At 34.9% G+C, this 230686-nt stretch carries 189 protein-coding genes, 6 tRNA genes, 3 rRNA genes, 1 pseudogene and 2 riboswitches (2 of these 201 only partly in view); of the genes and pseudogenes, 111 read left to right on the top strand and 88 right to left on the bottom strand.

What is annotated here, in order from left to right:
* The 7 genes from dnaE to CLV00_RS02785 all read left to right on the top strand — a co-directional run.
* A protein-coding gene (gene dnaE / locus CLV00_RS02815) for a DNA polymerase III subunit alpha (RefSeq protein ID WP_099716207.1) crosses the window boundary here: on the top strand, positions 1-653 show its 3' end. The gene continues 3892 nt to the left of window position 1, outside the view; 653 of the gene's 4545 nt are visible here — the last part of the coding sequence; its start codon lies off the left edge, out of view; the stop codon is at positions 651-653.
* Between the two features lie 256 nt (positions 654-909).
* The gene (trxA, locus tag CLV00_RS02810) at positions 910-1227 is read left to right on the top strand and encodes a thioredoxin (RefSeq protein ID WP_099713717.1); all 318 of its coding nucleotides are present in this window, start codon (positions 910-912) and stop codon (positions 1225-1227) included.
* 225 nt (positions 1228-1452) lie between these two features.
* Positions 1453-2379: a DUF58 domain-containing protein gene (locus CLV00_RS02805; protein WP_099713716.1), complete on the top strand. Its 927-nt coding sequence runs from the start codon at positions 1453-1455 to the stop codon at positions 2377-2379.
* 86 nt (positions 2380-2465) lie between these two features.
* Positions 2466-2539, top strand: a tRNA-Asp gene (locus tag CLV00_RS02800).
* A gap of 394 nt (positions 2540-2933) precedes the next feature.
* A tRNA-Asp gene (locus tag CLV00_RS02795) sits at positions 2934-3010 on the top strand.
* Positions 3011-3077: 67 nt separating this feature from the next.
* On the top strand, positions 3078-3326 hold the full coding sequence (locus CLV00_RS02790; protein ID WP_099713715.1) for a GIY-YIG nuclease family protein: 249 nt from the start codon (positions 3078-3080) through the stop codon (positions 3324-3326).
* Between the two features lie 136 nt (positions 3327-3462).
* Positions 3463-3711: a GIY-YIG nuclease family protein gene (locus CLV00_RS02785; RefSeq protein WP_099713714.1), complete on the top strand. Its 249-nt coding sequence runs from the start codon at positions 3463-3465 to the stop codon at positions 3709-3711.
* 138 nt (positions 3712-3849) lie between these two features.
* On the opposite strand, the gene CLV00_RS02780 is transcribed toward CLV00_RS02785, so the two are convergent.
* A complete protein-coding gene (locus CLV00_RS02780; protein WP_099713713.1) occupies positions 3850-4350 on the bottom strand; it encodes a DUF456 domain-containing protein in 501 nt (166 codons plus the stop codon).
* 51 nt (positions 4351-4401) lie between these two features.
* On the opposite strand from CLV00_RS02780, the gene CLV00_RS02775 reads away from it, so the two are divergent.
* Both CLV00_RS02775 and CLV00_RS02770 read left to right on the top strand, forming a co-directional pair.
* Positions 4402-4791 carry a hypothetical protein gene (locus CLV00_RS02775; protein WP_099713712.1) on the top strand — a complete coding sequence of 130 codons (390 nt, stop codon included), beginning with the start codon at positions 4402-4404 and terminating at the stop codon, positions 4789-4791.
* Between the two features lie 42 nt (positions 4792-4833).
* Positions 4834-5310 (top strand): hypothetical protein, encoded by a 477-nt coding sequence (locus tag CLV00_RS02770; RefSeq protein ID WP_099716206.1) that lies wholly within the window; start codon positions 4834-4836, stop codon positions 5308-5310.
* A 102-nt stretch (positions 5311-5412) separates the two neighbouring features.
* Here CLV00_RS02770 and CLV00_RS02765 read toward each other — a convergent pair whose 3' ends face one another.
* Positions 5413-6510: a glycosyltransferase gene (locus tag CLV00_RS02765; protein WP_099713711.1), complete on the bottom strand. Its 1098-nt coding sequence runs from the start codon at positions 6508-6510 to the stop codon at positions 5413-5415.
* Positions 6507-7451: a hypothetical protein gene (locus CLV00_RS02760; RefSeq protein WP_099713710.1), complete on the bottom strand. Its 945-nt coding sequence runs from the start codon at positions 7449-7451 to the stop codon at positions 6507-6509. The genes CLV00_RS02765 and CLV00_RS02760 overlap by 4 nt, the downstream gene beginning before the upstream one ends.
* Positions 7452-7474: 23 nt before the next feature.
* On the opposite strand from CLV00_RS02760, the gene ruvC reads away from it, so the two are divergent.
* From ruvC to CLV00_RS02730, 6 genes are all read left to right on the top strand, one after another.
* Positions 7475-8029: a crossover junction endodeoxyribonuclease RuvC gene (gene ruvC, locus CLV00_RS02755; RefSeq protein WP_091172893.1), complete on the top strand. Its 555-nt coding sequence runs from the start codon at positions 7475-7477 to the stop codon at positions 8027-8029.
* A 64-nt stretch (positions 8030-8093) separates the two neighbouring features.
* A complete protein-coding gene (gene hemW / locus CLV00_RS02750) occupies positions 8094-9227 on the top strand; it encodes a radical SAM family heme chaperone HemW (RefSeq protein ID WP_099713709.1) in 1134 nt (377 codons plus the stop codon).
* A gap of 56 nt (positions 9228-9283) precedes the next feature.
* Positions 9284-9661, top strand: a complete 378-nt coding sequence (locus CLV00_RS02745; protein ID WP_099713708.1) for a GxxExxY protein — start codon at positions 9284-9286, stop codon at positions 9659-9661.
* Positions 9662-9832: 171 nt separating this feature from the next.
* Entirely contained in the window at positions 9833-10609 is a 777-nt protein-coding gene (locus CLV00_RS02740; protein WP_099713707.1) for a cyclase family protein, read from the top strand.
* Entirely contained in the window at positions 10610-10981 is a 372-nt protein-coding gene (locus CLV00_RS02735) for an MmcQ/YjbR family DNA-binding protein (RefSeq protein ID WP_099713706.1), read from the top strand.
* Positions 10982-11050: 69 nt separating this feature from the next.
* Positions 11051-11761 (top strand): PH domain-containing protein, encoded by a 711-nt coding sequence (locus CLV00_RS02730; protein WP_099713705.1) that lies wholly within the window; start codon positions 11051-11053, stop codon positions 11759-11761.
* A 71-nt stretch (positions 11762-11832) separates the two neighbouring features.
* Here the strand turns inward: CLV00_RS02730 and CLV00_RS02725 are convergent, their stop codons facing one another.
* From CLV00_RS02725 to CLV00_RS02715, 3 genes are all read right to left on the bottom strand, one after another.
* Positions 11833-12933, bottom strand: coding sequence for a DUF4407 domain-containing protein (locus CLV00_RS02725; RefSeq protein ID WP_099713704.1), 1101 nt, complete (start codon positions 12931-12933; stop codon positions 11833-11835).
* A 155-nt stretch (positions 12934-13088) separates the two neighbouring features.
* Positions 13089-14690, bottom strand: a complete 1602-nt coding sequence (gene pckA / locus CLV00_RS02720) for a phosphoenolpyruvate carboxykinase (ATP) (protein ID WP_099713703.1) — start codon at positions 14688-14690, stop codon at positions 13089-13091.
* Between the two features lie 75 nt (positions 14691-14765).
* Complete coding sequence (locus CLV00_RS02715) at positions 14766-15158, bottom strand: DUF423 domain-containing protein (RefSeq protein ID WP_099713702.1); 393 nt, start codon at positions 15156-15158, stop codon at positions 14766-14768.
* Positions 15159-15338: 180 nt separating this feature from the next.
* On the opposite strand from CLV00_RS02715, the gene CLV00_RS02710 reads away from it, so the two are divergent.
* The 3 genes from CLV00_RS02710 to CLV00_RS16440 all read left to right on the top strand — a co-directional run bounded on the left by CLV00_RS02710 (position 15339) and on the right by CLV00_RS16440 (position 18092).
* Positions 15339-16709, top strand: coding sequence for a saccharopine dehydrogenase family protein (locus CLV00_RS02710; protein WP_099713701.1), 1371 nt, complete (start codon positions 15339-15341; stop codon positions 16707-16709).
* A 385-nt stretch (positions 16710-17094) separates the two neighbouring features.
* Positions 17095-17649 (top strand): toll/interleukin-1 receptor domain-containing protein, encoded by a 555-nt coding sequence (locus CLV00_RS16445; protein WP_199074750.1) that lies wholly within the window; start codon positions 17095-17097, stop codon positions 17647-17649.
* Positions 17650-17768: 119 nt separating this feature from the next.
* Complete coding sequence (locus tag CLV00_RS16440; protein ID WP_199074748.1) at positions 17769-18092, top strand: hypothetical protein; 324 nt, start codon at positions 17769-17771, stop codon at positions 18090-18092.
* Between the two features lie 183 nt (positions 18093-18275).
* Here CLV00_RS16440 and CLV00_RS02700 read toward each other — a convergent pair whose 3' ends face one another.
* From CLV00_RS02700 to CLV00_RS02685, 4 genes are all read right to left on the bottom strand, one after another.
* Positions 18276-19739, bottom strand: a complete 1464-nt coding sequence (locus CLV00_RS02700) for an energy transducer TonB (RefSeq protein ID WP_099713700.1) — start codon at positions 19737-19739, stop codon at positions 18276-18278.
* The gene (locus CLV00_RS02695; protein WP_099713699.1) at positions 19736-20110 is read right to left on the bottom strand and encodes a BlaI/MecI/CopY family transcriptional regulator; all 375 of its coding nucleotides are present in this window, start codon (positions 20108-20110) and stop codon (positions 19736-19738) included. The genes CLV00_RS02700 and CLV00_RS02695 overlap by 4 nt, the downstream gene beginning before the upstream one ends.
* A gap of 9 nt (positions 20111-20119) precedes the next feature.
* Positions 20120-20422: a hypothetical protein gene (locus tag CLV00_RS02690; protein WP_143394871.1), complete on the bottom strand. Its 303-nt coding sequence runs from the start codon at positions 20420-20422 to the stop codon at positions 20120-20122.
* Positions 20423-20789: 367 nt separating this feature from the next.
* Complete coding sequence (locus tag CLV00_RS02685; protein ID WP_099713697.1) at positions 20790-22178, bottom strand: dipeptidase; 1389 nt, start codon at positions 22176-22178, stop codon at positions 20790-20792.
* Positions 22179-22286: 108 nt separating this feature from the next.
* Here CLV00_RS02685 and CLV00_RS02680 point away from each other — a divergent pair.
* A tRNA-Leu gene (locus tag CLV00_RS02680) sits at positions 22287-22368 on the top strand.
* Between the two features lie 41 nt (positions 22369-22409).
* On the opposite strand, the gene CLV00_RS02675 is transcribed toward CLV00_RS02680, so the two are convergent.
* The 10 genes from CLV00_RS02675 to CLV00_RS02625 all read right to left on the bottom strand — a co-directional run bounded on the left by CLV00_RS02675 (position 22410) and on the right by CLV00_RS02625 (position 32344).
* Positions 22410-23099 carry a hypothetical protein gene (locus CLV00_RS02675; RefSeq protein ID WP_143394870.1) on the bottom strand — a complete coding sequence of 230 codons (690 nt, stop codon included), beginning with the start codon at positions 23097-23099 and terminating at the stop codon, positions 22410-22412.
* A 13-nt stretch (positions 23100-23112) separates the two neighbouring features.
* A complete protein-coding gene (locus CLV00_RS02670; protein ID WP_099713695.1) occupies positions 23113-24882 on the bottom strand; it encodes a DUF885 family protein in 1770 nt (589 codons plus the stop codon).
* A 212-nt stretch (positions 24883-25094) separates the two neighbouring features.
* On the bottom strand, positions 25095-25457 hold the full coding sequence (locus CLV00_RS02665) for a nuclear transport factor 2 family protein (protein ID WP_099713694.1): 363 nt from the start codon (positions 25455-25457) through the stop codon (positions 25095-25097).
* Between the two features lie 86 nt (positions 25458-25543).
* On the bottom strand, positions 25544-26452 hold the full coding sequence (locus CLV00_RS02660; RefSeq protein ID WP_099713693.1) for a pseudouridine synthase: 909 nt from the start codon (positions 26450-26452) through the stop codon (positions 25544-25546).
* Positions 26453-26734: 282 nt separating this feature from the next.
* Positions 26735-27691 carry a geranylgeranylglycerol-phosphate geranylgeranyltransferase gene (locus tag CLV00_RS02655; protein ID WP_099713692.1) on the bottom strand — a complete coding sequence of 319 codons (957 nt, stop codon included), beginning with the start codon at positions 27689-27691 and terminating at the stop codon, positions 26735-26737.
* 217 nt (positions 27692-27908) lie between these two features.
* Positions 27909-28313, bottom strand: coding sequence for a response regulator transcription factor (locus CLV00_RS02650; RefSeq protein ID WP_099713691.1), 405 nt, complete (start codon positions 28311-28313; stop codon positions 27909-27911).
* Complete coding sequence (locus CLV00_RS02645; RefSeq protein WP_099713690.1) at positions 28297-29730, bottom strand: ATP-binding protein; 1434 nt, start codon at positions 29728-29730, stop codon at positions 28297-28299. Before CLV00_RS02645 ends, CLV00_RS02650 begins: the two co-directional genes overlap by 17 nt.
* A 299-nt stretch (positions 29731-30029) precedes the next feature.
* Complete coding sequence (locus CLV00_RS02635; protein WP_099713688.1) at positions 30030-30968, bottom strand: mevalonate kinase; 939 nt, start codon at positions 30966-30968, stop codon at positions 30030-30032.
* A gap of 57 nt (positions 30969-31025) precedes the next feature.
* Positions 31026-31220: a hypothetical protein gene (locus CLV00_RS02630; RefSeq protein ID WP_099713687.1), complete on the bottom strand. Its 195-nt coding sequence runs from the start codon at positions 31218-31220 to the stop codon at positions 31026-31028.
* Between the two features lie 41 nt (positions 31221-31261).
* Positions 31262-32344 carry a diphosphomevalonate/mevalonate 3,5-bisphosphate decarboxylase family protein gene (locus tag CLV00_RS02625; protein WP_099713686.1) on the bottom strand — a complete coding sequence of 361 codons (1083 nt, stop codon included), beginning with the start codon at positions 32342-32344 and terminating at the stop codon, positions 31262-31264.
* Positions 32345-32629: 285 nt separating this feature from the next.
* Here CLV00_RS02625 and CLV00_RS02620 point away from each other — a divergent pair, with 285 nt between their 5' ends.
* Entirely contained in the window at positions 32630-33106 is a 477-nt protein-coding gene (locus CLV00_RS02620) for a TspO/MBR family protein (RefSeq protein WP_099713685.1), read from the top strand.
* 55 nt (positions 33107-33161) lie between these two features.
* Here the strand turns inward: CLV00_RS02620 and CLV00_RS02615 are convergent, their stop codons facing one another.
* From CLV00_RS02615 to CLV00_RS02575, 9 genes are all read right to left on the bottom strand, one after another.
* On the bottom strand, positions 33162-33902 hold the full coding sequence (locus tag CLV00_RS02615; protein WP_099713684.1) for a hypothetical protein: 741 nt from the start codon (positions 33900-33902) through the stop codon (positions 33162-33164).
* 83 nt (positions 33903-33985) lie between these two features.
* Positions 33986-35206 carry an NAD(P)/FAD-dependent oxidoreductase gene (locus CLV00_RS02610; protein WP_099713683.1) on the bottom strand — a complete coding sequence of 407 codons (1221 nt, stop codon included), beginning with the start codon at positions 35204-35206 and terminating at the stop codon, positions 33986-33988.
* Positions 35203-35880, bottom strand: coding sequence for a glycerophosphodiester phosphodiesterase family protein (locus tag CLV00_RS02605; protein ID WP_099713682.1), 678 nt, complete (start codon positions 35878-35880; stop codon positions 35203-35205). The genes CLV00_RS02610 and CLV00_RS02605 overlap by 4 nt, the downstream gene beginning before the upstream one ends.
* An 80-nt stretch (positions 35881-35960) precedes the next feature.
* A complete protein-coding gene (locus tag CLV00_RS02600) occupies positions 35961-37619 on the bottom strand; it encodes an alpha-amylase family glycosyl hydrolase (RefSeq protein ID WP_099713681.1) in 1659 nt (552 codons plus the stop codon).
* Positions 37620-37698: 79 nt separating this feature from the next.
* Positions 37699-39504, bottom strand: coding sequence for a glycoside hydrolase family 13 protein (locus CLV00_RS02595; protein ID WP_233206844.1), 1806 nt, complete (start codon positions 39502-39504; stop codon positions 37699-37701).
* Positions 39505-39794: 290 nt separating this feature from the next.
* On the bottom strand, positions 39795-42098 hold the full coding sequence (locus CLV00_RS02590) for a glycoside hydrolase family 65 protein (protein WP_099713679.1): 2304 nt from the start codon (positions 42096-42098) through the stop codon (positions 39795-39797).
* A gap of 93 nt (positions 42099-42191) precedes the next feature.
* The gene (gene pgmB, locus CLV00_RS02585; RefSeq protein WP_099713678.1) at positions 42192-42851 is read right to left on the bottom strand and encodes a beta-phosphoglucomutase; all 660 of its coding nucleotides are present in this window, start codon (positions 42849-42851) and stop codon (positions 42192-42194) included.
* Entirely contained in the window at positions 42844-44364 is a 1521-nt protein-coding gene (locus tag CLV00_RS02580) for an MFS transporter (protein ID WP_099713677.1), read from the bottom strand. Before CLV00_RS02580 ends, pgmB begins: the two co-directional genes overlap by 8 nt.
* Before the next feature lie 190 nt (positions 44365-44554).
* Positions 44555-45577, bottom strand: a complete 1023-nt coding sequence (locus CLV00_RS02575; protein ID WP_099713676.1) for a LacI family DNA-binding transcriptional regulator — start codon at positions 45575-45577, stop codon at positions 44555-44557.
* A gap of 235 nt (positions 45578-45812) precedes the next feature.
* Here CLV00_RS02575 and CLV00_RS02570 point away from each other — a divergent pair, with 235 nt between their 5' ends.
* From CLV00_RS02570 to CLV00_RS02555, 4 genes are all read left to right on the top strand, one after another.
* Complete coding sequence (locus CLV00_RS02570) at positions 45813-48752, top strand: TonB-dependent receptor (protein WP_099713675.1); 2940 nt, start codon at positions 45813-45815, stop codon at positions 48750-48752.
* 17 nt (positions 48753-48769) lie between these two features.
* Positions 48770-50368 (top strand): RagB/SusD family nutrient uptake outer membrane protein, encoded by a 1599-nt coding sequence (locus CLV00_RS02565; RefSeq protein ID WP_099713674.1) that lies wholly within the window; start codon positions 48770-48772, stop codon positions 50366-50368.
* 24 nt (positions 50369-50392) lie between these two features.
* A complete protein-coding gene (locus CLV00_RS02560) occupies positions 50393-51505 on the top strand; it encodes a SusE domain-containing protein (protein ID WP_099713673.1) in 1113 nt (370 codons plus the stop codon).
* 74 nt (positions 51506-51579) lie between these two features.
* The gene (locus CLV00_RS02555) at positions 51580-54468 is read left to right on the top strand and encodes an alpha-amylase family glycosyl hydrolase (RefSeq protein ID WP_099713672.1); all 2889 of its coding nucleotides are present in this window, start codon (positions 51580-51582) and stop codon (positions 54466-54468) included.
* Between the two features lie 120 nt (positions 54469-54588).
* Here CLV00_RS02555 and acs read toward each other — a convergent pair whose 3' ends face one another.
* From acs to CLV00_RS02510, 8 genes are all read right to left on the bottom strand, one after another.
* Positions 54589-56496, bottom strand: coding sequence for an acetate--CoA ligase (acs, locus tag CLV00_RS02550; RefSeq protein WP_099713671.1), 1908 nt, complete (start codon positions 56494-56496; stop codon positions 54589-54591).
* A 15-nt stretch (positions 56497-56511) separates the two neighbouring features.
* The gene (locus CLV00_RS02545; RefSeq protein ID WP_255409054.1) at positions 56512-58431 is read right to left on the bottom strand and encodes a propionyl-CoA synthetase; all 1920 of its coding nucleotides are present in this window, start codon (positions 58429-58431) and stop codon (positions 56512-56514) included.
* On the bottom strand, positions 58428-58790 hold the full coding sequence (locus CLV00_RS02540) for a response regulator transcription factor (protein ID WP_099713669.1): 363 nt from the start codon (positions 58788-58790) through the stop codon (positions 58428-58430). Before CLV00_RS02540 ends, CLV00_RS02545 begins: the two co-directional genes overlap by 4 nt.
* A gap of 2 nt (positions 58791-58792) precedes the next feature.
* A complete protein-coding gene (locus tag CLV00_RS02535; RefSeq protein ID WP_099713668.1) occupies positions 58793-61498 on the bottom strand; it encodes a sensor histidine kinase in 2706 nt (901 codons plus the stop codon).
* A 321-nt stretch (positions 61499-61819) separates the two neighbouring features.
* A complete protein-coding gene (locus CLV00_RS02525) occupies positions 61820-62047 on the bottom strand; it encodes a DUF6814 family protein (protein WP_099713667.1) in 228 nt (75 codons plus the stop codon).
* An 11-nt stretch (positions 62048-62058) separates the two neighbouring features.
* Complete coding sequence (locus CLV00_RS02520) at positions 62059-63594, bottom strand: MFS transporter (protein ID WP_099713666.1); 1536 nt, start codon at positions 63592-63594, stop codon at positions 62059-62061.
* Positions 63595-63615: 21 nt separating this feature from the next.
* Complete coding sequence (locus tag CLV00_RS02515) at positions 63616-64995, bottom strand: porin (protein ID WP_099713665.1); 1380 nt, start codon at positions 64993-64995, stop codon at positions 63616-63618.
* 101 nt (positions 64996-65096) lie between these two features.
* Positions 65097-65516, bottom strand: coding sequence for a helix-turn-helix domain-containing protein (locus CLV00_RS02510; protein ID WP_099713664.1), 420 nt, complete (start codon positions 65514-65516; stop codon positions 65097-65099).
* Between the two features lie 328 nt (positions 65517-65844).
* Here CLV00_RS02510 and glp point away from each other — a divergent pair, with 328 nt between their 5' ends.
* From glp to CLV00_RS02450, 12 genes are all read left to right on the top strand, one after another.
* Positions 65845-67017: a gephyrin-like molybdotransferase Glp gene (gene glp / locus CLV00_RS02505; RefSeq protein ID WP_099713663.1), complete on the top strand. Its 1173-nt coding sequence runs from the start codon at positions 65845-65847 to the stop codon at positions 67015-67017.
* A 185-nt stretch (positions 67018-67202) separates the two neighbouring features.
* Positions 67203-67775 (top strand): molybdenum cofactor guanylyltransferase, encoded by a 573-nt coding sequence (locus CLV00_RS02500; protein ID WP_099713662.1) that lies wholly within the window; start codon positions 67203-67205, stop codon positions 67773-67775.
* On the top strand, positions 67772-68569 hold the full coding sequence (cobA, locus tag CLV00_RS02495; protein ID WP_099713661.1) for a uroporphyrinogen-III C-methyltransferase: 798 nt from the start codon (positions 67772-67774) through the stop codon (positions 68567-68569). The genes CLV00_RS02500 and cobA (CLV00_RS02495) overlap by 4 nt, the downstream gene beginning before the upstream one ends.
* A complete protein-coding gene (locus CLV00_RS02490; protein ID WP_099713660.1) occupies positions 68566-68802 on the top strand; it encodes a MoaD/ThiS family protein in 237 nt (78 codons plus the stop codon). The genes cobA (CLV00_RS02495) and CLV00_RS02490 overlap by 4 nt, the downstream gene beginning before the upstream one ends.
* Positions 68803-68843: 41 nt before the next feature.
* Positions 68844-69923, top strand: a complete 1080-nt coding sequence (moeB, locus tag CLV00_RS02485; RefSeq protein WP_099713659.1) for a HesA/MoeB/ThiF family protein — start codon at positions 68844-68846, stop codon at positions 69921-69923.
* A gap of 19 nt (positions 69924-69942) precedes the next feature.
* Positions 69943-70380 carry a molybdenum cofactor biosynthesis protein MoaE gene (locus tag CLV00_RS02480; protein ID WP_099713658.1) on the top strand — a complete coding sequence of 146 codons (438 nt, stop codon included), beginning with the start codon at positions 69943-69945 and terminating at the stop codon, positions 70378-70380.
* 195 nt (positions 70381-70575) lie between these two features.
* A complete protein-coding gene (moaCB, locus tag CLV00_RS02475; RefSeq protein WP_099713657.1) occupies positions 70576-71490 on the top strand; it encodes a bifunctional molybdenum cofactor biosynthesis protein MoaC/MoaB in 915 nt (304 codons plus the stop codon).
* Positions 71477-72484, top strand: a complete 1008-nt coding sequence (moaA, locus tag CLV00_RS02470; RefSeq protein WP_099713656.1) for a GTP 3',8-cyclase MoaA — start codon at positions 71477-71479, stop codon at positions 72482-72484. Before moaCB ends, moaA begins: the two co-directional genes overlap by 14 nt.
* Positions 72485-72796: 312 nt before the next feature.
* Complete coding sequence (locus tag CLV00_RS02465) at positions 72797-73363, top strand: transposase (protein WP_099713655.1); 567 nt, start codon at positions 72797-72799, stop codon at positions 73361-73363.
* A gap of 294 nt (positions 73364-73657) precedes the next feature.
* Positions 73658-74968 carry a M20/M25/M40 family metallo-hydrolase gene (locus CLV00_RS02460; protein WP_099713654.1) on the top strand — a complete coding sequence of 437 codons (1311 nt, stop codon included), beginning with the start codon at positions 73658-73660 and terminating at the stop codon, positions 74966-74968.
* A 182-nt stretch (positions 74969-75150) separates the two neighbouring features.
* Entirely contained in the window at positions 75151-76113 is a 963-nt protein-coding gene (locus CLV00_RS02455; RefSeq protein ID WP_099713653.1) for a helix-turn-helix domain-containing GNAT family N-acetyltransferase, read from the top strand.
* Between the two features lie 5 nt (positions 76114-76118).
* Entirely contained in the window at positions 76119-76442 is a 324-nt protein-coding gene (locus CLV00_RS02450; RefSeq protein WP_099713652.1) for a cupin domain-containing protein, read from the top strand.
* A gap of 69 nt (positions 76443-76511) precedes the next feature.
* On the opposite strand, the gene CLV00_RS02445 is transcribed toward CLV00_RS02450, so the two are convergent.
* The 3 genes from CLV00_RS02445 to CLV00_RS02435 form a co-directional block, all read right to left on the bottom strand.
* Complete coding sequence (locus tag CLV00_RS02445) at positions 76512-77060, bottom strand: acyl-CoA thioesterase (protein ID WP_099713651.1); 549 nt, start codon at positions 77058-77060, stop codon at positions 76512-76514.
* Between the two features lie 32 nt (positions 77061-77092).
* Positions 77093-78532 (bottom strand): rubredoxin, encoded by a 1440-nt coding sequence (locus CLV00_RS02440; protein ID WP_099713650.1) that lies wholly within the window; start codon positions 78530-78532, stop codon positions 77093-77095.
* A 76-nt stretch (positions 78533-78608) separates the two neighbouring features.
* The gene (locus tag CLV00_RS02435) at positions 78609-82121 is read right to left on the bottom strand and encodes a nitrate reductase (protein WP_099713649.1); all 3513 of its coding nucleotides are present in this window, start codon (positions 82119-82121) and stop codon (positions 78609-78611) included.
* A 180-nt stretch (positions 82122-82301) separates the two neighbouring features.
* Between CLV00_RS02435 and CLV00_RS02430 the strand changes: the two genes are divergently transcribed.
* The 5 genes from CLV00_RS02430 (at position 82302) to CLV00_RS02410 (ending at position 87972) form a co-directional block, all read left to right on the top strand.
* Positions 82302-83006, top strand: coding sequence for a Crp/Fnr family transcriptional regulator (locus CLV00_RS02430; protein ID WP_099713648.1), 705 nt, complete (start codon positions 82302-82304; stop codon positions 83004-83006).
* 307 nt (positions 83007-83313) lie between these two features.
* A complete protein-coding gene (locus tag CLV00_RS02425; protein ID WP_099716205.1) occupies positions 83314-84765 on the top strand; it encodes an alginate export family protein in 1452 nt (483 codons plus the stop codon).
* 26 nt (positions 84766-84791) lie between these two features.
* Positions 84792-86021, top strand: a complete 1230-nt coding sequence (locus tag CLV00_RS02420) for a CmpA/NrtA family ABC transporter substrate-binding protein (RefSeq protein ID WP_099713647.1) — start codon at positions 84792-84794, stop codon at positions 86019-86021.
* Between the two features lie 28 nt (positions 86022-86049).
* Positions 86050-86937, top strand: coding sequence for a nitrate ABC transporter permease (gene ntrB, locus CLV00_RS02415; RefSeq protein WP_099713646.1), 888 nt, complete (start codon positions 86050-86052; stop codon positions 86935-86937).
* A 228-nt stretch (positions 86938-87165) separates the two neighbouring features.
* On the top strand, positions 87166-87972 hold the full coding sequence (locus CLV00_RS02410; protein WP_099713645.1) for an ABC transporter ATP-binding protein: 807 nt from the start codon (positions 87166-87168) through the stop codon (positions 87970-87972).
* Positions 87973-88520: 548 nt separating this feature from the next.
* On the opposite strand, the gene CLV00_RS02405 is transcribed toward CLV00_RS02410, so the two are convergent.
* The 9 genes from CLV00_RS02405 to CLV00_RS02365 all read right to left on the bottom strand — a co-directional run bounded on the left by CLV00_RS02405 (position 88521) and on the right by CLV00_RS02365 (position 97648).
* Complete coding sequence (locus tag CLV00_RS02405; protein WP_099713644.1) at positions 88521-90002, bottom strand: nitrate/nitrite transporter; 1482 nt, start codon at positions 90000-90002, stop codon at positions 88521-88523.
* 288 nt (positions 90003-90290) lie between these two features.
* Complete coding sequence (locus tag CLV00_RS02400; protein ID WP_099713643.1) at positions 90291-90950, bottom strand: response regulator transcription factor; 660 nt, start codon at positions 90948-90950, stop codon at positions 90291-90293.
* 103 nt (positions 90951-91053) lie between these two features.
* Complete coding sequence (locus tag CLV00_RS02395; protein WP_099713642.1) at positions 91054-92862, bottom strand: ATP-binding protein; 1809 nt, start codon at positions 92860-92862, stop codon at positions 91054-91056.
* Positions 92863-92874: 12 nt separating this feature from the next.
* Complete coding sequence (locus CLV00_RS02390) at positions 92875-93462, bottom strand: DUF4202 domain-containing protein (protein WP_099713641.1); 588 nt, start codon at positions 93460-93462, stop codon at positions 92875-92877.
* Between the two features lie 29 nt (positions 93463-93491).
* The gene (nirD, locus tag CLV00_RS02385) at positions 93492-93869 is read right to left on the bottom strand and encodes a nitrite reductase small subunit NirD (RefSeq protein WP_099713640.1); all 378 of its coding nucleotides are present in this window, start codon (positions 93867-93869) and stop codon (positions 93492-93494) included.
* A gap of 118 nt (positions 93870-93987) precedes the next feature.
* A complete protein-coding gene (nirB, locus tag CLV00_RS02380) occupies positions 93988-96495 on the bottom strand; it encodes a nitrite reductase large subunit NirB (RefSeq protein WP_099713639.1) in 2508 nt (835 codons plus the stop codon).
* Positions 96496-96852: 357 nt separating this feature from the next.
* The gene (locus tag CLV00_RS02375) at positions 96853-97134 is read right to left on the bottom strand and encodes a GIY-YIG nuclease family protein (protein ID WP_099713638.1); all 282 of its coding nucleotides are present in this window, start codon (positions 97132-97134) and stop codon (positions 96853-96855) included.
* 108 nt (positions 97135-97242) lie between these two features.
* Positions 97243-97524, bottom strand: coding sequence for a GIY-YIG nuclease family protein (locus CLV00_RS02370; RefSeq protein ID WP_099713637.1), 282 nt, complete (start codon positions 97522-97524; stop codon positions 97243-97245).
* Positions 97525-97575: 51 nt separating this feature from the next.
* A tRNA-Phe gene (locus CLV00_RS02365) sits at positions 97576-97648 on the bottom strand.
* A 98-nt stretch (positions 97649-97746) separates the two neighbouring features.
* On the opposite strand from CLV00_RS02365, the gene CLV00_RS02360 reads away from it, so the two are divergent.
* The 6 genes from CLV00_RS02360 to CLV00_RS02335 all read left to right on the top strand — a co-directional run bounded on the left by CLV00_RS02360 (position 97747) and on the right by CLV00_RS02335 (position 104000).
* Entirely contained in the window at positions 97747-98481 is a 735-nt protein-coding gene (locus CLV00_RS02360) for a type III pantothenate kinase (protein WP_099713636.1), read from the top strand.
* A complete protein-coding gene (locus CLV00_RS02355) occupies positions 98474-99724 on the top strand; it encodes a hypothetical protein (RefSeq protein ID WP_099713635.1) in 1251 nt (416 codons plus the stop codon). The genes CLV00_RS02360 and CLV00_RS02355 overlap by 8 nt, the downstream gene beginning before the upstream one ends.
* A 47-nt stretch (positions 99725-99771) precedes the next feature.
* Positions 99772-100326, top strand: a complete 555-nt coding sequence (lptC, locus tag CLV00_RS02350; protein ID WP_099713634.1) for an LPS export ABC transporter periplasmic protein LptC — start codon at positions 99772-99774, stop codon at positions 100324-100326.
* An 11-nt stretch (positions 100327-100337) separates the two neighbouring features.
* Positions 100338-100532, top strand: coding sequence for a hypothetical protein (locus CLV00_RS02345; protein WP_099713633.1), 195 nt, complete (start codon positions 100338-100340; stop codon positions 100530-100532).
* Positions 100533-100535: 3 nt separating this feature from the next.
* Positions 100536-101795: a hemolysin family protein gene (locus tag CLV00_RS02340; protein ID WP_099713632.1), complete on the top strand. Its 1260-nt coding sequence runs from the start codon at positions 100536-100538 to the stop codon at positions 101793-101795.
* Positions 101796-101903: 108 nt separating this feature from the next.
* A complete protein-coding gene (locus tag CLV00_RS02335) occupies positions 101904-104000 on the top strand; it encodes a peptidylprolyl isomerase (protein WP_099713631.1) in 2097 nt (698 codons plus the stop codon).
* 107 nt (positions 104001-104107) lie between these two features.
* Here CLV00_RS02335 and CLV00_RS02330 read toward each other — a convergent pair whose 3' ends face one another.
* Positions 104108-105025: a GYDIA family GHMP kinase gene (locus CLV00_RS02330; RefSeq protein WP_099713630.1), complete on the bottom strand. Its 918-nt coding sequence runs from the start codon at positions 105023-105025 to the stop codon at positions 104108-104110.
* A 51-nt stretch (positions 105026-105076) separates the two neighbouring features.
* Complete coding sequence (locus CLV00_RS02325; RefSeq protein ID WP_099713629.1) at positions 105077-106393, bottom strand: hydroxymethylglutaryl-CoA reductase, degradative; 1317 nt, start codon at positions 106391-106393, stop codon at positions 105077-105079.
* Positions 106394-106572: 179 nt separating this feature from the next.
* Between CLV00_RS02325 and CLV00_RS02320 the strand changes: the two genes are divergently transcribed.
* From CLV00_RS02320 to CLV00_RS02305, 4 genes are read left to right on the top strand one after another with little or no spacing between them, the layout of a single operon-like run.
* Positions 106573-108744 (top strand): S9 family peptidase, encoded by a 2172-nt coding sequence (locus CLV00_RS02320; protein WP_099713628.1) that lies wholly within the window; start codon positions 106573-106575, stop codon positions 108742-108744.
* Positions 108745-108753: 9 nt separating this feature from the next.
* Positions 108754-110298, top strand: coding sequence for a peptide MFS transporter (locus tag CLV00_RS02315; RefSeq protein ID WP_099713627.1), 1545 nt, complete (start codon positions 108754-108756; stop codon positions 110296-110298).
* Between the two features lie 4 nt (positions 110299-110302).
* Entirely contained in the window at positions 110303-112108 is a 1806-nt protein-coding gene (locus CLV00_RS02310; protein WP_099713626.1) for a peptide MFS transporter, read from the top strand.
* Between the two features lie 46 nt (positions 112109-112154).
* Positions 112155-112616 (top strand): thioredoxin family protein, encoded by a 462-nt coding sequence (locus CLV00_RS02305; protein ID WP_099713625.1) that lies wholly within the window; start codon positions 112155-112157, stop codon positions 112614-112616.
* Here the strand turns inward: CLV00_RS02305 and CLV00_RS02300 are convergent, their stop codons facing one another.
* The 5 genes from CLV00_RS02300 to surE form a co-directional block, all read right to left on the bottom strand.
* Positions 112617-114656: a ComEC/Rec2 family competence protein gene (locus tag CLV00_RS02300; RefSeq protein ID WP_099713624.1), complete on the bottom strand. Its 2040-nt coding sequence runs from the start codon at positions 114654-114656 to the stop codon at positions 112617-112619.
* 69 nt (positions 114657-114725) lie between these two features.
* Complete coding sequence (locus tag CLV00_RS02295) at positions 114726-115247, bottom strand: C40 family peptidase (protein WP_099713623.1); 522 nt, start codon at positions 115245-115247, stop codon at positions 114726-114728.
* 47 nt (positions 115248-115294) lie between these two features.
* Complete coding sequence (lpxB, locus tag CLV00_RS02290; RefSeq protein WP_099713622.1) at positions 115295-116407, bottom strand: lipid-A-disaccharide synthase; 1113 nt, start codon at positions 116405-116407, stop codon at positions 115295-115297.
* Between the two features lie 105 nt (positions 116408-116512).
* Entirely contained in the window at positions 116513-116785 is a 273-nt protein-coding gene (locus CLV00_RS02285) for a hypothetical protein (protein WP_099716204.1), read from the bottom strand.
* The gene (gene surE / locus CLV00_RS02280) at positions 116778-117557 is read right to left on the bottom strand and encodes a 5'/3'-nucleotidase SurE (RefSeq protein ID WP_099716203.1); all 780 of its coding nucleotides are present in this window, start codon (positions 117555-117557) and stop codon (positions 116778-116780) included. Before surE ends, CLV00_RS02285 begins: the two co-directional genes overlap by 8 nt.
* Before the next feature lie 209 nt (positions 117558-117766).
* On the opposite strand from surE, the gene CLV00_RS02275 reads away from it, so the two are divergent.
* Both CLV00_RS02275 and CLV00_RS02270 read left to right on the top strand, forming a co-directional pair.
* Complete coding sequence (locus CLV00_RS02275) at positions 117767-119944, top strand: carboxy terminal-processing peptidase (RefSeq protein ID WP_099716202.1); 2178 nt, start codon at positions 117767-117769, stop codon at positions 119942-119944.
* Positions 119945-120148: 204 nt separating this feature from the next.
* Entirely contained in the window at positions 120149-120997 is an 849-nt protein-coding gene (locus CLV00_RS02270; RefSeq protein WP_099713621.1) for a DNA/RNA non-specific endonuclease, read from the top strand.
* A gap of 115 nt (positions 120998-121112) precedes the next feature.
* Here CLV00_RS02270 and rodA read toward each other — a convergent pair whose 3' ends face one another.
* The 6 genes from rodA to purH all read right to left on the bottom strand — a co-directional run bounded on the left by rodA (position 121113) and on the right by purH (position 128335).
* Complete coding sequence (rodA, locus tag CLV00_RS02265) at positions 121113-122348, bottom strand: rod shape-determining protein RodA (RefSeq protein ID WP_099713620.1); 1236 nt, start codon at positions 122346-122348, stop codon at positions 121113-121115.
* Between the two features lie 5 nt (positions 122349-122353).
* Complete coding sequence (gene mrdA, locus CLV00_RS02260; RefSeq protein ID WP_099713619.1) at positions 122354-124306, bottom strand: penicillin-binding protein 2; 1953 nt, start codon at positions 124304-124306, stop codon at positions 122354-122356.
* A complete protein-coding gene (locus CLV00_RS16525) occupies positions 124303-124809 on the bottom strand; it encodes a rod shape-determining protein MreD (protein ID WP_099713618.1) in 507 nt (168 codons plus the stop codon). Before CLV00_RS16525 ends, mrdA begins: the two co-directional genes overlap by 4 nt.
* A complete protein-coding gene (mreC, locus tag CLV00_RS02250; protein WP_099713617.1) occupies positions 124802-125626 on the bottom strand; it encodes a rod shape-determining protein MreC in 825 nt (274 codons plus the stop codon). Before mreC ends, CLV00_RS16525 begins: the two co-directional genes overlap by 8 nt.
* Before the next feature lie 100 nt (positions 125627-125726).
* Positions 125727-126755: a rod shape-determining protein gene (locus CLV00_RS02245; RefSeq protein WP_035668436.1), complete on the bottom strand. Its 1029-nt coding sequence runs from the start codon at positions 126753-126755 to the stop codon at positions 125727-125729.
* 53 nt (positions 126756-126808) lie between these two features.
* Positions 126809-128335 carry a bifunctional phosphoribosylaminoimidazolecarboxamide formyltransferase/IMP cyclohydrolase gene (gene purH / locus CLV00_RS02240; protein ID WP_099713616.1) on the bottom strand — a complete coding sequence of 509 codons (1527 nt, stop codon included), beginning with the start codon at positions 128333-128335 and terminating at the stop codon, positions 126809-126811.
* A 198-nt stretch (positions 128336-128533) separates the two neighbouring features.
* On the opposite strand from purH, the gene CLV00_RS02235 reads away from it, so the two are divergent.
* Positions 128534-129784 (top strand): ABC transporter permease, encoded by a 1251-nt coding sequence (locus tag CLV00_RS02235; protein WP_099713615.1) that lies wholly within the window; start codon positions 128534-128536, stop codon positions 129782-129784.
* 118 nt (positions 129785-129902) lie between these two features.
* Here CLV00_RS02235 and accD read toward each other — a convergent pair whose 3' ends face one another.
* From accD to CLV00_RS02220, 3 genes are all read right to left on the bottom strand, one after another.
* Positions 129903-130757: an acetyl-CoA carboxylase, carboxyltransferase subunit beta gene (gene accD, locus CLV00_RS02230; protein ID WP_099713614.1), complete on the bottom strand. Its 855-nt coding sequence runs from the start codon at positions 130755-130757 to the stop codon at positions 129903-129905.
* A gap of 99 nt (positions 130758-130856) precedes the next feature.
* Positions 130857-131924 (bottom strand): class II fructose-bisphosphate aldolase, encoded by a 1068-nt coding sequence (fbaA, locus tag CLV00_RS02225; protein ID WP_099713613.1) that lies wholly within the window; start codon positions 131922-131924, stop codon positions 130857-130859.
* 60 nt (positions 131925-131984) lie between these two features.
* The gene (locus CLV00_RS02220; protein WP_099713612.1) at positions 131985-134552 is read right to left on the bottom strand and encodes a BamA/TamA family outer membrane protein; all 2568 of its coding nucleotides are present in this window, start codon (positions 134550-134552) and stop codon (positions 131985-131987) included.
* Positions 134553-134589: 37 nt separating this feature from the next.
* Between CLV00_RS02220 and CLV00_RS02215 the strand changes: the two genes are divergently transcribed.
* Positions 134590-135315, top strand: a complete 726-nt coding sequence (locus tag CLV00_RS02215) for an RNA methyltransferase (protein ID WP_099716201.1) — start codon at positions 134590-134592, stop codon at positions 135313-135315.
* Positions 135316-135319: 4 nt separating this feature from the next.
* On the opposite strand, the gene CLV00_RS02210 is transcribed toward CLV00_RS02215, so the two are convergent.
* The 4 genes from CLV00_RS02210 to CLV00_RS02190 all read right to left on the bottom strand — a co-directional run bounded on the left by CLV00_RS02210 (position 135320) and on the right by CLV00_RS02190 (position 138070).
* Positions 135320-136024, bottom strand: coding sequence for a porin family protein (locus CLV00_RS02210; RefSeq protein ID WP_099713611.1), 705 nt, complete (start codon positions 136022-136024; stop codon positions 135320-135322).
* A gap of 22 nt (positions 136025-136046) precedes the next feature.
* Positions 136047-136778: a bifunctional demethylmenaquinone methyltransferase/2-methoxy-6-polyprenyl-1,4-benzoquinol methylase UbiE gene (gene ubiE / locus CLV00_RS02205; RefSeq protein WP_099713610.1), complete on the bottom strand. Its 732-nt coding sequence runs from the start codon at positions 136776-136778 to the stop codon at positions 136047-136049.
* Between the two features lie 574 nt (positions 136779-137352).
* Entirely contained in the window at positions 137353-137835 is a 483-nt protein-coding gene (locus CLV00_RS02195; RefSeq protein WP_099713609.1) for a dihydrofolate reductase, read from the bottom strand.
* 13 nt (positions 137836-137848) lie between these two features.
* Positions 137849-138070 (bottom strand): 2TM domain-containing protein, encoded by a 222-nt coding sequence (locus CLV00_RS02190; protein WP_233206926.1) that lies wholly within the window; start codon positions 138068-138070, stop codon positions 137849-137851.
* 347 nt (positions 138071-138417) lie between these two features.
* On the opposite strand from CLV00_RS02190, the gene CLV00_RS02185 reads away from it, so the two are divergent.
* Positions 138418-138714, top strand: a complete 297-nt coding sequence (locus CLV00_RS02185; RefSeq protein ID WP_099716199.1) for an isoamylase early set domain-containing protein — start codon at positions 138418-138420, stop codon at positions 138712-138714.
* Between the two features lie 24 nt (positions 138715-138738).
* Here CLV00_RS02185 and CLV00_RS02180 read toward each other — a convergent pair whose 3' ends face one another.
* The 5 genes from CLV00_RS02180 to CLV00_RS02160 all read right to left on the bottom strand — a co-directional run bounded on the left by CLV00_RS02180 (position 138739) and on the right by CLV00_RS02160 (position 143624).
* The gene (locus CLV00_RS02180; RefSeq protein WP_099713608.1) at positions 138739-139563 is read right to left on the bottom strand and encodes a thymidylate synthase; all 825 of its coding nucleotides are present in this window, start codon (positions 139561-139563) and stop codon (positions 138739-138741) included.
* 31 nt (positions 139564-139594) lie between these two features.
* A complete protein-coding gene (locus CLV00_RS02175; protein ID WP_099713607.1) occupies positions 139595-140878 on the bottom strand; it encodes an amidohydrolase family protein in 1284 nt (427 codons plus the stop codon).
* Between the two features lie 125 nt (positions 140879-141003).
* On the bottom strand, positions 141004-141627 hold the full coding sequence (locus CLV00_RS02170) for a bifunctional nuclease family protein (protein ID WP_099716198.1): 624 nt from the start codon (positions 141625-141627) through the stop codon (positions 141004-141006).
* Between the two features lie 145 nt (positions 141628-141772).
* Entirely contained in the window at positions 141773-142741 is a 969-nt protein-coding gene (locus tag CLV00_RS02165) for an electron transfer flavoprotein subunit alpha/FixB family protein (RefSeq protein WP_099713606.1), read from the bottom strand.
* A 136-nt stretch (positions 142742-142877) separates the two neighbouring features.
* Positions 142878-143624: an electron transfer flavoprotein subunit beta/FixA family protein gene (locus CLV00_RS02160; protein ID WP_099713605.1), complete on the bottom strand. Its 747-nt coding sequence runs from the start codon at positions 143622-143624 to the stop codon at positions 142878-142880.
* 290 nt (positions 143625-143914) lie between these two features.
* Between CLV00_RS02160 and CLV00_RS02155 the strand changes: the two genes are divergently transcribed.
* The 5 genes from CLV00_RS02155 (at position 143915) to CLV00_RS02135 (ending at position 151426) form a co-directional block, all read left to right on the top strand.
* Positions 143915-144895: a pyruvate dehydrogenase complex E1 component subunit beta gene (locus tag CLV00_RS02155; RefSeq protein WP_091204253.1), complete on the top strand. Its 981-nt coding sequence runs from the start codon at positions 143915-143917 to the stop codon at positions 144893-144895.
* Between the two features lie 134 nt (positions 144896-145029).
* Positions 145030-147516, top strand: coding sequence for a DUF5686 and carboxypeptidase-like regulatory domain-containing protein (locus CLV00_RS02150; protein WP_099716197.1), 2487 nt, complete (start codon positions 145030-145032; stop codon positions 147514-147516).
* A gap of 98 nt (positions 147517-147614) precedes the next feature.
* On the top strand, positions 147615-148217 hold the full coding sequence (locus CLV00_RS02145; RefSeq protein WP_099713604.1) for a DNA-3-methyladenine glycosylase: 603 nt from the start codon (positions 147615-147617) through the stop codon (positions 148215-148217).
* A gap of 107 nt (positions 148218-148324) precedes the next feature.
* Positions 148325-148855, top strand: a complete 531-nt coding sequence (locus CLV00_RS02140) for an inorganic diphosphatase (protein WP_099713603.1) — start codon at positions 148325-148327, stop codon at positions 148853-148855.
* Between the two features lie 111 nt (positions 148856-148966).
* The gene (locus CLV00_RS02135) at positions 148967-151426 is read left to right on the top strand and encodes a sodium-translocating pyrophosphatase (protein WP_099713602.1); all 2460 of its coding nucleotides are present in this window, start codon (positions 148967-148969) and stop codon (positions 151424-151426) included.
* An 80-nt stretch (positions 151427-151506) separates the two neighbouring features.
* Here the strand turns inward: CLV00_RS02135 and CLV00_RS02130 are convergent, their stop codons facing one another.
* From CLV00_RS02130 to CLV00_RS02120, 3 genes are all read right to left on the bottom strand, one after another.
* Positions 151507-151908 carry a hypothetical protein gene (locus tag CLV00_RS02130; RefSeq protein ID WP_099713601.1) on the bottom strand — a complete coding sequence of 134 codons (402 nt, stop codon included), beginning with the start codon at positions 151906-151908 and terminating at the stop codon, positions 151507-151509.
* A 183-nt stretch (positions 151909-152091) separates the two neighbouring features.
* A complete protein-coding gene (locus CLV00_RS02125; protein ID WP_099713600.1) occupies positions 152092-152706 on the bottom strand; it encodes a deoxynucleoside kinase in 615 nt (204 codons plus the stop codon).
* Entirely contained in the window at positions 152706-153497 is a 792-nt protein-coding gene (locus tag CLV00_RS02120) for a hypothetical protein (protein WP_099713599.1), read from the bottom strand. Before CLV00_RS02120 ends, CLV00_RS02125 begins: the two co-directional genes overlap by 1 nt.
* Before the next feature lie 114 nt (positions 153498-153611).
* Here CLV00_RS02120 and CLV00_RS02115 point away from each other — a divergent pair, with 114 nt between their 5' ends.
* The gene (locus CLV00_RS02115) at positions 153612-154502 is read left to right on the top strand and encodes a GLPGLI family protein (RefSeq protein ID WP_099713598.1); all 891 of its coding nucleotides are present in this window, start codon (positions 153612-153614) and stop codon (positions 154500-154502) included.
* A 57-nt stretch (positions 154503-154559) separates the two neighbouring features.
* Positions 154560-157262: a carboxypeptidase-like regulatory domain-containing protein gene (locus tag CLV00_RS02110; protein WP_099713597.1), complete on the top strand. Its 2703-nt coding sequence runs from the start codon at positions 154560-154562 to the stop codon at positions 157260-157262.
* 54 nt (positions 157263-157316) lie between these two features.
* Here the strand turns inward: CLV00_RS02110 and CLV00_RS02105 are convergent, their stop codons facing one another.
* Together CLV00_RS02105 and metK are read right to left on the bottom strand one after the other, a co-directional pair.
* Complete coding sequence (locus tag CLV00_RS02105; protein WP_099713596.1) at positions 157317-159089, bottom strand: DUF4153 domain-containing protein; 1773 nt, start codon at positions 159087-159089, stop codon at positions 157317-157319.
* Between the two features lie 136 nt (positions 159090-159225).
* Positions 159226-160476: a methionine adenosyltransferase gene (gene metK, locus CLV00_RS02100; protein ID WP_099713595.1), complete on the bottom strand. Its 1251-nt coding sequence runs from the start codon at positions 160474-160476 to the stop codon at positions 159226-159228.
* A gap of 760 nt (positions 160477-161236) precedes the next feature.
* Between metK and CLV00_RS02095 the strand changes: the two genes are divergently transcribed.
* The 17 genes from CLV00_RS02095 (at position 161237) to metF (ending at position 181818) form a co-directional block, all read left to right on the top strand.
* Positions 161237-161446: a hypothetical protein gene (locus CLV00_RS02095; protein ID WP_099713594.1), complete on the top strand. Its 210-nt coding sequence runs from the start codon at positions 161237-161239 to the stop codon at positions 161444-161446.
* A 231-nt stretch (positions 161447-161677) separates the two neighbouring features.
* A riboswitch (SAM riboswitch) is annotated at positions 161678-161815 on the top strand.
* 78 nt (positions 161816-161893) lie between these two features.
* Positions 161894-162856 carry an alpha/beta fold hydrolase gene (locus CLV00_RS02090; RefSeq protein ID WP_233206843.1) on the top strand — a complete coding sequence of 321 codons (963 nt, stop codon included), beginning with the start codon at positions 161894-161896 and terminating at the stop codon, positions 162854-162856.
* 19 nt (positions 162857-162875) lie between these two features.
* Positions 162876-165290, top strand: coding sequence for a bifunctional aspartate kinase/homoserine dehydrogenase I (gene thrA, locus CLV00_RS02085; protein WP_099713592.1), 2415 nt, complete (start codon positions 162876-162878; stop codon positions 165288-165290).
* A gap of 179 nt (positions 165291-165469) precedes the next feature.
* Positions 165470-165895, top strand: coding sequence for an OsmC family protein (locus CLV00_RS02080; protein WP_099713591.1), 426 nt, complete (start codon positions 165470-165472; stop codon positions 165893-165895).
* A gap of 66 nt (positions 165896-165961) precedes the next feature.
* On the top strand, positions 165962-167134 hold the full coding sequence (locus CLV00_RS02075) for a PLP-dependent aspartate aminotransferase family protein (protein ID WP_099713590.1): 1173 nt from the start codon (positions 165962-165964) through the stop codon (positions 167132-167134).
* 198 nt (positions 167135-167332) lie between these two features.
* On the top strand, positions 167333-167743 hold the full coding sequence (locus CLV00_RS02070; protein ID WP_099713589.1) for an Rrf2 family transcriptional regulator: 411 nt from the start codon (positions 167333-167335) through the stop codon (positions 167741-167743).
* Between the two features lie 118 nt (positions 167744-167861).
* Positions 167862-168764, top strand: coding sequence for a sulfite exporter TauE/SafE family protein (locus tag CLV00_RS02065; RefSeq protein ID WP_099716196.1), 903 nt, complete (start codon positions 167862-167864; stop codon positions 168762-168764).
* A 14-nt stretch (positions 168765-168778) separates the two neighbouring features.
* Entirely contained in the window at positions 168779-169480 is a 702-nt protein-coding gene (locus tag CLV00_RS02060) for a phosphoadenylyl-sulfate reductase (protein WP_099713588.1), read from the top strand.
* A gap of 67 nt (positions 169481-169547) precedes the next feature.
* The gene (gene cysD, locus CLV00_RS02055; RefSeq protein ID WP_099713587.1) at positions 169548-170447 is read left to right on the top strand and encodes a sulfate adenylyltransferase subunit CysD; all 900 of its coding nucleotides are present in this window, start codon (positions 169548-169550) and stop codon (positions 170445-170447) included.
* A 154-nt stretch (positions 170448-170601) separates the two neighbouring features.
* Positions 170602-171846, top strand: coding sequence for a sulfate adenylyltransferase subunit 1 (locus tag CLV00_RS02050; protein ID WP_099713586.1), 1245 nt, complete (start codon positions 170602-170604; stop codon positions 171844-171846).
* 29 nt (positions 171847-171875) lie between these two features.
* On the top strand, positions 171876-173966 hold the full coding sequence (locus CLV00_RS02045) for a HEPN domain-containing protein (RefSeq protein ID WP_099713585.1): 2091 nt from the start codon (positions 171876-171878) through the stop codon (positions 173964-173966).
* A complete protein-coding gene (gene cobA / locus CLV00_RS02040; RefSeq protein WP_099713584.1) occupies positions 173959-174735 on the top strand; it encodes a uroporphyrinogen-III C-methyltransferase in 777 nt (258 codons plus the stop codon). Before CLV00_RS02045 ends, cobA (CLV00_RS02040) begins: the two co-directional genes overlap by 8 nt.
* Entirely contained in the window at positions 174735-175316 is a 582-nt protein-coding gene (locus CLV00_RS02035) for a bifunctional precorrin-2 dehydrogenase/sirohydrochlorin ferrochelatase (protein ID WP_099713583.1), read from the top strand. The genes cobA (CLV00_RS02040) and CLV00_RS02035 overlap by 1 nt, the downstream gene beginning before the upstream one ends.
* 108 nt (positions 175317-175424) lie before the next feature.
* On the top strand, positions 175425-176477 hold the full coding sequence (locus tag CLV00_RS02030; RefSeq protein WP_099713582.1) for an NAD(P)/FAD-dependent oxidoreductase: 1053 nt from the start codon (positions 175425-175427) through the stop codon (positions 176475-176477).
* A 92-nt stretch (positions 176478-176569) separates the two neighbouring features.
* Positions 176570-176689, top strand: a riboswitch (SAM riboswitch).
* A 313-nt stretch (positions 176690-177002) separates the two neighbouring features.
* Positions 177003-178004, top strand: coding sequence for a homocysteine S-methyltransferase family protein (locus CLV00_RS02025; protein WP_099713581.1), 1002 nt, complete (start codon positions 177003-177005; stop codon positions 178002-178004).
* Between the two features lie 82 nt (positions 178005-178086).
* The gene (metH, locus tag CLV00_RS02020; RefSeq protein WP_099713580.1) at positions 178087-180765 is read left to right on the top strand and encodes a methionine synthase; all 2679 of its coding nucleotides are present in this window, start codon (positions 178087-178089) and stop codon (positions 180763-180765) included.
* A 96-nt stretch (positions 180766-180861) separates the two neighbouring features.
* A complete protein-coding gene (gene metF / locus CLV00_RS02015) occupies positions 180862-181818 on the top strand; it encodes a methylenetetrahydrofolate reductase [NAD(P)H] (RefSeq protein WP_099713579.1) in 957 nt (318 codons plus the stop codon).
* 68 nt (positions 181819-181886) lie between these two features.
* On the opposite strand, the gene gldA is transcribed toward metF, so the two are convergent.
* The gene (gene gldA / locus CLV00_RS02010; RefSeq protein WP_099713578.1) at positions 181887-182783 is read right to left on the bottom strand and encodes a gliding motility-associated ABC transporter ATP-binding subunit GldA; all 897 of its coding nucleotides are present in this window, start codon (positions 182781-182783) and stop codon (positions 181887-181889) included.
* Positions 182784-182931: 148 nt separating this feature from the next.
* Between gldA and CLV00_RS02005 the strand changes: the two genes are divergently transcribed.
* From CLV00_RS02005 to queA, 12 genes are all read left to right on the top strand, one after another.
* A complete protein-coding gene (locus tag CLV00_RS02005) occupies positions 182932-184185 on the top strand; it encodes a dicarboxylate/amino acid:cation symporter (protein ID WP_099713577.1) in 1254 nt (417 codons plus the stop codon).
* Between the two features lie 434 nt (positions 184186-184619).
* Positions 184620-185447, top strand: coding sequence for a prephenate dehydratase (locus CLV00_RS02000; protein WP_099713576.1), 828 nt, complete (start codon positions 184620-184622; stop codon positions 185445-185447).
* On the top strand, positions 185444-186589 hold the full coding sequence (locus CLV00_RS01995) for an aminotransferase class I/II-fold pyridoxal phosphate-dependent enzyme (protein ID WP_099713575.1): 1146 nt from the start codon (positions 185444-185446) through the stop codon (positions 186587-186589). Before CLV00_RS02000 ends, CLV00_RS01995 begins: the two co-directional genes overlap by 4 nt.
* Before the next feature lie 75 nt (positions 186590-186664).
* A complete protein-coding gene (locus CLV00_RS01990; protein ID WP_099713574.1) occupies positions 186665-187522 on the top strand; it encodes a prephenate dehydrogenase in 858 nt (285 codons plus the stop codon).
* Between the two features lie 82 nt (positions 187523-187604).
* Positions 187605-188687 (top strand): bifunctional 3-deoxy-7-phosphoheptulonate synthase/chorismate mutase type II, encoded by a 1083-nt coding sequence (locus CLV00_RS01985; protein ID WP_099713573.1) that lies wholly within the window; start codon positions 187605-187607, stop codon positions 188685-188687.
* A 275-nt stretch (positions 188688-188962) separates the two neighbouring features.
* Complete coding sequence (gene rsgA / locus CLV00_RS01980) at positions 188963-189940, top strand: ribosome small subunit-dependent GTPase A (protein ID WP_099713572.1); 978 nt, start codon at positions 188963-188965, stop codon at positions 189938-189940.
* A gap of 30 nt (positions 189941-189970) precedes the next feature.
* Positions 189971-190423 (top strand): D-aminoacyl-tRNA deacylase, encoded by a 453-nt coding sequence (dtd, locus tag CLV00_RS01975; RefSeq protein WP_099713571.1) that lies wholly within the window; start codon positions 189971-189973, stop codon positions 190421-190423.
* A 47-nt stretch (positions 190424-190470) separates the two neighbouring features.
* Entirely contained in the window at positions 190471-192381 is a 1911-nt protein-coding gene (locus CLV00_RS01970; RefSeq protein WP_099713570.1) for a DUF3857 domain-containing protein, read from the top strand.
* 4 nt (positions 192382-192385) lie between these two features.
* Positions 192386-194401 carry a DUF3857 domain-containing protein gene (locus CLV00_RS01965; protein WP_099713569.1) on the top strand — a complete coding sequence of 672 codons (2016 nt, stop codon included), beginning with the start codon at positions 192386-192388 and terminating at the stop codon, positions 194399-194401.
* A 56-nt stretch (positions 194402-194457) separates the two neighbouring features.
* Entirely contained in the window at positions 194458-194784 is a 327-nt protein-coding gene (locus CLV00_RS01960; RefSeq protein WP_099713568.1) for a nucleotide pyrophosphohydrolase, read from the top strand.
* A 106-nt stretch (positions 194785-194890) separates the two neighbouring features.
* Positions 194891-196120, top strand: coding sequence for a 3-phosphoshikimate 1-carboxyvinyltransferase (gene aroA, locus CLV00_RS01955; protein WP_099713567.1), 1230 nt, complete (start codon positions 194891-194893; stop codon positions 196118-196120).
* Between the two features lie 174 nt (positions 196121-196294).
* A complete protein-coding gene (queA, locus tag CLV00_RS01950) occupies positions 196295-197344 on the top strand; it encodes a tRNA preQ1(34) S-adenosylmethionine ribosyltransferase-isomerase QueA (RefSeq protein ID WP_099713566.1) in 1050 nt (349 codons plus the stop codon).
* Between the two features lie 335 nt (positions 197345-197679).
* On the opposite strand, the gene CLV00_RS01945 is transcribed toward queA, so the two are convergent.
* A complete protein-coding gene (locus CLV00_RS01945; RefSeq protein WP_099713565.1) occupies positions 197680-198414 on the bottom strand; it encodes an SIMPL domain-containing protein in 735 nt (244 codons plus the stop codon).
* 181 nt (positions 198415-198595) lie between these two features.
* Between CLV00_RS01945 and kynU the strand changes: the two genes are divergently transcribed.
* Together kynU and CLV00_RS01935 are read left to right on the top strand one after the other, a co-directional pair.
* Positions 198596-199870: a kynureninase gene (kynU, locus tag CLV00_RS01940; protein WP_099716195.1), complete on the top strand. Its 1275-nt coding sequence runs from the start codon at positions 198596-198598 to the stop codon at positions 199868-199870.
* A gap of 101 nt (positions 199871-199971) precedes the next feature.
* On the top strand, positions 199972-200394 hold the full coding sequence (locus CLV00_RS01935) for a glycine zipper family protein (protein WP_099713564.1): 423 nt from the start codon (positions 199972-199974) through the stop codon (positions 200392-200394).
* Between the two features lie 77 nt (positions 200395-200471).
* Here CLV00_RS01935 and CLV00_RS01930 read toward each other — a convergent pair whose 3' ends face one another.
* Positions 200472-202004: a cryptochrome/photolyase family protein gene (locus tag CLV00_RS01930; RefSeq protein ID WP_099713563.1), complete on the bottom strand. Its 1533-nt coding sequence runs from the start codon at positions 202002-202004 to the stop codon at positions 200472-200474.
* Positions 202005-202007: 3 nt separating this feature from the next.
* Positions 202008-202649 carry a flavin reductase family protein gene (locus CLV00_RS01925; RefSeq protein WP_099713562.1) on the bottom strand — a complete coding sequence of 214 codons (642 nt, stop codon included), beginning with the start codon at positions 202647-202649 and terminating at the stop codon, positions 202008-202010.
* Positions 202650-202811: 162 nt separating this feature from the next.
* Between CLV00_RS01925 and CLV00_RS01920 the strand changes: the two genes are divergently transcribed.
* Positions 202812-205202, top strand: coding sequence for a penicillin acylase family protein (locus CLV00_RS01920; RefSeq protein WP_099713561.1), 2391 nt, complete (start codon positions 202812-202814; stop codon positions 205200-205202).
* Positions 205203-205264: 62 nt separating this feature from the next.
* Positions 205265-206602: an NAD(P)/FAD-dependent oxidoreductase gene (locus CLV00_RS01915; RefSeq protein WP_099713560.1), complete on the top strand. Its 1338-nt coding sequence runs from the start codon at positions 205265-205267 to the stop codon at positions 206600-206602.
* Between the two features lie 60 nt (positions 206603-206662).
* Here CLV00_RS01915 and CLV00_RS01910 read toward each other — a convergent pair whose 3' ends face one another.
* A complete protein-coding gene (locus CLV00_RS01910) occupies positions 206663-207025 on the bottom strand; it encodes a cupin domain-containing protein (RefSeq protein WP_099713559.1) in 363 nt (120 codons plus the stop codon).
* A gap of 63 nt (positions 207026-207088) precedes the next feature.
* Positions 207089-208608: pseudogene (locus tag CLV00_RS01905) on the bottom strand (helicase HerA-like domain-containing protein).
* Positions 208609-208982: 374 nt separating this feature from the next.
* On the opposite strand from CLV00_RS01905, the gene CLV00_RS01900 reads away from it, so the two are divergent.
* The 7 genes from CLV00_RS01900 (at position 208983) to CLV00_RS01865 (ending at position 215575) form a co-directional block, all read left to right on the top strand.
* Complete coding sequence (locus CLV00_RS01900) at positions 208983-209801, top strand: MotA/TolQ/ExbB proton channel family protein (RefSeq protein ID WP_099713558.1); 819 nt, start codon at positions 208983-208985, stop codon at positions 209799-209801.
* A 77-nt stretch (positions 209802-209878) separates the two neighbouring features.
* The gene (locus CLV00_RS01895) at positions 209879-210490 is read left to right on the top strand and encodes a biopolymer transporter ExbD (protein WP_099713557.1); all 612 of its coding nucleotides are present in this window, start codon (positions 209879-209881) and stop codon (positions 210488-210490) included.
* Positions 210491-210508: 18 nt separating this feature from the next.
* Complete coding sequence (locus tag CLV00_RS01890; protein WP_099713556.1) at positions 210509-211054, top strand: biopolymer transporter ExbD; 546 nt, start codon at positions 210509-210511, stop codon at positions 211052-211054.
* Positions 211055-211093: 39 nt separating this feature from the next.
* On the top strand, positions 211094-211888 hold the full coding sequence (locus CLV00_RS01885; protein ID WP_099713555.1) for an energy transducer TonB: 795 nt from the start codon (positions 211094-211096) through the stop codon (positions 211886-211888).
* 233 nt (positions 211889-212121) lie between these two features.
* On the top strand, positions 212122-213045 hold the full coding sequence (locus tag CLV00_RS01875) for a PstS family phosphate ABC transporter substrate-binding protein (protein WP_099713553.1): 924 nt from the start codon (positions 212122-212124) through the stop codon (positions 213043-213045).
* 16 nt (positions 213046-213061) lie between these two features.
* Entirely contained in the window at positions 213062-214729 is a 1668-nt protein-coding gene (locus tag CLV00_RS01870) for a tetratricopeptide repeat protein (RefSeq protein WP_099716194.1), read from the top strand.
* 213 nt (positions 214730-214942) lie between these two features.
* The gene (locus tag CLV00_RS01865) at positions 214943-215575 is read left to right on the top strand and encodes a 7-carboxy-7-deazaguanine synthase QueE (RefSeq protein WP_099713552.1); all 633 of its coding nucleotides are present in this window, start codon (positions 214943-214945) and stop codon (positions 215573-215575) included.
* Positions 215576-215647: 72 nt separating this feature from the next.
* Here CLV00_RS01865 and CLV00_RS01860 read toward each other — a convergent pair whose 3' ends face one another.
* Together CLV00_RS01860 and CLV00_RS01855 are read right to left on the bottom strand one after the other, a co-directional pair.
* Positions 215648-216190 (bottom strand): YfiT family bacillithiol transferase, encoded by a 543-nt coding sequence (locus tag CLV00_RS01860; RefSeq protein WP_099713551.1) that lies wholly within the window; start codon positions 216188-216190, stop codon positions 215648-215650.
* A 16-nt stretch (positions 216191-216206) separates the two neighbouring features.
* Positions 216207-216923 (bottom strand): bifunctional 2-polyprenyl-6-hydroxyphenol methylase/3-demethylubiquinol 3-O-methyltransferase UbiG, encoded by a 717-nt coding sequence (locus tag CLV00_RS01855; protein ID WP_099713550.1) that lies wholly within the window; start codon positions 216921-216923, stop codon positions 216207-216209.
* 92 nt (positions 216924-217015) lie between these two features.
* On the opposite strand from CLV00_RS01855, the gene CLV00_RS01850 reads away from it, so the two are divergent.
* Complete coding sequence (locus CLV00_RS01850) at positions 217016-217510, top strand: YkgJ family cysteine cluster protein (RefSeq protein ID WP_099716193.1); 495 nt, start codon at positions 217016-217018, stop codon at positions 217508-217510.
* A gap of 42 nt (positions 217511-217552) precedes the next feature.
* Here the strand turns inward: CLV00_RS01850 and CLV00_RS01845 are convergent, their stop codons facing one another.
* On the bottom strand, positions 217553-218770 hold the full coding sequence (locus CLV00_RS01845; protein ID WP_099713549.1) for an exo-beta-N-acetylmuramidase NamZ domain-containing protein: 1218 nt from the start codon (positions 218768-218770) through the stop codon (positions 217553-217555).
* A gap of 112 nt (positions 218771-218882) precedes the next feature.
* Here CLV00_RS01845 and CLV00_RS01840 point away from each other — a divergent pair, with 112 nt between their 5' ends.
* From CLV00_RS01840 to CLV00_RS01805, 7 genes are all read left to right on the top strand, one after another.
* Entirely contained in the window at positions 218883-220109 is a 1227-nt protein-coding gene (locus CLV00_RS01840; protein ID WP_099716192.1) for an ABC transporter permease, read from the top strand.
* 1053 nt (positions 220110-221162) lie between these two features.
* Positions 221163-222676, top strand: a 16S ribosomal RNA gene (locus tag CLV00_RS01830).
* Between the two features lie 123 nt (positions 222677-222799).
* Positions 222800-222873: transfer RNA gene (locus CLV00_RS01825), tRNA-Ile, on the top strand.
* A gap of 93 nt (positions 222874-222966) precedes the next feature.
* Positions 222967-223040: transfer RNA gene (locus tag CLV00_RS01820), tRNA-Ala, on the top strand.
* Positions 223041-223231: 191 nt separating this feature from the next.
* Positions 223232-226115: ribosomal RNA gene (locus CLV00_RS01815) — 23S ribosomal RNA — on the top strand.
* 147 nt (positions 226116-226262) lie between these two features.
* A 5S ribosomal RNA gene (rrf, locus tag CLV00_RS01810) occupies positions 226263-226372 on the top strand.
* Together the 16S, 23S and 5S rRNA genes with 2 tRNA genes alongside form the textbook arrangement of a ribosomal RNA operon.
* A gap of 335 nt (positions 226373-226707) precedes the next feature.
* Positions 226708-230686 carry the 5' portion of a gliding motility-associated C-terminal domain-containing protein gene (locus CLV00_RS01805; RefSeq protein WP_099713547.1) on the top strand. Its footprint extends 1559 nt past the window's final position, so only the first 3979 of its 5538 coding nucleotides appear in the window; it begins with the start codon at positions 226708-226710; its stop codon lies off the right edge, out of view.

Here is a 230686-nt window from a genome sequence, read left to right as displayed (position 1 = left end):
TTGGAGGAATTATCAATAATGTGCAACACCGTGTAGCTAAAAATGGAAAAGGCTGGGGTATGTTTACTCTGGAGGGTTATGACGAAAGTTATGAGTTTAGAATTTTTGGGGAGGAGTATCTAAAGTTTCGTCATTTCTTTATTCAAAATAATTTTACGTTTATGAAAGTGTTGGTAAAAGAAGGCTGGACTGACCGTGATACCGGTAAAAAAGGGGAGCCAAGATTGCAATTTGTAGAAGTAAAACAATTGCAGGATGTGTTAGAAACCTTTGCTAGAAAATTAGTTGTGCTTTTGAATATTGCAGATTTGGAAGCTGATTTTATTCATAGATTAAGCCATCTTTTTCAGGATAATAAAGGAGATAATACAGTGACTTTTGAAATCATGGAGTTAGAGAAAACAAAAAAACTCGTTGCTGTTGCTCCTGTTGAGATAGAAAATGAAGAAGTAGCTTTTGTCGATGAAAATGAAGATTCTGAAATGGAAACTCTCGAAATTCCGGAAACAAGTACTGAAGAAAAAGTAGAAGAAGTCGAAGAAATAAAAGTGGTGACCAAACTAACCATGGCCAGCAGAAAACTAAAAATCAAGATTTCGAATGAATTGTTAGTGGAACTGGAAAAAATGCAGATTAACTTTAAGTTGAATTAGAGCAGAATGCCTTAGCCCTGATGGAAGCGGCATCCTTTCCTTGTTTTCTTTAGACAAGGAAAGATACAGCGTACAGCGGGAAGTAGCTCCTGATTATTGCAATCCTAAATGGGTTGAAATGGAGTGATAAGAATTGACGATATATTAATAGTCAAAACTAATTTATGAATGGCGTTTGATTAGTTTTTAATTTCTAAATTTGTATCCGAGTTTGAGACTTAAAATATTCAAACGATAAACTTAAATAAAAATAAATATGGCATTAGCAATAACAGATGCTACTTTTGAAGAAGTAGTTTTGAAATCAGACAAACCGGTAATGGTGGATTTTTGGGCAGCATGGTGTGGACCTTGTAGAATGGTAGGGCCAATCATTGACGAATTAAGTGCTGAATACGATGGTAAAGTAGTCGTAGGTAAAGTAGACGTTGATGCAAACCAAGAATTTGCTGCAAAATACGGAGTGAGAAATATTCCAACAGTATTGGTTTTTCATAACGGAGAAGTAGTAGGGAAACAAGTAGGAGTTGCTCCTAAACAAACTTACGCTGATAGTTTAGACGCTTTGTTGTAATCGGTAGATTATGATTTATATAGAATCTGAAAAGATTCAAAAAAAAGGTTTGGCGAAAGTCAAGCCTTTTTTTGTGGGATTTACAGCGTTTCAATCAGGCATATAAAAAACAATGCAGATTAACAGATTAAAAAAAGATTTTGAAATCAGAGAATCAAAGGTGGTTATATTTTCTTTTCAATCTTTAAATTTTTAAATCGTTCAATCTTTTAATATATTTGGAATATGAAAATCGAATCGCAAATAGAGAAAATTTCCAGTTTTCAGCATCTTGAATTGCTGGCCAATCAGGTTGTGGAAGGTTTTATTTCAGGAATGCATAAAAGTCCGTTTCATGGATTTTCGGCAGAATTTGCTGAGCATAAAGTCTATAATGTTGGCGAAAGTACCAAGCACATTGATTGGAAATTGTTTGCCAAAACGGATCGTTTATACACCAAACGATTTGAGGAAGAAACTAATTTGCGGTGTCATCTTATTATCGATAATTCCTCTTCAATGCATTATCCGAAACTAAAAGGCGGTCAGCAATTTTTTGAGAATAAGATTGGCTTTTCTGTTTTGGCCTCGGCGGTTTTAATGAATCTTTTAAAGAAGCAACGCGATGCTGTGGGACTAAGTGTGTTTTCGGATACATATGAGTACTATGCTCCTGAAAAAGGCAGTGATCGCCATCATAGAATGATCTTAAATACACTTGAAGGGCTTTTAGAGAAACCTGCGACTAAAAAAAGTACTGATACAATTACATTTTTACATCAAATAGCCGAGAAGATTCACCGTCGTTCGATGATTGTCTTGTTTACGGATATGTTTCAGTCCGGAAATGAGGAAGCGCTGTTTAATGCCTTGCAGCATTTGAAACACAACAAGCATAAAGTGGTCTTGTTTCACGTTGTCGATAACAAAACAGAGTTAAATTTTGACTTTGATAATGCTCCAAGGAAGTTTATTGATGTAGAAACAGGAGAAGAAGTAGCAGTTTTTGCGGATAATGTCAAAGAAGAATACGAAAAACAGACAGAAAGTTACTTTAAGAAACTCGCTTTGACCTGCTCACAAAACCGAATAAAGTACATTCCGGTAAGTGTTGGAGAAAGTTTTGAAAAAATTTTAATGACATACTTGGTTGAAAAACAAAACTTTGGATAATAAGGTTAAAATTTATCAATTATTTTTTCAAAAAACGCTTGTGTAAACGGAAATCTATTGTATCTTTGCCACCGCAATAACGCAGAGGTTTGGTAGTTCAGTTGGTTAGAATACATGCCTGTCACGCATGGGGTCGCGGGTTCGAGTCCCGTCCAGACCGCAATATTGGGGAAAGCCTTTCGTAACAGAAAGGCTTTTTTGCCCCTATAAAGTATCTAAAGTTAGTTGTGTTGTTTGCTACGAATTTGTAACTCGTAGCGGGTTTAGTAGTTAGACCAATGAAAAGCTTTCCACTTTTGTGGATAGCTTTTTTGATTTAAAATGAAGCTGGTTTGGTAGTTCAGTTGGTTAGAATACATGCCTGTCATCTCGTCTTTTGGGACGAGACGGGTTCGATTCAAGAACTGTGTTTAAGAATTAGAATGGTATAGATTAAAATACTGGTTTGGTAGTTCAGTTGGTTAGAATACATGCCTGTCATCTCGTCTTTAGGACGAGACGGGTTCGATTCAAGAACTGTGTTTAAGAATTAGAATGTTATAGATTAAAATACTGGTTTGGTAGTTCAGTTGGTTAGAATACATGCCTGTCACGCATGGGGTCGCGGGTTCGAGTCCCGTCCAGACCGCCAGTAATAAAAAAGCTTTTCGTAATAGAAAAGCTTTTTTTGTTTTTGTAAAATTCAAATAGCAATCGATATGTATTTTGTTTACATCATAAAAAATCATCAAGGATTATTTTACAAAGGATTTACACAAGATCTTGGTAAGCGTATTTTAGAACACAATAATGATTTAAGCCGATACACTTCTGGAAAAAGTCCGTGGGTTTTGGTTTATTTCAAAGAATTTGAAACAAAAACAGAAGCATTAAAAGAAGAATTGCGATTGAAAAAGCTTAATGTTGCTTCGATAGAAAGATTATTAACGAGTTTTCAAGTTGAATAGAACGCATGCCTGTCATCTCGTCTTTTGGGACGAGACGGGTTCGAGTCCTCTCGTTCTAAAAACGAGACCAGTAACAAAAAGCTTTTCGTAATAGAAAAGCTTTTTTTGTTTTTGTAAAATTCAAATAGCAATCGATATGTGTTTTGTTTACATCATAAAAAATCATCAAGGATTATTTTACAAAGGATTTACACAAGATCTTGGTAAGCGTATTTTTGAACACAATAATGATTTAAGCCGATACACTTCTGGAAAAAGTCCATGGGTTTTGGTGTATTTCAAAGAATTTGAAACTAAAACAGAAGTATTAAAAGAAGAATTACGATTGAAAAAGCTTAATGTTGCTTCGATAGAAAGATTATTAACGAGTTTTCAAGTTGAATAGAACGCATGCCTGTCATCTCGTCTTTTGGGACGAGACGGGTTCGAGTCCTCTCGTTCTAAAAACGAGACCAGTAATAAGAAGCTTTTCATAACTGAAAAGCTTTTTCTTTTAAAAAGAATTCTTAAAACTAATGGTACATTAGAACAATTCCGATTTATAGTGCCAAACAGTCCATACAAACAATCCTAAATACATTACGCAAACCACAAATTTCATAAAGCTGGAAGCCAGAAAACCTATAAAGGAACCTGCGGCTGCTTTCAAAGCCCGATTGTGGTCTTTAAAATCATAAATAAGTTCTCCTATTAGCGCGCCAACAAAAGGACCGATAATGAACCCAAAAGGGATAGGAGCAAGGATTCCAATAATCAGACCGAGGTTAGTTCCCCAGACGCCATAAGAGCTTCCGCCAAATCTCTTGGTTCCTTTAGCCGGAATCACGTAATCTAAAACCGATATGATAACAGTGACTAACAATGCAATTCCTAAAATCCAATAATTTGCCGGAACAGCATTCGTAAAATAAAGTAATGCCAACCCAACCCAACTGATGCTGGGTCCGGGTAAAACGGGTAAAAAACTACCAAAAATGCCCAAAATAACACACATGAAACCAAGAACCAAAAGCAGTACATCCATAAATTTATTTTTAGTAATTTTGAAAACACAAAAGCAACACCTAACCAGCTTATGAAAGATATTAAATTAATAGTTTCATTTTCGATTATCTTCTTTTTTACTTTTTCTTTTTGTGCCGTAAATGCTCAGGAAAAAATTGTAAAAAGCAACGATATGATTTTAAAGGAGGCTATTTACAACGAGAATAGAGTAAAAGTATTAAATTTTTCGATGAAAGAGTTTGACAGACTTTTTTTTGAGTTTTCCGATAAAAAATCAAATCCAAATTTAGTATTGACAAAAGAGGAATTTTATAAATATACGATTCAGATTGCTATTTTTTCAGATAGATTGGCAGCTTTGTATCCGGATCAAAAAGAAGTCGCCGCCGAAAACAAAAAGAAATGGTTTGCTGAAAACTATGAAGATTATTTGCTTTCGAAAGCCTCTCCAAAAAAATAATTGTATTTTTATAGAATATTAGTCCAATTCAAAAACAAAACCTTGAAGCAGTATTACCTCTTTTTAGTATTTATATTTTTTAATTCCTGTCAATACTTTGACAAGCAAATTCCATCGGAAAAGGAATTGTTGCAAAAGGAACTGAAATCAATCAACTGGAAAGAAGTCGATGAATACCCATCGGTAGTGGATTGCGAAAAAATAGAAGATAAAAAACAGCGTCAACAGTGTTTTTTTGAAGTTTTAACGTTGCTGATTCAAGAGAAATTGAGCGTTGACACCCTCTCGATTCTCTATCCTGAACTGGATACGATTGAAGTAAAGGTTACTGTTTTTCCAAATGCGACCATCCAATTCGAGCCTCAATTTCCAAAAGATTCGGTTGCCTACGACAAAATCAAAATTGACAGTATTCTTAAAGCACGTTTGGTTGATTTCCCAAAAATTAACCCCGCCATAAAACGCGGAATTCCCGTAAAAACCCAATTTATACTTCCGGTTATTCTAAAAGTAGAGTAGTTTTTCTGGAGCTGCTTCCAGCTGTTCACTGTATCTTTTTCTTTTTTAAAGGAAAAAAGAAAAAGGATGCCGTTTCCATCTGGGCTAGGGCATTAGTGTAAGTTAAAATTTTCTGCCTTTCCATTCATATTTTCCAAACAAAGAATACAAAGCTACGCTCACACTAAAAAAAGGATAGAATAAACTGCCCAAAATCAAATACTGTATTTTGGTTTTGGTTAAAAATTCATTGGATTTGTAAATCAAAACGGTATCAACTGAAAACTTCAAAGTAAATAATAAAAAGACATTCTGAAAAGCAGTTAAACCGAAGACCCAAAAACCAAGAACGAAAAGCCAACTCAGATTTCCCGCAAATACTAATAGTCCCAATCCTTTTCCGAAAGTACTTTGATACGAACTTGTTTTGGATGCCCAACGAACGCGTTGGTAAAACAACGATTTCAAGTCATTCAGAGGTTTAGTAGTGACAATCGTATTTTGAGATTTTAGATAATGCACTTTTTCAGGGGATTTGGCAATCGCTTTTTGCAGCAGGAAAACATCATCGCCACTGGCAATTGCATCGTTTCCATTGAAACCATTCAGTTCTTGAAAAAAGGATTTGGTATACGCAAAGTTGGCGCCATTGCACATAAATCCTTTATCAATGCCAAAACTACCAATGGTTGCGCCTTGTAAACTCGCCAAATCCAATTGCTGGAAATGATGCAAAAACGAATTACCACAATTATACGTTACCGCTCCGGTAATCATAGCAACATCATGAAGCTGAATGTAATTATCCAATGTCAATAACCAGTTTTCATTGACTACACAATCGGCATCGGTGGTGATAATCCAGTCTGTATTTACAATTTGCATTGCGGTTACAATCGCATCTTTTTTGGGCGAATTCGTAACTCTGACGTTATTTATAACCGAAACTTTAAATTTTAAGCTTGGAATTTTAAACGCTTCTTCAGAAAAATCATCGACCAAAATCACTTCGAACAATTCCATCGGATAATTCAATTTCGACAAACTCTCCAATAGAATGGGTAAATTTTCGGCTTCATTCCGGAAAGGAACAATAATCGAGAATTTTGTTTTTGGCGTTAAGCCAATATAATCTATAGCATTTACTTTGGTGAAACCATAAATCAAGAAGGCAATCGCAACGCAATAGAGGACTATAACGAAGTACAAAACAAAAATCATATTGGATTTTTAGTTTTAAAATTCAAAACATAATAACTGCCAATTATTACCGGCAGAACTACATTCAGAAACCACATAAGTGTGGTTATAAAAATTACTATCCATTCGTTTACGCCAAGAATTCCGAAGAAATATACAGCCACACTTCCTTTTACTGCAAAGTCCAAAAACTGAAATGTAGGCAAAGAGGAAGCTAGGAAATAAACGCTTGTAATCGTGGCAATGGCTATTAAATAAGGTAAGTCAACATCAAAAGCCAGGAACAAAAAGTAATATTGGTGCGAAAAAACCAGAAAACGACAAATGCCTAAAAAGATATTTTTTTGATGAATAGGTTTTGGGATTTCGTTAATCTTATGAATCAGTTTTTCGATAGAATAGCCCTTAATGTTTATTTTTTTCAAAGAAAACAAGATTCCAAATGCCAAAAAACAAATGCCAAACAGAATCATAACGGTTTTCGTAGTAATTACATTGTATTGTGCATTGAAATACAACAACCCGAAAATTCCAAAAATAACAGTCAATATCATTTGGATTCCGTTGCAAATCAGATTCAAGAAAATCACTTTTTTAGTGTTTGATTTATCAAAAAACAATGCTTTTCCGGCATATTCGCCCACGCCGTTTGGCGTAAAAAGTCCCGCGGTTAATGCACCAAGAACTTGTTTTGTTGCTTCGCCCAAAGATATTTTATGGATAAACTCGACTAAGTTTTGCCATTTCAATATTTCAAAAAACCGATTCAAAACACTCAATAACAAAATAAACGCGATTCCGCCAATGGATTGGTTTTTCTGGAATAAAACAATGAATTTTTGCCAATCCAGTTTGTCGTTATTGGCCAATTGATTGTAAATAAAATAAAACGCGCCACCCACAATCAAAAGTTTGATTAGAAGTACGAGGAATTGCTTAGTTTTGTGTGGAATTGTAATCATTACTGCAAAATAACAAATTAAAATTGGCAAACGAACGCATCATATTAGGAATTGACCCGGGAACTACGATTATGGGTTTTGGATTGATAAAAATTGTCAATAAAAAAATGGAGTTTTTGCAATTGAATGAACTGCAATTGTCCAAATACGACAATCATTATCAAAAGCTGAAAATCATTTTTGAACGCACGATTGAGTTGATTGATACACACAATCCAGATGAAATTGCAATTGAAGCGCCTTTCTTTGGTAAAAACGTACAATCGATGCTAAAGTTGGGACGTGCGCAAGGTGTAGCAATGGCAGCGGGACTTTCAAGAGATATTCCTATAACTGAATATGAGCCTAAGAAAATAAAAATGGCGATTACCGGAAACGGAAACGCCAGTAAAGAGCAAGTTGCCAAAATGCTTCAACAACTTTTAGGACTGAAAGAATTGCCTAAAAATCTTGACAGTACCGATGGATTGGCAGCTGCAGTTTGTCATTTTTTCAATTCCGGAAAAGTGGTTGGCGCTAAAAGCTATACGGGTTGGGATGCTTTTGTAAAACAAAACGAAGAACGAGTTAAAAAATAGTAGTCGGTTATCAGTATTCAGTTTGTAGAACTGACCGCTCATCACTGATTACTGACCACTAATTATGTCAGGAATCTATATTCATATCCCTTTTTGCAAGCAGGCGTGTCATTACTGCGATTTCCATTTTTCGACTTCGATGAAGAAGAAAGAAGAAATGGTTTTGGCTATTGCCAAAGAAATTCAAATGCGTAAAAGTGAGTTTGAGAATGAAGATGTCGAAACCATTTATTTTGGTGGAGGTACGCCAAGTGTTTTAACTTCTGAAGAAATTAATTTTTTGATTGCTGCAGTTTATAGCAATTATTCTGTGATTGAAAATCCCGAAATCACACTGGAAGCCAATCCTGATGATTTGTCAAGCGAACGAATAATTGAATTGTCTAAAAGTAAAATCAACCGATTAAGCATTGGGATTCAGTCTTTCTTTGAAGAAGATTTACAATTGATGAACCGCGCTCATAATTCGGCGGAAGCCAAAAAATGTTTGGAAGAAGCTACCAAATATTTTGACAATATTTCCCTCGATTTGATTTATGGAATTCCGAGAATGAGTAACGAAAAATGGAAACAAAACATTGAAACAGCATTGTCCTTTGGGATTCCGCATATTTCGAGTTATGCGTTAACTGTGGAACCAAAAACCGCTTTGAATAAACTGATACAAACCGGAAAAATTGCGGCTCCTAAGGATGAAGTTGCCCAAGAGCATTTTGCTATTTTGGTAGAAACGCTTGAAGCAAATGGATTTATCCATTATGAATTGTCGAATTTTGGGAAGGAAAATTATTTTTCCAAGAACAATTCAGCGTATTGGTTGGGGAAAAAATACATTGGAATTGGTCCTTCGGCACATAGTTATGATGGCGTTTCAAGAAGTTGGAATGTATCGAATAATTCTCTTTATTTAAAATCTATTAAAGAAGACAAATTGCCCAATGAAATAGAAATTCTTTCGACAGCTGACCGATATAACGAATATGTTATGACGGGTTTGCGAACGATTTGGGGCGTTTCTTTGGATAGAATAAAAACGGAATTTGGGGATGAATATTTGGACTATCTAAATAAACAAGTACAGAAGTTTCTTAATGATGATTTAGTTTTTATCGAAAACAATATCTTGAAATCAACACCGAAAGGAAAGTTTTTGACAGATGGAATTGCATCAGATTTATTTTATTTAAATTTGGAATAATTATTTAACCGCAAGGTTCGCAAAGGTTTACGCAAAGTTCACAAAGATTTATTAGTATGACTGAAAATGAATTATCAAGAATTGTATTTGATTGTGCTTTGAGAGTCCATAAGGGACTTGGACCGGGATTATTAGAGAGCGCCTATGAAGAATGTCTATATTATGAACTAAAGAAATTGGGTTTGAATGTTGTAAAACAAAAATCCTTGCCTTTGGTATATGAAGAAGTAAAATTAGAGATTGGTTACCGAATTGACATTATTGTTGAGGATAAATTGATTTTAGAAATAAAATCGGTGGATGCTTTAAATGATATTCATTTTGCTCAATTATTAACGTATCTGAAATTGACTGATTGTAAGCTAGGTTTACTTATAAATTTTAATGTTGTTTTGATAAAAGATGGAATAAAACGAATTGTAAATAATCTTTAATCATGACTTTGTGAGCCTTACGCAAATCTTTGCGTCATTTGCAGTAAAAAAAATATGAAAGTAAAAATCAACAATTTCGTCGTCTATTTGTCAAAAGGCGTGGAAATTAATCTTTAAATTTGACTTTGCGAGCCTTGCGTAAACCTTTGCGACCTTTGCGGTAAAAAAACTATGAAAGCAAAAATCAACAATTTCGAAGTTAACCTATCAAAACCCATTGATATTTCGATTCCGTTGACAAATACAGACGAGAATCCAATTGCTTGGTATATTGACAAACCAGTAATTGAACCCGTTGTTTTTGGGGATTGGATAGGTAAAGTTTCTGAGGGAAAATCTTCTACTAATTTTAATAATATTTTCTTCAATCCACACGGACATGGAACGCACACCGAATGTCTGGGGCATATTACACGAGAGTTTTACAGCATTAATCAGTCGTTGAAACAGTTTTTCTTTTTGGCAGAATTGATTTCGGTTGTGCCGGAAATACAAGGAGAAGATTTGGTAATAACAAAAAATCAGATTGAAAACGGTTTGAGCGGAAAAACTCCTGAAGCCATAATTATTAGAACGCTTCCGAATTTTAAAATAAAAAAATCTTTAAAATATTCCAATACGAACCCGCCTTTTCTGGAGGAAGATGCTGCGCGTTTCATTCGCGAAAGCGGTATTAAACATTTATTGATTGATTTGCCAAGTGTCGATAAAGAAAAAGATGATGGAAAATTATTGGCACACAAAGCGTTTTGGAATGTAAAAGATGTTAACAATCTGAATACTGATGCACGATTGGATTGTACGATTACGGAAATGATTTTTGTTTCTGACAAAGTGAAAGACGGCAATTATTTGCTGAATTTACAAATCGCATCTTTTGAGAATGATGCGAGTCCCAGTAAACCGGTTTTGTATGCTATTTTAAATGATGAAAAAATAATTTCATAAATGAACTTAGAAACATATTACGAATATTGCTTGTCTAAAAAAGGAGTGACGGAACATTTTCCTTTTGATGAAGATACATTGGTATTTAAAGTGGGGGGTAAAATGTTTGCATTATCGTCTTTAAGTCAATGGGAAAAAGGACAGCCGTCAGTCAATTTAAAATGTGATCCGGAGCACGCCCAGGAATTACGCGCTGAATACGATGACATTCAGCCGGGTTTTCATATGAGTAAAACCCATTGGAATACAATTGCGATAAATGCGTCAGTTCAAGATGTGCTTGTCAAGGAGTTGATTGATCATTCCTATGAATTGGTTTTCAAAAGTTTAACAAAGAAATTGCAAAGTGAAATTCAAGAATTAGAAAATTAGGCATTACTTTTGCGAAAGAATTCAGAATAAAAATTACAAACACATACTGAAATAAATTCAGCATATCATATGAAAGAACAATTTAAGAAGTTTTTAAACGAAGAACAAGACCCAAAAGCTATTGAAAAAATCGCTTCAAAATTGAGTGATTTATTGATGAAAAATGAAGAAATCGGATATATTGCTGTTCAAAAAAAACCAGCGATTACCGTTTTGCCGGATAGTATTGTGATGACCAATAAAAGAATTATCATTTGTCAGCCCAAAAATCTGGGACTTTCAATGAATTTTATTGATTACACATGGGATGAGATTGAAGGCACTTTTGTGAAAGAAAATATCTTGGGTTCAGAGTTTTCTTTTACAACCAGAACAAATATGGAAGTTTCGATTGATTATATTCCTAAAATCCAAGCTAGAAAGATTTTTACGTATGCCAAAGAACAATTGGATATACTGAAAGTTGGTTCTGTATTAAACGCAACCATGATGGATGAAGTTCTGGCTGCTCCAATGGAAGAAGTGGAAATTATCGAAGAAATGGAAACGGAAGAGGTGACTAGTTTTGCTGAAATAATGCCGATTTCACAACCAAATTTCTCTGCTGAAAATCAGGAATTCGAAGCCGTTTCAACAAGTCCAAAAGACAAATCTTTAAATGATTTATCACAAGACGAACTTTTTGAAAAACTACAGAATTATAAAAAATTATTGGATAACGGATTGATTTTACAAGGCGAATATGATGCTTTCAAAAAAGAAATTTTAAGTTATATGTAGTTTAGAAAAGAATCAAAGAATGAATAATAAAAAACCCGACAACTCTTAAGTGTCGGGTTTTGTTGTTTTTATTATAAAGTTCTTTTCTGCTTTTCTACAAAATTATTGGATTGTAATTCTAATAAATCAGTAGCATTTTTTCGTTGCAAATCATATAATTTCTTATCATCAGCAATATCTCCGTAGACTTTATCGTGCATCGTTGCACTTGTTTTTACTAACAACGTGCGTTGGTATTTGTCTTGTTCGATTGTTGCTTTTAACGCTGTTTCTAAATCTTCTAATTTATAATCGTATTCACCTTTTGGAGAAAGTAATTTGGCAATAATTGGAGAAGTTTCAATGGCTAAAAACAAGAGCATAATAAAAAACGAAGGAAGCCAAGGTAATTTATCCAAGGCGTTGATTCGTGCCATTAAACCGTCAAATCCATCAATAATAGGCTGTGTTTCGGTAACTTTCTTGTCTAAATCGGTTTGCAGCGTTTTAGTGTTTTTCTCCATTTCAGCAATTTTAGCCAAGTTGGTTTTTTGTAAGGTGTCCAATTCTTTTTTGGCCAAATCATGTTTGGCAATTTTTTCTTTAAAAACCGGCCCTTTACCTAATTTTTTGGTTCCTGCAGTTCCTTCGGCCTCTGTGATATACGTTTCATAAAGTGTATTGACTTCTTTTTCTTTCTTGGTAATTTCCGATTTCAAACCTGCTATTTCAGCTTTGTTTTTGTCTAAATCGGACTTGAAATAATTCGCCACTTCCTTTTTGTTATTCAAAGCCATGGCATTTTTCTCTTTTAATAAAACGGTATTAATTTCCTTTTCGAAAATTTTAATTTCCAATGGTTTTGAAATCACTATTGCAATGATTATCGCTAAAATAATTCGAGGAGTTGCCTGCAGAAATTCACTTCCAAACTGGTCTCTTTTTCGAATAGTGGAAACAATAAAACGGTCCAAATTAAAAATAAGTAAACTCCAAACGATACCAAAAGCGATTGCGGGATATATACTGTCAAAAACGGTAAATAGTGCATAAGAACTGGCAAGAAAAGCCATGACGGCGGTGAAGAAAACAGTGGCGCCAATACCGACGTATTTGGTTTGTTCGCCTTCGGAACAGCCTTCAAGAAGGTCTTTGTCAGCTCCGGAACAAAGGATGAAAAATTGTTTTAACATGATTGATTTTTTTTGATTGATTGATGGTTGCAAATTTAACGCCAAAAAATGAATATTGGTATAAATAGTTGATATGTTTTTAATTAACGATTTTTATATATAAAAATAGAGCCGCTCTTTACGAACGGCTCTATTGGTTTTGAATTAATATTAACTTAAGCTAATGGTGCTCCTGCCATAATTTCGGCGTTGGCAAATTCTTCGAATTTGGCGAAGTTAGCTTTGAACTTTTGAGCTAATTCCACCGCTTTTTTATCGTATAGTTTAGGATTTTCCCAGGTATTTCTTGGATTTAATATTTCACTAGGAACATTTGGACAGGTTTGCGGTTTTGCAATTCCAAATACTTTGTGATTTTCGTAAGCCACATCGTCTAATTCTCCGTTTAATGCAGCGGTAATCATAGCACGTGTGTATTTTAATTTCATTCTGCTTCCTATTCCGTAAGGACCGCCTGTCCAACCCGTATTGATTAACCAAACTTTTACATTGGCATCTTTCATTTTTTTACTCAACATTTCAGCATATTTTGTTGGGTGCAAAGGCATAAATGGTGCGCCAAAACAAGCCGAAAAATTAGGCTGAGGTTCTGTAATTCCAGCTTCTGTTCCTGCAACTTTTGCCGTGTAACCAGAAATAAAGTGGTATGCAGCCTGCCCCGGAGTAAGTTTAGAGATTGGAGGCAATATTCCGAATGAATCGGCAGTTAAGAAAAATATATTCTTTGGATTTTTCCCAATAGAGCCAGGCTGAATGTTATCAATATGATAAATAGGATAGCTTACTCTGGTGTTTTGTGTGATTGAAATATCTTCAAAATCAACTTCATTAGTGTCTTTATTTAGGACTACATTTTCTAGGATTGCTCCTTTTTTTATAGCTCTAAAAATATCGGGTTCGTTTTCTTCAGAAAGGTTGATGACTTTTGCATAACAACCACCTTCAAAGTTGAAAACTGTATTTTCATTAGTCCAGCCATGCTCATCATCACCAATTAATTTTCTGTTTGGATCCGCAGATAAAGTTGTTTTTCCGGTTCCTGATAATCCAAAGAAAATAGCAGTATCTCCGTCTTTTCCAACATTGGCACTACAGTGCATTGGTAATGTGTTTTTGAAAACTGGTAAAATGAAATTCAATGCAGAGAAAATCCCTTTTTTCATTTCACCTGTGTAACCGGTTCCGCCTATCAAAACTACTTTTCGAGTAAAGTCAAGAATTGCAAAATTGCTTTGACGAGTTCCGTCTATAACAGGATCTGCCATAAAGCTAGGCACGCAAAGTAAAGTCCATTCTGGGTCGAAGTTTGATAATTCGTCCATTTCTGGTCTCAAAAACATATTGTAACAAAATAAATTTGCCCAAGGAGTTTCTGTGATTACGCGAATATTTAATCTGTAATTTGGATCAGAACATACGTATGAATCTCTTACATAAACTTCTTTGTTGGACAAATAGGAGGTTACTTTATTGTAAAGTGCTTCAAAAGCATCTGATTCAAAAGGGATATTTACTTTTCCCCACCAAACTTGATTTTCACTGATGCTGTCTTTTACTATATATCGGTCTTGAGGAGAACGGCCAGTATATTCGCCTGTATTTACTGCTAATGCACCGGTTGAGCTTTCAATTCCTTGACCTAATTTTATGGTTATGTCGTGTAATTCTTCAGGGGATAACTGGTAATGAATTTTTGCATTTTCAATTCCTAATTCTTTTAACGAAATCGATTGCGAGAAAAGCGTGTTATTGTCCATAAATTTATTGTTGTGTAGTTTCTTTTTTATAGACTGCAAAAGTAGAAATTATATTTTAGATAGCCTTTGATTCTTCTAATTTTGTGATTTTTTATTCATAATATTCATCAATAAAACGCCCCAGCCCAGTATTAATAGGAGTCCGCCAATAGGAGTAACGAATCCTATAATTTTAAAATCAAAAGAAGTAAGGTCGTTTGTCGCTAATAAATAAATAGACCCAGAGAATAAAATTACACCAAAAAGGACTAAAAAATAGATTACTTTTTTTGTTTTTTGAGGGATATCTTTCATTAGTCCAAAAAACAATAAAAATAGCGCATGGTACATTTGATAGCGTACTCCGGTTTCAAAAGTAGATAATTGTTCAATAGACAGTACTTTTTTTAGGGCATGTGCGCCAAAAGCACCAAGAATTATAGCAATCATTCCTAAAATAGCTCCTGTTGAAAGTATCCTTTTGTCCATGTTAGTGTTGTTTTTATTGCAAAAGTATCTCATATCTCTTTAAATTAAAAACGATTTATAAGATACTTTTTTAGTTGTTGATTGATTATAAATCAGGTTTTACAACTTACATAATTTTTTTTGCAACACTATTTGTTATAAATACAACAATTTTGTATGTTTGTGTTATAATTATAAAAAATGAAAACAATTTTAATCATCGGGGCAGGAAGATCAGCTTCATCTTTGATACATTATCTTTTAAGTAAATCAGAAAAAGAGAACTTGCATCTTATAATTGGTGATTTGTCATTGGCATTAGCTGAAAAAAAGACAAATAATCATCCCAATGCAACGGCGATTGCCTTAGATATTTTTGATGAAAATCAAAGAAAAGCAGCTATTGAGAAAGCCAATATTGTTATTTCGATGTTGCCGGCTCATTTGCATATTGAGGTAGCTAAGGATTGTATTGTTTACAAAAAGCATTTGGTTACCGCTTCCTACGTGAGTGATGCCATGCAGGAATTAGATGCTGCAGCCAAAGAGAACAATCTGATTTTCATGAATGAAATTGGACTTGATCCTGGGATTGACCACATGAGCGCAATGAAAGTGATTGATGAGATTAAAGAAAAAGGCGGAGAAATGCTTCTTTTTGAATCTTTTTGTGGCGGTCTTGTAGCTCCGGAATCCGATACGAATCTTTGGAATTACAAATTTACCTGGGCACCACGTAATGTAGTTCTTGCAGGTCAAGGTGGCGCTGCCAAGTTTATTCAGGAAGGTACTTATAAATACATTCCGTATTGTAATTTGTTTCGCAGAACGGAGTTTTTGGATGTTGAGGGTTATGGTCGATTTGAAGCGTATTCGAATCGGGATTCCTTGAAATATCGAAGTGTGTATGGTTTAGACAATGTGCTTACTTTATACAGAGGAACGATTCGGAGAGTTGGTTTCTCTAAAGCTTGGAATATGTTTGTTCAGTTAGGAATGACAGATGATAGTTACATCATGGAAGATTCTGAAAACATGAGCTACAGAGAATTTGTAAATTCTTTTTTACCATATCATCCCACGGATTCTGTAGAAATTAAAACGCGTTTGATTCTAAAAATTGACCAAGATGACATCATGTGGGATAAATTGTTAGAATTAGATTTGTTCAATCGTGATAAAAAAGTAGGGTTGAAGAATGCTACTCCGGCTCAAATTTTAGAGAAAATACTCAGTGATAGTTGGACACTTCAACCTAAAGATAAAGATATGATTGTCATGTATCACAAATTTGGATACGAATTAAATGGCAAGAAAGAACAAATAGATTCAAAAATGGTTTGTATTGGCGACGATCAAACCTATACTGCAATGGCAAAAACCGTGGGTTTGCCCGTTGCAATGGCAACTTTATTAATCTTGAATGGTAAAATCACGACTCCGGGAGTTCAATTGCCTATTAGTAAAGAAGTCTATGTGCCTATTTTGAAAGAGTTAGAGGAATATGGTGTTGTTTTCAAAGAACAATCCATGTCGTATTTAGGATATAATCCTGATAAAGAGTTTAGTTAGTAGTTTTTTTTAGATTTTTAGTTTGATAAATCCGCTCCTTTTGAAGCGGATTTGTTTTTTAAAATTCTTTATTTATGCTGAGCGTAGCCGAAGTATGGGCGTGACCCTGCAAATTGCTTCGTCGTTCCTCCTCGCAACTTCGGGTCGGGCTGTTCGCTGCAATCTTTATGTTTTTAAAGAAAAAACATAAAGGATTTTCGCTGCCATCCCTCACGCAACGCATTCCAATGACACGCCGTTTTTTTAATTAATTGTAAGAAAATTTTAATATATTTGGAAAACGCAAAGCAAAAAAAATCTACACTTATGTACTCATGTTTGGGTGTGTATACTAAGGTTTGTTTCGCTTATATACAAGTTATATGCAAGTTTAAAATGACACTAAATGACACGACAAGTAGAATTTGATATAGCACTATCCTTCGCAGGAGAAGACAGGAATTATGTTGACCAAGTAGCACATATTCTGAAGTCCAAGGGAATAAGTGTTTTTTATGACAAATTTGAAGAAGCTAATTTATGGGGTAAAAACCTTTATGACTATCTGAGCGACATTTACAGAAATAAAGCACTTTATACGATTATGTTTGTGTCTGACAACTATAATAAAAAGTTGTGGACAAACCACGAAAGACAGGCAATGCAGAGCCGAGCATTTCAAGAGAACCAAGAATATATATTACCTGCAAGATTTGACGAAACAGAAATTCCGGGTTTACTTCCAACAATCGGTTATATACCATTAAATGACAAAAGCCCTAGTGATTTTTGTGAAGTCATTTTCAAAAAACTTGTTTTAAGCGGACGGACAATTCCTAGTGAGCAGGTTAGGAAAAGCCTATCACCACTTGTCAAAATTCCCAAAATCGACCCGAGTAGTTTTTCTGTAACAGTAAAGAATGAAAAGGGGAACCATTTATTGGTGCTGACCTTTTTTTAATCGCTGATAATGATACGCACCTAAACAACAAGACAAATAATGAAGGCAAGGCAACATTTGTAATAAACACGAGAAGAAGTTATAAACTCTATTTTGCCAATGCCAACTATCCCGCTTATATGGTTGAAAAAATTGACCCAGATAGTGATTTTGAAATTTTAGTTCATTCTTCAGAAAATATTGGTTCGGTAATATGTAATAGTACAGGGTACATACCAGGGCTAAAAGGTCGACTAAACCCAATTTTAGACACAGCCAATAGGACTTACTTATACGCAGACAATATTGCAATCAATGGTGGGCTTTCGCAACCAGCGACATTTAAAGTAAATGTTCCTATGGACTTAGAAGATTGCGATGGTATGATTATGCAAGTAACAGTAAAGGACATTCAAGGGCGAGTTTCCCTATTAGAATTTGTAAGACCAATTATTGAAGAATGAAAAAACCTGCTTGTAACAGCACATTTGCAATAGGCGGGGTTTCGTGCACCGCAGACAGTTTAGTGGTAGCCGAAAGTTATGTGCCTCGAATAAAGTTCAGTGGTAAAAATCTCGCCCATCGCAAATCTGCAAAACGTTAGTTTAACAAATCCGCTCCTTTTGAAGCGGATTTGTTTTTTACAATTACGCCTTTCCAGATTGAATAGTTATTGGTAAGCTATACATTACTCTCACAGGGACACCGTTCATTTTTCCGGGAATCCATTTCGGGCATAATTTTAAAACACGAATGGCTTCTTCACCGGTTCCAAAACCAATATCTCGTATGTTTTTTATGTCGCTTAAACTGCCGTCTTTTTCTATTATAAAGGTGATGTATACTTTTCCTTTTAAATTAGGTTGTTCTGGAGTTTTAAAATTATTGGCGACAAATTGATAGAATTTCATCATTCCCCCTGGGAAATCTGGTTTTTCGGTTATTCCAGCAGTATTGTAGACTTCATTTTCCCCTTTTTGGACAAACTGATTTTCAGAATCGTAAGCATCAATTTCAATTACTTCAGGAGCTCCTTTGCTTAAAATCCCCAGAAGTTCCTCGTTTGTAGGCAATTCTTTTTGCTTGGATAGGATAGAAGGTATAGCTCTCTTTTCTACAGGAGTTAGTTCATTGTATTTTTTTTCGCTGGCAACCTTTCCTTTTTCATCTTTAATTTTAAAAGTGGTTTTGTCGTAATACGTTTTAATTAAATTTTCAGATTTTTTAGGAGTAGTTTCTTTTTTTACATTGGTTTCTTGTGCAACGACTTTCGTACACAATAAAAACAATAAGGCAGTTACTAAAGGAATTAGCATTGCTTTTTTTAATAAAGCTTCTGTTTTTGATGTGGTTTTTGTCATCATGAGCAATCGTTTTTTAGTTATTAAATAATTCAAATTACTGGCCAAGTAAAAAGTTTGGTTCTCGTTCGCTTTCGATAGTAATAAAGATTGGTAGAACGGAACGTTGTTATAGGAGGTCACGACTTTCTCATCGGCAAGAAATTCGTGATTGAGTTGTATGGCTTTTTTGTAAAAAATAAAAATGGGGTTGAACCAAAAAACAGTTTTCAATAGTTCGATGAATAAAATATCCAAAGTGTGTTTTTGGGTTACATGAGTGAGTTCGTGCGTGTACAATTCAGCTTCAATTTGACGGTTGTTGTATTCCGTCTCGTTGATGAAAATCGTATTCAAGAAAGTATGTGGCAACGTTTTTTCGGGAACTAAAATCAATTTGGCATTCTTATAATCAATTGGTGTATTCGACTTCATTTTAGAAGAAATCTTGATGATATTGCTGATGAAACGTATCGCCAGAACGAGTGTTACTACAGCATACAAACTCCATAATCCTATTGCCAGATAGTTAGTTTCCTCAATGATTACTGCGTTTCCTTGCAGTATTTGAATGTTTGCTGGATTGACTGTAGGTTCTGCTATTTCCTGAATCACTTCAATGGTTATAAATGGAAGTATCATCGAAAAAACAAGGCTGAACAACAAGTAAAACCTATTGAAAACGTGTATTTTTTCTTTTTCCAAAAATAGATAATACACTGCCAGTAATACGCATAAAGTAATTGTCGATTTGATTAGAAAGTCGCTCATTTTTTCTTTTTTTGAATTTCACTGTCTATTATTTTCTTAAGTTCTTCCAGCTCCGTTTGGGACAAATTGGTTTCGGTGGTAAAGAAAGAAGCAAATTGCGATGCCGAATTGTTAAAGAAATTACTAATCAATCCGTTTACGTGTTTCGAGAAATAATCGGTTTTCTTGACTAGAGGATAATATTCCCGAGAGTTCCCAAATTCATTGTAGGCTACAAATTGCTTGTCAATCATTCTTTTCAATAAAGTAGCAATGGTTGTGGTTGCGGGTTTTGGTTTTGGATAGGCTTCTAGCAAGTCTTTCATGAAGGCTTTTTCTAGTTTCCAAAGGTGTTCCATTACTTGTTCTTCGGCGTTCGTGAGTTGTTGCATGGTTATTTTTTATTTGGTGTAAATTTCTTGAGTGGGTATTCCTTTTTCATAGATTTTGGTTCCTAGCAAAACGCCTTCGGAGTCATAAAATGTCCATTCTCCTGTGGGTAGCCATTCTATTTTTGATTCTATTATGAATTTTTTTGAAAATCCTATTTGTTGAATTTTTCCAGTATTGTGATATTTGATAACGTGGCAACTATTTTTTTTATACTTTTCTTTTGAAAGTAGTCGATCGCTCATAAATTCTTTCCAAGTTCCTGTTTTATCTCCTTTTTTGTATCTTCCTGTTGCGACAGATTCGATGTTCATGTATTTTTCCGTTTGAATCCATTTACCAGTTTTTAATCCGTTTTTGGTTTGATTAATTTTGCAACTAGTGAGGCTTATGCATATTAAAAGAACGATAATTTTATATTGATTTTGGACTTTCATACTCTACATGTTAAAACATTGCTCTACAAATGTAGAATAAAAAAGCAAATAAACAAATTTTAAAGAAAAAATATTTTGATAGTCAGCGGTTTGCGTTAGGGATGGGAGTGGAAATCCTTTTTATTTTTTTGTTTTAAAAAATAAAAAGATTGAGAACGGACAGCCTGACCCGCTATTTTCAGCGGGAAACGCCCAAAAAAAATCCGCCCTGTTTAGTGCGGATTTAGTTTTTAATGAAAGGAATTTATTTTGATAACTCCACAAAATATTTATAAAACAACGGAATGGTTTCAATTCCTTTTAGGTAATTGAAGATTCCGAAGTGTTCGTTTGGCGAGTGAATGGCATCGCTGTCCAGACCAAATCCCATTAGAATAGTCTTGCTTTTCAGTTCTTTTTCGAATAGCGCTACGATGGGAATACTTCCTCCGGAACGCACCGGAATTGCGGGAACGCCAAAGGTTTCAGTATACGCCATGTTTGCGGCTTTGTAGCCAATGCTGTCTATTGGGGTTACGTAACCCTGTCCGCCATGATGCGGTTTTACCTTTACGGTAACGCCGGCAGGAGCAAGGCTTGTGAAGTGTTTGGTAAACAATTCGGTGATTTGTTCCCAATCTTGATTTGGTACTAAACGCATCGAGATTTTAGCGAAAGCTTTACTCGCAATAACTGTTTTGGCCCCTTCTCCGGTGTAACCACCCCAGATTCCGTTGACATCCAGCGTAGGACGAATGGAATTTCTTTCGTTCGTTACATAGCCGCTTTCGCCATAAACGTCATTAAGGTCTAATGCTTTTTTATAGTTTTCTAAATTGAATGGCGCTTTTGCCATTTCAGCTCTTTCTTCCAGCGATAATTCTACTACATTATCATAGAAACCGGGAATGGTAATGTGATTGTTTTCGTCATGAAGCGAAGCGATCATTTTAGACAACACATTGATAGGATTGGCTACTGCTCCACCGTATAGTCCAGAGTGTAAATCACGGTTTGGTCCAGTAACTTCTACTTCTACATAGCTTAAGCCACGCAAACCAGTTGTAATTGACGGTTGCTGATTAGAAATCATTCCGGTATCCGAAATTAAAATCACATCATTCTTTAATTTTTCCTGATTGCGTTCGACAAACCAACTCAAACTTTTGGAACCAATTTCCTCTTCGCCTTCAATCATGAATTTCACGTTGCAAGGCAAAGTATTGGATTGAACCATATATTCTAATGCTTTTACGTGCATGTACATTTGGCCTTTGTCATCACAAGATCCACGGGCAAAAATGGCGCCTTCGGGATGAATTTCGGTTTTCTTGATTACGGGTTCAAAGGGTGGAGAAGTCCATAATTCGATTGGATCTGGTGGTTGAACATCATAATGTCCGTACACTAAAACGGTAGGTAAGGACGGGTTTATGATTTTTTCTCCATAAACGATTGGATAACCTGGAGTATCACAAATTTCAACAAAATCACAACCTGCTTTTTCTAAACTTGCTTTTACGGCATCTGCTGTTTCAAAAACATCATGCGAATAAGCAGTGTCGGCACTTACGGATGGAATTTTTAATAATTCGACTAACTCGTTGATAAAGCGATCTTTGTGTTCTTGAACGTATGCTTTAATATTTTCCATTATTTGAATTTTGTTTATATTTCAAAAGTACAAAAAAGAGTATGAATATTTTTTGTCAAATTTACTTTGAAAATTGGAAGTTATGTTTATCTTTGCACCCACAATTACGCGGATATGGTGAAATTGGTAGACATGCCAGACTTAGGATCTGGTGCCGCAAGGCGTGTAGGTTCGAGTCCTATTATCCGCACAAAAAAAAGCTTCTCAATCGAGAAGCTTTTTTTGTATGTATTAGAAATTAGATATGAATTTTACCATTTCAATGATACTCTTTTCCTCTTTCAAAGAAAAATTATTCTTTTTTAGATACGTTGCAATCTCTTCTTTTTTCGATGGGAAAAGATCTTGAAGTTCTTTCTTGTTTTTTGGCATCATAACAGCCGTCTCATTTTTTAGACTCAAATAATACTCGTCATTTGTTTTAACATATCTTGCGGATGTGGCAGGAGAATATGAGTTGATAGCTTCTTTTCCTTTTTGAATGGCAATTTTATCTCTTCTGTATAAAGCAACATCATTCTTATTAAATAATTCTACTAAATATCCATTTACTTCTCCGTCTTTAGTTTTATAATTTAAAAGCTTGATCTTATCCGTGAATGGAATAATAGTTATGATATTAAAAGGCTCCTTTTTCATTAATGAAAAAACTTCCTTTTTTTCATTTTGAACTTCTATCATATCCGTCATCGCATTATAACGGACCATAATCTGTTGAGGAATCCCAGAAACCTCAGCTAACCTAAATTCGTCAACTAAGTATTCAGACCCTTCTATTTTTGTCATTTCTTTTTTATTCAAAACATCGTTTCTAAATAAAGCCCCTGAAGAGGTAGGATCCATGGTGTCCATAAGTCGTTGTGCATTAATGCTTAATACGGTAAAAAACAGCAATGATGTGTTTAGCAATAGTTTTTTCATGATTTGTTAGTTTTTATTGTTTAGCTTCATTTATCCACGTATTTACTTTCATCTCTAATAATGCTAAAGGCATCACTCCAGATTCCAATACTTTCTCGTGAAATTTTTTAATATCAAATTTTGTACCCATTTTAGCTTCGGCTTTTTTACGAAGCTCTATAATTTTTAACTGCCCTATTTTATAAGACAATGCTTGTCCCGGAATTGCCATATAACGCTCTATTTCCGGAATAATGCTGGCTTCACTTTCAGCCTCATTTTCTAATGAATATTTTATAGCTTGTTCTCTGGTCCAACCTTTAGAGTGTAATCCAGTATCCACTACTAATCGGATTGCTCGGTGCATTTCATTGCCTAACATTCCAAAATATTGATACGGATCTTGATACAATCCAAGTTCTTTACCTAAGCTTTCGGTGTACAAAGCCCAACCTTCGCCGTATGCGCCAAACCAATTGAATTTTCTAAAATCAGGAAGATTGGCATTTTCTTGTTGCAACGAAATTTGAAAGTGATGTCCAGGAATTGCTTCGTGTAAAAACAAGTCTTCGTCTCCATAAAGATTATAATTAGCTACGTCAGGTATTGGAACATAAAAGATACCGGGACGGGAACCATCAGCTGTTCCTTGCATATATTCGGCACTTGCGGTTTTTTCTCTAAAGGCTTCCGTTCTTCTGATTTCAAATTTTGTTTTAGGTTGTAATGCGAATAATTTGTCTACATTCGGTTTGATTCGGGTATAGATACTTTGAAAATTAGCAATCACTTCTTCAGGACTTTTAAAAGGTTTTAATTCCTTTTTGTTTCTAACTTCCTCAAAGAATGCTAATAAAGTGCCCTTGAAGCCTACTTGAGCTTTTACTTTTTCCATTTCGGCATTCAACCGAGCTACTTCTTTTAATCCCAATTCATGAATTTCCTCCGGAGTCATTTCGGTTGTAGTCCATTGTTTTACATATGTAGCATACAAATCCTTTCCGAAAGGGAAACTTCCTATTCCGCTGGTTGCTCTTGATGCAGGGAGGTATTCATTGGTCAGGAAATCAGCCATTTTTTTATATTGTGGAATCAATTTATCATTGATAGTAGCCGTATATTTTGTGGTTAAGTCTTTTTTTATTGCATCAGAAAAAGTAGCGGGCATCAATTTTATCGACGAGTAAAATAAATTATCTTCGATTTTTGGCGTGGCCATTTCAGCAAATTGTGGAATTAATTTTGTTGTTAATGATTTTGGCAACACAATTCCTTTTGCCATTCCTTTTTTCATATACACCATAGCCGAATCTATCCAAATGGAATATTTGTCCATCCTTTTTAGGAAATTAGTATAGTCTTTTTCGGTTTTAAAAGGTTGCGCGCTGGTTCCTCCCGCAAACTGCCCCATCGTTAGGTGTGTCCCCCAAAATTGATGTACAGGAAGAAGATTTGTTGGTTGTTTCAATAAATCTTTGCCAATCTCAACTTCCCATTTTATGATTTCATAACTGTTTTTTTCTTCTTCAGATAGGCTTTCTTTATCGATAGCTTTTAAGGCAGTTTGATATTTGTCAAAAAAAGCTTCTTGCGACTTTCTATAGCTGTCCGTCATTTCAAATTGCAGCTGATCGTTATACTCGTTTTGACCATTTTGCGTTGCGTCCAATGGACTCATAGCGTTTTTATCGTCAAAATAATTTTCTGTCAGACTACCAAAGTCTTCTTTTTTGTCTTCAGATTTACAGTTGACCAGCAATATAGAGGTTGTCAATGTGATGAAAAGTGCGGTTATTTTTCTCATAATGGATGATAGTTAAATAATTGTAGCTAATTTATTCAAAAAAAATTAATTATTTCCCAAATATGTTTCTATTTGTAATGCTTTAACATGGACTTTTTCTGTTTTTAGTTCTTATTCGCAAAAAAAATCCCATCCGCTTTAAAACGAATGGGATCTTAGGTTTCTATTTTTCTATATCTTTAAAAAAAAACAGATTTTAAAAAAATATGTTTTTATCCGTGATACACTCGGGAAGCAATTATTTTATCTTCTCTGATATCTAATACTTCCGCCACCAGTAAATCCTCTTCGCCGGTAACTGTTCTTATGTATTCCATGAAAACGCGGTCTCCATTTGCAGTTAGCGATTTCACCTTATAATTCAAGCTGGGCAAACGCTCAAAAGCATCTTTCCACCATTCTCGTAATGCTTCTTTGCCGGTAACAAAACCGTCGCTTTCCGGTTTGTACATTTTTAGTTTTGGACTAAAATGCACAGCATCTTCATCGTATAAAGACAATAATTTTTCTAATTCTTTATTGTTGAAAGTTTCAAACCATTTAAAAGCAATTGATTGTAGTTTTTCTGGTGTCATACTAATTTAGGATTGAATTTTTAATTAAAAAAATCCCATTCCGTGTAAACGGAAGGGGATTTCATTTTTATAATTTCAAAGAAATATTAAACGTTCTTCAAATTGATAATTTCTTGTTCAGTAAGCAATCTCCAGTTTCCTCTTGGCAAATTCTTTTTGGTTAAACCTGCAAAAGAAACTCTGTCAATACGCAATACATCATAACTAAAGTGTTCAAAAATAGAACGAACCACTTTTACGTTAGCAGATCTTAATTGCAAACCAATTTCACTTTTAGCCTCTCCGTCAATGTAACTTACATCTTCCACAAAAACGCGGTGTCCGTCAAGAGTCAACCCTTTGTTTATTTTTTCTAAATCCTCAAATTTCAAGTTTTTGTCTAATGAAACTTGGTAAATTTTAGATGATTTTTGACTTGGTAACGTAAATTTACGAATCATATCCGTGTCATTTGTGAACAATAACAATCCAGTTGTATTCTTGTCCATTCTTCCCACGGCACCAATTTTTGCAGTCGTAGAACCTTTTACCAGTTCCAATACATTACGATATTCCTGACCTTCGTCCATGGCAGTCGTAAAGTTTTTTGGTTTGTTTAGTAAGATATATACTTTTTTCTCCGGTGTCAAAGTAGCGCCGTCAAAATTCACAACATCTCCAGGTTTTACCATGTATCCCATTTCGGTAACAGGAATCCCGTTTACTTTTACAGTCCCGGATTGAATGTAAATATCAGCATCACGACGCGAGCACGCACCAGAATTTGCAATGTATTTATTCAAACGAATTTCGTCTTTTACTTTCGGTCTCTTTGGTGCTTGATTTGGTTTTTTCTCTACTTTATCAGTAGCGATATCGGCAACTTTAGTATTTACTTTAACTTTTTTCGGCCCTTGAGCGCGCTTCTGCATGGCAGGTTTTGGCTTATTCGAACTTGGTCTTGAGCTAGTTGCTCTTGGACCACTTTTCTTATTATTGCCTTCCTTGTTATTCATAATATTCCAATAATTTGTGCAAAGATACTATTTATATACTTGACAATCAATAACAGCCAATTATAAAAACGCTAACTATCTAGTTTATAAGCTAATTAATACGTTTTAGTTTCGTTTTTTGGAGCTATTCCCGCTATTCATTACAATCTTTTATTTTTTGGCAGCAAAAAATAAAAGGATTTCTCCCGAAGCTTCGGGACTATAGGGGCTAACCAAATGATGGTATTTGGGAATTCTTGAGAAAATGGTTTTCAACTTTTATAATCCCAAAGAAGAAAATGTTTAAACCGTCATCAACAATTTTTTTCCATGCCATAAAACACTCGGATTTATCAATACAATACAAAAAACACCCGCAACAATAAGGAATTTCAAAGTGTTGTGAAGCAATAAAAATTGTGCTTTTGTGCTTGATTTCCACAAGTAAACCAAGAAAAAAATTAGTACAATCAGACAAGAATAAAAATAAACATCCATGTAACCCACATCGTAAATTTCGATTAAAACATAAACAGGAACAACAGTCAGAATTGTCAAAACAGTAATGATTTTTTTCGATATTTCTTCGCCGTAAACAATAGGAATCGTTTTGTAATCATTGGCTAAATCACCTTTTAGGTTTTCTAAATCCTTAATCATTTCTCGAATCAACAGTAGCAAAAACAAAAAAGTGGCATGCGAAAAAATAACGCCAAGCTGTCTTTTATAATTTTCAATCTCTTCATATGGAATCCGAGTATAAAAATACAACAGTATGGCAAAAAAAGGTAAAACAGCCAGCAAAGCAGCCGTCAAGTTTCCTATTATTGGGTATTTTTTTATTTTGTGAGAATAAAACCAAATGAAAAATATGTACCCAGAAAAGAATAAAAATACACGCCAGGAAACAAACATAGCCATTAAAGCCACTATGAAATTGAGTGTAAAATAGACGTTTAGTTTTGTTTTTTGACTCACTAATCGATCCAGCATCGACTTATTGGGACGATTGATTAAATCTTTTCGACTGTCATAAAAATTATTGATAATATATCCGGAAGCAATTGTTAGCGAAGAAGCAAAAACCAATATAAATAAATTGAAATCGAGTAGAATATCCAACGCTCTTTTTTCGGGAGCCAAAATAAATATAGACGAAAGGTATTGTGCCAAAATTATTACCGGAATGTTATAGCCTCTAACGACAGAGAACAAACTGACAATTTTCATCACTAAAAGCTTCTGTTGCCTGCTTAACATTTTTTATTAGTAGTTTTTTGTCAAGTTTTTACATCGGTATAGCAAACTTGCCTATTTATGCTCAAATTTAGGATTTTGTTTTTAAAATCAACTTGATTTCTTTACAAAAACTCATAAACGGGAATTCTTTTAAGAGGATATTGTGAAATACTCCCTTTATTTCGGATAATTCTATTGAGATAAATCTGATTTCATTTGATTGAAAATTAATTGCTTATTAAAGGGAAGAATCAGGATAAATCATTTCACCAAATTTTTTAATTGGTAAAGGTTTACTCAAAAGAGTTTTGACGTATGTATTGTTTTTTGCCCGCGTAATATCGTTAGGATCTAATGTTGAGGAAAGCATGAAAATTTGAGTTTCCTTTTTCAATTCTTCAGAGAGCATTTCGTATTTTAAAAGGAACTCGAATCCATCCATTTCGGGCATTTTAATGTCTAACAGAATTATCAGAGATTCTTCAGCACTGATTTTGTAATTAGTAAGCCATTGAATTCCTTCTTTACCATTATTGGCAGTGCTTATTTCAGTTATACCCAGTGTTTTTCTTAGTAATTGTTTCGTGACAATTTGATCAATTATATTGTCGTCAATTATCAAAACTTTATAATTGGCCCTCATGTTGTATGGGTATCGTTACTATAAATTTACTTCCTATATTCATTTTTGAATCTACGGTTATGTTTCCATTGAGATTTTCAACAGCTTCTTTTACTAAGTAAAGACCTAAACCGGAACCTTTCTTGTTATTATTGGTTACAAAAAACATTTCAAAAATTTTGACTTGGTATTCTTTATTGATTCCAATACCATTATCTTCAATTTCTATTATGTAAAATTCCCCTTTGGTATACGTTTTAATAGCAATATAACGCTTCTCTTTTTTCTCGTCAGAATATTTGATAGCATTTGATAGTAAGTTATTCAAGATAATCTTTAAGCGCAAACCATCGCTTTGGACTTCATCAACGGATAAGTTTTTTTTGATGGCAATTTCATTCGTTCCTTTAATATAAAAATGTTGAGAAATAATTTCATCTATAATTTCATTTATACTAACAGAAGCTGTAGTTACTTTTTTTCTTTTATTTCTGGAATAATCAATTATATCTCTAATAAATTGGTCTTGCTTATCAAGACTTTGATGCATTAAGTCTAAATAATCTCTGATTTCATCCAAATCATCTTCTAATTTTACAATCTCTATTAATCCTTTCAAGGAAGAGATGGGTGACCTTAAATCATGAGAGGCACTGTATACAAACTTATCAAGCTCTTTATTGGCTATTATTAAATTCCTGTTTTTATCTTCTGTTTCTCGTTTTGAGCGTCTTAGCTTATTAATCATTACAGAATAATAAATACTGACACTTCCAATGATTATTAACGTAAAAAAGATATTGGTAAAAAGAAGGTAGGTTTTAATTAAGCGAGTGCCTTCTCCTAGTGCATCAGAGAAATTACGCTCATTTATAGTTAGTTTGTAGGTAATGCTATTTATCTGTTGGAAAATTTTTTCTTTTTCGTTTGGGCTTAAAGTTTTGGTACTTATTTTTTTATGGGCTTCATTTCCAATCAATGCCAATTGGTCAATTAATTGATCTCCTTTTTCCCATTCATTAATCGCTTTTGCTAAAAAAGGAACGGAGTGAAAATGTTGAAATAACCAAACTAAATCATCAAGATCTCTTTCGTCATTTCGGCCAGCTCTAAATCCATCTTTGATTATTTCAATATCGCTATTGTTAACTAAGCCAATTCGCGCAGTTTTATCTCCTATAGGAACACTTAACTCGTCGTTAAATAATTTCCATTGACTGGTGTCATTAGTAAATAAATACGTGATGAGGTGGCGTGTTGCATCTTTTTGTCCTTCGGAATAATGAGATTCTCCATTTACATACGCTCTGGATGCCGACAAGATTTTAATGGTTAGGTAGTTGATGATAGTCAACGAGGAGCAGGATATAATTACTATAATCAGAGGAATGAAAATATTGCTTCGCTTAAAATTTTCAAGAATTTTATTTTCAGTCATATAGTTTTTTTTGTAGGTAGTGGGGCAAAAAAAATCAGATGTTTAAAGATAGGATGTTTTTTATTGAAAATGTAAGATTTGGTTTAAATTTATTTGTATTGAATAATTTAATTTTTGTTTTTTAAGGTTTTGCCAAAAAAACATATTTTTTTTCAATAAACGAATTGCCACAAAAGCATAAAAAAAACACGATTTTACAAGGTTCTTTGAACCAGTAAATTCGTGTTTTTCTAATTTGAAATTAGTTGTTTTCCACAAAATTGTGCTATCAGCATAAATTTGTGTGAGTATGAAATTTTTTAAAACTGATATACTACTTCTAGTTTGTAATCTTTCAAAGAAGCTTTGGCTTTTTCTAAATCTTCAGTGAAACCTAAGATGTAACCGCCACCACCGGAACCGCATAATTTTAAATAATAATCATTGCTGTCAATTCCCTGTTGCCAAATTCCGTGAAATTGTTCCGGAATCATTGGTTTGAAGTTATTCAAAACTACTTTTGATAATTTCTTAGTATTCATGAACAATGATTTCATGTCTCCGCCAAGGAAATTTTCCACACAAGCATCCGTATATTTCACAAATTGATTTTTCAACATCGCACGGAAACCTTTGTCCTTCAGACTTTCCATGAAAATATTTACCATTGGAGCAGTTTCGCCCACAATCCCTGAATCTAATAAAAATACAGCGCCTTTTCCGTCAAAACTTTGTGTAGGAATTCCGGTTGCTTCAATATTGTCTTTAGAATTAATCAGAATCGGGATACTCAAATAACTGTTTAAAGGATCTAAACCAGAACTTTTTCCGTGGAAAAAACTCTCCATTTGAGAAAATATATTTTTTAACTGCAATAATTTTTCACGGGTCAAATTCTCCAGAACCGTGATTTTATTTTGTGCATATTTATCATAAATCGCTGCTACAAGTGCACCGCTGCTGCCTACGCCATATCCTTGTGGGATACTCGAATCAAAATACATTCCGGTTTCCACATCGTTTTTCAATGTAGTCAGGTCAAAAGTAACTAAGTCAGATTGTTCGTTTTGTAAAGTTTCTAAATACGTTACAAAACGTCTTAAGTGACCATTTGATTTGATGGCTTCTTCAGTTGGATTTTCATCTCTCTTAAGTGCACCATTGTAAAAATTATATGGGATTGAAAGCCCTTTTGAGTCACGAATGATTCCGTATTCTCCAAAGAGTAATATTTTTGAGTAAAATAAAGGTCCTTTCATATTATATTGTAAATTAACAATTTAAGCTTGATAATTATATGTTGTAACAAATAGTTTTTATAAATCAACTTGATCTCCGCGATTAGCCTCTAGAATTTCAAGATCAATTTCTTCTTGTTGTTCAGGAGATAGTTCTTTCCAGACATCTTTTTTTTGTGCTTTGAAAATGTTTTTTATAGCCTCGATTATCGTTTTGTCATCAGTTTCTAATAACATTTTTATCAATTCTAATTTCTCTGATTGAATATCCATGATTTCAGCTCTTTAAAAAATAAAGATAGGAAAAAAACAGATTAAATCAACGAAGCTCCATTTCCAATTTCGTCACAAATGTACTGACCATTTTGACAATAGCCAACTAATTCGTTCTTAATAAATTGTAAAACTGTTTCGGCCACATTTTCAGGGTATAAAACATGCACATTTGCACCGGCATCCAGCGTGAAACAAACCGGAATTTTAGTCTCATTTCTAAATCTCCAAATCGCATTTATAATCTCCAAGGTGTTCGGTTTCATTAGTATAAAATAAGGCATTGAGGTCATCATCATAGCATGTAAAGTCAAGGCTTCGCTTTCTACAATTTTGATAAATTCCTCTAAATTCCCACTTTCAAAAATGGTAATTAGTTGGTCCAAGTTTTCATGTGCTTGTGCAAATCGCCTTTCGGCAAAAGGATGATTGTGCATTAAATCATGACCAATGGTACTCGAAACCTGTTTTTCACCTTTGTCAACCAGTAAAATAGTATCTTGAAAATTCTTAAAATTTGCATGAATCGCATTAGGAAATTCTACCCCAAATAAATCAGAACTTCCGGAGATATTTGCATGATTACCCCAAACCACTACTTGGCCTTTTACACTTCTGCAAGCGCTTCCTGAACCCAATCGCGCTAATAATGACGCTTTTTGATAGAAATATTCCTCAGTCATTTCAGGGTTTAACGCTTTTTCTAAACTCATCAAGTTCATCGCCAAAGCGGCCATTCCAGATGCTGACGAAGCAATGCCGGAACTGTGCGGAAAGGTATTCTCTGTGTCAATTGTAAAATGGAAGTCTTTTAAAAACGGCAAATAGATTTCTATTCGCTCCAGAAATTTTTGAATTTTTGGTTTGAAATCTTCTTTTGGTTTCCCTTCAAAAAGTAAATCGAAGGAAAATGTACCGTCGTTTTCTTTTTTGACGAAAGCCAATTTCGTTATCGTTTTGCAATTATTCAACGTGAAACTCACCGAAGGATTGGCTGGAATTTGATTGTCCTTTTTTCCCCAATATTTTACAAGAGCAATGTTACTGGGCGCGCTCCATTGAAAATTTCCGCTTTCAATCGAATGTGTATATTTTGATGGAATAAAATCGTTTGCTGAAATCATGAATGTATAAATTTACGCAAAGATACTTTTTTGGGTTATTTGTTTATTCGTTTAGTTGGTTAATCGTTACAAAGATTTAAGTAAATTTGGACAATAAAAATAATCATATAAGTCCATCAAGGATTTTTTAACCATTAAGGAATTAAGCTTCATTAAGTATTGGGCTTAATTTTTCTTAATTCCTTAATGGTTAGAAATATAAAGTTTACGAGATAATCAGTACACTTATTGTTTCTTAAATAGCTCATATGTTTCAAGAAAAGAGTACATTTAAAAAATATAAAAATGAATAAAATTAGCCGAATATTAGCTGTTGTTGTTACGTGCCTTGCCATTGGATATTTCTCTGGAATTGTCACCCGTTCTGCTATCACTACTTGGTATCCAACTTTAGTAAAACCAAGTTTTAATCCGCCTAATTGGGTTTTTGCACCAGTTTGGAGTATGTTGTATGTGATGATGGGTGTTGCCGCAGGATTAGTTTGGGATAGAATTGAATCAGAAAAAGAGGTTGTAAAAAAAGCATTGGTTTTCTTTGCAATACAATTGGCACTAAATGCTTTGTGGTCGTATTTATTCTTTGGTTTACACAATCCAATGTTAGCCGGATTAGAAATTATTGTATTGTGGTTGATGATTTTTGAAACGTACGTTCAATTTGCCAAAATCAATAAAATTGCGGGCTATTTATTGCTTCCGTATTTGGCTTGGGTAAGTTTTGCCGCCGTTTTAAATGGAAGTATTTGGTGGTTGAATAGATAAGATCTCGTATTTCAGAAACTTACTTTTGTCTGGGTTGCAATGATATTTTAAAAGTTTATTTGCTTTTGAAATGTAATATTTTGAGACTCATAAATTCCTGAAGCGAAAGTACATTTTGTTGTTCAGCAATTATTTTTGACTTTGGGTCTTTGTTGCAGAAATCTAGAAATTTTCCAATTTCCTCGGGTTGAAGTTGTAATGTGTCGGTATAAAATTCTGGTTCGATTTGGGTTTTTGCAGCCTCTAGAAAAGGCAGAACAGGACCTTTTACCTCTGTATCAGTATTCTTTTTCTGGAACAACTTAGCTATCATTCCGCCAATTCTCATTAAATTCATGCCGTTTTCAATGGTACCAGTATAAACGCCAGGATTTTTTAATGATTTTGCATTTTTTTCAAGAGCGTATTGATCTAGTTTGGCTTGTTCCCATTTAGCATCTTTACCAAGCTTTATGGACGGCATGCTTTGAACAACCACTTCTTTAAGCTCTTCTACTTTAGAAGATAAAGTTACTTTAAGAGCACCTTGGTTTAAGATTGCTACTGAAATTTTTATTTCTTTAATATTATGATTTTTAGCAACAAAAACTAATACATCATTAATTTCAATGTTAATTGCAAACTTTCCATCAGTATCGGTCAAAATAACGGTTTTGGAGGTTGAATTGATTACTTCAACTTTGGTTGCAGCGGTTTTATCAAATAATACTTGTCCCTGAATGCGGTTGCTAACTTGTGCTAGACCACTATGGTGAAGAAATAAAATAAAAAAGGAGGCGAGTAGTTTTGTTTTCATAAGTTTCTGATAATACGATAGTAAAGTTATCAGAATCTTCTTAAATAAAACTTACTAAAGTTTTAAACTCTTGTTAATTAAATTTAAATTGCATTAGCCACAATAAATCCGCTCGTCCATGCATTCTGAAAATTGAATCCGCCTGTAATGGCATCAATATTGACAATTTCACCAGCAAAATAAAGGTTTTCATGTAATTTGCTTTCCATTGTTTTGAAGTTAATTTCTTTTAAATCAATTCCGCCGGCAGTTACAAATTCTTCCTTAAACGTGCTTTTTCCGTTGACCTGAAAATTCCCATTCGTCAATTGATTGGCTAGATTTTGCAATTGTATTTTAGATAAATCGGCCCATTTTGTCTCCATTTCAATTCCGGAAGCGAGTACTAAACTTTCCCATAATCTATTGGTTAATTCGAAAGGAGATTTCTTTGAAACTGATTTTTTAGCGTGTTCCTGTTTTAATTCTTTTAGCTTTTTCTCGACATCGGAAGTGTCTTCATCATTCAACCAATTAACGAAAATGGTGAACTGATAATTTTTGTCATGCAAGATGCGGGCACCCCAAGCCGAGAGTTTCAATATTGCGGGTCCGCTCATTCCCCAATGGGTAATTAACAATGGTCCTGTTGAAGTAAGTTTAGTGTCTTTTACTTTTACGGTAACTAGTGCCGCAACTCCAGGTAATTCTTTTATTCTGGAATCTTTGATGTTGAAAGTGAATAGGGAAGGAACGGGGCTGACAACTGCGTGACCAAAATTCTGTAACATTTCCCATACTTTAGGATTGCTCCCTGTGGCTAAAATTAGCTTTTCGGCAAGATAATTTTCGGTTTGGGTTTCAATTTTCCAAAAATTTTCTCCCGAAACTTCGGGATTGAAAATAGATTGTACACTTTGTCCCGTAAGCACTGCAATTCCTAGTTTTTGTGTCGCTTTTAGAAAACAATCAATAATTGTTTGAGACGAATTCGAAACAGGAAACATGCGTCCGTCCGCTTCAATTTTGAGTTCTACGCCATGCTTCTCGAACCATTCAATCGTATCGCCAGAACAAAACTGATGAAAAGGACCTCGTAATTCTTTTTCGCCACGCGGATAAAACTTTACCAATTCATTCGGTTCAAAACAAGCGTGCGTTACGTTGCATCTTCCGCCACCGGAAATTCTAACTTTTTGCAATACTTCAGCTCCGCGTTCCAGAATTGCAACTTTTAATTTTGGATTTTTTTCCACAATATTAATCGCTGTAAAAAAACCTGCTGCGCCGCCGCCTACTATTATTATATCGAAATTCTGGTTCATATTCTATTTGGGAAATCGGTGATGATACCGTTTACGTTGAATGTTTTTATTTTTTGAATGTCTTCTAATTCATTGATGGTCCAAGGGAAAACCTGCAATCCTTTTTCCTGTATTTTTGCCGTGTTTTCTTTTGTCAATAAATGAAAATGCGGATGAATGGATTTTGCCTGAATGAATTTGGCGAAAGCCAAAGCCAAGTCTAAATCGGTTTCCGTTAAAACGCCAATTGGAATTTTATCATTTAAAAACGCCACTTGTTGCAGTGCATTCCAATCAAAACTGGAAATTAAAAACCGGTCGTATTTCCATCCTTTTTTAGTGACGTATTTTTCAATAAGCGAAACTACTTTATTGATTGCCTCATAACTTTTGAGCTCAATATTGATAAAACAATCTTGGTTTATCAAATCAAAAACCTCCTTCAGAGTTGGGATTTGCTGCTCTCCATTTATTCTAAAGGCTTTCAATTCGCGCAAAGATAATGCATTTACAAAACCTTTTCCGTTGGTCGTTCGGTCAATAGATTCGTCATGAATAACCATTATTTCGCCATCAGCACTCAAATGCACGTCAAGTTCAATGCCGTCCACTTGCATGTCTAATGCTTTTTGGAACGAAATAAAGGTATTCTCGGGTTCATGTCCTTTTGCACCACGATGTCCAATTTTGAGCATTGTCTTTTATTTTTTGGTAAAGGTAAACATAAAAAAAACGCCTTCATTTCTAAAGGCGTTTCTATGAAATTATTTTCGAATTATTTTTTCAATTCCAATAAAACAATATCAAATTCAGTATTGATTGTCACTTTTCCATTGGAAACAATTGCTTCTTTTCCGGAATAGGCATCTTTTAATGATGTGCCGTCTGCGAAAGTTGAATCTACAGCAAGTTCTTTTGTACCAATTACCAAATCCAATCCAACAACTACTTTATCTGTAAAATCTCCTTTAGAGAAAGTTCTGCTAAAAATATACGGTTGACCCGAAATTTGTTTGTGAATTCCTGCTCCAATCGAAGGATGATTTCTTCTAAATTGACCTAATTTTTGCCAATGCAACAATGTTTTTTGGGTTTCAGGATTTGATTTGATAGCTTCCCAATTCATAAACGAACGCAAGGTAGCATCACCTTTTGTTCCTTCGATAACTAAAGAACGAGCGCTTTCATCACCATAATATACTTGAGAAAGTCCAGGACTCAGTAATAATTTTGTTCCGCTTTCTATAGTTTTGGTACGATTTGCATCAAATGGTCCGCCGTCATCGTGTGAAGACAAATAGTTCAAAACACTATATCCTTTTAAGTCATTGTTTAACTTATCAGAATATTTTGAGAATATAAATTCATAGTCTTTTTGTGCATCCCATTTGAACTCAAAATTGATCATATTGTTGAAACCATTTTTAAAATAGTTTATTTTTTTGTCTCCAAAATCAAAATCTTGTCCGCCGCTGATACCATAATTGTAAACTTCAGCAATGGTGTAAAAAGGATTGTTGTCTAAAACTTTTGTTGGATTGTTTTTCTTCCAAGTTGCAAAAGCATAATCACATTGGGTCTTGAAATCAGCCCAAACCGTTTCATCGGTATGTTTTACCGTGTCGCCACGATAACCGTCAATTCCATAATCTGCAATATAATCCGTCAGCCATTTGATGATGTAATATTTTGGGGCTCTTGGATATCCCGTACGAGCAAAAAACGCATCAAGTTCTTTCATTTCTTGTTCGTAACGTCCTTCTTTTTTCCATTTTTCGATTAAAAAAGGAGGTAACGCTACCGCTTGATTGTTTTCTGTTTTTATATCCGGAAGATTAGAAACCAGCGTACAAGCAGTTGTGTTTTCAAACGATTTGTAATCGCAATTGGGTCCTGTTCGCACCCAGTCATTTGGCCAAACCGTATCTTCGGGAGTTACGGGACCGGTATGATTGATTACGCCATCAAGAATGATTCGGATTCCGTGTGCGTGTGCTTTTTGAACTAATGCAGCCAAATCTTCTTTTGTTCCAAAGTTAGGATCTAAGTTTGTCCAGTCTTTTGCCCAATAGCCATGAAAGCCATAACTTAAACCTGTTCCTTCGTCAACACCATCGTGAATTTGCTCCACTATTGGTGTAAACCAAATGGCATTGATTCCTAATTTATCAAAATAACCTTCGTCAATTTTTTGAGAAATTCCTTTGATGTCGCCACCTTCAAAACCACGAAGTTTTCCCGTTGTTTTGGTTCTGTTGAAGTTTATATCATTTGAAGTGTCGCCATTATTAAAACGGTCTGTCATTAAGAAATAAACATTCGCTCCTTCCCAAACGAAAGGTGTTTTGTTACTCTCAGCAATTGTTTGTGTACTGGAGCAACTACTTATTATTGTCATGGTTAATAGTAAAAGTGGGATTGAATATTTTTTCATTTTTATAGCATTAAATGATTATTTTTTTTGAAACATATAAGGAATTATCAAATCGCTTAAATGCTTTACAAGGTTCAAATTACTTAAGTTCTAAAATCAAAACTGACTTAGGTTCTATTATAATTTCGTTTGTAACGTCAAATGTAAGTTCAGAAATTACATCTTTTCCGGTTTTAAAGTCTTTGATGTTTTCTTTGAAACGATGTGTATTGACAGTTTTGGTCTCATTACTGTTGTTCATTAAAATCATCACTGTTTCATCTTTGTTGTATCTAAAATAAACGTAGATGTTATTCTCCGGAATGTAATGTGTCATTTTTCCAAAATGAACCGCCGCTTTTGTTTTTCTCCAATTGAATAATTTAGAAGTAAAATTAAAATAATCGCTTTGTCCCGGAGTTCTTCCTTCTTTGATGAAAGCATTGTTTTGATCGCCTTCCCAACCGCCAGGGAAATCTTGACGAATATCAGCATCGCCTTTGTTCTTATCACCGGCCATACCTATTTCGCTTCCGTAATACAATTGAGGAATTCCACGAACGGTAGCCATCAAAGTCATTGCCATCTTGTATTTTCTGATGTCGTTTCCGTAGGTTTGATTGAAACGATTCGTGTCGTGATTTTCGACAAAAATCAACATATTATTGATGTTTGGATACAGAAAATCATTTGTAAAATTGTCATACATTTTTACCACTCCTTTGTCCCAAGTTCCTTCGTCTTCACTGAACGCTTTACTGGTTGCCTCATATAATGTAAAATCCATTACACTTGGTAAATACGAGTTGTAATTTTGTATTTCAGCAATTTTACTGTCTTTTTGCCAATACGCCATTTGCGCTTGACTTTGCATCCAAACTTCCCCTACAATATTAAAATTGGGATATTCATCGGTGATGGATTTTGTCCATTTTGCAATTCCTTTTGGGTCTGAATAATTATAAGTATCTACTCTAAATCCATCCAAATCGGCATATTCAATCCACCAAATCGCATTTTGAATCAGGTATTTTAAAGTCAAAGGATTCGTCAAATTTAAATCGGGCATCGATGGGACAAACCAACCGTCTATCGCGATTTTTTTATCAAATTTTGAAGCATTAGTGTCGTGGATAACCGTTCTTTTATGATTGGTTTGCGTGTAGGTTTCAAATTGATTGATCCATTCTTTCGTAGGTAAGTCTTTCATCATCCAGTGTTCAATTCCCCAGTGATTCGTCACATAATCCATTACCAGTTTCATGTCTCTTTTGTGCATTTCGGCTGCTAATCGAACATAATCAGCATTGGTTCCAAAACGTGGATCTATTTTATACACATCAGATTGTCCGTAGGTATGATAGGAATGTTTGGCATCGTTATCTTCACAAAGCGGCGTACTCCAAATGGTCGTTGCACCCAGTTCTGCTATATAATCTAAGTTTTTTATGATGCCTTCAATATCGCCACCGTGTCTTCCGCCCGGTAATTCTCTATTGTATTTTTCTTGGGTAGCATTTTCACTGTCGTTGTTTCTGTTTCCATTGGCAAAGCGATCCGGCATCAATAAATACATCATATCCGAAGAATCAAAGCTTTTGCGTTGCGCTGAATTTTCTCTTCTTTGGCGCAAGCTGTATTTTTGTGTAAACGTTTCTTTGTTGTTGTTTTTAAAAGTAAAAACGAAATCAGAAGCAGCTACTTTTTTGGTGTCAATGGTAACAAAAATGTAGTTGGAGTTTTCCGTTCTTTTAACGTTAGTTATTTTTATGCCATTAGAAACCGTGACTTGGTATTGAGAAATGTCTTTGCCATAAAAAAGAATTTGCAGTTCTGGATTTTGCATTCCTGCGTACCAAAAAGGCGGTTCAATTTTGTCGATTTGAGCGTTTAAAGTTAAAGACATAAAAAAAAGGAATAAGGTTATTTTTTTTAGAAAGCTCCTATTTATGAACGGAAACGAACCTGTTTTATGCATTGTGAAATATATTTTATTGACATTTAGATTTTTCGCTCACTTAAAATAAAGTCTTTTACTTTAAAATAGTCAGCCGATTTTATAAAAATTGGAATCCTCAAATTTGAATTAAGAACAGTTATCAATTAAACAATCCCAATGTTATTGGGATTGTTAGTAAGCCTAGCGAGGCTTGGGATCAAGTGATAGAATTAACTACAAGTTCTAGCAATTGTTTATTATACCGTAACTAAATTCTCAGACTTAACGATTACAGACTGACCATTTACTATGATTTTCAATTCTTTGTCGCCATCAATTGAAAAAGTTGTTTCCTTATGGTTAATTGCTACTTTCAAAATTTGATTTCTGAAATTAATTTTAAACGAGTAACCTTCCCATTCTTTTGGAATTTTTGGAGAAAAATGAAGCGTATCTTCTTTAATTCTCATTCCGCCAAATCCTTCCACGATACTCATCCAAGTTCCTGCCATTGAGGTAATATGACAGCCTTCTTCCACTTCTTTATTGTAATCATCTAAATCCAGACGTGAAGTTCTCAAATAGAATGTGTACGCCATATCCATTTTATCCAATAAAGCTGCTTGAATCGAATGCACGCAAGGCGAAAGTGAACTTTCATGAACGGTAAATGATTCGTAAAACTCAAAATTGTTTTTCAGTTCTTCTTTCGAAAAATGATCTTCAAAGAAATAGAAGCACTGCAAAACATCGGCTTGTTTGATGTACGGCGAACGTAAAATTCGGTCCCAAGACCATTTTTGATTGATTGGTCTTTGGCTTTTATCCAAATCAGCTACGCGAACTAATTCTTTGTCCAAGAAACCGTCTTGTTGCAAATACACGTTATGTTCTTCCGAAAAAGGGAAGTACATATTATCCGAAACTTTTTTCCAAGATTGTAATTCGGAATCCGAGATTTTTACTTTTTCCGTAATTCTTTTGTGATCTGAAGGATATTCCAGAGATACCTTTTGAATTTGTTCGTAGGTATATTCCAGACACCATTTTGCAATATAATTGGTGTAGAAATTATTGTTTACGTTGTTCTCATATTCATTTGGACCCGTAACTCCAAGAATTACATATTGGTTTAAATGAGTCGAAAAGTTGGCTCTTTGATGCCAAAAACGGGCAATTCCTATTAATACTTCCAGTCCTTTTTCAGGGATGTAACTGTAGTCGCCAGTGTATCTGTAAAAGTTATAAATGGCAAATGCAATGGCCCCGTTTCTATGAATTTCTTCAAAAGTAATTTCCCATTCGTTATGGCATTCTTCACCGTTCATAGTTACCATTGGATACAAAGCAGCACCATTAGTAAATCCTAATTTAGCAGCGTTTTCAATGGCTTTATCCAATTGATTGTAGCGGTAGGTCAATAAATTTCGAGCTACTTCCTGATCTTTGGTCGCCATGTAAAACGGAATGCAATACGCTTCGGTGTCCCAATAAGTCGATCCTCCGTATTTTTCTCCCGTGAAACCTTTTGGTCCAATGTTCAAACGAGAATCCTTTCCTAGATAGGTTTGGTTCAACTGAAAAATATTGAAACGAATTCCTTGTTGTGCTTTTACATCGCCATCAATTGTAATATCAGACATCTCCCAAATTTTTGCCCAAGCATCAATCTGGTCCTGCAACATTTTCTCGTATCCTAACGCTAATGCGGATTGAATCACTTTCTCCGCTGCAGTAACGGTGTTTTCATGGTTTAAAGAAACCGTGTAACCACCAATTTTTTGTATAGATGATTTTTGGCCTTGAGCCACAATTACATCATAACTAAATTGAATTTTATCGGAAGTTGCATCAATATTAGAGGGAGAAATAGCCGTTTTTTCACCATTAGACAAAATGCTATTTTGCATGAAAGTGGTTACTTTGAAATGTGTTTTGAACGTTTGTGCCGTTACAAAAGCTTCATTTACTGATTTTTTCACCTCAAGTGGTTCCCAGAATTTTTCTTCCCAGTTGGCATCTTCATTGGTTACACCAGCATCAATATATGGTTTGTACACTATTTTTGAATCTTTGTTCAAAGGTGTGATTTCGTAATTAATAACCCCAACTTCATCCAAAACGATAGAAAGAAAACGACGAATAGTAACTGCTATTTGAGTTCCGTTTTTCAATGTGGCTTCAAAAGAGCGATTGTACCAACCTTCTTTCATGTTCAACTCACGACGAAAATTTTTGACTTCGGTACAGGTATTCAAATCGAATTTTTCTCCGTTGATTTCGATGTCGATTCCAATCCAATTGGGAGCATTTAAAACTTTCGCAAAATATTCCGGATAACCGTTTTTCCACCAGCCCACTTTAGTTTTGTCCGGGTAATATATTCCTGCGATGTAACTTCCCTGGAATGTTTCTCCAGTATAATTTTCTTCAAAATTAGCACGTTGTCCCATTGCACCGTTCCCAATGCTGAACAAACTTTCAGATGATTTTACGCTCTCTACATCAAATCCTTCTTCTATGATTGACCAATTATCTGGTTTTATATAATCTTGATTCATTCTTTCCTTGTTGTTTAAAGTTTGAAAAATGTATGGTTTAAAGGTTCGATTTTATGGTTTTACCACAGTTTATGGAACCTCTTATTTTTTATTCTATCTTTTTATTAAGTCTTCTATGAAGTTAGTATCAATTGCTGTGAAATCTTTAAAGATGTATTTTGCTTCATGCAAAATACCAGCTTCACCGATTCCTATACTGGTCATGTTTCCAATATTGGCCGCTTGAACTCCCGCCACTGAATCTTCAAAAACAAAAGCATCTTCTGGTTTTGTTTCTAATAATTTAGCGGCAATCAGGAAAACTTCAGGATCAGGTTTTGCATTGGTCACATCATTTCCATCGACAATAACATCAAAATAAGATAGTATTCCTGTTTTCTCCAGAATAGGTCTGGCATTTTTACTCGCAGAACCCAATGCTATCGGTTGATTTTTTTCTTTTAGAAATTTTAAAATGGGATATACTCCAGGAAGAATCTCGCTTTCGTCCATGTCAACTAAATAGGATAAATACTCTTCATTTTTTTGAAGTAACCATCTGTCTTTATCTTCTTGTGAAGCTTCCACTTTTCCTAATTCTAATATAATATCCAAAGAGCGCACACGGCTTACTCCTTTTAATAATTCATTATGTTCCAGTGTAAATTCAATATTTAACTCATTTGCGATTTTTTGCCACGCTAAATAATGGTATTTTGCTGTGTCAACAATTACTCCGTCCAGGTCAAATATGAATGCTTTTCTATTATTCATGAATTTCAATTTTTGTTCTGTTGTTTACTCTAAGGGTAAGTAAACCGGCAAATATCATCGATACTCCGCCAATTAATAATGCGTAAATAGGTTCGTTTTGAAAAAATTGTTTGACAATAAAACCTAAGATTGTTGCGGCAACAATTTGAGGAATAACTACGAAAAAGTTGAAAACTCCCATGTAATAACCCATTTTTGCTGCTGGTAAAGCGCCAGATAACATCGCATAAGGCATTGATAAAATACTGGCCCATGCAATACCAACGCCTAACATTGGAATTAATAATAAATATTTGTCTCCAATAAAATAAATAGAAAGTAATCCTACACCACCAGAGCACAATGCCAGTAAATGTGTGGATCGAACCCCTACTTTTTTTGCTATTACAGGCAATAAAAAAGCAACTGCAGCAGCTACTCCATTGTAAACCGTGAAAAGAACTGATACCCAGTCAGCAGCATCATTGTATACTTTTGAAGTCGTATCTGTTGTTCCAAAAATATGTTGTGTAACGGCTTGTGTCGTGTAAATCCACATGGAAAAAAGTGCAAACCAAGAAAAGAATTGAACCCAAGCCAATTTTTTCATTGTGGTGGGCATGTTCAATAAATCGGTCATGATGATCGTGAAACCATTTTTTATTTGGACAACCCTAAGTCTGGAAGTAACCATAAATAAGATTCCAATCACAATTAAGCCTATAAATAAAATGTAGAGTTCTTTAGTAAGTTGGTTTTCGTAAATAATAAACGAAATGATGCTTCCTAACAAAGTCATTACAAGTCCTAGATTGAATTGTCTTTTGATATTCGCTTTGCTTTCGAACTCAGTTTCAATTGGAGCTATTTCTTTAGTGTCTTTGTCTTTTTGTTCAAAAGCTTCTAATTCTTTAGGAGAATATTCAGTAGATTTAAAAACAGTCCACAAAACCGCCAACAGAAAAACAACTCCTCCTATATAGAAGGACCATTTTACAGAATCTGGGATGATTCCTTCAGCTGCAGTATTGCTTACGCCAAAAACATTTGTGAAAATGTAAGGCAGTAAGGAACCGACAACGGCACCCAATCCAATGAAAAAACTTTGCATGGCAAAACCTAAAGTTCGCTGCTTTTCGGGTAGATTATCCCCAACAAAGGCGCGGAAAGGTTCCATCGAAATGTTGATTGAGGCATCCATCATCCATAATGTTCCAGCGGCAATCCACAACGAAGGTGAATTGGGCATTATAAACAATGCTATCGATGATAAAATAGCACCTATCAGAAAATAAGGTCTGCGTCGGCCTAATCTGGTCCAAGTTCTATCGCTAAAATAACCAATTATAGGTTGGATAATTAAACCGGTAACAGGAGCAGCAATCCATAAAATAGGGATTTCATCAACCTTTGCACCTAATGTTTCAAAAATTCTTGAAGTGTTTGCGTTTTGCAGTGCAAAACCAAATTGTATTCCTAGAAAACCGAAACTCATGTTCCAAATTTGCCAGAAACTTAATTTACGCTTTTCCATTATCGTAATTTAAAAAATTAATACGATAAGCGCTATGCTTATCAAAACTTATCTTATTTTCGAAGTAAAAGTTGAAGCTTTGAATGGGTAAATATAAAAATATATTTCAAACATTTGTTTCTCAGAAAAAAATTAAAGGAAACATTTTCAACTACAAGGTTGTAGTAATGAATAAACTAACAAATAAAAATTAATTAGTTGATTCTCTTTCTATCAAATGGGTTTCAATTACTTCAGTTTTATAGTTTTCGTCCTCTTCGTCTTCTTCAGATTCGAGTCTTTCAATTAGCATTTTTGCGGCTTTATTTCCCATTTTTATTCCACTCTGACTTACGGTAGTAATAGTAGGTGTAGAATATTTGGAAATTATACCATCTGTAAAAGCAATAACCGCTAAATCATTCGGCACATTCAATCCTATTTTATTAGCTGTTTTGATTATTGTAACTGCAAAAAGTTCATTTACAGCAAAAACGGCATCAATAGCTTTATCTTCCAATAGTTTTCCAATGGTGATTTCGCAGGTATCAATGTCTTCAATTTTGATGATTAGGTCTTCATTAAAAGGTATTCCGTTATCCAGAAGTGCTTTAGTGTAGCCATCAGTCCTTAGTTTTCCTACGCTTACATAATCAACGGTGGTAACCAGGGCGATTTTTTTTCGTCCTTTATCAATCAAGCTTTGAACAGCTTCATAAGCCGCATATTTATCGTCTATAATTACTTTGTCGCAAAGGATATCATTGGTAACTCTGTCAAACATCACAACGGGCATTCCTTGATTGATGACTTCGGTAATATGATGGAAATCGCCTCTGAATTGGGTTTCTTTAGAAAGCGACATGATAAAACCATCAATGCTGCCATTAGCCAGCATTTCCATATTTAAGACTTCTTTGTCAAAGGAATCGTCTGACAAACAGATGATAACGCTATATCCATTTTCATTTGCAACCTGTTCGATTCCGTTAATAACTGTTGAAAAGAAATGGTGGACTATTTCTGGAATAATGATTCCAATGGTTTTGGTTTTTCTGTTTTTTAAACTAAGTGCAATATTGTTTGGCTTGTAGTGGTAAAATTTAGCAAATGCTTGAACTTTTAGTCTGGTTTCTTCACCTATTTCGAGGCTATTTCTCAAAGATTTTGAAACGGTAGAAATGGATACATCTAATTCTTTTGCAATTTGTTTAAGCGTTATTTTCCTTTTCATGGTGAAGATATGGTAAAAAATTATTTCTTAATAAAGATAAAATTAAATTTTATAAATGGTAATTAAACTGATAAAAATTTATGTAAATCAGAAAGTTTTCAACACTATTACGTTTTCGTAAGTCAAATAAAAAGGGGCCTTGTCGAGCGTGACTAAATTTACATAAATTTAACATTCGAAGTAATAGTTAAGGTTGAAAACTCAACAAAAAATTAAATTAATTTAAACAAAAAGTATGAAAACAATTTATAAAAAGTTGTTAATTTTATTACTGCTACTCCCTTTTAGTATTCTGGCTCAGAATACTGTTGGCGGAACTGTTCTTGATAAAGTGTCAGGACAGCCAATTCCGGGGGTAAATGTAAATGTACAAGGTGCCGCTAATGGTGTTTCTACTGATTTTGATGGTAAATATCTGTTATCTAATGTTAAGAAAGGTGATAAAGTAGTATTTTCTTATATCGGATATAAAAATACTGTAGTGGATTATGTTGCCCAAAAATCATTAAACGTTTCTTTAGAAGAAGATGCGAATCAATTAAAAGAAGTTGTGATCCAAGTAGGATACGGAACAGTTAAGAAGAAAGATGCTACAGGAGCTGTAACGGTATTGACAACTAAAGATTTTAATAAAGGACCTGTAACTTCTGCGGATCAAATGATTCAAGGTAAAGTTGCTGGTTTGCAAATTATCAATGGAGGAGGTTCTCCAGGTGAAGGTGCTACAATTAGAATTAGAAGTGGGTCTTCTTTATCTGCAAACAACGATCCTTTATATGTAATTGATGGTGTGCCAGTTGCTGCTGGTGGAGTAGAAGGAAGTAGAAATCCATTGTCTACAATCAACCAAAACAACATCGAATCTATTTCGGTTTTGAAAGATGCTTCGGCGACTGCAATTTACGGTTCTCGAGCTTCTAATGGTGTAATTATCATTACTACCAAAAAAGGAAAAGCAGGTGATTTACAAATAAATTATAACGGAAATTTTCAAGTATCTGAAATCACAAATAAAGTGGATGCTTTGTCAAGTACTCAATTCAGAGATTTCGTAACGGCTAATGGTAATGCTGCACAAATAGCTTTGATGGGTGCTGCTGATACAGATTGGCAAGATGAGATTTACAGAACGGCTATCGGTACAGATCATAATATTTCATTAAGTGGTGGTTCTGATAATATAGTATACAGAGCGTCTGTAGGTTATGCTAATTTAAATGGTATCCTGAAAAGAGATAACATGGAGAGAACAACATTAGGTGTTGGTGTAACAGGTAATTTCTTGGACAATCATTTAAAAATTGAATTAAACAATAATACGTCTGTTATAAACAGTAATTATAGTGACCGAGGTGCTATTGGTTCAGCTATTCGTTTTGACCCAACTCAGGTTGTAAGAAATCCTGACGGTACCTTTTTTCAATGGTATACTTCTGCTACTGAAATCAATCAATTGGCTGGAAGAAATCCATTGTCTTTGATTGAACAACAAAATAATTATGGTACTTCATACAGAAGTATTGGAAACATTCAAACGGAATATAAAATGCATTTTTTACCAGAGTTGAAAGCGGTTGCTAACTTTGGTTACGATGAATTAAGTGGTAGATCTTTTGGTAATACCGACGCTAATTACCTAAATGGTTTGTCAGGTTCTGGATATAACAATAGCTATGAAAGAACACAATCTCGTTCGAATAAGTTGATGGATTTATTTTTAAATTACAATAAAAAAGTAGAAGCTATTAATACTATTTTTGATGTGACTGGAGGATATTCATATCAAGATTTTAGAGAGTTTTATAATTCTTCAAATTTTGAATTTCAGACTAAAAACACAACTTCACCACCATCTTTTCCATCACGAATCAACTTGCAATCTTTCTTTGCAAGAACAAATATTACTATCGCTGACAAGTATTTATTGACCTTGTCTTACAGACGTGATGGAACTTCAAGATTTACGGAAACTAATCGTTGGGCAAATTTCCCTGCAGTTGCTTTAGCTTGGAAATTGAATGAAGAAAACTTCTTGAAAGATGTAACAAGTATTTCTACATTGAAACTTCGTGGAGGTTGGGGTATTACAGGACAACAAGATATTGGAGTTAGTTATCCTTCTATTCCATTGTATTTAGCATCTAATACAGCTGCTCAATACCAGTTTGGAAGTGATTTTTACACTACATACAGACCACAACCGTATAACAGTAACTTGAAATGGGAACAAACTACCACTGTTAATGCAGGTTTAGATTTTGGATTTGTAAACAATAGAATTAACGGTAGTGTTGATTTATACAAAAGAACTACTGAAGATTTATTATTGTACACACAAAATCCTTCTTTCTTTGGATTTTCAAATTTTGATAACTACAACGTAGGAACAATCGAAAATGAGGGAATTGAAATTGCTGCAGAAGTTATTCCTGTTCGTAATGACGATTTTGAATGGAGAATTGGTGGAAACATAACATTCCAAGATTCTAAAATCACTAAGTTGACTACTACGCAACCGAATACTCCGGGTATTAATATTGGAGGGTATGAAGGTGCTACAGGAAACACGATTCAAAATCACCAAGTAGGATATGCGCCAAGTTCTTTTTACGTGTATGAGCAAGCGTATGGTGTAGATGGAAAACCTTTAGACGGAGTATACATCGACAGAAATAAAGACGGATTGATTACACAACAAGACAAATACCGTTTTCATAAACCAGCTGCTGATGTTTTTTACGGTTTCAATACCAGTGTAACCTACAAAAACTTTGATATGGGAATGAACTGGAGAGGATCTTGGGGTAACTATAATTACAACAACGTAGATTCTAGTAAAGGTTCTTTCAATAACATTTTGATCAGAAATACAGATTTATCAAACGGTGTTGAAAACCTTTTGGAAACAGGATTTAGATCAAATGATACTAAACGTTTCGAATCTGATTACTACATTCAAGATGCTTCTTTTATTAGATTGGACAACGTAAGTGTTGGATATACTTTCAATCAAAAAGAGAATTCAAATTCATTAGTTAAATTGACATTATCAGCACAAAATGTTTTGGTAATTACTAAATATGAAGGATTAGATCCAGAAATTTCTGGAGGTATAGACGGAAATTTATACCCACGACCAATAACTTTCACGTTAGGTTTAAACGTTAATTTCTAATACAAATAACAAGAAAAATGAAAAAGACACAAATAAAATTATTGGGTATTTCTTTGTTACTGTTGGTGATGTTATTCCCATCGTGTACAGATGATTTGAACCAAGTACCAGATAGCGCAAATGCTATTCCCGGTGAAGAATTTTTTAGTACGCCAGAATCATACAAACAATATTTAGCTAAACTATATGCAGGATTTGCTACATCAGGTCAAACTGCAGCTGGTTCTCCTGATATTTCTGGAATTGATGAAGGAGAAAGTCAGTATATCAGAGGTTTTTGGTTAATGCAGGAATTAACTACTGACGAGGCTGTGATTGGTTGGAATGACGGAACAATAAAAGATCTTCATTCTCAAACATGGACTTCTTTAGACCGTTTCATCACGGCTACATTTGCACGTTTCTCTTTTCAAATTGTAAACTGCAATGAGTTTTTAAGACAAACTACAGATGAGAAATTAGCTGCTAGAGGTCTTGATGCTGCTTTAGTAGCAGAGATTAAAACCTACAGAGCAGAAGCACGTTTCTTAAGAGCTTTGACGTATTGGCATTTAGTAGATATGTTTGGTGGTGGTTCTTTAGTTACTGAAAACTCTCCAAGCACATTCTTTTATCCTGAGTATGCTACTAGAGCAGAATTATACAAGTTTGTAGATGATGAATTAACTGCAATTACACCTGAGTTGAAAGCGCCAAAATCAAATGAAGCGTATCGTGTAGATCAAGCAGCAGCTTGGATGTTACAAGCTAAATTGTATATGAATGCTAAAGTATATATTGGTACTGATAACTATACAGGTGCATTACCATTAATTAATAAAGTAATTGCATCAGGATATGCATTGCATACTAATTACAACCAATTGTTTCTTGCTGACAATGATAGAAATGGAGCGCAAAACGAATTCATTTTTGCAATTGCTTTTGATGGTCTTAAAACTCAAACCTATGGAGGAACTACTTTCTTGACGCATGCACCAGTTGGTGGAACCATGAACGCTTCTGAATTTGGAATAAATGGTGGTTGGGCTGGAATCAGAACAACATCGGCATTTGTAGATAAGTTTAATGGAAACACTACTGATACAAGAGGGCAATTCTATACCGATGGACAAACCAAAGAAATCGTTGATATTAGCTCATTTACTGATGGATATGCTATTCAAAAATTTAGAAATGTAGATGTTAATGGAGTATCTGGTTCAGATAAAGCAGGAAATTTCTCTGATTCTGATTTTCCAATTTTCCGTTTGGCAGATGCTTATTTAATGTATGCTGAGTGTGCGGTAGTTGGTAAAGTGGGAGATCTTGTAACAGCCAGAGGGTATGTAAATGCTTTAAGAACTAGAGCTAATGCTTCAACAATAAGTTCTCTTACTGCTGATGTTGCAGGAGCAAACTTAATTCTTGACGAAAGAGCAAAAGAACTACACTGGGAAGGTCACAGAAGAACGGATTTAATTCGTTTTGGTAAATTTTCTGGCGGTAGTTATATATGGCCTTGGAAAGGAAATGTAGCTGGTGGAGCACCAACGCAAGCCTATAGAAATTTATTTCCTATTCCTGCGACTGCATTGTCATCAAACAGTAAATTACAACAAAACCCTGGATATTAATAATATTAAAAAATAAATAGAAAAATGAAAAATATAACTAAATCAGTAATTGCTTTATTCGCGATACTTGCCTTGTCTTGTAGCGTTGAAGATGTAGAAGATAGACCAGTAATTGAAGGAGTTGATACTCCGGAATTAGTTGCGCCTGAAAACGATAAATCATATGTATTACTTGAAGAAAATGCTGATGATGTTGCAGAGCGTTTTGTATGGACCAAAGCAACTTATGGCGGTGATGTTGAGATAGGATACAAACTTTTGATGGATGTTAAAGGTGGTGATTTTACAAAAGCAATTGAATTAGGAGGAACTGCCGGTGCAACTCAAATCGAAGTTACTGTAAAAACTTTAAATCAAGCAGTAATTGAATTAGGTGGTATACCTGACCAATTAGGATCTTATGATATTAAAGTAATGTCAAGCCTTGCAGGAGCTGAAAAAATGATGTCTGAAACTCCATTGACTATTTTAGTTAATGCATACACAGGATTGCTTCCTTATGAGTTTAAAGATTGGTATTTTGTAGGTGATGCAACTGCTTCAGGATGGAATAATAATAATAAAAACCAACCATTATTCAGAAGCGGAACAAATCCAAATTTATATAAATTTACAGGATTCTTTAAAGCGGGTGCATTCAAATTAATTTCTACACCTGGACAATGGGCTCCAATGTATGGTAAAGGTGATGGAGATGCTATTGTGGCTAGACCAACAGAAGCTGATCCAGATCCAGCATCTTTTACAATTGCAACTGATGGATATTATTCTTTCACAATGAATACTGAAACGTTAAAGTACACTTTAGTAGCTTATGATGCATCTGCTGCTGCAACTTTCTCTACAGTTGGTATTATTGGAGATAGTACTCCATTAGGATGGGATGCTTCTACTGCATTGACTCAATCAGCATTTAATTCACATGTTTGGTCATTGGATTTATTACCATTAAATGATGGGAAAGCTAAATTCAGAGCAAATAATGCATGGGATGTAAATTGGGGTGGTAATACTGCTTTCTCTGGATTTCCAAACAATGGAGCAAGCGGAGGTGATTTACCAGTTGCTAAATCAAAATACAAAATCTATTTCAACGATTTAGATGGTAGTTATTTAATGATTCCTAATCAAGAATAATTTATTTCCATAAAAAAAAGGGCTATCTATGGGATAGCCCTTTTTTTGTTTTCTAATTTAATTAACACTAAACCATGAAAAAAACTATACTTTTTTTATTGTTTTTCCTTTCAATTGTCGCTTCAGCACAGCAACAAGCAATTGCTTATACTATAAGCCCAGCTACTTTTGAAGAAACGACATCTATTACCATTACCATCAATGGGAATAATGTAAATGAAGCAACTTGGGGAGTTACCGGAAACGCATTATACATGTGGACTTGGTCATTTGATATCAATGATGCTAATAGCATTGATTGTCCTACTAACGGTACATGGACTTCGTCCAATGAAGCGAATAGGTTTGCTTACAACTCAGTTACCAATACCTATACTAAAACATTTACTCCAAATACCTTTTACAATAGAAATGGAATAGGGAAAATAGGCTTTCTTATTAAAGCTAAGGACGGAACAGGAGATAAAAAATCGCAAGATAATTATGTTGAAGTTGGTGCGTACCAAGTGACACTGACTACTCCGGCTGAGAACAGTTCAACAATTATTGCTTCAGGTGGAAGTTTGAATATTGCAGCTACTAATACCGGTGGAAATGCCAGTTATGTATTGAAAGCAAACGGTACAACTTTAAATACAAATGCTGCCACTTCCAGTTATTCCTATAATCATACGAATATTACAGGGAACCAAAATTACGAGTTGCAGGTTACTCAAGGAACAACTGTAATCACTAAAAAATTTGGTGCTGTAGTTAACCCGAATGTGGTTAGTGAGTCCATGCCGGCCGGTTTATTGGACGGAATTAATTACAATGCAGCTGATGCCTCAAAAGCAACGCTGGTTTTAGACGCTCCTTTCAAAGATTTTGTTTATGTAGCAGGAAGTTTCAACAGCTGGCAGCCTACGGCTTCTTATGCGATGAAAAAAGATCCTGCTTCGGGTAAATTTTGGTTAGAATTAACAGGATTGGTTTCAGGAACAAATTACACCTATCAGTATTGGGTAGTTGATGCAACACCTATTGCAGGAACGCCTTCTTTAGTGAAAACTGCCGATCCGTATTCGACACTTGTTTTGTCTCCTAATGATGATCCTTTTATTCCTGCTTCTACTTATCCAAATCTTCCGGTTTATCCAGTAGGTCAAGACAGAGAAGTGACAGTATTACAAACTGGGAAAACTCCCTACGCTTGGAGCAGCGCTACCACTAATTTTGTTAAACCAGAAAAAGAAAAACTGGTTGTTTATGAATTGTTGGTTCGCGATTTTGATGCTAATAGAAGTTATCAAGACTTGATTAATAAAATCGATTATTTCAAAAATTTGAAAATAAATGCGATTGAATTAATGCCAGTGATGGAATTTGAAGGCAATGAAAGTTGGGGATATAACACCTCTTTTCACATGGCTTTGGATAAATTCTACGGTACTTCGGATAAGTTAAAAGAGTTTGTGGATTTATGCCATCAAAACGGAATTGCGGTAATTCTTGATGTGGCATTGAATCATGCTTTTGGAAGAAATCCAATGCTTCGTATGTGGATGAATGATCCTGACGGAGATGGTTGGGGTTCTCCTTCAACTGAAAACCCTTATTTTAATACAACTGCAATGCATAGTTACAGTGTGGGTGAGGATTTCAATCATCAACAACCTAGAACGCAAAACTATGTACAACGTGTGATTAAACAATGGGTAGAAGAATATAAAATTGACGGATTTCGTTGGGATTTAACCAAAGGATTTACTCAAAATTGTCCTGCTAATGTTGCCGGTGGTCAAGAAGCTTGTACTGGTGTTAAACAACAAGATCGAGTGGATGTGTTGCGAAAATATGCCGATTATTCTTGGAGTTTAGACCCAACGCATTATACTATTTTTGAGCACTTAGGGAATGATGATGAAGAGCAACTTTGGGCAAATTACAGAATTAATGAAACGCCAAGCAAAGGAATTATGATGTGGGGAATAATGACTGGTCAATATAATGAATTGTCAATGGGGTTTGCTGGAAATATTTCTCGTATGAATAGTACGAGCAGAGGTTTTACCACAAATAGATTGATGGGTTATGCCGAAAGTCATGATGAAGAACGATTAATGTATAAAAATTTACAATTCGGGAATAGTACCAATGCTGCCCATAATGTAAAAACATTAAATATAGCCTTGTCTAGAATGTCAGCAATTGGAGCGGTTTCTTTATTGGTTCCTGGACCAAAGATGATTTGGCATTTTGGTGAGCTAGGTTGGGAAAATTCTATTTTTGCGTGTAATAATGGAACGGTAAATACCTCGTCAGATGCTACATCTGGGGATTGTAAATTAGACACCAAACAACAACCGCAATGGGTTAATAATTGGCTTGGAGATACTAATAGAAGTAAAATTTATAACGATTGGTCTAAAATGATTACGATGAAAACTGTAGAGCCTGTTTTTTCAGGAACTGCAACCATATCGAATACAAGTTCGTTGTATCCAAATATCAAAATTACCAATAGTGCTTTGGCGTCAAGCCAACTTAAAGATGTTTTGATTCTGGCTAATTTTAATGTTACCACACAAAATGTAGCAACTGGATTTCCTTACACTGGTGAGTGGTACAATTTGATGGATAATACAACAATCACAGTGAATAATGTAAGTGACCCGATAACTATTCCGCCTGGTGAATACCGAATCTATGGAAACAAAACGGCTTCTTTGGCAATAGTTGATTATGAAAAAACACCAACAGTTTTGTTGTATCCAAATCCGGCTTCCAGTTATTTTACTTTAAATGCTGCAACTTCTAAAGTTCAAGTTTTTTCTATAACAGGACAATTGGTAAAAACGTTTGATGCAAATCAATCCGAAGGACATCAATATATAATTAGTGATTTGAATCAAGGTTTTTATATAGTAAAAGCGTATGATGAGAATAATGGGGTTCAGGTATTGAAGTTCATTAAGGAATAATACGGTTTGTTTGTTTTGTTTTAAATGTTTAAAAAGGCTGTCTCTACAAAGACAGCCTTTTTTATATAAAAAAACTGCTCCATTCATGAAGCAGTTTTTAACAACAATTAAAACTAAAATCTAAATTTTACCTTCTTTGATTTCTTCCACAATTTCAGGATTCAATAATGTTGAGATGTCACCAAAATTAGAGTAATCTCCTTCGGCAATCTTACGCAAAATTCTACGCATGATTTTTCCCGAACGTGTTTTTGGTAAACCGGAAACAAACTGAATTTTGTCCAGTTTGGCAATGGGTCCAATGTGATCAGATATGTGTTGGTTAATCTCTTTGCTAAGGTTTTCTCTGTCGCGATATTCTCCTGTTTCTTTTAGGATTACAAAACCATACAAAGCATTTCCTTTGATGTCGTGTGGGAAACCTACAATTGCACTTTCCGCAACTGCAGGATGCTCATTGATGGCATCTTCTATTGGTGCAGTGCCCAGATTATGTCCGGAAACTATCACTACATCGTCTACGCGACCCGTAATTCTATAATATCCAACTTCGTCACGCAAAGCTCCGTCGCCAGTGAAATATTTGCCTGGAAAGGTAGAAAAATACGTGTCTTTATAACGCTGGTGATCACCCCAAATGGTTCTGGCAATTCCCGGCCAAGGAAATTTAATGCACAAACTTCCGGTAACCTGATTGCCTTCAATTTCGTTGCGTTTTTCATCCATCAAAACAGGTTGAATTCCCGGTAATGGTAAAGATGCATACGTAGGTTTTGTTGGGGTTACAAAAGCAATTGGCGAAATCATAATTCCTCCGGTTTCTGTTTGCCACCACGTATCTACAACAGGACATTTTTTATCTCCTACATGGTTGTTGTACCAGTGCCAAGCTTCCTCATTGATAGGTTCTCCCACAGATCCAATCACTTTCAAAGAAGTTAATTGGTAGCGTTGCACGTATTCAATGCTTTCTTTTGCCAAAGCTCTAATGGCTGTTGGAGCAGTATAGAACTGAGTGACTTTATGCTTTTCGATGGTTTGCCAAAAACGACTGAAATCAGGATAGGACGGAACCCCTTCGAAAATTACAGTTGTGGCTCCATTCAATAACGGTCCATAAAGAATATAGGAATGTCCGGTAATCCAACCGATATCAGCAGTACACCAGAAAATGTCATTTTCTTCGTAACTAAAAACATTCTTAAAAGTATACGCGGTATACACCATATAACCGGCTGTGGTATGTACCATTCCTTTTGGTTTTCCAGTTGAACCGGATGTGTAAAGGATGAATAAAGGATCTTCGGCATCCATGATTTCGGCTACATTATTGTCAGAAGCTTTGTCTAAAAGTGGTTGCAACCATTGGTCACGTCCTTCTTTCATATTGATAGTTGAATTTATTCTTTTGGCAACCAAAACGTTCTCCACACAAGGGCAATTCAATAAAGCTTCATCAACGATGCTTTTTAAATCAATGGTTTTGTTTCCACGATAGCCACCATCAGAAGTGATGACCATTTTACATTCGCTGTCATTTATTCTTGCAGCTACTGCCGAAGCGGAAAATCCTGCAAAAACAACTGAGTGAATGGCTCCAATTCTGGCGCAAGCCAAAGTGGTAATGGCTAATTCAGGAATCATTGGTAAATAAATACAAACGCGATCTCCTTTTTGGATACCTTGTTCTTTCAATACGTTCGCCATTTTACAAACGCGCTCGTACAATTCATTATACGAAATATGCAATGCTGCTTCATTTGGATCATTCGGTTCAAAAATGATAGCCGTTTTGTCTCCTTTTTTAGCAAGATGTCTGTCGATACAGTTTTTTGTAATGTTTACTTTAGCTTCTGTAAACCATTTTATTTCGGCTTCAGCCATATTAAAATCGACTACTTTATCCCATTGTTGGTACCAAGTAAAATTTTCGGAAGCAATTTTATCCCAAAATTTTCTTGGCTCGCGAATTGATTTTTTGTAGTGTTTGAAGTATTCTTCTAAAGTATTAATTTTATAGTAACTCATGATTATTGATAAATTTTATAAATTATAAACCCCTATTTTATATTTTTTTAATGTTGCAATGATTTCGTCCACAATCGATTCGTCATCTATAGTTGACGGAATTTGAAATGACTCGCCATCTGTAATACTGCGCATTAATTTTCGGAGGATTTTCCCCGAGCGCGTTTTTGGTAATCGCTGTACAATGACTACATTTCGTAACGAAGCTACAGCTCCAATTTGCTGGCGAACCAGTTTAATGATTTCTTGTTCCAATTGATAATGCTCAATTTCGGCGCCTAATTTGGTTACCACCAAAGCCAAAGGAACTTGCCCTTTTAACTCATCCTGAATTCCAATAACAGCGCATTCAGCAACGGATTGATGGGAAGCAACAACTTCTTCCATTTCCGCGGTTGATAAACGATGTCCAGCCACATTAATGACATCATCCGTTCTTCCGGTGATGAAGATATAACCGTCTTCATCCTTGTAACCACCGTCGCCCGATAGATAATATCCGTCAAATTTACTGAAATAACTGGCTTTAAAACGGGCTTCGTTCTCCCAAATTCCCAACATATTTCCTGGAGGTAAAGGTAGTTTTACGACAACCAATCCTTCTTCATTCGGTTTTAATTCTTCGCCGTTTTCATTAAAAATCCGAATGTCATATCCACAAACTGCTTTTGTTGCGGAACCGGATTTCACAGGCATTTTTTCAATTCCAAGAGAATTAGCAATCATTGGCCAGCCAGATTCTGTTTGCCACCAATGGTCAATTACAGGAATAGGAATGTGCTGTTGGTACCATTCTAATGTGGCGTTATCACAACGTTCTCCCGCCAGAAATTGATTTTTAAGATGGCTTAAATCATATTGTTTGATGAATTCTCCATCAGGATCTTCTTTCTTGATTGCTCTGATGGCAGTTGGAGCCGTAAACATGGTGCCCACTTTATGCTCTGAAATTATTCTCCAAAACGTACTCGCATCTGGAGTTTTGATAGGTTTCCCTTCAAAAATTATGGTGGTATTTCGATTCAATAACGGTCCGTAAAGAATGTAGCTGTGACCAACTGCCCAACCCATATCTGAAGCCGCCCAAAAAGTTTCGTCTTGGTTTACATTATAGATGTATTTCATGGAAAATTTCAATGCTACTGCATAACCACCGGTATCTCTTACGATTCCTTTGGGTTTTCCTGTAGTGCCGGAAGTGTATAAAATATACAGCGGATGATTGGAGTGTAAAGGAATGCAAGGCGTTTCTTCGGAGCCGTAAACCAAGGCGTCGTAATCCACATCATACTTCTTAAACGGAATTCTGGCGCCTAATTTCCTGTTGAAAACAATTACTTTTTTTGGTCGGTGAGAAGCAAGTTCAATAGCTTCATCTACCAAAGGTTTGTAGGCAATTAATCGGTCAATCTCTATTCCGGATGATGCCGTTATGATTGCTCTGGGTTTGCAATCATCGATTCTAATCGCCAATTCATGCGGTGCAAAACCTCCAAAAACAACCGAATGAATAACTCCAATTCTCGCACAAGCCAGCATGGCAAATGCAGTTTGAGGAATCATTGGCATGTAAATTATGGCAGTATCTCCTTTTTTTAATCCTAGTGATTGCATGCCTCCTGCGAGTTTTGCCACTTCGGTTTTTACTTCTGAATAGGTGTATTTTTTTACGGTTTGTGTTACCGGAGAATCATAAATAAAGGCGGTTTGATCGCCATATCCGTCTTGAATATGCTTGTCTAATGCGAGATAACAAATGTTCAACTCGCCATCTTTGTACCAAAGCGGATAGCCGTTCTCGTCTTTCGACAAAATTGTTTCCGGTTTACTGTACCACTCAATTTCATCTGCCTGCGCTGCCCAAAATGCTTCCGGTTGGTCGATGCTTCGGGCATAAATTTCTTCGTATTTCATGGTGTTGAATTTGTTTCTTATTGAATTAAATCCTGTACTTGTTCTATTAATTTTTTGACTGAGAAAGGTTTGACCACATATAAATTGGCACCTAATGAAAGTCCTTTTTCAATGTCTTTTTCTTTATTTTTTGCTGAAAGGAAAATGACTTTGCAATGCCGCAATCGCTCGTCTTTTTTTATTTGTTCCAATGTGGCAAAACCATCAACCATAGGCATCATCACATCCAGAATAATCACATCGGGAAGTTGTACTTCTAAAATATCCAAAGCCTCTTGTCCGTCACGTGCTATAAAAACTTCAAAATTGTTCTTCTTGAAAGTATATTCCAGTGCCATTACAATGTTTGGCTCGTCATCTACAATTAAAATCTTTTTCATTTTTAACTATTTTCTGTTGTATTATAATTGGGTAACGTAAAGATGAAAGTGGCTCCGTCAGTTACATTATTTTCACTCCAAATACTTCCTTTATGGTGTTCTATAATTTGTTTGCAAATGGCTAAACCTAAACCGCTTCCTATTGGTTTTTTAATATTCTGGTTTCTCGATTGATAGAATTTATCAAAAATGGCTTCAGCATCTTCTTCTTTAATTATTTTGCCGTTATTGTGAATTTTGACTTCTATATTGGTTTCATTTTCAAGAATCGAAAGTTCTATTTTCCCATTTGTTTCCGAACAAAATTTTATGGCATTCGATAATAAATTATGAATCACCTGAACAATTCGTTCTTCGTCATAAAAAGCTCTTATTTCTTTGTTGGAATCCTTGAATTCAACAGTTATGTTTTTGTTTTTAATTAATTGATTCAGGGAATCTAAAGTTTTTTTAATCGTTTTTGTGATGTTGTTTTTAGACAAATAAATCTTTTGCTTTCCAGTTTCAAATTTTTCTAAATCCAGAATTTTATCAATCAAACGATTCAAGCGATCGGACTCCGAAATGATGTTTTGTAAAAACTGTTTTCTCAATTCTTCCGGAATGTCATCATCGTCATGAAGAATCTCACTTGCGGCACGAATCGCTGTTATTGGCGTTCTCAATTCATGGGTAACCGTATCCAGAAATTCATCTTTTTGAATGTCTTTGTTGACCAATTCCTGATTGGCATTTTTTAATTGTTCTGATATTTTTTTTAATTCATTCGAAGTATCTGTCAGCTTTTTATTGATAATTATATTTTCTTTGGATTCCTCCAAAATTCGCAACACTTCGGGCAAACTGATTTTGTCTTCCTTAACTACACTTGATATTAATATTTTGGCGGAAGCCGTACCAATGTGTCCCGTCAATAAATTCTCGGCAAACTTTATAAATCGCGCATCGGCAGTCGTGATATTTTTATCGATGTTGTATTTTAAATTGAAGATAGTCAAAGCTCGTTTTGTTCGGTCTTCGCCAAGAAATCGCTGCAGCACTTTTTGAATGTCAGAGATGTAAGCGGTTCCTTTCCACACAAAAGCATTTTCGTGATTGGTGATGTATTTGTCAATATCCACAAACATTTCGGCATAATTACGCTCTCTGTAATTCCCTTTGAAACTCACCGATACAGCAGCATAACTCATGATATTAATGAGCAAGCTCCAAAAAACAGCATGTGGTATGGGTTCTAAATAATCCAAACCAAAAAGTTGAAAAGGCTTTAGCAATTCAATTCCCCAAGGCCCTTCCTGAATAAAAAGACTGGTTGATTTTGTGATTCCTATGGCGTACGGAATTAATAGCGTGTAGAAACAGGTTAAAAACCCAAGGATAATTCCTGTTACAGCGCCGTTTTTAGAACCTCTTTTCCAGAATATGGCACCAAAAAAAGAGGGAGCCAGTTGTGCTATAATGACAAATGAAACCAGTCCGATGGACACTAAGGAATAATCCAAAATGAAAATTCTATAGATGGCATACGCCAAAATAATAAGAGAAAAAATTCCTATTTTTCGACTGTTTACAATACGTTTGCTGTTCTTTTTCTGTGAAGAATTTTCCAGTGAACCAATGAAACCATACGGAATCAATAAGTTGTTGCTCAACATGGTGGCTAGAGCAATGGAAGATACAATAATCATCGAAATGGCTGCTGAGAACCCACCCAGAAATACTAAAACGGTCAGTACGTTATTATCAAAAAGCTGAGGTATCAACAAGGAATACGTGTCTGAATTATGACCTTTTCCTTCAAAAAGGATGTTGCCTCCCCAAGCAATTGGAAATACAAAAAGGTTGAAAAGTAACAGGTACAACGGAAAAAGCCAAATTGCTGTTCGGATATGGGTTTCTTTATTGTTTTCGACAATAGCAGTATGGAATTGTCTTGGTAATAGGAATATAGCAAACATGGATAAAACACAAAGAAAGAACCAGTTGATTCCGTTTGTAATGCCGCCTATGGTGTTTTTTTTATCAAAATCTTTAAGGACAGCAGCTTTTTGATAAATGTCATCAAACCCGTCAAAAACAAAATAGGTAACATAAATACCAACGATTAAGAAGAAAACTAACTTCAAAATGGATTCCATTGCTACAGCGGTTACAATACCGCGTCTTTTCTCGGAAGCATCTACATATTTTGTTCCGTAATAAGAAGCAAATAAAGCCAGTGCCATACAAACATAGGTTGTAGTATCTGTAAAAATATTGAAACTCGCCTGCGTTTTGGTAACAATATGAAAAGTGTCCGAAATTGATTTTAGCTGTAAGGAAATGTATGGTAAGATTCCGAAAATACAAATTATGGTTACCAGTGCTCCCAGAAATCTACTGTTTCCGTATCGTAAAGAAATAAAATCCGCAATACTGGAAATTTTATTTACTCTCGAAATTCGGATAATTCTCTTGAGGATAATCATCCATGTGGGAATAATTAATATGGGACCTAAATAAATGGGTAAATAACCTAAACCGGATTCTGCAGCAACGCCAATACTGCCGTAATAGGTCCAGGCTGTACAATATACGGCTAACGAAAAGGAATAGATGTAAGGATTATTTGTCCATTTAGAATGGCTTCTTTTTTCGGACCAATAGGCAATGTAAAAAAGAATCGACAAATAAAGCATTAATATTAATAAGAGTCCAATGCTATTCATAATATCTTTTTATGATTAAGTACGATATAGCAATTGAAAACAGCCATGCCGAGAAGATATAAATGTATATGATTGGGAATCCAAAAAGTGGTTTTGAACTGTCAAATAACAGCAAGAGTGGCACGTTCAAAGCTAATAGCATTAGCATTGAAAGGATAACCAACTTTTGTTCATGTCTCTTTTTCATAAGAAGATACGGTTTGCTTTGCAGCGGTATGTGCTTTCGCTTTTTAAAGATGATGTTTTTGAATCTGGGGTTTTTATTTTAAAAATAGACAATCTCTGCAAGTGCATGCAGAGACTGTCTATTATGGAATTCAGTTAGTTGTCTTTTTCGTCATAATCACCCATTAAGGAATAATACCCAAAAGTTCCTAATCCTAAAACGATTAATGGGGTGAGTATAAAAAGGATAATAATTCCGAATACTAAATCCTCTTGTTTTCCTGACATAAATTTTGGCAATCCAAAAGTGAAGATGCAAAAATACGCTGCAGCAGCAGCAAATGCAATCCAAACTAATCCTAATATTCTTTTTATTTGATTCATAGCTGTGTTTTTTATACGTGAGCGTTTTTATCTTTATTTTTGATGTAAATCATTCCAATTACAAAGCTGACTGCAGCAATAACAATTGGATACCAAAGTCCTTCGAGGTAAAACTCCGGATGACCTAAGTCTTTTGCATTGGTTACAAAATAGGTTGAAATAGCAGGAAGCAATCCTCCAAAAATTCCATTTCCTACGTGGTAAGGCAATGACATCGAAGTATATCTGATTTTTACCGGGAACATTTCTACTAAGAATGCTGCAATAGGACCATAAACCATAGTTACAAATATCACTTGTACAAATACTAAAAATATCAAAGCCCAATTGTCGCTGGAGTTAATTTTAATAGTTGTTTTGGTTTCTATTTTTGGTTTTCCGTCTACAACTTTAGCTGTACCGTTTTCTAAAGATACCGTTTTTACTTCTACTAATGTCGTTCCATCTGCATACTCTTTGTTGGTTGTATAGATAGAATCCATAGTTTGTTTCTTGTTCTCCTTTAATTCAGCAACAACTTTAGTGTTTGCCACAATTTCGGTTTTATTTTTTACCGAAGTGGTTTCGTACATTTGCTTGTAGATTGGTCTGTACAAGACAATAGCCAATAACATTCCGCCCATCATAATGTATTTTCTACCTACTTTATCACTTAACCAACCAAAGAAGATGAAAAATGGTGTACCCAGGATTAATGCAATTCCAAGTAATGTATCTACTTGAGAAGAGTCTATCGCCATTACCGTTTTTAAGAAACTCATCGCGTAAAATTGTCCGGTATACCAAACAACTCCTTGTCCCATGGTTGCACCAAATAAAGCCAACAATACAAATTTCAAGTTGTAACGATTTCCAAAACTTTCTTTCAATGGATTAGTACTGGTTTTTCCTTCGCTTTTCGCTTTGGCAAAAACTGGAGATTCATCCATGTTTTTTCGAATCAAATACGAAACTCCCACCATGATGATAGAAACCCAGAACGGAACTCTCCATCCCCATTCGTCAAATTGTTCTGGTGTAAGGATATTTCTGGTCGCTAAAATCACCATCAAAGAGATGAATAATCCAACCGTTGCTGTAGTCTGTATCCAAGAAGTCCAGTATCCTCTTTGCCCGACGGGAGCATGCTCGGCCACATAGGTTGCGGCTCCGCCATATTCACCACCCAAAGCAAGACCTTGAAGTAAACGAAGAATTAATACTAATAAAGGCGCCATGAATCCAATAGTTTCATAACTCGGGATACACCCAATCAAGAATGTGGCTCCACCCATTAATAATAATGTAACCATGAACGTGTATTTTCTTCCAATTAAATCTCCTAATCTACCAAAGAAAAGAGCTCCGAAAGGACGCACTACGAATCCGGCTGCAAATGTTGCCAAGGTAGATAAGAAGGCTGCTGTAGGATTATCTGAAGGGAAAAATTTAGTTGAAATTACAACGGCTAAACTTCCAAAGATGTAGAAATCATACCATTCGATCATTGTACCCATTGAGGATGCGGAAATGACTTTCCAAATTCCTTTTGTTGATTTAGTACTCATAAATTATATTTTTAAATTTGTTTATAGATAGATTTGAAGTTGTACTACGAATTCTCCTTTTGATCCTGAGATAGTAGATGGAGTCGTGTAAACGGGTCTTGTTGAATATTGTGCAGTGATTTTGGCATGTTGTCCATCCAAGAAAAAGTTGGTTCCAAGATCAAATTGGGTACTGGACTTGTCTAAAGCGTCAAAACTTTTATACGTAAATGCTCCAAAAGGTTGTACGCGTACTTTAGGTTTGTCTACTTTGCTTGGCAATAAAATTCCGGCTTGTGTGTACCAGATATTTCCAGATCCAATGGTAGCTTGTGCATTTCCTGGTCCTGCCAATGCTCTGTTTCCTGTGAAGTTTGGGTCAACAGAACCAATATTCATAATGGCTACATTACGTAAATAGTTTGGTCCAAAATCGTAATCATAGAAAACACTGTATCCGGTAACGGCCATTTTATTTTCTTTTTTTCCAACAGGCAAATCAAGGAAAACATCTGCAGCAAAAAGATTGATATTGTGTTTTTCAATAGTGTTGTTTACGGAAGTTCTGGTAGCATCTGGAGCAGTGTAAAAACCAGCACCAATATTGAATACTTTTTTAGTCCCTAAATAACTTCCTACTTTATAAGGCAGTAAATTAGCTTCTTGATCTAAAAATTGATATTCGAAATAACCTGCTTTAGACCATTTCGTATTTCCGCTGTTGTCAACGGCTACGGCATCACTTGCAGTGGTTACATTAGTGGGCGCTAAGTTTGTAGCGTATGGTTTATTGTAGCTCAAGCGGTATTCTAATTTACCATATTTACCTTTGGCGAATAAACCCATTTGTCTGGCAAACTGATCTGAATTTTCAATTAACGGCCAGTTGAAGATAGGTGCGTCAATGGTTAAAAAGTTCAATGTAGAAGCCATTGTTGCTCTGGATAATCCCATGTAATAATGCAATCCTCCACCAAGAGATAAGCTGAATTTTTTGTCTTTTTCAGGTAAAACTAATGCGTATTCATTCCAAGCATCGTGAAAAAATAGGCCTGGTTTTTTTCCGGCACCGTATCCTCCAGTTCCTGAAGTTCCCGCTGCACCACCATTAGTAAAAGTTTGATTGTTGATTCCAAAGTGCGTTACAATCATGTATCTTTTAGATAATTGAGAGTAGGCAAGAAAACGCAAACGTCTGTTTCCAATGTCGGTTCCGGTTGTTGCCGCTTCATTTCCAATCATTGTTCCGGGGTTCATTTGGCTGGAACGAAACCATATTTGGTTCCATGCAATAAATCGCATGTATTTTGAACCATCCTCGTTCAAATTGAATTTCATTCCGCTGCCGTAATCAACTGAGCCTTGTGAAAAACCTTTTAGGGACAATAAGAGTACTGCCGCTATAAAAAATATTTTTTTCATAAATAAAATTTTGGTTGTTAAATGGTTGGTTAATAAAGTACCAAATTCTATTATTTTATTCTGAAAAAAATTTAGATATATTTATGTGTAAAGGTATATGGTTAATCTTTGAATCTTTCCCATTTTATAAGCATAAACTTATCTCCAAGTTCCGTTATTATCATACCTGCACCGGAAAGTAATTGTTTGTTTTTTAAATATTCGATTAGTTCTAAGTGGCTAAAAATCTTATAAGTAGGATGGTAGTTGGCGTGAGATGGTTTTTTTATGTTAAATGTCTTTACCCAGTTGCTTACAGTTACGTGGGAAACCCCAATAATTCGCTCGATTTCACGAAAACTCAAGCCTTCGAGATAGAGCTGTAATGCTTTGGTTACATAGTAATCATCGATCTTTTTACCTATTTTATTTACCGTAAAAAAATAGTTGCATTTTTTGCATAAATACCTTTGTTTACTGTTGATTATGCCACTTTTTATAATGTGGTTGCTTTGGCATTTCGGACACGTTAAAAGTTCCATATATATAAATTTTGCATAAATATAGTAATTTAGCAACTATATAAAAGAGAATTATATAATAAAATCGTTTGAAATTTATTAAAGGCGCATTTTTATTGAAAAAAATGTGTGTGTTTGATAAATTTTATCCTTTTTGAAATAAAGCGATTGTTTAGAATCCCAAATGTGTTTTGAAATCGCTTTGTTTGCAATAGTATCTTTTGTTTTGTATTCAGTAACTCGATGGTATGAAATTTTTGCTGTAAAATTTTTTCATAAAAAACAATCTAACTAGATAAAAGTACTTATATTTGTAATAAGTATTTATACTTATTTTTTAAAAAGTGTTATGGTACAAGTCGAAGAAGCCTTATCGATAATTGCAAAGAATAGTTGCAAGATGCCCATCAGAAAAATTAAAGTGGCAAAATCACTTGGTTTTATCTTGGCAGAAACAATTTATTCGCCAATGGATATGCCGCCTTTCAGGCAATCAGCGATGGACGGTTACGCTTTTATACATAGTGAATTGCAGCAATTTGATGTGGTAAGCACTTCGCAGGCGGGTGACTTTTCGAATAAAAAAATAAAGGAAAATCAGGCGATTCGAATATTTACAGGGGCTTATGTTCCTGATGATTTGGATACGGTTGTCATGCAGGAACATACTGCGGTTAAAAATAAAACGGTTGAAATAACTAAAATGCCTGTTCGTTTTGCCAATGTCAGAAACAAAGGCGAGCAAATCAAAGAAAACGAACTCGTATTAGAAAAGAATACATTGATTACTCCTGCTGCTATTGGTTTTTTAGCTTGTTTGGGAATCACGGAAATTACAGTTTATGCCAAACCAAAAGTTGCCATTGTAGTCACGGGAAACGAATTGGTGAAAGCCGGAAGAAAATTAGCTCAAGGAAAGATTTACGAAAGTAATTCGATTATGCTGCAATCCGCTTTGCAGGGAATAGGGATTAAGAAAATAGAAATATTCCGTGTGAAGGATAATCTGAAAGCGACAAAAAGAGTGTTGAAAAGCTGTCTTTCTGCGTTTGATGTGGTCTTGGTTTCTGGCGGAATTTCGGTTGGGGATTATGATTTTGTAAAACAGGCACTTTTGTCAAATGGAGTAGAAGAGTTGTTTTATAAAATTAATCAGAAACCGGGAAAACCTTTGTTTTTTGGAAAAAAAGACAAAACGATAGTTTTTGCATTGCCAGGAAATCCAGCGTCAACATTGACCGGTTTTTATATTTACGTTCATCCGGCGCTAAAAATAAGTATGGGTTTTGAAGCTATTTATTTGCCAAAAATTAAACGAAAAATTACGGTTCCGTTTGAAAATACATCCGGAAAATCACTGTTCTTGAAAGGGTTGTATGACGATGAAAAAGTGACCATTCTGGAGAGTCAAAGTTCAGCGATGTTAAACACTTTTGCAACAGCAAATGCTTTAATTTATTTGCCTTATGATGTTGTAAATATTGCAAAAGATCAGGAAGTACAGGTTATACCGCTTTATTGATAGAAAATAATAATCCTAGTAAGGAGTGTAAAGTTGATTGATTAGGTTAAGAAGAATATAGTTTGAAGCAAGAAACAAGAGAAAAGATAGAAATAAATTAAGATTGATGGTTTAGTTTTAAAAGCAGCATCATAATCATGCTTCTTGTTTCTAAGTTTTTTCATCTCTTTAAAAATAAAAAAAAAATGCAAGTATCAATTCTTTGTGGAGGGAAAAGTAGCCGAATGCAGTCGGAGAAAGGATTGGTATTGTACCAAAACAAACCTTTTATCGAGCATATTATTGAAGCGGTTTTGCCAATATCGAGTAACATTCAATTGATTACCAATACAAACGATTATGATTATTTAGCATACAAGAAAATAAAAGATATAGTAGTTGATAAAGGACCTTTGGGCGGAATATATACCGCTCTGGTTCATTCAGAAACAGAGATGAGTTTGATGTTGAGTTGCGACATTCCATTGATTTCTAGTGAAATACTATTGGAGTTGATTGAAAAGCATGGTACAAATTTTGATGTTTCTGTTTTTGAAGATATAAATCGGATTCATCCTTTGATAGGAATATATTCAAAAAGAATACTACCTGTTTTAAAAGAGGCAATTGATGTAAATGATTTGAAAATGATGCGCTTCATTTCAAATGTAAAACATCAATTGATTCCGATTACGGATGCCAAAAGACACTTGTTTAAAAATATAAATTCTGTTGCCGAGTTGAACGAATTGAATACCAATTTATCCCAGTTAAAATGAAAAATTCAAATACACCAAAATTGACAATCGTGGGGGCGGGTCCCGGAGATGTAGAGTTGATTACTTTAAAAGCCATCAAAGCGCTGGAAAGAGCTGATGTTGTTTTGTATGACGCCCTTGTAAATGAAGAGTTATTGCAATATGCTACGCAGGCAGAAATCATTTTTGTGGGGAAACGTTTTGGGTGTCACGCGTACAGTCAGGATCAAATTAATGAATTGATTGTGTCGATGGCAAAACGTTTTGGTCATGTCGTTCGATTAAAAGGCGGCGATCCATTTGTTTTTGGAAGAGGAAGCGAAGAGATTGAATATGCTGAAAAATTTGATTTGGAAACAGCAATTGTTCCCGGAATTTCATCGGCTTTAGGCGTTCCTGCATCTAATGGAATCAGTTTGACACAACGAAAAATTGCCGAGAGTTTTTGGGTAATTACCGGAACTACCTCGGATCATAAGTTGTCTAAAGACGTGGCTTTGGCATCGCAATCCTCAGCAACGGTGGTGATATTGATGGGTATGAATAAATTGGACGAAATTATTTTGATTTATCAAAACAACAGGACCGATGATTTACCAGTTGCCATCATTCAAAACGGAACAAAAGACACGGAGAAAAAAGTGGTAGGAACCATAAGTTCGATTGCGAAATTAGTCGAAGAGCACCAACTTTCCTCTCCTGCAATTATCGTCATTGGTGAAGTGGTGCGAAATGCTTCAAAATTAACGGCTTATTTTCAAGAGGAGAATTTAGAAGATGAGTTTATTTTTCAAAATTTAAATGTAATGTCATGATAGCGGTTAAATATTTTGGCGCCATAGCCGAGAAAACAAAAAGTCAAGGAGAAGAATTTTCTTTTTCGAATATGCCTTTAAAGGATTTGTTGTCTGTATTGAAATATAAATACGAATTGGATTTACTTTCATTTAGCATCGCCATTAATCAAAAAATAATGCAAGATACTTCCAGTTATATTCTAAAAAGTAACGATATTGTAGCTTTATTACCGCCATTTGCCGGAGGATAGTACCCCTAACCCCTAAAGGGGAATTATAAAAGACTAAGATTATGGAAACAGCACGATACAACCGACAAATTATACTTCCTGAAGTAGGAATTGATGGGCAACAAAAACTGCAGCAAGCCAAAGTCTTAATTGTTGGCGCAGGTGGGTTGGGTGTGGCTGTTTTACCGTATTTGGCTGCAGCCGGAATAGGGGAAATTGGTATTATTGACGATGATAGAATCGAAGTGACCAACTTGCAACGCCAAGTGATTTACAAAAGCAGTTCCGTGGGGAAAAGTAAGGTTCTCGAAGCAAAAGCAATGGCTTTGGAACTCAATCCTTCGATAAAAATAAATGCATTCACTGAAAAATTAGATTCGAAAAATGCAATTTTGTTATTCGAACAATATGATATTATAGTCGATGCAACGGATAATCTGGATACTAAATATTTGATTAATGACGCGTGTGGTGTAACCAACAAACCTTTTGTTTACGGCTCTGTTTATAAATTTGAAGGGCAGGTTTCTGTTTTTAATTATGAAAACGGACCTACGTACCGCTGTTTATTTCCGGATGAATCCAATGAGGTTAAGAACTGTAATGATGCAGGTGTTATGGGAATATCGGTGGGAATCATCGGCATGTTTCAAGCAAATGAAGTATTGAAAATGGTTTTGGGAATAGGGGATTTGTTGTCTGGAAAATTATTGGTGTACAATATGTTGAATAACGAACAACAGAAGTTTGAGTTTTCAAAAAAAGCGATGCATGCTATTGATTTACTAGCTTTCGAAAATAAATATAGCTCAATAGAAACTGCAACTATTGAAATTAGTGCTGCACTTGCATTGGAACAAATGCATCATCCGGAAGTTCTTTTTCTGGATGTTCGGAATGCTGATGAATACCCAAAAATAACAATCAAAAATGGGATTCAAATACCGTTGGATCGTTTAGAGTCTGAATTGCATCAACTGGATGTCAATGCGACATTACTTGTTTTTTGCCAATCCGGAATTAGAAGCAAAAAGGCAGTGGAGATTCTTAGAAATAATAATTTTGCGAATGCCAAAAGTATTGCTGGTGGCGCTAAAGCATTAGATAAAATAGATGTCTACAAGGTTTTTGAAACTTTGTAAGTATTAATAAAATAAAATCATGAGTAAGAAAACTGTTTTCATTCAAGGACCCATTTCTTCGGAATTTATAGGGCAGTCGATAGCTAAACACCAATCGAAAACCACTATTGGAGCACATAATATTTTTTTGGGTCAAGTCAGAGCCGATGTTATTGACAGTCAAACCGTAGTAGCAATTGATTATACTGCTTACGAGGAAATGGCAGACGAAGCACTCAGTGTGATTAGAGAGAAAGCTTTTGCACAATTCGATTTGATTTGCATGCACATTTATCACAGTTTGGGTACGGTGAAAGCCGGAGAAATCTGTTTGTTTGTGTTTGTTTCGGCAACAAGAAGAAAGCAAGTGTATGATGCCACGGAAACAATTGTGAATTGGATAAAAACTGATGTGCCTATTTTTGGTAAAGAAATATTTGAAAATAGTACTTTTACCTGGAAGAAAAATAGTTTGTAGTAATAAAAGTCATAATTTCCGTTGTCGAAGGTCTTAAAGGCGAAAGTCATAATTTCCGTTGTCGATAGCGATTGTCTTTAATGATTGGCTTAAACATTTTAAAGTACAAAAAAATTAAAAAGTAGTTCGTAGTTTCTATAATTAGTCGTTATCAGATTTAACCTGAAACTTTAAACTTTAAACATTTTAAAAAAAATGGTTGATATCACACATAAAATAAGTACGCTCCGCACCGCAACAGCTCAAGCAACAGTTATAGTCAGCAAGCAAGAAACTATTGATGCCGTTGTGAATAATCTGGTGCCAAAAGGGAACGTGCTGGAAATGGCAAAAACTGCCGGGTTATTTGCGGTGAAAAACACGCATTTATCCATTCCGGATTGTCATCCTATTCCAATTGAATTTACTTCGGTAGCATATGAAATCAACGAATTGAGTATTGATATTATTTTCAATGTGAAAACGGTTTATAAAACCGGAGTTGAGGTCGAGGCGATGCACGGTGCTTCGATTGTGGCGCTTACGATGTATGATATGCTGAAACCAATTGATAAGAACATCGAGATTTCGACCATTAAACTAATTAGTAAGGAAGGCGGAAAATCATCTTTCAAAAATAGATTTCCATCCGCCATTACAGCGGCGGTTTTTGTTTGTTCCGATTCTATTTTTGCGGGAGATAAACAAGATCGTTCCGGTAAAATAATTGTCGAAAAACTGGAAATTAGCGGCGTGGAAACGACACATTACGAAATCATACCAGATGAAATGGATGTGATTAAAGAGCGAACTAAAGCTTTCGCAAAAGAAAATCAATTGATCATTTTTACAGGAGGAACCGGGCTTTCGCCAAGAGATGTTACGCCGCAAGCATTGGAACCGTTATTAGAAACCAGAATTCCGGGAATTGAGGAAGCCATACGCAATTACGGGCAACAGCGCATGCCGTATTCCATGCTTTCCAGAACCGTTGCGGGAACTTTAGGCAATTCGTTGGTACTGGCTTTACCGGGTTCAACCAATGGCGCAAAGGAATCTATGGACGCCATATTTCCTCATGTGCTGCATGTTTTTCATATTTTAAAAGGCAATAATCATGACACCAAATAATGCTGTTTTAACGGATGATTTTGGACGTAAACACAACTATTTGCGTATTTCTCTAATTGAGAAATGCAATTTGCGTTGTACCTATTGCATGCCAGCCGATGGAATTGTATTAAGTCCAAAAGCGAGCTTGATGACGGCTGACGAAATTCACGCCATCGCCCAAACATTCGTCAATAATGGTGTTGACAAAATAAGATTGACCGGCGGGGAACCCTTGTTACGAAAAGATTTTCCTGAAATAATCGCCAAACTGGGGTCGCTCAAAACCGAGATTTCCATTACTACAAACGGAATTCTGATTGACAAACATATTGACGTTCTAAAGCAGTTTAACGTCAAAAAAATCAACTTGAGTTTAGATACTTTGGTGGCTTCAAAATTCCATTCGATTACGCTTAGAAACCAGTTTCAGAGTGTAATTGATAATTTACATTTATTGCTGAACAATGATTTCAAAATCAAAGTCAATGTGGTTTTAATTAAAGGATTCAATGACGATGAAATCATTGATTTTATAAAACTCACCCAATTTTTACCCATTTCGATTCGGTTTATAGAATTCATGCCTTTTGCAGGAAATGAATGGGATAAGAGTAAAATGGTTTCTCAAAAGGAGATTCTGGATCAGATGCAACATCATTTCCGGGAATCGGATGTAGAGAAATTAGAAGACGATAAAAACTTCACCGCAAGGGAGTTCAAAATAAAAAACTACATGGGAAGTTTTGGGATTATCAGTTCGATAACCAATCCTTTTTGTGACGGTTGCAATAGAATTCGCCTTACGGCCAACGGAAAAATAAAAAACTGTCTGTTCTCCAACTCCGAAACAGATCTACTGACGCCTTTCAGAAATGGCGAAGCGATAGAAGACCTGATTGCTTTTGCCATTAAAAACAAAAAGAAAGTACGCGCAGGAATGACTACTATCGAGGATGTAAATAATCCCGCTTTGAATCAAGACAACCGCAGCATGATTGCTATTGGGGGTTAATACTTCATTATTATTATTATTGGGAGCTAATCCCGTTATTCGTTGCTACCCGCTTTTCACTGCTACCGGGGCTAGGGCTTTTGCGCAAAAAAGAAAGTGAATGCGGTTTCCCGTAAAGTTTACAAGTAAGAAGGAATTATTTTTGAAAATAAGCTAATTATCAAAGTTAATTTATCAGATTTTTCAGTAATTAATTTGCATGTTTGAAATGATAATGTCTTAGAATTATCAGAGCTATTTCTTCGCTACCGCACGAATCCTTTCGTGTGGTTCGTGTAAATTATAACTAAACTTAATCTTAAAACAGAATCTATGAGTAGGAATTATAAATTTCATAATCCAGAGGGTTTGTACTTTATAAGTTTTGCAGTGGTAGGTTGGTTAGATGTATTTACTCGTAATGAGTACAAGGATTTATTTCTTGAAAGTGTAGCATTTTGTCAAAAAAACAAAGGATTAGAAATTCATGCTTGGTGCATTATGAGTAATCATGTGCATTTAGTTTTTAGAAGTATAAAGGATCAGAAGCCTGAATTATTGATTGGTGATTTAAAACGGTTTACCAGTCAATCAATTGTAAAAAGTATACAAGAAAATCCAAGAGAGAGCAGAAAAGAATTCTTGTTGGATTTTTTTAAAAAAGAAGCTGAAAAAAGTTCAAATGTAAAACATTATCAATTTTGGCGTCATGATAATCAACCTATTGAGTTGTGGAGCAATGCCGTTATTCAACAAAAGATAGATTATGTACACAATAATCCTGTAGAAGGAGGCTTAGTTTATAAAGCAGAAGATTATGTATACAGTAGTGCTATTGATTATTCAGGTCAAAAAGGATTAATTGATGATGTAGTTGTTTTTAGAATGTTTACTATTTAATGATTACGAACCACACGAAAGGATTCGTGCGGTAGCGTTGATAATAAACAGATTGTGAAAATGTCATTATGAAAAAAGTTCGTGATTCCTAGCCCTGATGGAAGCGGCATCATCGTAATCCCGACGCTTCGGGACTACGAGATACAGCGGACAGCAGGAGGATTTGTTCTTGAAAAGGCAATCATTCTGTTCCAAATTATAAATAGGTCCAAACCTTTTTAGTAGTTTTACTGTAACACAATTTCAATACTGCACTCTTACTGTAGAATCTATTGTTATTAAAAGCTATACTTTATGAAAAAAATTGTTTTAAGTGCTGTTGTACTTTGCTCGGCATGTATGTTGCAGGCCCAGAACATCAATAAAATTATCAATACAAAAGACGTTACCAAGATAGAGAAAGTGCTTTCGGCGGATGATATGCAAGGCCGAAGAGCGTTTACTCCGGGTATTGATAAGGCTTCCTCTTATATTGAATCTGAATTTAAGAAAATAGGACTGCAAACATTTAACGGAGCGAAAGATTTCAAGCAGGAATTTTCCATGACGGAGTCTAAAAATGTTTCCCTAAAGGTGCTGATTGATGGTAAAGCGATAGATAAAGCGGATGTGGTTTCTTTTTCCTACCAACCGCAACTTGCTATGACTGAAAAAAGCGATGTTCAGGTTGTGAAAATAAATGCCGGAGATAAATTTGGTCCGAAGTTTTACGAATATTACCAGAGCGAAAAAAACCTTTTGGTTCTTGTGGATGCTTCTTTTAAACCCCGAATCGCAAATATGAGACACATTCCGCAAATGACTGCTAATCCAGGAGGAAATTCGGTGGTGTTTGTTTTTGGTCCAACTGATGCAACTCAATTTTCAATAGAAGGCACCAATACAATTACAAAAAATGCATTAAATAACGTAGTAGGCGTTTTGAAAGGCAAAAGCAAACCAAATGAATATGTTGTGTTTTCCGGCCATTATGACCATTTAGGTGTTGGTTCCCCTGCAGAAGGAGTGGAGCACGATGCTACCGATTCTATTTATAATGGTGCCAATGATGATGCCGCCGGTACTACAGCCGTAATCATGCTGGCCAAGTATTTCAAGAAACTAAACAATAATGAGCGTACGATATTGTTTACCACATTTGTAGCAGAAGAAATTGGCGGATACGGCGCACAATATTTTTCGAAACAATTAAATCCGGATCAAGTAATGGCTATGTTTAACTTGGAAATGATAGGAACGGAATCAAAATGGGGTAAAAATTCGGCTTACATTACTGGTTTTGAAAAATCTAGTATGGGAGAAATTCTTCAGAAAAACTTACAAGGATCAGCGTTTAAGTTTTATCCGGATCCTTATCCGGAACAACAATTATTCTATCGTTCCGATAATGCGACTCTGGCAAAACTAGGCGTTCCTGCACATACGATATCGACGTCTAAAATGGACAGCGAACCTAATTATCACAAAGTAAGTGATGAAATAGAAACTCTTGATATGGTGAATATGACACAAATCATTAAAGCCATTGCCATCAGTTCTGCTACTATCGTAAACGGAAAAGATACGCCATCAAGAGTGGACAGCAGTGCTTTGAGTAGAAAGTAGCATAGTTCTTCGGCTTTTTTTCTTGATAATTGAAGTCTATATAGTAGTAATGGGTAATTATTTTACAATCAGATTGTGAAATAATTACCCATTTTTTGTTTATCAAGAATTTAAAAATAAATTTTGAGAATAAAGATTATTTTTTATATTTGCATAACTAGTTATGTAATTAATTATACAACATGAAAATATTCGAAAAAACAGGAAAAATGGCTTTGGGTAGTCGGTTACGTTTACTGACCGCTACAGTAACCGAAAACGCAGCCCAAATTTATGAATTATACCAAGTGGAGTTTTCTCCAAAATGGTTTCCCGTGTTCTTTGTCCTTTCAGAAGAGGGCGAAAAGACCATTACCGAAATCGCTAATGAAATAGGACATTCTCAACCATCGGTTACTAAAATCATTCAAGAAATGACGGTTTCCGGATTGGTTCAGGAAAATCTAAAATCAAAGGATAAACGCAGGACTCTCGTGGGGTTAACCCAAAAAGGAACAGTGCTTTCGGAAAAAATCAAGGTGCAATGTACTGATGTAGATGCCGCAATTGAAGGCATTATAACGGAAGCCACACACAACCTTTGGGAAGCAATTGAAGAATGGGAATTTTTGTTTGAACAAAAGTCGTTGTTTAGACGAGTACAGGAGCAAAAAAAACTGCGTGAAAGTAAAAACGTCCAGATTGTGGAATACACTCCCCAATATCAGTCCGCTTTTAAATCGCTGAACGAAGAATGGATTTCCACTTACTTTGAAATGGAAGAAGCCGATTATAAAGCTTTGGATAATCCAAAAGAATATATTCTGGACAAAGGCGGGAAGATTTTCGTTGCGTTATACAATAATGAACCAGTTGGAGTTTGCGCACTCATTAAAATGAATGATGCCAACTATGATTTTGAAATGGCAAAAATGGCAGTTTCACCAAATGCACAAGGCAAAAACATCGGAGGATTGCTTGGTCAAGCTGTTGTTGATGCTGCGAAGCAATTGGGTGCTTCCAAATTATATTTGGAAAGTAATACCATTCTGAAACCCGCAATAAATCTATATCATAAGTTAGGCTTCCAGAAAGTAGCTGGGCTAGCCACACCTTACAAACGCTGTAATATCCAAATGGAATTAAATTTAAACAATCAATTGTAGAGAATATGAAAAATATAGTAAAAAAAGAAAATGCTACCCCAAAACAATTTTTAGGAGTTGATTTTGTCGTTCTTTCCATTGGTAAAGACTCCATGGTTACAAAAATGCTGTATAAGTCAACTGATTTTGTTCCTTTTCATAAACATCCTAACGAACAGAGCGGTTATGTTATTTCCGGGAAATACAAATTGAAATTCTCTGAAGAAGAATTTTTATTATCTGAAGGAGATACTTATTCGATTCCTGCCAATGTGGAACATTCTATTGAAATTATTGAAGCTGGTCAGGTAGTTGATGTTTTTACACCCATCCGACAGGATTATTTATAAATTGTATAGGATAACGATACCATACAACATTGAGGGAAGTTGCAGTTTTATTTTAATAATCATTAATTATTACTGCAATTCCACCTTCACATTATACTGATTTAAACTCAAAATAGTTTCAATAGATCCAAAAGTCGCAATGCTTCTTTGGTATTCTCTTTCTTTTTTCAAAGCGATTTGTTTCACGCAGTTTTGAAACCTGCTCACTTCTTTTAGATTGGTTAAAATTAATCCTGGAACAGGAGCATTTTTTCCTTCTTTGTCTTTGGAAACCATCGTGAAATAAGACGAATTACAATGTTTTACGACTCCGGTTTGAATATTCTCGGCTTCTACTCGAATGCCAATAATCATAGAACTCGTTCCCACATAATTTACGCTGGCTTTCATGGTCACCAATTCGCCCACTTCAATAGGTTTCAAGAAATTCACTGTATCTACAGAAGCCGTTACGCAATAATTCCCTGAAAATCTGGAAGCACAGGCAAAAGCAATTTGATCGAGTAAGGATAAAATGTAACCTCCGTGAATTTTACCACTAAAATTAGTGTGCGAAGGCAGCATTAATTCTGAAATGGTGATATGTGAGGAACTTACCGTTTTGAAAGTAGTGTTCATTAGATGCGTTATTTATTTTTACAAATGGCTTTTTACAAAGTGCCCAGTTTTTCTCCGGCTAATACGACAAAGTTTATTTTTGGAGATTCACATAAAGAACAGCAGTAATCCTCTGGTAAATCTTTGAATAAAACTCCTTTTTCAATGCCTTGAATAACATCGCCGTATTCTGAATTGTATAAAGTCAAGCACTCCGGACATTGATGAATGTCTTGTGTTGTTGTCTCTTTTTTAGTTGCTTTTGCAGGTACTTCGGCAATTTGATTTCCTAATTCATCAAAATATTTTCTGCTCAATTCAATCAAAATCGTTGGCAATTCCAGTTTGTCAACATCTTGGGCATGTACAATGTATTCTTTGGTATTTGGGTCAAAATTTTTGGCATACAAAACATTATACGTGTCTCTGATTTTGATGGATTCCAAGTCTTTTGGTAATTCGTTTTTTTCAACTACAATCGAAGTGAAATAATGTCCGTCCCGATTGTATTCTGATATTCCAAAAGTAAGTCCGTACGTACTGATGTCAAACTGATCCAGCGTTCGAACCAGAAAAGTTTTGAGATTCAACGCCCATTCCATCGCAACGGGTAAATGCCAGTTGAGTTCCAATAAGGAGTGACGCACATTAATTCCTTTTTTGCCCAGGAATTTTTCCCAGTCTAATTTTCGGTCTTTTGGAATCCCTTTTATGATAAAAGATTTCCAAGGCGTGATGCATATTTTACCAATTTTACAATCAAAACACAAATCGCACATTGCTGCTAAAAAGTCTAAATCATAAAGGTTATTTCTCCAATACAAACCCAGCCAATATTGATCAATTCCCAAACGGTTCATGCCTTCGTAATACGGAAAAGGATAAAAAGGAATGTTCAAAGGCTTGTCTATGGTTCTATTATTGGTGTCCAAAGCATCGCTGACCAATTGAAAAATCATCTCAACAGAATCCGGTTCTTCAATAAGTTTCTTTTCTATTTCATAATATATTTCAGCAATATTCCAGCTGTAAATCAGTACGGGATACATTTCCATTTTATCCCATTTTGGCAAACGAACGTATAGAAACCAGTAGTCCTCGTGATCCGAAGCAATGAAGTTGATGTGTCCCGTAAACAAAGGAACCAACTGTTGTTTTGGGTCGGTGATATTAACTTTTAGCTTGGGATGTTGCTTGAATTGTTCTAAAATGTATAAAAATTTATTTCCCGTAAGCCAAGGTGTATTTCTAAAAATATCGGTGGAAACATAGGATGAAACAATGTTGTTTCCGCTTTTTTCATTGGGATGAACAAAAAGATTTTTGCCTACTTTTTCTTTATCTACCGCCGTAAAATCTTTTGGAAATATAATGTCTTGCCGAGAACCAAAGGAGATGGAATCCAATCCTTGTTCTAAACCCATATTTACAATTTCTCGTAATTCACCTGGTGAAATCACGCCTCCTTTTACTATTAGTCTTGTCAATTCCATGTTTATTTAGTGTTCAGTATTCAGTAATTAGTGTTCAGTTACTGACTGTAAACTGACCACCGATCACTGACCACTATTATTTATTTTTTGCTAAAATTTCTTTTACTTCGGTTTTACAACTTCCACAGCCCAGTCCGGCACCGGTGGTTTTGCATAATTCGGTAAAATTAGTCACGCCGCTTTTTATGGCTTCTTCAATATTGCCGCTTCCCACTTGGCTGCAAGAACAAACGAGTTTTCCTAAAACGGGTTTCGCATTCGAACTTCCTCTCAGCAATGTATTTCTCTTGTCCGATAATTCGATTTTGCTTTCAATCATGGTTTTGAATTCGGCAAACTCATTTTTATCGCCCATCAAAATAGCGCCTACCAGCAAATCGTTTTTGACGATACACTTTTTATAGTATCTTTTTCCCAAATCAGAAAATACAATTTCTTCGTAGGAATCATCATTCTCTGGGATTTCAATTTCTCCAATGCTGCATAAATTGATGTCTTCGAGTTTCAGGATATTCATTAAAACCGAGCCTTTATAAAAACTGCTGATATCGCCGGCCATAAAATTTGCCAAAACATCTGCTTGTTCTTCAGCCGCTGAGGTGATTCCGAATAATTGATTGTTGAATTCAGCTATTTCGCCAATGGCAAAAATATTTGGATTCGACGATTGTAAATACTGATTTACTTTTACGCCACGTCCGCAGGAAATCCCTGATTCTTTGGCTAATTCTATATTTGGGATGGTTCCAATGGTGTACACGATGGCGTTTGCCGTAATAATTCGACCACTTTTCAGGGCAATTTCAATTTCGTTCGGATTTTCGGTTTCGAATACCGTGCTGACTTCATTATCAAAATAAATTTGAATGTCCCGAAGCTGTACTTCTTCGGCCAGTAATTTACTGGAGATTCGGTCTAATTGACGTTCCATTAATCGGGAAGCCCTTTGAATTATCGTAATTTTTACTTTTTTATGTTTCAAGGCTGCGGCCAATTCCAATCCTAATAAACCACCGCCTACAATAACAACATGTTGCTCTTCGGGAGGTAAATTAGTGTCATCCAGATAGTTTTTCAATCGGTCAGCATCTTCTTTTTTTCTGATGGTGAAGCGTCCTGGTAAGTGCAATTGCGCATTTTCAGGAATAAAAGGTCGGCTTCCGGTAGCCAATATCAAGGAATCAAAAGTATGAACGATGCCGTCACTGTCCAGAATTGTATTTTCTTTAGTGTTGATGGTATCAATTGAAACATTTGATTTCATCGTGATGTTGAGCTTGCTCAAGGCTTCGTCTTTGATTTTCAAAAGCTGTTCCCACGAAAGTTCTGCCGTTACATATTCCGGCAATAAAACGCGGTTATAGAAAGGATTTTCTTCATTCGAAAACACAATAATTTCATCCGAAGTATTGATTTCTCTATAGTTCTGAATGAATCGGAAAGCGGCTGCTCCAGCGCCAACGACTGCTATTTTCTCAAAAGGTTTCACATATTTGGCAACAGCAACGGTGGTGAACTTAAAATCGGGTTCTTTCGATGTTGGATCAACAACGGTATTGGTCAAATTATTGGTTCTGTTCAAATCATTTTCCAATTGTTTTCCCCAGTGCATCGGTAAGAAAAGCACGCCTTCCCTAATAGAATCAGATACTTTTGCTTTTACGCGAACAGTCCCATTTTTGCTCGTCACTACTACAATATCGCCGCTTTTTATGGTTGCTTTGTAGGCGTCAATAGGATTTATTTCCAGCATCGGACTTGGGATATGCGTCATCAATCGGGATACTTTTCCCGTTTTGGTCATCGTGTGCCATTGGTCTCGAATGCGTCCCGTTGTTAAAATAAACGGAAACTGATTGCTGGGTTGTTCCGAGGTGTTTTCAATCGCTGTCGGCAGATTAAAAATTGCTTTTTGCGAAGGCGTATAGAATTTTTTATCGGTAAATAAACGAGGCGTTCCGGGATGTCCATAATCTGGAACGGGCCATTGAAAAGTGCCTTCGTTTTTTAATCGATTGTAATTTAAAAAGGAAATATCAATATTGGTGTTTTTTGTCATCAGGCAATATTCCTTGTAAATGTCTTCGGTGGTGTTGAAATTAAACCCGCTAAAATTCATTTTTTTAGCAAAGCGAGTCAGGATTTCCACATCAGGAAGTGCTTCGCCCGGAGCATTGATGCCTTTTGGTAAATAGGAAATTCGTCTTTCCGAATTTGTCATCGTACCTTCTTTTTCTAACCAGCCCGCAGCGGGTAATAATAAATCGGCAAATTTTGACGTATCGGCATTATGGGAAATCTCTTGAACCACCACAAATTTGGCATTAGCCAATGCTTTTTCGACGCGTCGGGAATCGGGTAAACTCACCAACGGATTGGTGCAAATAACCCAAATCGCTTTCATCTTTCCAGATTCTAAGGCATCAAACATTTCTGTTGCCGTTAATCCCGGTTTCTCGGAGATGTCTTCCACTCCCCAAAAATCAGCGACTTCTTTTCGATGAACGGGATTGTTCAATTCTTTATGAACTGCGAGTAAATTTGCCATTCCGCCCACTTCACGACCGCCCATAGCATTGGGTTGACCCGTCAATGAAAAAGGCCCAGAGCCCGGTTTTCCTACTTGTCCGGTCAGTAAAGAAAGGTTGAGTAAAGCGGTATTTTTGTCTACGCCAATAGCACTTTGGTTGAGTCCCATCGCCCAAAGCGAAAGAAATCCTTTGGCTTTACCAATGATATCAGCGGCTAATTTGATATCGTTTACGGGTATTCCGCAAAGTTTTGATGCTTTCTCTAGCGAGCTTGCAAGAACTAAATCTTTATATAGTTTGAAATTTTCAGTGTGGTTTTTGATGAAATCAGTATCAGCATATCCTTGTTCGATGAGCCTTTTGGCCAAAGCATGGTATAAAATAATATCAGTCCCCGGAATGATTTGTAAATGCAAGTCGGCGTTTAAGGCCGAGTCTGTTTTTCGGGGGTCAACTACAATGATTTTTACTTTTGGATTCTTCTCTTTGTGTTGTTCGATACGTCTAAAAAGAATTGGGTGACACCAAGCAGGATTGGCTCCTGTTATCAAAAAGGTATCGGCGAGTTCAATATCGTCGTAAGCGATGGGAACCGCATCTTCGCCAAATGTTTTTTTGTAACCCACCACTGCTGAACTCATGCACAAGCGAGAGTTGGTGTCGATATTATTGGTTTTCAGAAATCCTTTTACCAGTTTGTTTACCAAATAATATTCTTCGGTAAGGCATTGTCCGGAAATATAAAATCCAACGCTATCTGGACCGTGTTTTTTTATGATGGAGGTAAAAACTGCCGCTGCACGTTCCAATGCAGTATCCCAGCTCACACGTTCCATAGGATGTGATTTACTCCATCGCATTTCTGGATATAGGATTCGGTCAGAAGTATCATTGACTACATAATGCAGGTTCATCCCTTTGGAACATAACATTCCTTTATTGACAGGATGGTTTTTGTCGCCAGTTACCGTTACTCCATTTTTAGAATCATTGGTTACTATAATTCCGCATCCTACTCCACAATAGGAACACGTAGTTTTGATTTCTGAATTTTGCATTATAGAATTTCTTTATTAATAATGAAAGCCTGCATTTGAGCGCTAACTAAGATATTGAAATGTAAAAATAAGTATTTTTACGTATTAATACGTATTAAATGAATATTATTTTATATTTTTGGTTAAAATAAATGAATGCATCCCATCATTTTGTAAACGATTTTTAAATTTTAGCTACGTATGAAAGAAGAATTAGCCACTTGTACCAGTTGCGTAAATGAAAATTGTTTTATAAAAAAGCACCTTCATTTAGAACAAATGAAAAAGTACATTGATAAAAATAGAAGTTTCACTTGTAAAAAATCGCAACAATTTATAATTGAAGGGGCGCCTATTCAAGGCTTGTATTTTATTTACAAAGGAAAAGTAAAGACTGTAAAAACAGGCATTCACGGCAGAGAACAAATTGTGCGTTTGACCAAAGATGGCGATACAGTTGGTTTTAGAGGCTTTGGAACGAGCAAGCGCTATCACATTGGAGCGTACGCTTTAGAAGATACAATGTTGTGTAATTTTAGTAATGAAGATATGCTGGAAATACTTCATAATGTTCCCGAATTCACCTTTGATTTAATGTTGTTCTACGCAGAAGAATTGAATAAAAGCGAGAATAACATTCGAAAAATTGCCCAAATGAACGTAAGGGAAAGAGTCATTGATACCTTATTGTATATTCATAAAAAATTCGGTCAGTTGAACGGTGTTATCGATTTGGATTTATCCAGAAAAGAAATTGCCGATTTTGCAGGAACTACTGACGAGCAAGTAATTAGAGTGATTTCAAGTTTGAAGAAAGAAGTCCTTATAACAACCATCGGTAAGAAAATAGGATTGGTCAACACCGACAAATTAAAATCTGAAATAAAAGAACACAAATACCTTTAGTGCTCAATTTCAGATTAGATCCACCACCCATTTCCCATTTAATTGATATCGAAAGTCTTTAAAAGTCAATTATCAAAACGCCTTTCCAGAAAATTCCAGAAGTTTCTACTTCCTTTTCTACGTATTCAATTCAGCTAACCTGCTGCTATTGCTTGGTTTGCTGCTATTTACTGCTAAAAAGCAGAAAGTAAACTGACTTAACTACTTTTTTTCTGGTATTAAAAAGCTATTTACAACTGTTTTTTATATTATACGTAAGTATTTATACTTACGTAAATTTGCTTCATACTAATTAAAACAGATGATTATGCAAAAGATTAAAATCACATCATTACGTATTCAAGGATTAAGAAAACTAAAAACTTCAAGTGTTACTCTTTCGAAATCTATTTTCTTAGGCATCGCCTTAACATTTTTAAGTTATAACGAGACAAAAGCGCAATTAACGGCAACAGGACAAGTTAGAGAAAGAACGGAACTTAGAGCAGGACAAGGAACATTGCAAAAAGAAGAGGATAAAGCAGGTTTGTTTACTTCACAAAGAGCCAGATTAAATGTAGGATATACAGGCTATCGTTTTAAAGTATTTATGGCCTTGCAAGACGTACGCGTTTGGGGACAAGATGCTTCTTCTATAAACAGAACAACCACGGAGGCGAATAACGGAATTTTATTGCATGAAGCTTGGGGAGAGATTATGTTGAATGATACAATAAGTAAAATCCAAAATCTATCCGTAAAGTTTGGACGCCAGGAAATCTCTTATGATGACCAAAAAGTTTTGGGTGGTTTAGACTGGTTGCAACAAGGAAGAAGACACGATGCCGTTGTTTTTAAATTTGCGAATAAAGGTTGGATTGCTGATGTAGGAGCGGCATTTAACCAAAATAAAGAGCTAAATACAGGTACTGTTTACAACGGGACAAACCCTGCTTATGGTGCTGGAACAAATGGAATTGCGACGATGTATAAATCGTTTCAGTATGCGTATTTAGGTCGAAAATTCTTCTTTGGAGACGTATCTTTTCTATTCTTTAAAGATGATTTTAATAAATATACCAATGTAACTTCAGGAACTCCAGCGGTAACTACCAAGGTATTTGGAGAAGGTGTTTGGAGCCGCAATACCACCGGATTTTATTTTAATTCTACGATTACGAGAAAACTGAATCTTACGGGAAGTCTTTACCACCAAGGCGGAAAGGACAAAGACGGTCGCTCTATAAGTGCTAATCTTGCTTCGATTACTTCAACTTTACAAGTGGGAAGAAAATTATTTGTAGGTCCCGGAATCGATTATTTATCGGGTGATGACGGTACAAAAACAGTAACGGCAACGTCAGATAATAATCGTTTTGATCCGCTTTACGGAACACCACATAAATTCTGGGGAAGCATGGATTATTTCTATGCGGCGAATGGCTTTGGAAAACAAGGATTGCTAAACTATTTCTTCAAAGTGAAATACAATGTAAAAGATAATTTGAGTCTCTTTTTAGATGTTCATGGTTTTCAAGCTGCGGATAAATTATCTAACGGAGCCGGAGGAGAATTAAGTTATTATTTAGGAACCGAAGTGGATTTGTTAGTGAAATACAATTTAACCAAAATGATCAATATTGAAGCGGGTTATTCTATCATGAAAGCGACAAATTCTATGGCTTCTGCAGCGGTTAAAAATGTTACAACACCAGATTTAAGCCCGCAATTTGCGTATGTGATGGTCAATGTTAAACCTAATTTTTTAGCTAAAAAATAAAAAAATAACTTTTAAATCTTTTTAAAATGAAAAAATCAAATCAACAAATAAGAAGGACTTTCCAAACCATACTATTGATGGTTTTAGTAGTATTCAGCTCGGCTTTTACAACAATAACCGCCCAAAATGATCCGGTGCGATTAGGATTTATACCACTTACGGATTGCTCGCCAATAGTTATGGCAAAGGAATTGGGTTTGTTCAAGAAATACGGTGTTGAGGTTGTGGTAACCAAAGAATCGTCTTGGGCAAATGTTCGTGACAAAATCCTAACAGGAGAATTAGACGGAGCACATTGTTTGTATTCCATGCCATTTTCAGTATACACTGGAGTAGGTGGAAAAGCAGGTTCCGAAATGAAAATTGCAATGATGTTGAATGTAAACGGACAAGCGATTACACTTTCAAAAGATTTTTGTGGAAAAGTAGGATTCAAACAAATGAATAAAGTGACTCCGGTTGTTGCAGCCAAATTAAAAGCCGAAAAAGAAGTGACTTTTGCGATGACATTTCCTGGAGGAACACACGATTTATGGTTGCGCAACTGGATGTCAATTGCTGGTTTGAATCAAAAAGCAGTAAAAATCATTACAATTCCACCGCCTCAAATGGTTGCCAATATGAAAGTGGGTAATATGGATGGATTTTGTGTAGGTGAACCTTGGGGCGGTGTTGCGGTAAAACAAGGAATTGGATTTACACAAGTGGCTTCTCAGGATATTTGGAAAGATCACCCGGAAAAAGCTTTGGTGGTAAACAAAGATTTTAGTGCCAAACGCAAAGCCGATTTAGTTAAAGTAATGAAAGCCGTTATGGAAGCCTGCATTTGGTTAGACAATCCTGTAAATCGTAAAAAAGCAGCGGCGATTATCGGTAGAGCACCTTACGTGAACGCTCCGGCTGATGTAATCGAAAACAGATTGATGGGAAATTATGATTTGGGTTGCAACCAAGGAACACAAGTGTATGCCAAAGATTATATGTTGTTTCACAAAGGCGGAATGGTTAATTTTCCTCGTAAATCACACGCAATATGGGCAATGGCACAGTTTGTTAGATTCGGATATTTGAAAGAAGCACCAAATTATGCTGCCATTGCAGATAAATTGATTTTGGATGATTTGTATAAAGAAGTAGCGGCGAGCATGAAGATTAAAGTGCCAAATGACGATATGAAACCGTTTGCACTTACAATGGACAAAACAGTTTTTGACCCTGCAAATCCTGCGGCTTATTTGAAAGTTGTAAAAAGATAAATGAATTATTAAACTAAATTTTAGAACCATGTCTGATAAAAACACACTAACTATTGATGCATTAGATTCATCCATCAATGTGGCGACAGAAAGCAAAAAAAGTGTCGCAGCAGAAAATTATAAACTCAAATTAGCCGTAAATGCACTACTTGAAAAATCAAAATCAGGCTTTTTTGCTGGGATTGGTTTGGTGATTTTTGGAGGCTTTTGGAGCGTATTGAGTTATTTTACTCAAGACGCGCTTCCGGGACCATTGGCTACTTTGACCGTTTTAAAAGAAATGTTAAGCGATCCGTTTTATGATTACGGGCCAAATGACAAAGGAATTGGATTGCAATTGTTCAGCTCTATCAAAACGGTACTTTCCGGATTTTTGTTGGGTTCTTTAATTGCCATTCCAATCGGGATTTTAATGGGAGCAAGCACTATTTGCAAACAAATTTTTTATCCAATCGTACAATTGCTCAAACCAGTTTCGCCGCTGGCTTGGTTCCCAATTGGCTTGGTCGTTTTCAAAGATACCGGAATGGCAACCATATTTATCGTATTCATCACCTCATTATGGTCCACACTGATAAACACTTCTTTTGGAGTTGCTTCGATTCCGCAAGACCATAAAAATGTGGCCAAAGCTTTTGGTTTTTCCAAAATGAGATACTTGACTAAAATCTTAATTCCATACAGTTTACCACACATCATAACCGGATTGCGATTGAGTATCAGCGTTGCTTGGTTGGTAATTGTAGCGGGCGAAATGTTGTCTGGTGGCGCAGGAATCGGGTTTTTTGTATGGGACAGCTGGAATGCGCTAAGCCTCGAAAAAGTAATTTCGGCCATTATTATCATCGGGATTGTAGGATTGCTTTTTGACAGAATCTTCACTTTTATCGAAAATAAAGTAGCTTACAAAGCGTAGTTTTAAAATCAGGAAGTTTTTCTTTTGGGCGTGCCCCTTCAGATTGCTTCGTCTGTCGCCTCGCAACTTTGGGTCGTGCTGTACGTTCCCGCTTTTTTTAAGCCGAAAAAAATCGGCTCAAAAAAGAGCTCCACTGCCATCACTCACGCAAACCCGATACATAAAGAATTCACTATAAAATAACATCGATTTTTAGAGCCAATCTTCAAATCATTAAATAAAGAAATCATGAGTTATTTAGAAATCAAAGATTTGGAAATTTCGTTTCCAACACCAAAAGGAAAATATATTGCTGTAAGAGATATCAATCTGTCCATCAAAAAAGGGGAAATTATCTCCATCATTGGACATTCCGGTTGTGGAAAATCGACTATTATGAATGCGATAGGAGGAATGCTTACGCCAACTGGAGGAACAGTAGCATTAGACAATAAAAAAATAAAAGGACCGGGACCAGATCGCGGAATCGTTTTTCAAAATTATTCGCTTTTGCCTTGGATGACTGTCGAACAAAACATTTTTCAAGCCGTAGATTCCGTTATGGATTGCTCCAAAAAAGAGAAATTGGAAATCGTAGAAAAAAACCTAAAAATGGTCAATTTATACGAACATAAAGATAAATTACCGGGACAATTATCGGGTGGAATGAAGCAAAGAGTTGCTATTGCCAGAGCTTTTGCTATTAATCCTGGCGTGTTGTTATTAGATGAACCCTTTGGCGCTTTGGACGCCTTAACCAAAGGTTCGATGCAACTGGAAGTGTTGAAATTATGGAATTTAAACAACCGAGAGAAAACCATCGTTATGATTACGCACGATATCGAAGAAGCATTATTCCTATCCGATAGAATTGTAGTGTTGAATAACGGTCCGGCTTCAACTATCAGGGAAATTGTAGAAGTACATTTACCAAGACCCAGAAACAAAATCGAAATCGTAAAAATGCCCGAATATATTGAGCTAAGAGATAAATTATTACACCTCTTAACCGATAAATTCTCCATCGAAGATATGGGAATGGTGTATAAAAGTTAGTTTTATTTAATTTTTTTGAGTGAAAAATCCCTGTAATGTTAAAACGTTACGGGGATTTTTGTTGGGTATATATTTAAACAGGGGACATTGTAAAGACGTACGACATAACCGCATTGTAGAGACGCACCTAGAGACGCACTGCAGTGCGTCTCTACGATACGATAAACAGGTTAATTGGGTTTTTAGATCGTAGTATTTATCATCAATCTCAAATATACACTTAAATTTAAAATGTCTTGTAAATGCAATTAAATCAATGATCGTTAATTCGCCAAGTCGTGGTTGATTTGGCACATTTAATTAGAAACAAAAACCGCAAATCACAAACATAAAATCTGTGAATCTGCGGTTGAATACTTTTTTTAGCTTCTACACAAGACATAAACCGTAATAGGAAAATTAGTCTTATATCTGTGTATGAAGTAAAAACTTTCTAGAGGAATCGAAATGTAGAGACGCACTGCAGTGTGTCTCTACTGTATAATAGGGAATTAGTGTATGAATAACAATTTCTTTAACCCAAATAACCCATTCAAAAAAGTATATTTTTATTTTTTGCGCTCCATTTCTCGGGATAACGTAGGTTGTTTTTCATTCATGATTTTCGTTACGGTATAGTGCATCCAAATCAAACAAATAGCTGAAAAAAGCAAGATGAATATCCAAGAGCTGGACCAAATTCCGGTAGCTGTCAATAAATAACTGAAGATAATAGGTCCAAAGAAACCGCCTAATCCACCAATCATTCCTACCATTCCACCTACAACGCCAACTTCTGTCGGGAAATATTCCGGAATGTGTTTGTAAACGGCAGCTTTTCCAATTCCCCAAGAAATACCAATCAGAATCACTAAAACTAAGTACACCCACATATTGGCATCAAAACGAATATGGGTGATTCCTTTTGCGACCAATTCCTTTTTCTTGACGTCTTGATTCTGGCTTACAACTACTTGTTGCCATGATGTTCTAACAGGAAAAATAGAACTTTGCTGCGGTTGTTCTGTCTTTTGCGTAATGGCAAAGTCAGTATCGCCAATTTTCACCTTCGAATCAGAAATCATTGTGATGGTTCCTTTTTTGGTGGCCAAAACTCCGGGTCCTGTTGTGGTAATATCCATTTTTGGAATCATCAACAAAGCACTTAGGATTACGGAAGAACCCAATACCCAATACATTACTTTTCGAGCACCAAATTTATCTGATAAATAGCCTCCAAAAGCGCGAATCACTCCGGACGGCAAGCTGAACATGGTGGCGAATAATCCACCCATGACAAGACTCGTTTGGTATACATTCATGAAGTTAGGCAACAACCATTGTGAATAGGCAACGAAACATCCAAAAACCAAGAAGTAATAGGCTCCAAATCGCCAAACACGCACACTTTTTAAGGATTGCAGCATTTGAGAAACGGTTTTGGTGTGGTTCTCTATTTTTTTGTTTTTGGCAAAAATCAAGAAAAATATCCCAATAACGACTAAAGCAAAACCATATATAAGAGGTAATAATTTCCAACCATTTTGCGGGTCTTCAATTGAAAAATGATTCAATAACGAAGGTGCTAAAAAAGTAGTTATGGCGGCTCCTGCATTTCCTATTCCGAAAATCCCCAATGCTCTACCTTGCCATTCTTTTGGATACCAAATAGAAGTATAGCCAATACCAACGGCAAAGCTTGTTCCTACCATACCAAACAAAAAGCTTAAAAGGGCAAACATAAAAAAACTATCCGCTAATGGCAGTAGAAATAAGGGAATAGAGCAGAGAAGGAGTAGTATGGAGAAAACGTATTTTCCGCCAAATTTATCAGTCAAAATTCCAATTGGTAATCGCATAATGGAACCCGTAAGAATCGGGATTCCCAGAAGCCATCCCACTTGTACAACGCTCCACTTGAAGATACCGTTGTCTACCAAGAAAGTGACCAAAACACCATTTAAAGTCCAACAAGCAAAACATATCGTGAATGCCAGTGTATTTAAAAACAAAATTTTATGCGATTGGGATAAAGAGTTTGAAGTTTTCATCGTACCTATATTTTTTACAAATATAAGTACTATTACTTAATTTAAGTATATTATACGTAAAAATACGTATTTATGTGAATATTTTAAAATTCGATGCATTTATTTCTAAATAGCCATAATTGAATCTATATATTATGAAATCATCAAACAAGTCGTTCTTTTTAGGGTTAAAAACAGTTTAGATTGCCTCAGAAATAGTTTTTAAATATGGAGTTTGGATTGTTTTAAACAACAAATAAAGAAAATAGCATACGTATTCTTAAAAAATAAGTGTTTTTAGAATTGTACTTATATCAAGGAATACTCGTTGGCTTTATTGGAAAGTTCCATTAAATTTTTGACTTTTAATTTTTTCATCAAATTAAAACGATGTACTTCGGCAGTTCTTTTGCTGATATCTAAAGCTTCGGCAATTTCTTTGTTTCCTTTACCTGACAATAAAAGTTTAAGAATTTCTCGTTCTCTTTTGGTAATCAACTGGTCTTCGTCCTGCATTGGTTTTGATTCCTGAATAGAAGTGGAGTTGTTCAGTTGTCCAATTAATATGGATGAAATATCGCCGCTGAAATATTTTCCTCCATTAGCAATAGTCTGTAATGCCTTAAGGAATTCTTCTTTACTGGATCCTTTTAGTAAGTATCCGTCGGCTCCAGCTTTGATTGATTTTAATACGTATTCCTCTGATTCATGCATGGACAGCATAACAATTTTTACCAAATTGTTTTGACTTCGCAGTTTTTCGACAACTTCAATTCCTGTCATATTAGGCATGCGAATGTCTAAAATTAATAAATCAGGTTTGCAGCTTTCTACTATTTTCAAAGCTTCCAAGCCGTCAGTCGCTTCACCGACAACTTCTATATTTGCTTCGTTTTCCAATAATGATTTGATTCCGTCTCTCACAAATACATGGTCATCTGCCAATACAACTCGAATAGTATTACTCATAATTTACTTAATTTTAAAATCTAATTTTTACGTATAAAAACCTAAAAAGTAGGCTAAGATACGTAATTCTTAAAAATAAAGTCCAAATTCTAATATTTATCTTTTATATGGGAATATTGAAGGTGATTCGGGTTCCTTCACCGGGAATGGAGTTAAAGAAAACACGACCATTAATATATTGTATTCTTTCTTTCATAAAAAGTAATCCCATCCCAGACTCGCTGTTTCGCTTCTTTTCTGCCGTTTCAATGTCAAAACCTTTTCCGTTGTCGTCTATTGTAATGCTCAAAATGGAATTGCTATGCGAAAGCTGTACAATAATATGAGAAGAATCGGCATACTTAATTGCATTGTTTATGGCTTCCTGCGTAAGTCTGTAAATATTTATTTCAATTAAAGAATCCAGGCGTTTATCAAAATTAGTTTTGTTGTAAAAAAGAATATTCTTTCCGGTCAGTTTTGATAATTCTTGAGTAAGTTTTGCAAGCGCAGAGTTTATTCCGTGGTCGCTTAATTCCGGTGGCATTAAGTTGAATGTGGCGGTGCGAACGCCTTTTATAATATCTAAAGACAGTTTTTTGAGGTATTCAATTTTCTGGGCTGCTTTCTCTTTGTCGTCCAAATTAATGCTTTCCAAACTGAATTTTAATCCGGTGAGCATTTGTCCAATTCCGTCGTGGATTTCTCGTGCAATTCTGTTTTGTTCGTTTTCCTGATTTTCGACAATTTTACTCGAAATAACCTTCTGCTGATTGATTTTGTCGGTTACATTTTCAGTATTCAATCGCTCGACTTCCTGTTCCGCTTTTTTACGTTCAGTAATATCAAAACAGATAATCAATAATTCGGATTCTTCTTTTTTTATGGTTACCGGAACCAATGACATATCCAGCCAAAGTGATTCTCCTTTTCTATTGGTAATATTAATTTCACCTTGCCAGCCACTTCTTTGTTTTTCGGCAATAATCCTGTCAATAATAATCTGCTCTTTCTCTATTGGAGTTACGACTTGAGAGAAAGTTTTATCAGAAATAAAGGGATTGTATTGCAGTAGTTTAGAGAATTTTTCTCCAATGTGTATCAGTTTTCCATCCGGTGAAACGCGACAATAGAGCAAGGTGTTTTCCATCGCATAATTGAGTGATTTCAATTCTTTGACTGAGTTTTCTTTTATTTCGCTTATGATTTCGGTATCGTGGGCGAGTTTCAAAGCCTTTTTTTCGGAGAACAAAAGTTTAAAAATAAGTGTCTCTACTTTTTTGTTGGTTGGTTTGAAAATAAAAATGAATTCCAATAGCAAAACCAAGAGAGTAAAAAGTAAAATTGCATATTCCGTTTTGCTTTGCAACGTTACTTTTTCGAGGGCTTCTTTATCATATTCACCAACAATTTCATTCATTTTCGAAAGGAAGATACTTTCGTTTTCAAGAATAGTTTGAACTAATTTTTGATTCTCCTGTTCTTTTGTATGTGATTTTTTGTTTTCTAAAAGTCGGGTTGCAGCATTAAGTATAGTATCAAAATTGGGTTTGATAGCTACAAATAATTTAGTGAGTGCGGGGCTTTTTTCTTTTGGAAAACCAAGGCTGTCATTTCCTTTTTCCAACGCATTATGGTTGAATTTCCAGAGTGAGATTATTTCATTGATTCGGATGATTTCCTGCTTGTTTTTGGAAGTGTCCGTCACGAAATTCAGAATCAAAATCTCCTTTGTCAATTTCTGACTCAACATTCTTTGTTTTCCGGAAATGTTGATTATTCGAGAATCGCTTCGCTGACTGTTTAGGTTGTATTGTATCAAAAGCTGGCTCAATAGTACCGTTATTCCAATCGTCAATAAGGCGAATAAATACAATCGCCTTAAATTTTTGAATGAAACGGTGTCTATCGATGCTGCAGCTTTGTTTTTCATAAAGAAATCGAATTACAATCCTAGAGCCTCTTTTATCAATTGAAAGTTTGTTGTGCTGAAGTTGATTTTTAGTGCTTCCTGATGTCCTTTTTCGGACATTTTATTCCAAGTTTTCAGAATGATATTTTTCAGTTTTTCTCTATCGTGTTTGTGCACAAAAGGGTCTAAATAATATTCTAGAAATACCAGACAAATTACATCCTCGAGTAGTTGTGTTTCAGCGTCTTTTTTGAGTAATTTTTTTTCGATTAAAAAAGAAACCCGTGCAATAAATTCTTCGGAATAACCTGCTTTTTCTAAAATTGCAGCCGTAGTTTTAGCATGAAATTTTTTCAAATCTTCGCGCCATTTCAAATATCCCACACGATCCATTGGATAGGATTCCCGGGCTACTTTCCATCGGCAGATGTGTTGTGCTTTGGAAGCAATCTGAACAGCTTCGGATGCATTTGGATAAAAATCCATAAGCCTTTCGTACATTCTGTTAGAATACAATAGTTCCTTTGGATGAGAAACGGATTGATAGATTTCGTGATTTGGATCTTGTGCATTTTCTGCATCAATCCATGCGCTGGCGTTTTGAAATGGAGTTGTTGTCATTTGAAAAGTTAAAAATCAAAGATACATAATTATTCCAAAAAGCCTACGAAGACCTCATTTTCAACAATTTTTACCGGATAGGTGGCAATTTTTAAATCATCTCCATTCAAATTTGATCCGTCTACAAGAGAGAATGTTTTCTTGTGCATTGGACAGGCAATTTTAGGAATATCATCAGCGGAACCAATCATTCCTCTGGAAAGTACCATTTCCATTTTGTGAGGACATAAGTTTTGGCAAGCGTACCATTCGTTTCTTCGGTCAAATTTTATAATGGCGATTTGTTTGTTTTTGTATTTGATGCAACCACCACCATTGCTGGGAAAATCAGCAGTTTTTCCTGCCTTGAACCATACTTTTACTTCGTTTAAATTTACGGTTTCGTATTGATTTAGAATGTTTTCCATTTGAATAATCTTTTAATTTTCCTCACCCCAGCCCTCTCCAAAGGAGAGGAATCAAAGGCTAAAAACAGTTAATTAGTTGTGTATTATGTAGTAGTTGTTTTTATTTTAAAATGACTGATTACCAAGATTTAGGCATTTTTTGATCTCTTAACGGTACAAAAACAATGTTGTCATCGGCTTCGTCAGAATTAGTGAAATGGCTAAAACGTTTCATCATTTCGGGATCTTCAATGGCTTGTTTCCATTCACATTCGAAAGTATCTACCAAACCTTGCATTTCTGTTTCTAATGCTTCTACAATTCCCAGGCTGTCATCGATAACTACTTCTTTTAGATAATCTAATCCGCCTTCCAGTTTTTCCAGCCAAGTAGAAGTTCGCACTAATGGACCCGCTGTACGGATGTAAAACATCAAGAAACGATCTAAGTATTTGATGCAAGTCTCTCTGTCAATTTGTTCGGCCAATAATACGGCATGTTTAGGATTTGCACCACCGTTACCGCAGATGTATAAGTTCCAGCCACCTTCAACTGCGATTAATCCGAAATCTTTTCCTCTGGCTTCGGCGCATTCGCGAATACAAGCAGAAACGCCACCTTTTATTTTATGAGGCGAACGAAGTCCTTTGTATCTGTTTTCTAATTCGATAGCAAAACCGGCACTTTCATCCATTCCGTAGCGACACCAAGCGTTACCCACACAGCTTTTTACAGTACGCAGTGATTTTCCATACGCGTGACCGCTTTCGAAACCATTGTCAATTAGAGTTTTCCAAATTTTAGGTAAATCATTTAGTTGCGCCCCAAATAAATCGATGCGTTGCCCTCCGGTAATTTTAGTGTACAAATTGTATTCTTTGGCCACTTCACCGATAACAATAAGTTTGTCAGCAGTAATTTCTCCACCGGCAATTCTTGGTACTACAGAGTAGGTTCCGTTACGTTGAATATTCGCGAGGAATCTGTCATTAGAATCCTGTGCTGTGATGTGTTTATTGGCAGTATCATTGTAAATACTGGAAAATATTGAAGATAAAATAGGTTTGCAAACCTCACATCCATCTCCTTTTCCTACAACTCCTAACACTTCGTCGTGGTTCGTGAATTTATTGATTTTTACGATGTCGTATAATTCTTGTCTGTTGTATGCAAAGTGCTCGCAAATAACATCTTTGACTTCTTTTCCTAATGATTTTTGAGTTTCTTTTACAAGGTCAACAACCATCGGTTTGCATCCGCCACAGCCTGTTGTTGCTTTGGTGTGTTTTACAACATCTCCAAAAGTAGTACAAGTTTCATCAACGATAGAACAGCAAATAGCGCCTTTGGTTACATTTTCACAAGAGCAGATTACAGCAGTATCCGGTAAATCCATTGCACTTCCAAAAGAAGATGCTTCTCCACCTCTCGAACCAAGAATCAAATCTTCCGGGTTTTTAGGTAACGGCATGGCATTGCTGTAAATTTGGAACAATGCATTGTAATCACTTGAATCACCAACTAAAATCCCGCCCAATAAGGTTTTGGAATCTTTAGTAACGTTGATTCTTTTATAAATTCCGCTTAATTTGTTTTCGTAAACAATAGCTGTTACTTCTTCATTTTCTATAAATGGATCTCCAAAACTCGCCACTTCAACGCCAATTAATTTTAATTGTGTCGACATGTCGATGGTGTCTCTCATGGTTTTTGCTCCTTTCAGGATTTGTTCAGCGGCAACATCGGCCATTTCATATCCGGGAGCCACAAGACCATAAATCATATGGTTGTAAAGTGCCACTTCGCCTATCGCATAGATAAAAGGATCCGAAGATTGCATCTGGTTGTTTACTACAATTCCTCCTCGTACGCCCACTTCCAGCCCTGAAACTCTTCCTAGTTCATCACGTGGTTTTATTCCTGCGGAAATTACCAACATATCTACTTTAAGTAAATCGTCTCCTTCAAACATCATTCCTGTAATAGCATGCTCTCCAGCAATATATTGTGTTGATTTGTTAAGGTGAATGCTAATATTAAGTTCCTCGATTTTTGATTGCAGCATGTCACTAGCGCCTTTGTCCAATTGTCTTGGCATCAATCGAGGAGCAAATTCGACTACATGAGGATTCAGTCCTAAATCATATACTGCTTTTGCGGCTTCAAGTCCTAATAATCCACCACCCAAAACGGCAGCTTCGGTGGCGCCATTTCGTTTTATTTTTTTGGCGTAAGCCATAATTGCATCCAGATCTTCAATGGTTCTGTACACAAAAACACCTTCTTTGTCAACTCCTTCTATGGGTGGTACAAAAGCGGCTGAACCTGTTGCTAAAACTAAGTAGTCATAAGTATGTGTTTTCTCTAGATGTGTATGTATTGTTTTTTGCTCTCTATTAATATCAGTAATTAATTCGGAGGTGTTTAGGGTAATGTTATGCTCTTCATACCAATTTGATGTTGATAATGATAAGTCGTCAGCGCTTTTTCCTGCAAAGTATTCACTTAGGTGAACTCTGTCGTATGCGCGTCTTGGCTCTTCTCCAAATACGGTGATTTGGTATTCTTCATGTCCTGATTTTGCAATGAATTTTTCGCAAAATTTGTAACCTACCATGCCGTTTCCGACTACTATTACTTTAATCATAATCTAATTAATTAAGTATTATTACGCAAATATAAGTATTAATACTTATATTTAAATACTTAATTTAAAATTTTTTATTCTAAGTAATTTTAAAAAAGGGGATAGAGGTGGTTTTTGTCTAATTTTTTTCCTTTAAAAATAGAATATAAGTATAGTTTAAGCTTTTGTAGAAATTTTAAAAGCGTTAGATTTTATTGGAAAAGAATATAAATTGGAGAAGTAGATGAGTGACAGCTTAAAGAAATGTCATGTTGGGAATTGCTTGAAAACAAAAAACCCGAATCCCGAAGCGTCGGGACTATTCGGGTTTTGTGGTACCTCCAGTCCCGAGGCTTCGGGAGAACCAGGATGCATGGACTATTTTTTGGATAAAATGTCTTCAAGAATAGAAGGGTTTTTAATTATTTTTTCGATAAAAATTCTGCTTTTCATTTTCTTGATAAATCTTTCAAGAAAAATAGCCTCTTCTTTGTTTGAACAATTAAAAAGGAGGGTTAAATCCCAGTCATTAGCGATTTTTGTAAATGATCCAGAATAGGTGTGTTGATTATGTTTTATTAGTCTCTCTTCTATATTATGTGTTTCGCCAACATAATATTTAGTTGTGGATTTTGAATAAAGAATATAGAGATAATGCATCTTTAGAAATGATGTTAAACAAAAAACCCGAATCCCGAATCGTCGGGACTATTCGGGTTTTGTGGTACCTCCAGTCCCGAGGCTTCGGGAGAACCAGGGATGCATGGATTATTTTTTGGATAAAATGTCTTCAAGAATAGAAGGGTTTTTAATTATTTTTTCGATAAAAATTCTGCTTTTCATTTTCTTGATAAATCTTTCAAGAAAAATAGCATCTTCTTTGTTTGAACAATTAAAAAGGAGGGTTAAATCCCAATCATTAGCGATTTTTGTAAATGATCCTGAATAGGTGTGTTTATTGTGTTTTATTAGTCTCTCTTCTATATTATGTGTTTCGCCAACATAATATTTAGTTGTGGATTTTGAATAAAGAATATAGAGATAATGCATCTTTAGAAATGATGTTAAACAAAAAACCCGAATATTTCTATTCGGGTTTTGTGGTACCTCCAGGGATCGAACCAGGGACACATGGATTTTCAGTCCATTGCTCTACCATCTGAGCTAAGGTACCTCGCTATTGCGGGTGCAAATATAGAATGATTTTTAGTTTATCCAAAACATTTTTTAAAAAAAATCAATTCGTACCTTCGCAACATCAAAAACCAAATTATGATTTTAGTTATCGATGTTGGAAATACCAGAATTAAAGCGGCTGTCTTTGAGGATGCTACCCTTTTTGAAATTTTTGTTTTTTCTAAAATAGAACTTCAAAAAAATATTGAAAATATTTTAAAAAAATTCGAAAAAATAACTGATTTGGTCGTTTCCTCTGTTGGAGATGTCGAAAAACAGTCTTTTTTAGCCTATAACAATGTATTGAATGTGCATTTTCTATCCCATGAAGATCCTTTTCCGTTCCTGAATCGTTATGCGACTCCTAAAACTTTGGGAATTGACCGGATGGTTCTTGCTGCAGGAGCAACGCTTCAGTTTCCAAATCAGAATCGGTTGGTTATTGATGCCGGAACGTGTGTTACGTACGATTTTATTGATGAAGAGAATAATTATTTGGGCGGAGCCATTGCGCCAGGATTGCGATTGCGCTACGAAGCGTTGCATAATTTTACGGCCAAACTTCCTTTGTTATCATTAGAAAGTCCAAAAGATTTCATTGGAACTTCCACTTCTGAATCGATTCATTCTGGCGTGGTGAACGGTTTCGTCTATGAGATTGACGGTTTTATCGATGAATATAAAGCAAGGTATTCAAATTTTATAATAATTTTAACGGGTGGCGACACAGATTTTTTGGCTAAACGATTAAAAAATACCATATTTGCCAATTCAAATTTTCTTCTGGAAAGTTTGAATCAAACATTTCAATATAAAATCAAAAATGATTAAAAAAATTATAATAAGCGCCTGTTTGCTTTTATCATTAGTGTCTTTTGCTCAAGAAGGAACATCTTCTCCATATTCTTTCTACGGAATTGGGGATGTAAGATTCAAAGGAACGCTTGAAAACCGCTCTATGGCAGGTCTAGCTGTTGAACAGGATAGTATTCACATAAACTTACAAAACCCAGCCAGTTACGCAAATCTTAAACTGACAACTTTTACTTTAGGAGGAACTTACGGGACTACAACTTTAAAAAACAGTACTGAATCAGCTAATGCCAGAAGAACTACTTTGGATTACCTAGCAGTTGGTTTGCCTTTGGGTAAGTTTGGATTAGGTTTTGGATTGATTCCATATTCCTCAGTTGGGTATAAAATTGAATCTATTTCAGAAACTGGAACAGAAAACAACAAGCGTTTTAATGGAACAGGTGGTTTGAATAAAGCTTTTTTGGGTGTAGCATATAAAATTGCCCCTAATTTTAACATTGGTGCCGATGTGAATTATAATTTTGGAAAAATTGAAACCAATAGTCTTGAGTTTATTCAGGAAGTTCCAATTGGGACGCGCGAATTAAATTCAGCAGATTTATCTGGAGTAAATTTTAATCTTGGAATGATGTATCAAACCAAAATCTATAAAAAAATCACTCTTTTTAGTAGTTTAACGTATTCATTGGAAAGTTCTTTAACGTCTAAAAACACTAGAAATATTTCGACAGTAATCTATAATTCAAATTTTGATTTGGCTGTTGTTGATGTTCTTGGTGATGTTAAAACAGAGGCAAGTATAACAATGCCAAGTAAAATATCGTTAAGTGGAGGTATTGGTGAGGCTAAAAAATGGCTTGTTGGCGGTAATATTTCTTACGGTAAAACTTCGGGTCAGGCAAATGAATATAATGATGAAGCTAATGTAGGGTATGGAAAATATGGCAGCGTTAGTTTAGGAGGATATTACATTCCTAATTATAATTCGTTTTCTAGTTATACAAAAAGAATTGTATACAGAGCCGGTATTAAATATGAAAAAACAGGATTGGTAATCAACTCTGAATCGATAAATGATATGGGTGTGACTTTTGGTTTGGGACTTCCGATAACGGGTAGTTTCTCAAATGTGAACTTTGGTTTCGAATTAGGAAAAAAAGGAACTACAAAAGCAAATCTTGTTCAGGAGAACTATGCAAACTTAAGTGTGAGTTTTTCACTTAATGACAAATGGTTTGAAAAACGAAAATTTAACTAAAAACAAGAATTGGTACTATTGCCAAATTTCTTCGCCAAGTTCAGCGTATGACTGTAGTCAAAAAAAAGTATATTAAATCAGTTGTCACAGTTTTTGCTGTGACACTGTTTTTTGGTTGCGAAAGTAATTTTAAGGAAATTCAGAAGATTAATTTTTCAGAATTTATCCCAAATAGTGACGCAGATATGGTAAATTTGAAATACACTGATTCCGGGCGAATTACGGCAATTCTTGTAAGTACTAAAATGTTGGATTACTCCAGTGTTGACTTTCCTTTTACGGAATTTCCAAAAGGAATCGATGTTACTTTATTCGATAAAAAAGCGAAGAAAACCTTTATCAAGTCTAATTATGCTATTTCGTATAAAGGCACAAATATTATTGATTTGCAAGGGAAAGTGAAAATTTTCACCGAAGAGGGTCAGACCTTAGAAACGGAACAATTGTATTTTGATCAAAAAAACGAATGGTTCTTTACGGAAAGAAAGTTTAAATTATCGGATCCAAAAGGAACTTCAAATGGACAAGGAATCGATTTTAGCAAAGATTTCAAAGTGATTAATTCTCAAAAAATAACTGGCGAAATAGAATCCGCCGATTAATACAATACATTATGAATTACCTAAAATACACACAATACGTTTATCTAGTTTTTGGCGCTTATTTTATTTATGACGGTGTCACTAAATTAAATGATCCCGAAGGAACGTTTTGGTTGAGTTTTATGATTGCAGGATTGGCTATTTTTATGTTTTTCTTCAGGAGAAAATTTGCCAAAAAATTTGATGACCGAAACAAAAAATCCTAATTAATGGAAGTTAGTATTATCATATTGTGTCTAATACTAAGTGCTTTTTTTTCAGGAATGGAGATAGCTTTTGTCTCTTCAAATAAAATTTATCTTGAAATTGAAAAAAAGCAAGATAATTTCGTTTCAAAAATACTTACAAAGCTTACTGAAAAACCAACTAACTTTATAGTAACCATGCTTATTGGGAATACTATAGCGATGGTGGTGTATGGTTTTTTTATGGGCGAATTAGTGATGCGCTGGTTTGCTGTGTTTGGATATCATTTTTCAGATGGGCTAAGTTTAGTGCTTCAGATTCTGATTTCGACACTAATCATATTGATTACTGCCGAGTTTCTTCCAAAAGTTTTTTTTCAAATTTACGCCAACTCGTTAATTAAGATTTTTGCAGTTCCGGCGTATGTTTTTTATAAGTTTTTCTATTTTATTTCTACCTTTTTTATTGGAATTTCTGATTTTATTTTGAAGAAATTCTTCAAAACGGAAGGGGATAATATTCAGTTGTATTTCAGTAAAATAGAACTTGGGAATTACATTACCGAACAAATGAGTAGTGTTGAGGATAATGAAATGGTGGATTCTGAAATATTAATGTTTCAAAATGCATTAGAGTTTTCCGGTGTGAAGGCCAGAGATGTAATGAGCCCCCGAACGGAAATTATTGCGGTTGAAGTATTTGATTCAATTGAAAATCTCAAAGAATTATTTATAGAAACTGGGTATTCTAAGATTGTGGTGTATCAAAATTCTCTTGATGATATCATTGGTTATGTTCATTCGTTTGATTTGTTTAAAAAACCAAATAATATCAAGGAAATTGTAATTTCGGTTGAGTTTGTTCCGGAAACCATATTCATAAAAGACGCCATGAATTTGCTTACTAAAAAACGGAAAAGCGTCGCCGTTGTATTAGATGAATACGGAGGAACTTCGGGAATTATTACCATAGAAGATATTGTAGAAGAGCTTTTTGGTGAAATTGAAGATGAACACGATTCAGACGAAGAATTGATAGAAAAAGAATTAGGAGAAGGAGTCTTTATTTTTTCAACTCGATTTGATGTCCAATATTTGAATGACACTTATAAGTTAGACATTCCTGAAAGTGATTCTTACGGAACACTTGGCGGTTTTATAGTAGATTTCACAAAAGAAATTCCTCAAAAAGGCGATACAATTTCCATAGGCAGCTATCATTTTATAATTGAAGAAGCCACAAATAAGAAAATAGAATTAGTAAAAATGACCGTACAAGACTGATTTTTTTTAGGAAAATAAAATTTCTTGCAAAATAAAACGCTACTAGTATAATTATTAATTAGATAATTGTATTTTCGCAAACTGAATATAAAAATTAACAACAATAAAATGGCAGTTTTACAAAAAATTAGACAACGTTCACTTCTTCTGATACTCGTTATCGGGTTTTGTTTATTAGCATTTATCATAGGTGATATATTCAATAGCGGTGGTTTCAGCAGTACATCAAAAGATGTAGGAAGCATTGATGGAAAAGATATTTCATTCGAAGATTTTAGAGTTAAAGTAAGTAATGTTGAAAAAAGTGGTCAAGGGATTACGTCAACTGAAGCAGCAAACAGAGTTTGGGAACAAGAAGTTTCTATAGCTTTATTAACTTCTGAATTTGATAAATTAGGACTTAGAGTTGGTGAAAAACACTTATTAGAAGTTTTGAAAGCTGATCAAAATATTGGTGGAAATCCATTGTTTTTGAATGCTGCCGGTGTTTTTGATGTTGTAAAATTCAAAGAATACTTCAAAGCAAATCCTGCACAAGCTCAATTCTTGAAAGATAGAGAGAAAGATGCTGATTTGAATGCTAAATACCAAATGTATAACACTTTGATTAAAGCAGCAGTTTACACAACTGAAAGCGAAGGAAAGTTGAAATATGAAATGGAAGCAAACAAAGTAAACTTTGCTTACGTTGCAGGTTTGTATTCTACAATTAAAGACAGTGAAGTAAAAATTACTGATGCTGAGATTGTTGAATTCATGAAGAAAAATGAAAAAAAATACAAAGCTGACGAGTCTCGCGAAGTAGAATATGTTTTGATTGAAGACAAAGCTTCTGCTGAGGATGAATCTGAAGTAAAAACAAAAATAAATTCATTGTTGACAGGAAGTGTGGTTTACAACCAAGCTACTGGTAAAAACGATACATTGCCAGGATTTAGAACTACTACGAACACAATTGACTTTGTGAATTCAAATTCAGATGTTCCTTATGATTCAACTTACATTGCTAAAAAAGATTTACCGGCTGTAGATGCTGATAAATTATTCAACCTAGCTCCAGGTGCAGTTTATGGACCATACATGTTTGGAAAATACTACTGTATTTCAAAATCTATGGGAATGAAATCAGGAGTTAATACCAAAGCAAGTCATATTGTTATAGGTTATGAAGGTTCTCAAGCTCAAAATCAAAAAGAGAAAAGAACAAAAGAGCAAGCTAAAGCTAAAGCTGAATCTATTTTAGCTCAGGTTAATGCAAATCCGGATAGCTTCATTATGTTGGCTTTCACAAATTCTGAAGATCAGTCAGCGCAACAAGGTGGTGATTTAGGTTATTTTGGTCCAAACCAATTGCCAAAACCATTTAATGATTTTGTTTTTAATAATGGTATCGGTAAAGTTGGTTTAGTAGAAACTGATTTTGGTTTTCATATTGTTAAAATAACGGACAAGCAAGACGGAATTCGTTTGGCTACTGTAGCTCAAAAAATCGAAGCTTCGGAAGCAACTTCTGATAAGATATTTACTCAAGCAACTAAATTAGAAATGGATGCTGCTGATAAAGATTTTAATAAAGTTGCAAAAGATATGGGACTTAAAGTTACACCGGCTGTTTCTGTAAAAGGAATGGATGAGAACTTTGGAACATTAGGCAATCAAAGAACAATCGTAAGATGGGCTTTTGAAGATGGAGTTAAAGTAGGGTCTGTAAAAAGATTTGAAGTAGCTAATGTAGGTCACGTAATTGCAAAACTGAAAAGTATTGACGATTCTGGTTTAGTAGCCGTTTCAGTAGTTAGACCTTATGTGGAGCCAATTCTTAAAAACAAGAAAAAAGCGGAACTTATCAAAGCTAAAATGTCAGGTTCTTCTCTTGAAGCAATTGCAAAAGCAGTAGGAGGAACGGTACAACAAGCAACTGGTCTTACTATGGAAAACACCATGTTGCCAGGTGTTGGTCAAGAGCCAAAAGTAGTTGGAAATGCATTCGCATTAGCGGCTAATAAATTATCTGCTCCAATTGAAGGAAATACTGGAGTTTATGTAGTGAAAAACACAAGCACAGTAAAAGCACCAGCTTTAAAAAGCCACGCAGCTTATGTGACTAAATTAAAAGCACAAAGCGCTTCAGATGCAAGTAGAGTAATTCCTGCATTGAAAGCTAACGCTAAAATTGAAGACAACAGAATAGATTTCAATTACTAATTTTTGAAAAAGTAATTAATCAAAATAAAAAATCCCGATACATATTGAATGTATCGGGATTTTTTTTAATGAAGTTTTATTTGTAAGCGTGGATTAATTATGAAACATTAAGACAATATCATTTCATTATACGGAACGATAGTTTTATATCCTTTTGAAACAAAATAGTCAGTTGGATTTTCAGTTGCAATCGCCATAACAAAATCACCACCCCAAGCACCAAGACTTTTTATCACGCCATTAAAATCAGGAAATAAAGATTCTTTGATGGTATGTGTTTCCAGAATAATACTCATTTGTACTTCGTGTTTTTGTATTGCTGTAGCAAAAGATTGAATCGTAGTGGCATTCAAAACTTCTGAAGTTATGCTGTCATTTAAAGCAATGGTTTTTGCCAGATTGTTTTTTTTATTAATGTTGTATGCCGCTATTGCAGTTTTGCTGCTTTGCTTTTTGTTAAGGTATACAAAGTATAGGTTTTGTGTGAATTCTGGATTAAAGGTTACTTTTTCAGCAATGGGATTTCCTTGTTCCAGATGATATAGGATAGGAGTGTTGTTCTGTGCGCAGGAAATATCATAACCACTGCCTCCAAAACTGTTTTTAAGCAGTATAAAGGCGTCTATTTGGAGCCATTGGGCAATATTGTTTATCAAAGTCGATGACGTTCCCAGACCCCAGCTTTTAGGAAATCCAAGTTCAGTAGTAATACGGTATCCATTTGAATTTAAAATGAAATCAGGATTTAACTTAAAAGCTTCGTGTAAAATAGTCGTAAGTGTTGTTTTTACCGATTCATTTTCAGGATTAACTCCCTTTGAAATATCAGAAAATAAAATAGTGTCTTCAAACCAAATGCTTCCGTCCGCATCATAACTTTTCCAGATTATTTCCTTGTTGTTTCCCTCTTCTATATTGAGGTTTTGCCCCATTTTTGTGGGTAATGCAAATGCTTTTGCGCCATCAAGAACCAGGTATTCTCCTGTGATTAAAAGTTTTCCGTTACTGTAGAATGTTTTTTTCATTGTCTTTTCGAGGAACGAAGCAACCTTATTTTTTGTTGCTTCAAGATAAAATTATTTTCTTAAACTTTCAATATAGGTCACCACAGCGCTATGTGAAACGGTATTCTTTTTGAAATATTTTAGGATTAAAACGCGTTCTTCATCATTGGCTTCAAACTGGTTGATAATATTGTTCAAATGCATTTTCATGTGTCCTTCCTGAATTCCTGTTGTGGTCAAAGAGCGCAAAGCGGCAAAGTTTTGGGCCAAACCGGCTACGGCTACAAACTGCATTAATTCCTTGGCAGATGGTTTTTCCAGCATTTCCAATGATAATTTTACCAATGGATGTAAGGAAGTTAAACCACCAACAGTTCCTAATGCTAAAGGGATTTCCAACCAAAAAGTAAAAACACCATTTTCTATTTTGGCATGGGAAAGACTGGAATATTTTCCGTTTCGGGAAGCATAGGCATGAATTGCAGCTTCGACGGCACGGAAATCATTTCCTGTTGCCAGAACTACGGCATCCACTCCGTTCATGATTCCTTTATTGTGCGTTACGGCACGGTATGGTTCGACTTCAGCTATTTGAACAGCTTGCACAAATTTCTCTGCAAATTCTAGAGGATTAGGAATGTGTTTTTCTTCTAAATCAGCAATTGGGCAAGAAACTTCGGCTCTTACGATGCAATTTGGAACATAATTCGAAAGGATGCTCATCACGACTTCAATGTCTTTCTCCGTTTCCGTGAACAAGTCATAATTATGTGCTTCTTCTTTTAATGTTTTGGAAAATTGTTCCAGACACGAATTGATGAAATTAGCTCCCATGCTGTCTTTGGTTTCAAAAGTGGCATGCAGCTGAAAATAATTGGGCAATAAATCGGTTTTGTCTTTTAGGGTGATGTCTAAAATTCCGCCACCGCGTTTTTGCATATTTGTTGTAATCGATTCTGTTTCTGCGAAAAATTTGCTTTTGTTTTGGGCAAAAAATAAGTTCAATTTTGAAACATCTCCTTTATAGATAAAATGAACCTGACCAATTTTTTCGGTGTTGATTACGGTTGTTTTAAATCCGCCACGTGTGGACCAAAACTTAGCAGCTTTTGCGGCAGCGGCAACCACAGAACTTTCTTCAATTGCCATAGGAATCGTGCTGTATTTTCCATTAATCAGGAAATTAGGAGCAACTCCCAGCGGAATGTAGAAATTAGTTATCGTGTTTTCGATGAATTCATCATGTAATTTCTGTATTTTTTCATCAGAATTCCAGTAGTTTTTCAGCAAGGAAATGGCTTCTGAAGGTGTTGAAAAATATTGATTGGCAATCCATTTAATTTTTTCTTCTTTGGATAATTTAGAAAATCCGCTAATGGCCTTATTCATTCTCAATAGATTATAATATGTATACCTGCAAAGATACGCTTTTAGCTGTTTTGTTTACTATGATAATATCCTCAATAAATGGGTGTTTAGAATATTGTTTTTAACATTTAACACATCGAATGTGAAATTATTGTAAATTTTTCACTAAAATTGACGGTTTTTATATTTAAAGAAATATCATGTATTCGAAAAAAATTATTGCATTATTTTTATTCCTGTGTTTTACTGTTGTTGGCCAACAAAAAATCACAATTGATGAAATTTACAACGGCACTTTTCGTGCTCAAGGAATGGATGAATTACAGTCCATGAAAAATACAAATCAATACACTGTATTGAATTTAGACAACCAGTCCAGAAGTATGCAAATCGATTTGTATGATTTTGCAACTTTAAAAAAAGTAGCTACACTTATAGATACAAAATCCCACAAAGAACTTTCAAACGGGATTGACAGTTATACATTTGATGCTTCAGAAAAAATGATTTTATTGGCTTGCAATACGAATCAAATCTTCCGTCACTCCTTTACTGCTGATTATTATTTATACGATATAGCCAGTAAAAAATTAAAAAAGCTATTTGATTTTCAGGTTCAGGAACCTACTTTTTCACCTGATGGAAAAAAGATAGCATACGCCAAAGAAAATAATCTGTATGTATATGATTTAGCTTCTAATAAATCGACTCCAATTACTACAGACGGACAAAAAAACAGCATTATTAACGGTATTACGGATTGGGTTTACGAGGAAGAATTTGCTTTCGTAAAAGCTTTCGATTGGAGTGCTGACAGCAAAAAAGTGGCTTACATTCGTTTTGACGAAAGTCAAGTTCCGGAATTTTCGATGTCAATGTTTGGTAAAGAATTGTATCCAATGATGCAAACGTTTAAATATCCAAAGGCCGGTGAAAAGAATGCTCTAGTTTCTTTACATATTTATGATGTAAATTCCAATGGGGTAAAAAATGTAAACCTTGGTAATTACACTGATTTTTATATCGCCAGAATGAAATGGACGAATGATGCAAATACATTATCTGCGCAGGTATTGAATCGTCATCAAAATAATTTGGATTTGTTGTTTATCGATGGTAATTCAGGAACTTCAAAAGTAGTTTTGAACGAAAAAGACAAAGCGTATGTTGATGTTACGGATAACTTGACTTTCTTGAAAGACAACAGTTTTATTTGGACCAGCGAAAAAGACGGTTTCAATCATATTTATTTATATGATAAAAACGGAAAATTGAAAAACCAACTGACCAAAGGAAAATGGGAAGTGACTAATTATTATGGTTTAGACGAAAAGACAAATACGGTTTTCTATCAGTCTGTAGAAAATGGATCTATTAATAGAGATGTTTACAGAATAGGTCTTGACGGAAAAAATAAAGTGCGTTTGTCACAAAATACAGGAACGAATGCAGCGACATTCAGCCCGAATTTTCAATACTACATCAACACATTTTCTAGTGCGTCACAACCTACGACGTATACGTTGAACGAAGCTAAAGTTGGAAAACAAGTTCAGGTTATTGAAAACAATGAATCATTGGCTTCGAAACTAAAAAGCTATAATTTGCCTGCTAAAGAGTTTTTTGTTTTAAAAACGGCAAAAGGAAATGAACTAAATGCTTGGGTGATTAAACCTAAAGATTTTGATCCAACAAAAAAATATCCTGTTTTTATGTACCAATATTCTGGTCCGGGTTCGCAACAAGTGAATAACGAGTGGAACAGTACGGATGATTATTGGTTTATGATGTTGTCACAACAAGGTTACATTGTTGCTTGTGTTGACGGACGCGGAACTGGTTTTAAAGGCGCTGATTTCAAAAAAGTGACTCAATTGCAATTAGGAAAATACGAAGTGGAAGATCAAATTGATGCTGCCAAAGTAATAGGAAATTACGCATTTGTTGATAAATCTAGAATTGGTATATTTGGCTGGTCGTATGGTGGTTTTATGGCGTCTAATTGTATCATGAAAGGAAACGATGTTTTTAAAATGGCAATTGCTGTAGCTCCGGTTACAAACTGGAGATTCTACGACAGTGTGTACACGGAACGTTACATGACGACACCACAGGAAAATGCGAGCGGATATGATGATAATTCACCAATAAACCATGTGGATAAATTGAAAGGAAAATTTCTTTTGATTCACGGTTCAGGAGATGATAACGTTCATGTTCAAAACTCCATGCAAATGATGGAAGCTTTGATTCAGGCTAATAAACAATTTGATTCCCAAATTTACCCAGACAATAATCACGGGATTTATGGTGGAAAAACCAGAATTCAATTGTATACAAAAATGACTAATTTTATCAAAGAAAACTTATAACAGCGCTTTATGACAAACGACTCATTTAATAAGGAAGAATTTTTTGGACATCCAAAAGCGCTTTTTATATTGTTTTTTACCGAAATGTGGGAACGGTTTTCGTTCTACGGTATGAAAGCCTTGTTGATTTTTTATCTGACAAAGTACCATTTGTTTTCGGATACTTCTGGAAATTTACTCATTGGAAGCTATGCTGCTCTGGTATATGCTGTTCCGGTTTTAGGTGGTTTTATAGCGGATCGCTATCTGGGATTTAGAAAAGCCATTGTTTTTGGAGGTATTATGCTTGTGTTAGGTCATGTAGGAATGGCTTATGAAGGGAATGCCGCAACTGAATCTATTACTGGCGAAATTACACGGGACGAAACCGCCTTGCAAATATTTTACTTTTCATTATCCTTAATAATTGTCGGAGTTGGTTTTCTAAAAGCCAATATCTCTTCATTAGTGGGGGAATTATATGAAACAGGCGATAAAAGAAGAGATTCTGGATTCACTTTGTTTTACATGGGAATCAACTTAGGATCTTTTATGGCTACGCTAATATGTGTTTGGCTTGGAGAAACGTATGGTTGGAGTTATGGTTTTGGTGCAGCTGGAGTCGGAATGTTTTTTGGACTATTGACTTTTATTTCCGGAAGAAAATTATTGATGGGAAAAGGCGAATCAAACAACGCTTCTTTATTAGAAAAAAAATCGTTTGGACTTAAAAATGAATGGCTAATTTATATTGGAAGTGTATTGTCGACATTGTTGTTTTGGCAGATGGTTCAAAATCATAATGCGGTTTCATGGGCTTTAAAAATTGCGGGTGGTATTTCTTTTATTTATATTGTTTATTATGCCGTTACAAAGTTAGATGGAAAAGCACGTCACCAATTGATTGCTTTGACCATTCTGATTGTATTTACAATTGTATTCTGGGCATTGTTTGAACAGGCATATACGTCGATGAATTTATTTGCTGACAGGATTTTAGACCGAACTATATTTGGTTATGAAATTTCTGCTGGACAGTTCTTAAGTTTTAATGCCTTATTTATAATTTTGCTAGCTCCAGTTTTTGCTTGGATATGGCCAAATTTAGGAAAATACAATCCTAATACAGCCGTAAAATTTGCTTTAGCATTAGCTTTAGTCGGTTTAGGTTTTGGAGCATTAGTTATGGGAATAAATCTTTCTGGTACAGGAAAAGTAGCGGCAATTTGGCTAATATTAGCGTACCTTTTGCATACATGCGGAGAATTGAGTTTGTCACCGGTAGGACTTTCTGCAGTGACTAAATTATCTCCAGCAAAAATCGTGGGATTCATGATGGGCGTTTGGTTTTTGGCAACAGCCAGTTCAGAATTTATCGCTTCCATCTTAGCTAATATCGCTTCTGTAGATACTTCAAATGGTACAGCACCGGATTTAAATTTAGCAAAACAGAGTTACTTAGTGCTTTTTGAATATTTATTTTATACAGGACTTGGTTTCGGATTACTGTTATTGTTACTATCGCCAGTAATCAAAAAATTAATGCACGGAGTAGACAAAGAATTAAACAATTAATAACATGAGTGAAAATACTACAGATCAATTTTTTAAAAGTACCGTTCTAGGACATCCAGCGGGATTATTCGTTTTATTCTTCACAGAGATGTGGGAGCGATTCTCATTCTATGGAATGCGTTCTTTATTGATATTATTTTTAACCGCCTCCTTTACAGACGGTGGTTGGGAATGGACTCGTGAAAATGCTTCTGCATTATTTGGATCCTACGTTGGATTGGTTTATTTATCCACGATGTTAGGTGGTTATTTTGCCGATAAAGTGATAGGTTTTAGATGGGCAGTTGTTGTAGGTGCCAGTTTGATGACTTTAGGACACGCTTCTATGGCTGTTGAAACAGAATTTTCTATTTATTTAGGATTAGTATTGTTAGTTTTTGGAAATGGTTTTTTCAAGCCAAACATGACATCAATCGTATCTGAAATGTACAAAGACCGTCCTGAGAAGAAGGATGGTGCTTATACATTGTTCTACATGGGTGTAAATGCCGGGGCTTTCTTTGGTATTTTACTTTGTGGTTATTTAGGAGAAAAAGTAGGTTGGACGTATGGTTTTGGTCTTGCCGGAATTTTTATGTTCTTTGGAATGTTACAGTTTTGGTTGTCACAAAATATCTTTGGAGACATTGGTTTAAAACCAAACAAAGAAAGCAAAGCGAAAGCAGAAGCTTTGGATACGGATAAAAGAAATCCTTTTTCACCAATACAATTAGCGGCTATTGCATTTTCATCATTATTAGCTTTATTGTGGCTTTTAAATGATCCTGCTTCCAAAATATCCGGAGGGAAAGTAAATGTTTTTTCTTTCTTAGGACCAAATGGTAATTCGATTGCTATAGTTTCAGCATTGGTTGTGTTTATTATATTATTGATATACAGATTTACCCAATATTCTAAAATCACTAAAGAAAAATTAATAGCAGTTACATTCTTCGCATTCCTGACTATTTTCTTTTGGGCAATTTTCGAACAATCTCCAAACAGTTTAACCATTTTTGCGAATGATTATACGGATAGAGTTTTAACAGGTAATTGGAGTGTGGTATTTTTAGTGATGAATTCATTGATTACTATTTTACCTTTAGTTATTATTACTTGGGTATTGATTTTGTTGTTCAAACAAACATTCAAGTTGTATGCTATTGCAAATATTATTCTAAGTGTGAGTTTTATAATTATTTGGGCAATAGCAATATGGATGTTGGCTAAAGATTATTACACTGCAGGATATTTATCATTGTCTGATGAAACCTTACAAGCGTTGAAAATTGATAAAGTAACTACTGCATTGACCGAAGTTCCAGCTACTTGGTTTTCTACCTTAAACTCCTTGTTTATTATTTCATTAGCGCCATTGTTTTCAAAATGGTGGGAAAGTAAATACAATCCTGCGGCTAATTTAAAATACGGAATCGGAATGGGATTATTAGCGCTTGGTATGGCTTGTGTAGCTTTTGGCGCAAGCGGAATTGAAGCTGGTGCAAAAACAGCTTCTGTAAGTATGATTTGGCTTATTTTGGTGTATCTTTTCCATACTATGGCTGAATTGTGTATCTCGCCGGTAGGATTGTCTTATGTAAGTAAGTTAGTTCCTGCTAGAATGATTGCATTTATGTTTGGAGTTTGGTATCTTGCAGTTGCAATAGGAATGAAAGGAGCAGGGATGTTCGGAGAAAATATTGATAAAATTGCCAATGAACACGGATTGAGTTATTTTTTCTGGATGTTAGCAATAATATCTATTGTAGTGGCTTTGTTCTCAATTTTGATGGGGCCGGTAATTAAGAAATTAATGCATGGTGTTCGATAAATTTTAGGCATTGTTTTTGATTTGTCAATAATTAAAAATTATAAATATGAAGAAAATAATAGTTGCTTTGTTATTGTTTGCGGGATCATTTGCCGCTGAAGCACAAGAATTAGTTTGGGAAACCAATGTCATTAAGGCTATGGACGTTTCTAATAAAACTAAAAAACCAATGTTACTGTTTTTTACCGGTAGCGATTGGTGTGGTTGGTGTATCAGGTTACAAAAAGAGGTTTTGAAAACTCCTGAATTTGCAGCTTGGGCCAAAGAAAATGTGGTTCTGGTAGAATTAGATTATCCTAGAAAAGCACCACAGACTCCTGAGATTAAAAAACAAAATGACGAATTACAACAAGTTTTTGCTATTCAAGGATTCCCTACAGTACATTTTGCTAATGTTACAACTGTAGATGGCAAAGTGAATTTTCAAGGTCTGGGAAGTACCGGATATGTTGCTGGCGGACCATCTGCATGGTTGGCTGTTGCAAATGGATTTCTACAGAAGAAATAATTAGTCATTCAATTTATAATATCCCTTTTCACTCGTAGCGTGAAAAGGGATTTTTTGTTTCATACAAGTTGCCTTCCATTGTTTTTGAATGGTTTTATAATTGGAGGCATCTGCTACGACCATCTTTGGTTTTATAGTTTGCAACAAGCGTTCAAAATTTATTTTGGGAGATTGTGTCAGTACAATGATATCCGGATGTATGTTTTTTGGAAAAACACCCGAACTGTCTAAAATGAAAATCTTTTTTCCATTAAAATAAAAAAGGTTTTGCAGTACTTTTTTCTCTCTAAGACTGCTTAAATTCCCTATTCGATACGACTTTAATGTATTGTTTTTTTGAGCAGTTTTCAAAATACTGTCATTGGCATAGACCGTAATACTTTCCCCATTTCGTTCTGCAAGTAATGTATTTCTTTTGATATTGAAAACAATCCATTCCTGTTCGTTTTGAATGTTCCATTGAATATCCAGACATGATATTTGAAGAATGATGATTGAAACCAGTGCCATTACTAATCTGTTGAAACTTGGTTTTTTGAGCCAAATAATTGCAGTAAATAATAGCAAATAACTACTAAACAACAAATAAAAATGCAGTGGAATATCTTGTATTATAAATTGTTCTAAAGACGCAATTGTATTAATGATTTTATTCAAGTAATAAATGCTCCATTCCAGTAATTCTGAAAGGAATATTGGAATACTGTTAAGTGCCGCTAAAAGCATTACTAAAACGCCCAAAACCATTATGATGCTCAATACTGGGATGATAATTAAATTGGTCACAAAAAATAAACCCGGAAACTGATGGAAATAGTAAATACTCAATGGTAAAGTTCCTAATTGTGCAGCAAACGAAACCGTAAGAATATCCCAAATGTATTTTAAAACTTTATTTTTTGGTAACCAAATTGAGGCTAAAAGCGGTTGCAGCCAAATAATGAAAAACAACGCTAAATAGCTTAGCTGAAAACCAACATCAAATAGAAAAGATGGTTCAAAAAGCAAAATCAGTAATACGGAAACTAATAAAGTGTGGTAAATATTAACGCTTCTTCGTAAATGATTTCCAATGGCAACAAACGAAAACATGGTTGCGGAACGCACCACCGAAGGCGCTAATCCCGCGATGATTCCGAAACTGAATAAAGAGGCGAGAATGATGAGTAGTTTTATAAATGAACCCCGTTTAGTATTAGGAATAGGCTTTAGAATGAAAGTGACAAAAATTAAAATGAATCCAATGTGCAGTCCTGATACCGATAAAATATGTACCGCTCCGGCATATTGGTAATCCCGAATGATTTCCGGTGAAATATCCTGTTGTTGTCCCATTATTAATGCTATGGCAACATTTAATTCGGTTTTGTTGAAGTTGTTTTTTTCTAAATTATGAATAATTCGGGTTCTTAATTTAGAAGAATAATACCAGATGTTTTTCTCGATTTTCGTTCCAATTTTGATTTTATCAACATCAGCATACAGTTGCGCATAGATTTGTTTGTTTTCGAGGTATTTGCTGTAGTCAAATTGATTGGGATTATTAGGAGGTTTGTTTTTTGATAAAATCCCTTTAATAAGTAAAGGTGTCCCAATCTCAAATTCATGATGCAAACTGTCTTTTTGAATGTTTAGGATGATTCTTCCTGTTTGTTTTTTCTCATCTACACGGTTTATAATGGCAATGTAGCGGTCGCTAAACGGAGAGCTTTTTAGCTTTTCGCGGATAATTATGGAAATGGAATGCGGTTTTTCAAAAATAGTCGTATTGTGAATATAATTGCTTTTCTGAAAATGATCAATGTGAATTACTTGGGTCGAAATTCCGATAAGAAAAGACAGAAGATATGTTGTCAAACCAAAATAGAAAATCTTCTTGTTTTTGTTTTTGAATAAAAAATACAACACTCCAAAAACACCAATGGATATTGAAAGTAAGATAAACAGTAATGATAGCGGTAGATGAAAGTAGTAGGCGAAAAGGATTCCTGAAATAAATCCAATTGTTATTCTCGCTAAAGGAAAATGGAGTACTTTCATGTATCTAAAGTACACATTTTTAGCAAGAAAAAACTTTATTTTTAAAAGTTATATAGCTTTTTAGCTTGACTATAACACCCGATTTAATTGTACAAAGGTTTTTTTATAATAGGGTTCTTTGGTAGAGGAAATAATTACTCCTTTTGAAGTAGAAGAATGGATAAATTTTATCTCATCATCATTAACTTCAATGACGATTCCTACGTGATTTATCTGTGAATTTTTGTTGGTTTTAAAGAATATTAAGTCTCCTTTTTGCGCCTCTTCGCGTTCTGTATTGATAACCTCACCTATTTTTGACTGTTGATAAGAGTTGCGGGGAAGGGTTATATTATGTGAACTAAAAATGGTATACATCAAACCGGAACAATCAAAACCTGCTTTTGTCGTGCCTGCATATTTGTATTTTACGCCAAGATTTTCAGCTGCTGCATCAATCAATTCTTCTGCAAGACGATTTGTTTTTCTTTTATCGGATTTCGTTAATTTCTCTTTTTTGGTGTCTGATTTTTTAGAAGTAACTATTGGAGAAGTCGATTTACAAGCCGTAAAAAAAATAAGAATCAATAATAGAAATGCGAAATGTTTCAAAAGAATGTATTTTTGATGAATTTAAATAGTTGCAAATTAGTCGTAAACTATTGTAAATCAGAAACAATGAATTTAGCGGTTTTTTCACTGGCGCCAATGCCTCCTAATTTGTCTTCTAATAACGTATATTTTTCTAAAAGCGTATTGCGATGATTGGATTCCAGAATTTTTTTAAGTTCTTCTCGAATGCGTTTTGTGGTACATTCCTCTTGGATTAATTCGGTTACTACTTCTTCATCCATTATCAAGTTTACTAATGAAATGTATTTAAGCGTGATGATTCGTTTCGCAATTTGGTAGGAAGCCCAGCTGCCTTTGTAGCACACTACTTCCGGAACTTTAAAAAGTGCCGTTTCCAGAGTTGCAGTTCCTGAAGTCACTAATGCGGCAGTTGAATTTCGCAATAAATCATAGGTTTTATTGGAGATGAATTTTATGTTTTCATGAGAAATGAAATTTTTATAAAAAGAGAATTCCTGACTTGGAGCGCCGGCAATTACAAATTGATAGTCGGGAAAATCATTGACAACACTCAACATTACAGATAGCATTTTAGTGATTTCCTGTTTTCTGCTTCCTGGTAAAATAGCGATAATTGGTTTTTCGTCTAATTGATTTTCTTTTCTAAAAAGGACAGGGTCAACTGCGGGTTGGTTGTGAATAGCATCAATCAGCGGATGCCCAACAAACTCGACAGGGAAATGATGTTTGTCCTCGTAGAATTGTTTTTCGAAAGGTAAAATCACATACATTTTATCGATGTCGTGTTTGATGTCGGTAATTCTACTTTCTTTCCAAGCCCAGATTTGAGGGGAAATATAATAGTGTGTTTTCATGCCCAACGACTTGGCCCATTTTGCTATGCGCAAATTAAAACCTGGATAATCTATGAAAATAAGAATGTCGGGTTGAAACTCAAGAATGTCTTTTTTGCATATTTTGATGTTATTCAAAATAGTTTTTAAGTTAAAAATCACTTCGATGAAACCCATAAACGCTAATTCCCGATAGTGTTTCACTAAAGTACCGCCAACATTTTTCATCAAATCACCACCCCAAAATCGGATGTCAGCATTTGGATCTTTTTTATACAGTTCTTTCATCAAATTTGAACCATGCAAATCGCCTGAAGCTTCACCTGCTATAATATAATATTTCATGCTTTCTTGATTAAGAGTTTATAAATTTGGATTTCAAACGTATAAAATCATATTTATTTTTAATAATCTGTTTTTCAATTTGCAAAGATAAACTAATAACGTTTCTTAAATAAACATAGTGAGAATTGCCATAATTATTACGGCTAAAACCACTCCGCGAGCCATTGTTTCTTTGTTTATTTTGAGTAAAACACCAAATGCAACTAGTGTAAGAATAGAACCCAATGTTACGATTTTGCCTAAATTCCCCTGTGATTGCATAATTTGAATTCCAGCAATGAAATTAAATTCCGTAAAAAAAGTTATAAAAATATAACTCCCAAGCAGGGTAGTGGCAAATCCAATTAAAAATCCGATAAACAAGTCTGTTTTATTCATTCCATTTCCAGGTGTTAAGTTGTTGTACTGCATGATGCGCTGTCAAGTCAAATTGAACAGGAACAACGGATATGTATCCGTTTTGTAAAGCCCATTCATCAGTGTCTTCGCCTTTGTCTTGATTTACAAATTCTCCGGCAAGCCAGTAATAATCTCTTCCTTGAGGTGTTTTTCTTTTGTCAAATTTCTCTACCCAAAGTGCTTTCGCTTGACGACAAATTCGGATTCCTTTAATCTCTTTTTCTTCTAATTTTGGAAAGTTCACATTCAAAACAACTCCTTCCGGCAGTCCATTTTCTAAAACTTCTAAGGATATTTTTCGAATAAAAGATTTTATATTGTCAAAATTGGCATTCCAATCATAATCCAATAAAGAGAAACCAATGGCAGGAATTCCTTCAATACCTGCTTCAATTGCCGCACTCATTGTCCCGGAATAAATCACATTTATGGAAGAATTTGATCCGTGATTGACACCGGAAACACATAAATCCGGTTTTCGCTTCAAAATTTCATTTACTGCAAATTTCACACAATCTACAGGTGTTCCAGAGCAGCTGTATTCTTTAAATGGGTCATTTTCTTTAGAAATTTCATTCAAATATAAAGTGCTGTTTATGGTAATGGCATGACCCATGGCGCTTTGAGGATTGTCAGGCGCTACCACAACGATTTCGCCTATTTGTGCCATAACGGCAATTAATGCTCTAAGTCCGGGTGCCGAAATACCGTCATCATTGGTTATTAAAATTAAAGGTCTGTCTTTTTTCATTGTTTTATATTTCAAAAAGGGATTGATTATTGATAATTTTGAAGACAAATGTAATAACACAGAATGGAATGTGTAAACAAAAGATAAAAATATGTTATGTTGATTCATTTAACTTAAAACAAAAGAACATTTTTATATCTTTAACAAAAATTTATGGAGGCCTAGCCACTGTTGGCATAGTTTTTACCGTAACTTACATTAAAAGATTCATGAATACTATTATTAACTTTATGAAAAGAAATTATAAAATACTTCTTGTAGTTGTATGCCTTTCGGTGACATTATTTGCGTTCAAAATGAATGCGAAACAATCATCCGATCCCGAAAAAGATAAATTGCTTTTAGAGTTATTGACGTTTGTTATTGAGAAAGGGCATTATAGCCCAGCCACAATTGATGATACGTTCTCTAAAGGTATATATAAAGATTATATTGAAGCGTTAGATCCCTCTAAGCGATTCTTTTTGCAATCAGATATTGATGAATTTTCAAAATTTGAAACGCAATTAGACGATCAGCTATTGAATAAGGATTTGACTTTTTTCAATTTGACATACGAGCGTTTAATTAAGCGTATGGAAGAAAGCAAAAAGATTTACAAAGATGTTTTGAGCAAGCCTTTTGATTATTCAGTTGAAGAAAGTTTCAATATTGATTATGAAAAAGCACCTTATTCTAAAAATGTTGCTGAACTTAGTGACAAATGGCGTAAACAAATCAAATTATCTACCCTTTCATCTCTTGTTGACAAACAAAAATTAGAAGAAGATAAAAAGAAAAATGATGCCACTTATCAAGTTAAATCTTTTGAGGCTTTAGAAAAAGAAACTAGAGAAAGTTCTACAAAATCATTAGATGAATATTTTGGTTTCATTAAAGATTTAGATAGAAATGACTGGTTTTCAGTGTATGTAAATTCTATAACAGCGCGTTTTGATCCGCACACTAATTATTTAGCAGCAGAGGATAAAGAACGTTTTGATCAAAGCATCAGCGGTAAATTAGAAGGAATTGGGGCTCGTTTGCAAAAGAAAAATGATCTTACCGAGATTTCTGAACTTATTTCTGGAGGTCCAGCTTGGAGAGGAAAACAGTTAGAAGCAGGAGACTTGATCATGAAAGTAGCTCAAGGTAATGGTGAAGCGGTTGATGTTGTTGGGATGCGTTTGGATGATGTTGTGAAGAAAATTAAAGGACCTAAAGGTTCAGAAGTTCGTCTTACTGTGAAAAAAGTGGACGGAACCATTAAGATTATTTCTATCATCAGAGATATTGTTGAAATAGAAGAAACGTATGCAAAATCCAGTATTGTAAACAAAAATGGACTGAAATACGGAGTGATTTATTTACCAAAATTCTACATTGATTTTGAAAATAAAGATGGAAGAGATGCAGGAAAAGACATTGCCTTAGAAGTTGACCGATTAAAAAAATCTGGTGTAAACGGAATTATTCTTGATGTTCGAGATGATGGTGGTGGGTCTTTGTCAACTGTTGTTGACATCGCGGGATTGTTTATTGAACAAGGTCCAATTGTGCAAATTAAATCAGCAGGAAGACAAAAAGAAGTTCTTTATGACAGAGATAAAAAAATTGAATGGGATGGTCCTTTAGTAATTATGGTAAATAGTTTCTCGGCTTCGGCTTCAGAGATTCTGGCTGCAGCAATTCAGGATTATAAAAGAGGAATCATCATTGGAAGTAAGCAAACCTATGGTAAAGGAACGGTGCAAAATGTATATGACTTGAATACTTTTGTGCGCAATAGTGCAGTAGGGGATTTGGGTGCCATAAAGACCACCACACAAAAATTTTATAGAATAAATGGTGGGTCTACTCAACTAGAAGGTGTGCAAAGTGATATTGTTATGCCGGACAGATATGCTTATTTAAAAATGGGCGAACGTGACATTGACAATGCGATGCCTTGGGATAAAATTGATCAGGCTGATTATAGTGTTTGGAATAATAATGCCAACTTTAATCAAGCAATTGCCAATAGTAAAAACAGAATTAGTAAAAATCCACAGTTCCAATTAATTGAGGAAAATGCAAAATGGATTGATAGTAGAAGTGAAGAGAATGTTTATAGCTTGAATATTGACAAATTTAAGATTGCTCAAGCCGAAATTGAAGAGAAAGCTAAAAAATATAAGCCAATCGTAAATTACAAAAACACATTGACATTTACTTCTTTACCTTATGAAGCTGAAGTGATGAGTAAAGATGCTTCTTTGAAAGAAAAAAGAGAAATCTGGCATGAATCTTTAGCTAAAGATATTTATGTAGAAGAGGCAATTAATGTTTTGGATGATTTACAACCTAAATCAATTTCGAAAAAAGATATTCCTGTTAAAATGAAAAAAAATAAACTAGCGAAATCTTAATAAAGAATTTGTTAGTTCATAAAACATACAAGTATTAGTAACTATTACGCTCCAAAAATTCTCATTGAATTTTTGGAGCGTTTTTAGTTTGAGTAAATTATTGATATTTAAAATAGCTTTCAGATGACTTTTTTAGTCAATTTAGACTGCTTGTTTTGATTTTAAAAATAGAAGAGTTGGGAGAATCCTTATACATAGTTAGCAATGAAAAATAGAAAATTATTCGCGTTGATATTTATTATTCTTTACGGAATCCTTTTTTCTTCCTGTAAAAAGGATTTGGAAGTAGGTAATCCAGATGCATCTAATGGGAGAAAGGGAGGAGTCTTAATTCAGGTTGTTAGTGTTGAGAATAGTAGTGCAAGGTTAGTGGGAAATTTTGATTTTTTGCCGTCATCTACAACCAATCAAGTTGTGCAGCATAAGTATTACACTTTGTCCTATAATGAAGTTCATGAACAGGCAGAATGGGTGGCTTATGAGTTGAAGAAAAACTATATTAAGAATAATAACTTTAAGCGTCCTTTTTTTATTGAGGATGCCAAAGTAAAAACGGGTTCTGCTGATTGGAGAAATTATAAAAAGTCAATATATGATAAAGGTCATCTTTGTCCTGCAGGTGATATGGAGTTTGCTTTAGATGCTTATAACGAAACTTTTTTCACTTCAAATATTTCTCCTCAAGTGCGTAATTTTAATAACGGTGTCTGGAATAGATTAGAACAAAAAGTACGTTATTGGGCTGTAAAATATGAAGGAATTTATGTAATTACGGGTGGAGTTTTAGAATTCTCATTAATGACAATAGGTAAAGAGAAGGTTTCGGTTCCTAAGTTTTTTTATAAAATTTTATTGGATAATTCTGGTGGGAACTTTAAAATGATTGGTTTCCTTATTCCCAATTCAGAAAGTGATAAACCACTATATAGTTTTGTGGTTTCGGTTGATTATATCGAAAAAATGACCGGAATTAACTTCTTTCCAAAATTGAATGACAACATTGAGAATCAATTGGAAAAAAGGACAGATTATAAAAATTGGAGTTTTAATTAACTCTACTGGGAATAAGAATTTTTAAAGTTTCTGTTTTTGTAAAGTGGTAAACGTATAAATAATTGAAATAAAACTATATACAAGAATAAAATCTTAATAATTAAAACCTATTTAATTACCACTCGTTTACTTTATTGGCGTCCATTTTTATAAATATAAACAACAATATAGTAAAGCCCCAAAGTCCCGAACCTCCGTAAGAGAAGAAAGGAAGCGGAACCCCAATTGTTGGGAAAATACCAACTACCATCGCTATATTTACAAAGAAATGTGTAAATAAAACCCCTGCAACACAATATCCATATACCCTGCTGAATTTTGTTTTTTGTCTTTCTGCCAAGTATATTATTCTAAGAAATAAACCTGCAAAAAGAGCGATAACTACTAAGGAACCAACAAATCCCCATTCTTCACCCACTGTTGTGAATATATAATCTGTATGTTGCTCAGGAACAAATCCGCCTTTGGTTTGTGTTCCTTCAAGAAACCCTTTTCCAAACCAACCTCCAGAACCAATGGCTATTTCGGATTGATTGGTGTTATAACCGATTCCTTTCAGATCGACGGTTTTGCCTAAAAGTATATTAAAACGATCCCTGTGATGTTGTTTAAAGACATTTTCAAAAACATAGTTTACAGACAGTACAAATCCAGAAATAACCACTAAAAGGATGCTGCTCAGAACAATATTTCTATCGGCTAATCTTGATTTTAAATGAACTAATATTAATGTAACTAATGCTATAAGAATTACATATTGTGGCTCTAATATCAGTGTTAGCACAAATAATAGGATGGTAATAAATCCTGTCCAAACATACCATGACGGTAGCCCTTCGCGGTATAAAACTATGATGAATATGCTATATATTAAAGCACTTCCAGGGTCAGGTTGCGGAAGTATCAGGATGACAGGCAAAAGAATTATTGCAAGAGCTTGTACCTGCCTATTCACTTCTTTTAAATTAATCTGGGTGTCACTTAAATATTTGGCTAATGCCAAAGCCGTAGCCGCTTTTGCAAATTCAGAAGGTTGAATCGTGAAACTGCCTATTGCATACCAACAACGTTGACCCGCTATGGTTTTACCAAATAAAAATAATCCGGCTAATGTAAGTAAGGAAATTCCAAAAATGATACTTGCATATTTTTCATAAAACTTACCGTCAACAGAAAGCACAATAAAAATTAACGGAATAGTCAATATAATGAATATAAGCTGTTTCTCATGAGTGTCCTCCATTGATGAGAGCGAAGACGAATAGATATTTAGCCAACCCAAAATAACTAATGAAACATAGATTATTATGCTTATCCAGTCAATGTTATTTGTTATGCTTTGGTTTTTCATCTGAATTAAATAGCTTGTTTATTCGATTTTGTGGTATCTGTTTTTGCTTTCACTGTTGGAATAGTTGTTTTCTTTTTTAGAAGAGAGTCGCTAATTCTTAATTGTAATTTTACGGCTTCTGACAGTCCTCCTAATTTAGCATATCGACTTTGTAAACTTGTTGCAAGAATCCTTTTTTCTAAGTCAACTCTGGTGATTTTTTGTCTTAGGTATTTTTCTATCATCAAACTGGCAATTGGTCCAGCTATAGTTGCTCCATATCCACCATTTTCAACCATAACTGCAATTGCAATTTTGGGATTGTCTTTTGGTGCAAAAGCTACAAATATTGAATGGTCTTCCATTTTTACGCGTACTCCTCCAATTTTAGCAAAATTTTCTGCTGTTCCAGTCTTTCCACAAATATCAATTCCTTCCACTCGTAGGGATCTTGCTGTTCCTAAGTTGTAAACATCAAATAAACCGCTGATAATTGGTTTGAAATGTTTTTTATCAATTGTGGTTTCATGTTTGGTAGTGAATTTTTTGTCAATTTTGTGCCCTTCAATTTTTTTGATTATATGAGGCGTATAATAATGACCTTCGTTAGCTATTGTTGCCATCATATTCGCCAGCTGAATAGGAGTCATTAGAACTTCACCTTGTCCAATTGAATTAGAAACAATAGTAGTACTTCTCCAGCCACCGTTAGGATAAATGCGTTTGTATGTTTTTGAATCGGGTACGTTTCCTTTTTTACCAGTTGGTAAATCATATCCCATGAATTGTCCAAGACCAAAACTTTTCACGTGTTTGCTCCAAATATCAACCGCTTGTGCAGGTTTTGAATATTTATTTATGGTCTTCATGTAAGCCGTTGCAAAATAGGAGTTGCAAGATTCAAAGATACCTCGGTGTAATTGAAGTGCGCCTCCATGACAGTGGCATCCCATAAAACGTCCTCTTGCATAGCTAAAACCACGATTGCAAAAAACAGTAGTATTGTCATCAATTACTCCTTCTTGTAATGCTACTAGTCCAGTTAAAATCTTGAATGGAGATCCTGGTGGATATTCAGCCAGCAAACCTCTGTCATAAAGTGGTTTTGCTATGGAATCGCGGTATAATTCAGTATAATTCTTAGACCGTTGTCTTCCTACTAATATTCCAGGGTCATACGATGGAGCAGTTACAAGCGCCAATATTTCACCGGTACTAGGTTCAATTGCTACAATTCCACCTCGTTTATTAATCATTAATTCCTCCCCATATTTTTGAATTTCAGCATCTATGGTCAGATTTATGTCTTCTCCTTGAACAGCGATAGTGTCGTATTTCCCATCTTTATAAGAACCTATTTCCCTGTTGTATTTGTCTTTTTGAATGTATTTTACACCTTTCACTCCGCGTAAAAGATCTTCGTAGCTTTCTTCAACTCCTTGTCTCCCAATTAAGTCACCACTATTATAATACGGATTTTTGGCGACTAGTTTTTCATTTACCTGAGTGATGAATCCAAAAATATTGGCTCCAAAATCTACTTCATAATCACGAAGGGAACGTTTTTGAAAATAAAAACCTTCATATTTTCTTATTTTTTCTTGAAACGCAGCAAATTCACTTTTGTTTAACTGAGATAAAAAAACAGATGGCAAGCGCGGACTGTATACTGTAGCTTTTTCAATTTTTTTAATAAAATCTTCTTTTGTGATATTCAATAATTGACAAAATTCTAAAGTATCAGTATTTTTGACTTCTCTAGGAATGACCATGATGTCATAAGATGCTTGGTTTGCAACTAATAACTTTCCTTTTCTATCATACATATATCCTCTTTCAGGATATTCATACTTTTTTTTAATGGCATTGTTTTCAGACTTTAGTTTTAAAGTGTCGTCAACAATCTGCAAATAAAAGATACGCATTACAAGCAAAGATGTAGCTATAATGATTAAAGAAGGCAACAAGACTTTTCTCATCTTTTGTTCGGCTTAATAAGATATATTATGATAATGCAAATAATGATTGTGAATACAGTACTTAATAATGTTCTAATTAGTATATCAAAAATAAAGCTAAACTGGAATGCTTCCAGTAAAAATAACGTAAAATGGTGTATAACAACAGAAAGTAATATAAAAGAGAATCTTTCAGGTGTCAAAACGTCATTTAATTTTACAGTTTGATATTCATAACTTAGACCAAAAGCAAATTTAAAAATAGCGGGTCTAAAATAGGCTAGAACTAAACATGCAGTGGCATGTATTCCGCCTGAATTGCTAAACATATCCATAATAAGTCCAAGTATGAAACTCGCTACTACAAGACCAGATTTGTTTCCGTTTACAGGGTAAAGTATTATGAACAATATATAAGGGAAAGGGCTTATATAACCCAAAAAATTCATATTGTTGAATATGATAATTTGAACTGCCAATAACAGAATAAATCGAAAAATATTGACTAACAATGCGCTATTCATCCTTTTCTCTTTTTTCTAAATTAATGATTTCTTCACGATCTTTCCTTTTTATGATATAGACATGGCCTAAATTTGTCATATCGTTGAATAGTCTGACGTTTATTTTATAATAATTAGTTTCTTCTTCAGTATAGATATTTTCAATTGTACCTATTCCTATATTTTCTGGAAAAATTACAGATTGTCCGCCAGTTACGATTGTATCGCCTTTTCTAATGGCTGCTAATCTAGGTACATCAACCAGTTGAACAAATCCAGTACTTTTTCCGTCCCAAACAAGTGACCCAAAGTGATTTGACTTTTTGATTTTGGCATTGATTTGAGATTTTTTATTCAGAATACTGATTACAGTAGAATATTTTGGCGATGTATTTTCTATGATTCCAACAATTCCTAAACTGTTAATTACCCCCATATCTGGTTTTACACCTTGCAATTCTCCTGAATTCAAGGTTAAGTAATTTTCATGGACATTATAGGAGTTGTGTATTACTTTGGAAACAACAATATCGTCTGGTTTTACCCCTTTAATACTGTCTAGTTTTTTTATTGCAGTAGTATCTTTACGATTGAATAGAAGGCTTCTTAGCTTTGCATTTTCAAGAGCAAGTGCATCATTTTGAGTTTTTAAATTCAAGTATTCGTTAAGGTTATTCACTTTTTCGTACACTCCGCCACTTAAAAAGTTTGCGGAACTAATTATTTTGCTTCTGTGGAAAGAATGGGATTGAATTGTGAGTGATAACGAGATACCCAAAAGCAGCAAAAACAGTAATCTATTACTGTTTTTAAAAATAAAATTAAATATTTGCTGCATTTCTTAACGGTATAATGTAAATAACTGTATGTCTTTTTTTGTAATCTAATTGTTGTAAATTGACTTGTGCTTGAAGGCTTGCAAGTGTAACAAAAACGAATTACTTAATCAAAATGCTTTTAAATTTAGTAATGTTTTTAAGTGCCATACCAGTTCCTCTAACAACTGCTCTTAATGGATCTTCTGCAATGTAAACAGGTAAATCTGTTTTTTGCGAAATCCTTTTATCAAGCCCTCTTAACATAGATCCTCCACCTGCAAGATAAATTCCTGTGTTGTAAATATCGGCTGCTAATTCAGGAGGTGTTTGTGATAAAGTTTCCATTACTGCATCTTCAATTCGTTGGATTGATTTGTCTAATGCTTTCGCAATTTCTCTATAAGAAACTTCTACTTGTTTTGGTTTACCGGTAAGTAAATCTCTACCTTGAACTGACATGTCTTCTGGAGGAGTTTCTAAATCTTCGATAGCGGCACCAATTTGAATTTTGATTTTTTCAGCAGTACTTTCTCCAACAAAAAGATTGTGTTGTGTACGCATGTAATAAACGATGTCATTTGTAAATACATCACCAGCAATTTTTACTGATTTATCACATACAATTCCGCCTAATGCAATAACTGCAATTTCAGTTGTTCCACCACCTATATCAACAATCATGTTTCCTTTTGGTTGCATGATGTCTATTCCAATACCTATTGCTGCTGCCATAGGTTCATGTATCAAATAAACTTCTTTCCCATTTACTCTTTCGCATGATTCTTTTACGGCTCTCATTTCCACTTCAGTAATGCCTGAAGGAATACAAACAACCATTCTTAATGCGGGAGTAAACATTCTTTTTTTCAATGCCGGTATGCTTTTTATAAACATACTGATCATTTTTTCTGAAGCATCAAAATCAGCAATTACACCATCTTTCAAAGGTCTTATCGTTTTAATGTTTTCATGTGTTTTTCCCTGCATCATGTTGGCTTCTTTACCAACAGCGATGATTTTGCCTGAAACTCTATCACGAGCAACTATCGAAGGGCTGTCTATGACAACTTTATCATTATGGATGATTAAAGTGTTGGCGGTACCAAGGTCTATCGCAATATCCTCGGTCATGAAATCAAAAAATCCCATAAGTTTTTTAAGGGTTAAAAGTTATAAATTTGTGACGGGCAAAGTTAAACAAATTAATGTTTAAAATGACGAGTTCCTGTAAATACCATTGCAACTTTATTTTCATTACAATAATTAATACTCAATTCGTCTTTTATAGATCCTCCTGGCTGAATTACAGCAGTTATTCCGGCTTCTTTAGCGATTTCTACACAATCTGGAAAAGGGAAAAACGCGTCGCTTGCCATTACTGCACCATGCAAATCAAAGTGAAAATTATTCGCTTTTTCTATTGCTTGTTGCAAGGCATCAACTCTTGATGTCTGTCCTGTACCTGACGCAATAAGTGTACCGTTTTTTGCAAAAACAATCGTGTTTGATTTTGTGTTTTTACAAATTTTAGAAGCAAAAATTAGATCCTGAATTTCTTGTTCAGTAGGTTCAGTTATAGTAACGGTTCTTAAGTCTTGTTTATTGTCGGTTATGTTGTTTCTTTCCTGAACTAAAATTCCGTTTAAGCAAGTACGAACTTGTTTTTGTGGTAATTCTACTTCGTTTTGGATTAATATAATTCGGTTTTTCTTTTCTTGTAAAATTGCAATGGCTTCAGTATCATATTCTGGAGCAATTACAACTTCGCAAAACAATTTGTTTATTTCTGAAGCAGTAGCAACATCAATTTTTGTATTCGAAATTAAAACACCTCCAAAAGCTGAAGTAGGATCGCAGGCCAAAGCCGCAAGATACGCTTCACTAATCGTAGTTCTTGACGCTAAACCACAGGCATTATTGTGTTTTAATATAGCAAATGTAGGGCCGTCATTTTTGAATTCATTAATCAAATTTACGGCAGCATCTACATCTAATAAATTATTGTAAGACAATTCTTTTCCGTGAACTTTGTTGAACATTGCGTCAAAATCCCCGAAGAAAAATCCTTTTTGATGTGGGTTTTCACCGTATCTTAAAACTTGACCGTTAGCAATACTTTGTTTGAATATTGTTTCGTCAGTGTTGAAATAATTGAAAATTGCAGTGTCATAATGAGATGAAACATGAAATGCTTTTGTAGCCAATAATTTTCTGTCTTCCAATGTTGTAGCTCCATTTTGCTCTGTAATCAAGTCCAAAAGCAAACCATATTGGTCAACCGATGCTACAATTACAGTGTCCTTGAAGTTTTTTGCGGCAGCACGTATCAAAGAAATACCACCAATATCTATTTTTTCAATAATATCTGATTCACTAGCTCCGGAAGCCACTGTTTTTTCAAAAGGATATAAGTCAACAATTACTAAATCTATTTGTGGAATGTTGAACTCTATCATTTGTTGTACATCACTCTCGTTGTCTTGGCGGTTTAAGATTCCTCCAAAAACTTTTGGGTGTAATGTTTTTACTCTACCACCCAAAATAGAAGGGTAGGAAGTAACATCTTCAACAGGAATTACAGGTATTCCTAAATTTTTTATAAAATCCTCAGTCCCTCCAGTAGAATAAAGTGTAACATTTTGACTGTTTAGTTGTCTTACTATAGGTTCTAATCCTTCTTTTGAAAAGACAGAGATTAATGCAGATTGAATTGTTTTTGTTGTGTTCATTATGTAGTTATAGTTATAAAGTGCAAAAATAGTTTTTTAATGTGAAAATTAAGCCATTTGAAAATGAGATAATGTGTAATTTTTACTCCTATTTCATTGGCAAAGGTAAAATAATTGATTCACACGGCAACGAATACATTTTTCATTAGGTTTTTGATTAATATTTATGGAATTTTACTTTAATACAAAAAAGATTTTATGCTAGTTTACCTTCGATTATTAAAAGAGAGTTTGGGCTTTGCAATGAATGCATTGCGAAACAATAAGTTAAGAACGTTGCTTTCTTTGTTAGGAGTTACTATTGGAATTTTTTCGATTATTGCTGTGCTTGCTGCTGTTGACTCTTTGGACAGAAAAATTACAAAAGACTTGAGTAGTTTGGATAAAAATACGATTTATCTAATGAAATTTTCTTTTGGACCTTCAGAGATTCCACAATGGAAAAGAGAGCAATTTCCTAATGTGAAGTACGACGAGTACAATTTCATGAAAGGGGCTATGACTAATACGGACCAGATGGCATATCAAATATTTACTCGAAGAGAGACTATTAAATATGAATCGAAAACAGTAAGTGACATCAATATTGTTCCTGTTTCACATGAATTTATAGATATTCAAGGCCTTGAATTTGATAAAGGGAGGTTTTATAATGAATCTGAAGCTAATTCTGGTGCAACAGTTATTGTTTTGGGAAATGAAATTGCAAAATCCTTATTTGAAGAGTCTGAGCCTATCGGGAAAAATGTTCGTTTGTATGGCAAGCGTTTTACGGTTATTGGTGTCATCAAAAAAGAAGGTTCAGGTTTGTTTGGAGACAGTAATGATACATCAGCCTATATTCCAGTAAATTTTGTTCGTCAGTTGTATGGAGACAACAATACTTCCTTGACTAATGTTATTATTTTTAAACCAGAAAAAGGCGTGGATATGGATGCCTATAAAAGCGAAATATCTCAAAAACTAAGAAGTTTTAGAGGTTTGAAAGCAGGTGAAATTGACAATTTTTTTATTAATGTATTTTCTGGTTTTACGGATCTTATAGATGGAATTTTAGGACAAATGAATGTTGTAGGCTGGATAATTAGTGGTTTTTCGTTACTGGTAGGAGGTTTTGGGATTGCCAATATTATGTTTGTTTCGGTAAAAGAACGAACTAATTTGATTGGAATTCAGAAATCATTAGGAGCCAAAAACAGATTTATACTATTTCAATTTTTGTTTGAAGCCATAATACTTTCAGTGATTGGCGGAATGATTGGACTTTTTCTGGTTTGGATAATTTCTGTAATCTTGACAAAAGCATTAGATTTCGAATTTGTTTTAAGCGCGGGTAATATTATTCTGGGAACTGGATTAGCTGCTGTAATTGGATTGATATCTGGAATACTTCCTGCTATTTCTGCTTCAAAACTAGATCCTGTGGAAGCGATTAGAACAGGAATGTAAATTATATGAACTTTATTAAAGAAATAAAAAAAACAGCTTTCAGATAATTTTGAAAGCTGTTTTTATTTGTAGTGAAATAGTTAAAAAATAAAAAATCCCGATTGCTCGGGATTTTCATTTATCTAATAGTATTGTTTTGAATCAAATCGATATACAAGTTAATCTTGTCTTTCAATTCTTTTCTAGGTGTAATAAAGTCTAAGAAACCATGTTCAAGTAAGAACTCAGCAGTTTGGAAACCTTCCGGTAAATCTTTACCTGTTGTGTCTCTTACAACTCTTGGTCCGGCAAAGCCAATTAATGCGCCTGGTTCAGAAATGTTAATATCTCCCAACATGGCGTAAGAAGCAGTTGTTCCTCCAGTTGTTGGATCCGTACATAACGAAATGTAAGGCAATTTTGCTTCGGCAAGTTGAGCCAGTTTTACTGATGTTTTTGCTAATTGCATTAATGAATATGCAGCTTCCATCATTCTTGCTCCACCTGATTTTGAAATCATTACAAAAGGCAGTTTGTTTTTGATGGCGTGATCGATTCCTCTTGCGATTTTTTCTCCCACTACAGCTCCCATAGAACCTCCGATAAAGGCAAAATCCATACAGCAGATAACAACATCTTTTCCTTTTGATTTACCAACTCCGGTACGCACTGCATCTTTAAGTTTGGTTTTTTCCATAACATCTTTCAAACGATCTGCATATTTTTTTGTGTCAACAAAATGCAAAGGATCTTTAGAAGTCATGTTTTTATCTAATTCAACAAATTCATTGTTGTCAAATAAAATTTGAAAATATTCTGTACTTCCAATTCTAACGTGAAAACCATCTTCGGGACTTACAAATAAGTTACGAGCTAGTTCATCGGCATCAATAATTTTTCCAGTTGGAGATTTGTACCAAAGTCCTTTTGGAATGTCCATTTTGTCTTCGGTAGCAGTAGTAATCCCTTTTTCTTTTCTTTTAAACCAAGCCATTTTTCTAGTATTCAGTGTTCAGTAATCAGTTCCTGTAATTTATGGTTTAGATTTCAAATCCCGATAGTTACATCGGGATTTGGAATTAAACTTAATCTATTATAGTGTATTTACGTTGTTCAAGTCAGCAAATGCTTGCTCAAGTCTTGCGTTGAAAGTAACTTCACTTTCACGCAACCATTTTCTTGGATCGTAATATTTTTTGTTTGGAGCATCAGAACCTTCTGGGTTTCCAATTTGAGTTTTCAAATAATCGATGTTTTTTACCATGTAATCACGGATACCTTCCGTGAAAGCAAATTGTAAATCAGTATCGATATTCATTTTTATTACTCCGTAGCTTATTCCTTCTCTGATTTCTTCTAATGTAGAACCTGAACCACCGTGGAAAACGAAGTCTACCGGGTTGTGTCCTGTATTGAATTTATTTTGAACAAAATCTTGAGAATTTTTTAAGATTTTTGGAGTCAATTTTACATTTCCTGGTTTGTAAACTCCATGTACGTTTCCAAAAGCAGCTGCAATTGTAAATTTAGGGCTTACTTTAGAAAGTTCTTCGTATGCGTAAGCAACTTCTTCAGGTTGTGTGTATAATTTAGAACTATCAACATCAGAGTTGTCAACACCATCTTCTTCACCACCTGTAATTCCAAGTTCGATTTCAAGTGTCATTCCCATTTTGCTCATTCTTTCTAAATATCCTTTGCAAATTTCGATGTTTTCTTCGATAGGCTCCTCAGATAAGTCAATCATGTGAGAAGAAAATAATGGTTTTCCAGTTTCAGCAAAATGTTTTTCTGAAGCATCTAATAAACCGTCAATCCAAGGCAATAATTTTTTTGCACAGTGGTCAGTATGTAAAATTACGGTTGCTCCGTAAGCTTCCGCCAAAGTATGAATGTGTAATGCACCAGCAATTCCACCAGCGATTGCTGCTTTTTCACCTGCATTAGAAAGTCCTTTTCCTGCATTAAATTGTGCTCCTCCATTAGAGAATTGAATGATAACCGGAGCATTAAGTTTTGCTGCAGTTTCAAGTACACCATTGATCGTATTTGATCCCGTAACATTTACTGCCGGAAGTGCAAATCCTTTTTCTTTAGCATAATTAAAAATTTCCTGAACCTGATCTCCTGTAGCTACGCCTGGTTTTATGTTGTGTGCCATTGTAATTTTTTTAGTTATTTTATTTAGTTTTTAGTTTGCAAAAATAAGAATTAATTAGCATTAGAACGGATAATTTATTCCAAAATTTAAAACGGAGTTAGCAAAATTGTATTCTCTAAACCATCTTTTGTTGGTTTCATTGGCTGGATTGTAGGTTTTAAATCCTAAATCAAAACGAATTACAAAAAAACTCAGGTCATATCTAAGCCCAAATCCAGTGCCTAATGCGATATCTTTTAAGTCCTTAAATTGTGTAAATGTCGATTTCTCATCCTCTACATTGTCCAATACGTTCCAAATATTTCCTGCATCGGCAAAAAGAGCTCCTTTTAAACTGCCTAATATCTTAAAGCGATACTCTCCGCTAATGGCAATTTTCATATTTGCCTCATTAAAATCGTCTAATGCGCCACTGCTGCCGGGTCCTAAACCATACGGTTGCCAAGCTCTGTTGTCATTTGATCCTCCAGAAAAATAACTTCTTGAAAAAGGAATGTAGTCTGAATTTCCAAATGGAATGGCTATCCCGAAAAACGATCGGAATGCAAATATTTTTTCTTTGGATAGATCCCAATGTTTAATGTAATCAAATTCTGTTTTTATGTATTCTGAATATTCTAAATTGAATATTTCATAGTTGCCAGTTGAGTTTTTCTTTTGATTAGTTGTTGCTGCAAAAGCAGATAAAATGGTTCCTGCTGATTCTATTTTTGTTTTAAAAAGATAAAAAGTATTGTCTGTTAAATCTTTTTTGGTTGTTTTTGAGAAAGTGAAACTGGTTGCCAAAATAAAGTCATTTTCCGTAAGCCTAAGTCTTCGCTCTTCAATGCTTTTTACAGATTGAAAATCTTCGGCTTCTAGTGGCTTCAAAAAGTTGGCGTTGCCCGTGAGCACATCATTAGTAAAGCCAGCGGTTCCTTCTTCAATAAGCAAATCTTTATCAATGTCATTGTTATAATAGGATGGATTTGTGTTGTATTCTTTGCTGATTTCATTCAAAGCATTGTAAGAAGAACCGTAAACATTAAAGTAATTCTGTTGATTTAGGTTTCGTACAAACTGAGTGTTGAACAAATCAAATCTAGCGGTATTGTTTCTTTTTGGAGTCCAATTATAGGATAATGCTCCTGTAAAATTCTCTTTGTCTAAACCAATATTTTGTTGTTTTGCAAAACCCATTGTGATTAGTGTTGATGGAATCATGCTTTTAGGAATGATTTTTTCAGTGCTGAAAGGCATGAAAATCCTTGGAATGTTAAGTTTTAAATCCAAACCATATTCAGATACATTAAAGAAATTATTCTTTGGATTCGCTAAATCCTTTGAAGATCCAATATTACCACGCACAGCTAATTCTAGTGTTTCGGCTCCGTTGAAAACATTTCGTATTGTTTCAGAAACACTTAAGCCCACACCAAAATCCTGTATGTTAGAATGAGTAACATCTAATGTTGTCCCAAAACTATATTTTTTTCGGGGTGTCAAATACACTTTTGCAATCAATGATTGTGCAGTGGAATCTCTTGGGTCAACTTCATATTGTATTGACGGATAGTTGAAAATTTTAAGATTGTTTAAATACCGAGTTGTCAAGACGGTTTTATAATCGGCAAATAATCCTCCTTTTGTAATGAAGATAGCATTAGTAATTGCTCGTGGTTTGTACCTTAATTTGTTCTGACTGTATAGATTAAAGTTCTTGTAAGTAGTGCTGTCTGTAATTTTTATACTGTTATTGCTTGGGGAATAATCAGTGTAAATATTTACATCACTTATTTTGTATATTTTAAAAGGTTCTGTTCGGGTTGAATCACCATTTTGATATGAATAATTATTAATCATCAGGTTTATATTTGCCTGATTAACTTTTTTAATGGTGTCTATGTCAAAAGTTACATAATTAGGTTGAAAATAATACACTCCGTTGTTCCTGAAATGAGTGGTGATTCTGTTTTTTTCATTCTCAAAATCTTCTGTTTTATATTGATTTCCGGATTTGATAAATGTGTTTGACTTGTTGCTCTCATATAAAGAATCTAAAGCTGGAGTTAAAATAGTACTTCTCAAGGAATCTAAAAAATAAGCATTTCCAGGAGTAATGGCGTATTTTATCTTGCCCTTTTTGATACTCAAAGTGTCTATTTTGTAATTGGCATTGACATTAAAAAAACCATTGTTGAAGTAGTAGTATTTCAAACGCAACAAAGATTTGTCCGCTCTGTCTTTATCGATAATTACGGGAGGTTCTCCAGTTTTTTTTAAGAAATCATGGATTCCATGATACCAGAACGATTTTCCAAGTCGATTAACTTGTTTTTCAGAGAGCCATTTTGATTTTCTTCTAAATTTTTCCGGATTATTTGTAAACTTGGCTTGATACGTTGAATCTGGATTTAGGTTGGCAAGATTGTAAAGATTCAATCTTAAACGGTATCCAAGTAAGGTACTGTTTGGTTTTTGATACAGTTGATTAAAAACATTTTCATCCTTAATTGTTTTATCATTTACAGTAATTTCGTTTTTTGTAAGCAGAAGTTTTCCGTCCGGAACTCTTTTTACAGCGTTACAAGCGCAAATTAGTATTGCAATTAGAATAAATGCAGTTATTTTTGTGGAAGTTTTTTTCAAGTGTTCTAAAATATTTAATTCAAAAGTACATTATTTTATGGTTAGTAAAAACCAAATAAAGCTTATAACGAGTTTGCAGCAAAAAAAATATAGAATTGCTAATAAATTATTTTTTGCCGAAGGCGTAAAAGGGATTCATGAACTATTGGAGTCTAATTTTGAATTGGAACATTTGTATACCACTCAAAATGATTTTGAAGAAGTTCCAGCAGCTAAAAAAACGATTATTCAAGAAAATGATTTAAAAAAAATAAGTGCATTAGCAACCCCAAATACTTGTTTGGGAGTTTTTAAAATGCCATTGGAAAAACCAATTATTGAAACCAGTTTAATAGTAGCGCTTGATGCTATTCGTGATCCGGGAAATTTAGGGACTATATTGCGTCTGTGTGATTGGTTTGGTGTTAAACAGTTGTTGTGTTCCAAGGAGACTGTTGATATTTATAATCCAAAAGTTGTTCAGGCAACTATGGGTTCTATCGCCAGAGTTAACGTAAATTATATTGATCTTAATGCTTTTATTGCACAAACAAAACTACCCGTTTTTGGCACTTTTATGAACGGAGAGAATATTTATAAATCGGTTTTGCCCAAAGAAGGAATAATTATTATGGGCAATGAAGCTAATGGAGTTTCTGCAGCACTTGAAAAATTAGTCAAAAACAGACTCACAATTCCTCGTTTTGGAGATCTTCAAAAAACTGAAAGCCTTAATGTTGCCACCGCTACCGCTATAGTATTAAGCGAGTTTTGTAGAGGGTAAGTCTTTAATGGAAAGTAAAATTAATGAAGACTGCTCTGGTTTTCAAGGATTCTATATTGCTTGTCCATGGACTGTTTGGGTCTTTGTCTCGGATTAATTCGTCATTCATTCCAAAAACACCTCTTATGGAAGGGGAAAATATAAAATATTCTGAAAAAAGATCAATTCCGAAACCCAATTCATAATTAGTTGTCCATGCTTTTACTCTAAAGCGTTGTTCTAAATTGTCATCAATTAATTTAGAATTGCTGGATAAGTTTAACGTTGCAGATACACCTCCCACTAAATAAGGACGAATATTCCCTGTTCTAAGGGAGGAGAATTTCACTAATAACGGAAAATGGATATAAGTACTATTCACTTCCCTAAGCGCATCTCCACTGTTTGTGAAATTTGGATAATATAAGTCTCTTTTGGTATAATAAAGACCTGGCTCAAATCGCAAGTCAATATATTCCTGAAGTTTCAAATCAGCGACGATTCCTACATTAAATCCGGTAGTTCTTTTTATAAGGATATCAGGTCCTACCGTTTTATAGTCTATTTTGAAATCATACGAGTTGAATCCCAGATAAAACCCGTAGTACATTCTCTTTTTTTGAAAATTTTCCAAATTAATAATAGGGTCTCTGCTAAATATGTTTTTAGACTTTTGAGCGTATCCTTTTATAATAAAAGCAAAAAATAGTAAGACAATTATTTTTCTCATGTTTATGCTGAAATCTTCAGTATTATTTTTTAGAAGCTGAGTAAATCGTAGCTACACCAAAAGTTTGTGGCAAGGCTACAACATCTATAAACCCAATTTTTCTTAAAATATTGTTTAATGCTTCTCCATAAGGAAATGCAGCAGCAGATTCAGATAAATATCCATAAGCAACATCATCTTTAGAGAAAACTTTGCCTATTAATGGAAGAATGTTTTTAGTGTAAAAATTATATCCTTGTTTGTAAGGTGTTTTGTCTGGAACCGAAGTTTCTAAAATCACAAATACTCCGTTAGGTTTTAAGACTCTTAAAATTTCAGCTAAGCCTTTTTCTAAGTTTTCAAAATTACGTACTCCAAAAGCAACGGTTATCGCATCAAAATAGTTGTCATCAAAAGGCATGTTTTCTGAGTCTGCTAAAATCATTTCAATAGTATTAGAAAGATTTTTTGAAGCAATTTTCTTTACGCCTACTTCCAGCATTCCTGCAGAGATATCTAGTCCAATGATTTTTTCGGCATTTGTTTGCGCCATCAAAATTGCCAAATCACCTGTTCCAGTTGCAATATCCAGGATAACCTTCGGGTTTGACTTTGAAACTATTTGCAATACTTTTTTACGCCATTTTATATCAATACCGAAAGAAATGACACGATTCAGATTGTCATAATTTCCAGAAATGGTGTCAAACATTTTAGCAACTTGTTCTTTTTTACCTAGAGCTGAATCTTTATAGGGTGTTATTTTTTCTGACATTTTTTTAATTTGTACAAATATAATACAAACTTGACGAACTTAAAATGGGTTTCAAAAATTAGAAACAAGTTTTATTTTTAGTTTTTAAAATAGCTTAAAATCCAGAATTCACTTTATTTGAAATATCACTAAAAGTGGGTATTGTAACTAAAGATTTAATTGTACAAATTTGTTATTCAGGAAAATAACCATATTAAATGATTAAAAGAGAACCGATCAACCAAATCAAGTGGATAATTTTAGCGTTTTTTATCTCATTTGTTCTTGTTAGCTGTTTTGAAAACACTGTTTTACAAAGCAGTGTTGTTGTTAAAGCGCAACATACGTTCTTAGGATTAAATTTGTTTTTGGAAATTTTAATTTTTTTCGTCTTTAGTACCTTCGTGGTATTTGGTATTAAAGGCTTTTTTGAGATGTATTCTCAGAAAACTTCAAATGTTATAATCTTCATTTCTGGAGTATTACTAATATTTGTAATTTTTATTTTATGTTATCAAATACTCTTTCAAGAGTAGGTCATCTCTTTGATCAATGGTTAAAAAAAAACATCCCGTAAAAAGGATGTTTTTTTGTTTTATTTTCTAATGAATGTCTGATACGAATAATCGTAGAGATGTTTTTCATCCTTCTCATTAAATTCTGATGTTATTATTTCCCATTCATCGTCATTAATTTCAGGGAAATGGGCATCGCCTTCAAAATTGTGATGAACACGTGTAATTTCTATTTTGTCGGTAAAAGGAAGTCCTAATGTATAAATTTCGCCGCCACCAATTATGAATGTGTCTTCGTCTTTGGGACAAACTGCTAATGCTTTGTCAATACTGTCAACTATGATACAACCTTCGGCTTGATATTCTTTCTGTCTGGTGATTATAACGTGGGTTCTGTTTGGTAATGGTTTCGGAAAACTTTCAAATGTCTTTCTTCCCATTATAATATGATGTCCGGAGGTAAGGGATTTAAATCTTTTGAAATCATTTGGCAAATGCCAAACCAGTTCGTTGTCCTTACCTAGAGCATTATTTTCGGCAACGGCCGCAATCATTATTATCATAATTGATTTACTGTTATTTAAGGTCGTCGTTGTTAACCTGTGTTTGTAATTGATCTAGTTTTTTTTGTTGTAAAGCTACAAGTCGGTCTATTTGTTCTCTTTCCCAATTTTTATTCATAAAACGATCCGTGATGAAAATTTTTATAAAATGTAAAATAAAAAGGAACAACCATATAGTAATTACCCAAATTGACCAGTGAGAATCTACGGCAATTTCGAAAAATTTATTAGCAATAAATAAAAGTAAACTCCCTAAAACGAAAAGAACAAAATGAAAATACAGTCTTTTTTTTGTTTAATTCTTCTCCTTGCATACTCGTACTGTTCGTGTAGTTCTTTTTCCATTGATCAAAATTTTGTTTATAAAGGTAAAATTTATTTTGGAAAGTCACTATTTTGCCCGTAGATTATTTAGAATGAAAACGTTTTCTGATTTTTGAATAGTAAATTTAGCCTGCCTATAATTATTGAATTATTCATAAATTAACATAGTTTGGGCTATTCTATTAAATCTTTAGGTCTCTGTTGGAAGTTCAAATTCTTTTATTTCCTTTGTCTTATAAATCTATAAATGAAATAGTTATGGCAATCAAGAAACAATTCGTTAAAACAAAACCAGTATGTAAAGTTACTTTTTCGGTAGCTGCAAAAGAAGCAAGTCAAGCTTCCGTTGTTGGAGATTTCAATAATTGGAGTGTTGCTGAAGGAGCTTTAAGCAAATTAAAAAATGGTACTTTCAAAGGTGTATTTGATGTAAATAAAGATGCAGCTTATGAATTCAAATACGTTATAGACGGCACATTTGTAAATGAGCCAGAAGCAGATTCTTTTAAATGGAATGAGTTTGCAGGAAATGAAAACGGTGTTTTAGTAGTTTAACTAAAACACCGTTTTTTTATTGGATTAGACCGCAACACTGCCTTTTATCAAGGCATGTGGTTCGTAGCCTTCGAGAGTGAAATCGTCAAAATCGAATGCGAAGATGTCTTTTATATTAGGATTCAAAATCATTTTTGGTAATGGTTTTGGCTCACGGGACAATTGCAATTCAAGTTGTTCAAAATGATTGTTGTAAATGTGTGCATCACCAAAAGTATGAATGAATTCTCCTGGTTGCAAGTCGCAAACCTGTGCAATCATCATGGTGAGTAAGGCGTAAGAAGCAATGTTAAAAGGAACGCCTAAGAAAATATCAGCACTTCGCTGGTACAATTGACACGATAACTTACCGTCAGAAACATAAAACTGAAAGAAAGCGTGACAAGGAGGCAAAGCGGCTTTATTGTTGGCTACATTTTCATCAAATGATTTTGTAGTGTCCGGAAGCACCGAAGGATTCCATGCCGAAACCAACATTCTGCGACTATTAGGATTGGTTTTTAATTCCTTAATAAGTTCTGAGATTTGGTCAATTTCTTCGCTATTCCAGTTGCGCCATTGGTGTCCATAAACGGGCCCTAAATCTCCATTGGCATCTGCCCAGGCATCCCAAATTTTAACTCCGTTTTCTTGAAGGTAGTTGATGTTTGTATCCCCTTTTAAAAACCAAAGCAATTCGTAGATAATAGATTTTAGGTGTAATTTTTTAGTGGTAACCATTGGGAAACCTTCATTCAAATCAAAACGCATTTGGTAACCAAATACACTTTTCGTTCCAGTTCCGGTACGATCTCCTTTTTGACAACCGTTTTCCATTACGTGCTGCACTAAGTCTAAATATTGCTTCATTGTACTTTATTCTATTTTGCGGTAAGCAAGTTTAGTTTTTATATATTTTTCCGTCTTTCATTACAAATACTACTTTTTCCAGCGTTTTGATAGTATTCAAAGGATTTTCATCTACGGCGATAATGTCTGCCAAAAAGTTTTCTTTGATTTGTCCTACTTCATTTCCAATGCCTAATAACATGGCATTTGTTGTTGTTGCTGATTGTATAGCGGCTAATGCAGGCATTCCGGCTTCAACCATATAACCAAATTCCTTTGCATTTGTACCATGAGCAAAAACTCCGGCGTCGGTTCCAAAAGCAATTTTGACTCCTTTTTTATATGCTTTGGCAAAAGTAGCTTTCAGCTGTGGGCCAACTTCTCTGGCCTTCGGAACTACTATGTCAGGATAAAAACCAGTAATCTCTGCATTTTTTTCGACTTCTTTTCCAGCCGTTAAGGTAGGAACTAAATAAGTATCGTATTTTTTCATCAATTCCATTGTCTCTTCACTCATAAAGGTGCCATGCTCAATGGTTTTTATACCGCCTAATATGGCTCGTTGCATGCCTTCATCACCGTGTGCATGAGCGGCAGTAAGCATATTATAATCCTTGGCAGTTGTAGTGATAGCTTTAATTTCTTCTAAAGTAAACTGAGGATTTTTACCACTTTTTGCCACGCTTAAAACACCGCCTGTAGCTGTGATTTTAATAACATCGGCTCCTTCTTTATAGCGTTCTCTTACTGCTTTTACTGCTTCTTCCGGAGAATTGATTACACCTTCATGTGGGCCTGGATCGCCTACAAGTTTTCTATTGCTTCCGTTCGTTGGGTCTGCATGTCCGCCTGTTGTGGCTATCGATTTTCCTGCAGTATATATTCTTGGACCTTTTACGATTCCTTTGTTAATAGCATTTCTTATAGAGATATTAACACCGGTTCCTCCTAAATCACGTACGGTTGTGAATCCGGCCAGAAGGGTGATTTCGGCACAACGAACTGCTTGAAATGCAACGTCAGCCTCGTTGTCTAAATATTTCGACATGTAACTTTTAGTGTCGTGCTCTCCTTCAATATGCACGTGTAAATCGATAAGACCTGGCAATACATATTTGTTTTTTAGGTCGATTTCAATGTCTTCGGGTTTGGATTTAGATACAAACCCATCTTGTATTTTTATGATTTTGTTTTTAGAAACAACTATGGTTTGGTTCGATAACTCTTTGCCAGATTGAGTGTTTAGAATTTTTCCGCAGTGTAAATAATAATCTTGAGAAAATACGACTGTAGAAATAAATAAGGTTACGGCAATAAGGACAAATTTTGTTTTCATAGATTAGTTTTATAACAGATGTCAAGAAAAATATATAAAAAAGTGCAGCATTAAATACAGCTGCATTTTTTACGAGGTTAATCGTTTATGTATCAAATAATGCAATAATGAAAATCAAGATAAAGTTATCTCTTCGAGATTTCGTCTCTAATTTTTGCTGCTTTTTCGTAATCTTCATGTGAAACCGCTTGGTCTAACAGTTCATTTAATTCCTGTAAACTGTGTTTAGAATAGGTTTCTCCAGACTGATTGCTTTCCTCTTCATAACCAAAAGTCTCTGGATTAGATAACACATCGTCAATTTCTTGGGAGTCTTTATTGGCTTCCAACGGATTCGCTTTCAAGTATATTCCTGCTTTGTCCAAGATGTTTTTGTAGGTAAAAATAGGAGCATTAAAACGCAACGCTAACGCAATTGCATCGGATGTTCTGGCATCGATAATTTCCTCTATTTTATCTCTTTCGCAAATGATACTCGAATAAAAAACACCATCAACTAGCTTATGAATAATGACTTGTTTTACCACAATATCAAAACGCTCTGCGAAATTTTTAAATAAATCATGAGTCAAAGGACGTGGTGGTTTTATTTCTTTTTCTAATGCAATAGCAATTGATTGTGCTTCAAAAGCACCAATGACAATGGGTAATTTTCTTTCGCCATCAACCTCATTCAATATCAAAGCATAGGCTCCGTTTTGAGTTTGACTGTATGAAATTCCTTTTATGGATAATTTAACTAAGCTCATAATTCTTAAATGGGTAAGTACAGCGTACTTATTTTTGATGAAAATCAAGTTTCATTTTTTGTTAAAAAAAATGCTACTTAAAAGCAAAGATACAAATATCTTGTTTTTAAGTAGCATTTAAATCGATTTAATGATTTCCTGTTGTTTAGGAATTCTGAGCTTTGAAAGCTTTAAATTTCTCTATTAATTTTGGTACAATTTCAAAAGCATCTCCAACAACTCCGTAGTCAGCTACTTTGAAAAATGGTGCTTCTGGATCGCTGTTGATTACAACTTTAACTTTAGATGAGTTGATTCCCGCAATGTGTTGTATTGCTCCCGAAATTCCTATCGCTATATATAAGTTGGTAGCCACCGGTTTCCCTGTTTGTCCTACGTGTTCCCCGTGAGGTCTCCATCCTAAGTCAGAAACTGGTTTTGAACAAGCAGTTGCAGCTCCAAGAACTGTAGCTAATTCCTCTACCATTCCCCAGTTTTCAGGACCTTTTAATCCACGACCAGCAGAAACTACAATATCAGCATCAGCAATGGAAACTTTTCCAGAACCTTTTTCTACCGATTCTACTTTTACACCAAAATCATTGTCTCCAATAGTTGGGTTAAAATCTTCTTGAGTCAATGTAGATGCATTTTCAAAAACACCATAAGAGTTTTTAGCAAGGCCAAGAACTTTTACGTCTGTTGCAATTTCAGTGATATTAAAAGCTTTGTTTGAAAAAGCATTTCTTTTTACTTGAAAAGGCGAAGTTGAAACTGGCAATCCTACAACATTTGACGCATAACCAGCTTCTAAAGCTACTGCAACAAGTGACGAAAGATAAATACTATCTGTAGTGGATGAAAGTAAAACTAATTTTACGTTTTCTTTTTGAGCAGCTTGTTTGATAACATCAGCGTATGCTTTTGCTGTAAAACCTGATAATTTATCGTTATTTACTTTCAATACTTTGTCTACACCGTATTTTGATAATTCTGAAACATCTCCTGCATTTACTGTTACAGCCGTAACGGTAGTTCCTAAAGTTTCTGCTACTTTTTTTGCGTAAGAAGCTAATTCGAATGCTACTTTTTTAAATTTTCCTTCTGCGTATTCCGCGTATATTAATATTGACATAATAATTTTAGATTTTAGATTAACGATTTTAGAATTTTGATTTTAGAAATTAGATTAATGATCCTCGATTTTTTTTGCTCCCGAAACTTCGGGACAGCAATCAAAAATCGTTAATCTTCAATCAGCAATCAAAACATTAAATCACTTTCGCTTCGTTGTGTAATAAATTGATTAATTCATCTAAATTGTCAGGAGAAATTAATTTCACTGCTGATTTAGGAGCTGGTTTTTCAAATTTTACTGCTTTTGTGTTTACAGTTGCATCCACAGGCTCCAGAATTGTCAAGGCTTTGGTTCTTGCTGTCATAATTCCTCTCATGTTTGGAATACGCAAGTCTTTTTCTTCAACCAATCCTTTTTGTCCACCAATGATTAATGGTAAAGTAGTAGCTACGGTTTCTTTTCCTCCGTCAATTTCACGAACAGCTTTTACATTTGTTCCGTCAACAGTCAGGTTAGTACAAGAGTTTAGGAAGTTGTATCCTAAAATTCCGGCTATCATTCCAGGAACCATTCCACCATTATAGTCTAAAGATTCTTTTCCAGCGATAATTACATCGTAACTTCCGTTTTTAATTACTTCAGCAAGTTGTTTGGCAACGAAAAATCCGTCAGTAGGAGTTGCGTTGACACGAATGGCTTCGTTAGCGCCTATTGCTAATGCTTTTCTTAAAGTTGGTTCGGTTTCTGGTCCTCCAACATTTACAACAGTTACAGTTGCGCCTTGTTGTTCTTGAAACCAAATGGCACGCGTTAAACCAAATTCGTCATTTGGATTGATTACATATTGTACTCCATTGGTGTCAAATTCAGAATCACCGTTGACAAAGTTAATTTTTGAAGTAGTATCAGGAACGTGACTGATGCAAACTAATATTTTCATAAGTATATATTTTGATTTTTCTAAAAAGCTTTGACAAATTTAAAATAATAATTCGAATAATATACTATGCATGCATAATATTTTTCAATACTATTACGATTTCGTAGCCCGGATAGGAGCGGCATCCTTCCTGTGGCTCCTTTAGCCACAGGAAGATACAGCGGATAGCCGGAAATAGCTCCTGAAAATTATCACTATAAATCATGATTAATTTAAAGTAATTTATGCTTTTAAGTGATATAAAATATTTATTTTTGCTTTTCGAAAATTAGACACATACAACATATAATATGAGAACGATACAATTTAGAGAGGCCATTTGCGAAGCGATGAGTGAAGAAATGCGTCACGATGAGTCCATATACTTAATGGGTGAAGAAGTTGCAGAATACAATGGTGCGTACAAAGCATCTAAAGGAATGCTTGCTGAATTTGGTGAGAAAAGAGTAATTGATACTCCTATTGCTGAACTTGGTTTTACTGGTATTGCAGTAGGATCAGCAATGAACGGATGTAGACCGATTGTAGAATACATGACTTTCAATTTCTGTTTAGTAGGGATTGACCAAATTATAAACAATGCTGCCAAAATGCGTCAGATGACAGGTGGACAATTTAATGTACCTATCGTTTTTCGTGGCCCAACAGCTTCGGCAGGACAATTAGGAGCGACTCACTCACAAGCATTAGAAAACTGGTTTGCGAATACTCCGGGTCTTAAAGTGGTAGTTCCATCTACGGTTTATGATGCAAAAGGATTGTTGAAAGCAGCTATTCGTGATAATGATCCTGTGATTTTCATGGAATCAGAACAAATGTATGGTGATAAAGGAGAAGTGCCAGATGGTGAATACACTATTCCACTTGGAGTTGCTGATATCAAACGTGAAGGTACTGATGTGACTATCGTTTCTTTTGGAAAAATCATCAAAGAAGCCCATATTGCTGCTGATGAATTAGCCAAAGAAGGAATTTCTTGTGAAATTATCGATTTGAGAACCGTACGTCCTATGGATTATGAGACGATTTTAACATCGGTTAAAAAAACAAACAGATTAGTGGTTCTTGAAGAAGCTTGGCCTTTTGCAAGTGTTGCTTCTGAAATTACCTATATTGTTCAAGAACGCGCTTTTGATTTCTTGGATGCGCCTATTCAACGTATCACAACTGCAGATACTCCAGCGCCTTACTCTCCAGTATTACTGAAAGAATGGTTGCCAAATGCAGGTGATGTGGTAAAAGCGGTTAAAAAAGTAATGTATAAAAAATAGATTTTTTTAGAATTTGATTTTTAGATAAACTTTAACAGTCGACGGTCTAAATTTCAAATAATCTAGATGTCTAAATACCTATATTTGAAACTTCATCAATTATTTATTTGATGAAGTTTTTTTTTTGAATGATTATGAAAAAGAATCTCTTATTTCTCTTGTTTTTTCTATTGGTTTCTGCAAGCGCAGTTTTTGCACAAACTAAAGTGAGCGGTATTGTGGTAGACAAATCAAATCAGCCTATACCTTTTGCGAATGTGGTTTTTAAAGGCTCCAGTGAAGGGATTGTGACTAATGAAGATGGGAAGTTTTACCTTGAATCCCAAAAATCATATTCCATTTTGCTGATATCTTCAGTAGGTTTTTCTGAGAAAGAAATTGTTTTGGACAAACTTGTAAATTACAATTTCAAAATTCAGCTAAGTGAAGCCGAAAGCCTAAGCGAAGTTGTTGTTTTTGCCGGAAAAACGTCCAAAAAAAATAATCCTGCGCTAGATATTCTTAGAAAAATTTGGGAAAGAAAACGTAAAAACGGATTGTATCAGTTTGACCAATACCAGATGGAAAAGTATGAAAAAATAGAATTTGACATGAATTCTATTGATAGTGCTTTTATGAAAAACAAACTTTTCAAAGGGATGGAGTTTATTTTTAATCAAATGGATACTTCCAGAGTAACCGGGAAAACCTATTTGCCTATTTTTATAAATGAATCGCTCAATGATGTTTATGGAGATAATAAATTAAAGAAAGTAAAAGAGAAAATAAAGGCCAATAAAACGTCTGGGTTTAATGGAAACCAACAGATTTTATCCTTTGTGAAAGACTTGTATTCAGATTATAATATCTACAACAATTACTTGACTTTTTTTGATAAAAGCTTTACCAGCCCATTGTCTAAAACAGGAATTGATGTCTATAATTATGTCTTGAAAGACAGTGCATATATTGACAATAAGTGGTGTTATAATATTGTTTTCTATCCAAGGCGTAAAAACGAATTGACTTTCAAAGGGGATTTTTGGGTGAATGATTCTACATATGCCATAAAGAAAATCAATATGGCAGTTACCAAAAGCGCCAATATCAACTGGGTAAAAGATATTTACTTAGAACAAGAATTTGAAGTGGTCAGTGATTCTGTTTTCTTATTGACCAAGGATTATCTAATGTCCGACTTTGCTTTAAACAAAAAAGAAAATTCTAAAGGAGTTTACGGGAAACGAACCAGTTTTTATAGAAATCATCAATTTAATAAGGAGCAACCAGTAGCTTTTTATAAAGATGAGGTCAATTATATGGATGACGAAGTCTACAATAAATCGGATGAATACTGGAATGAAAACCGTTTTGAAAACTTAAGCAAGGATGAATTGGGCGTTTATAAAATGCTCGACACATTGCAAACCGTAGATAAGTTTAAGCGATTGTATAGTTTGGTTTCGATACTTGGAAGCGGTTATGTAGAATTTAAAAACTTCGATTACGGACCTGTTTTTTCCACATTTGGATACAATGAAGTCGAAGGAGTGCGATTGCGAGTAGGAGGAAGAACCTATTTTGGACCTAACGATCCTTGGCGTATTCAAGCCTACACAGCGTATGGATTTGATGATGATAAATTCAAATATGGACTTTCGGGGAAATGGATGGTTGACAAGAAAAACCGAATCATTTTGTCCGGAGGAAATAGGCGCGACATTGAACAAATAGGCGCCAGTTTAACCACCACAAACGATGTTTTGGGTAGAAGTTTTGCTTCGTCCTCCGTATTTTCGTCCGGTAGCAACGGGAAATTGACTAACATCAATTTGACTAACGTTGCGATAGAAATAGAGCCCATAAAAAATTTAACGTTTCAAACAGGATTTTCGTATCGTACACTAGAGTCCGCTTCTACTACGTTTAGCTTAGATTATTATACGGATATAGCAAATTCGATTACCGAAAGCGAAGTAAAACAATCTGAAGTTAATTTCCAGGTTGAATATTCGCCAAAGAGAAAAACCATAGGTTTTGGAGTTGAAAGAAGCAATGTTGACAGTCCGTTTAGTCGCTTTTTTGTGAATTATAGTCATGGATTCAAAGGGCTTTTAAACAGTGATTTCAAATATGATAAATTACAATTGTATTACAAACAACCCATAATTATAGGGCCTTTAGGAAGAACCAATATTATTATGGAAGTGGGGAAAACCTTCGGGAAAGTGCCGTTAGGATTACTGAGTGTTATTCCCGGGAATCAAACTTATTTCACCATAGAAAACACATTCAGCAACCTAAATTTCTATGAATTTGTGTCAGACCAGTATGCTACTTTGCAGTGGAATCACAATTTCAATGGTCGAATTTTTTCCAGAATTCCGTTTATGCGTAAACTCAATTGGAGAGAAATTGTATCCGTAAAAGGGGTTTATGGAACCATTTCTGATGAAAACAGAGCGATTAATGCTTCGGGTTTAATATACAATGCACCCGAAAAAGTGTATTGGGAATATAGCGCCGGAATTGGGAATATCTTCAAAGTGTTCCGCATCGATTTCGCTTGGCGAGGCAATTATCTCAACACGCCTGACACGAATCGTTTTACTGTAAAAGGATCGTTCGGGTTTAATTTTTAGGAGCTATTCCAGCTGTACACTATATCTTTTTATAAGGCGAAGAAAAATCGCCTTATAAAAAGGATGTCGTTTCCATCTGGGCTAAAAAACATCAGATTATGCAAGAAGCTATCGACTACCTTTTAGAAAAAGACACCATTTTCAAGTCAATTATTGAACAATACGGAATGCCAACTATTCCCAAAAGACCGCAAGGTTTTGAGACTTTGGTATTGTTAATTTTGGAACAACAAGTATCTATAGATTCTGCTAAAGCTACTTTTTTAAAAATAAAAGCCAGTCAAAAAGCCATAGCACCGGAAATTCTTCTTCACATATCGGACGAGGAATTTAGGAATCTTGGCGTAAGCCGACAAAAAACATCGTATATAAAAGCTTTGGCAACAGCGATATTAAATAAAGAGCTAGATTTAGAAAGTTTGCCAGCCAAAACGGCTCAGCAAGTACGCGAAGAACTTATCAAAATCAAAGGAATAGGAAACTGGACCATCGATATTTATTTAATGTTTTGTCTGCAATCTCCGGATTTATTGCCTTTAGGAGATATTGCGGTCGTAAATACCATAAAGGAATTGCTTGATATTCATGATAAAGATGCCATGGAAATTCATGCAATACAATGGAGTCCGTATCGTTCTTATGCTACCTATCTTTTATGGCATCATTATTTAAAGAAACGAAATAGGACAGTGGTTTACTAAAGTACTCACTGTTAAAATTTAATCAAGAGATAACATAAATTTTTTATTGTAAAAAGGGATACTTTCCTTACTTTTGCACCCATAAATATAGAAAAGAAAAAACTAAAATGACTGCAGACAAATTAACAACTTTCGATGTCTTAATCGAAATACCAAGAGGAAGTAGAAATAAATACGAATATGATTTCGAAATAAAAAGAATGCGTTTTGATAGAATGTTATTCTCTTCGATGATGTACCCGGCTGATTACGGATTTATTCCTGAGACATTAGCATTGGACGGAGATCCATTAGATGTTTTGGTTTTAGTAAATGAACCAACTTTTCCTGGATGTGTAATGGAAGTAAAACCTATCGGTGTTTTCCACATGGCAGATGATAAAGGACCAGATGAAAAAGTAATCTGTGTACCAGTTTCAGATCCAATCTGGAATTCATTGGAAAACCTTTCAGATATTAATCCACACTTATTAAAAGAGATTGAACATTTCTTTCAAGTGTACAAAGATCTTGAAAACAAACAAGTTGATGTTGAAGGTTGGGGAGATGTAAACGAAGCGTACGCAATTATTAAAGAATGTACGGAGCGTTTTAATCAAATTGAGAATAAACCAGAAGGATTATTCAGTATTAAATAAATAATTACCATAATTTTTATAAAAAAAGCAATACTCTGTTAAGAGTATTGCTTTTTTGTTTATTTTCGTTTTGTTACAGTATTAATATTAACCAAAAACCAAACCAAAATTATGAATACAATAATGATTTATTTGCCAATAGCCATGGCATTTATTGGACTGGCATTTATGTTTACAAAACGAGCATGGGTTTTAAAACAAGATCCGGGTGACGGTAAGATGAAAGAGATTTCAGATTACATTTACGAAGGAGCCTTGGCTTTCTTGAAAGCAGAATATAGGTTATTGACTTTCTTTGTAATTGGAGCAAGTGTTGTTTTGGCCGGAATTTCATTTATCGTTCCAACTACACATATATTAATAGTAGTTGCTTTTATTTTTGGAGCTTTTTTCTCTGCTTTAGCGGGGAATATGGGAATGAAAATAGCAACAAAAACAAATGTTAGAACCACGCAGGCTGCCCGTACAAGTTTACCACAAGCATTAAAAGTTTCTTTTGGCGGTGGAACCGTAATGGGATTAGGAGTTGCAGGTTTAGCCGTTTTAGGGTTGACCACTTTCTTTATTTTCTTCTTTCACTTTTTTATGAATGGAATTTGGACTTCTACTGAAGATATGACTATTGTTTTGGAAACATTAGCTGGGTTTTCTCTTGGAGCAGAATCTATCGCTTTGTTTGCCAGAGTTGGTGGTGGAATTTATACAAAAGCTGCCGATGTTGGTGCTGATTTAGTAGGTAAAGTAGAAGCTGGAATTCCCGAAGATGATCCCCGTAATCCTGCTACAATTGCAGATAACGTAGGAGATAACGTGGGAGATGTTGCCGGAATGGGTGCCGATTTATTTGGTTCTTATGTTGCGACAGTTTTAGCGGCTATGGTTCTTGGGAATTATGTAATCAAAGACATGGGCGGAAATATTCAAGATGCTTTTGGCGGAATAGGACCTATTTTATTACCAATGGCAATCGCCGGTTTTGGAATTTTATTTTCTATCATCGGAACGATGTTAGTAAAAATTACAGATGATAATGCTAAAGAAGCACAAGTTCAAAAAGCATTGAATATAGGAAATTGGGTTTCAATTATTTTAACAGCTATCGCTTGTTTCTTTTTAGTACAATATATGTTGCCAGAAACGATGAAAATGGATTTCTTCGGAGAAGGGACTAAAGAAATTTCCTCGATGAGAGTTTTCTATGCTACAATCGTCGGATTAGTGGTTGGAGCCGTTATCTCATCTGTTACGGAATATTACACAGGATTGGGGACAAAACCAGTTATGGCAATTGTACAAAAATCAAGTACTGGAGCAGGAACAAATGTAATTGCAGGACTGGCAACAGGAATGATTTCTACATTTCCAACCGTTTTATTATTTGCAGCTGCGATTTGGGCATCGTACGCTTTTGCAGGATTCTATGGCGTGGCTTTGGCGGCTTCGGCGATGATGGCAACAACGGCAATGCAATTAGCAATCGATGCTTTCGGACCAATATCCGATAACGCAGGTGGAATTGCTGAAATGAGTGAGTTACCAAAAGAAGTACGTACCAGAACCGATATTTTGGATTCAGTAGGAAATACAACTGCAGCAACCGGGAAAGGATTTGCAATTGCTTCGGCGGCATTAACGTCACTGGCTTTATTCGCTGCTTATGTAACGTTTACAGGAATTGACGGAATCAATATTTTCAAAGCGCCTGTTTTAGCCATGTTATTTGTGGGCGGAATGATACCGGTAGTTTTCTCTGCTTTGGCAATGAATTCTGTTGGTAAAGCCGCAATGGACATGGTCTATGAAGTCCGTCGTCAGTTTAGGGAAATTCCAGGAATTATGGAAGGAACTGGAAAACCGGAATATGCTAAATGTGTTGATATTTCTACCAAAGCCGCTTTGCGCGAAATGATGTTGCCGGGAATTTTGACTATTGGTTTCCCAATTGCGATTGTTTTACTAGGGAAGTTAGTTTATGAGGATAATAACCAATTAATCGCAGAAATGCTTGGAGGTTACATGGCTGGAGTTACCGTTTCCGGTGTACTTTGGGCTGTTTTTCAAAACAATGCCGGTGGTGCTTGGGATAATGCCAAAAAATCTTTTGAAGCAGGAGTTCTGATTAATGGTGAAATGACCTATAAAGGTTCTGATGCGCACAAAGCGGCGGTTACTGGAGATACTGTTGGTGATCCGTTCAAAGATACATCTGGACCATCAATGAATATTTTGATTAAATTGACGTGTTTGATAGGTTTGGTAATTGCCCCAATTTTAGGAAACGGAAGCCATACAATTTCTGATAAAGCAGCGTGTTGCGCTTCGACTGAAATGTGTGCTTCAATGTCTAAAGAAGAATGTCTTGCAAAAGGATGTGACAGCAAAACGTGTAAATTTATGAATGCTTCCGGAGTAGCTACCGAAATGGTTTCTAAAGAAGTTTCTATCGAAAAAACAAATGTTGATGGAAAAGTAAAAGCTACTATTAAAACAAGTATCAACGGGAAAGTTACTATTCAAAAATTTGAAGGAACTGACGAAGAAGTGCAAACTCAAATAGACTCTTTAAAATAATCAGCTAAAAACTATAAATACTAAATGCCTCGCGATTGCGGGGCATTTTTAATTTTACTTACTGAGACCTTTCTAAATATTTAATAGTCCCAATCTCCCCAATCATCATACCAACTAGAAAGTTCAATAGCTGCGATAACTAAAAAAACAACTCCCAGAGATCCAACGACAATTGCAATATTTCCTATGTTTGTCGCTGTTTTATTAAGAACACGTATGGTTTTCAAATCGCTCTCGGTAAGCGGTATTTTTTCAATTTTACCTTTGGTTTTTAAGTGTCCATAGTATATTCCGTCAATTTGTTCAATTCTGATAAATTTGAATATTTTATTGTCTGCATTTACTACTAAAACTTTACTGTCAGCAGTTACAGCTTGTTCTAAAGTTACTGGCGTTTTTTTATAAACACCACAACTTTGAAAAATAAGCGCTATAACTAATAAAAAACAAACGGTTTTGGTTTTTAAACTTTTGTATTTCATGATTTTTAGATTTTAATTAATAATCAGAAAAACCAGTTGATTAATGTCTTGTGTGGTAAACTAAGGGCGGTAAAAGTAAATTAGCTTGATTTTTATTTAAGCTAACAAATTGATACATAAAGATATAAAAATAAAAAATGCCTCGCAATTGTGAGGCATTTTTGTTTGTAGGATGGAATGGTTTTAGAATAATCCGTTCAATTCGGCATCGATACGGTTAAAAATATTTCCTAAATCTTCAGGATTGTCAACAAAATTTATGTTGTCAACATCAATAATTAATAATTTTCCTTTGTCGTAGGTTTGAATCCAACCTTCATAACGTTCGTTCAAGCGACTTAAATAATCAATAGAAATTGAGTTTTCGTATTCACGACCACGTTTGTGTATTTGCCCCACTAAATTAGGGATAGAACTTCTTAAATAGATCAATAAATCAGGTGCTTTAACCGTAGATTCCATTAATTCAAAGAGAGAAGAATAATTCTGGAAATCGCGATTGGTCATCAAGCCCATTGCATAAAGGTTAGGAGCAAAAATATGAGCATCTTCATAAATAGTTCGGTCCTGAATGATTTTTTTACCGCTTTCGCGAATTTGCATCACTTGACGGAAACGGCTATTCAAGAAATAAATTTGTAAATTAAATGACCAACGTTCCATTTGATGGTAAAAATCATCCAAGTATGGATTGTCAACTACATCTTCAAAATGCGGTTCCCACTTAAAATGTTTCGCTAATAATCGAGTTAAAGTTGTTTTTCCGGAACCTATATTTCCTGCTATTGCTATGTGCATTACGGTATTGTGATTTTATAATTTGTAATTCCTGCTGATGTAAAAATAGATAAAATTTGGTCCTTGTAACAGAATTTTTTAAACGTTTTTTCTGAAATTTCAATTTCAGTTTTTTTACCTTTTTCTACATCTTCTAAAATCAAAATGGAGTTCTTGGAATAGATAAACTGGTTTTCATTAATAATTGTAACAGAATCATAATCAGGAATTATTCCCTTACTTATTATTTTTCCAAAAATATCACATACGTACCAGTTGTTTTTATTGTCTATCCAATGAAAAACATTAAAATCCGAAGAATAATTTGTAATGTTTTCTGTAAAAGGAACCGAAATGGTTTTGTAGTTATTGCCTAAATAATCATAAAGTCCCAATTGCTGATTCATAGTATTGTAAACCCATAATTGATTTTGAGAAGCTATTCCAATTGCTGAAGCTACAATAGGAATCGTATGGTCTGAAAAATTGATTTTTTGAGTTTCATTCAATTGATTGTCCAATACAATAACACTGTTGAAATTTTCGTAAAACAATACGATTTTAAGCGGATTTTGCAAGTCAACTGTAGTGATTTTGCCCAAAGAAATATTTTTGTATTCTAAAGTATCTCGTTTGCTGATTTTAGAAAAAACATTGTTTTTGATGGTGTAATAAAAACCAAACGAATCGTATCCTAGAAACGCATCTCCATCAAAACGAATGAAGTCAATTTTAGTTGGAGTTAATTTTTGGTTCTGACTCGATACTACTGAAAAAGAGGCGATAAAGAGTAAAAATACTAATTTCTTCATGAAAGCGAAATTACGATTAAACCATATACAATTATGATTGTCTTATTATTATTTTAACAGAATACTTGTAACAAAAATAGTATTTTTCAGTCTTATTTATTAAAATCCAAAAGTATGTATAAAGTAATTTTCACATTAGTATTAGCAGTCGCATCATTTATGGGACTTCACGCTCAGGAATTTCAAGGAATGGCAGTTTACGAATCTAAAACGAGTACTTCCGATTTTAAAACGCGAATGGAAGGCAATAAGGAGATGACTCCGGATATGCAAAAAATGATAGAGGAAAGAATGAAGAAAATGTTCGAAAAGACGTTTATTCTTAATTTTGATAAATCGGCATCGATATATAAAGAAGAAGAAAAATTAGATACTCCAGGTCAAGGTGGTGGCGGAATGAGAATGATGATGTCTATGACCGGTGGTGGCGGAACGTATTATAAAAACGTAAAAGAGAAATCCTATACCGTTGATAAAGAGTTCATGGGAAAAGAGTTTCTTGTAAAAGATTCGTTGCCTAATTTAAAATGGAAAATGGAAGGTGAAACCCGTGTTATTGGTGGTTACAATTGCTTCAAGGCAACTGCTGTGCGACCTGCGAGCAAAACCGATTTTAGAAATTTCAGACCCAAAAAAGAAGATGCCGCAACAACAAAACCAGCAGATGCTACTAAGAAAACAAATCTTATGGATGAGTTGGATATGCCTAAAGAAGTTACAATTACGGCTTGGTATACTCCGGAAATTCCAGTGAATCAAGGGCCAGAAAACTATTGGGGATTACCAGGTTTGATATTGGAAGTAAATGATGGTAAAACAGTTATTTTATGTTCGAAAGTAGTTCTGAATCCTAAAGTTAAAACCGAAATAAAAGCGGCAACTAAAGGAAAAGTAACGACTCAAAAAGAATTTGATGAAATCGTATTGAAGAAAATGGAAGAGTTCAGAGACATGAACCAAGGACGTGGCGGTAATGGTGGAATGAGAATGAGAATTGGAGGGTAAAAATAAGCCAAATCAGAGTTTAAAATCAATACTATAGATTTCATCCATAATTTCTAAATGAAAAATACAATACTAATTGCCTTCTTTTTTATTACCTCATTTTCCTTTGCGCAATCCGTTAAATTAGAAGGTCTCATAACCGATTCAAAAACAGTTGGACTTGAAATGGCCAATGTAATGGCAGTAAATAAAGCCACAAAAGCGATGGATTCTTACGCCATAACAAATGATAAAGGAAAATTTCTTCTTAATCTAAAACCAAATACTTCGTATAGCTTAAAAATCAGTTATTTGGGAATGCAAAATAAAGAGCTAGAGATAACTACTACTTCAGAAAACAGCATTAAAAATATTGCCCTTGAAGAAGGCGGAATCGAATTGGATGGAGTCGAAATTGTCCGTGAAATGCCGGTTTCGATAAAAGGAGATACCATTGTTTATAATGCCGATTCCTTTAAATCCGGAACAGAACGAAAACTGGAAGATATTCTTAAAAAATTACCCGGAGTTGAGGTCAACGCTGATGGCGAAATTGAAGTCGAAGGGAAAAAAGTATCCAAATTAATGGTGGAAGGAAAAGATTTTTTTGATGGCGATACCAAGTTGGGCGTCAAAAATATTCCGGCAGATGCCATTGATAAAATCCAAGTGTTGCGCAACTACAGCGAAATTGGCGCACTAAAAGGTGTGGAAAACAATCAGGATAATGTTGCGATGAATATCAAATTGAAATCAGGAAAGAAAAATTTCTGGTTTGGAGATATGACAGCAGGAATTGGCGTAGCACACCAGGAAAGCCGCTATTTGATCAACCCAAAGTTGTTTTATTACAGTCCGAAATACAGCATCAATTTAATTACGAATTTCAATAATATCGGGGAATTGCCGTTGACAGTTCAGGATTATTTTAAATTCACGGGCGGTTTTAGAGGTATGATGCAAAAAGGTGGTTCCAGTTTTAATGTGTCCTCGAATGATTTAGGAATTTCACTTTTAAGGAATAATCGCGCCAAGGAAATTGAGACTAAATTTGGTGCTACAAACTTTTCATACAATGTAAACAAAGCGTGGACGTTAAGCGGTTTTGGGATTCTTTCTTCTTCTGAAACAGATTTAGAAACAAAGTCACAAACGAATATTTTACAGCCTAATTCTTCTGAAATTCTTTCTACAGAGAATCGTCAGGAAACTGCAAATCAAAAAAGTAATTTGGGATTATTTAAATTGAGTTCCAGTTATAAACCTAGTGCGAGGTTTCAATTTGATTATGATGTTTTAACCAAATTATCAAAGCAAGACGAGAATAATTCACTGTTAAGAGAATCTGTTGTCAACAGTAATTCGAATACAGAAAACATTAATACGTTAAAAAAACAAGATCCAATTTCGGTAAATCAAAACCTGAGTTTGTATTATACGCAAAGTGACAAGAATATTTTTGCTTTCGAAATGCAACATTTGTACCAAGAGGAAGATCCCTTTTATAATGCTAATTTACAATCGCAACCGTTTAATTTAGCCGATTATATTGCTGGGCAAAACAGAAATAACATCAACCAAAGTCGTTTTGTAAAAACCAGTAAGATTGACGCTAAATTAGATTACTATTACATGGTTACCCCAAAAACCAATATCAATGTTACGTTAGGAAATACGTATTCCCATCAAAATTTCAACTCTAATATTTTTCAGATTTTGGATAACGAAACAGTCAATAATTTAGAGGATGTTGCCAACACAAATGATGTAAATTACAATTTCAATGATACGTTTTTAGGATTGCATTATAAGATTTTGAGCGGAAAATTCACGTTTACACCAGGAGTAAGTCTGCATAGTTACAACATGACAAATGAGCAATTAGGAACTAGTAACAGTCAAAATTTCTTCAGAGCATTACCTGATTTCTTGGCTATTTATCAAATCAAAAAAGCGGAAACATTAACCTATAATTTTTCGTATACCAATAATTTTACGGACATAAATCAACTTGCTGAAGGGTTTGTTTTCTCTAATTACAACAGTTTGACTAAAGGAAACCGACTTTTGGAAAATGCTACCGCACAAGTGCATTCCTTGCGCTACTTTAAATACAACATGTTTAATTTTGAAAATATTAATGCGTTAGCTTCTTATTCCAGAAGAGTCGATGCAATAAAAACTCGAGCAGTATTCAATGGAGTAAATCAAACGTCATCTCCTTTTAATTCTGATTTTGCCGATGAAACTTTGTCAGGAAATGGTTCGTACGGTCGTTCTTTTTTGAAGAATTACAAAGCATCTTTAGGAGCTAATTTGAATTGGTCAAAATTCAATAACATTCAGAATAATGTGTTATCAACAAACGAGAGTTTTACCCAAAGCTATACTTTGAAAGCGTCAACAAATTACAAGAATATGCCTAATTTAGAGTTGGGATATAATATTGTAACCAACGATTATAATAATACTACTTTTTACACCGAAAAACCTTTTGCGAGACTGGATTATTTCTTTTTAAAGAGTTTCTCTTTCGTTGCTGAATATGAGTTTTATCATTATTATAACAACACGAAAACGGTCAATAATGAATATGATTTCTTGAGCGCCAGTTTGATTTATCAAAAGAAAGGCAGCAAGTTAGAATATAAAATGAGTGGAACGAATTTATTGAATACAACCTCATTAAATGATGACAATTTCAGCCAGTTTGCCACCAGAACTTCGCAATATACTGTTCAACCACGATATGTAATTTTCTCTTTAAAGTATAATTTGTAGTAGATTTACCTGAAGATAAAAGACCTTTGAAGTTCATTCTTCAAAGGCTTTTTTTTAATTTTTAATTCCCAGTAACACTTTGATTTGGAAATGATCTACCGTTTTTTTATTTCCTTTTCTTTTTCCACTTACGTTCATGTAGTATATTAAAATCGAGTATTTAGAAGTTTCAATTCTTTGTGTAATCTTTTGTTTCCAATTTTCATTAGAATCAAAATCTGGGGTTTGGTTCACAAAATCAACAATCTTCAACGGAACAATGTCCTGATTAATTTGTAAGTCTACTCCGTATTCTTTTTCAGTAGAAATAATAGAATAAGACCTCTCATCGATTGTTATACATTCGTTACATTCTAAATCTTCGTTATTCAAGATGGAGAAAGACACATCATACCCTTGAATGTTTTCTATGTTTTGATTGTTATTTTCATAAAAATTATAAAAATATTCTTTGTTGTTTTTTTCTTTTTGGTCGTATGAAGAACGATAATCGAGCCCCAATGCTTCCATGATTTGGTAAGAATTTGGTTTTTTGTCCTTTTTAATCAGAGCAGTAAGTTTGTCTTTTGTAAATGGAAGAAGTACTTCTGAGCCATAGTTTTCCTCTAAAAAATTTACAATACTGCTTAAATCTTGCTCTTGTTCGAAAGTAAGTTTTTCCTTTTCTATTTTTTGCAAATAGGATTCAAATCTCGAAAGCTGACTGTTTTTGGATATTGAATCTGCACTTTGCGGTCCAAGAATGGTAAGCAAAGCCGTTATGCACATTGTAATAGGGATGAACTTTATTTTAGGCTCTTTTTTGATTATAAAATAAGCTACTACAATGGTTAACCAGATTGACAATGCCAATACATAATAGCGCTCATGTGTGAATCCGTATAAGTGGACTCTATATAAAATAGCCCAAAATAATAATCCCAATAACGGAACTAATAAATAATAAAACCAACGGTTAAAGGTTCGCATCCAAAGATTTCCAGTTTCTTCGGCAATAGGATGTACGAGTAAAAAAGAAAGTATTCCAAAGATGGCAAAAACCAAAACGAGATTAGAAACCCAGCCCACAGGTAAAGAAAGTGTGACTAAGATTTTAGTTTCATAACAAATCAAAATCACTAAGTAAATGCTGATTAATGGAAGCAAAACATATTGAGTAAAATTTTTAAGACCTTTTGGATATTTTAAAATAAGTGGAGAGGATTCGTTGTTGGTTTCAGGAACGCCAGATAAAAAGAAAACCGTATTAAATATCCCTGCGATGATGAAAAATAAGTGAAGATATATTCTGTCATAAAAATGTACATTGAATAAATGGTGTACCGCTAAAATAGCTAAGGATAATCCGGAATACAATACAACGCTATACAAGCCAGCCGTTAGAATACGAAGAAAAAGCTGTTTGTTGAACTCCCAAAACTCTTCTTGGTTGTAGATTTTTGATATAAAACCGGAAAATGAGACCAATAGATGCAAAGCAATATTGAGTACTAAAAATTGTAATGCTTCTACATCTGTAATTTTTTTCGAAAAGCTAAATATAAAAGCAGTTACTATTCCGCCAAGTAGTAAACTTGTTAAAAATCGAATCCAACTGTTTTTCTGAGTCGCTGAGAAATATAAACTAACGGAAAGAAATAAAACTAAACACAGCGAGCAACACATGATGCTTTTAGTATAAAAATTCTCCATTGTAGCATTTCTTTCTTCTGAGAGTAAAATTGCGAATACTGTCCCTAAAACCGTTAGTATGGTTTCTAGCGGGAACCTGAAAATGGTTTTTTGTGAAGCTCGTATTACGCTTTGGAAAGAAGGGAATTTAGCCATTATTTTGGTAAGTTATTTTTTACTAAGTAAAGAATAATACTGCACATAGCCAAACAAAAACCCCGAAGTCTGCAGTAACAGAATTCGGGGTTTGATATATAATTAGATTTAAATTTCTAAGGTTTTAAAGCCAAAGTTATAATCCAAAAGCAGTTTTAACTTGGTCAACGAAATCTAATTTTTCCCAAGTAAACAATTCAACAGTAACTGTTTTTTCATTTCCACCTGGAGCAGAAAAAGTTTTAGTAACCGTTTCTGGAGTACGTCCCATGTGCCCGTAAGCAGCAGTTTCGCTATAGATTGGGTTTCTTAATTTTAAACGTTGCTCAATAAAGTAAGGACGCATATCAAAAATAGCTTCTACTTTTTTAGCAATTTCACCATTGGTCAAATTCACTTTTGAAGTACCATAAGTATCAATAAAAATACCCATTGGTTTAGCCACACCAATTGCGTAAGAAACCTGAACTAAAATTTCGTCAGCAACACCCGCTGCAACTAAATTTTTAGCGATATGACGTGTAGCATAAGCAGCACTTCTGTCTACTTTACTTGGGTCTTTTCCAGAGAATGCACCACCACCGTGAGCACCTTTTCCACCGTAAGTATCCACAATGATTTTTCTTCCTGTCAATCCAGTATCTCCGTGTGGCCCTCCAATTACGAATTTCCCGGTTGGATTAATATGGTATTGGATTGCATCATTGAATAAATGTGCATGTGTTGGATTTTTTGCAATAATCCTTGGAATCAATATTTCAACAATGTCTTTTTTGATTTTTGCAAGCATTTTAGCTTCTTCGTCAAAATCATCATGTTGTGTCGAGATTACAATGGCATCAATACGAGTTGGCTTATTGTCATCGCTGTATTCTAAAGTTACTTGAGATTTAGCATCCGGACGCAAATACGTAATTTCGTTATTTTCACGTCTTAAAATAGCCAATTCCTGCAATAATTTATGAGATAAATCAAGTGCCAATGGCATATAATTTTCCGTTTCATTAGTAGCGTAACCAAACATCATTCCTTGGTCACCAGCACCTTGCTCTTCAGGATTTTTTCTGTCAACACCTTGATTGATGTCAGCAGATTGTTCGTGAATAGCAGAAAGAATTCCACAAGAATTAGCTTCAAACATGTATTCGCTTTTTGTGTAACCAATTTTCTTGATTACATCACGAGCGATTTGTTGCACGTCTAAATATGTATTTGATTTTACTTCACCAGCCAAAATTACCTGGCCAGTAGTTACTAAAGTTTCGCAAGCTACTTTTGAGTCAGCATCAAATGCCAAAAAATTATCAATTAATGCATCCGAAATTTGATCTGCAATTTTGTCTGGATGTCCTTCGCTTACAGATTCTGACGTAAATAAATAGGCCATAATAATTATTATTTTAAAATTAAGCGAGAAAAAATAATTGCTGAAAAGGACTAAAGAAGAGTTTCTGCTTTAGCATTTTTTCTACTGAAAAATTTTCAGTATCCATAATGAATTGATTTCATTATGAAGAGGTTGCAATCAGTTCAAATTTTTCCTCTTGTATTCGGGTGCAAATGTATGAAACCATTTTGAATTGCAAATTAATCTTAACTTTTTTTTGCTGATAAATCTTTTCATCTACTTATATAAATACAAAAGGGAATGCGAGGCTGGTTTTTCTTTGTATTTTTTTTAAAACTTATTTGGAAAATTCAGAAATAGTTAGCATATTTGTTACAACAAAAAAAGAAACATGAAATTTAATGTGTGTAATATGTCAAAAGCCATTCAGGAAAAGTCCTGTGGGTCGTGTATTGCTTAAATTTTAATTCAAATTTATATAGCAAAAGCCTCCCAAAAAAATGGGAGGCTTTTTTTTTGAACTCTATTTAGCTGAAAATAAAACAATATTAATCATAGAATGAATAACCTGAAAATCCAGAATATAAATAATTTTAAAGTCAAAAATATGATTTGCGCCAATGCCATTATGTGCGTTCGTGTCTGTTGATTCCAAAAGTATAAGTTATAACACAACTTAAAAACCCCTTTTGGATACGCATCTAAAAGGGTTTTTTTATTCAGATTAGTTAATAAGCATAGAGAATTTCAGAATTCAAAAATAATTTAAAACAAAACTAACATCATAAATTAAAAGATTATGAGCACATCAAAACATTTCCCAAAGGCATTTCGGTTACTAAAAAGCTTTAGTTTTAGAACCAAAACTAAAAAGGAAATCGATTCAAAAAATGAATTGACTAATCCAAGATTTGAAATTTCAAAAAATGATCCTTTGGCACAAAAAATAGTGCCGAGTTCATTGCTGTTCCAAATGTATTCAAAAGAAAATGAAGAACTTTTTATTTAAAAAAGTGATGGTTGTTTTAGCTTTTGAATCTTTGATGGTAAATCTCAAATTATGATTTCGACGAAAGATAAAACCCTAATATGGTGTTTTCTCTTTCGTCGGGATAATAATTATGCGTGCGATTTTTTCAAGTCAATTTGCAATAAATCAATTAGAACCAATTTGATAAAAATTTGGTTGTTTAAAAAAATAGTAGTTAATTTGTGCCTTTAAGTTCAAAAACGTATTGAAATGTTATAAAGAAAGGCAGAGGGATTAGACCCGATGAAGCCTTAGCAACCCTTCGATTTATCGAAGAAGGTGCTGCATTCTACCTTTATTCTGTCCCGAAGCCTCGGGATATTTCAGAATCTAAAGGAAAGATAACACAAAGAATTCTTCTAGTTCACTTCTAGCTTTCTTTCTAATATTTCCAGACACAAATCAAAAATCATAAAAGATTTGAAATTGGAAAATAAACCAACATCTATTACCGTACAAAATTTCACCACCGAAAGTGGGGCTTTTTATCCTGCCTTAAACTTAAGTTTTCAAGTTTTTGGACCGGCTTTACATACCGCTCCAATCGTTTTGGTAAATCATGCATTAACCGGAAATTCCCAAGTTGTGGGAGACAAAGGTTGGTGGAATGATTTAATTGGTGTACACAAAACTATCGATACTAATACATATACAATACTGGCTTTTAATGTTCCGGGAAATGGTTTTGATGATGCCGTTATTGAGAATTATTCGGAATTTAATACCAGAGACATTGCCAGAATTTTTATTGAAGGCATTCATTTTCTAAAAATCAAACAGCTTTATGCTATTATTGGCGGTTCTGTTGGCGGAGGAATTGCTTGGGAATTGGTTGCTTTAGAACCAAAAATCACGCAACATTTAATTCCTATCGCAACCGATTGGAAATCGACAGACTGGTTAATTGCCAATTGCTTTTTGCAAGAGCAAATTCTAAAGAATTCTTCAAAACCTATTGAAGACGCTCGAATTCATGCCATGCTTTGCTACCGAACTCCAGAATCTTTTACTGCAAAATTTCAGAGAACCACTAATGAGGAATTAGCCATTTTCAATGTTGAAAGTTGGCTGGATCATCACGGTAAAAAACTTCAAAAACGGTTTCAAATTTCGTCTTATAAAATGATGAATCAATTATTGAAGACGATAGATATTACTAGAAATAGCTCTTCATTCGAAGAAATAACGTCAAAAATTGAAGCTGATATTCATATCATCGGAATCAATTCAGACTTGTTTTTTACGGCAAATGAAAATAAAGCAACATACGAGGAATTAAAAAAATATAAAAATAATGTTACCTATCAGGAAATCGTTTCCATTCACGGACACGACGCTTTTTTGATAGAATACAAACAATTACACAATTTGCTTCAGGATATATTCTAAGCCAAAAAAACACAACACAATGAAAATATTAAAATTTGGAGGTAAATCTTTATCGAATGGCGACGGAATAAATAAAGTAGTTGCAATTATTACCGATAAAGTAAATCAAGGAGAAGAAATTGCAATTGTAGTATCGGCACGTGGAAATGCTACAGATGAATTAGAAGAAATTTTAGGTATTGCTTCTAAAAACGGAGATTACAAACCGCTTTTTGAGGACTTTAAAAAATATCAACAAGACAATTACCAAGAGGTAGATTTGTCTGAGGAATTCAATGTTTTGGAAAAATTATTCGAAGGCGTAAGCTTAATTGGCGATTACAGCAATAAAATTAAAGACCAGATTTTATCAAAAGGGGAATTGCTTTCTGCAAAATTACTGACGGCTATTTTGGTTGAAAATGGAATAAATGCCCGTTTTGCTGATACTCGAGAATTGATAAAAACAGATTCGAAATTTGGTGATGCACAACCTTTGGAACAAATTTCAAAGAAAAATGTCATCAATTATTTCAAACAAAATAACGGAACTACCGTGAATATTGTTACTGGTTTCATTGGTTCTAATAATAATAATGACACGACAACTTTAGGAAGAAACGGTAGTAATTATACTGCTTCACTGATTGCGAATTACTTAAATGCTGACGAATTACAGAATTATACACACGTAGACGGAATTTATACCGCAAATCCTGAATTGGTGCTTGATGCTAAGAAAATAGACCATTTGACTTTTAACGAGGCGAATGAGCTGGCTAATTTTGGCGCAACAATTCTTCATGCTAAGACCATTATTCCTTTGTTGGAAAAAAACATTCCGCTTCGTATTTTGAACACATTCAACCACGAAAATAAAGGAACATTAATCACATCCAATTCGAACAAAGAAGGTATTAAAACGCTTTCGGTACTTGAAAATGTATCATTAGTTAATCTGGAAGGAAGAGGATTACTTGGAAAAACTGGCGTTGATGCCCGTATTTTTAGAGTGATGGGAGACAATGATATCAGCGTAAGCATCATTTCTCAAGGTTCTTCAGAAAGAGGAATTGGTTTGGTCGTTGCCGCTGATAAAGCGACTAAAGCAATGATTGAATTAGAAAAAGAATTCGAAAATGATTTCTATTCAAAAGATGTGAATAAAATTACGGTTACCGATAATGTTTCGGTGATTTCTATCATTGGCCAGGATTTGAGCACGTTTCACAAGCCATATACGGCTTTGATAAAAAATAAAATTGTCCCGATTCTTTTCAATAATACCGTTACCGGTAAAAACGTGAGTTTGGTTGTGAAAAAATCGCAACTGAACAAAGCCTTAAACGTTATTCACGGAGAGATTTTTGGAGTTTCAAAGAAAATCAATATTGCTATTTTCGGACATGGATTAGTAGGTGGAACTTTGATTAACCAAATATTGGAATCGGCAGCAACCATCGAAAAAAGGAAAGACATCAAACTGAATGTTTTTGCTATTGCCAATTCAAGTAATGTACTTTTAAATAAAAATGGCGTTACTCCAAATTGGAAAAACGAGATTCAAAACAATGGCTTTTCTTATACTATTGACGATGTAATTGCTTACGCAAATGAGCATCATTTGGAGAATTTGATTGCGATTGATAACACCGCAAGTGCCACATTTGTTGAGAATTACATTCCTTTGGCAGAAAACAGTTTCGATTTGATCTCTTCTAATAAAGTGGCCAATACGTTGAGTTATAGTTTTTATAAAAAATTGCGAAAAGTATTAGCGGATAATCAAAAGAGTTATCTTTATGAAACTAATGTTGGTGCGGGATTGCCGTTGATTGATACGATTAAATTATTGCATCTTTCAGGTGAAAACATCACGAAAATTAAAGGTGTTTTCTCAGGAACATTGAGTTATTTGTTTAATAATTTTTCTGCGAAAGACGTTCCGTTCAGCGAAATATTGAAAGAAGCTATTGATAACGGATATACTGAGCCAGACCCAAGAGAAGATTTGTGTGGGAATGATGTAGGTCGAAAATTATTGATTTTGGCAAGAGAATTAGACTTGCAAAATGAGTTTGAAGAAATTGATATTCAAAATTTAATTCCAGAACATTTACGAGAAGGTGATGTTTCTAGTTTTTTAAATAAATTGACGGAATTTGATCCAATTTATGCTAAAATAAAAGCCGAACAAAAACCAAATCACGTGTTGCGATACATAGGTGAATTGTCAGGCGATTTGCAAAATGATAAAGGAAATTTAGAAGTAAAATTAGTTTCTGTACCCTCAGAGACGGCTTTAGGCGGATTGAAAGGTTCGGATTCTTTCTTCGAAATTTATACAGAATCGTATGGCGACAGACCAATTGTAATTCAAGGCGCAGGTGCAGGATCAGCAGTAACGGCAAGAGGCGTTTTTGGAGATATTTTGAGATTATCAGATAAAGGGTAAAGATTTAAGATTGTGGATTAACGATTTTTGATTTCAGATGTAAAAAACAAAAATCCGAGTTTTTGCGATAGCAAATCCGTTTTATCCGCGTCTGAACAAATATAATTAATTAAAAAAGGGACAGCCTCCAGTCTTGGCTCTCTTTTCGCCGTGGCGAAAGGGTTGAGGAGGGGATTAATATGAAAATAACACTAAACAGAGTAAACGACAATTTCCACTTTGAATTAAAAAACGAACGTGGGCACATAGTAAATGTAGATAGCCGACCAGAATTTGGCGGTGACAATAAAGGGCCGAGTCCGATGGAGTTAGTATTGATGGGTGTTGCGGGATGCAGTGCCATTGATATGATTTCGATTTTGAAAAAACAACGTCAGGAAATCACTTCTTTCAAAGCTGAGGTTGAAGGGGAACGTGTACAAGTAGGAGAAGCGAAACCATTCAAGGATATTACAGTAGTATTCTTTTTGGAAGGTCCAATTAATGAAGAAAAAGCAGCGAGAGCCGCAGAACTTTCTTTTGAAAAATACTGCTCGGTTTCTAAAACATTAGAACCAACCGCAACGATACATTACAAAGTAGTTTTAAATAATAAACCATTATAGTTTAATTAAAGATTGGATTTGAATATCCAAACAACTTTAAAGCTTAAATTTTAAACTAAAAATAAAATGAACGAACAAGAATTTGGTTTTGAAACCCAAGCCATACGTACTCAATTAGAAAGAACACAATTTCAAGAACATTCCGTGCCTTTATACTTAACTTCTAGTTTTGTATTTGAAGATGCTGAAGATATGAGAGCTTCTTTTGCCGAGGAGAAAGATCGAAATATTTATAGCCGATACAGCAATCCAAATACCAACGAATTTATAGAGAAAATTTGTAAAATGGAAGGTGCTGAGTCGGGATTTGCTTTTGCCTCAGGAATGGCGGCTGTGTATTCAACTTTGGCGGCTTTGTTGAACTCCGGAGACCATATTGTTTCGGCAAGTAGTGTTTTTGGAGCGACACATTCATTGTTTATTAATTATTTTCCAAAATGGGGAATTGAAACATCGTATTTTGACATCGATAAGCCTGAAACCATTGAAAGTTTCATAAAACCTAATACAAAGATACTTTTTGCAGAATCTCCAACTAATCCAGCGGTAGATATTATCGATTTGGAACTGTTAGGTGCTATTGCCAAAAAGCATGATTTGATTTTGATTATTGACAACTGTTTTGCGACACCTTATTTACAACAACCGATAAAATGGGGGGCAAATTTGGTAGTGCATTCAGCTACAAAATTAATAGATGGTCAAGGTAGAGTTTTGGGTGGAATTACCGTTGGAGACGCTGAATTGATTCAAAAAATCTATTTGTTTTCTCGACTTACCGGTCCTTCCTTATCTCCATTTAATGCTTGGGTATTATCAAAAAGTTTAGAAACTTTGGCGATTCGTTTAGATAGACATTGTGAAAATGCCTTGAAAGTGGCTGAGTTTTTGGAAGGCCATCCCCAGGTTAATAAAGTGAAGTATCCTTTTTTGAAATCGCATCCGCAATATGAAATTGCCAAAAAGCAAATGAAATTAGGCGGTAACATCGTTGCATTTGAAATAAAAGGCGGAATAGAAGCAGGAAGAGCATTTTTGGATAAAATAAAATTATGTTCGTTGTCTCCAAATTTAGGTGATACGAGAACGATTGTAACGCATCCGGCATCAACAACACATAGTAAATTAACTGTTGAGGAACGTTTGGCGGTAAGTATCACGGATGGTTTAGTTCGTGTTTCTGTAGGATTGGAAACCGTGAAAGATGTGATTGCCGATTTAGAGCAGGCGCTTTCATAAAAGTTTAGGCCCGAAGTTTCGGGAGTAGATTAACGGTTTTTGAAGACACATTTTGTGCATTTTAAAAATCGTTAATTTCTATTCCGTATTTCTTAAATCAAAAAGTATATTTTTGTTGCAATAAAAGACATGTAGATTTCAGATTACTTTGAAATCTAAAATCAAAAATCGTTAATTTCCAATCTTATATCTTTTAAAATGCTTTCAAAAAAAACAAAATACGGAATCAAAGCATTGACCTTTTTGGCACGCCAGAAAGATCAAACACCGATACAAATTGCTGAAATAGCGAAGAGTGAACATATTTCGATTAAGTTTTTGGAAAGTATTTTACTACTGTTACGCCATTCTGGTTTTTTAGGAGCCAAAAAAGGAAAGGGCGGAGGCTATTATCTGATAAAAGACCCTAAGGAAATAAATATGGCCCATGTCTATCGCATCCTTGAAGGGCCAATTGCATTACTTCCTTGTGCCAGCCACAATTTTTATGAGCCATGTGACGACTGTACGGATGAGGCCACTTGTGCAGTTCGTAAACTAATGACAGAAGTTCGCGACAATACGCTTATGATATTGGAAAACAATACACTGGCTGATATTGCATTTTAGACAATAAATCACAAAAAAATTTTTGTAGTTAAGTTAAAAGTTTTACTTTTGCACAGTAATCTAGTATTCCGATAGGGTAATGGATTTAAATAATAAAAAACAGTTGAATTATAAAAGCATGAACAAAGAATTGAAACAGGTTAATGTCAATGTAAAATCGGGAAATACTTTCGCGGAGCGTTTATGGGTTGTAATTCCTGTTGTTTTGCTGATAGGGTTGTTTTCGACATTAGTGTACAATCATTATGCTGAGTTTTCTTGGAATGGTTTTTTGGCTGGTTTTAATCAGGAATTTTTAATCTTTTTCTGTATCGGGATATTTGCGCAATTAGTGGATGGAACTTTAGGAATGGGTTATGGAGCAACTTCTACTTCTTTTTTATTGGCGTATGGAATTCCGCCCGCAATCAGCAGTACAGGAGTTCACGTTGCTGAAATGTTTACTACTGGAGCTTCAGCGATTTCTCATCATCGATTTGGGAATATCAATAAAAAGCTAGTGAGACATTTGTTAATTCCGGGTGTTTTAGGTTCTATTGCCGGTGCTTATTTACTGTCGGATGTGATTGACGGAGATGCAATTAAGCCATTTATAGCCGTGTATATGATTGCGCTGGCCATTATAATTATTAGAAAAGCATTGAAAAAAAATATCATTAAAAAGAAAACTAAAAAATTAGGTGTTTTGGCTTCTTTTGGAGGTTTTATGGATGCTGTCGGTGGTGGCGGATGGGGACCAATTGTGACTTCAACTTTACTTGGAAACGGTAGAAATCCCAGATATACTATCGGTTCTGTAAATGCAGCCGAGTTTGCAGTAGCTTTTGCCAGTGGTGTAACATTTATGCTTTTTGGAGGAATACAAGGATGGCAAGTGATTATAGGGTTGATTTTAGGTGGTGTGATTGCCGCTCCAATTGCCGCTATTTTAGTCAATAAAATAAAGAGAAAACCTATGATGATTTTGGTAGGGATTTTAATTATTGTTTTGAGTTTAAAAACACTGTCTAAATTATTATAAATAGAAACGAAATTATGAGCATAGCAATAACCAATACTTTATTAGATAAAACAAAGGATTTTTCACTTGAAGAAACACTTTCGTTTTTAGCTAATGAATTCAAAGATAAAGTGGTTTTCTCTACTTCTTTTGGGCAGGAAGATCAAGTGATTACGGCTTTGATTGGTCAAAATGATTTACCAATTACCATTTTTACATTGGACACAGGGAGATTATTTCAAGAGACGTATGACGTTTTTCATAAGACATTGAAAAAGTATAAAAAGGAAATTAAAGTTTATTTTCCGGAAGCTTCTGAAGTTCAAAATTTGTTAAATCAAAAAGGACCAAATAGCTTTTACGAATCGGTGGAGAATAGAAAAGAATGTTGTTTCATTCGAAAAGTAGCACCGTTGACTAAAGCTTTAAAAGGAAATGTAATTTGGATTACCGGTTTGAGAGCCGAGCAATCAGAAAATAGAAATGATTTGGCAGCTTTTGAATATGATGCTCATTTCAATATCATAAAATTCAATCCATTATTAAAATGGACTTTGAAAGAAGTAGAGGATTATTTAGAAAAAAATAATGTGCCACAAAACGCTTTACATAAAAAAGGGTTTGTAAGCATTGGTTGTGCGCCTTGTACAAGAGCTATAGCCGAAGGCGAGGATATCAGAGCAGGAAGATGGTCATGGGAATCAAGTCATAAAGAATGTGGTTTGCACCAAAAATAAAAAGTTTAATCGTTTATCTGTTTGGTCGTTTAACCGAATAAACAAATAAACAAATTACCAAATAATAATGAGTACCATATTAAAAACAAACGCTTTAGAAAGCGAAGCGATATACATATTTAGAGAAGTGATTTCTCAATTTGACAAGCCGGTTTTACTTTTCTCTGGAGGAAAAGATTCGATTACATTGGTGCGTTTAGCACAAAAAGCATTTTTTCCTGCAAAAATTCCTTTTCCATTGTTGCACGTAGATACTGGACACAATTTTCCGGAAACAATTGAATTTAGAGACAAATTAGTTGCTGAATTAGGATTGGAATTAATCGTTCGTAATGTTCAGGATGCTATTGACGAAGGTAAAGTGGTGGAAGAATCAGGAAAATATTCCAGCAGAAACAGTTTGCAAACGACTACACTTTTGGATGCAATCGAAGAATTCAAATTTGATGCTTGTATTGGTGGTGCGCGTCGTGATGAAGAAAAAGCAAGAGCTAAAGAACGTATTTTTTCTGTTCGTGATGATTTTGGTCAATGGGATGAGAAAAACCAACGTCCGGAATTATTTGATATTCTGAACGGAAAAATTGAAAATGGTCAAAACGTTCGTGTTTTCCCAATTTCTAACTGGACTGAACTAGATGTGTGGAGTTATATTGAGCAAGAGCAAATCGAAATCCCATCTATTTACTTTTCACATAAACGTAAAGTATTCTTGAGAGATGGTATGATTTGGTCACATTCTCCATTTGTATACCAAGAAGAAGATGAAGAAATTGAAGAAAGAATTGTTCGTTTTAGAACCGTTGGAGATATGAGCTGTACCGCCGCTGTTGATTCTTACGCAGCAACAATTCAAGAAGTAGTAGGCGAAATCAGATCTTCGACTATTTCAGAAAGAGGAGCCAGAATTGATGACAAACGTTCTGAAGCCGCGATGGAAAAAAGAAAACAACAAGGATACTTTTAGAAAACAATTATAAGGTATGAATTATAAATTATGAATTGTTCCGAGACATTTAAAATTTATAATTCAACATTTAAAATAAAAAAATCAAATTTAGAAGTTTACATAAGGTGTTTTGAAAACCTTAAACTTTTAAACTTCAAACAAAAAACAAGGAATGGAAGTTTTAAAAATAGCAACAGCAGGAAGTGTAGATGACGGAAAGAGTACCTTAATCGGGAGATTATTATACGATACAAAATCGTTGACTACAGATAAGATTGAAGCAATAGAAAAAAGCAGCAAGCAAAAAGGATATGATTATCTTGATTTTTCTTTGGCTACCGATGGTTTGGTTGCTGAGAGAGAACAAGGAATCACGATTGATGTGGCTCATATTTATTTTTCGACAGCCAAGAAAAGTTACATTATTGCCGATACTCCGGGTCACGTAGAATATACACGAAACATGGTTACGGGGGCTTCGACTTCGCAGGTTTCGATCATTTTGATTGATGCTCGTAAAGGAGTTATTGAGCAAACGTACAGACACTTTTTTATTAATAATTTATTGAGAGTAAAAGAAGTGATTGTTGCGGTAAACAAAATGGATTTGGTTGATTATTCGGAAGAAGTCTACAATAAAATCAAAGCTGATTTTCAGGCATTGAACAGCAAAAGTTCATTCAAAGAGCAAAACGTAAGTTACATACCGTTGAGTGCTATCAATGGAGGAAATGTAGCTGATAAATCAGAGAATATGCCTTGGTATACTGGACAAACGGTTTTGGAACACTTAGAAGCTTTAGAGCCAGAAGATATTTTTGAAACAGGAAAAGCACGTTTCCCGGTTCAAACGGTTATCAGACCAAAAACGGAAGAGTATCATGATTTTAGAGGATATGCCGGAAAATTATACGGAAACAATATTAAAGTGGGTGATGCGGTAACGGTTCTTCCTTCTTTGACAGAATCTAAAGTGACTAATATTCACTTTTTCTATCAGCAATTTGATGAAGCGACAGCAGGTTCTTCGATTACTTTAGAATTGGAAAATGATATCAATGTGACAAGAGGCGACATGATTGTAAAATCGGATGAGTTGCCTAAAATCGAAAAAGATATCAATACAACGATTTGTTGGATGGACAGCAAAAAGTTAGTTCCAGGAACAAAATATTTGGTACAACACAATACCAACAGAGTTTTGGCAAAAATTGAAAGCGTGAAAAACGTAATCGCTACAGATTATTCTGGAGTTACACCAGCGACTCAATTGGCTATAAATGAAATAGGCGAAGTAAATATTAAATTAAGCAAAGCTTTGTATTTTGATGCCTATAATGACAACAAATCAAACGGCGCTTTTATTTTAATTGATGCTGCAACCAACACAACTGCTGGAGTTGGATTTATAAACTAAATCTAACTTTTGCCAAAAACAACACACAGATGGAAAGTTTTAGAACCGAAATAGAAAATCCGATTGTCCAAAAAGACATTATCGATTTAGAAAGAAAAATTGCTTTATTCCGTGACGGAAAAATTGATGACGAACGTTTTCGTAGCCTTCGTTTGGCGAGAGGAGTTTATGGTCAGCGTCAGGAAGGCGTACAAATGATTCGTATCAAATTGCCTTTTGGTAAAGTGACCAGCGAACAATTGTTGCGAATTACTAAAGTTTCTGATGAATATTCAACAGGACGTTTGCACATTACAACGCGTCAGGATATCCAGATTCACTATGTAAGTTTGGATAGAACACCACAACTTTGGGCTGAATTAGAGAAAGATGATGTTACACTTCGTGAAGCTTGTGGAAACACCGTGAGAAATATTACGGCTAGTGAAACGGCAGGAATCGATGGAGAAGAACCTTTTGATGTGTCGCCTTATGCGCACGCATTGTTTCAGTTTTTCTTGAGAAACCCAGTTTGTCAAGAGATGGGACGTAAATTCAAAATGTCATTTTCGTCTTCAGATAAAGATACAGGATTGAGTTATTTGCATGATTTAGGATTTATTCCAAAAATTGTAAACGGCGAAAGAGGCTTCAAAGTAATGTTAGGTGGAGGATTAGGTTCACAACCAAGTCATGCCGAATTACTTTCTGAATTTATTCCGGTAAACCAAATTATCCCAACAACTGAAGGTGTTTTAAGAATTTTTGACCGCTATGGCGAAAGAGCAAAACGTTTAAAAGCACGTATGAAATTCCTAATCAAAGATTTGGGAAGAGACGAGTTTTTACGATTGGTGGAAGAAGAGAAAAAAGCCTTGTCTTACCAAACAGTTGAAATCGATACAACTGCTTTTGATGGTGAAATTCCAGCTCCTTTATTGGAAGTTCCAAAAGTAGTAATCGAAGATGCAGCTGCTTTCGAAGCTTGGAAAAAATCAAATGTAATCGCGCAAAAACAAGCTGGTTATGTAGCGATTGGAATCAAAGTTTTATTAGGTGATTTTTATACGGATAAAGCAAGAGCATTGGCAGAATTAGTTAAAAATTATGCGGCTAATGAATTGCGTTTTTCTTTGAGACAAGATATTTTAATTCGTCACGTAAAAGAAGAAAATTTACCTTTTTTCTACCAAGAATTAGCCAAATTAGATTTTGTGGCTTTAGGTTACAATACCATTTCAGATATTACAGCTTGTCCGGGAACAGATACATGTAATTTAGGAATTGCAAGCAGTACCGGAATCGCAGTAGAACTGGAAAGAGTTTTAGAAACAGAATATCCACAATACAGCAACAATAAGGAAATCACGATTAAAATCAGTGGTTGTATGAATGCGTGTGGACAACACAATATGGCCGAAATTGGTTTTCAGGGAATGTCTATCAATTCCGGAAAATTAGTGGCACCAGCATTACAAGTGTTATTAGGCGGAGGAAATTTAGGAAACGGAAACGGAAGATTTTCTGATAAAGTAATCAAAATTCCAAGCCGAAGAGGACCTGATGCATTGCGTTTCATCTTAAATGATTTTGAAACAAACGGAAACGGACAGTCATTTTTGAATTATTATGATGCCAAAGGTGAGAAATACTTCTACGAGTTTTTGAAACCATTAGCCGATTTGACTAATCTTACCGAAGCTGATTTTGTAGATTGGGGTAATGCTGATAACTACGTGAAAGCAGTTGGAGTAGGAGAATGTGCTGGTGTAGTAATTGATTTAGTAGCTACTTTAATATTAGAAGCCAAAGACAAAATGACTTTCGCACAAGAAGCTTTTGATGAAGGAAAATGGGCTGATGCGATTTATTTAGCGTATGCCGGATTTGTAAATGGAGCTAAAGCATTATTGCTTGCTGAAAACCAAAAAACAAATCACCATGCAGGAATTATCGATTTGTTTGACGCGGTTTTCATCGAAAGCAATAAAATTGAGTTGAATTCAACGTTCAAAGATTTAGTATACCAAATCAGAGCGAATGAGCCTTCTGCGGAATTTGCACAAAAATACATTCAAGAAGGAGTTGCCTTTTTTGAAAACATAGAAAAATACAGAGCAAAAGATTTAGCTAATGCATAATACAATACAACCAAAAATAACTTTAGTAGGCGCTGGTCCTGGCGATCCGGATTTGCTTACTCTGAAAGGAGTAAAAGCTCTTGCTGAAGCGAATGTGGTTTTGTATGATGCGCTGGCCAATGATGAAATAATGATTCATGCGCCAAAAAATGCCATAAAAATATTTGTGGGTAAACGAAAAGGTTGCCATGAATATACGCAAGACCAAATCAATCAGTTGATTGTTGATAATGCGCTTACGTACGGAAATGTCGTTCGATTAAAAGGTGGAGATCCATTTATTTTTGGTCGTGGAAGCGAAGAAATAGAATTCGCAGAAAGTTTTGGAATCCCTACATTTGTAGTACCCGGAATTTCATCTTCGATTGCAGTTCCCGCTTACCAAGGAATTTCTTTGACAAAAAGAGGCGTTTCAGAAAGTTTTTGGGTAATTACAGGTACAACTTCTGATAGGAATTTGTCTAATGATGTTGCATTAGCAGCGCAATCGTTAGCAACTGTTGTGATTTTGATGGGAATGAGCAAATTATCACAAATTGTTTCTTTGTTCCAAAAAGAATCCAAAGGAGAAACTCCCGTTGCGATTATTCAAAACGGAACTACTCCACAGGAAAAAATTGGAGTTGGAACGATTGACACAATTCAAGTAGTTGTAGCTGAGAATAAATTAAGTTCGCCAGCAATAATTGTTATTGGCGAAGTGGTTAAAGAAAGTAATAAGTTGAAAGGATTTTACGAAGAATTTCTATCAAACGAAATACGATTATAATGGAAAGAAATGAATTATATCCTGTTTTTTTAAAACTACAAAACCTGAACGTGTTGATTGTAGGTGGAGGAAACGTGGGTTTAGAAAAATTATCTTTCATGTTGAAATCAAGTCCGAATGCAAATGTTGAGGTAGTTGCACCAAGGTTTTTGCCAGAACTGGAAGAATTGGTCGAAAGACATCCTTCGGTGAAATTGACTAAAGCCAAGTTCAAGAAAAAAATGTTGAAGAAACGACACATGGTGATTGCTTGTACCGATGATTTAAAAGTCAATAAACGAGTATTTGATTTGTCTCGAAAAAGATATTTGATTTGCAATATTGCTGATACACCAGATTTGTGTGATTATTATTTGGGCGGAATTGTAACCAAAGGAAATGTAAAAATCGCTATTTCAACTAATGGAAAATCACCGACAACTGCCAAAAGATTACGGGAGTTTTTCGAAGAAATAATTCCAGACGATATCAATAAAATGGTCGAAAACCTGAATGAATATCGCAAGACACTAAAAGGAAATTTCGAAGAAAAAGTACAAAAGATGAACGAAATCACCGAAGCATTAAAAAATAAAGAATAAAAACAGCACAAAATAGCGAATGATATTTATCATTGAAAGTAGTAAAAATCAATCGTTAATTTGCAATTAAATAGTTTAGCACAATTACATTACATAAAGAATAAAAAAATGATTAAAACAGACATACTTATAATAGGAGCCGGACCAACAGGTTTATTTGCAGTTTTTGAAGCAGGATTGTTAAAACTGAAATGTCATATTTTAGATGCTTTGCCACAAGCAGGCGGACAATTATCTGAATTATATCCAAAAAAACCTATTTATGATATTCCAGGTTTTCCGGAAGTATTAGCCGGAGATTTAGTAGATAATTTAATGGAACAAATCAAGCAATTCGAACCAGGATTCACACTGGGAGAACGTGCAGAAACCATTGAAAAACAAGAAGACGGAAGTTTTATTGTGACTTCAAATAAAGGAAAAAAATTCCATGCTCCTGTGGTAGCAATTGCAGGTGGTTTAGGAAGTTTTGAACCAAGAAAACCATTGATTGAAGACATCGAATTTTACGAGGATAAAGGAATTAAATACTTTATTAAAAACCCGGAAAAATTCAGAGACAAAAGAGTCGTGATTGCCGGAGGAGGAGATTCTGCTTTGGACTGGAGTATTTTCTTGTCGAATGTTGCTTCTGAGGTAACTTTGATTCACCGTAGAAACGAATTCAGAGGCGCTTTAGATTCTGTAGAAAAAGTACAGGAATTGAAGAACTCAGGGAAAATAAAAATGATTACGCCTGCAGAAGTAGTTGGTTTAAACGGAGCGGAACATTTAGAGTCAATTGATATTGAGGAAAATGGCGCACATAGAACCATTGCGACGGATTATTTTATTCCACTTTTTGGATTAACACCAAAATTAGGCCCTATCGGAGACTGGGGATTGGACATTGAAAAAAATGCCATCAAAGTAAATAATGCTTTGGATTACCAAACGAACATTCCAGGGATTTTTGCCATTGGTGACGTAAATACCTATCCGGGAAAACTGAAATTGATTCTTTGTGGTTTCCACGAAGCCACATTAATGTGTCAGGCAGCCTACCAAATCATCAATCCAGGTAAGAAATATGTATTGAAATACACTACAGTTTCTGGTGTTGACGGATTTGACGGAACTCGTAAAGAAGCTCCAAAAGCCGTGGTGAAAGCCATAGTTTAACAACATAATACAAACTAGTTAAAAAATATAGCGCTAATACTTGCAAGTATTAGCGCTATGTCTTTACTTTGCACTGTTCATATATTTATTGAAAGTTATCACGAAAGGCGGAGGGAAAGACCCAATGAAACCTTAGCAACCCTTTATCTTTAAAGAAGGTGCTACATTCTACTTTATACAGAACCAGTTTCAGTATTTAAGATAGATAACACACAAATACTCACTTAGTATTTCTCAAACCCTTTCTTGACAACATATCGATATTTAGCTTACTGAATTTATTTCAGTATCAGGAGCGAACAATTGGCGTTTTTTGCTAATACCGTTCCCGCTTTCGTTGCAATCTTTCTCACCCTGAAACAAGTTCAGGACGAGAAAGGATTTTCACTGCAAACGTAGTTCATCGAACTCCTATGAAAATAGTAATTAAGTGAGGTAATCGGGGCTAAAGAGCTAATATATTGAACTTTTGTAATTAATAATAAGCGCTTAATACTATAATGTTTTGCGAGAATAAAACAAAAGATGTCAACAATTCAAGAAGCTATTAAAAAAAACATACTCATACTCGATGGAGCTATGGGAACCATGTTGCAACGCTACAATTTTTCCGAAGAAGATTTTCGAGGAGAACGTTTCAAAGATTTTCCACATTCCTTAAAAGGGAACAACGATTTATTGTCATTAACGCAACCACAAGCGATTCGTGCCGTTCACGCAGCTTATTTTGAAGCAGGAGCGGATATTGTTGAAACCAATACTTTTTCTGGAACTACTATCGGAATGGCCGATTACCATCTGGAAGATTTGGTATACGAACTCAACTATGAATCAGCAAGAATCGCCCGTGAAGTAGCCGATGAATTCACAGCCAAAAATCCAGGTAAACCTCGTTTTGTAGCCGGTTCAATAGGACCAACAAACAGAACGGCCAGCATGTCACCAGATGTTAATGATCCGGGATACAGAGCGGTAACTTTTGATGATTTACGTATTGCTTACAAACAACAAGTAGAAGCGTTGATTGATGGAGGAAGTGATTTGCTTTTGGTAGAAACCATCTTCGACACGTTAAATGCAAAAGCAGCACTTTTCGCTATTGAAGAAGTCAAAGACGAACGTAATATTGATATTCCAATCATGGTTTCCGGAACGATTACGGATGCATCAGGAAGAACACTTTCGGGTCAAACCGTAGAAGCTTTTTTGGTTTCGGTTTCGCACATTCCATTATTGAGCGTAGGTTTCAATTGTGCTTTGGGTGCTGATTTGCTGAAACCATATCTACAAACTTTGGCGCATAATACGTCATTCAATGTTTCGGCACATCCTAATGCGGGATTACCAAATGCATTTGGTGAGTACGATGAAACGCCAGAACAGATGCAAGCTTTCATCAAAGAATATTTAGACGACAATTTAGTAAATATCATAGGCGGTTGTTGCGGAACAACGCCAGAGCACATCAAGTTGATTGCTGATATCGCAAAGGAGTATAAACCTAGAGTATCAACAGCGACAATGTAACGTAGAGACGCGATGTATCGCGTCTGAATTATAGCCAGGAATTCTTTGTAATTATTGATTTTAGGGCAAAAAAAAATAAAAAATGGCACAAGCAGAAACTAGAAAAAACCTTGTATTATCGGGATTAGAGCCTTTAATCATTACGCCGGACAGCGTATTTGTGAATATTGGTGAGCGTACGAATGTTACAGGTTCTAGAAAATTCCTTCGATTAATCAAGGAGGAAAAATACGAAGAAGCACTTAGCATTGCAAAAGAACAAGTAGAAGGTGGCGCACAAATCATCGATATTAATATGGATGAAGGAATGCTCGATGGCGAATATGCTATGACAAAATTCCTAAATCTAATCGCTGCGGAACCTGATATTTCCAGAGTGCCAATCATGATTGACAGCTCGAAATGGGATATTATTGAAGCAGGATTAAAAGTAGTGCAAGGAAAGAGTGTTGTGAATTCTATTTCTTTGAAAGAAGGGGAAGAACAATTTATTCATCATGCTAAATTGATTAAACGCTACGGCGCTGCAGCAATTATTATGGCTTTTGATGAGGTGGGTCAAGCAGATAATTACGAGCGAAGAGTTGAAATTTGCCAACGTTCGTATGATATTTTGGTAAACAAAGTTGGATTTCCTGCACAAGACATCATTTTCGATTTGAATATATTTCCTGTTGCAACAGGAATGGAAGAACACCGCTTAAACGCATTGGATTTCTTTAGAGGAACAAAATGGGTTAGAGAGAATCTTCCACATGCGCATATTAGTGGTGGTGTAAGTAATGTTTCTTTCTCGTTTAGAGGAAATGACACGGTTCGTGAAGCGATGCACTCGGTATTTTTATATCATGCAATTCAAAATGGTATGACGATGGGAATCGTGAATCCAGAAATGCTTTCTATTTACGATGAAATTCCAAAAGATTTATTAGAACACGTTGAAGATGTAATCTTGAACAGACGCGATGATGCCACGGAAAGATTGTTGGACTTTGCCGAGAATGTAAAAGGAGATGTAAAGAGCAATGAAAAAACAGTTCAAGAATGGCGTTCGGGAACTATTCAGGAACGATTGACGCATTCGCTAGTAAAAGGAGTCGATGAATTTATAGAAATCGATGTTGAAGAAGCCAGACTTGCAGCAACAAAACCTATCGAAGTAATTGAAATAAACCTAATGGCAGGAATGAATGTCGTTGGAGATTTATTTGGGTCGGGTAAAATGTTTTTGCCACAAGTGGTAAAATCTGCTCGTGTAATGAAGAAAGCGGTAGCTTATTTATTACCATTCATTGAAGCCGAAAAAGATGGTGTTTCAAGTTTTGCAGGTCGTATATTAATGGCGACTGTAAAAGGCGATGTACACGATATTGGTAAAAATATTGTTTCGGTTGTTTTGGCTTGTAACAATTATGAGATTATTGATTTAGGTGTGATGGTTGCGCCTGAGAAAATTATCGCGGCAGCTATAGAACACAATGTTGATATTATTGGATTAAGCGGATTGATAACACCTTCGCTTGATGAAATGGTGTATTTGGCTAAAGAATTAGACAAAAGAAACATAAAAATTCCAGTTATGATTGGTGGAGCAACCACTTCGCGCGCGCATACTGCCGTGAAAATTGCACCACAGTATAGAGAAACGGTTATTCACGTAAATGATGCTTCGAGAGCCGTAACGGTTGCCGGAAATTTATTGAACAGTGAGAAAAAAATATATGCAAGTGACATCAGAGCAGAATATGATGCTTTTAGAGAGACGTTTTTGAACCGTTCGCGTGACAAAAATTTCTTGACTATTGAGCAAGCTCGTGTCAATAAACTGAAATTGGAATGGGAAAATTACAACCCAATGAAGCCTAATTTTATTGGAACAAAAACAATCGAAGTCGATTTGGATGTTTTGGTTCCGTATATTGACTGGACACCGTTTTTTAGAACATGGGAATTGTTTGGGAAATATCCAGCGATTTTAACGGATACTGTTGTTGGAGAACAAGCTACTTCGGTTTTTGCGGATGCCAAAGAAATGTTGGACGTTATTTTGAAAGAAAAGAAACTGACAGCCAAAGGAATCTACGGAATTTTTCCAGCGAATCAAGTGAATGATGATGACATCGAATTGAGCGACGAAAGTGGAAAAGTATTAGAGAAATTCTTGACTTTGCGTCAGCAATCACAAAAAACGAAAGGTGCTCCAAATATCGCTTTATCTGATTTTATTGCTCCAAAAGACAGCGGTAAAAAGGATTATATGGGAGCATTTTGTGTAACAACCGGTTTTGGTGTGGATGAATGGGCGGCTGAATTCGAAAAAGATTTAGACGATTATAATTCGATTATGGTGAAAGCATTGGCGGATCGTTTTGCAGAAGCTTTTGCAGAATATTTACACGAAAAAATCCGTAAAGAGATTTGGGGTTACGCTGCTGATGAAAATTTATCTACCGAGGCTATGATTGAAGAGGTTTATAAAGGAATTCGTCCAGCACCGGGTTATCCGGCTTGTCCCGACCATTTAGAAAAACCAACGATTTGGAAATTACTAAATGTAGAACAAGAAATTGGAGTGACTTTAACAGAAAGTATGGCGATGTGGCCGGCTTCATCGGTTTCTGGATATTATTTTGGAAATCCGGAAAGTAGGTATTTTGGACTTGGAAAAATAAAAGAAGACCAAGTTATTGATTATGCCAAACGAAGAAGCGTATCGACAGAAGTTGCCATGAAATGGCTGAACCCAAATATAGCAGATTAGAAAATAGTTTAAAGTTGAAATTTTGTTTAAAGTTTAAAGTTTAAAGTTGTTCGAGAGAACCTTAAACCTTAAACCTTAAACTTCAAACTAAAGAAAATGAAAGTAACACAACATATTGAAGACGCAAAAGGAGAAACTTTATTCTCCTTCGAAATTATTCCGCCTCAAAAAGGCAAAAGCATTCAGGAATTATACGATAATATTGATCCGTTGATGGAGTTTAAACCACCATTTATAGATGTAACTACTTCTCGCGAAGAATATATTTACGTGGATAAAGGCAATGGTTTATTAGATAAGAAACTGACCAGAATGCGTCCGGGAACGCTTGGGATTTGTGCTTCGATAAAGCATAAATACAACGTAGATACGGTTCCTCACGTGCTTTGCGGTGGTTTTACCAAAGAAGAAACCGAGTATTTATTAGTCGATTGTCATTATCTGGGAATTGATAATGTGATGGCGTTACGTGGTGATGCGATGAAAGACGAGCAATATTTTATTCCGAAACAAGGAGGAAATGATTTTGCGGTTGATTTAGTGAAACAAATCAACCAATTGAATTGCGGAAAATATTTGCACGATGTAATGGATATTGATAATAAAGCCAATTTTTGTATTGGAGTTGCTGGATATCCGGAGAAGCATTTGGAGTCTCCATCCTTACAATCTGATTTAAAAAGGTTGAAAGAAAAAGTGGATGCAGGTGCGGATTATGTGGTGACACAAATGTTCTTTGATAATGCTAAATACTTTGAGTTTGTTGCTAAAGCCAGAGAAATGGGAATTACTGTACCTATTATTCCAGGTATTAAACCAATTGCCGTAAAAAGACATTTGCAAGTCTTACCACAAATTTTCAGAATCGATTTGCCGGAAGATTTAATTCATGCAGTTGACCAATGTAAAAATAATGCGGATATCAGACAAGTAGGAATCGAATGGGCAATTCAACAATCTTTAGAATTGAAAGCTGCAGGAGTTCCGGTATTACATTATTATTCTATGGGGAAATCAGAGAATATTAGACAAATTGCGAGTAAGGTTTTTTAATTCCCTAATCGTATTTTATAAAAAAGCTCGTTTAAAATCAAATTTAAACGAGCTTTTTTAGTTGTAAACTACTTCGTAATCTCTCTAAATACTGCCTCGAGGTTTTTATTTTTTTGATTCAGTTGAAGTGTTTTCAAACCATTGGCATTAGCAAAATCAAAAACAGCCGGTCGCATGTCTTTATCCGCTTTGAAAGTCAATTCCCAAATCATGTCGTGTGTATTCTTGTAAGAAACAAGATTTTCGATTTTGGCAATAGCTTGTTCCTCTATTTTATAATCAAATTCTACTTCGATAACTTGCTCCTTGTCTTCGGAAATTAAGTGGTCCAGTTTTTTATCGGTAACAATTTTGCCGTTATTGATGATAATAACGCGGTCACAAATGGCTTCGACTTCCTGCATAATGTGCGTAGAAAGGAAAACGGTTTTGTCTTTCCCTACGTTTTTAATCACATTACGAATTTCCATCAATTGATTTGGGTCTAAACCAGTTGTTGGTTCGTCAAGAATCAAAACATCCGGATTGTGTAATAAAGCATTGGCAAGACCTACACGCTGACGGTATCCTTTGGATAATTGTCCTATTTTTTTATGACTTTCGGTACTTAAACCTGTCAATTGAATTACTTCTTCAATGCGGGATTTGGCTACTTTGTACACATCTGCGTTAAAAGCCAAATATTCTCTCACATACAAATCCAAATACAACGGATTGTGTTCCGGTAAATAACCAATGGAAAGCTGAACGGCTTTTTGCTGTGTGTTTACATCGTTTCCATTTACGATAGCTGTACCTTCATCGGCATTGATATACGTTGTTAATATTTTCATTAAAGTCGATTTTCCGGCTCCATTTGGACCTAAAAAACCAACGATTTCCCCTTTATTAATGGAAAATGAAATCTTATCCAGTGCTTTTTGGGCACCGTAGCTTTTGGATATATTAGTAACTTCTATTGACATGGAATTTTATTTGTTGCAAAAGTAAACAGAAAAAGTATTGATTTATTGTTTTTTGTAACCCAATAGCTAAAAAGTCCTTTATCAAAGTTTTACAAAGCGAGATGATATTCTATTTTAGATTTATATATTTACCATAAACTATATAGATATGAATTTGAAAAATACACAATCAGGCAGTTTTCTGAAAAACTACAAAAGTATTTTATTGCTACTTGGCGGGATTCTGGCAGGAAGTATATTGGGTTTAGTTTTTGGGAAAGGAGTGGAAGTCATTAAACCTTTGGGCGATATATTTTTGAATTTATTGTTCACGGCAATTATCCCTTTGATTTTTTTTACGATTGCATCTTCGATTGCCAATTTAGAAAAATCAGAGAAATTGGGGAAGTTATTTGTAATCGTCATTGGCGTATTTTTAAGTACAGTATTGATTTCGGCCATTTTGATGATTGTTGGCGTATTGTTATTCCCTGTTCAGCAAGATATTATCATTTCCAAAATTCCATTGGAAACAATTCAGGAAAGTTCTACGGGTTCACAAATTACCCAGTTGCTTACTGCAAGTGACTTTTTTGAACTTTTATCTCGAAAAAATATGTTGGCGCTCATTATATTTTCTTTTTTAATAGGATTTGCCAGTTTGCATTCGGGAGAAAAAGGGAAAGATTTCAGTCGTTTCCTAAATTCAGGAAATGAAGTGATGAAGCAATTGTTACACATGATTATGAAAACGGCTCCAATAGGTTTGGGTGCTTATTTTGCGTATCAGGTTGGGATTTTTGGACCGCAATTATTTGGTGCTTACGCAAAACCTTTAGGGCTTTATTATGCAGTTTGTGCTTTTTACTTTGTCGTATTTTTTAGTTTGTATGCTTTTATCGCCGGAGGGAAATTAGGATTTAAAGTATTTTGGAAAAACAATATTACGCCTTCATTAACGGCATTGGGAACTTGCAGCAGCATTGCGACAATTCCGGCGAATCTTGAAGGCGCCGAAAAAATGAATATCCCGAGTCATATCAGGAATGTAGTTATTCCACTTGGCGCACCTTTGCACAAAGACGGTTCGAGTATGTCGTCCATTATAAAAATCGCGGTTATTTTTGCCATGTTTGGTAAAGATTTCACAGATCCTTATAATTTACTAGTGGCATTGGGAATTACAGTAATTGTTTCGGTAGTCGAGGGCGGAATTCCAAATGGAGGTTATATAGGTGAAATTCTAGCGATAACCGTTTATGGATTTCCTATGGAGCAAGCTTTACCAGCCGCGATGATTGTAGGAACCTTAGTAGATCCTATGGCGACCCTGTTGAATGCAAATGGAGATTTAGTTTCAGCGATGGTAGTTACCCGAATTGCAGAGGGAAAAAAATGGCTTTCGGCTAATTTAGCAGCTTAAACGCTTTTTTAGTTTGAATTAGTTGAAAAAAGCATTTAGAAATCAGTAATAAGAGATAGGTTAGAAGTCTCTTTTTTAGGTATTTTGCAATAATAAGCAGCTTTCACAAAGAATTCTTTTTTTGTTAAATAAAACAATAATTTTTTTTTGGTCGGTTTGAAATAAGCCCTACATTTGCAGTGTAAATATTAAATATAACACACAACATACAATGTCTAATAACCGTTTTTATTTTAGCAACACTTATTATTTCTTCTTTAGGAAGTAAGGGATTGTGCTATGGTTATTTGAAAACAAACAAACAAATAAAACTAATATACAATCCTGATGAAAATCAGGATTTTTTTTTGAATATAACTGAAATAAGATAAATGAAAATTGATATAATACGAATCAAAATTTCATTTTCAAATAGAAACAAATAATAACTTAGAATGAGAACTAAGATTGCAATACAAGGTATAAAAGGCTCTTTCCATCATCAGGTGGCACAGGATTATTACTATCAAAATGTTGAGGTAGATGAGTGTTTGTCTTTTGAAGAGTTAGTGGATAGTTTGCTTTCAGGAAAATCAGATCAGGCGGTTATGGCTATAGAAAACTCTATTGCAGGACCAATTATTCCGAATTATGCCTTGATTGATAAAAACAATTTACACATTATTGGAGAGCATTATTTAGATATTCATCAAAATTTAATGGCGCTAAAAGGGCAACAAATTGAGGATATTTTAGAAGTGCATTCACATCCAATGGCGTTATTGCAATGTATGGAGTTTTTGAAAAAGTATCCGGACATAAAATTAGTTGAAGATAAAGATACTGCCGAAACGGCTCGAAGAATACATCAACATCAGTTGAAAGGAATTGCTGCAATTGCGAGTAAAACGGCTTCTGAAATGTATGATTTAGAGATTTTGGCTCCGGAAATTCAGACGATAAATAATAACATGACACGATTTGTTATTATTAAAAAGGAGAACTCATTTGTTGATGAAAACGAAATAAACAGAGCTTCCATCAAATTTGAATTGGATCACAAACGCGGCAGTTTAGCGGCAGTTTTAAATGTGATGAGTGATTGTAAATTGAATTTAACCAAAATACAATCATTGCCAAAAATAGAAACGCCTTGGAAATATTCCTTTTTTGTGGATGTTACTTTCGAAAAATACGAAGATTATACTAAAGCAAAAGCATTACTGACCATTATGGCGGAATACTTTAAGGTTTTAGGCGAATATAAAAATACAAAACCATGATTACTACAGCGAAACGTCTGGATATAATTGAAGAATACTATTTCTCCTCAAAACTGAGAGAAGTAAGACAATTGGCTTCTGAGGGGAAACCAATTATTAATATGGGAATTGGAAGTCCGGATTTACAGCCATCACAAGCGGTTGTTGATGCAGTTGTTATGGCAATGCAAGATGAAAATGCGCATCAATACCAAAGTTATCAAGGATTGCCGGAATTACGACAAGGTATGGCTGATTTTTATCAGAATAACTTTCAAGTAGCGTTGAATCCAGCTAACGAAATTTTGCCTTTGATGGGTTCCAAAGAAGGAATCATGCATATTTCACTGGCTTTCTTGAATGAAGGAGATCAGGTACTGATTCCAAATCCAGGATATCCAACGTATACTTCGGTGACGAATTTAGTAGGGGCAGTGCCTGTTTATTATGACTTAAAAGAAGTAAATAATTGGGAACCTGATTTCGAAGCTTTGGAAAAACTGAATTTATCTAAAGTGAAAATCATGTGGATTGGTTATCCGCACATGCCAACAGGAGCAAGAGGAAGTTTGGAGTTGTTTTCAAAATTAGTGGCTTTTGCTAAAAAACATAACATTTTGTTAGTCAATGACAATCCGTATAGTTTTGTTTTGAATGACAATCCGATGAGTTTGTTACAAGTAGAAGGCGCCAAAGATGTGGCTTTAGAATTGAATTCTTTGAGTAAGACTTTTAACATGGCAGGCTGGAGAGTTGGAATGGTTTTAGGAAATGCAGCTTGTATTGATGCTGTTCTAAAAGTAAAAAGCAACATGGACAGCGGAATGTTCTACGGGATTCAAAAAGGAGCTATTGAAGCTTTGAAAAGTGACAAGACTTGGTTTGAATCGATGAATGCGATTTATAGAAAACGCAGAATTCTTACCGAACAACTAGCTGAGAAGTTGGGCTGTAAAGTATATAAAGAAGGAGTTGGATTATTTGTTTGGGCAAAGTTGCCAGACGGAATTACATCGGCAGAGAAATTTATTGATGAAATTTTATATGACAAATCTATTTTTATTACACCGGGGACCATTTTTGGTTCTAATGGAGAAGGATATATTCGATTTGCACTTTGTGTAAAAGAAGAAAAAATACAAGAAGCTATAAATAGATTTTAGATTGTTGATTAACGATTCTAGATTTCAGATTTTCCTTCAAGGTTTTTAAAACATTGTAGGTATAAAAATAAAACGATGAAAGTATTTGTAATAGGAATAGGATTAATTGGCGGTTCGATGGTATTGGACATTAAAACGCTGCATCCGGAAGCCAAAATTTATGGAATTGATAACAACGAAAGTCATTTGGCGGAAGCCTTAGCTTTAGGAGTTGTTGATGGAGCGGCAACATTTGATGATTTAGTTGATGCTGACTTTGTAATCGTTTCGGTTCCTGTTGATGTAGCATTGATTGTTTTGCCAAAAGTATTGGATGTTGTTGGGGACAATACGATTGTTTTTGAAGTAGGTTCTACAAAAACACCTATTTGTGAAGCAGTTGCCCATCATCCTAAAAGGAGAAATTTTATTGCTACGCATCCTATTGCAGGAACGGAGTTTTCAGGACCTTCGGCAGCGATAAAAGGGTTGTTTCAAGGGAAAACGAATATTATTTGTGAAGTAGAGAAAACAACTTTCAAATTACAGGAAAAGGCATTGAAACTTTTTACCGCTATGGGAATGAGAATCCGTTATATGGACCCGAAATCACATGATAAACACATTGCATATGTATCGCATTTATCGCATATCAGTGCCTTTATGTTGGGGAAAACGGTAATCAATAAAGAGAAAGACGAACAGGATATTTTTGATATGGCCGGTTCCGGTTTTGAAAGTACGGTTCGTTTAGCCAAAAGTTCGCCAGCAATGTGGACGCCAATTTTTAAACAAAACAGGAAGCAGGTTGTAAAAACATTGGATGAATACATTTCGAATTTATCAAAATTTAAAGAATTATTAGAAAAGGAAGATTACGATGCGATTTATAATGAAATGCAAAGTGTCAATAAAATAAAGGAAATATTAAACGGAATTAATGTAAAAAAATAGACCGTTTTTTGGGGCAGGCGCAGTCTCAGAAAACAGTTTCAAGAAGAAGAACAACACAATAAAAAAATAAAAATTAAAAAAGATGGAAAACAAGAAAGAAATGAGAAATTGGTTGAATGAATTCAATTTGACTCATCCATTTGTAATCGCAGGACCTTGTAGTGCTGAAACAGAAGAACAAGTATTGAAAATTGCACATGAATTGAAAGATTCGGATGTAAGTGTTTTTAGAGCAGGAATTTGGAAACCAAGAACGCGTCCGGGAGGATTTGAAGGTGTTGGGGAAATAGGATTGAAATGGTTGAAAAAAGCCAAAGAACAAACGGGATTGTTAATGGGAACAGAGGTAGCAAATGCTGCTCACGTAAAATTAGCTTTGGAGTATGATATTGATGTATTGTGGATTGGTGCAAGAACTACCGTAAATCCATTTGCAATGCAGGAAATTGCAGATGCTTTAGTAGGAACTAAAAAAATCGTATTGGTTAAGAATCCGGTAAATCCAGATTTGTCTTTATGGTTAGGTGGTGTTGAGCGTTTATACATGGCAGGAATTGAAAAATTAGGAGTAATTCACAGAGGTTTTTCTACTTACGAAAAAACAAAATACAGAAATATTCCAGAATGGCAGATTGCTATCGAATTACAAAATAAATTCCCTGATTTGCCTTTAATCATTGATCCGTCTCATATTACAGGAGATCGCAAAATGATTCTTGAAGTTACTCAAGAAGCTTTGGATTTGAATTATGATGGTATGATTATCGAAACACATTACGATCCGGACAATGCTTGGAGTGATGCTGCACAACAAGTTACGCCAGACGCTTTGAAACAAATCTTTATTGATTTGAAAGTTAGAAAAGTAAATGATGTATCGGATGAGTTTACTCAAAAAATGGCTAAGTTAAGAGCTAATATCGATGTTTTAGATGCTACTTTATTGGATTTATTAGGGAAGCGTATGAAAGTAGCAGACGAAATAGGTCAGGTGAAAAAAGATGCTAACGTTGCTGTATTGCAAAACAATCGTTGGAACGAAATTCTAGGAAAAATGATTTTAGAGGGTGAGAAAAAAGGATTGACGGAAGAGTTTGTACTGAAAATGTTCAAAGCGATTCACCAAGAAAGTATTGGTCACCAAGAAAAAGTATTGAACGCTTAAAATGATTTAAGAGTGTAGATTAACGATTTCTGATTTTAGATTTCGGTGATGAGAATTTAAATTTTATGAAGTCCCAAGACGTTATGTTTTGGGATTTTTTTGTTTTTAGAGTCTTCTAATGTCAAAAATCGAAAATCCTTTATCTTTGCAGAGTCTTAGATTTTAAATCTGAAATCTAAAATCGTTAGTCTTCAATCAAAAATCCTTTATCTTTGCAAAGTCTTAGGTTTTAAATCAGAAATCTAAAATCGTTAATCTTCAATCAAAAATCCTAAATGACAGGACTCGTATACAAATCTACAGGAAGTTGGTACACCGTAAAATCCGAACAAGGTGATTTTATCGAATGCCGTATGAAAGGTAAATTCCGAATTAAAGGAATCAAAAGTACCAATCCTATTGCTGTGGGCGATGTTGTGGATTATGAACTCGAAGAAACATCAGACACGGTTACGGGAACCATTCATAAAATTCACGACAGGAAAAATTATATCGTACGTAAATCAGTGAATTTATCACATCAGATGCATATTATTGCGTCTAATATTGATCGGGTTTTCTTGTTAGTTACGATTAATAATCCGCCAACGACTTTTAATTTTATTGATCGTTTTCTGGTTACAGCCGAAGCATATAGAATTGAAACGATACTGGTTTTTAATAAAATAGACACTTTTGATGATGCCACACTTGACGAACAATTGTACATGCAGCATGTGTATCAGGAAATAGGGTACAAATGTTTGCGCGTTTCTTCGACTGAAATGAAAGGAATTGAGGAGTTGAAAGAAATGATGATTGGCAAAGTGAGTATGTTCTCCGGTCATTCCGGTGTTGGAAAATCCACTTTGGTAAATGCAATGGAACCTTCTTTGCATTTAAAAACAAAAACGATTTCTGAAGCAAGTAAACAAGGACAGCATACAACTACTTTCGCCGAAATGTATGATTTATCTTTTAATGCCAGAATCATCGATACGCCAGGTATCAAAGGTTTTGGAATTGTAGACATGGAAAAAGAGGAAGTGAGTGGTTATTTCCCTGAGTTTTTCAAATTGAAAGACCAGTGTAAATTCAATAATTGTTTGCATAAAGATGAACCGCATTGCGCTATTAAAGCCGCATTGGAAAAAGATGAAATTGCTTGGTCTCGTTATAGAAGTTATCTTAAAATTCTGGAAGGTGATGATGAACATTATCGTACTGATATTCATAATGAAGATAGAATAATCAGTGATAAAACGAGGGAATAACAATATCAAAAATCAATTTCAATTTTAAAAATGAAAATAGTCCTTCAAAGAGTTTCCTCAGCTTCCGTAGCTATCGATAATAAAATTGTAGCCGATATCCAGAAAGGACTGTTGGTTTTAGTTGGTATTGAAGATGCCGATACTCAAGAAGATATAGATTGGCTTGTTAATAAGATAACTAACATCCGCATTTTTGGCGATGAAAACGATGTCATGAATTTATCCGTTAAAGACATTGACGGAGATATTATTGTGGTAAGCCAATTTACATTACATGCTTCTACTAAAAAAGGCAATCGTCCTTCCTATATAAAAGCTTCAAAACCAGAAGTTGCTATCCCATTGTACGAGAAATTTGTAAAAAAAATAGAAATGGAATTGGGAAAGAAAGTACAAACCGGAATCTTTGGTGCAGATATGAAAGTACTTTTGTTGAATGACGGTCCAGTAACGATAGTAATTGACAGTAAAAATAGAGATTAAGTTTTCTTTAATCGAAAAATTCTTATATTTTTGATAAAAAGAATTTTATGATTTTCAAATATGTTTCTTTCCTGTTTTTGTTTTTTACGTCTTTTATTTTTGCTCAAAAGATAGAATATAACTCTTTGAACATTTCTGATAGCTTAAAAGAAAATGCCAATGCTGTGGTTCGTTTGAATCAAATAGACATTGCTATTGCTTCACAAAGAAGCATGAGTATTACTACTAAAAGAGTGGTTTCGGTTCTAAATGAAAAAGGCTTGAGTGCAATTGATGCTATTGAAAGTTATGATAAAAGGACCAATATTAGAAATATCGAGGCAACTGTTTATGATATTTTAGGAAAAGAAATCAAAAAAATTAAGCGTAAAGATTTTAAAGATCAAAGTTCCGGTGAAGGTGGTACACTTTTTTCGGATAACCGTTATCTTTATTTAGATTATACTCCCGTCCAATATCCCTTTACAGTAGTTTTTGATAGCGAAATAGAAACTTCTACTACCGCTTTTATTCCGAAATGGTATCCTTCAAGTGATTATTTTGTAAGTGTCGAAAAAAGTATTTTGAATGTAAAATATCCTGATAATTTAGGTTTTAAGAAAATGGAATTCAATTTTTCTAATTCCAAAATTGATAAAACGATTGATACTACAACGCAACTTTCATATACTGCTACCAATATTCTGGCTCAAAAACAAGAAGATTACAGTCCGGTTTATAATTCTATTTTTCCAAATGTGATGATGGGATTAGAGTTGTTTCATTTAGAAGGAGTTGACGGAAATGCAAAGACTTGGAAGGAGTTTGGACAATGGTATTCTGATAAAATTTTATCAGGAACAACTGATTTACCAGATGAAACCAAAATGAAAGTTAAGGCCCTTGTTGGCGATGAAAAAGACCCAATCAAGAAGGCAAAATTAATTTACAATTTTGTACAACAAAAAGTAAGATATATCAGTATTCAAGTTGGAATTGGCGGATGGAAACCTATGCTTGCTACTGATGTGGATCGTTTGGGATATGGAGATTGTAAAGCATTGACTAATTATACTAAGGCCTTATTGGATGTGGTAAATGTACCATCTTACTACACTATTCTCTATGGAGATAGAAAAAAACTAAGCATTCAGTCTGATTTTGTATCCATGCAAGGCAATCACGTTATTTTGTCTATTCCAAATGGGAATAATTATACTTGGTTAGAATGTACCAGTCAAGATGATCCCTTTGGATATCAAGGTACTTTTACAGATGACAGAGAGGTTTTGGTTATAAAACCGGATGGAGGAGAAATTGTTAGAACTAAAGTTTATGAAGATAATGGAAATACTCAAATAAGTAAGGGAACATATACTTTATCAGCAAATGGAGATTTCTCTGGAAAAATTACAATTGCTTCAGAAGGTTCACAATACAGTCAAAAAGCAGTTATTGAAAATGTACAGCCAACAGAAAAAGAAGCACACTATAAGGAATATTGGGATAATATAAATAATTTGAAAATCAATAAAATATCATTTTCAAATGATAAAGATAAGATCCGGTTAACTGAAAATGTAGAAATTAATGCAGCGAATTATGGTAACTTTTTAGCGAATAAATTAATATTTGTTGTAAATGCTTTCAACCAGACAAATGCTAATATCAAGAGAATAAGAAACCGTAAAAATCCTTTAGAAATACAAAGAGGTTTTTTGGATGAAGATGAGATAACAATAACTCTTCCTTCAGGTTTTTCTACTGAATTTTTGCCTGATAATTATGAATTGAATAGTAAATTCGGGGAATATAAAACAGAGGTTGTAAAAAGAGATGCCTCTAATTTGGTTTATAAAAGAACCTTATTCGTTAAAAAAGGATTGTATTCGAACAAAGAATATGATGAGTATCGTCTTTTTATAGAACAGATTTCAAAAAATGATAATGCCAAAATTATTCTAACCCAAAACCAATAAAACCATGAAATGTAGCCAACTACTCATTATTCTTTTTTTTACTTTATTTTTTTTTAAAGGCAATGCACAAGAATTTAAATTAGGGAAAGTTTCAGTTGAGGAACTTCAGGAGAAAAATCATCCGACAGATTCCACCGCCGTTGCAGCTATCCTGTTCGAAAAAGGGGTAGTCGATTTTGAATATAGTCAAAATGATGGTTTTGTAATGATTACAGAAGTTACAACTCGTATTAAAATTTATAAAAAAGAGGGATACGATTGGGCAAATAAAGCAGTAAGATATTACATTGGTAGTAATGCGAAAGAAACGGTTTTTATCTCTGATGCTATTACTTATAATTTAATAAATGGTAAGATTGAGAAGACAAAACTAAAAAGTGATGGTGAGTTTGATGAAAAAGTTAATAAATATTGGGGACGAAAAAAAATCACTATGCCAAATGTAAAAGTAGGCTCAGTTGTTGAATTTAAATATAGAATGCGTTCATCCCGTTTTAGTGAATTAACAGAATGGAGTTTTCAATCTAGTATTCCTGTGAACTTCTCTGAATTTAAAACTTTTATACCAGAGTATTTTGTGTATAATCCAAATCTAAAGGGGTTCATTTCGCCTAAAATAACTACTGAAAAACACAATAAAATAATAAGTTATTCTTATCGACCAGAAGCAGAACCAGGAGAGAGTACAACTAGTTCTTCTTCACAAGAAAAGTTAGAATTTTCAGAAACTAGAACTGCTTATCTTGCAGAAAATCTTCCGGCAATGAAAGAGGAGGCCTATGTTAATAATATTGCAAACTATTCAACAAGTATATCCCATGAGCTTTCTGTAGTGAGATTCCCGAACCAACCTTATAAAACCTTGTCTACAGATTGGGCATCAGTAACTAAAACAATTTATGATTATGATGATTTTGGGCCTGAATTGAATAAAACAGGTTATTTTGAAGAAGATTTAAAGCTAGTTATAGCGGGATTAAATACACCGGAAGAAAAAATTACTGCAATATTGAATTACGTTAAAACCACAGTAAAATGGAATGATTATTATGGTTATTCCTGTAATGATGGGGTTAAAAAAGCATACAAAGACAAAACAGGTAATGTTGCTGAAATTAACTTAATGTTAACCGCTATGCTAAGGCATATAGGGCTTACTGCTAATCCAGTTTTGGTAAGTACGCGCTCAAATGGGATTGCACTGTTTCCTAATAGAACTGCTTTTAATTATGTAATCGCTGCAGTTGAAATGGCGAATGGTCTAGTGTTGCTTGATGCATCAGATAGATTTTCTACTCCAAATGTCTTGCCATTAAGAGCTCTGAATTGGGTTGGAAGATTAATACGGAAAGATGGCACTTCGATAGAAGTAGATTTAATGCCTAAAGCATCATCTAATGACGTAGTAGTTATGAACTATGAAATTGATGCCAATGGAAAGGTTTCAGGTGACTTGAAGCGCCAAAGAACAGATTATAACGCAATGATTTTTAGAGAAAAAGTTGTGGATGTAAAAGAGGATATTTATCTTGAAAAATTAGAGAATGAGAATAATAAAATTGAAATAAATGAATATTCAAGAACAAGTGAAAAAGATTTAAAAGCGCCAATTGTAGAAATGTTTTCATATTCAGGTTCGAATTTTAGCGAAATTATTGCAGGTAGTATTTATATAAATCCAATGTTGTTTTTTGCTGTAGAACAAAATCCTTTCAAACAAGAAAATAGAGAATATCCAATAGATTATGGATTTCCTTTTATTGATAGATACAGTATAGCGATTAAAATTCCTGCTGGATATAAAGTAGAAACAATTCCTACTCCATTGCTTTTAAATATGCAGGATAATTTAGGCAGCTTTAAATTCATGATAAATGCATCAGGAAATTTGATTCAGTTAGTGATAGCGCATCAAATAAATACACCAATCATTACACCAGAGTATTATCCAATGTTAAAAGAGTTTTATCAAAAAATGATTGAAAAACAAAACGAGAAAATCGTACTTATAAAAGTGTAATTTTTAATAACAGCTCCTCACAGTTTTAAATTCTAATATAATTAATAAGCATACCGATGAACCTAAAAAATTCCCAATTAGACGTTGACACTTGGATAAAAGAACATGGCGTTCGTTACTTTAACGAATTGACCAATATGGCGCAACTTACAGAAGAAGTAGGCGAAGTAGCCCGAATCATCGCTCGCCGTTATGGAGAACAATCTGAAAAAGAAAGCGACAAAAATAAGGACCTAGGCGAAGAATTAGCCGATGTGGTTTTCGTAGTATTGTGTTTAGCAAATCAAACAGGAATCGATTTGCAGGCTGCTTTCGATAAAAAGATGGGTTTAAAGTCTATTCGGGACAAAGACCGTCACAAAAACAACGAAAAACTCAAATAATTTGTGAATTGTAAATTATGAATTGTGAATGAGTAGTGGTAAATTGCGTCCTTAAATTATTTGAGTCGAATGCTTAAGCTATAACTCATAACTCATAATTAAAAACATGAATTTACTGTTACAAACTTCCCATTCTAATTTACAAGCTCAAATTGCAGTTACCGGTTCAAAAAGCGAAACCAACCGACTATTATTGTTACAAGCACTTTTTCCAAATATTACTTTGGCTAATACTTCCAACTCTGATGACAGTGAAGTCATGCAAAAAGCATTGAAAGGAAACGAGGAAATAGTTGACATTCATCATGCTGGAACGGCGATGCGATTTCTAACGGCTTATTTTGCTGTAAACGAAGGTCGAGAAGTAGTTTTGACTGGTTCTCAGAGAATGACGGAGCGTCCAATAAAAGTTTTGGTGGAAGCCTTGGAACAATTAGGTGCAAAAATATCCTACGAGAAAGAAGCAGGTTATCCGCCTATTCGAATCAAAGGACAAAAAATCACAGCTTCTAAAGTTACTATTCCTGCAAATGTGAGCAGTCAATACATATCGGCATTGTTGTTAGTGGCGCCAAAACTGGAAAACGGTATTGAAATAACTTTAGTAGGTGAAATCACTTCAGTTCCTTATATCAAAATGACTTTGGCTTTGTTGAATGATTTAGATATCAAAACCAGTTTCGAAGGAAATGTAATTACCGTTTATCCAAAACAAGAAGTGGAATCTAAAGTAATGACCGTAGAATCCGATTGGAGTTCTGCTTCTTACTTTTTTAGTTTAGCAGCTTTGGCAGAAAATGCGACGATTTCATTGACCAGTTATAAAGAAACTAGTTTGCAAGGCGATTCGGCTTTGGTTGAAATCTACAAACAAATGGGTGTTGAAACGCATTTTGATGGAAACAAAATGACTTTGGTTAAACAGTCTAATTTTAAGCCTGAAACTTTAAACTTAGAATTAAATAATACGCCAGATATTGCTCAAACCATTGTAGTTACTTGCCTTGGTTTAGGAATTGGTTGTCATCTTACAGGACTTCACACCTTGAAAATTAAGGAAACCGATAGACTTGAAGCACTACGAATTGAGCTGACAAAACTTGGAGCAAATATATCAGTTACAAATGATAGCTTGACGCTTGTGGCTTCAAATGAAATCAATCATAATATTAAAATAGCTACGTATAACGATCACAGAATGGCGATGGCATTTGCACCTTTGGCTTTAAAAGTGCCAATAATCATCGAAAATGCGGAAGTAGTTTCTAAATCATACCCTGATTTTTGGGAAGATATGAAAAAATTAGATTTTAATGTGACTGAAATCACATCTTAATTCTCAATGTTTACGGGGCTAAACCTTTGTCGCTTTGTTGCTATACAAGTTCGAAACTAAATTAAACAGCAAAACACTTGACAACGCCTATCTCACAATCGTATATTTGCACACGATTTAGAAGTATGACTTCAAAACTCATACTTCATAATCTATAACTCATAACTTTATCAAATGAAATTATCACATTTTCAATTCGATTTACCTAAAGAACTTCTTGCCGAATATCCAGCTGAAAACAGAGACGAAGCTCGTCTAATGGTTATTGATCGTAAAAAGGGAACTATAGAGCATAAAATGTTCAAAGATGTTATCGATTATTTTGATGACGGAGATGTTTTAATTCTGAATAATACTAAGGTTTTTCCAGCGCGTTTGTATGGAAACAAAGAAAAAACAGGAGCAAGAATCGAAGTTTTTTTACTTAGAGAATTAAATTCTGAGCAAAGACTTTGGGATGTTTTGGTTGATCCGGCACGTAAAATCAGAATTGGTAACAAATTATATTTTGGAGATGACGATTCGTTAGTAGCTGAGGTTATCGACAATACGACTTCTCGTGGAAGAACATTGCGTTTTCTTTACGACGGTTCTTATGAAGAATTCAGAAATAAATTAACGGAACTTGGAGAAACTCCAATCCCAAAATACATTTCAAGAGACGTAACTCCAGAAGATGCGGAACGTTACCAAACCATTTATGCTAAAGAAGAAGGAGCTGTTGCAGCACCAACTGCAGGATTGCACTTCTCGAAACATTTATTGAAAAAACTGGAAATCAAAGGAATTAAATTTGCCGAAGTAACGCTTCACGTAGGTTTGGGAACTTTTAATCCAGTTGAGGTTGAAGATTTATCAAAACACAAAATGGATTCTGAGGAATTAAAAATTACTCAAGAAGCGTGTGATATTGTGAATGAAGCCAAAGCTAAAAAGAAACGTATTTGTACCGTAGGAACTACATCTATGCGTGCCGTTGAAAGTTCAGTTTCGTCACAAAACACCTTGAATCCTTTTGATGGATGGACAAATAAATTCGTTTTTCCTCCTCATGATTTCACGATTCCAACGTGTATGATTACTAATTTCCATACGCCAAAATCAACTTTATTAATGATGGTTTCAGCATTCTGTGGACATGATTTAATGAAAAAAGCCTATGCCGAAGCAATTAAAGAAGGATATAAATTCTATTCTTACGGTGATGCGATGTTAATCATCTAATCTGTCCCGAAACTTCGGGATAATCATATTCTAAATAACAAAATCTTGTCAGTAATGGCGAGATTTTTTTTTTGGTGTGCCCCAAGGGTCGGGCTGTACGCTGTATCTTTATTTTCTTAAAGAAAGAAAATAAAGGATGCCGCTTCCATCCCTCACACAATACGTTTTGGATAGGTGAGGACTTTTTGTGTGAAAAAAGAAATTTAAAACGGCATCTCAATTTTGTATCTGAATAAATTTGTTACAGCTGTTTTTTTGTCAAGTCGAGCGCAGTCGAGACTCAACACAGAGTCTCGACTGCGCTCGACTTGACAAATATTCTGAAACGTTAAATTTTAATTCACTTGATACACCAGTCGTACCGTAATATTAGCCGTTTTGTTTTTGGATTGCGTATTAAAGGAACCGCCATAAGAAAAATCTTCCGATGAGTTTTGACCCGTAATTTGAAAAACACCCATATCTGATTTTTTTAAATTTCCTAAACTCGCATCAGCATTTTCTGCAATGCTTTTAGCTCTGATACTCGCGTCTTTTGTAGCTTCGGCAATCATTTTTATTTTTAATTCGGCAAGTTTTGTATAGTAATATTCAGGAGGAGATGAATAAAATTCCACGCCAGAATTGATTAACTCACTCGATTGTCTGGATAATTCTTCAATTTTATTTACCTCCTTAGATTGTATACTCACGCTTTGGGTTAAGGTAAATCCAGTGAAAATTTGCTGTCTTGTCGTTCCGTTTTCATTATAAGTCGTTTCAAAATCTTTATTAAAATTCACCGCAGAAAATACCATTTCATTCGGAGCAATTCCTTTGCCTGATAAATAGCTTTTTATTTTCTCTCTGTCAGAATCCAATGCTGCGTAGGCTTCTTTCAAAGTCGCACTTTTTTTAGAAAAAGAACCGTTCCAAACAATCAAATCTGATACGAAATCCTTTTTTCCGGAGCCAGTTACACTTATCGTGTCATTGCTTTTATTTCGATTCTGAAAAGCATTCGAAAATAAATAGGAGGAAATTACCACGGCGATAGCAATAATAATAACGTTCAAGCTGTTTTTAAGCATATGTAAGAGTTTTAAATTCAATCAAATATAGTTAAATAACGAGTTGTTTTTTATTTCCGTATAGTATTGGGGAACTATTTTTTCTCATCCATAATTTTAACTATTTTATGTGTCGTCAATCGGCGATAAGTCTTTTATGCATCAGTCTTTTTTTACTACTTTTACAAACAAAATACAAAATATGGCATTCGAAAATACTCTTGAATTTGCAAAACAACTCGATTCGCAAGATCAATTACATAAATACCAAGATGAATTTATTTTTCCGCAGATAAATGGAAAAAAAGTAATTTATTTTACGGGAAATTCATTGGGATTGCAACCCAAACGTACTAAAAACTATGTAGATGAGGTGATGAATGATTGGGCAAGTTTAGCTGTTGAAGGTCATTTTTACAGTGAAAAACCGTGGTGGGATTACCACGAACGATTTGCAAATCCATTAAGTAAAATTGTAGGTGCGTTACCGAGTGAAGTTACGGTGATGAATACGCTTACGGTAAATCTTCATTTGTTAATGGTTTCTTTTTACCGACCTACAAAAACCAGATATAAAATTATTTGCGAAGAAAAAGCATTTCCTTCGGATCAATATATGTTTCAAAGCCAAGTGCATTTTCACGGATACAAACCCGAGGATGCGATTGTTGAAATCAAACGTCGCGAAGGCGAACACAACATTCGCATAGAAGATGTTTTGGCTAAAATTGAAGAAGTAGGTGATGAGTTGGCTTTGGTCTTAATAGGCGGTGTCAATTATTACACAGGACAAGTTTTTGACATGAAAACCATAACTGCTGCTGGTCATAATGCGGGTGCTTATGTAGGTTGGGATTTAGCGCATGCTGCAGGAAATATAAAACTGGAATTACACGATTGGAATGTGGATTTTGCAGCTTGGTGCAGTTACAAATACATGAATTCAGGTCCTGGGAATGCTTCAGGATGTTTCATTCATGAGAAACACCACAACAATTCGGAGTTGCCACGATTCGCTGGTTGGTGGGGACATAATAAAGAGCGTCGTTTCAAAATGGAACAGACTTTTGACCCAATTCATGGAGCCGATGGTTGGCAAATAAGCAATTTACCGGTACTTTCTCTGGCGCCATATTTAGCATCTGTAGAAATGTTTGATGAAATTGGTATGGACGCTTTAATTCATAAAAGAGATGCAATTACGTCCTATTTAGAATTCATTCTGCACGAAATAGACAAAGAAGTCGATAGTACTTTCGAAATCATTACACCGTCAAATCCATTAGAAAGGGCGTCGCAATTATCAGTGTTGCTTCATGGAGAAGGACGCAGTTTGTTTGATTATCTTATGAAAAATGGTGTGATTACGGATTGGCGTGAACCTAATGTTATTCGATTAGCACCGGTTCCATTGTATTGTTCGTTTGAAGACATGTATCATTTTGGACAAATATTGAAATCCGGGATTCTAAAATAGTTTAGACGCAGAATTATATAAAAAATAGTTTAAATTGTATAAAGCATATTAACAGGTTTGAATGTTTCTTTGTATTATTATTAATCGTAAAACTTAAAATTATGAAAGCATTATATTTTATACTAATAGCTGCAGTTGTTGTTTCTTGTCAAAATCAAGGAAAAATGGAAATTGAAAAAGCAAAACTAGCGACTGTAGATTCGATGAAAGTTGAAATTGAGAAACAAAGAGTTATTGATTCCATGCAGGTTGAAATGGCTAAAATTGAGGAAACCAAAATTGAAACCCAAAAAGAAGTTGTCGTTGTTAATAAACCATCGGCTACCACTACCACTACAACAACCACACAAAAGAAAGGTTGGAGCAGTACTGCTAAAGGTGCTGTAATAGGAGCTGGAGTTGGTGCCGCGACGGGAGCAATCATAAGTAAGAAAAAAGTTCAAGGAGCTATAATTGGGGGTGTTGCTGGTGCTGGTATAGGTGCGGGAACAGGAGCTATTATAGACGGAAGTAAAAAGGAATAAATTTATTCTTTTATATAATGAAGAGTGTTTAAGTTCGTATAGAATTTAAGCACTCTTTTTTTTATGGATGTTTCGGTTTAATAGGAATCCATATCTTGAATAATGGCATTGGCCTTAACTTTAATTTTATATAATTCTTCGGGATTCATTTTGTTTAATAAATTCAACATCATTCCCATGCGTTGATTTCCTTTAAAGTACTCTTTTTTCTCATCTAGAAAATTCCAATATAACGAATTGAAAGGACACGCTTTTTCTCCAAATTTTTCTTTGACATTGTAATGGCATTTGGCACAATTATTACTCATTTTATTGATGTAACTTCCGGAAGAAACATAGGGTTTTGTGGCGATAATTCCGCCATCTGCATATTGTGACATACCGCGAGTGTTGGGCATTTCGACCCATTCAATAGCATCTATATAGACGCCAAGATACCACGCGTCTACTTCATCAGGATGAATTTGTGTCAGTAGTGTAAAATTTCCTATTACCATGAGCCGTTGAATATGATGTGCATAAGCTTCGTCTAAACTTTGATTGATAGCGTGATTCATGCAATTCATTTTGGTTTTACCCGTCCAGAAAAAGTTCGGTAATTTGTTGTCGTTTTTCAAAACATTCATTTGAGCGTAATGGGGCATTTCTTTCCAATAAATTCCTCGAATATATTCACGCCAACCCAGAATTTGTCTCACAAATCCTTCTACTTGTGAAAGGGTTATTTCAGTTTCATTGGCATGATAAAAAGCAATGACAGTTTCGATTACCTCTTTTGGCGAAAGCATTTTACTGTTCATAGCAAAAGACAAACGAGAATGGAAAAGGAATTTTTCATCGGTATGCATTGCATCTTCATAATCCCCAAAATGTTTCAGCAGATTAGTGCAGAAATAATCTAATACCTCTAAAGATTGCTGACGGGAAGTAGGCCAGCTGAAATTATGTTCATCGATATTTCCAAAAGTGACGATAGTAGCTTCTTTGATTTGGGAAACAACTTCAGAAACATTGGCGTGAAAATTTTTTTCTGATGGCACTGGAACTTCACCTTTGTATTTTTTACGATTATCGGCATCAAAATTCCATTGGTTTCCCACAGGAGTTGATCCATTCATTAAAACGTGGTGTTTTTTTCGCATGTTGCGATAAAAATTCTCCATCAACAACAATTTCTTTCCCTCAAAAAAATCAGAAAGTTCATGACGCGTGGTGTAAAAATGTTCGGAGTCAAAAGCTTCTGATTCGATTTTTAGATTGGAACAAATCGTTTTTAGTTGTTGATCTAACCGATATTCGTCAGGTAACTGGTATTCAAATTTTTCAATTTTATATTTTTCGATACAAACGGCAATGATTTTTTCTAAATCCTGTGGATTATCGGCATCCGTAATTTTAAAATAGACTGCTTGGTGTCCGAGTGCTTGTATTGTGGTGTGAAAATTTCTCATCGAAAGAAAAAATGCCACCACTTTTTGGATATGATGTTTTACATAGTCGGTTTCCTGACGCATTTCGGTAAGGACATAAATAGTATTGTCATCATTTTCCTGAAACCAAGAATGTTCTAAATTCAACTGATCACCAAGGATTAGCCGTAGTTTTGTCATTTTTTATTTTTTAAAAAAGGAAGTGGTTGGAAGTTCTTTTCTTGCGTATTGAAAGCGGTCTACTAGTTTAGGTAAACAATATCCATCAAGACCATTTAGTGCTATAACATTTCCTTTGTCAATTTGTAACCAGCCATCTTTATGTTCTAATTCTTCTTCAAAAAATAAATTTTCAATAGAGGCAATTATATGAATCGTATCATTTTCCTTGATGTAATATTCATTCACATATTTGCAATACAATTGAACTGGGCTTCCTTTCACAAAAGGGATTTCAATATTAGGCTTGTACTCTTCTTCTAAATTAGTTTTATCAAATTCAGAAATGCCTAATTCATAATTTGCTGATGTATGGTGCGCATCTTCAATCATATATACAGTAATATGATTTACGGTAAAATAACCATTTTCTCTTATGTTTTTATATGTATCTCTGGGAACGGTTGTTGGTCTCATGATAAATCCTATTAGTGCCGGATTGCTTCCTAAATGGGTCACGCTGCTAAAAATTGCTACATTAGATTTTCCATCAAGGGATTTTGTAGCCAGAAGATTAGCTGATTTATAACCGGTGCAAGAATTAATTAAATTCAATCTTTCGACTTTCTCCATTTGAGAAATATCATCTCTAGAAATGTGTTTCATATCTTTTTAATTTGGAACAAATATACTTTTTGTTTAATTAATTTTAAAATAAATTAAACAAATAATGGTATTTAATCGATTTTACCAGAACCGCACTCGTTTAAATAAATTATTTTAAATAACTTTCAAATCGTATATATTTGTTTATCAATTTATTTAAATATGAAAAAACTTAAAATAGTTCTTCTCGTTTTACTTTCGATAGTGGCAGTTTTAGTTGTGGCTTTAATTATTTATGGATTTTATCTAAAGCCAAAATATGAAGGCAAATTGCCACTGAAAAATATTCAAAAAGAAACGACAGTTTATTTTGATGAGTTTGGCGTTCCACATATTTATGCGACAAATTCAAAGGATGCAATGATGGCTTTGGGTTATGTTCATGCCCAAGATCGATTGTGGCAAATGGAATTGATGCGTCGTATTGCACCGGGAAGATTATCGGAGATTTTTGGCTCAGTGGCACTAAAAAATGATAAATTCTTTGCAGGACTTGGAATTGAAGAAGCTTCAGCAAAAGCAATTGCAGCTTTGGATAAAAACAGCCCAAGTTATCAATTGACCATGGCATATTTGGATGGAATTAATCAATATTTAGAAGAAGGAACAACGCCAATAGAGTTCAGTTTGGTAGGAGTTAAAAAAGAGAAGTTTACGATTAAAGATGTTTACAATATTTTTGGTTATATGTCTTTTAGTTTTGCAATGGCTCAAAAATCAGATCCGTTATTGACTGATATTCGAAATAAATACGGAATGGAGTATCTCAAGGATTTTGGGATTGATGGTTCGTTTAATACCACCCGAATTAAAAATGCGAAAGAAACATCTCAAGAATATATTGCTATTTCAAAGTCGGTAGCTTCGATTTTAGAGCAGTCCCCAATTTCTCCTTTTATAGGAAGTAACAGTTGGGTTATTGCACCAAAGAAAACGAAAAACGGGAAAGTTATTTTTGCCAATGATCCACACATTGGGTTTTCACAGCCCGGAACTTGGTATGAAGCTCATGTAGTAACGCCAGATTTTGAATTGTACGGCTGTTATTTGGCAGGAACTCCATATCCTTTATTGGGACACAATCGCGACTATGCTTATGGTTTGACAATGTTTGAAAATGATGACATCGATTTGTATCAAGAGGAGAAAAATCCAAATGATGCAAAAATGTACAAGACACCAAATGGTTTTAGCGCGTATGAAATTCGAAAAAAAATTATAAAAGTAAAAGATTCTGCTGATGTGGTTTTGAATATTAAAGTGACTCGCCACGGCCCGGTCGTAAATGACTTGATTGATGGTTTGCAGCAAGACAAACCTGTTGCAATGTCTTGGATTTATACACAACAACCCATACAAATTCTTGATGCTGTTTATCAACTTTCGCATGCTAAAAGTAAAGCAGATTTTCAAAAAGGAGTCAGTTTAATAGCGGCACCAGGTTTGAATGTGATGTATGGCGATGCCAAAGGAAATGTGGCTTGGTGGGCAACAGGGAAATTATACAAGCATAATGCGGGCGTAAATCCTAATTTTATTTTGAATGGCGCGAGTGGAAAAGATGACATTAAAGAGTATTTGGATTTCTCCAAAAATCCGTCGGCAGTAAATCCAAAATGGAATTATGTGTACTCTGCGAACAATCAACCGGAACCCATAGATGGATTTTTATATCCAGGGTATTATCTTCCTGAGGACAGAGCAAAAAGAATTACACAATTATTAGAACCAAAATCAAATTGGGATAAAACCGCAGTAGGGGAAATGATTTTTGATAATACGTCATCAGTTGCTCCAGAGGTGGTTAAGCAGTTAATCTCAAATGTTGATCAGAAAACACTTTCTGAAAACGAGAAAGAAGCTTTGGTTATTTTAAAAAGTTGGAAAGGCTCGAATAACCTTAGTGATGTTGCACCAACAATTTACAATAAATGGATTTTTAATTATTTGAAAAATACTTTCGAAGATGAACTTGGTGCAGCCCATTTCAAGCAATTTTTAGGAACACATATTATGAAGCAAATCATTGCAAAACAAATTGTGAATGCAGCGTCGCCTTGGTGGGATAATATAAGTACTAAAAATGAAAAAGAAACCCGAAGTAAAATTATATCGCAATCGTTTAAAGAGTCAATTGTAGCTTTAGAAGAACAATTGGGAACTACTGTTGCTGATTGGACTTGGAATAAAGTTCATACGGTAGAACATCAGCATCCATTGGGTAAAGTGGCTGCGCTAAGAAGGATTTTCAATGTAGGGCCTTTTGAAGTTTCGGGTGCTACAGAAGTGATTAATAATTTGTTTTTTGATTTTACCGATGATGGAAATTATATCGTAAAAGGAGGTCCGTCAACAAGAAGAATTATTGATTTTTCTGATATCGAAAACAGCTGGAGCATCCTTCCAACAGGGCAATCAGGAAACCCATTAAGTGCGCATTACAGTGATCAAGCGGAGCTTTATAATACTGGAAAATTTAGAAGAATGATGCTGAATAAGGAGGAGATTGTTAGAACTTCAACAAAGTTGGTTTTTATTCCACGTAAAAATTAATAGTTTTAAAGTTCTTAGTCTAATAAAATCAGTAATTTTGCTTAACTTTTTATAAAAAATTAATGCAAATTCCCAAAAAAATAGCGGTTGTAGGTTCTGGATTAGTTGGATCTTTATTAGCTATTTATCTTCGTAAAGCTGGTCATACGGTTCATGTTTTCGATAGAAGCCCTGATATTAGACAAATTCAGTTTTCAGGTCGTTCTATTAATTTAGCTATGTCTAACCGAGGTTGGAAAGCGCTTGATGGCGTAGGAGTGGGAGATGCCGTGCGAGAAATTGCCATCCCAATGGATAAACGCGCCATTCATCTTGTTGATAAACTTAATTTTCAAAATTATGGACAAGAAGGCGAATCTATTTATTCGATTTCCAGAGGAACTTTGAATAGAAAAATGATCGATTTGGCGGAAGCCGCAGGAGCAGAATTCTTTTTCGAACACAAAATCTGGGATGTAACCTTAGATGATGCTACTTTGCACATCGGTGAAACCGAAAGAGGTGCTTGGGAAGAAAAGAAATATGATATGGTTTTTGGTGCCGATGGAGCTTTTTCCAGAATCCGTCACCGCATGCAGCGCCAAAGTATGTTTGATTATTCACAAGAATTTTTACCTATTGGATATAAGGAATTAAATATTCCTGCAAACTCGGATGCAACGCATAAACTAGACAAGAATTCATTCCATATTTGGCCTCGTGGAGAATATATGTTGATTGCATTGCCTAATTTAGATGGTAGTTTTACATGTACTTTATTTATGCCTTTTGAAGGAGAAAATTCTTTTGCTTCTTTAAAAAATCAAAAAGAGGTAGAAACTTTTTTTGAGAAAAACCTTCCGGATACCATTGATGTAATTCCTAAATTGACTGAGGATTTCTTTAAAAATCCAACAAGTACATTGGTGACCATGAAATGTTTTCCATGGACTTATGAAGATAAAATTGCACTAATTGGTGACGCTTGTCATGCCATTGTTCCATTTTACGGGCAAGGAATGAATGCAGGTTTTGAGGACATTTCAATTCTTTATGAAATGATTGAAGAGTACGGAGATGATTGGAAAACGATTTTCTCTGAATATCAAAAATCCCGTAAACCCAACGCTGATGCAATTGCGGAACTTTCCTATCGTAATTTTATGGAAATGAGTTCTAAAACAGCTGATGAGAAATTCTTGTTGCAAAAGAAAATCGAAAAATCATTCTCAGATAAATATCCCGAAAAATGGATTCCGCTTTATAGCAGAGTAACTTTTAGTGATCGTCCTTATGCCGAAGCTTTGGCTATTGGAGATTATCAAAATGCGATTATGGAGGAAGTTTTGAAAATGGAAAACATCGAGAATATTTGGGATACCGAAACGGTAGAGAATAAAATCTTGGAATTGCTGCAATAATTTTTTCGAGTTGTTTGCTTCGATATAGTTGTTATGGATTTTCACTTCCATCGCCACTATTTATTCCTCACGATGTACTTTAGTAAAATCGAATGCAGGTTTGCAAATGGCAATATATTCACAAGGCTCATCAAAAGGATTGGAATATTGCACTCGAGTATTTTTCTCAATTTTTATAGATTGGCCTGCTTCAAGAATTACAATTTCATTTTCAATGATGAATTGCTTTTTTCCTTTTATGATATAAGTGTATTCTTCAAATTCAGGTGTTTGAAAAGGTTCGCTCCATTTAGGAGGTGCAATCATGTGTGCAATCGAAATTTCGGGATTGTTTGTGGTAGCTATTCCGTGATGCTCTTCGATTAGTTTACCGTCAGTTGTTGGAACTATAAAAGGAGCTTTTTGAATAAAATATTTTTTCATTTTTAATGTTGCTTTTTAAAATACCCTTTTAGAGTTTTAATTCTAAAAGGGTATTGGAGAATTTTATTTTTTAAACATTTTTGTCAAAACACCAAAAGCACCTCTAATAAAAGTAGCACTTGTCAATACTTTTAAAACGGATTTCCCTACTACGCTAGCAGTACTCGGACCTTTAGCTTCTTCTTTTTCAGATGTTTTTTCCTGTTCTTGTTCTGCTGCTGCTTCTTCAATAACGGTAATTTTTTATTTAGCATTTCATAAGCGCTTTCTCTGTCAATGAGTTCGCTGTATTTTTTTACCAGTTTAGATCTGTTATTGATTTCTTGAATTTCACTCTCAGTTAAAATATCCATTCTGCTCATAGGAGCACGCATCATTGTTGCTGCAAGTGGTGTTGGAATTCCCTTTTCATTCAGAGCAGTAACGAGTGCCTGTCCAATTCCTAAGCTAGTTAAAATTTCATCCGTTTTATAAAATTCAGATGTTGGATAATTATCAGCGGTTTGTTTGATGGCTTTTCGATCATTGGCAGTAAAAGCCCTTAAAGCATGTTGAATTTTTAAACCCAATTGTGCCAAAACACCACTTGGAATGTCCATTGGGTTTTGAGTGATGAAGTAAATCCCGATTCCCTTGGAACGAATAAGTTTTACAATAGTCTCTATTTGTTCTAATAATGCTTTGCTGGCTTCATTGAAAATTAAATGAGCTTCATCAATGAAAATCACTAATTCTGGCTGATCCGAATCTCCTTTTTCAGGCATTTGCTGATAGATTTCAGCCAATAAGCTTAGCATGAATGTTGAAAATAATTTAGGTTTGTCTTGAATGTCAGTCAGTCTCAAAATGTTGATGTATCCTTTTCCGTTTTCATCAATGCGCATCAAATCGTCAACGTCAAAAGACATTTCGCCAAAAAATAGTTCAGCACCTTGTTGTTCTAATTCTATTATCTTTCTGAGGATGGTGCCTGTTGTTGAAGTGGAAATTTTGCCATAGCTCTCCTCTATTTCGTCTTTTCCTTCTTCGGTAATATAATTGATTACTTTTTTGATGTCTTTTAAATCCAATAAAGGCATTTTATGGTCATCACAATATTTGAAAATAACAGAAACGACTCCGGCTTGTGTGTCGTTTAAATTTAAGATTCGAGAAAATAAAACTGGTCCAAACTCAGAAATAGTTGCGCGAAGACGAACACCATTTTGTTCTGATAAACTCAATAATTCAACAGGAAAACTTGCCGTATTATAAGGGATGTTTATTTTAGCATGTCGTTCGGTAATAAATGCTTTCTCTTCTCCTTCTTTTGCAATACCACTAAAATCACCTTTTATATCCATCATCAATACAGGGATTCCAAAGGATGATAATTGTTCTGACAGTACTTGTATGGTTTTGGTTTTTCCGGTTCCGGTAGCCCCTGCAATTAATCCATGACGGTTTAATGTTTTTAGCGGTATTTTTACATGTGCATTGGGTAAAGCTTCTCCGTCTAATATGGCGCCGCCAAGAGTAATACTTTCTCCTTTAGAACTATATCCGTCTGTAATTTGTTGTATGAAATCTTCTTTTTTGCTCATAATAAGTTTAGATTTAAATCATTTGCAAGGTATTATTTTTTTTACAAAACCTGAAATTTTAGTGTATACTGCAGTTTTCCTGCTTTTTTATTGTTAATAATATAAAATATTAGTTTTGACTGAAGGGAGTTAGATATTGAAATATTGTGTTAATATATCATAAAAAAATACGTTATTTTTTGTAAAAGAGTAGATTTGTTTGAGTATTTTGATATAAATGCAAAGTAGTAAATTGCAAATGTGTTTTTGAAATAAATTTAATTATAATAAAATTAAAAAAAGTTTTTTTATTTAAACTAAAAATATAAATTTGCTCTACTACAAGTTTAATATAACTAAGATAATTTATTTAAAACTATTAAAATTAAAAAAAAATGGCAAACGTTAAAAAAGAAAAAGGTGCAAACGGAGGAGGAATGATTTCAGGAATCATTATTGTAGCATGTGTTTTTGTTGGATGGTTAATTTGGAATTTTATAATGGGTAATGGCGCTAATTTCGAAGGCGGTGTTAATACAGGTCACCCATTACCAGGAAATATGTTGGCAATGGTATACAAAGGAGGACCTATTGTACCAATTTTGTTAGGATGTCTTTTGATGGTGGTTGTTTTCTCATTTGAGCGTTATGCTGTAATCTCTAAAGCAGCTGGTACAGGAAATCTTGATAAATTCATGTCAAGTGTACAAAAAGATATTAAAGATGGTAATATTGAAGGAGCTATTGCTTCATGTGACAAACAAAAAGGTTCTGTTGCAAATCCAATAAAATCAGCTTTATTGAAATACCAAGAAGTTAAAAACGAAGGTTTAGATAGCGAAGCTGCAGCTGAAACTATTCACAAAGAAATAGAAGAGGTTACTTCATTAGAAATGCCAATGTTAGAAAAACATATGACTATTCTTTCTACAATGGTATCATTAGGTACACTTGCTGGTTTGTTAGGAACAGTTACAGGTATGATTAAAGCATTTAGTGCTTTATCTGCTGCAGGTACTCCGGATCAAGCTGCTCTTGCAAATGGTATTTCTGAGGCATTGATTAATACTGCTACAGGAATTTCTACTTCAGCTTTAGCAATTATTGCTTACAACTTTTTTACTTCTAAAATTGATACTTTGACTTACTCTATTGATGAGGCAGGTAATACAATTGTAAATACTTACAGACACTACAGAAGTACAAAAAAATAATTAATAATTTAATTTGCAAGGAAATAGTAATCTGAAAAACAGATTCTATTTTCTTGTAAGTATAAAAAAATATATTAATGGCTATAAAAATGAAGAAAAAAGCAGGGTCTACGGACATGACTGCTATGTGTGATGTGGCCTTTCTATTGTTGTCTTTCTTTGTAATGACAGCAACAGCTAAGATACCTGAGGCATTGCCAGTTGATACGCCTGCGTCACAAGTTCAATCTAAGTTGCCAGATGATAATTTAGCTACTATAACTGTAGGAAAAGGAAAAGTTTTCTTTGACTTAAAGGGTAGAGAAGTTAGAAAAAAGGCACTTGAGTTAATGGGGCAAAAATACGGTGTTGAATTTACGGAAGAAGAATCTGCTAAGTTTGCTTTAATGGAAGGTATTGGAGTTCCAATTACTAGTCTGAAGCAATTGATTGCAATGAAAACAGGGGATAGAAGTAAGCCAGGTTTACAGCCAGGTGTTCCTAAAGATTCATTGAATAATCAATTACATGAATGGATTTACAATTCTCGTATTGCAAATATTGATGTTAATGATAAAGAATTGCAAATTGCTATAAAAGGTGATGCAAAAGAAGAGTATCCAGCGATTAAACGCGTTATGGATATTTTACAAGATCAGAAAATCAATAACTTCAACCTTGTTACTGGTTTGAGAGCAACAGAAAAATAACTAAAAAAATACACTAAAATGGCTGAATTAAATACCGGCGACGGAGATGGCAAAAAAGGTGGAAAAGTAAGAAGTAAAAAAGCTAACTCAAAAGTAGATTTAACTGCTATGGTGGATTTGGCATTCTTATTGATTACGTTCTTTATGCTTACGACTACGTTGTCTAAACCACAATCGATGCCTTTGGGTTTGCCTGATAAAGAAGATGATCCTACTGATAAACCAATCAAGGTTGATGAAAATCGTACATTAACGGTTTTATTAGGAGACAATGATAAGATGGTTTATTACATGGGTTTATTAGCAACTCCAATTGCTGGTCCTAAAGATATTTCTTATGGTAAAGAGGGTATTCGTAAAGAATTATTGAAAAGAAAACAATCAGTAGTTGAATACACTGGGAACAAAGACAAAGGTTTGATAGTAATTATCAAACCAAGTAAAAAATCAAATTACCGTAATTTAGTAGACATACTAGATGAGATGGCTATTGTAGGCGTACCTTCAAATGCAATTGTAAATGATTTTTCTCCAGAAGAACTAAAATTGTTAGAAGGTAAATAAGATTTTAGCATTTACTCTATAACCTAATAATTAAGAAAAATGAAATTAGATATATTCACAAACCAATGGCTTGATATTGTATTCGAAGGTCGTAATAAAGCTTATGGAGCTTACGAACTAAGAAAAACAAATAACAAGACTACTGTTAGAGCACTTATCTTTGGTGCAATTGTTTTTGCTCTAGCTGTTAGTATGCCACTTATTTTAAGCTTACTACCAGATTCTTCGGAAGGTGATGATACTTTAGATACTAAAATTGTTAGTATCAAATTGCCACCTAAGGAAGAAGTAAAAAAAGATGTTCCACCACCGCCACCGCCACCACCAAAAGTGGATCAGGTAAAATTTGTTAAACCAGTGGTTGCAAAAGCGGAAGAAGTGACTGAAGAACCACCTAAAACTGTCGAAATTAAAGACAAAAAATTAGGTGATGAAACTATAAAAGGAGATCCAGATGCTGTTTTAACAGTTGAGCCGGTTGGTACTGGAACTGCAGCTGTAGTTGAAGAGGTTGATAACCAAATTTATAACACTGCTGGTATTGAGGTTAAGCCTGATTTCCCAGGAGGAATCGATAAATTTTACAAATTTGTTGGTAATAACTATCAAACTCCAGAAGAAGAAGGATTAAAAGGTAAAGTTTACGTTACTTTTGTTGTTGAAAAAGACGGTTCTTTGACTGATATTAAAGTAATTAGAGATATCGGTTATGGAACAGGAAAAGAAGCCATCCGTGTTTTGAAAAAATGTCCTAAATGGACACCGGGTGAGCAAAATGGTAAAAAAGTAAGAGTACTTTATTCTCTTCCAATTACTATTCAATCTGCAGAATAATGTTAAATAACATACTTAATAATATTAAGAAGAAATCGCTTAAAGAGCGATTTCTTCTTGTTTTAGGAATTTTGTTTTTTCTAGTTTACCTTGTTTTAGGTTTATTTATTATCTTTATGAAGAATTTCCCCCTAGCAATGGAGCCTACTTATAGAGTTGCTTTTGGGGCTTTACTTATTGTATATGCTTCTTTTAGATTCTTTCGAATTATTAATGATAATAATAACTAGATCATGAAAAATTATTCTAAACTTCCGTATTTTATATTGTTTTCAATAGTGATATTGGTGTTTGCGTGTAATCAAGCTACTAATAAAAAAGACAAAGAAACAATACTGAAAGGTTCAACCACAATTTATGTAGATGAAACTTTAGCTCCTATTATTGAAGATCAAGTAGCCGTATTTGAAAATGAATATAAAGCTAAAATAAAACTTGTTTCCAAATCTGAATCTGAAACGGTTAATTCTTTATTTAATGAAAAAGCTGCTATAGCTATTTTATCCAGAAGTTTGACAACTGAAGAAGAGAAGATTTTTAAACAAAGAAAAATTAATCCTAAAATAACTATTTTCGCTACCGATGCTGTAGCTTTTATCTCTAATAAAAGCAATAAAGATACTCTTGTAGCGTTAAATGATGTTATTAGTTTTATGCAAGGCAAGCCTGTAGCATCAATCAAAGGATTAGTTTTTGATAACCTTAACTCAAGTACAGTACGTTACATGAATTCTTTGGCTGGTATAAAAGCCATACCTGAAAAAGGTGTCTTCTCATTTAAATCTAATGATGAAGTTATAAAATATGTTTCAGAAAATGAGGGTATGATTGGTGTAGTGGGAGTTAATTGGCTTTCACAACCATTACCAGCAATGCAAAAATATGTTGATAATGTTACTACTTTAGGTGTTAAAGGTCTTAAAGGTGATAACTATTATATCCCGTCACAAAATAATATAGCAGAAGGGAAATATCCTTTGGCACGTGATTTGTATATAATCAATTGTCAAGGTTTTTCTGGATTAGGAATGGGCTTCGCCTCATTTGTTGCTGGAGATGTCGGACAAAGAATAATTTTAAAATCTGGATTGTTGCCGGTTCGTATTCCCACAAGGAAGTTTACGATAATTGGTAAAGACCAAAATGATAAAAAATAAATTAACTACAATTAAAATGAATAAATTAAAATTTTTTAGTGTTGCATTGTTGGCTTCCGCTTTTGCGAGTCAAGCACAAGATATTAATCAGGCAAAAAAGGCTATCGATGCAGAGCAATTTGAAAGTGCTAAATCGATATTAAAATCGATTATCAAAGCAAAACCAAGTAATGGTGCAGCTTTCTTTACTTTAGGGAATGTATATCTTACTCAAAGTGTAGAGGATTCTGCTAAAATTTATTTTCAAAATGGATTAAATACATCTGAAGGAGCTAAATTGAATTATATTGGTTTAGGTCAAATGGATTTAGATAAAAATGATGTGACTGGAGCACAAGCTAAATTTGCTTTGGCTACAAAAGACATCAAAAAGAAAGACGTACAAGAGTATGTTTATATAGCAAGAGCTTACATGAATGTTGCTAAACCGGATTATAAAAGTGCAATTGCAATTTTGAACCGTGCTGTGATAAACAATCCACAAGATGCGCAATTACAACTAGCATTAGGAGACGCTTATTATGGTGATGGCAAACAAAATGAAGCTTATGTTGCTTATAGAAGTGCTTTTCAAGCAGATAATACTTTGCTGAGAGCTAAAATGCAATTGGGTGTTTTGTTGAAAGGTGCTAAATCTTACGACGAAGCTTTGAAAGCTTATAATGAAGTTATTGCTATAAATCCTAATTATGGACCAGTTTATAGAGAATTAGCTGAAACATATTATAAAATAGCACGTAACAAACCTTCTCAAGCTGCTGCAAACTATAAAACAGCGATAGGATATTATGATAAATATATGTCATTAACGGATTATTCTATTCACTCAAGAATGCGTCGTGCTGATTTCCTTATCTTGGTAGAGGATTATGCTGCTCTTGAAGTAGAAGCTAATAAGATGATTGAATTAGATAAAGTTAATCCAAGAATCTATCGTTATTTAGGATATGCTGCTTATAAAAACGGAAATGTTGATGTAGCTATCAAATCTTTGGAAAGCTTTATAGCAGCTCCAGGAAATAAAGCTATCGCTCTAGATTATTTATATTTAGGTTTAACCAAAATTAAAAAAGGAACTAGCGCTGATGGATTAGCAATTGACGCAACAGCTTTTAATGCTGGATTAGTAGATATTAAAAAGGCAGTTGAAATGGAGCCTTTGGCAGTTCAAGATTTAAGTGAAGTTGGTAAAAAATTATTTACGCAAAAACTATATAAAGAAGCAGCTTCAATTTTTGAATTTGGTGCTAATATTGCAGATTCTAAAACGTATCTTGATGATAATGTTTATTATGGTTTATCAAATTATTATGCTAATAATAGTAAAGATGTAAAACCAGATGTTATTGCTTTACAAAAAGCAGATGCTGCTTTCGAAAGAGTATTAGTGGCATCGCCAACATATCATGAAGCTTATCTTTACAGAGCAAGAACGAATAGATTGCTTGATAAAGATGATGTTATGACTAAAAATTATGAGGATTATGTAGCTAAAGTTACTGCTTTAGGTGCTGAAGAAACAGCAAAACCTGCTGTAAAAGCTAAAATTATTGAGTCATACAATAACATCGCTGCTAATTATGCTAATACAGATAAAGCTAAAGCGATCGAATATTTCAGAAAAACATTAGCGCTTGATCCGGCTAATGCTTATGCAACTGAATCATTGAAAACATTGAAATAAGATACTTGTTTCTTACTTAATAAACCGATAGTTTTTTAACTATCGGTTTTTTTTTTAATTGTATTTTGAAATTTTAATTTTATCAATTGTATTGAACTTTTTTAGAATCATTATGAACCGTAGATTTCTGTTTTTTAAAGTTTATTGTTTTAGTTTCTGTTTTCAAATTAACTCATTTTCAAATTAACTATCTTTGCACTTTAAAATAAAATAATGTTATCAAAAGAAATACAATTAGAAGTTAATAAAGGTGCCATGCTTCCGTTAATGGAAGAATTCTATACTATACAAGGGGAAGGATTTCATACTGGGACAGCTGCATACTTTATTAGAATTGGCGGATGTGATGTGGGTTGTCATTGGTGTGATGTTAAGGAAAGTTGGAATGCAGAATTACATCCTCCAACAGGTGTAGATTTAATAGTTACAAATGCAAGTAAATACTCAGAGACTGTTGTTGTTACTGGTGGAGAGCCTTTGATGTGGGATATGACTTTGCTGACGCAAAAGCTAAAAGAAAATAATAGAAAAGTTCATATTGAAACTTCAGGAGCGTATCCGCTTACTGGAAATTGGGATTGGATTTGTCTGTCTCCAAAGAAAAATAAACTACCTACACAAACGGTTTATGATAATGCACATGAGTTGAAAGTTATCATTTATAATAAACATGATTTTATTTTTGCTGAAGAGCAAGCTGAAAAAGTGAATAGTAATGCCATTCTGTTTTTACAACCTGAATGGAGTAAAAAAGAAGAAATGACTCCGCTGATTGTAGATTATGTGATGAACAATCCAAAATGGCGTGTTTCTTTACAGACCCATAAATATTTGAATATTCCTTAAAATTTAAAAATCCCAAATGCAAAACTGTATTTGGGATTTTTTATCAATGGTGAAAATGGTTTTAAAGTTCAATTACCAACCTTTTTGTTCTTTTAATGCCGTGATATGTGCTAAGTGATGATTTCCATGCCAAGCATAAGTTCCAATTATTTCCTTCAATTGAAATGCTGCGTTATGCTCAGGATGAATAAAGGATTTTTCTAAATCGGATTCTGATAGGCTATTCATTAAATATGCCAAACGAAAGTGTAAACCTTCCAGAAACGAAAGTGTAGGCTGTATGGGCATTGTCATATTATCATGTGATTCAGCCCAACGATCTTCGTGGTAGAATTTTATTGTTGGATTATCCTCGGTCAGCGTCCATTTGATTCTAATAAAACAATTTAAGTGACTATCGGCACAATGATGAATTACTTGACGAATAGTCCAGCCATCTTTTCGATACGGTGTTTCGAGTTGTTCCTCGGTTAAATGAATCACTTCTTTTTTCAATCGTTCAGGGAAACTGGCGATTTCTGCTATTTTATTAGTTAGATATTCGCTGGAATAGCTTTCAGGGGCTATAAATTTCCCAATAGGATAACGTAATTTTTCTAATGCTGTATTTTCCATACTAAAATGTGTTCTTTTAAATTGAAAGTTTGGCTAAATAATCATAATGTTCCCCTTCAAGAATTAACTCGCTTTGTAATCCATTGGCGAAAGCCGCATTTTGCAAAGTGTTATAATCTAAATAAAGCCAAGGGAATTCGTCTTCTTTTTCGTTTTTATAACGTATTGTAAAAGTCAATTCGCCATAATATCCATTACTTGGAATCCATTTTCCGCCATCTTCGTCATTATCAAACATATAAATTATATCCGAAGAATCAATTAGAATTTGTCCGTTTGGGTTTAGCAAACTTCTTAGTTTCTGTAAAAATGTAGTGGTTTCTTTTAGTGTTCCAAAAATGCCGGTACCATTCATTAATAATAAAATGGTGTCAAATTTATTTTCAGGATTATCAGAGTCCATTTCAAGAATATTCTGAACTTTAGTATTTTTTAAACCACGTAATTTACAGGCTTCAATTGCATTTTTAGAAATATCAATCGAGTGAACGTCAAGATTTCTTTCGTTTTGTAGACACAAACTATGACTTCCTGCACCACAACCTACATCCAAAACTTTTCCCTTCGCAAGTTGTAATGCTTTCTGCTCTAGTTTTGGCATTTCGTCATAGGAACGAAATAGATATTCAACACTCATTTCATCTTCTTCGGAAATGGAGGTTTCCGTTATTAAATCTTCCGGGAAATTATTAGTTTGAAAATCGAGTATGGCTTTGCCAAAAAGGTCTTTCATTGTAGTTGATGTGTTAATTTGATGATTTGTTGGTTTGTTTTAAGTAATTTCGCGGAATGTTTTATCGAATAACCGAAAAAACAAATCTACGAATGAACACTATTTTAAACAATCTTCCTAAAGAAGCCAAAGATAAGCATATCGAAAACAAAAAGTATTTCGATAAGCTGAAAAAGAAGACACCAAAGAATTTGGATTACGTGATGCAAGATTTGCATGATGCTGAATTCAAGAAAACGGATTGTTTAACGTGTGCTAATTGTTGTAAAACTACTGGACCATTATTTACGGATGCGGATATTGAGCGTGTTTCAAAATATCTTAGACAAAAACCACAACAGTTTATCGAGCAATATCTTCGTATTGACGAAGACAGAGATTATGTGTTACAAAGTGTGCCGTGTACTTTTCTGGATAATGAAAATGCATGTATGATTTATGATGTTCGTCCAAAAGCATGTAGAGAATTTCCACATACGGATAGAAAAAAGTTTCAACAAATCACGGATTTAACGTTGAAAAACTTAGCTATTTGTCCGGCAGCTTTTAATATTGTAGAGGAAATGAAGAAGAAATTGCCCTTGTAACTAAGTATTAGCAAGTCTTGCTTCTTGTTTCTTTATTTCTTTTTAATATATCAAATATTTCAATCTCATTTCTTTAAAATCGATTAACCCTTTTTTCCAGCTTTCTCTGATTTTATCTTCCGAAGTCCCAGCTTCTATTTGTTCTTGTAATTTTTTAGTTCCTGCGAGTTTGGTAAAAAAGGGATTGAAGAATTTAGATTTGTCCGTTGTAGTTTGATAGGCTTTAATCAACCATTTTAATTCCAGTCGATTTACTTTTTTAGCTGTAGATAAATCTTCTCCGTAACATTCGATACCATTGTAAACTGGTTTTTGTGCGCCAAAATTTGGTTTAGGAATAAAACTAAAATCACTTTTTGGTAAATAAGGAGAACCATATATTTGAAATTGTTTTTCAGTTCCCCTTCCCACACTCACATTTGTACCTTCAAAAAGACACAAACTCGCATAAAGATTTACGGCTTGATCGTTCGGAAGATTCGGTGAAGGTTTTACAGGTAAACTATAATTCATTTTTCTATTGTAATTAATACAAGGAATAACGGTCAATTTGCATTGCACTTCATTCTTTAACCATTTTTCACCGTTTATCATTTGCGCATATTCGCCAATTGTCATTCCGTGAAGCAAAGGGATTGGATGCATTCCCACAAAACTGGTATATGCAGTTTCAAGAATTGGCCCGTCTACAATACTTACGTTAGGATTTGGTCGGTCTAGAATTAAAAGCGGAATATTATTTTCGGCACAGGCTTCCATGATATAATGTAACGAAGAAATATAAGTATAAAATCGCGCGCCTACGTCTTGTAAATCAAAAACCATAATGTCAATTCCGGCTAGTTGTTCTGGTTTCGGTTTTTTGTTATCGCCATAAAGCGAAATAATTGAAAGTCCAGTTTTAGAATCTTTCCCATCAACTACATGTTCACCTGCATCTGCAGTTCCACGAAAACCATGTTCTGGTGCAAATATTTTTTGGATAGCAATGTTTTTTTCTAATAGATAATCTACTAAATGCGTTTTATTGGATAGAATTCCGGTTTGATTAGTGACAACACCAATTTTCTTATCCTTTAATAATGGTAAATAATTGTTGTAATTATCAGCTCCAGTCTTTATTTCGATAGTTAGGTTGTTTTTAGTTTTTTCTAAAGTTGGTTTTATATTTTCGCTGTCATTTGTTTTCCTTGCAGAACAGGAAGTTGAAATGATTGTTAAAAATATAAAACTAACCGATATTCTTAAAAATGGAATCATATAGTAGTACAAATAAAATTAATGCCAATTAGTGTAATTCGTGTTTTAGCTGTATTTTTGGCTTTAGCAACGCAAACTGGCGATGCAAATCCAAATTAGAAAAGCAATTAAATTGAATTTAGAATATTTCATCGCCAAACGACTTATAACCGCTAAAGATTATAAAAGTAGCATATCTGCGCCAATTATAAAAATTGCAATCTCGGCAATTGCCATTGGTATGATTATGATGATTGTTTCAGTAGCAACTGGAATTGGACTACAGCAAAAAATCCGAGAGAAAGTTTCGGCTTTCAATGGGCATATCATTATTTCGAATTACGACAACAATCAATCCGAAGTTACGCTCACACCCATTTCTAAAAAACAAGATTTTTATCCAAAGTTTACATCTGTTCCAGGAGTTGAGCATATTCAGGCTATTGCTAGTAAAGCCGGAATTATTAGAACAGAAACTGCTTTCGAGGGAATTATTTTCAAAGGAGTAGGAAATGATTATAAATGGGATAATATAAAGGAATACATTGTTCAAGGTAAAATTCCAAATGTCAATGGTAATTTAAATGAAGAAGTTGTGATTTCTGAGTTTATAGCAAATAGATTGAATTTGAAAGTAGGTGATGCATTCAATACTTTTTTTATGAAAGAGAATGGGTATAACTTGAGGAATTTTGATGTTGTTGGGATTTTTAATTCTGGTTTTCAAGAATTCGATGCTACCTATATAATAGGAGATATCCGCCACATGCAGCGTATTAATAAATGGGCGCCAGATCAAATAGGTGCTTTCGAAGTCTTTGTTGACGATTTTAATACTATAGAAGCTACGGGTGAGCAAGTATATGCGCAAACAGCATCAACATTAGACTCCAAAACTATAATTGAAAAATACAGTTATATATTCGAATGGCTTCAACTATTTGATTTCAACATCATCGTTATATTAGTAGTCATGATTCTTGTTGCCACAATCAATATGGTAGTAGCGTTATTAGTGCTTATACTGGAGCGAACGCAAATGATAGGAATCCTAAAAGCATTAGGGGCCAATAATTGGTCAGTCCGAAAAATATTTCTCTACAATGCCTTCTACCTTATAGTAAGGGGACTCTTCTGGGGAAATCTAATAGGTATTTCATTATTGTTAATCCAACAACAATTTGGGATAATTCAACTTCCTCCTGAGAATTATTACGTCAATCAAGCGCCAGTATACTTAAATTGGGGATACATACTTTTATTAAATCTGCTTACGGTGACCGTTTGTTTCCTGGTATTATTAATTCCTTCCTATATAATAACCAAAATATCACCAGTGAAAGCCATACGTTTCGATTAGGAAATTCTTTTTGGCGTTCCACCTTAATATAAAGAAAGGCGATTCTCTTAGTGGAGAGTCGCCTTTCTTTATATTAAGGAGTCGAGCTATTCGCTACAAGTCCTCGTCCCGCCAAAAAAAGCGAGACTGTGGGCTTTTCGCTGCTATCCCTAACGCGAACTTTGGATAAGTAGAGCTTTTTGTTGTTTTGATGTATATTTTGGGTCCTTATATATAGGAGAGAATAGAAAAGAGAAGTTTGTTATTATATAAGGTATAGCATAAAACCATTTTATTAATCCAGACATTTTTTTTGTTAGCGTACTAGTAAGGAAAGCAGCTTCTGGAGGATTAAAGCACATCGAATAGCTGTAGAAAAGACAAAAAGCAAGAATTCCCTAAGATTTTATAAAGAAGGGAAAGGCAGTTGAAAGTTGCCCATCTTTATTGGAATAGGAGGTTTTGATTTAAAATCACGATGACCGGAAGTTAAAAGGCAGTTTATCATAAAAAACTTTTGTATTCAAGAATCATGTTTTCAGCGAGTTAAAGATTGGGTTGTAAAAACATGAAAAAAAAGGTTTAAAAAAGCTTGTAAAAGCGAATAAAGGTGCTACTTTTGCACCCGCAATGACGCAGACGTTCTTTAGAAGACTGACAAGTAAACTGGATTGAGAGAGGGAATTTATTTTCAAAAAAAGATTCAGAAAAGCTTGTGAGATTAGAAAGAGCTTATTACATTTGCACCCCGCAAAACGCGCAAAGTTCCTTGACAAGCTGATAAGAAAACGGTAGTAAAACGGAGATAAAAATTTCCAAAAAAAAACTTCAAAATTTTCTTGCCAGTTAAAAAAGAAGTTGTACTTTTGCACCCGCTTCGAGAAACACTTTAAGTAGTGTTAACGAAGGGAAAAACAAAGAAGAACACGTTCCTAGACATATTGAATTGACAGCCGTTTTGAAAGAGATTTCAAAACAAAAGAATGAGAGTAATAGAATCGAGAGATTTGAAAAAACCACTAGAATTTAGTCGAATAAACAAAGAGAGAAGATTTATCTGATCTCACACAATATACGATGAAGAGTTTGATCCTGGCTCAGGATGAACGCTAGCGGCAGGCTTAACACATGCAAGTCGAGGGGTATAGTTCTTCGGAACTAGAGACCGGCGCACGGGTGCGTAACGCGTATGCAATCTACCTTTCACAGAGGGATAGCCCAGAGAAATTTGGATTAATACCTCATAGTATTATAGAGTGGCATCACTTTATAATTAAAGTCACAACGGTGAAAGATGAGCATGCGTCCCATTAGCTAGTTGGTAAGGTAACGGCTTACCAAGGCAACGATGGGTAGGGGTCCTGAGAGGGAGATCCCCCACACTGGTACTGAGACACGGACCAGACTCCTACGGGAGGCAGCAGTGAGGAATATTGGACAATGGGCGCAAGCCTGATCCAGCCATGCCGCGTGCAGGATGACGGTCCTATGGATTGTAAACTGCTTTTGTACAGGAAGAAACAGTTCTACGTGTAGAACCTTGACGGTACTGTAAGAATAAGGATCGGCTAACTCCGTGCCAGCAGCCGCGGTAATACGGAGGATCCAAGCGTTATCCGGAATCATTGGGTTTAAAGGGTCCGTAGGCGGTTTAGTAAGTCAGTGGTGAAAGCCCATCGCTCAACGGTGGAACGGCCATTGATACTGCTAAACTTGAATTATTAGGAAGTAACTAGAATATGTAGTGTAGCGGTGAAATGCTTAGAGATTACATGGAATACCAATTGCGAAGGCAGGTTACTACTAATGGATTGACGCTGATGGACGAAAGCGTGGGTAGCGAACAGGATTAGATACCCTGGTAGTCCACGCCGTAAACGATGGATACTAGCTGTTGGAAGCAATTTCAGTGGCTAAGCGAAAGTGATAAGTATCCCACCTGGGGAGTACGTTCGCAAGAATGAAACTCAAAGGAATTGACGGGGGCCCGCACAAGCGGTGGAGCATGTGGTTTAATTCGATGATACGCGAGGAACCTTACCAAGGCTTAAATGTAGATTGACCGGTTTGGAAACAGACTTTTCGCAAGACAATTTACAAGGTGCTGCATGGTTGTCGTCAGCTCGTGCCGTGAGGTGTCAGGTTAAGTCCTATAACGAGCGCAACCCCTGTTGTTAGTTGCCAGCGAGTCATGTCGGGAACTCTAACGAGACTGCCAGTGCAAACTGAGAGGAAGGTGGGGATGACGTCAAATCATCACGGCCCTTACGCCTTGGGCTACACACGTGCTACAATGGCCGGTACAGAGAGCAGCCACTGGGTGACCAGGAGCGAATCTATAAAACCGGTCACAGTTCGGATCGGAGTCTGCAACTCGACTCCGTGAAGCTGGAATCGCTAGTAATCGGATATCAGCCATGATCCGGTGAATACGTTCCCGGGCCTTGTACACACCGCCCGTCAAGCCATGGAAGCTGGGGGTGCCTGAAGTCGGTGACCGCAAGGAGCTGCCTAGGGTAAAACTGGTAACTAGGGCTAAGTCGTAACAAGGTAGCCGTACCGGAAGGTGCGGCTGGAACACCTCCTTTCTAGAGCTTTAGTGTTAGCTATATGCACGCTAAAGAAAGAAGACGAAAGTTCAAGTTGGAAGCAAACCCCAACGTTTTATTACTCTTGCTGTTAGTTCAAATAATACCATTTAAGAATAAGAGTGTCTCGTAGCTCAGCTGGTTAGAGTACTACACTGATAATGTAGGGGTCGACAGTTCGAGTCTGTCCGAGACAACTATTTTAGACTTAAATAAAAGAAGAAATTCTAGAGTTGAGGAGTTATGAAATATAAATTCATAATTCATAATTCACAATTCATAATTAGATTGGGGGATTAGCTCAGCTGGCTAGAGCGCCTGCCTTGCACGCAGGAGGTCAACGGTTCGACTCCGTTATTCTCCACTATTCGAGTGAATAGTAAAGAGTAAAAAGTAATTAGTCAAAAACTAATCACTAATTACTAAGGGCTAATCACTAGAAAAAAGTTCATTGACATATTGAGATAAGAAAATAATAAAAAGTAGAAAGCATTTTTACTTGTTTATCATTAGACAAGTAAAGAAACGGTCTCGTTTTAATTAACGAGATTGGTACAATAAGCAAAATAAGGGCGTATGGGGGATGCCTTGGCTCTCAGAGGCGATGAAAGGCGTGATAAGCTGCGAAAAGTTACGGGGATTGGCACACACGATACGATCCGTAAATACCTGAATGGGGCAACCCACTATGTTGAAGACATAGTACACCGATAGGTGGGCAAACCCGCTGAACTGAAACATCTAAGTAGGCGGAGGAGAAGAAAACAAAAGTGATTCCGTAAGTAGTGGCGAGCGAACGCGGATTAGCCCAAACCAATGTTGTTACGGCAATGTTGGGGTTGTAGGACCACGTTATTTGTTGCGGATAGAATTAGAATCTACTGGAAAGTAGAGCCAAAGAAGGTGATAGCCCTGTATAAGTAATAGAAGATAACGATAGTGGTATCCTGAGTAGGGCGGGGCACGTGAAACCCTGTCTGAATTTGGCGGGACCATCCGCTAAGGCTAAATACTCCTGAGAGACCGATAGTGAACCAGTACCGTGAGGGAAAGGTGAAAAGAACCGTGAATAACGGAGTGAAATAGATCCTGAAACCATACGCTTACAAGCGGTCGGAGCCCTTTAGTGGGGTGACGGCGTGCCTTTTGCATAATGAGCCTACGAGTTAACGTTGCTGGCAAGGATAAGTGGTTAAGCCACGGATCCGTAGCGAAAGCGAGTCTGAATAGGGCGCTTTAGTCAGTAGTGTTAGACGCGAAACCGTGTGATCTACCCATGGGCAGGATGAAGCGCTGGTAACACAGTGTGGAGGTCCGAACCGGTTGACGTTGAAAAGTCTTCGGATGACCTGTGGGTAGGGGTGAAAGGCCAATCAAACTCGGAAATAGCTCGTACTCCCCGAAATGCATTTAGGTGCAGCGTTATGCGTAAAGTTATATAGAGGTAGAGCTACTGATTGGATGCGGGGGCTTCACCGCCTACCAATTCCTGACAAACTCCGAATGCTATATAATGTTTCATAACAGTGAGGGCTTGGGTGCTAAGGTCCAAGTCCGAGAGGGAAAGAACCCAGACCATCAGCTAAGGTCCCCAAATATATGTTAAGTTGAAAGAACGAGGTTTGTCTGCCCAGACAGCTAGGATGTTGGCTTGGAAGCAGCCATTCATTTAAAGAGTGCGTAACAGCTCACTAGTCGAGCGGACGAGCATGGATAATAATCGGGCATAAACATATTACCGAAGCTATGGATTTGTAATTTATTACAAGTGGTAGGGGAGCATTCTAACAGGGTAGAAGGTGTGTCGTAAGGCATGCTGGACTGGTTAGAAAAGAAAATGTAGGCATAAGTAACGATAATGCGGGCGAGAAACCCGCACACCGAAAGACTAAGGTTTCCACAGCTATGCTAATCAGCTGTGGGTTAGTCGGGACCTAAGGCGAACCCGAAAGGGACAGTCGATGGACAACGGGTTAATATTCCCGTACTAGTTATTACTGTGATGGGGTGACGGAGTGATGAAAGCGCCGCGAACTGACGGAATAGTTCGTTGAAGTACCTACCTATAAGCTGCGCAGGCAAATCCACGCGGCTTGGGGAAATACGATAGTACTCGGAGTCTTCGGACAAAGAGATAGTGCGCCTAAGGGCTTCCAAGAAAAACCTCTAAACTTCAGGTAATAAGTACCCGTACCGCAAACCGACACAGGTAGTCGAGGAGAGAATCCTAAGGTGCTCGAGAGATTCATGGCTAAGGAATTAGGCAAAATAGACCCGTAACTTCGGGAGAAGGGTCGCCAGCAGCAATGCTGGCCGCAGTGAAGAGGTCCAGGCGACTGTTTATCAAAAACACAGGGCTCTGCAAAATCGTAAGATGAAGTATAGGGCCTGACACCTGCCCGGTGCTGGAAGGTTAAGAGGAGATGTTATCTTCGGAGAAGCATTGAATTGAAGCCCCAGTAAACGGCGGCCGTAACTATAACGGTCCTAAGGTAGCGAAATTCCTTGTCGGGTAAGTTCCGACCTGCACGAATGGTGTAACGATCTGGACACTGTCTCAGCCATGAGCTCGGTGAAATTGTAGTAGCGGTGAAGATGCCGCTTACCCGCAGTGGGACGAAAAGACCCTGTGCACCTTTACTATAGCTTAGTATTGACCTTGGATAAATGATGTGTAGGATAGGTTGGAGACTGTGAAGTGGCGTCGCTAGGCGTTGTGGAGTCATTGTTGAAATACAACCCTTTGTTTATCTGAGGCCTAACCCCGCTTTGCGGGGGACATTGCTTGGTGGGTAGTTTGACTGGGGTGGTCGCCTCCAAAAGAGTAACGGAGGCTTCTAAAGGTTCCCTCAGTACGCTTGGTAACCGTGCGTAGAGTGCAATGGCATAAGGGAGCTTGACTGAGAGACATACAGGTCGATCAGGTACGAAAGTAGAGCATAGTGATCCGGTGGTTCCGCATGGAAGGGCCATCGCTCAAAGGATAAAAGGTACGCCGGGGATAACAGGCTGATCTCCCCCAAGAGCTCATATCGACGGGGGGGTTTGGCACCTCGATGTCGGCTCGTCACATCCTGGGGCTGGAGAAGGTCCCAAGGGTTGGGCTGTTCGCCCATTAAAGTGGCACGCGAGCTGGGTTCAGAACGTCGTGAGACAGTTCGGTCTCTATCTACTGTGGGCGCAAGAAATTTGAGTGGATCTGATTCTAGTACGAGAGGACCGAATTGGACAAACCTCTAGTGTATCTGTTGTCACGCCAGTGGCATCGCAGAGTAGCTACGTTTGGAAGGGATAAGCGCTGAAAGCATATAAGCGCGAAACCCACCACAAGATGAGATTTCTTTTAAGGGTCGTGGGAGATGACCACGTTGATAGGCTATAGATGTAAAGGCAGTAATGTCATAGTCGAGTAGTACTAATAACCCGTAAGCTTATGTACGCTTTTCTCCCGTCTTTCGGGACGGGAGAAGAAACTTTCTAATACTTTTTATTTTCTTTATCTCAGTATGTTAAGATATTATGTAATTAATTATCAATGATAAATTGTTAATTGTTACAATAATTGCCCAAAGCAATTATAACCTCTTAAGGTGGTTATTGCGGCGGGGCTCACCTCTTCCCATCCCGAACAGAGTAGTTAAGCCCGCCTGCGCAGATGGTACTGCAGTTATGTGGGAGAGTATGTCGTCGCCTTTCTTTGAAGAATCCTCATCATTTATTTGATGAGGATTTTTTGTTTTAAAGCGGTGAGATGTGTTTGGTTAACACCTCGACTCGACGCCTTTCTTTAATCTGAACTTGTTTTGGATTCTTTTAAATCCTAATCATGTATGTGATGAGGGTTTTTAGTGTTTGATAAGGTTGAGTTTTTATAAACTATTCAAATAGGTATGAAGATTATAGCTATTTAATCTCTTTATTTTTAAATAGTTAAATTTTTATTAAAATTTGATTTGTTCATTGGAAATAAAAGAATACTTTTAGTGATTAGAAATATTATACTGTTATATATTAACTACAAAAATCAGTTTATGAAGAAAAAATTACTTTTATTTTTACTATTTCATTTATTATTTGGGTTTACATTAAGTTCGAAAAATTTAAAGGATCTTGTGAAATTACATGATGTGAATTTTGATGTTTCTTCAAAATTGATTTCTGCAGATACAATAAAAAAAAATAAAAAATCATTAAGGATTTCAAAAACCAAAGCTGTTTTACCACCACCTTCAACTACTGCTGGTAGTTCTTGTGGTGATGGTGTTAGTTTAATGCAGGTAAATGTTTACGCATTTGGAGCTAATGGTACAGAAACTATTGAATGGTTTACTTCTCAAACATCAACAACCCCTATTTACACTGGAACTATTTACAGTCCAAGTATTAGTTCAACTAGAACGTATTATGTGCGTAGTAGGTCAGGAAGTGATATTAGTACACGTGTACCGGTCGTAGCATCAATTTATGTAGCGCCTTCAGCGGTTACTTTGACAGCTTCTCCACCAAATAATACAACAAGTCCTTTATGTTTAGGAACACCAGTTACTTTTACTGCTTCAGGTGGAGCAGATTTATTCGAGTTTTCTGTTGATGGTGTTGTTATGCAAGGCATGTCAACAAATAGAATGTTTACAACTAATGCTTTAACTGATGGTCAAGTTGTTAAAGTAAGGACTAGATATGCAGTTACTATGGATGGATCTATTACTGAGACATCATGGGGAACGGGAGCTTTAGAGGATAACTTTCTTTCCGCTCCATTATCTGCGAATGCTTCAACAGGATATTTAAATTCTTTAAAAATAAGTGCTTTAGAAGATAAGGTAGTTTTAGGGATTGCTGGTAAAGTTTTAAATAATAGAAGTATTTTGTTGTTTCTTGATACTAAAAATGGAGGATTTAATGTTTCAAATTATGGTGATGAAGCAGGTTCTGATCCATTAGTTAGAGCCTTTAATATTTTTAATAATAATCCTAGTACTTTCGATTCTTATTTTCAGGCTGATTATTGTTTAGTTATTTCTACAGATGCAGCCGAAACGAATTATTATGCTAATGTTATTGAATTAAGAACAGGCACTTCAGTTAAAACTTATTTAGGAAGTGCTGCGACAGGTATTCCTTCAGCAGTAATGGGTGTTAATAAAAATAATAGTGGGATTAATGATTATAATCTTGGTTTTGAAGTAGAAGTTTTAAAATCTCTTATTGGTTATACAACAGGAGATATTAAGTTTTTTGCTTTGACAATGAATGACAAAGAAGATGGTAGTCAGTCGGTTACTAATTCATTTTTGAGTCCGGAAAGAACTAGTAATTTAGATTATGGGATTGCTGCCATAGATTATAATCTTAAAGATCCAAATCCTGTAGTTGTTGCTTCAGCTGCATTAACACCTTGTTATTCAGAGGCAAATATTACGATGAATTTTGTTTCAATCCCTACAACGGCCAGCATTACACAACCAACATGTGCTTTGCAAACCGGAACTATTGTAATTGCAACACAACCAGGGGTTGAATATAGTATAAATGGTACTGTTTATCAGGATTCTAATACATTTTCGGGATTAGTACCTGGGAATTATACCTTATATGTTAGAAATAAATTAGATAATTCTTGTGTGCTTTCATCAGCTACTCCTGCAGTTGTTAATGCAATTCCAACTCCTCCAGTGGTTCCAACAACGGCAAACGTTATTCAACCTACATGTGCTACGCCATCTGGAAGTTTAGTTATAACAACGCAAACTGGAGTAGAGTATAGTTTGGATGGTACGACCTACCAATCTTCAAATACTTTTACGGGATTAGTTCCAGGAGGTTATACATTATATGTTAGAAATATAGCCGATAATACGTGTACCGCTTCATCTGGATCAGTATCAACAATTAATGCAGTTCCAACTCCACCAGCAGTTCCAACAACGATGAGTGTTACTCAACCAACGTGTGGAACACCATCTGGAAGTATCGTTATAACGGCACAAGCAGGAGTAGAATATAGTTTGGATGGGATAACCTATCAAGCTTCAAATACTTTCAATGGACTAGCTCCGGGGTCTTATACTTTGTATGTTAGAAATACAGCGGATACTACTTGCGTAGTTTCATCAGCGTCACCAACAGTAATTGATGTAGTTCCAACTCCTCCTGTAGTTCCAACTACAGTAAGTGTTACACAACCAACGTGTGGAACACCATCTGGAAGTATCGTAATAACGACACAAGCAGGAGTAATGTATAGTTTGGACGGCACAACGTATCAAGCTTCAAATACTTTCAATGGATTAGCTTCTGGTAATTATACTTTGTATGTTAGGAATACAGCTGATAATACCTGTGTGACTCCATCTGGGGCAGCAATAACAATTAATACAGTTCCTATTCCTCCTGTAGTTCCAACAACAGCGAGCGTTGTTCAGCCTACTTGTGGAACACCAACAGGAAGCATTACCATAACAACACAATCTGGGGTAGAGTATAGTTTGGATGGTGTAACATATCAAGCTTCGAATGTTTTCTCAGGATTAGCTCCAAGTACTACTTATACTCTTTATGTTAGAAATACAGCAGACAATACTTGTGTAACTTCTTCCGGGTCAGTAACAACAATTAATGCAATTCCAAACCCTCCAGCAGTTCCTACATCGGCTAGCGTTACTCAGCCAACATGTGGTACACCATCTGGAAGTATTACTATAACAGCACAATCTGGGGTAGCGTATAGTTTAGATGGTATAACCTATCAAGCTTCAAATGTTTTCAGCGGATTAGCTCCGGGTAATTACACTTTGTATGTTAGAAATATAGCGGACAATACTTGCGTAACTTCGTCTGGGTCATCAACAACAATTAATGCAATTCCAACTCCACCTGTAGTTCCAACTACAGCAAGTGTTACTCAACCTACGTGTGGTACTCCATCAGGAAGTATTAGCATAACAACACAAACAGGAGTAATGTATAGTTTGGACGGCACAATGTATCAAGCTTCAAATGATTTCAGCGGATTAGCTCCGGGTAATTATACTTTGTATGTTAGAAATACAGCTGATAATACCTGTGTGACTCCATCTGTGTCTTCAATAACCATTAATGCGATTCCAATTCCTCCACTAGTTCCAACAACAGCAAGTGTTGTTCAACCTACTTGTGGAACACCAACAGGAAGTATTACCATAACAACACAAACTGGAGTAGAGTACAGTTTGAATGGTACAACGTATCAGGCTTCTAATGTTTTCTCAGGATTAGCTCCAAGTACTACTTATACATTATACGTTAGAAATACAGCGGACAATACTTGTATAACTTCTTCCGGGTCAGTAACAACAATTAATGCAATTCCAAACCCTCCAGCAGTTCCTACATCGGCAAGCGTTACTCAGCCAACATGTGGTACGCCATCGGGAAGTATTACCATAACAGCACAATCTGGGGTAGCGTATAGTTTAGATGGTATAACCTACCAAGCTTCAAATACTTTCACAGGATTAGCTCCGGGTAATTACACTTTGTATGTTAGAAATACTGCTGATACTACTTGTGTAACTTCATCGTCTTCAGCAACAACAATTAATGCAATTCCAATTCCTCCAGTAGTTCCAACTACGGCAAGTGTTACTCAACCAACGTGTGGAACACCATCAGGAAGCATTACCATAACTACACAAACAGGTGTAGAATATAGTTTGAATGGTACAACGTATCAAGCTTCAAATGCTTTTAGCGGATTGGCTCCGGGTGCTTATATTTTGTATGTTAGAAATATTGCTGACAATACTTGTATAACTCCATCTGGATCTCCAATAACGATTAATGCAATTCCAACTCCTCCATTAGTTCCAACAACAGTAAGTTTAGTTCAGCCTACCTGTGGTATACCATCAGGAAGTATTACAATAACAACACAAACTGGAGTAGAATACAGTTTGAATGGTACAACATATCAAGCTTCAAATACGTTCACAGGATTAGTTCCTGGAACTTATACATTATATGTTAGAA

Origin of the sequence: Flavobacterium sp. 11 (assembly GCF_002754315.1) — a bacterium.
GTDB lineage: Bacteria > Bacteroidota > Bacteroidia > Flavobacteriales > Flavobacteriaceae > Flavobacterium > Flavobacterium algoritolerans.
The sequence above is the reverse complement of the archived record's forward strand: the minus strand, read 5'-3'. Positions and strand labels throughout refer to the sequence as shown.

Coding starts and splice junctions, on each gene's coding strand:
- trxA (WP_099713717.1), top strand. CDS start 910: ATGGCATTAGCAATAACAGATGCTACTTTTGAAGAAGTAGTTTTGAAA.
- CLV00_RS02805 (WP_099713716.1), top strand. CDS start 1,453: ATGAAAATCGAATCGCAAATAGAGAAAATTTCCAGTTTTCAGCATCTT.
- CLV00_RS02790 (WP_099713715.1), top strand. CDS start 3,078: ATGTATTTTGTTTACATCATAAAAAATCATCAAGGATTATTTTACAAA.
- CLV00_RS02785 (WP_099713714.1), top strand. CDS start 3,463: ATGTGTTTTGTTTACATCATAAAAAATCATCAAGGATTATTTTACAAA.
- CLV00_RS02780 (WP_099713713.1), bottom strand. CDS start 4,350: ATGGATGTACTGCTTTTGGTTCTTGGTTTCATGTGTGTTATTTTGGGC.
- CLV00_RS02775 (WP_099713712.1), top strand. CDS start 4,402: ATGAAAGATATTAAATTAATAGTTTCATTTTCGATTATCTTCTTTTTT.
- CLV00_RS02765 (WP_099713711.1), bottom strand. CDS start 6,510: ATGATTTTTGTTTTGTACTTCGTTATAGTCCTCTATTGCGTTGCGATT.
- CLV00_RS02760 (WP_099713710.1), bottom strand. CDS start 7,451: ATGATTACAATTCCACACAAAACTAAGCAATTCCTCGTACTTCTAATC.
- hemW (WP_099713709.1), top strand. CDS start 8,094: ATGTCAGGAATCTATATTCATATCCCTTTTTGCAAGCAGGCGTGTCAT.
- CLV00_RS02745 (WP_099713708.1), top strand. CDS start 9,284: ATGACTGAAAATGAATTATCAAGAATTGTATTTGATTGTGCTTTGAGA.
- CLV00_RS02740 (WP_099713707.1), top strand. CDS start 9,833: ATGAAAGCAAAAATCAACAATTTCGAAGTTAACCTATCAAAACCCATT.
- CLV00_RS02735 (WP_099713706.1), top strand. CDS start 10,610: ATGAACTTAGAAACATATTACGAATATTGCTTGTCTAAAAAAGGAGTG.
- CLV00_RS02730 (WP_099713705.1), top strand. CDS start 11,051: ATGAAAGAACAATTTAAGAAGTTTTTAAACGAAGAACAAGACCCAAAA.
- CLV00_RS02725 (WP_099713704.1), bottom strand. CDS start 12,933: ATGTTAAAACAATTTTTCATCCTTTGTTCCGGAGCTGACAAAGACCTT.
- pckA (WP_099713703.1), bottom strand. CDS start 14,690: ATGGACAATAACACGCTTTTCTCGCAATCGATTTCGTTAAAAGAATTA.
- CLV00_RS02715 (WP_099713702.1), bottom strand. CDS start 15,158: ATGGACAAAAGGATACTTTCAACAGGAGCTATTTTAGGAATGATTGCT.
- CLV00_RS02710 (WP_099713701.1), top strand. CDS start 15,339: ATGAAAACAATTTTAATCATCGGGGCAGGAAGATCAGCTTCATCTTTG.
- CLV00_RS16445 (WP_199074750.1), top strand. CDS start 17,095: ATGACACGACAAGTAGAATTTGATATAGCACTATCCTTCGCAGGAGAA.
- CLV00_RS16440 (WP_199074748.1), top strand. CDS start 17,769: ATGGTTGAAAAAATTGACCCAGATAGTGATTTTGAAATTTTAGTTCAT.
- CLV00_RS02700 (WP_099713700.1), bottom strand. CDS start 19,739: ATGAGCGACTTTCTAATCAAATCGACAATTACTTTATGCGTATTACTG.
- CLV00_RS02695 (WP_099713699.1), bottom strand. CDS start 20,110: ATGCAACAACTCACGAACGCCGAAGAACAAGTAATGGAACACCTTTGG.
- CLV00_RS02690 (WP_143394871.1), bottom strand. CDS start 20,422: ATGAACATCGAATCTGTCGCAACAGGAAGATACAAAAAAGGAGATAAA.
- CLV00_RS02685 (WP_099713697.1), bottom strand. CDS start 22,178: ATGGAAAATATTAAAGCATACGTTCAAGAACACAAAGATCGCTTTATC.
- CLV00_RS02675 (WP_143394870.1), bottom strand. CDS start 23,099: ATGAAAAAACTATTGCTAAACACATCATTGCTGTTTTTTACCGTATTA.
- CLV00_RS02670 (WP_099713695.1), bottom strand. CDS start 24,882: ATGAGAAAAATAACCGCACTTTTCATCACATTGACAACCTCTATATTG.
- CLV00_RS02665 (WP_099713694.1), bottom strand. CDS start 25,457: ATGACACCAGAAAAACTACAATCAATTGCTTTTAAATGGTTTGAAACT.
- CLV00_RS02660 (WP_099713693.1), bottom strand. CDS start 26,452: ATGAATAACAAGGAAGGCAATAATAAGAAAAGTGGTCCAAGAGCAACT.
- CLV00_RS02655 (WP_099713692.1), bottom strand. CDS start 27,691: ATGTTAAGCAGGCAACAGAAGCTTTTAGTGATGAAAATTGTCAGTTTG.
- CLV00_RS02650 (WP_099713691.1), bottom strand. CDS start 28,313: ATGAGGGCCAATTATAAAGTTTTGATAATTGACGACAATATAATTGAT.
- CLV00_RS02645 (WP_099713690.1), bottom strand. CDS start 29,730: ATGACTGAAAATAAAATTCTTGAAAATTTTAAGCGAAGCAATATTTTC.
- CLV00_RS02635 (WP_099713688.1), bottom strand. CDS start 30,968: ATGAAAGGACCTTTATTTTACTCAAAAATATTACTCTTTGGAGAATAC.
- CLV00_RS02630 (WP_099713687.1), bottom strand. CDS start 31,220: ATGGATATTCAATCAGAGAAATTAGAATTGATAAAAATGTTATTAGAA.
- CLV00_RS02625 (WP_099713686.1), bottom strand. CDS start 32,344: ATGATTTCAGCAAACGATTTTATTCCATCAAAATATACACATTCGATT.
- CLV00_RS02620 (WP_099713685.1), top strand. CDS start 32,630: ATGAATAAAATTAGCCGAATATTAGCTGTTGTTGTTACGTGCCTTGCC.
- CLV00_RS02615 (WP_099713684.1), bottom strand. CDS start 33,902: ATGAAAACAAAACTACTCGCCTCCTTTTTTATTTTATTTCTTCACCAT.
- CLV00_RS02610 (WP_099713683.1), bottom strand. CDS start 35,206: ATGAACCAGAATTTCGATATAATAATAGTAGGCGGCGGCGCAGCAGGT.
- CLV00_RS02605 (WP_099713682.1), bottom strand. CDS start 35,880: ATGCTCAAAATTGGACATCGTGGTGCAAAAGGACATGAACCCGAGAAT.
- CLV00_RS02600 (WP_099713681.1), bottom strand. CDS start 37,619: ATGAAAAAATATTCAATCCCACTTTTACTATTAACCATGACAATAATA.
- CLV00_RS02595 (WP_233206844.1), bottom strand. CDS start 39,504: ATGTCTTTAACTTTAAACGCTCAAATCGACAAAATTGAACCGCCTTTT.
- CLV00_RS02590 (WP_099713679.1), bottom strand. CDS start 42,098: ATGAATCAAGATTATATAAAACCAGATAATTGGTCAATCATAGAAGAA.
- pgmB (WP_099713678.1), bottom strand. CDS start 42,851: ATGAATAATAGAAAAGCATTCATATTTGACCTGGACGGAGTAATTGTT.
- CLV00_RS02580 (WP_099713677.1), bottom strand. CDS start 44,364: ATGGAAAAGCGTAAATTAAGTTTCTGGCAAATTTGGAACATGAGTTTC.
- CLV00_RS02575 (WP_099713676.1), bottom strand. CDS start 45,577: ATGAAAAGGAAAATAACGCTTAAACAAATTGCAAAAGAATTAGATGTA.
- CLV00_RS02570 (WP_099713675.1), top strand. CDS start 45,813: ATGAAAACAATTTATAAAAAGTTGTTAATTTTATTACTGCTACTCCCT.
- CLV00_RS02565 (WP_099713674.1), top strand. CDS start 48,770: ATGAAAAAGACACAAATAAAATTATTGGGTATTTCTTTGTTACTGTTG.
- CLV00_RS02560 (WP_099713673.1), top strand. CDS start 50,393: ATGAAAAATATAACTAAATCAGTAATTGCTTTATTCGCGATACTTGCC.
- CLV00_RS02555 (WP_099713672.1), top strand. CDS start 51,580: ATGAAAAAAACTATACTTTTTTTATTGTTTTTCCTTTCAATTGTCGCT.
- acs (WP_099713671.1), bottom strand. CDS start 56,496: ATGAGTTACTATAAAATTAATACTTTAGAAGAATACTTCAAACACTAC.
- CLV00_RS02540 (WP_099713669.1), bottom strand. CDS start 58,790: ATGAAAAAGATTTTAATTGTAGATGACGAGCCAAACATTGTAATGGCA.
- CLV00_RS02535 (WP_099713668.1), bottom strand. CDS start 61,498: ATGAATAGCATTGGACTCTTATTAATATTAATGCTTTATTTGTCGATT.
- CLV00_RS02525 (WP_099713667.1), bottom strand. CDS start 62,047: ATGAATCAAATAAAAAGAATATTAGGATTAGTTTGGATTGCATTTGCT.
- CLV00_RS02520 (WP_099713666.1), bottom strand. CDS start 63,594: ATGAGTACTAAATCAACAAAAGGAATTTGGAAAGTCATTTCCGCATCC.
- CLV00_RS02515 (WP_099713665.1), bottom strand. CDS start 64,995: ATGAAAAAAATATTTTTTATAGCGGCAGTACTCTTATTGTCCCTAAAA.
- CLV00_RS02510 (WP_099713664.1), bottom strand. CDS start 65,516: ATGGAACTTTTAACGTGTCCGAAATGCCAAAGCAACCACATTATAAAA.
- glp (WP_099713663.1), top strand. CDS start 65,845: ATGGTACAAGTCGAAGAAGCCTTATCGATAATTGCAAAGAATAGTTGC.
- CLV00_RS02500 (WP_099713662.1), top strand. CDS start 67,203: ATGCAAGTATCAATTCTTTGTGGAGGGAAAAGTAGCCGAATGCAGTCG.
- cobA (WP_099713661.1), top strand. CDS start 67,772: ATGAAAAATTCAAATACACCAAAATTGACAATCGTGGGGGCGGGTCCC.
- CLV00_RS02490 (WP_099713660.1), top strand. CDS start 68,566: ATGATAGCGGTTAAATATTTTGGCGCCATAGCCGAGAAAACAAAAAGT.
- moeB (WP_099713659.1), top strand. CDS start 68,844: ATGGAAACAGCACGATACAACCGACAAATTATACTTCCTGAAGTAGGA.
- CLV00_RS02480 (WP_099713658.1), top strand. CDS start 69,943: ATGAGTAAGAAAACTGTTTTCATTCAAGGACCCATTTCTTCGGAATTT.
- moaCB (WP_099713657.1), top strand. CDS start 70,576: ATGGTTGATATCACACATAAAATAAGTACGCTCCGCACCGCAACAGCT.
- moaA (WP_099713656.1), top strand. CDS start 71,477: ATGACACCAAATAATGCTGTTTTAACGGATGATTTTGGACGTAAACAC.
- CLV00_RS02465 (WP_099713655.1), top strand. CDS start 72,797: ATGAGTAGGAATTATAAATTTCATAATCCAGAGGGTTTGTACTTTATA.
- CLV00_RS02460 (WP_099713654.1), top strand. CDS start 73,658: ATGAAAAAAATTGTTTTAAGTGCTGTTGTACTTTGCTCGGCATGTATG.
- CLV00_RS02455 (WP_099713653.1), top strand. CDS start 75,151: ATGAAAATATTCGAAAAAACAGGAAAAATGGCTTTGGGTAGTCGGTTA.
- CLV00_RS02450 (WP_099713652.1), top strand. CDS start 76,119: ATGAAAAATATAGTAAAAAAAGAAAATGCTACCCCAAAACAATTTTTA.
- CLV00_RS02445 (WP_099713651.1), bottom strand. CDS start 77,060: ATGAACACTACTTTCAAAACGGTAAGTTCCTCACATATCACCATTTCA.
- CLV00_RS02440 (WP_099713650.1), bottom strand. CDS start 78,532: ATGGAATTGACAAGACTAATAGTAAAAGGAGGCGTGATTTCACCAGGT.
- CLV00_RS02435 (WP_099713649.1), bottom strand. CDS start 82,121: ATGCAAAATTCAGAAATCAAAACTACGTGTTCCTATTGTGGAGTAGGA.
- CLV00_RS02430 (WP_099713648.1), top strand. CDS start 82,302: ATGAAAGAAGAATTAGCCACTTGTACCAGTTGCGTAAATGAAAATTGT.
- CLV00_RS02425 (WP_099716205.1), top strand. CDS start 83,314: ATGCAAAAGATTAAAATCACATCATTACGTATTCAAGGATTAAGAAAA.
- CLV00_RS02420 (WP_099713647.1), top strand. CDS start 84,792: ATGAAAAAATCAAATCAACAAATAAGAAGGACTTTCCAAACCATACTA.
- ntrB (WP_099713646.1), top strand. CDS start 86,050: ATGTCTGATAAAAACACACTAACTATTGATGCATTAGATTCATCCATC.
- CLV00_RS02410 (WP_099713645.1), top strand. CDS start 87,166: ATGAGTTATTTAGAAATCAAAGATTTGGAAATTTCGTTTCCAACACCA.
- CLV00_RS02405 (WP_099713644.1), bottom strand. CDS start 90,002: ATGAAAACTTCAAACTCTTTATCCCAATCGCATAAAATTTTGTTTTTA.
- CLV00_RS02400 (WP_099713643.1), bottom strand. CDS start 90,950: ATGAGTAATACTATTCGAGTTGTATTGGCAGATGACCATGTATTTGTG.
- CLV00_RS02395 (WP_099713642.1), bottom strand. CDS start 92,862: ATGAAAAACAAAGCTGCAGCATCGATAGACACCGTTTCATTCAAAAAT.
- CLV00_RS02390 (WP_099713641.1), bottom strand. CDS start 93,462: ATGACAACAACTCCATTTCAAAACGCCAGCGCATGGATTGATGCAGAA.
- nirD (WP_099713640.1), bottom strand. CDS start 93,869: ATGGAAAACATTCTAAATCAATACGAAACCGTAAATTTAAACGAAGTA.
- nirB (WP_099713639.1), bottom strand. CDS start 96,495: ATGATTAAAGTAATAGTAGTCGGAAACGGCATGGTAGGTTACAAATTT.
- CLV00_RS02375 (WP_099713638.1), bottom strand. CDS start 97,134: ATGCATTATCTCTATATTCTTTATTCAAAATCCACAACTAAATATTAT.
- CLV00_RS02370 (WP_099713637.1), bottom strand. CDS start 97,524: ATGCATTATCTCTATATTCTTTATTCAAAATCCACAACTAAATATTAT.
- CLV00_RS02360 (WP_099713636.1), top strand. CDS start 97,747: ATGATTTTAGTTATCGATGTTGGAAATACCAGAATTAAAGCGGCTGTC.
- CLV00_RS02355 (WP_099713635.1), top strand. CDS start 98,474: ATGATTAAAAAAATTATAATAAGCGCCTGTTTGCTTTTATCATTAGTG.
- lptC (WP_099713634.1), top strand. CDS start 99,772: ATGACTGTAGTCAAAAAAAAGTATATTAAATCAGTTGTCACAGTTTTT.
- CLV00_RS02345 (WP_099713633.1), top strand. CDS start 100,338: ATGAATTACCTAAAATACACACAATACGTTTATCTAGTTTTTGGCGCT.
- CLV00_RS02340 (WP_099713632.1), top strand. CDS start 100,536: ATGGAAGTTAGTATTATCATATTGTGTCTAATACTAAGTGCTTTTTTT.
- CLV00_RS02335 (WP_099713631.1), top strand. CDS start 101,904: ATGGCAGTTTTACAAAAAATTAGACAACGTTCACTTCTTCTGATACTC.
- CLV00_RS02330 (WP_099713630.1), bottom strand. CDS start 105,025: ATGAAAAAAACATTCTACAGTAACGGAAAACTTTTAATCACAGGAGAA.
- CLV00_RS02325 (WP_099713629.1), bottom strand. CDS start 106,393: ATGAATAAGGCCATTAGCGGATTTTCTAAATTATCCAAAGAAGAAAAA.
- CLV00_RS02320 (WP_099713628.1), top strand. CDS start 106,573: ATGTATTCGAAAAAAATTATTGCATTATTTTTATTCCTGTGTTTTACT.
- CLV00_RS02315 (WP_099713627.1), top strand. CDS start 108,754: ATGACAAACGACTCATTTAATAAGGAAGAATTTTTTGGACATCCAAAA.
- CLV00_RS02310 (WP_099713626.1), top strand. CDS start 110,303: ATGAGTGAAAATACTACAGATCAATTTTTTAAAAGTACCGTTCTAGGA.
- CLV00_RS02305 (WP_099713625.1), top strand. CDS start 112,155: ATGAAGAAAATAATAGTTGCTTTGTTATTGTTTGCGGGATCATTTGCC.
- CLV00_RS02300 (WP_099713624.1), bottom strand. CDS start 114,656: ATGAAAGTACTCCATTTTCCTTTAGCGAGAATAACAATTGGATTTATT.
- lpxB (WP_099713622.1), bottom strand. CDS start 116,407: ATGAAATATTATATTATAGCAGGTGAAGCTTCAGGCGATTTGCATGGT.
- CLV00_RS02285 (WP_099716204.1), bottom strand. CDS start 116,785: ATGAATAAAACAGACTTGTTTATCGGATTTTTAATTGGATTTGCCACT.
- surE (WP_099716203.1), bottom strand. CDS start 117,557: ATGAAAAAAGACAGACCTTTAATTTTAATAACCAATGATGACGGTATT.
- CLV00_RS02275 (WP_099716202.1), top strand. CDS start 117,767: ATGAATACTATTATTAACTTTATGAAAAGAAATTATAAAATACTTCTT.
- CLV00_RS02270 (WP_099713621.1), top strand. CDS start 120,149: ATGAAAAATAGAAAATTATTCGCGTTGATATTTATTATTCTTTACGGA.
- rodA (WP_099713620.1), bottom strand. CDS start 122,348: ATGAAAAACCAAAGCATAACAAATAACATTGACTGGATAAGCATAATA.
- mrdA (WP_099713619.1), bottom strand. CDS start 124,306: ATGAGAAAAGTCTTGTTGCCTTCTTTAATCATTATAGCTACATCTTTG.
- CLV00_RS16525 (WP_099713618.1), bottom strand. CDS start 124,809: ATGAATAGCGCATTGTTAGTCAATATTTTTCGATTTATTCTGTTATTG.
- mreC (WP_099713617.1), bottom strand. CDS start 125,626: ATGCAGCAAATATTTAATTTTATTTTTAAAAACAGTAATAGATTACTG.
- CLV00_RS02245 (WP_035668436.1), bottom strand. CDS start 126,755: ATGGGATTTTTTGATTTCATGACCGAGGATATTGCGATAGACCTTGGT.
- purH (WP_099713616.1), bottom strand. CDS start 128,335: ATGAACACAACAAAAACAATTCAATCTGCATTAATCTCTGTCTTTTCA.
- CLV00_RS02235 (WP_099713615.1), top strand. CDS start 128,534: ATGCTAGTTTACCTTCGATTATTAAAAGAGAGTTTGGGCTTTGCAATG.
- accD (WP_099713614.1), bottom strand. CDS start 130,757: ATGGCTTGGTTTAAAAGAAAAGAAAAAGGGATTACTACTGCTACCGAA.
- fbaA (WP_099713613.1), bottom strand. CDS start 131,924: ATGGCACACAACATAAAACCAGGCGTAGCTACAGGAGATCAGGTTCAG.
- CLV00_RS02215 (WP_099716201.1), top strand. CDS start 134,590: ATGGTTAGTAAAAACCAAATAAAGCTTATAACGAGTTTGCAGCAAAAA.
- CLV00_RS02210 (WP_099713611.1), bottom strand. CDS start 136,024: ATGAGAAAAATAATTGTCTTACTATTTTTTGCTTTTATTATAAAAGGA.
- ubiE (WP_099713610.1), bottom strand. CDS start 136,778: ATGTCAGAAAAAATAACACCCTATAAAGATTCAGCTCTAGGTAAAAAA.
- CLV00_RS02195 (WP_099713609.1), bottom strand. CDS start 137,835: ATGATAATAATGATTGCGGCCGTTGCCGAAAATAATGCTCTAGGTAAG.
- CLV00_RS02185 (WP_099716199.1), top strand. CDS start 138,418: ATGGCAATCAAGAAACAATTCGTTAAAACAAAACCAGTATGTAAAGTT.
- CLV00_RS02180 (WP_099713608.1), bottom strand. CDS start 139,563: ATGAAGCAATATTTAGACTTAGTGCAGCACGTAATGGAAAACGGTTGT.
- CLV00_RS02175 (WP_099713607.1), bottom strand. CDS start 140,878: ATGAAAACAAAATTTGTCCTTATTGCCGTAACCTTATTTATTTCTACA.
- CLV00_RS02170 (WP_099716198.1), bottom strand. CDS start 141,627: ATGAGCTTAGTTAAATTATCCATAAAAGGAATTTCATACAGTCAAACT.
- CLV00_RS02165 (WP_099713606.1), bottom strand. CDS start 142,741: ATGTCAATATTAATATACGCGGAATACGCAGAAGGAAAATTTAAAAAA.
- CLV00_RS02160 (WP_099713605.1), bottom strand. CDS start 143,624: ATGAAAATATTAGTTTGCATCAGTCACGTTCCTGATACTACTTCAAAA.
- CLV00_RS02155 (WP_091204253.1), top strand. CDS start 143,915: ATGAGAACGATACAATTTAGAGAGGCCATTTGCGAAGCGATGAGTGAA.
- CLV00_RS02150 (WP_099716197.1), top strand. CDS start 145,030: ATGAAAAAGAATCTCTTATTTCTCTTGTTTTTTCTATTGGTTTCTGCA.
- CLV00_RS02145 (WP_099713604.1), top strand. CDS start 147,615: ATGCAAGAAGCTATCGACTACCTTTTAGAAAAAGACACCATTTTCAAG.
- CLV00_RS02140 (WP_099713603.1), top strand. CDS start 148,325: ATGACTGCAGACAAATTAACAACTTTCGATGTCTTAATCGAAATACCA.
- CLV00_RS02135 (WP_099713602.1), top strand. CDS start 148,967: ATGAATACAATAATGATTTATTTGCCAATAGCCATGGCATTTATTGGA.
- CLV00_RS02130 (WP_099713601.1), bottom strand. CDS start 151,908: ATGAAATACAAAAGTTTAAAAACCAAAACCGTTTGTTTTTTATTAGTT.
- CLV00_RS02125 (WP_099713600.1), bottom strand. CDS start 152,706: ATGCACATAGCAATAGCAGGAAATATAGGTTCCGGAAAAACAACTTTA.
- CLV00_RS02120 (WP_099713599.1), bottom strand. CDS start 153,497: ATGAAGAAATTAGTATTTTTACTCTTTATCGCCTCTTTTTCAGTAGTA.
- CLV00_RS02115 (WP_099713598.1), top strand. CDS start 153,612: ATGTATAAAGTAATTTTCACATTAGTATTAGCAGTCGCATCATTTATG.
- CLV00_RS02110 (WP_099713597.1), top strand. CDS start 154,560: ATGAAAAATACAATACTAATTGCCTTCTTTTTTATTACCTCATTTTCC.
- CLV00_RS02105 (WP_099713596.1), bottom strand. CDS start 159,089: ATGGCTAAATTCCCTTCTTTCCAAAGCGTAATACGAGCTTCACAAAAA.
- metK (WP_099713595.1), bottom strand. CDS start 160,476: ATGGCCTATTTATTTACGTCAGAATCTGTAAGCGAAGGACATCCAGAC.
- CLV00_RS02095 (WP_099713594.1), top strand. CDS start 161,237: ATGAGCACATCAAAACATTTCCCAAAGGCATTTCGGTTACTAAAAAGC.
- thrA (WP_099713592.1), top strand. CDS start 162,876: ATGAAAATATTAAAATTTGGAGGTAAATCTTTATCGAATGGCGACGGA.
- CLV00_RS02080 (WP_099713591.1), top strand. CDS start 165,470: ATGAAAATAACACTAAACAGAGTAAACGACAATTTCCACTTTGAATTA.
- CLV00_RS02075 (WP_099713590.1), top strand. CDS start 165,962: ATGAACGAACAAGAATTTGGTTTTGAAACCCAAGCCATACGTACTCAA.
- CLV00_RS02070 (WP_099713589.1), top strand. CDS start 167,333: ATGCTTTCAAAAAAAACAAAATACGGAATCAAAGCATTGACCTTTTTG.
- CLV00_RS02065 (WP_099716196.1), top strand. CDS start 167,862: ATGAACAAAGAATTGAAACAGGTTAATGTCAATGTAAAATCGGGAAAT.
- CLV00_RS02060 (WP_099713588.1), top strand. CDS start 168,779: ATGAGCATAGCAATAACCAATACTTTATTAGATAAAACAAAGGATTTT.
- cysD (WP_099713587.1), top strand. CDS start 169,548: ATGAGTACCATATTAAAAACAAACGCTTTAGAAAGCGAAGCGATATAC.
- CLV00_RS02050 (WP_099713586.1), top strand. CDS start 170,602: ATGGAAGTTTTAAAAATAGCAACAGCAGGAAGTGTAGATGACGGAAAG.
- CLV00_RS02045 (WP_099713585.1), top strand. CDS start 171,876: ATGGAAAGTTTTAGAACCGAAATAGAAAATCCGATTGTCCAAAAAGAC.
- cobA (WP_099713584.1), top strand. CDS start 173,959: ATGCATAATACAATACAACCAAAAATAACTTTAGTAGGCGCTGGTCCT.
- CLV00_RS02035 (WP_099713583.1), top strand. CDS start 174,735: ATGGAAAGAAATGAATTATATCCTGTTTTTTTAAAACTACAAAACCTG.
- CLV00_RS02030 (WP_099713582.1), top strand. CDS start 175,425: ATGATTAAAACAGACATACTTATAATAGGAGCCGGACCAACAGGTTTA.
- CLV00_RS02025 (WP_099713581.1), top strand. CDS start 177,003: ATGTCAACAATTCAAGAAGCTATTAAAAAAAACATACTCATACTCGAT.
- metH (WP_099713580.1), top strand. CDS start 178,087: ATGGCACAAGCAGAAACTAGAAAAAACCTTGTATTATCGGGATTAGAG.
- metF (WP_099713579.1), top strand. CDS start 180,862: ATGAAAGTAACACAACATATTGAAGACGCAAAAGGAGAAACTTTATTC.
- gldA (WP_099713578.1), bottom strand. CDS start 182,783: ATGTCAATAGAAGTTACTAATATATCCAAAAGCTACGGTGCCCAAAAA.
- CLV00_RS02005 (WP_099713577.1), top strand. CDS start 182,932: ATGAATTTGAAAAATACACAATCAGGCAGTTTTCTGAAAAACTACAAA.
- CLV00_RS02000 (WP_099713576.1), top strand. CDS start 184,620: ATGAGAACTAAGATTGCAATACAAGGTATAAAAGGCTCTTTCCATCAT.
- CLV00_RS01995 (WP_099713575.1), top strand. CDS start 185,444: ATGATTACTACAGCGAAACGTCTGGATATAATTGAAGAATACTATTTC.
- CLV00_RS01990 (WP_099713574.1), top strand. CDS start 186,665: ATGAAAGTATTTGTAATAGGAATAGGATTAATTGGCGGTTCGATGGTA.
- CLV00_RS01985 (WP_099713573.1), top strand. CDS start 187,605: ATGGAAAACAAGAAAGAAATGAGAAATTGGTTGAATGAATTCAATTTG.
- rsgA (WP_099713572.1), top strand. CDS start 188,963: ATGACAGGACTCGTATACAAATCTACAGGAAGTTGGTACACCGTAAAA.
- dtd (WP_099713571.1), top strand. CDS start 189,971: ATGAAAATAGTCCTTCAAAGAGTTTCCTCAGCTTCCGTAGCTATCGAT.
- CLV00_RS01970 (WP_099713570.1), top strand. CDS start 190,471: ATGATTTTCAAATATGTTTCTTTCCTGTTTTTGTTTTTTACGTCTTTT.
- CLV00_RS01965 (WP_099713569.1), top strand. CDS start 192,386: ATGAAATGTAGCCAACTACTCATTATTCTTTTTTTTACTTTATTTTTT.
- CLV00_RS01960 (WP_099713568.1), top strand. CDS start 194,458: ATGAACCTAAAAAATTCCCAATTAGACGTTGACACTTGGATAAAAGAA.
- aroA (WP_099713567.1), top strand. CDS start 194,891: ATGAATTTACTGTTACAAACTTCCCATTCTAATTTACAAGCTCAAATT.
- queA (WP_099713566.1), top strand. CDS start 196,295: ATGAAATTATCACATTTTCAATTCGATTTACCTAAAGAACTTCTTGCC.
- CLV00_RS01945 (WP_099713565.1), bottom strand. CDS start 198,414: ATGCTTAAAAACAGCTTGAACGTTATTATTATTGCTATCGCCGTGGTA.
- kynU (WP_099716195.1), top strand. CDS start 198,596: ATGGCATTCGAAAATACTCTTGAATTTGCAAAACAACTCGATTCGCAA.
- CLV00_RS01935 (WP_099713564.1), top strand. CDS start 199,972: ATGAAAGCATTATATTTTATACTAATAGCTGCAGTTGTTGTTTCTTGT.
- CLV00_RS01930 (WP_099713563.1), bottom strand. CDS start 202,004: ATGACAAAACTACGGCTAATCCTTGGTGATCAGTTGAATTTAGAACAT.
- CLV00_RS01925 (WP_099713562.1), bottom strand. CDS start 202,649: ATGAAACACATTTCTAGAGATGATATTTCTCAAATGGAGAAAGTCGAA.
- CLV00_RS01920 (WP_099713561.1), top strand. CDS start 202,812: ATGAAAAAACTTAAAATAGTTCTTCTCGTTTTACTTTCGATAGTGGCA.
- CLV00_RS01915 (WP_099713560.1), top strand. CDS start 205,265: ATGCAAATTCCCAAAAAAATAGCGGTTGTAGGTTCTGGATTAGTTGGA.
- CLV00_RS01910 (WP_099713559.1), bottom strand. CDS start 207,025: ATGAAAAAATATTTTATTCAAAAAGCTCCTTTTATAGTTCCAACAACT.
- CLV00_RS01900 (WP_099713558.1), top strand. CDS start 208,983: ATGGCAAACGTTAAAAAAGAAAAAGGTGCAAACGGAGGAGGAATGATT.
- CLV00_RS01895 (WP_099713557.1), top strand. CDS start 209,879: ATGGCTATAAAAATGAAGAAAAAAGCAGGGTCTACGGACATGACTGCT.
- CLV00_RS01890 (WP_099713556.1), top strand. CDS start 210,509: ATGGCTGAATTAAATACCGGCGACGGAGATGGCAAAAAAGGTGGAAAA.
- CLV00_RS01885 (WP_099713555.1), top strand. CDS start 211,094: ATGAAATTAGATATATTCACAAACCAATGGCTTGATATTGTATTCGAA.
- CLV00_RS01875 (WP_099713553.1), top strand. CDS start 212,122: ATGAAAAATTATTCTAAACTTCCGTATTTTATATTGTTTTCAATAGTG.
- CLV00_RS01870 (WP_099716194.1), top strand. CDS start 213,062: ATGAATAAATTAAAATTTTTTAGTGTTGCATTGTTGGCTTCCGCTTTT.
- CLV00_RS01865 (WP_099713552.1), top strand. CDS start 214,943: ATGTTATCAAAAGAAATACAATTAGAAGTTAATAAAGGTGCCATGCTT.
- CLV00_RS01860 (WP_099713551.1), bottom strand. CDS start 216,190: ATGGAAAATACAGCATTAGAAAAATTACGTTATCCTATTGGGAAATTT.
- CLV00_RS01855 (WP_099713550.1), bottom strand. CDS start 216,923: ATGAAAGACCTTTTTGGCAAAGCCATACTCGATTTTCAAACTAATAAT.
- CLV00_RS01850 (WP_099716193.1), top strand. CDS start 217,016: ATGAACACTATTTTAAACAATCTTCCTAAAGAAGCCAAAGATAAGCAT.
- CLV00_RS01845 (WP_099713549.1), bottom strand. CDS start 218,770: ATGATTCCATTTTTAAGAATATCGGTTAGTTTTATATTTTTAACAATC.